This is a genomic window from Streptococcus sp. 1001283B150225_161107_H12 (assembly GCF_015552665.1).
Taxonomy (GTDB): domain Bacteria; phylum Bacillota; class Bacilli; order Lactobacillales; family Streptococcaceae; genus Streptococcus.
The window spans coordinates 173,015-403,700 of record NZ_JADNFC010000001.1; the positions used below are offsets into that span (position 1 = coordinate 173,015).

Below are 230,686 nucleotides of genomic sequence, written 5' to 3' on the forward strand. Positions count from 1 at the left end.
AAGAAGGTGCTACCGATAAAGATCGCAAGGATATTGCAAGCGTCTTTTATAACCGTTTGAATCAAGATATGCCTCTTCAAAGTAATATTGCCATCTTGTACGCACAAGGCCAATTAGGCAAGAAGACGACACTAAAAGAAGACGCAACGATTGACACCAATATCGATTCACCCTATAATATCTACAAGAATACTGGTTTGATGCCTGGTCCAGTAGATAGTCCAGGGGTATCTGCAATTGAAGCAGCCGTCAACCCAAGCAAGACAGACTACCTCTACTTTGTAGCAAATGTAGAGACTGGGGAAGTCTATTTTGCGAAAACTTATGAGGAACACACTAAAAACGTGGAAGAACACGTGAATAGCAAATTAACAGAAAGCAGCTCAAACTAAGGAGGATGTGGCATGCCACACCTTTTTAGTTCGAAAAAAATAATAGAAAAGAGAAAAAAATATGGCAGAAAAAACCTATCCAATGACCCTAGCTGAAAAGCAAAAGTTAGAACTAGAATTAGAAGAATTGAAATTAGTTCGTCGTCCAGAAGTTGTAGAGCGGATTAAAATTGCTCGTTCTTACGGAGACCTTTCAGAAAACAGTGAATACGAAGCAGCTAAAGACGAACAGGCTTTTGTTGAAGGGCAAATCTCCAGCCTAGAAACAAAGATTCGTTATGCTGAAATTGTCGACAGCGATGCTGTCGCTGTTGATGAAGTAGCAATCGGAAAAACAGTTACCGTGCAAGAAATTGGCGAAGACGAAGAAGATGTTTACATTATTGTTGGTTCAGCTGGAGCGGATGCTTTTGCTGGTAAGATCTCAAATGAAAGTCCAATCGGTCATGCCTTAATTGGTAAGAAAACAGGGGACACTGTGACGATTGAAACTCCAGCAGGAAGCTACCAAGTGAAAATCTTGAATGTGGAAAAAACAGAATAAAAAATGAGAGTGAGTCACTCTCATTTTTTTTTGAAGATAAAGTCTTCTGAAAAACTTTCCTTAGGTGAGTACGGACGTCAGCGAACTTCGAAGAAGTTCCATGACTTAGTTTTGAGACCTTCGCTCTTTAATTTCCAGGCTCAGGCTAAAACAGTTCCCCAAACTGTTTTACTCTCAAAACTCCCGAGTGCCTGAAACACAATAGTTTCAGGCACTTTTCTCACAGCGGAAAGTTTTTCATCTTCTTAAATAACTAAAAAATAAAAGTAATTTTTTGATAATCATCTAACTGTTTTATGTAAAACAATAGTTTGTATCTATTATTATATGAGAATGAACCACTCTCATTTTTTTGTAGTAATGGAAAAGCCGAGATGATATCTCGGCCTTATTGCTAATATTAGTTACGATTGCGTTGTTTTCCAGCGTTTCGTTTTTTGTTTCCGTTAGTTGGAAGGGAACGATTCGCGTTGGTTGGATTAGTTGGTGTGATATCTTTTTTAACGCGACGTCCATTGGATGCTGGAGCTTTTGGAGGGTTATTTTTATATTCCTCAGCAACTTGTTTCCGTAATCTTGGACGGATGAGGTAGTTGATGACAAATTGTTGAATAATCTGTACGAAACCACCGACTACCCAGTAGAGAGTGACACCAGCTGGCGCCATCAAAGAGAAGACGGCAATCATAATTGGGCTTACGAGAGCTGTTTTCTTCATAGTTTCTCTTTGGTTTTCATCTTCGATACCATGGAGAGAGAGCATACTTTGAATGTAGTAAAGAACAGCAACAACTAAGGTTAAAGCAAGACTTTTTGAACCGAGACCAATGCCAAGGAAAGAGTCCTTGCTAATACCTGGAGTGTATTGAGCTGCAAAATATAGGGCAGAGAAGAAAGGCATTTGAATCAACAAAGGCAGGCATCCAATACCACCGAATGGGCTGACACCATTTGCTTTTTGAGCATCCATCAATTCAGAGTTGGCCAATAATTTCTCTTCTTGAGTCTCCGCATTTTTGATGCGTTCTTGGATCGGCGCAAAGATCGGTTTGAGGTAGTTCATCTTTTCAGACTGGTAGGTTGCCTTCCAAGATTGATAAATACCTAGAGGGAAGATGATGACACGAACAATCACTGTTACGAGGATAATCCCTAGACCAAAGCCGAGGCCAAGATCTGTCGCAAAGAAATTGATGGCTTCCCCCATCGGTTTTCCAATGAGATTCCAGACAAAACCGGTTGGTTGTTTGGTTGTCTTGTCGATGCTGACACATCCTGTTAAGAGGAGGAGAGCAGACAAGCTGAGAGCAGCAAGTAAATAACGTTTATATTTTTTCACAAGTTTTAATCCTTTAATTTTAAATAATACCTTTCTATTCTACTGTTTTTTTATCAAATTAACAATAGTTCTCTAGACTTAATTTGAAATTTTAAAATCTTTGTAGGGTTCGAAGTTTGCCAGATGGACGTTTAGATAAGAAACCTTTGAAAAAGGAGTAGGGCCTTTTCGTATTTCTTGGATAAATTTGGCCATGCGGGCATTGTCTTCGCAGGCGGCAAGGATAGTGACCGTTCCGTCATCATTGTTCCAGACCCGGCCTGTAATACCTCCAATTTCTAATGCTAAGCTATAAACTCCCCAACGGAAGCCAACACCTTGAACCCGACCTTGGGCCGTCATTTCAACTTTTTGCATGCTTGTTCTCCTTGTGCTTGAATTCCTACTCAGGACGGAGAAGCTCCTCCTGTGAATGTGGTATAATAGTCTTATGAATATTATAACCTCTAAGTCCAATAATGGGATCAAAAAAGTTAAAAAACTTCATCAAAAAAAATACCGAATCGACTCCTACCTGATCGAAGGCTGGCATCTTTATGAAGAAGCTATCAATCATCAGGCTCCGATTGAACAAGTCTTTGTTCTGGAAGAGTTTGTAGATAAGGTCAAGAAAGATACGAAGGTGACCATCGTAACTCCTGAGGTTTTAGCAGAAATTGCTGATTCCAAAAGCCCTCAAGGAATCGTGGCAGAAATTAAGATACAGCCAATCCAGCATCTTCAGCTGGCTCAAGGACGGTATTTATTGTTAGAGGATGTTCAAGATCCAGGAAATGTCGGAACCATGATTCGGACTGCTGACGCAGCAAGCTTTGACGGGGTGCTTCTAACCGATCAATCAGCAGATTTGTATAATATGAAAACCTTGCGCTCTATGCAGGGGAGTCATTTTCATCTTCCTGTTATCCGTTTGCCTAAAGAGCAACTCTTAACAGCCATTGAAGAAAGTCAGCTACCCATCTATGCGACCACCTTGTCTCAGGATTCTATTGACTATAAGCAAGTGGAGAAAGTCCCTGCTTTTGTACTGGTCATGGGGAATGAAGGACAAGGTATTAGTGAGCAGATGGCTGAGAAGGCAGATCAGCTGGTTCATATCACCATGCCAGGTCAGGCAGAGAGTCTGAATGTCGCTGTTGCTGCAGGGATTTTGATCTTTTCTATGATTGAAGAATAGTGCGTTAGTCAGATAGAGGAGGTGAGACGCATGTATCGACAAGATAAAGAATATATGGCTGAAGTCGGACATTTGATCCAGCATCCCAAACTTCAAAAATTAAAGGAAATTCCCCACCATATTCATTCCAACCGTTTGGAGCATTCCATTCACGTTAGCTACACCAGCTACCGCATTTCTAAGAAGATGGGCTGGGATACCAAAAGTACAGCAAGGGGAGCTCTCTTACACGATCTTTTTTACTACGATTGGCGGCAGGTCAAATTTAACAAGAGCCATGCCTGGGTGCATCCTCGGATAGCTGTCCGAAATGCCAAAAAGATAACAAGCCTCAATAAAAAAGAAGAGGACATCATCCTCAAACATATGTGGGGATTGACGCTTGCTCCACCCCGCTACAAAGAATCTTTCCTCGTGACCATGGTCGATAAATACTGGGCGATCAAAGAGGCCTCAGAACCAATGAGAAAAAAGTGGTCAAAGAGGAGACTTTTCCATCGAAAAATGTTAAAATCATAATAATTTAAGTTTGAAAGGAATGATTGATGATGAATCAACAAACCGTTATCCACGAACAAAGTGGTCTTAATAGCTTTTATAGCAAAATTTATTCTCTAGTTGGAGTTGGAGTTGGAATCTCAGCTGTTGTATCAGCTTTGATGATGACCCTTTTCCAAGAAACCTTCATATATATTCTAACTCAGGCTCCATGGGTCTACTATATTGCCATTGCCGTTGAATTGATTTTGGTCCTGGTCGCTTCGAGACAATCGGTGAAAAACAATCCCATGGCCTTGCCTCTCTTTTTAACTTATTCAGCTTTGAATGGGTTTACCTTGAGTTTTATCATTGCACGCTATGCTCAAGCGACAGTTTATAAAGCATTCGTCGTTAGTGCCTTGATGTTCTTTATCATGTCAGCCATTGGTCGTGTGACCAAAAAAGACTTGTCTGGAATGGGCCGAGCATTTATGGGAGCCTTGATTGGAATTATCATTGCTTCGATTGCGAACATCTTCTTACAAAGCTCTGGTATGGATTATGTTCTTAGCATTCTTTGTGTTATTATCTTTGCAGGTTTGACTGCTTGGGATAACCAAAAGATTCGTTATGTCTATGAACAATCCAATGGTCAGCCAACCAATGGATGGGTTGTTGCTTTGGCTTTGGAACTCTATCTTGATTTCATCAACTTGTTCATCAATATCTTACGTATTTTTGGACGCAACGATTAATAGAAAGAGCCGGGGAACCGGCTTTTTTTGTTGGAAAACTTGTGATATACTAAAGAAAATTGATAGAAAAGAGAATCTTCATATGAAACGTCCATTTATTAGTAGAGAGAAATTAAAACAAATTACGGAAACCTATCCAACTCCCTTTCACCTATATGATGAAGCTGGGATCCGGCAGACAGCTCGTGCCCTCCATCAAGCCTTTTCTTGGAATCCAGGCTTTAAGGAGTATTTCGCTATCAAAGCGACCCCTAATCCAGCCATCCTAAAAATCCTCAAAGAAGAAGGCTGTGGCTTGGACTGTGCTAGCTATGTGGAGCTGCTGATGGCACAAAAATTAGGATTTACGGGTCAAGAAATTATGTTTTCTTCCAACAATACACCGGTTGAAGAGATGGTCTTTGCCCGTCAGCTAGGAGCGACTATCAATTTGGATGCTTACGAAGATGTAGCCTTTCTACAATCTGTTGCGACACTACCGGAGGTCATCTCTTGCCGCTATAATCCAGGAGGGGTGTTTGAACTGGGAACGGATATTATGGACCATCCTGAAGAGGCTAAGTTCGGCATGACCAAGGAGCAATTGATCCAAGCATTTACGGAGTTGAAAGATTTAGGAGTCAAACGATTTGGGATTCATGCCCTCTTAGCTTCGAATACCGTCTCCAATGATTACTATCCAGAATTGGCTAAGCAATTATTCCAGTTGGCAGTAGAAGTGGTTGAAAAGACAGGGGTTACCTTGGACTTTGTCAATCTCTCCGGTGGGGTTGGAGTAAACTACAAACCAGAAGACCAACCAAATGATATTGCTGTGATTGGGGAGGGTGTTCGTCAGGCTTACGAGGACATTTTAGTTCCAGCCGGCTTAGATCAAGTGAAAATCTATACGGAATTAGGCCGCTTTATGCTAGCACCACATGGCCTATTGGTCACCCATGTCACCCATAAGAAACAGACTTATCGGACCTATCTAGGAGTAGATGCTTCGGCTGCCAACCTACTCCGTCCTGCTATGTACGGGGCCTACCACCATATTACCAATCTGGATCGACCAGATGGAGAGACAGAAGTAGTAGACATTGTTGGTAGTTTGTGTGAAAACAATGACAAGTTTGCCAAGAATCGGGAATTTCCTGTCTCTGAAATTGGGGATCTCTTGGTCATCCATGATACAGGAGCGCATGGTTATTCCATGGGCTATCAGTACAATGCCAAGCTCCGCTCTGCGGAGATTTTATTAGAAGAATCGGGCCAAACTCGTCTCATTCGACGGGCCGAAAAACCCGAGGATTACTTTGCAACATTGTATGGCTTTGACTTTGAAAAATAGGGCCTTTTTGGTATAATAGAAAATGTGTAAATATTGAATTTAGGAGAAAAACACTTATGTCTACATTTTTGACAATTTTATTGATTATCCTTGCTTTCTTTGGTGGAATGTTGGCAGGTATGTACCTACTTCGCAAGCAGTTTGAAAAAGAATTTGCATCAAACCCACGTTTGAATGTTGAAGCAGTTCGTACATTGTTGGGAGCTAGTGGTCAACGTCCAAGTGAAGCGAAGGTGCAACAAGTTTACCGTCAAATTCTGAATCAACAAAAAGCATCTTTGAATACGAAGAAGAAATAAAAGCAAAACAGATGACACAATAAAATAAGTAGAGGGACTTTAAGATTTTTCTTGGTCCCTTGTTTTGAAAGGAAGGCAGATGGACAATCGACCAATTGGTTTTTTGGATTCGGGTGTCGGAGGGTTAACCGTTGTTCGCGAATTGATGCGGCAACTTCCCCATGAAGAGGTGGTCTATATTGGTGATTCCGCTAGAGCACCTTATGGCCCGAGACCAGCAGATCAAATTCGTGACTATACTTGGGAGATGGTTCGTTTTCTCCTAACGAAAAATGTGAAGATGATTGTTTTGGCCTGTAATACGGCGACAGCTGTTGTATGGGAAGAGGTGAAAGAAGCCTTGGATATTCCTGTTTTAGGAGTGATTTTGCCAGGAGCTTCCGCAGCGATCAAGGCGACAAAAAGCAAACGAATTGGAGTCATTGGGACCCCGATGACGGTCGCCTCAGATATTTATCGGAAAAAAATTCAAAGCCTATCACCAGAAATGGCAGTAGAGAGTTTAGCTTGTCCGAAATTTGTCCCTCTGGTTGAATCCAATGAGTTGCAGTCCAGTGTTACAAAAAAAGTTGTCTATGAAACCTTGAAACCTTTGGCTGGGAAAGTGGATACACTGGTTTTGGGATGCACCCATTATCCTCTCCTTCGCCCTATTATTCAAAATGTCATGGGGCCAGAGGTTCAATTAATTGATAGCGGTGCTGAGTGTGTCCGGGATATCTCGGTCTTGCTCAACTACTTTGAGATTAATCGCAGTCGTCAACTGGAGGACTGCCACCATCAGTTTTATACAACGGCCAATGCAGCCAGTTTTGCAGCGATTGCCAAGACTTGGTTGCATCAAGTTGTTCATGTGGAGCATGTAGAATTATGAACCAAAAGATATATGAATACAAAGATGCCTTAAATTGGTTTCTAGCTGAATGGGGAGATCGGAGTGACTATAACGAATATAGTGAAGTCTCTTCAGAAGCTTCTGAGCTTGTTGACTTAGTAGAATCACTAGTTGGAGAAACAGACTTGGGCTTTCCCCTAAATGTAACGGTTGTTCGTTACGCATCTAGTTTGCAGTTTTTGACCTTCCTCTTTCAAATCGTTGAGGAAACACTAGGTCGCAAAATTGAACTCGTGCAGCGTCAAGGAGCTCTTCTCATTGTAGAAGGAGAGCAATTGCTCTCAGTCTATCTGCCAAAGAATGGTCTTCCACTTGCAGATTTTTTGGGCCAGGAAGGTCTCAAGGATCGCTTACTAATCGCTACTCGGAATGAAGGAAAAACAAAAGAGTTTCGTCAGATCTTTGAGCAAATGGGCTTTGAAGTCGAGAATCTCAATGACTATCCGGATCTTCCAGAAGTCGCTGAAACAGGAATGACTTTCGAAGAAAATGCTCGCCTAAAAGCTGAGACGATTTCACAGCTAACAGGGAAAATGGTGTTGGCAGATGATTCAGGACTCATGGTCGATATCCTTGGGGGCTTACCAGGTGTCTGGTCTGCTCGCTTTGCAGGTGTGGGAGCGACTGACTTAGAGAACAATGCCAAGCTCTTACACGAGTTGGCGATGGTCTTTGAATTGAAGGATCGGTCAGCAAAATTTCATACAACCTTAGTGGTTGCCAGTCCTGGTAAGGAGAGCCTTGTTGTGGAGGCGGATTGGCCAGGATATATCAATTTTGAACCAAAAGGTGAGAACGGGTTTGGCTATGATCCCCTCTTTTTAGTAGGAGAAACAGGTAAGACATCTGCTCAACTAACTCTAGAGGAGAAAAATCAACAATCGCATCGTGCTTTAGCCGTGAAGAAATTAGTGGAGGTATTCCCAGCATGGCAGAACAAGTAATTATCGTCATGAGTGATTCTCATGGAGATCGTCAGATCGTAGAAGAGATCAAAAACCACTATAAAGGAAAGGTCGATGCCATTTTTCACAACGGGGATTCTGAGTTAGAAAGTACCGACCCTGTATGGGAAGGCATTCATGTTGTCAAAGGGAACATGGACTTTTATGGGGAGTACCCTGAACGTCTGGTGACGCAATTGGGTCCTACTCGGATTATTCAAACCCATGGTCATCTTTTCCAAATTAATTTTAGTTTTCAAAAGTTAGATTTGTGGGCCCAGGAAGAAGATGCAGATATCTGCCTCTATGGCCATCTGCATATTCCGGATGCTTGGAAGGAAGGGCGTACCCTTTTTCTGAACCCTGGGTCAGTCAGTTTACCGAGGGGGCCTATTCAAGAGTGCCTCTATGCTAAAGTGGAAATTGATGCAGATTCCTATCGAGTTGAATTTTTAAATCGGAAACATGAGGTCTATGAACCTCTTACAAAGGAGTTTGATCGATGATCGCCAACGAATTTGAGGAGTTTATTCTCCGAGAAGAAAAGACTTTTTTGACTCCAGCGCGCAATTTGGCTGTCTTGATTGATACGCATAATGTGGATCATGCCATCTTGGTGCTGAGTCAAATTAGCTACACTCGTGTTCCTGTTGTGACCGATCAAATGAAATACGTAGGGACGATTTCTTTAACAGATATTCTTTCTTACCAAATGAAACATGATTATTCTGATGAAGTCTTTTCATCCATGGACATCGTTCATATGACAAAAACGGATGGGGAGCGCCTAGGAAAAGACTATACTGTGACGGAAGTCTTGCATAAGTTGGTAGAGGAATCCTTTCTACCGGTTGTTTCAGAGGATGGAATCTTTGAAGGGATCATCACTCGAAAATCCATTTTAAAAGCCATCAACTCCCTCATGCACAATTTCTCAAATGAATATGAGATGAGGAAAAAATGAAAGAATACATAGCTAGTTTTATCAAAGAAAAAGACTTAAGTGAAAATTCACAGACGGCTTATTCTTATGATTTGGATCAGTTCGTGGATACTGTTCATAACCATGTCTCAGATACCAATCTTCGAATTTATCAAGCTTCGATTAAAGATTTTAAACCAGCTGTTCAAAAACGGAAGCTTTCAGCCGTCAACCAATTTTTGTTTTATCTTTATCAACATCAAGTTATTGAGGATTATCATCGCTTGGTCCTTCCGAAAGTCTCTGTGCCGAAAAGCCACGACCAAGAACTATTGGACTTATCCCTCTTGTGGGAAGGGTCAGAGCAATCCCAAGGTCGCTTGATTGCCCTATTGATTGTCGAGATGGGCTTGTTGCCCAGTGAAATTCTTCAGTTGAAAATCGTTGATATTGAACTCGATTTTCAGGTTTTACGAGTAGGAAAAGAAGGACAAAAACGGGTCTTGCGTATTCCGGATGCTCTTCTAGGAGAGTTGACGGATTTGATGACGGGGACTTATTTATTTGATAACAAGGGCAAGGCCTATTCGCGTCAGTGGGGCTTCCGTCAATTAGAGTCCTTCCTATTGGAAAAAGGATTTGAGAATCTTTCGGCACAATCCTTACGAGAACAATACATTTTAAAACAAAGAGAACAGGGGATGGATCTGTTTAGCATCGCCCGCGAGCTCGGTTTAAAAACTCTTGTTACCTTAGAAAAGTATAAGTAATGGATATTAAAATAAAGGATTTTGAAGGTCCTTTGGATCTTCTCTTACACCTCGTTTCAAAATACCAAATGGATATTTATGAGGTTCCTCTAATTGAGGTGATCGAGCAGTACTTGGCCTATCTAACGACCCTTCAAGCCATGCGACTTGAGGTTGCTGGTGAATACATGCTGATGGCCAGTCAATTGACCTTGATTAAGAGTCGGCGTCTCCTTCCAAAAATTGCGGAGCAAGCAACGGATGAAGAAGATTTGGAGCAGGATCTCCTGTCTCAAATCGAAGAGTACCGGAAGTTTAAACTATTGGGTGAAAAGATGGCCCTTCAACACGAGGAGAGAGCCCAGTACTTTTCAAAACCCAAAACGGAATTAGTCTATGATGATGCTGAATTGGTCCATGACAAGACCACGATAGATCTTTTCTTGGCCTTTTCAAAATTGTTAACGAAAAAGAAGGAAGAATTTCGACAAAATCATACGACCATTGTTCGAGACGAGTATAAAATTGAAGACCTGATGAATGTTGTTCGTCACTTGTGTCAACCTGGTAAGAGAATCTTACTACAAGATATTTTTGAGGAAGCCAAGGATGTCAACAAACTGATTACAGTCTTTTTGGCGACTTTGGAATTAATTAAAGTACAAGAAGTTGAGGCTCTTCAGGAAGAACCATTTGGAGATATTATTTTAGTAGGATTAAAGAATGAGTAAAATTGCAGAGATGGAGGCCCTCTTGTTTGTTGCAGGAGAAGATGGTTTAACGGTGAGGCAGATTGCCGACCTCTTATCCCTTCCTCCCACAGGGGTGATTCAGAGTTTAGAAAAATTGGCCCAGAAATATGAGCAGGATCAAGATTCTAGTATGGCCTTATTGGAGACAGCGTCAACCTATAAATTAGTGACCAAGTCCCAATATGCAGAGCTGTTACGTGAGTATTCAAAGTCACCAATGAATCAAAGTCTCTCTCGTGCCGCCTTGGAAACTCTCTCCATCATTGCCTATAAACAGCCGATTACTCGGATTGAAGTCGATGATATTCGAGGGGTGAACTCTAGCGGGGCTATTTCAAAATTACTTTCTTTTGAGTTGATTCGAGAAGATGGGAAGAAAGAAGTCATTGGGAGACCTAATCTCTATGTGACGACAGATTACTTTTTGGATTACATGGGGATTAACCACCTAGACGAGCTACCAATTGTTGAAGAGACTGAGTTAATCGGTCAAGAAAGCCAATTATTTACAGAAAGAACTGAGGAAATTGATGAGAATTAACAAATATATTGCTCATGCTGGTGTCGCAAGCCGCCGCAAAGCAGAGGAATTGATTAAGCAAGGCCTTGTCACTGTAAATGGCCAAGTGGTCCGTGAATTGGCGACAACGATCAAGTCTGGAGACAAGGTAGAAGTAGAAGGTCAACCAATATACAACGAGGAGAAGGTTTACTACCTCTTAAATAAACCAAGAGGGGTCATCTCCAGTGTATCAGACGATAAAGGGAGACCAACTGTTATTGATTTGTTACCGCAAGTCAAGGAACGGATTTATCCTGTCGGTCGTTTGGACTGGGATACTTCTGGTGTCCTGATTTTGACCAATGATGGTGATTTTACGGATGAAATGATCCACCCGCGTAATGAGATTGATAAGGTTTATGTTGCGCGCGTGAAGGGATTGGCGAACAAAGAAAACTTGCGTCCCTTGACTCGTGGTGTGACCATCGATGGCAAAAAGACCAAGCCAGCAACCTATGAGATTCTAAAGGTTGATCCAGAAAAGAATCGCTCAGTTGTCCAATTGACCATCCATGAAGGACGCAATCACCAGGTCAAAAAGATGTTTGAAGCCGTTGGCCTCTTGGTGGATAAATTGTCCCGGACCCAATTTGGAAATCTAGACGTTTCTGGACTTCGTCCTGGTGAATACCGCCGTCTCAATAAAAAAGAAATCAGCCAATTGCATACCCTTGCAGTGACAAAGACGAAAAAATAATGAAGAAATGTGCGATCGGCCTTGTTCGTCTCTATCAACGCCTTCTTTCTCCCCTCTTTCCACCCTCCTGTCGCTATAGTCCTACCTGTTCCAACTATATGATTCAGGCTATTGAACGGCATGGTTTGAAAGGGATTCTGATGGGGCTTGCCCGGATTCTTCGTTGCCATCCCTGGAGCAAGACTGGAGTAGATCCAGTTCCAGATCATTTCAGTCTGAGAAGCCACCTAGAAGAAGAGAAAAGCGAAAATTAAGTTAGAGCAAACTTTCATAAGAAGTCTCACTCAGAGCAAAGAAAAAAGTTTTGGAAATTCTCCAAAACTTTTTGTTTTTAGCGATCGGACCAAGTGCGAGGCATAAAGAGCAGTAACATCGGGTAGATTTCTAACCGTCCTGCAATCATGGCAATTGATAGTAAGAATTTAGAGATGGGGCTAAAGATAGCGAAAGTATCCGTTGTCCCAATCATCGGTCCGATATTGTTAAAGCAACTAAAGACAGCACTGACAACCGTCATAAAATTGTTGCTGTCAAAGCTGACAACCGCAATGAGGGCGATCGTAATCAAGGTATAGACTACGAAATATTTTAAGATTTTGTGCTGGGTGTCTTTATCTAAGGCAGTGCCATTCACATGTAAGGTCATCACCCGGTTGGGTGAGAGAGTCGAACGAATTTGATTCTTTCCGATTCGAGCTAAAATCAAGCAGCGAATCACTTTTAGTCCCCCAGCCGTTGAACCAGCGGATCCACCAACCACCATGAGCATGAGAAGGAGGAACTGAGAAAAGAGCGGCCAATCAACAGTATTGCCAAAACCAAATCCAGTCGTGGTAATGACATTGGAGACTTGGAAAAAGGACATTTCAAAACTATCTGCAAAATTATGATAGAGATGGAAAATGTTGCAGGCAATCAGAAGGGAAGAAACCCCGACAATCATCAGGTAGGTGCGAAGTTCTTCATCGCCGAAGAAGGCTTTGAACTTGCGAAGCATGATGTAGTAATAAAGGTTAAAATTGACCCCAAAGACCAAGACTCCAAAGCTGACCAAATAGGTGATGAGGGTCGAATGGTAGTGGGCAATCCCGTCATTGAAGACGGTGAACCCACCAGTACCAGCAGTCCCCATAGCAATGATAAAGCTATCATAAAGAGGCATACCAGCACAGAAGTAGATCACGACAAAGAGGAAGAAGAGGGCCAAATAGAGGTAATAAAGGATTTGAGCTGTGTTCTTCAATTTGGATACAATTTTACCAAATACGGGACCAGGCACTTCTGCCTTCATCACTTCGAGGTGGCTGTTCTTGTTATTGTCCATAATAGCTAGGGCAAAGACCAGCACCCCCATCCCTCCGATTAAGTGGGTGAAACTACGCCAGAATAGAAGGGAAGGACTGAGGACGGAGACGTCATTTAAAATAGTTGCCCCTGTAGTCGTAAAACCAGAGCTAACTTCGAAAAATGCATCAATGATGTTTGGGATTTGTCCTGAAAAGACAAAAGGAAGAGCACCAAAGAAGGACCAGAGGATCCAACACAAAGCCACAATCAGAACGCCTTCCTTGGCATAGATGTGAAAATCTTTGGGTTTGAAAAAGGAACCAATGCCTCCCAATACAAGGAGGATGGCAATGGTTGCAAATAGGGAGAGAAAGACAGTTGGGCTATCCTTGACAACAAAATCGTTCTTTAGATTGAGAAGTGCAACCACAATCGGCACACAGAGCAACATAGCTTCAATCAGAAGGAGTTTTGCTAAAAGGTAGCGAATCATACTTTTGTTCATGGCTTACCCCTCTAACAAATCATAGATTTTAGTGATGTTGCTGATTAGGGTAGTAACGATAATGCGATCCCCTATCAAAAGATGGTCATCTCCAGTTGGGAAAATAGCTTTCCCGTTTCGAATAATGGCTGCGATGAGAACACCTTTTTTCAATTTCAGTTGTGCCAAAGGTTTGCCCGTCATTTTGTTTTCTTCGCGAATCTGGAATTGAAGGGTCTCGATTTGACCGTTGGCGACGTGGTGCAAGGCTTCAAGATTTGAATAGCGGGCATTATAGCGACCACGAATGAAGTGCATGATGGTGTCCACCGCAATTCCTTTGGGTGTCACAATACTTGAAAAATCTTGCCGATCAATAATTTCCAGTAGGCTAGTCCGGTTGACCTTGGTAATATTCTTTTGAACACCTACACTATTTAGGAACATAGAAGCGATAATGTTTTCTTCATCGACCCCTGTTAGAGTCGCCACAGCATCAAAGTTACCTGCGCGCTCTTCCATTAGAATATCTTTTGATGTCCCATCTCCCTGGATAACATAAAGATCCGGGAATTCTTGACTAAACCATTCTGCCCGTTTTTGATCGATTTCAATGACTTTTAAGTCAATCTTCCGTTTGCTATTTTCCAAAATATTTAGGAGATAGTAGGAAATCTTGCCAGCTCCGATCAGAAGCAGACTTTTAACAACTTGCGGTCGAATGCTATTGTGGAAGTCTACGATTTCCACTCGATTTCCAGTCATAAAAATCTTATCAAAGGCTTGTAAAGTGAAGTCGCCATCTGGAATCGTTAACTGACCTTGCCGTTCGATGGCACAGATAATGATGTTTCCGTATTTCTTTCTGAATTGAGAAAGAGTCATCTGGCAGAGTGGGCTTTCCTCCTTGATTTTGAACTCCATGAAGGCCACTCGCCCACCAGCGAAGTGCTCAACGGATAAGGCATTTGGGAAGTCAATGCTATTAGCAATGTAGCGAGCAGCAAGAAGCTCAGGATTGACAACTAGAGAGAAGCCGAGAATATTTTTCTCTTTAAAATAAGAATTTGAGTATTCCGGATTGCGGACCCGGACAATGGTTTCTTTGGCTCCCATTTTTTTGGCTAAGACGGCAGAAACCATGTTGACTTCGTCTTGCTCTGTTAGGGCGACAAAGATGTCACAGTCGGCTACATCTGCTTGTTCGAGAATTTTAAAGTTGGCACCATTTCCAACAATACCAATGATATCGTAGCGTTTGGTAATGTGATTAACGACGGCTTCATCTTGTTCGATCAAGATGACATCGTGATTTTCTGCGACGAGGGAACGACAGAGTGCTGTTCCGACTTTACCGCCTCCAACTACAATAATTTTCATGAATATTTCCTCCAAAGTATGATTCTATCTTACTCTATTTTCAAAAAAAAATCACCTCTTAATGGTGGAAATAGGGCATAAAGGGGCAGATTCTCTAAACTACATGAAAGAGAATGTAAAAAAGTGAAATTTTTTTGTCGAAATAGTTGACAGGAGGCATGAAAGTGGTATACTGATACAGTAACCTCATTGATTTACCTCAAACCTGTTGTGAGTTAAGTTAATGAAGTCGTAACCACGCTGTTTGCTGAGCTTGACTCCGGGCAGTGTGGCTATTTTTTTGCCAGAAATGAGATCGTGATGAATATTGAAGAATTAGCTTATACAGAAACCAAATCAAAAAACCATGTAGTTCTCTATCAACCTCAAATTCCCCAAAACACAGGGAACATTGCTCGTACTTGTGCAGCAACCAATGCCCCCCTTCACATCATTCGGCCCATGGCTTTTCCTATCGATGATCGGAAGATGAAACGTGCGGGACTGGATTATTGGGATAAGTTGGATGTTCGCTTTTACGACAGCTTGGATGAATTTATGGAGGCTGCAGCTGGAGGAAAGGTCCACCTGGTTTCAAAATTTGCTGATCAGACCTATTCGGATGTGGATTATAATGATGATGCAGAACATTATTTCATTTTTGGTCGTGAGGACAAAGGCTTACCAGAGGATTTTATGCGGCTTCATGCTGAAAAGGCGATTCGGATTCCGATGAATGATGAGCATGTTCGAAGCTTGAATGTCTCCAATACCGTTTGTATGATTGTTTATGAAGCCCTCAGACAACAGGAGTTTGCAGGCTTAGAGCTGGTCCATCAGTATGAGGGAGATAAGTTGAAGTAGGAAGAGACTCTTTACAAAAGGAGTTTCGTTGTAACTTTTGATATTACAAAACACTTGCAATAGCAGGTGTTTTTTGTTATGATTAAGGAGTCTTCAGGGCAGGGTGTAATTCCCGACCGGCGGTGACTTTTACTAGGAAATGCTCTTTTCCTTTTCTACTTTGTTGCCAAGCTTTGCCTAACTAGAAGTTATGCCTAGAGCTTGTCGCCTCGTCTAAAAGAAAAATCTCCATTTCCATAGTCTAAAAGAAGTCCGCGAGCGCAAGCTGATGTGGTGTGACTCCACAACCGACAGTATAGTCTGGATGGGAGAAGACGAGAGAGGAACAAACCTGTTCTTTTTGACGATGGACTTGATGGAAATTTTGTTGATTTTATAAGAAATTAGTCTTTGCGCTTTTTACTTGTAGCATCAGGGCTTTTTTAATCAAGTACCAAGGAACTGTTTAAGTTTTCTTTAAAACGATTGAAATAGAATAAGGTTAAGGGAATCTTTCCAACTTCTTCTAATTTTAGTAAAAATTGGAGGAACCTGTGATGACAAATACTCGTAAACTGACCCTAGTGGCTGTTTTATCTGCACTTTCTTTTCTATTGATGTTTTATCAACTATCAATAGGGATTGATTTTTTAAAGGTTGACTTTAGTACGATTCCAATCTTACTCGCCTTAGTTCTATTAGATTTGAAGAGCTCAGTTGTGGTGGTTTTGATTCGATCGGTTCTCAAGTTGGTTTTGAATGGTCGAGGAGCTGAGACCTTGGTTGGCTTACCAGTTAACATAATTGCTGTCTTAGTCTTTGTCTTAGCATTTGCAGTCATTTGGAATAAGAAGAAAAACCAGGTTCGGTTTGTGATTGCTAGTCTAGTTGGGACCATTGGTTTAACCATTTCCATGCTCCTGGTCAATTACTATTATGCCATCCCTCTCTATGCTAAATTTGTTGGTTTTGACATAGCAAAGATGGTCGGAGTTGAAAAGTATCTTCTCAGTATGGTTGTTCCCTTTAATCTAATAGAAGGACTGATTTGGGCTGTGACCTTCTGGATGGTATACACTGTCGTACAGCCCCTACTTAAAATCTATGAAAAATAAACAATCTCATTTTTTAAAGGGCTCTTTTGCCCTTTTGTTATTTATGATTCTGGGCTATGTAGTCAAATTTTATCCTGAAAATTTAGTCGGAATCGATCAACCGATTCAATCGGCTATTCGCGGGGATTTACCAGCCTATTTGACAGCCTTCTTTACCCGTGTAACAGTGCTGATGAACACACCCGTTGTTGCATCCTGGGTTGGCGTCATTGTCCTCTTCTTTGTCTGGAAGAAATGGTATACGGAGGCCCTCCTCCTCACCGGGAGTTTGGTTACAACTGGATTACTCGTGGTAATCCTGAAACACATCTATTTACGCCCACGACCAGCACTTCAACATTTGGTCCAAGAAGGGGGCTATTCTTTTCCAAGTGGCCACTCCTTGGCAGCCACCCTGGTCTTCGGTAGTTTGATCATTGTGGTAGGGCAACGGATGACCTCTCAAGTCGGGAAAGTCCTGGCTCAGATTGCCCTCTTTCTTTGTATGGTGACCATCGTTGTATCACGTGTCTATGTTGGGGTTCATTACCCGACAGACGTCACAGGAAGTATGCTTTTGGGATTTGGTTTGTTGCAAATGGTCTTTCCTTATTACGACCGTTTGCGTTTTGAATGGCGCTTTAAGAGTAAGCAGAAATAAAGCATGAACGATTTATTTGAAGAAAAGGTCCTAAAGGTCGTTGCTCAGATTCCCCTGGGATGTGTGGCCACCTATGGTCAAATTGCCCAACTCATTGGCTATCCTCGTCACGCCCGCCAGGTCGGCAAGGTCTTGGCTACTTCTACAAAAGCTGTGACCTATCCCTGTCATCGGGTCGTGACCTCTACTGGTCGCCTGGCTCCTGATTGGGAAGAGCAAGGCACGCTTCTCTGGGCAGAAGGGGTGGAATGCAAATCCAACGGTTGTGTGGATCTTAAAAAATACAAATGGAAAGCAGAGGAGACTCAACTTTGAGTTCACTCTGCTTTTTTGCTATAATGAGGGGTATGAAATCCTATACGACCTTAAATGATTATTACCGAACTTTATTTGGAGAAAAGACCTTCAAAGTCCCAATCGATGCGGGCTTTGACTGTCCCAATCGTGATGGAACTGTTGCTCGAGGGGGCTGTACTTTTTGTACAGTTTCTGGCTCTGGGGATGCCATCGTAGCACCAGATGCCCCTATTCGGGATCAGTTTTACAAAGAAATTGATTTTATGCACCGCAAATGGCCCGACGTCAAAAAGTATTTGGTCTATTTTCAAAATTTCACTAATACGCATGAATCCGTCGATGTCATTCGGGAGCGCTATGAGCAAGCCATCAATGAACCAGGTGTCGTAGGGATTAACATCGGGACACGACCAGACTGCTTGCCGGATGAAACGTTGGCCTATCTAGCAGAATTGACAGATCGCATGCATGTGACTATTGAGCTAGGCTTGCAGACGACTTATGAAACGACATCTGAATTGATCAACCGAGCCCATAGCTATGAACTTTATGTGGAAACGGTGAAGCGGATTCGCCAACAGGTCCCTAAGGCAGAGATTGTTTCACATTTAATCAACGGTCTTCCTGGGGAGACGCATGAGATGATGGTGGAGAATGTCCGTCGTTGTGTAACAGACAACGATATCCAGGGCATTAAATTGCACCTGCTCCATCTCATGACCAATACCCGGATGCAACGAGACTACCATGAAGGACGATTGCAATTGATGAGTCAGGAGGAATACGTGTCGGTTATCTGTGACCAACTGGAGATCATTCCCAAGGAAATCGTCATCCACCGGATTACAGGAGATGCTCCACGCGAAATGTTGATAGGACCGATGTGGAGTCTCAATAAGTGGGAAGTACTGAATGCCATTGAAGCTGAGATGCGTCGTCGTGGAAGTGTTCAAGGTTGTAAAGTAGGAAAATAGGAGGAGTAGCATGTTGCGACCATTAGAGATGGCCCATGATTTTCTTAGGGAGATCATTACAGATCAAGATACTGTGGTTGATGCGACCATGGGAAATGGGCATGATACCCTTTTCTTGGCAAAACTAGCCAAAGAAGTCTATGCATTTGATATTCAAGAACAGGCCTTGGTCCATACGCAAAAGCGCTTGGAAGAAGCTGGGCTCTCCAATGCCCATCTTCTTTTAAAGGGGCATGAAGAAGTAGATCACTATGTGGACCAGGTCAAGGCGGCTATCTTCAACTTAGGCTATCTTCCTTCAGCAGACAAGTCGATTATTACCCAGCCTAAAACAACGATCCAAGCCATTGATAAACTCTGTCACCGCTTGATCAAGGGAGGGCGAATAGCCATTATGATCTATTATGGTCATGAGGGTGGGGATCTCGAGAAGGATGCTGTCTTGGAGTTTGTCTCCCAACTGCCTCAACAAGAATTTACGGTCACTAGTTACCGGACCCTGAACCAGATCAATCATCCCCCATTTTTGGTCATGATCGAAAAATTAGAAAGTTATCGCCATGGATAAAGAATTTTTAAAAAATAAAATTGATGCTCTTCGCCACGATTTTGTGGAGTCTACCTCTCATGAACGTGCCGTTGGTTTTTTAGATGAAGCACGGATGAGCAAAAAGATGATCAAAATCAAGAAGAAGCTGGTTTCTCTTGAAATGGAACGTTGCCAGAAGAAAATTGAGCACAAGGATCTGACAAAGATTGATCAAAAGATCCAAGAACAAAAGCAACTCTTTGAGGACTGTTGTAACCAACGATCAGGAGGATAAGGGATGGAGATTCTTGTATACGCCATTGTCTTTTCCTTAATCCTGATTGTCTCCAATGCGACTAATAAGTTGATTCCTACCTTGCCCCTCCCTTTGATCCAGATATTATTGGGGATTGGGATTGGCTTTCTCTTACCCAATTCGGAGTACCACTTAGATACCGAGCTCTTTTTGGCCTTGGTTATTGGACCGCTCCTCTTTCGAGAGGCAGAAGAAGCAGACATTACCTCGATTCTGAAGCACTGGCGCATCATCGCCTTTTTAATCTTCCCAGTTATTTTTATTTCGACCCTTAGCTTGGGGTGGTTGGCCCATCTCTTGTGGCTAGGAATTCCACTAGCGGCCTGTATGGCAGTAGGGGCAGCGCTCGGGCCGACTGATTTGGTGGCTTTTGCCTCCCTTTCGGAACGCTTTACCTTTCCAAAACGAATCTCCAACATTCTAAAAGGAGAGGGCTTGCTCAATGATGCTTCAGGTTTGGTGGCCTTTCGTGTGGCTCTAGCTGCATGGACCACTGGAGTCTTTTCCTTGGGCCAAGCTAGTTGGGACTTGGTCATCTCTATTTTAGGAGGGTTTGCGGTCGGGATTGTGACAGCTGCTGTCAACCGTGGGCTTCAAAAATTACTGCTCAGTGTTCGGGCAACGGATATTGCCAGTGAACTCATTTTAGAATTGAGTCTCCCCTTACTGACCTTCTTTATCGCAGAAGAGATCCATGTATCAGGGATTATTGCGGTTGTCGTAGCTGGGATCCTAAAGGCTAGTCGGTTTAAGAAAATTACCCTACTAGAAGCCAAGGTGGATACGGTCACGCATACGGTATGGAATACAGTCAATTTTGTCCTCAATGGGTCTGTCTTTGTCCTCTTGGGGATGGAGCTGGAGATGATTTCTGAGCCAATTTTGAGGACTCCCTTTTACAACAATCTGCTCTTGATTGTGACTGTTCTCTTATTGACGGGGCTCTTGTTCCTGATTCGCTTTTTGATGGTGTATGGATTTTACTGGTATCGGGGTTTCCGATTGAAAAAATCCATTGATAAGTATCTGAAAGATGCCCTCTTGTTGACCTTTTCAGGGGTCAAAGGAACAGTGTCAATTGCGACCATTCTCTTGATACCGACGCATCTAGAAGCAGAATATCCAGTTCTCTTGTTTTTAGTAGCAGGGGTCACCTTGTGTAGTTTCTTAATCGGACTTCTCGTCCTCCCAAAACTATCCGAGGACAAAGAGGAATCCAATGATCATTTGATGCATATTGCTATCTTGAATGATGTCGTCATGCTATTGGAGAAAGAGTTGACGGTGACCAAGCAGAAGGGTCCTTTATACGCGGCGATTGATAATTATCATGGACGGATAGAAAATATGATTCTCAATCAGGAGGATAAAGCGACTCAAAGAGACTGGGAACAACTGAAACTCCTTATTCTCAGTATCGAGAATGATGGCTTGGAACAGGCTTATGAAGAAGGAAAGATTCGAGATAGAAGTTACCATGTCTATCAACGTTATCTTCGATCCATGGAGCAGAAGGTCAACCGCAATCTGTCATCGCGCCTGACCTATTATTTCTTGGTGCTCTTCCGCTTGCTCCGACTGCTGTTGCACGAGCTTGTGACCTTTGGATCCGGTATTCGGGCATGGAAAAACGGAGAGAATTACAAGCTTGAAGCCATCGACTATGACCAGATTGCTGCCTTGTATCTGGCCAATACGGAAATCATTATCGAGAGTTTGGAAAACCTAAAAGGGATTTATCGGAGTACCTTGATTTCCTTCCTTCAAGAATCTCGTCTGCGGGAAACATCGTTGATTACTAGTGGTGCTTTTGTAGAGCGGGTTATCAATCGCATCAAGCCCAATAATATTGACGAGATGCTAAGAGGCTATTACTTAGAGAGAAAATTGATTTTCGAATATGAGGAGCAGCACTTGATTTCGGCCAAGTATGCGCGTCGCATGCGCCAAAATGTCAACGAATTGGAAAACTATTCCTTAAGAGAAAGTGCCAATACTCTTCCTTATGACATGATCAATTATGCTCGAAATCGGTAAAAATGGTTTCCAGCTAAATAGAAGAAAAGAGATTGGTGACGCTTGTCCCAATCTCTTTATTTTAAATCTTAGTAGTTTTTTACTGGTCTGGCTGGATGTAGTAGCGGTCTTCTCCGATTGGAATTAGCTGGACTTGTCCTCCGTAAAAGGCTGATAGCGTTTCTTGGGTGAGAATTTCCTCCTTAGGTCCTTGGGCAAAACTTTGTCCCTCCTTGAGGAGAAGGACATGGCTAAAGGACTTGGTGATTTCCTCTGCATGGTGGGTGACAAAGAGAATGGTCGGTGCCTTTTCCATCTGCTTGATCTGTTGGATCAGCTGAAAAATCGCTTCCCTAGCAAATAAGTCAAGCCCACTGGAGGCTTCGTCAAAGATGAGAAGATCGGGTTCTTCCATGAGACTGCGGGCGATAAGAATCGTCTGTTTTTCCCCTTGAGAGAGGGTCCGGTATTTTCGCCCGATTAAAGAAGCAGCACCGATGCGACGCAACATGGATCGTGCCTCCTCGAGTTCTTTTTCTCCATAAGCTGCATAGAGAATGCTACTCTTGTATTTTCCAGTGAGGACGATTTCTTCTGGGGATAGAGATTCAGGGATGCGCTCAGAAATAAAGGAGCTGACCACTCCGATTCGCTTACGAAGTTCCGGAATGCCCCCTTGTCCAAATTGTGTTCCAAGGACAGAAACCTCCCCTTCCGTTTTCCAATATTCCGCCATTAGGAGACGGAGTAGGGTCGATTTGCCAGCACCATTCAGTCCAAGGATGGCCCAGGTTTCCCCTTTATTGACGGTCCAATTCAAACGGGAAAGGAGATTTTTTCCTTCTTTTCTGAGAGTGACGTCTTTCAGTTCAATTAATCTTTCTTTCATCTTTTTAACCTTCATAAAAATATTCTCTATTTTACCATAAATATGATAAAATAGCAGATAGGAGGAAAGGGATGTTTCATAAAAGTAAATTATTTTTCTGGACCTGTGAAGTCCTATTATTAACAATTATATTCTATATTTGGGGAAGTATGGGAAGCCTGATCTCTCCCTTTGTATCCGTTCTGAATACCATTATTCTTCCATTTTTGATTGCTGGTTTCTTGTACTACATCACCAATCCAATCGTAGAATTTTTGGAAAAGAAATTTCATCTGAATCGAATTTTGGGTATTCTATTAACCTTGGTAACCCTTTTTGGATTGATTATTTATGGGATTGTTTATATCCTGCCTATTTTGATCAACCAGTTGACAAGCTTGATTAATTCAACCCAAGGCTTGTATTGGGAAGTGCAAAGTTTTGTGACGAAGTTATCAAAGAATCCAGCCTTTCAGAGTATCAATATCCAATCAACCATTCAGCAGTTAAACCTATCTTATGTGGATATTCTACAAAATATCTTAAACAGTGTGACCAATAGTTTAGGTAGTGTTGTGTCAACGATTGTCAATACACTCTTCATTCTGGTGATGACACCGATATTCCTGGTTTACTTCTTGATTGATGGGAAAAAACTACTACCGATGTTAGAGCGGACCATCCTGAAAAATGACCGGCGGAATATTACCTCTCTCTTAGTGAGTCTCAACCAAACAGTTTCTCGCTATATTAGTGGGATTTCTATCGATGCTTTAATCATCGGGACTTTAGCCTTTATTGGCTACAGTTTTATCGGTTTGAAGTATGCCTTGGTCTTTGCGATTTTCTCAGCCTTGGCTAACCTCATTCCTTACATTGGACCGACGATTGGCTTGATTCCTATGGTGGTTACCTATGCCTTCACGGATTTCAATATGATGATCAAAGCTGTTATCTTCATGCTCATCGTCCAACAGATTGACGGAAATATCCTCTACCCTCGGATTGTGGGAGGGGTGATGAAGGTGCATCCCATTACCATCATGGTCCTCTTGCTCTTATCCAGTAACATCTATGGTGTGATTGGGATGGTTGTGGCCATTCCGGTTTATTCGATCGGTAAAGAGATCGTGAAATTCCTCGTGGCCTTGTATGAAAATCATAAAAAGACAAAGGAACAGCGCAAGCAAGAAGAGTATGGAATCATCAATAAATCCTAACAGAATAAACGAGAAGGGAATGGGTGACCATTCCTTTCAAATTGAAGATAAAGTCTTCTAAAAAAACTTTCCTTAGGTGAGTAGGGACGTCAGCGAACTTCGTCGAAGTTCCATGACTAATTATTGAGCCTAAGGTCTCAATAATTCCGAGTGCCTGAAACATAATTGTTTCAGGCACTTTTCTCACAGCGGAAAGTTTTAGCTCTACTTGAATGACTCAAAAAATAAGAGTCATTTTTTGAAAATTATCTAGCTGTTTTATGTAAAACAATAGTATGTCTACATTAAAAAAGGAATGGGTGACCATTCCTTTTTGAGTATGGACTTAAACAGGATAAGCTAAGTACTTGAATCTTAAAGTTTTAGCTTTCCTTTAAGAAAATATGTTATAATGAATTAGTAATGATACAAAATCAAGGAGTTTCTATAAGATGATAGAATTGCTTGCCAAAAAGCAGCGACGCCAAATGCGTTTGCTAGAAACATTAATTCGTGAAAAGCGCTGGTTTCATTTGAAGGAACTCGCTGAAATGTTAGATTGTACAGAGCGGTCATTAAAGGAGGATCTTTCAAATTTACGGACGGTCTTTAATGAATTTTTGATTGAATCTTCGACAAATGGTATTAAGATTAGCTATGACGATTCGATTGGGATTGAGGTGGTCTATCATCACTTCTTTAAAGAATCTACAGCTTTCTCCCTCTTGGAATACTTGTTCTTCCATAAGGATGTTTCCAGTGACTTAATTTGTAGACGGTATAATCTCAGCCAGCAATCATTTTATCGCTTGATTCGAAATATCAACCAAATTATTCAGGAAAAGTACAATATTCGAATCACCTTGAATCCTCTAAATGTTGTGGGGGATGAAGTCGATATTCGATTTTTCTATTCCCAGTATTTTGCAGAGCGGTATTATTATTTAGAGTGGCCATTTCCAGATATCAGAGAGCAAGTCATTATTGATTTCATCACCTTCTTCTATAAATTGACAGAAATCCCACTGACTTATTCGATCTTCCATTCCTATAAAATTATGCTGACGGTCTACCTATACCGGATTAAGCAAGGTTATCGAATTGAAGGGGCCAATAATTTTGAACAATACGCCTATCTCTATCAAGAGCTCCCAAAAATCAATGAGATGCTTCGTTATTTTGGTTTGCAGCTGGGTGTAGAATTTAATGAAGAAACCATTGAACAGCTCTTTATTATCTTCCTACAGAAACGCTTCTATTTTACTCCACAGGATTTGATCGACGCTACTGAGGAAGATGCTGTTACAAAAAAATCCTATATTTTAGCCTCTCAATTTCTTGATCACCTGAGTGAATCTTATGGTTTAGAACTTGAGAATTATGAAGAGATGATCATGCATATTCACAACACTGCCTATTTGGAGCGGCGTGAAATCTTTGGTGAATTTCTTCTCTATGATACCAAGAGCTATACCAATGAGGATTATCGAACCCTCTTCCCTAAATTTTATCAGGATGTTGAAACTGGTTTGTATCACTATCTTAAAGAGATGGGCTTTCATGAAAATCCTGAAAACCTCAAGCATCAGATTTATACCGTATTTTCACATTGGGAAAATCTATTGCCTCAACTATTAAGGAGACGGACAGCTGTCAAAGTCTTAATCATTAGCCGATACGATGACCATCATGCCAAGTCCATGATTGATTTCTTAAAATTCTATTGTACGGATAACTTTGAATTTTCACAGGTCATCAAGCATGACTTTAATCTTCATGAACTAGAGCATACCGAATATGATGTCATTGTTGCCAACTTTATGATTCCGAATATCAAAGGGAAAAAATTTATTTGTACAAGTAGTTTGACCCTTTTGGAACTTGTAGAAAAACTGAATGTACTCTTTTATGATTTTACACGTTATGGAGTATAACTGAGCCTTCCCTCCTCTTTTAGGAGGGAAATTTTTGCAACTATGCACCATTTTAAAAAATATGATATAATGGGCATTATTACTATACATTGAGGAGAATATCCATGGAAGACCCTGGCAGTCAGGATTTAATACTGCAATTTGTTTTACTATTTGTATTGACCTTATTAAATGCATTTTTCTCTGCAACGGAGATGTCGATGGTATCGCTGAACCGTTCTCGCGTAGAGCAAAAGGCTGAGGAAGGCGATAAAAAATATATTCGTCTCTTAAAGGTATTGGAAAATCCCAACCACTTTTTATCTACGATTCAGGTTGGTATTACCTTGATTACCATCTTGTCTGGGGCAAGCCTAGCTGATGATCTTGGGAAAGTTATCGCTTCTTGGATGGGAAATACGGAGACAGCACGTGCGATAGCTAGCTTCCTCTCACTGGCTTTTCTGACCTATATTTCAATTGTATTTGGTGAGTTATATCCGAAGCGTATTGCCATGAATCTGAAAGATAGCTTGGCTATTCGAACGGCTCCAATTGTGATTTTACTAGGAAAAATCGTTAGCCCCTTTGTCTGGCTCTTATCGGCATCAACCAATCTGGTCAGTCGTCTGACCCCTATGCAATTTGATGATGCAGACGAAGAGATGTCACGAGATGAGATTGCCTATATGCTGGCTAAGAGTGAAACAAGTCTGGATGCTGACGAGATTGAAATGTTGCAAGGAGTCTTTTCACTAGATGAGCTGATGGCGCGTGAGCTAATGGTTCCTCGTACGGATGCCTTTATGGTGGATATCCAAGATGATACCAGAGAAATCATCGAAAGTATCTTAAAGCAGAATTTTTCTCGTATTCCTGTCTATGATGATGACAAGGACAATGTCATTGGTCTGATCCATACCAAACGTTTGCTTAATGAAGGTTTTGTGAATGGATTTGATAACATCGCTCTTCGCAAGATCCTTCAGGAACCACTATTTGTACCGGAAACGATCTTTGTGGATGATCTTTTGAAGGAGCTCCGGAATACACAAAATCAGATGGCCATTTTGCTTGATGAGTATGGAGGAATGGCTGGTCTGGTAACCTTGGAGGACCTTCTTGAGGAAATCGTCGGTGAAATTGATGATGAGACCGATAAGGCTGAAAATGACGTATTTGAAATTGAACCCAACCTCTATATTGTGCAGGGGATTGTGACCCTAAATGACTTCAATGAGTATTTTGATGTGAAGTTGGAAAGTGATGATGTGGATACCATTGCAGGCTACTACCTGACTGGTGTCGGACGGATTCCAGGTCACAAGGAACGCTTGAGTTTTGAAGTAGACAGTATGAAGAAGCATCTGATCCTTACAAATGATAAGGTAAAAAATGGTCGTGTCACCAAGGTGAAGGTTGAGGTCAGTGACCTAGTCGATGAAGATGAGCAAGCGACAAAAGGTCAAGAATAAGAACATCAAATCAGGGAGTTTCCCTGATTTTTTTATGCTCATTTTAGACGGATTTGCATCTCTCATGAAATTCCTTTATAATAAAATAACTAAAGGTTAGAAGGAGATCACAATGAAACAAGAAGAATGGTTAGCAGAGTTTGAGAGGGTTCATGGTCGACCGGCCAATCAGGAAGAAATCCAACAGGCTTTTGGTACGTTTGGAAGTCCAGAAACACAAACGACACCGAATACGCCCGTAAACCCAATCCAATCTCCATTTGAAGGTGCAGCACCTGTTTCCAATCAAGGACAATTTGGAGGCCCCTTACCGTTTCCAGAACAAGCTAAATTTGGAGGAGCAGCGCCAGCCCCAGAACAAACACAGTTCGGAGATGCAGCGCCAACTCCAGAGCAAACGCCATTTGGAGGAGCAGCGCCAACTTCAGAGCAAACACAGTTTGGAGGTGTGACGCCATCACCAGAACAAGCACAGTTCGGAGGTCCATCTCCGGCCCAAGCCCCATTTGGAGGTGCAAGCCCAGCTCCAAATCAATTCCAAGGTGGAGCAAGTCAGTATCAACATCAAGAACAAGCTTTTGGGCAAGGTGGAACTCAGCCACAAGCTCCTGTTCAGGAGGCGGCTCAAACAGGAGCGCCCTTCGCATCTTATAACAACACTCAGATGCAGGGAGGCTACCCAAACAATGGGCAACTGAATTACCAGGCTAGTTCCCCATATATGGGACAAGCTCCAATGCCAGGTAAGAAGTCTAAAAAAGGGCTGATTATTGGTTTATGTAGTCTTGTTGCTGTTGCAGTTTTATCTGTGCTTGCATTTTTCTTTTTTACTAAAAATCCAAATAGTATTCAAGGAAAATGGTCGGCTACTCCTGAAATGAAAAAGACAATGAAGTCTGCTTTTGCAGGCACTTTCTCTACTACATCAGATATTTCTAGTGAATTTGTAAAAGATATGGATATGATCCTAGAGGTAAAGGGGAAAAAAGTAACCATCAGTGTGATTGGTAAGATTGATTTCAAGGGAGCTGCAAAGGAACTCTATGATGATGGGGACAATGATTTTTACTCTGTTGAGGATGCCTTAGACTATATCCAAGAAAACAGTGAGAATTCCTATTTAGAGGATATGGGACTTGAAATCGATGTGAAAAAAGGCACTCTTAAAATGGTAGCCTTTGAAGGTGAGGTGGATGAAAAAGATCACCGATTCATTCAGGATGAAGATGCGAGTCATTTCCTTAAATACGATCTCAAGTATAAAATTGAAAATGGAACGCTGAAAGTTTCCGTGGATGGAAATGATTATGGAATTGAATACTCCTTTAAAAAATAAGATATTCGCTTATTTAGGCTCTTTGTCAACTGTAGTGGGTTGATGAAAAGTTATAACCTGGAGAGGACCAACTTGGTTCTCTCCTTTTTGATGTTCTTGTTTTTTACAACAAAATAGGCTCCATAATTCCTATGGTAGTTTTATCCACTACAGAAATTATAGAGCCATAAAATCAGGGTTTTTCCTGATTTTTATACTCATTTTAGTAGGGTTTGCTTCTCCTATGAATTTCCTTTATAATAAAATAAGTAAAGGTTAGAAGGTGATAGTCATGAAACCAGAAGAATGGTTAGCAGAGTTCGAGAGAGTCCATGGTCGACTGGCCAATCAGGAGGAATTCCAACAGCTTTTTGGTCAATTTGGAAGTCCAAAAACACAAGCGACACCGAATACGCCCGTAAATTCAATTCAATCTCCATTTGGAGGTGCAAGCCCAACTTCAAATCAATACCAAGGTGGAACAAGTCCGTTTCAACATCAAGGACAAGCTTTTGGGCAAGGTGGAACTCAGCCACAAGCTCCTGTTCAGGAGTCGGCTCAAGCAGGAGTGCCTTTCACATCCTATAACAATGCTCAGATGCAGGGAGGTTATCCAAACAATGGGCAACTGAATTACCAGACTAATTCCTCATATATGGGACAAGCCCCAATACCCGGTAAGAAGTCTAAGAAAGGGCTGATTATTGGATTATGTAGTCTTGTCGCCGTTGCAGTTTTATCTGTGCTTGCATTTTTCTTATTTGCTAAAAATCCTAATAGTATTCAAGGGAAATGGTCAGCTACTCCTGAACTGAAGAAAGAAATGACATCTGGTTTTAAAGAAAGTTTCACCTCGACTTTAGATATCTCTAGTGAATTTATTAAAGATGTCGAAATGATTGTGGAAGTAGAGGGTAACAAAGTAAAAATTTCTACATCAGGAAAAGTTGATTTTAAAGGAGCAGCAAAAAAACTCCTTGAAGGCGATAAAAGTTATTTGTATTCTATGGAGAATGCATTGGAGTACATTGAGGAACGAAGCAAATGGGGTTACTTGAAGGAAATAGGAGTTGAAATTGATGTTAAAAAAGGAACCATTGATATGGTGCTATTTGAAGGCGAGTTATCTGAAAAAACTCATGAATTTCTTGTAAATAGTGGTGGAAACTTTGTAATGCAATACAATCTCAAATATAAATTGGTAAACGGAACGTTAACGGTTTATCAGAATGAAGAGGATGATTTTAAATACACCTTCAAAAAATAAGATATTCGCTCATTTTGTGCCCTAATCGGGCACTTTTTTGTTGATATACGTAGAAAAAAATAAGATAATTAAAAAAATTCTGAATTTAGGCTTGACAGCTTGAAAAATTTTCGGTAAGATAGTCAACATAAAAAAACGAAAGCAGAATCTTATGAAAAACACGAACTCCGCATTGTTGAATCAAAACTTTTACTTTAGCTACTTTAGATAATGTTTGTAGACATGAACTCATGGATGCAAACGAAACGAGCAATTTGTTTGTATCTATGTGGCTAAGATTTTTGATTGTGGTCCATATAGATGATATCTAAATGGACGGCAATGCTGGCATACTTTTAAGTTTGTGAGGAATGATACCAACCGTTTAGAATCATCTAAACGGTTTTTTGTATTCTGTTTGAATGTTTTAGAGAAGGAGACATGTTTCATGAAAATTGTAAAGAAGTTAATTGCACCAGTCCTGGTAGTTGGTCTACTGATGACCTCCCTCTTGACCCTCCACCATTTGAAGACCTCTAAGCATCAAAAGATCAAGATTGGGATTTCCCAGTATATTACCCATAAGTCTCTAGATGCGACTCAAAAAGGCTTTGTCGAAGAGTTAGCCAAACAAGGTTATGTGGATGGAGAAGAGATTGAAATTGATTATCAAAATGCCCAAGGGGAGCAGAGAAATTTGAAAAACATTTCAAATCAATTGTCACAGGAAAGTGATCTTGTATTTGCCATTGCGACTCCGTCAGCACAAAGTATCGCCAATACAAGCAAAACGACTCCTGTAGTCTTTTCTGCAGTGACAGATCCTCTGGCTGCCAAGCTGGTCAAGAACTTGGATCAACCTGGTGGCAATGTGACAGGAACGAGCGACCAATCTTCAGATGCAATTGCTACGCAAGTCGATCTGATTCAAAAGGTTTTGCCAAAAGCTAAGACAATCGGTATCCTCTATACGCAAAGTGAACCCAACTCCGTCGTTCAAAAAGAGGAAGCTAAGAAGGTCCTTGAGGCCAAAGGCTACCGTGTCGTAGAGAAGACTATCTTAGATAGTAATAATGTAAAAGCGGCAGCGGACAGTTTGATGTCAGAAGTCGATATGGTCTTTGTCCCTACAGACAACATCATTTCTTCCACAATGGAAACCATCAAACAAGTGTCTTTGAAACATCAGGTTCCAGTTATTGGAGGTTCGATTGAAATGGCCCAAGTAGGAGGGCTTTATACCTATGGGACAGACTACACCGAGTTAGGGCGTCAATCTGCCCGGATGGCGATTCGTATCCTGAAAGGGGAAAAGGCAGCCAATCTGGCAGTGGAGGCCCCTAAGAATTTAGAATTGTATGTCAACAAAGAGATGGCTAAGAAATTAGGGATTGATCTCTCTGGTATAAACGAAAAGAAATAGGAGATGGTTGATGGATTTAGTATTATCAAGTTTATCTGAAGGTTTATTGTGGTCGATTATGGCCATTGGTATTTTCTTAACATTCCGCATTTTAGATATAGCGGATATGACAGCAGAAGGGGCTTTCCCACTTGGTGCTGCAGTCGTTGCGTCCCAAATCCAAGCAGGGCAAAACCCTTGGCTAGCGACCCTCTTCTCGATTTTAGCAGGGATGCTAGCAGGATTGATCTCTGGTCTTCTTCATACCAAGATGAAGATCCCAGCGCTCTTAACAGGGATTGTGACTCTGACGGGTCTCTATTCGATCAATATTAAGATCATGGGGGGCGTCCCTAATTTATCCATTGGAGATTCTAGTACCATTTTCAAGTCTGTGATGGGATTGGGTTTGTCCAATGAGGAGGCGGTCTTTGCTGTTAGTATTACTTGTTTGTTATTGGTCTGTCTGATTTTGACCCTCTTGATGAAAACCCAGATTGGTTTGGTTCTTCGTTCGACTGGTGACAATATCCCGATGAGTGAGGCCAATGGGGTGAATGTGGACACCATGAAGATTTTCGGTTACATGATTTCCAATGGTTTGGTGGCATTGTGTGGGGCTCTCTTTGCTCAGACAGATGGCTTCTCAGACGTGACTTCTGGTACAGGGACCATCGTCGTAGGTCTCAGTGCTGTTATTTTAGCAGAAGTCTTGATCCATGATTTGACCATTGGAGGACGCTTGCTTTCGATTGGAGTGGGGGCAATTGTCTACCGCCTCATTATTCTCAATATCTACGAAATTCCAAACCTAGACCAAAACTTGGTCCGTTTGTTTAATGCTATTCTCTTGGCCTTGGTCTTGTTCGCCCCAGAAGCCCAGAAACGTCTCAAGATTCGTGGATTGAAATTAACCAGCAACTAGAAGGAGAAGATAAATGGCAACATTGTTAAAAATTGAAGATATCCATAAGACATTCGAAGCAGGTACGGTCAATGAAAACCATGTTCTCAAAGGCTTGGATCTGACAGTAGAAGAAGGAGATTTCATTTCTGTCATCGGAGGAAATGGAGCCGGTAAATCGACCTTGATGAATATTCTGGCAGGTGGCCTGCAAGTGGACCAAGGAGATATCCTTTTAGAAGGAAAATCCATTAAGCAGACTAGTGTTCGGAAGCGTGCCAAGGATATTGCGCGTGTTTTCCAGGATCCTAAGATGGGGACGGCTTCCCGCTTGACCATTGAAGAAAATATGGCCATTGCTAAAAAACGTGGAGCAAAACGGGGACTCAGTTGGGGGGTCAAAGAAAAAGAACGCGAGGAATTTAAAGCAGCCTTGAAGGAACTCAATATTGGCTTGGAAAATCGCCTCAAAGTGGACACGCAATACTTATCAGGGGGACAACGGCAAGCTTTGACCTTGGTCATGGCTGCCTTGGTCAAACCCAAACTCTTGCTACTGGATGAACATACCGCAGCGCTCGATCCCAAGACCAGTGAAATGGTCATGGAATTGACGCAAAAGATCGTGGAAAGCCATGATTTGACAACCTTGATGATTACGCATGATATGAACCATGCCATCGCATATGGCAATCGGTTGATCATGCTCTACCAAGGCAAGATTGTGGTCGACGTTAAAGGGGAAGAAAAGAAGAACCTGACGGTTGAAGACTTGATGCGCCTTTTCCATCAGAACAGTGGTGAAACCTTGGTGAGTGACGAATTGGTTTTAGGATAAACGAAAAAGGATGGAGATTCCATCCTTTTTATTGATGTTGTTAGCTACATATAGCTAAACGTTTTTCTTTTTCTCTAGGAAAGTAGCTGCGAGAATAAGGCTGAGTCCTGCTAAGAAGAGTAGGTATGAACGTTGTTCATGATTTGTTTTTGGAAGTTGTCTTTGCGAAGCCTGGTCTTGTTTAGAGTTGGGAACACTAGTCAGAGTGTTTCGGATATCAGTTGGATGAATAGATTCTTCAACTAGGATGTTCCCGTTTTGAACCATTCTTCCTGAGACGATGGGCTCAACTTTTTCATAGGAATCTGGACTTCTGGTTCCGACTTCTGGTTCCGACTGGTAGACAATGGCAAAGGTTCCTAACTCTTGTGCCAGGAATTCAATCATGCCCTCTCGTAGTGTAAATGCTAATGGTCGGAGTTCTTGATTAGGAGTCAAGACATAGACTTGCTTCACTTCTTTTGATAGTGGAAGTCGTACCAGTACACTTCCTTTTACTGGAACTGGATTCCCTTCTTTATCCTTGAGTTGAAGGTTGAAAGCATCGTAGGTTTTGCCAAAGAGTCCTTGGTCAAGGACCTTTTGAATCTCTAAATGACTGTCACTACCAATCTCATTTTCTCCACTAATGACCTCTACCTGGCTTGTTTGGTCTTTCAGTACTCGAAGGACATATTCAGGTAGAGAGTGGATAGCCGCCTCCTGTCCAGCAGTGCCGATTGGCTCTGTGTACTCAGGAAGGGTCACCACAGGTGGTTCTTGGTCTCCCAAACTTGTCACAATAGCAGGTAAGAGAGAGACGACCGGACTAGTGATGGTCTTTCCTCGAATGGCATAGGCTGAGATAATCTGAGTTTGTTTTTGATGAGCAGTTTCTGGGATCGGCAATTCAACTTGCTGGTCCTTAATCGCTAACACTCGATTTCCATCTGATAGGATGACGTGCTGCTCGTCCGTTTTTTTGAGGAAAATAGGATCTTTTTCCCCAGGGAAATGAAGGGCAATAGCATCCCACTCCCCAGACGGAAGTGTGAGTGTAATGGTCTGATCGCCTGCTTTTATTGGGGCCAGGCTTGGGGTATCCAGGGATACTGTTGACGGCTTCAGGATGTCAAATGAATCCAGGGAAATCATCTTTCTGTCATCAGGAGAGTTAGGATCTACTGTCAAGTTGAGGATATGATTTCCATTGCTTAAGTTTGTATACTCGCCAATCAACACATTCTTTTCATAGTCAGCACTTGAGTAGAAGTCCAAACTTGGCATTTCTTTTCCATCTATGGTGACTAAGGCTTTTCCATAGTCAGAAGATTTTAAGCCGTAAATACGAATACCTGTACCAGTGAAAGGAATGGTTGCTTTGGCCTCTGAATACTGAGATGGATCCACGTTTTGGAGAGTCGCGTATTTTTCTGTCGTTTGATATAAGCCTGATTCATTCCAGTCCTTGAACAAGGAGCCATAGTGGATACGAGAATCTCTGTCATCCATCTTTTCAACAGTCGCCCCTTGACCCGGATAGATTTTAAAGTAATCTATGGAAATTTTTGAGCGTTCATTCCCTCGGTTCAAGTGTTCCTTCTTCACGGTTAGAGTCAGGAGATGCTCTCCATCAGGAAGTCCTGTATACCGACCGATTAGAGCACTTTTTTCCGTCTCTCCCGATATGTGGAAATCCAGGTCTCCTACTTTCTTGCCATCGATTTGAACTTCCGCTAGGCCTAATTCAGATGATTTGAGGCCATAGATTTCAATTCCTCGTCCATTAAAAGTAATCCTAGCAGTGGCATCGTTGTCAGAATAGCTATCGACAGTTAGGTCAGCATATTTTTCAGTTCCTGCAAATAGGTCAGCGTCTTCCCAGTTATGGAAGGCAGGACCGTATTGAACACGAGGATCTCTGTCATCCATCAATTCGACAACTGGTTGGATTGACGCAGATTCGGATGCTTGCCTTGAGTGCTCCCCAATCATGGCTCTAACAGAATAGCTATAGCTATGGAGAGAATCGATGGAGCGATCGATGAAATGAGTGACATTGGTTAGGAATTCCTTGATAGAAGGAGCGTCACTGCTTTCATCTTTGCTTTCTCGACTGATGACATAGTGGGTCGCATCTGTAACCGGATTGAAATCGAGTTCAGCTGTTACAGCATCTTTTCTCACAGCAGATAGGCGAGTGATCCGCTCTGGTAACTTTTCAAAGGTGATCCGATCCCCTTTTTGAGTGGCAATCTGAATCCGATTGCCCTTCAGAAGAGTTGGCTTGATTTCTTTCCCGTTAATCTTGACAATACTCGATTCGATGTATGGATAATCGACCACTAAATCTCCACCTGCATGGGAAAGGAAAGCTAATGTCTCAAGATTTTTTTCTTTCCATTTCATGCTGACTTCAAAGTTGCCACGGGCCACGAGACCTGAGACTTGACCGTCTTTCCAAGCATCTGGAAGGGCTGGTAATGGGGCAATATAGCCTGTGTGAGACTGAAGGAGCATTTCTGCCATCCCACTGGTTGCACCAAAGTTCCCATCGATTTGGAAAGGCGCATGGGTATCCCAGAGGTTTTCTAGAGTTGAAGATTTTAGCTGTTCTGCCAATAAACGATGAGCGCGGTTTCCGTCTAAGAGACGAGCCCAGAGGTTAATTTTATTAGCCTTGGACCAACCTGTACCGCCATCTCCACGATGGTTCAAAGTTGCGCGTGCGGCCTCCAGATATTCAGGCTGGTCCTTATCAAATAGAGTACCTGGGAAGAGTCCAACTAGATGGGAAACGTGGCGGTGATGGTTTTCAATGCCTTCGTTGGTGAATTGAGGACTGTCTTCCTCGTACCATTCCTTGATACGGCCGTCTTGGTTGATGTGGAGTGGTTTGAGCTTGTCAAATTTAGCCTTCACTTCTGTCACCAAATCTTGGTCGACATTGAGGTGATTGGCTGCCTCCATATAGTCGTGGAAGAGTTGCCAAACTAGAGATTGGTCGAAAGTATTTCCGATCGTGATAGTACCATGCTCTGGCGAGTAAGACGGAGAAGAAACCCAACGGTCACTAGCCTTGTCGTAGTGCAAGAAGGAATTCCAGAACTTGGTTGTTTCCTTGAGCATTGGGTAAATCTTTTCTTTGAGATAAGCCTCATCCTTGGTGAATTTATAGTAGTCATAGACATTCTGCATCATCCAAGCATTGGCAGCAGGAGACCAACCCCAATAATAATTCCAACCAGGAGTAGTCCATCCAAATGGTGTCGCCTGAGTATGAACCAGCCATCCATTTTCCTGACCTTCTTTGGATTCGATACCGGCATATTCTTTAGCAGCAATACGGCCATAGTAACGCATGTCATCGATATAATTGATCATTGGCTTAGCCGTTTCTGCAAGATTACTCATGTAGGCAGGCCAATAGTTCATTTGTAGGTTGACATTGAGGTGGTAATCAGCGTTCCAAGGTGGATTATCTACAGCATTCCAGACTCCCTGCAAGTTGGCAGGAAGGGCATCTGTCCGGTTACGAGAAGAACTGATCAGTAGGTAACGTCCGTATTGGAAGAAGAGTTCTTCTAGTTCTTGCCCTTTTGTAAGATCATAGGTTTGGAGAGCTTCTTTTGTCGTTTGGCTAGACTTATTACCACCAAGATTTAGTTGGACACGGTTGAAAAGACTTTGGTAGTCCTCGATGTGGTCATGTTTCAGAGTTTCATAATCTTTGGCTTTAGCAGCCTCGACGATCGATTTGACAGTAACTTCTACATCAATATCTTTGCGGTAATTGGTTTTTGGATTTTGAGCATAATTAGTCTTGGCACTGAGTAAAAGGGTCGCATAGCTGGCTCCAGTGACAGTCAAATAGCCATCTTGGGCAGTGACTTGTCCGTCTGTCTTGATTCCAAGATAGGAGGCAAATTGAAGGCCATTGTCTTTGACAGTCCCCTTGAGGAAGATACCATTTGAATCGGTCGTGACTGTCCCTTGTTTATACTTCGAATATTCCCAAGAGTAGTCACCATTCGCAAGTAAATCCTCTGTCAAGCTATTCCAAAGGGTAAAATCGAGGGTCTTATCCCCTTTTTTACTCAAATGGGTCACAGTAACATCATCTGGATAGCTAGAGAAGGTTTCGCGTTTAAAGGTGGTTCCATCCTGGCTATAAGAAGTAGTCGTGATAGCTTCTGTAATATCTAAGTCACGGTGATAGTTGGTAACGTTCTCCAAACCTTTCTTTTGGTTGTTAAAGACCATAAAGATATCACCGAAAGATAAGTAGCGTCCGTATTGAGCGTTGTTTGGTCCTACTAGATTTTCTTCGGCTAACTGTTTCGCTTTTTGGCGGTCTCCAGCTTCAAGGGCCTTACGGATTTCTGCTAAGACTTTGTAGCGATCTTGGTAGTTTCCTCCGTTGTAGTCGGTGCTATCCGGTTGTGGTCCACCAGACCAAAGAGTTTTTTCGTTGTATTGAATTCTTTCCTCGCCGATGAGTCCGAAAACCTTAGCGCCCATTTCTCCATTTCCGACTGGGAGAGCTTGTTTTTCCCACCCATCATAGGTAGCAGCAGCAGGTTGATTGTAGCTTAAATGATAATCTGTTTGTTTGGTCACGGGAGTCTCAACTTTCATAGTTTCCCTTTCTTCATTTGGCTCAATCGAAGTAGTCGAAGTGGCTGTATGCTTGCTTTGAACTTCTGTATCAGGTGACGAGCTTTTTTCTTCAGAAATAGGAGCGATATACGGATTTTCTGGTTTGGCTTCTCCGGTTCCATCAGTCGGGCTCTCTATGGCTGGGGCAGCTTCAAGGTGGTTGCTTTCGTTTTGGCTTCCAACAATACTATCAGCACCTACCTGGTGTGAGCCGAGAAAAATGGCTCCTAATAAAACAGAAGCCGTACCAACAGTTAGTTTGCGGATACTATAACGACAGGATTTTTCCAAAAATCTTTGGTCCATAGAACTCTCCTCTAATTTTTTGAGACCGCTTACATTTTCAGTTAAAGACAGTCCCTTCATATTTATTTCTATCATACCCAATTTAATAGGGAAACAGGAAAATGTCAATAGCTTTTAGGTAAGATGCATATTTGAGAGTGTTATTTCTTGAAATAGTAGAGAAATAAGAGATAAATTAGCTATTATTTTGGGCTGAAAACAGTTTTCATTTTCGGATATCGTAAAAAAAAACAGTTGAGTCCATTCTTAACTGTCTGCGGAGTACTTTATTTTTGATGTCTTTTTGCATAGTCGACAAAGTGAAACTTGTCTAATTTGTGTCGACTTTCGGTGAACTGGAATTGTCGTCCGTCTGCTAGGTGAACTTGGGAACGGACCGTCACCACGTGTTGGTCTTTTCCAAGATCCAATAAGATTTTGTCGCGATTATCGATTGGTGAAATCAAGATTGTTAAGATATTTAAAAAAGAAAACGGCTCTTCGTTTTCTTTTTTTGTCAGAGAGAATAGGAGCAATCAAGAGCGACTGGAAGGGCCTGTACTAATACAATAGGTTGAAATTGAAAAACAGTTTATTTTCTAAAAAATCATTAAAATCCTTTTATTCATAAGGAATCATGGTATAATAAAACCATAAAACGTTTTCAAGAGAGAAGGACAAGACATGGAAAATGAAACAGTTGACTATGGAAAAGTAACAGGAATGGTACACTCTACGGAAAGCTTCGGTGCAGTGGATGGACCAGGGATCCGTTTTATTGTCTTTCTTCAAGGCTGTCAAATGCGGTGTCAGTATTGCCATAACCCGGATACTTGGGCTATGGAAACCAACATGTCTAGAGAACGAACAGTGGATGATGTATTGGAAGAAGCTCTCCGCTATCGTGGATTCTGGGGTCAAAAAGGTGGGATCACGGTCAGTGGTGGAGAAGCCCTCTTACAGATAGACTTTTTGATTGCCCTATTCACCAAGGCTCAAGAGTTGGGCATTCACTGCACGCTCGATACCTGTGCTCTGCCTTTCCGCAATACCCCTCGTTACCTGGAAAAATTTGATAAATTAATGGCAGTGACAGACTTGGTGCTTCTGGATATCAAGGAAATTAACGATGAACGGCACAGATTTGTAACCAGTCAAACGAACAAGAATATTTTAGCCTGTGCCAAGTATTTGTCTGATATTGGAAAACCCGTCTGGATTCGTCACGTTTTGGTCCCTGGGCTTACAGACCGAGATGATGATTTGATCGAACTTGGGAAATTTGTTAAAACCCTTAAAAATGTCGATAAATTTGAGATTTTGCCTTACCATACCATGGGTGAGTTCAAATGGCGGGAATTGGGCATTCCTTACAAGTTGGAGGGTGTGAAACCACCGACAAAAGAACGGGTCCAAAATGCGAAGGACTTGATGGAAACTGAAAGTTACCAAGATTACTTGAAACGGGTTAAAGGATAAAATAGATCGAGACAGTTGGTCCTTCCAGCTGTCTTTTTCTGATGAAAAGCATCACTATTCCCTTTCTTTAAACGGAAAAACGTGCTAAAATAGAGTGAATATACAAATGAAAATGAAGAGGTAGAAACATGTCAAAAATTCTCGTTTTTGGTCACCAAAATCCTGACTCAGATGCCATCGGCTCATCTGTAGCTTTTGCTTATCTTGCAAAAGAAGCTTATGGTTTGGATACAGAAGCAGTGGCTCTTGGAACTCCAAATGAAGAAACAGCTTTCGTGTTGGACTATTTTGGTGTGGAAGCACCACGCGTCATCACATCAGCCAAAGCAGAAGGTGCAGAGCAAGTCATCTTGACGGACCACAATGAATTCCAACAATCTGTTTCAGATATCGCTGAAGTAGAAGTATATGGTGTGGTGGATCACCACCGTGTGGCTAACTTTGAAACTGCCAGCCCACTTTACATGCGTTTGGAACCAGTTGGATCAGCATCTTCTATCGTGTACCGCATGTTCAAAGAACACGGTGTAGAAGTGCCAAAAGAAATCGCTGGTTTGATGCTTTCAGGTTTGATCTCAGATACCCTCCTTTTGAAATCTCCAACAACACACCCATCTGATAAAGTGATTGCGCCTGAATTGGCAGAATTGGCTGGTGTCAACTTGGAAGAATACGGTCTTGCCATGCTCAAGGCTGGTACCAACTTGGCAAGCAAATCAGCAGAAGAGTTGATTGATATCGATGCTAAGACCTTTGAACTCAACGGAAATAATGTCCGTGTGGCTCAAGTCAATACAGTTGATATCGCTGAAGTTTTGGAACGCCAAGCTGAAATCGAAGCAGCCATCCAAGCCGCAAATGCAGCTAACGGCTACTCTGACTTTGTCTTGATGATTACAGACATCGTCAACTCAAACTCAGAAATTTTGGCTCTTGGTGCTAATATGGACAAGGTAGAAGCAGCCTTCAACTTCAAACTTGAAAACAACCACGCTTTCCTTCCAGGTGCCGTTTCACGTAAGAAACAAGTGGTTCCTCAATTGACTGAAAGCTTTAATGCTTAATGATAGATGGGGATACCCATTGTTAAAAAGGAGTTTTGGCTCCTTTTTTTCTAGGAGAGAAATATGCTAGAAAATGGTGATTTAATCTTTGTGAAAGATGATTCGGATATAGGGCAAGCCATCCAGGCATCAACTGGCAACTATAGCCATGTGGCTATCTTTTTGGACGGACAGGTCTATCATGCTAGGGTGGAAGGTGGCGTTCTTTCCCAGTCACCCGAAGATTTCTTTGAAGCTGGAAAAGTCTATGACCTTTATCGCTATACGGCGATTGATTACGAAGAAGTCAAAAAGCGAGCAGAGAGCCTTTTAGGAGCTCCCTACAATGCGTCCTTTTATCCAGATGGAAAAGGTTTCTATTGTTCCCAGTTCATCGCTGAACTACTCCCTGTTTTTGAGACCATTCCCATGAAGTTTGGAGATGAGGAAGAGGAGATTAGTCCGTTCTGGCTGGATTACTACAAGGACCTTGGCTTAGCCGTTCCTCTAGATCAGCCCGGAACCAACCCGAGTCAGTTAGCCCAGTCTCCCCGTCTACAGTTTAAAGAAAGGTATTTGGATGATTCAGATCATTAATCCCACACGTTTGACACGTCAGCCATTTTTCAAGGACTTGATCAACTATCTGGACCAGCAGGATGATGTGATCCTGCGGCAAATCAAGGCCCAATTTCCAGATCAACCAGTGGATAAGCTGATGGAGGAGTATATCAAAGAGGGCTTCATCCTTCGAGAAAATAAACGCTACACTCTCAATTTGCCTTTCTTAGAGTCAGCTGATCGAGTTGAACTGGATCAAGAGGTCTTTGTTCGAGAGGACAGTGCAGTTTATCAAGAATTAAAAGCCAAGGTCTTCCAAACAGAACTTCGCAACACGACTAATGCAGCAATTCTCATAGAGGAGACTGACTTCGAACGACATGCACAGACTCTTTCCAATTACTTCTACAAGGTGAAACACCAATATCCTTTGACGGAGGAGCAAGAGAAACTCTATGCTATTTTGGGCGATGTGAATCCCGAGTATGCTCTCAAGTATATGACCAGCTTTTTGCTCAAGTTCCTCAAAAAAGAAGAAGTCCAACAAAAGCGCAGAGACATCTTTGTTGATAGTTTAGAAGTCTTAGGCTATATCCGCAAAAATGATGAAGGAAAATATGAATTAGCAGTGGACTTGGATAAGGAAAGACTGATGTTTATCAAACAATAAAAAAGGCTAGGAATTTTCCTAGCCTTCTTTCGTTTGATTATAGGTAACGTTCAGCGATGGCGGCATCGCCTGGATATTCTTCTTTTACGCCATTGACGATTTGGTAGCAGTCAGCTCCTTTTCCGGCGATAATGACGGCATCTTCAGGCTTGCTAGTCATTGCCATAGCCACTTGAATGGCTTGTTCGCGATCTGCGATTTTTTCGACAGGTCGCGTGATATAACTACTAATCTCTTCAGCGATAGCCAAAGGATCTTCATAGTTGGGATCATCCGCTGTGAGGAAGACTTGAATCTCAGGATGGTCTTCTAAGAGTAAGCCAAAGTCTTTGCGACGGCTTTCTCCCTTATTACCGGTTGATCCAAGGACCAGTGAAATGGTCCCCGTTTGATGGGTTTCAACTACTGAGAGCAGCTTTTTCAAGCTATCTCCATTATGGGCGTAGTCGATGAAGACCTTGGCTCCATTTTTCTGAGTCAAGACTTCCATTCGGCCAGGAACGCGCGTCTTGGCAATTCCTTTTTGGATATCCTCGAGACTCGCTCCTAAACGAAGGCAGGCAAGACCTGCAGCCACAGCATTTTCTTGGTTGAAGTGACCGATGAGCTGGGTATCATAATCTCCCGCCAGCTTGCCAGTGACAGAAAAGCTAAAGGCTTTTGAGTTCTGGACTTGGTTGCTTGATTGACTACCGTAGAAGTCGTGGTCTTGCTCAGCGACTTGTTCCGCAAGAATCTCAAAATGATCCATATCGCTATTGACGACAACAGCACGGCTATTTTCCATCAAAAGACGTTTGTGGTAGAAATAGTCTTCGAAGGTTGGATGCTCAATTGGTCCAATATGGTCAGGGCTGATGTTGAGGAAGACACCGACATCAAAGGTCAGACCGTAAACCCGTTTCACCAAATAAGCTTGGCTAGAAACTTCCATAATCAGGTGGGTCCGATCGTTGGCAACTGCCTGGGCCATCATTTCAAAAAGATCAATGCTTTCTGGAGTGGTCAAGGTTGATTTGAAGAAGGTCTTGCCATCCAAGGTTGTATTCATAGTGGATAGCATGGCTGGACGGTGTCCTTGCTCAAGAATCTTGTAGGCATAGTAAGCAGAAGTCGTTTTTCCCTTGGTCCCTGTAAAGGCTAAGAGTTTTAGCTGGCGCTCAGGGTGGCCATAGAATTCCATGGCAATCAAGCTCATAGCCTGTTTGATATCCGTAACAATAATGGCTGGGATGCTGACCTCAAAGTCTTGCTCAGCGACATACCACTGGAGACCTTGCTCGATCGCTTGCTCCAAAAATTCCTTCTTGAAATTTGCTCCCTTGACAAAAAAGAGGGTCTCAGCGTTGACCTTTCGACTATCGTAGCTAATTTGATGAAAAGAAACACCACTTGCTGAATAGTGGTATTCTCCGTCTTGTAGGATCTCACGAAAGTTGTGATCCTCTTTTAAAATGTTTAGTACAGTTTCTATCTTTATCATAATCCTATTTTAAACTGAAAGACCTTATTTTACAAGTGTAAAGGAAAAGTTTATAATGAAAGAAGACTATAAAGCAGAGGAAACATATGAGTAACGAAACAAGTAATCAACAGGCCCAGATGCTTCGAGGTACAGTCTGGTTAACAGCCAGTAATTTCATTAGTCGTCTCTTAGGAGCGGCCTATATCATCCCTTGGTATATCTGGATGGGCAAGCATGGCGCAGAGGCAAACGGTCTCTTTACCATGGGCTACAATATCTACGCTTGGTTTTTGCTGATTTCAACAGCAGGCGTCCCGGTAGCAGTCGCTAAGCAGGTGGCCAAGTACAATACCAAGGGGCAAGAAGAACATAGTTTTGCCATGATTCGTGGCTTCCTTAAGTTCATGTCTTTATTGGGCTTAGTTTTTGCCATTATCATGTATGTGCTTTCTCCAGTCTTTGCAAACCTATCAGGAGGTGGGAAAGACCTAATCCCTGTCATGCAGAGCTTGTCTTGGGCAGTCTTGATTTTCCCTTCCATGAGTGTCATTCGTGGCTTCTTCCAAGGGCATAACAATCTGAAACCTTATGCTATCAGTCAAATTGCTGAGCAAGTGATTCGGGTTATCTGGATGCTCTTGACAGCCTACTTCATTATGAAGGTCGGCTCAGGTGATTACGTTGAAGCTGTGACCCAGTCCACTTTTGCAGCCTTTATTGGGATGGGAGCAAGTCTCCTAGTCCTCGTCTATTACCTCTGGAAAACAGGGCTTCTACAGCACATTATCCATCGCCCAGAGTCTGATAGCCAGATTGATACCAAGGCTCTCTTGTGGGATACCATTCGTGAAGCAATTCCGTTCATTGTGACAGGATCAGCCATTCAACTCTTCCAAATCATCGACCAGATGACCTATAGCAATGTCATGTCTTGGTTCACCAACTTCACTCGTTCAGAGCTTTTGGTTCAGTTCAGCTACTTTTCAGCGAATCCGAACAAGATCACCATGATTTTAATTGCAGTTGCGACATCGATCGGTGGGGTGGGAATCCCTCTCCTAACAGAGAACTATGTCAAGGGTGATTTCCGGGCTGCAGGTAAGCTGGTTCAAGATAATTTGACCATGCTAGTAGCCTTCTTGCTTCCAGCGACGATTGGAGCAGTAGCCATTGCAGAGCCTCTCTATACGGTCTTTTACGGGAAACCAGATTCCCTGGCTTTGGGACTCTTTATCCTAGCCATGCTACAGACGATTATTTTAGGTTTGTATACGGTTCTCTCTCCAATGATCCAGGCTCTTTTCCAAAATCGGAAGGCAATTCTTTACTTTGGCTATGGAGTATTGGTAAAACTGATTCTCCAAGTACCGTTCATTTATGTCTTTAAAGCCTATGGTCCTCTTCTTTCTACTACAATTGGTCTCATGATTCCGATTGTTCTTATGTACAAGGAAATTCATCAGGTGACTCATTTCAATCGCAAGACAGTCTTCAAACGAAGCTTATTGACAGCCATTCTCACCTTGATCATGCTCTTGGTGGTCCTAGTTGCAGGCTTTATCCTTGGCTTGGTCATCAAACCAAATGGTCGAGTGACAAGCATGATTTATGTATCTCTGATTGGTGGTGTGGGAATCGTCGTATACGGTGGCCTCGGTCTTCGTCTTCGTTTCTTAGATCGCTTCATTGGTAGCAAGGCAGCTAGTCTTCGAAATAAATTTCATATTTCATAACCAGTAGAGGTTGGGGCTATCCCACCTCTTTTTTTCATTATAGTTTGAAGCTATATCTAGCTCTTGAAAAAGGAAAAACCGAATCATCTAAAGAAGTGATACAATAGAGACAATTGAATTTACGTCAATTGGAGGTTTGTATGAGTCACAAAAAGAATATTAACACCATCCTAGCTCAAGCGGGGATCAAGTCGGATCCAGCAACAGGGGCTTTGATTACTCCGCTTCATTTTTCAACCACTTACCAGCATCCAGAGTTTGGTCAATCTACTGGTTTTGACTATATCCGTACCAAGAATCCGACGCGGGTAAACGCTGAAAAGACCTTGGCAGCTATTGAGAGTGCAGAACATGCCTTGGTGACGAGCTCAGGTATGTCTGCCATTGTCTTAGCTTTTAGTATTTTTCCAGTTGGCAGTAAGGTCTTGGCAGTAAGAGATCTTTATGGAGGCTCTTTCCGTTGGTTTAACCAAATGGAACAAGAAGGACGCTTTTTCTTTACCTATGCAAATTCTGAAGAAGAATTGGTAGAGGGATTGAAGGGAGAGGTGGATATTCTCTATATTGAAACGCCTACTAACCCACTCATGCTGGAGTTTGACATCCAGAAATTAGCTAAACTCGCTCATGAAAAAGGGGCAAAAGTGATTGTAGACAATACCTTCTATAGCCCTATCTACCAACGTCCAATTGAAGAAGGAGCAGACATCGTCCTCCACTCAGCGACCAAGTATCTAGCAGGTCATAATGACGTTTTGGCTGGGGTTGTAGTGACTGATGATGAAGGCCTTTATGAGCAACTCTTTTATAACTTAAACACAACTGGAGCTGTTCTCTCTCCTTTTGACAGCTACCAATTGATCCGTGGTTTAAAAACCTTAGCCCTTCGTATGGAGCGCTCCACAGAAAATGCGAAGAAGGTAGTGGAATTCTTGAAGGGGCATCCAGCTGTTAAGGAAGTCTTGTATACTGGCAAGGGAGGCATGGTTTCCTTTAAAGTAAGCCACCAAGAAAAGATTCCAACCATTTTGAACCACTTGCAAGTCTTTACCTTTGCAGAAAGCTTAGGTGGAGTGGAGAGTTTGATTACCTACCCAACTACACAGACCCACGCAGATATTCCTGCAGAGGTTCGTCATTCCTATGGGTTAACGGATGACTTGCTTCGCCTTTCCATCGGAATTGAAGATGCACGGGATTTGATTGAGGATTTAGAACAAGCATTGGCTAGATAGGAGTCCATCATGGGAAAAGAACAATTTTTGACTGTCCCTAATCGTTTGGGGCATCATACTAGCAAGTGGAAGGAGTCAGAGCAAGATCCAGAGCTTCTTCCTGCTTGGATTGCAGATATGGATTTTGAATCCTTGCCTGCGGTTCGACAAGCCATTCGAGATTACGCAGATCAATTGGTCTACGGATACACCTATCCTAGTGAAGAGCTTTACCGAGCTGTTCAGGAGTGGGAAAAGTCAGAGCATGGATATGTGTTTGAGAAGGAAGCCATTGTCTTTATGGAAGGTGTGGTTCCGTCTATTTCAACGGCTATTCAGGCTTTCACTAAGGAAGGCGAGGCTGTTCTCATCAATACGCCAGTCTATCCACCCTTTGCCCGTAGTGTCCGCCTCAATCAACGCAAATTAGTGACTAATTCCTTAGTAGAAGTGGATGGACTCTTCCAAATTGATTTTGAGCAATTGGAAAAAGACTTTGTGGAGCACCAAGTCAAGCTCTACATCCTGTGCAATCCTCATAATCCAGGCGGTCGCGTTTGGGAACGAGAAGTCCTAGAAAAGATTGGTCGCCTCTGTCAAAAATATGGGGTCTTGCTTGTTTCCGATGAAATTCACCAAGATTTGGTATTGTTTGGCCACCAGCACGTTTCTTTTAATACGATTGATCCAAGCTTTAAGGAGTTCACCCTTGTCTTATCGAGTGCGACCAAAACCTTCAACATCGCAGGGACAAAAAATTCCTATGCCATCATCGAAAATGATGCACTAAGGAAATCCTTCCAAGCTCGACAGTTGCGAAACAATCAACATGAGATTTCTGCCCTTGGCTTTATCGCCACCGAAGTAGCCTATCAGAATGGAAAAGGCTGGTTAGAGGACTTAAAGGAAGTCTTGGAAGAAAATATCAACTACACTGTAGAAGTTTTGCGTGAGCAGACAGACATTGGTGTGATGAAACCGCAAGGGACCTATCTACTCTGGCTTGATTTTTCTGCCTACGGTTTGTCAGAGGAAGAACTCCATGCTCGACTTCATGACCAGGCTAAGGTCATCCTTAATAAAGGGACAGACTTTGGAGTAGAAGGGAAGCAACATGCCCGTTTGAATGTGGCAGCTCCGAAAACCCTAGTCCAAGAGATTGTCGATCGGATTGTAACAAATTTTCCTAAAAAAGGTTGATTTTAAGGGTTGACTTTTCTATAGGGGAGGAGTATACTCAAGGGGAATAACGGTAGGTGAGGCTACCACAAGGATACGGATGACTACCGCAAAGCAGTGGAGACACTACTCGTTGGTCAACAGTCCTGATCGCAAAGGTCAAGACTAAGCTCATTTCATTGCCTTGCGGAGCTAAAGCTTGGACGGTCTATTTTTTGAGAATTTTCATTAAAAAATAAACGACGAGTTTAATGAGTCCTACCTGTAAAAGGGGAGGGCTCTTTTCTTATGCTTAAGAAGCCTCCCAACCTATCAAGTAGAAAAGGAGAGCACTATGATACAAATCGACGATCATCCCGAACCGCACATAGCCAGCCAATCGCTGATTTGTGTCATCGGGACTCTATAAGCGTTTGGCTCCTGATTTAAAAGGAGATTCCAATGCAAACAACAAAAGAAAGACTCATTGCTGCATTGCAAGATGCAGAAATAAGAACCATAGCAACCTATCAATCTAGCTGGTCTGGTTTGACGGAAGACCAAGTAGAGGAAAACCGGGATAGCTATGGAGAAAATGTCCTCACAAAGGGGCAAGATGATTCTATCTGGAAACGGATTGTTGAATCCATCATCAATCCCTTCACAGTCATCTTACTGCTCATTGCCCTTGTTTCTCTGGTGACCAATGTTTGGTTAGCCAAACCAGGTGAGGAAGATCCAACGACCTCTCTCATCATTGTCGTCCTCGTTCTTCTCTCTGGAGGGATTCGCTTTATTCAAGAATTGCGAAGTGACAAGGCTGCTAGCAACCTTTCTCGCATGATTGTCAATACTGCAACAGTGATTCGAGAAGGCAAAGAAGAAGAAATTCCCATTGATGAGATCGTTGTGGGAGACCTGATCAAATTGAGTGCAGGTGACATGATCCCAGCAGATGTGGTCTTGTTAGATTCTCGAGACTTCTTCGTTCAACAGTCTGGTTTGACTGGAGAGAGCGATGCTGTCGAAAAAGTCTGCTTGAAAAAAGCGACTGGCCAAAATCTGGATAGTCTTTTGGAGAGTGAAAGTCTAGCTTTCATGGGGACCAACGTCATCTCAGGTCGAGCAACAGCCTTGGTCTTGGTCGTTGGGGATGAAACCATGATGGGAGCGATTGAGCAAACCATCAATACTTATGATGAACCAACCTCTTTTGAACGAGAAATGAACACCATCTCTTGGTTGTTGATCCGACTCATGATGGTTATGGTACCCATCGTCTTCTTTATCAATGGTTTGACAGATGGGGATTGGCTAGAAGCAGGGGTCTTTGCCCTCAGTGTAGGGGTGGGCTTGACTCCGGAAATGCTCCCAATGATTATCACAGCTAGCCTGGCCAAGGGGTCCATTATCATGGCCAAAGAAAAGGTGGTCATCAAAAAGCTCAACGCTATTCAAGATCTAGGCGCTATTGATATCCTCTGTACGGACAAGACAGGAACCTTGACCCAAGATGAGATCGTACTCGAATACCCCCTCGACATTCGTGGGGACTTGGATTTGTCCGTCCTTCGTCGGGCCTATCTCAACTCTTACTTCCAAACCGGCCTCAAAAACTTAATGGACCGCGCCATTATCAGTCGGACAGAAAGAGAGGCTAAGAAACATGAGATTGTCAGAGGCTTGGACCAAAGCTTCCAAAAAATTGATGAATTGCCTTTTGACTTTGAACGCCGGCGGATGAGTGTCATTGTCAAAGATGAGGGGGGAATCGTGAGCATGGTCACCAAGGGAGCCTTGGAAGAAATGCTAGCAGTCTCTAACTATGTAGAATACAAGGATGAGATTATCCCCCTAACAGACCAAGTGCGGGAAGACGTCTTGGCAGAGGTGGCTCAGCTGAATGAACAAGGTTTGCGCGTGCTAGGGGTTAGTTACAAATCAAATCTTGAGGAAGGCTATGCCTTTGAAGTGGCAGATGAAGCAGACATGATCTTGACGGGCTACCTAGCCTTCTTAGATCCACCAAAACCATCTGCAGCACCAGCCATCAATACCCTTGCGGAATACGGAGTTGCTACTAAAATCCTTACGGGTGATAATGAGAAAGTGACCCAAGCGGTTTGTGAAAAGGTGGGACTGGATGTTGACCGCATTTTGCTGGGTAGCGATATCGACAGTCTCTCTGATTCAGACTTGGCCCAAGCAGTAGAAATCACCACCGTTTTTGCAAAATTATCTCCAGATCAAAAAGCACGCATTATCTTGCAACTCAAAGCAAATGGCCACAAGGTCGGCTATATGGGAGATGGGATCAACGATGCTCCTTCTATGAAAGTGGCAGATGTGGGGATTTCGGTTGATACAGCTGTCGATATTGCCAAAGAAACAGCAGATGTTATCCTTCTGGATAAAGACTTGATGGTCCTCGAAAAAGGCTTGGTAGAAGGCCGCAAAGTTTATGCCAACATGACCAAGTACATCAAGATGACTGTTTCTTCGAATTTCGGAAATATCTTCTCTCTTCTCTTTGCTAGTATTTTCCTTCCTTTTCTTCCAATGGCCCCTATCCATCTCATCGTTTTGAACTTGGTTTATGACCTTTCCTGTATCGCCTTGCCTTTCGACCGGGTTGATAAGGACTTCTTGAAGAAACCTCGGATTTGGGAAGCAAAATCCATTACCCGCTTTATGGCTTGGTTTGGTCCTATTTCCTCTGTCTTTGACATCTTGACCTTTATCGCTCTCTACTTTATTATCGTACCCATGATTACAGGCTATGGCTATGTCCATGGAGCAGACAGTGCGGGACTCTTCATCATGCTCTTTCAAACCGGCTGGTTCATTGAGTCCATGTGGTCCCAAACTATGGTCATCTATATGCTCCGCTCTCCAAAATTGCCCTTTGTTCAAAGTCGGCCAGCCCTTGCAGTCATGGCAACGACCCTATTGGGAGCCCTCTTTGTGACCTTCCTACCATATGGCCCACTGGCTTCCTTATTGAAAGTAGCGCCACTAAATAGTCTTTACTTCCTATTACTAGCGGGAATTCTCTTCCTTTATATGGCAAGTGTCACCCTGGTCAAACACTATTATATTGGCAAGTACAAGGAGTGGCTATAAGCTAGTCATTAAAATAAGAAAAGAAAAGGTTTGCATATTTGTAGGCCTTTTTCTTCCTTTTTGATATAATAAGATGAATATAGAGAAAGAAGGAACCACAATGGGAAAACTTGAAGTTATTAAACATCCACTGATTCAGCATAAATTGTCTATTTTGCGTCGGACTGATACCTCTACAAAGGCTTTTCGTGAATTAGTAGATGAAATTGCTATGTTGATGGGATACGAAGTTTTGCGCGAGCTTCCTCTTGAAGATGTAGAAATCGAAACACCCATTACAAAAACAGTTCAAAAACAGATTGCTGGTAAAAAACTAGCGATTGTTCCAATCCTTCGTGCAGGGATCGGGATGGTAGACGGACTCTTGAGTTTGGTACCCGCTGCTAAAGTTGGTCACATCGGAATGTACCGCGATGAAGAAACCTTGAAACCAGTTGAATACTTGGTGAAATTGCCAGAAGATATCGACCAACGTCAAATCTTTGTGGTAGATCCAATGTTGGCGACTGGGGGATCTGCAATCCTAGCGGTAGATTCATTAAAGAAACGTGGTGCAAGCCATATTAAATTTGTCTGCTTGGTTGCAGCACCAGAAGGAGTGGAAGCTCTTCAAACAGCTCATCCAGATGTCGAAATCTTTGCTGCAGCCTTGGATGAACGCCTCAACGAAAACGGCTATATCGTTCCAGGTTTAGGTGATGCTGGGGACCGTTTGTTTGGTACCAAATAAGCACATTTCCAATCCATCTTTAGGAAAGCAAAAATTTGACCTTTGTTGACCAATGGGATATAATAGCTTTTATAAAGAATGGAAGGAGAGCTAGCCTCTCGAATCAACCGGATGAAACTCGTGAGATGGTGCCGGTTATAATGGATAAAAGGAGATGAATGAATGATTCCAGTAGTAATTGAACAAACTAGTCGTGGCGAACGCTCATACGACATTTACTCACGCCTCTTAAAAGACCGTATTATCATGGTGACAGGACCGGTAGAAGACCAAATGGCCAATTCTATTATTGCCCAATTGCTCTTCTTGGATGCCCAAGATAATACTAAAGATATCTATATGTATATCAATACGCCAGGAGGCTCTGTCTCTGCAGGTTTGGCAATCGTCGATACTATGAACTTTATCAAATCAGACGTCCAAACCATTGTCATGGGGATGGCCGCTTCAATGGGGACTGTGATTGCATCAAGCGGTGCCAAAGGCAAACGCTTCATGTTGCCAAATGCTGAGTACATGATTCACCAACCAATGGGTGGTACTGGTGGCGGTACTCAACAAACGGATATGGCCATTGCAGCAGAACACCTCTTGAAAACACGTCACAGATTGGAAAAAATCTTGGCAGAAAATTCAGGTCAAACCATCAAGAAAATCCACGCTGATGCGGAACGGGATAATTGGATGACTGCAGAAGAAACCTTAGCTTATGGTTTCATCGATGAAATCATGGCCAACAACAATCTCGGATAAGAAATCTTAACTATCCAGCCCTCTCCTTTGACAGGAGAGGGTTTTTAGGATACTCTTTACTTTCTAGAAAAAGATAGTATTTTTACCTGAAATTTGCTATACTTGTAACAGAAGCAGAAAGGGATTGTGTATGTTTGAGAAGCAAGCTAGAACAGGCTTAATTGTAAAATTGTATTATAATCGAGATGCAAAGAAATTAAAGGAAATTGGGGATGTGATCTATCATTCCAAAAAAATGCGCTATGTACAGGTCTATGTCGATAGTCCTCAAGTCCTTGAAATCGTGCAGCAATTAAAAAAAGAACGCTTTGTAAAGAAGGTTCAAATATGTCATATCCAAGAATTGGATCGTGATTTTGTAGGAAGTTTGCATCGTCAACAGGATGAAACACAAGTAGAAAACGCAATCATTTAAAGGATTGTGTTTTTTATATTGACAATTGTCAGATAATTCGGTATATTCTTAATATGTATTTATTTTAAGATTATTTAAGGAGATTATTACAAATGAAGAAAAAATTTGCTCTTTCATTTTTAACAATTGCAAGTGTCGCTCTTCTTGCGGCCTGTGGTGAAGTTTCAACTTCAGGTTCAAACACAACTGGTAACGAAATCGGCAAAGAACTAAAAATCGGTTTTAACTTTGAAAAAACTGGTGAAGTAGCAGCATATGGTAGTGCTGAACAAAAAGGTGCTCAATTAGCCGTTGATGAAATCAATGCTAATGGTGGAGCTGATGGTAAGAAGATTGTTGTCACAGACAAAGATAACAAATCTGAAACAGCTGAAGCAGCTACAATCACTACAAACCTTGTCACTCAATCAAAAGTGAACGCTCTTGTAGGGCCTGCTACTTCAGGTGCCACTGCCGCAGCTGTTGCGAATGCTGGTAAAGCAGGTGTTCCATTGGTAACACCATCAGCAACACAAGATAATTTGACAAAAGGTCAAGATTACCTTTTCCGTGCAACCTTCATCGATAGCTTCCAAGGACAAATCATTGCTAAATATACAACGGATAACTTGAAAGCGAAGAAAGTTGTTCTTTACTACGATAATTCATCTGACTATGCGAAAGGGATTGCTGAAGCCTTTAAGAAATCTTATAAAGGTGAAATCGTAGCAACAGAAACTTTCCAATCTAAGGATACAGACTTCCAAGCTGCTCTTACAAAAATCAAAGACAAAGACTTCGATGCGATTGTCCTTCCAGGGTACTACACTGAAACTGGTAAAATCGTAAACCAAGCACGTGGTATGGGAATCAAACAACCAATCATTGGTGGTGATGGATTTAGCGATGCTAAATTCGTTGAACAAGCAACACCTGCTGCAGCTACAGACATCTACTACGTAGCTGGATTCTCTACTGAAGGTGAAATGACTGATAAAGCCAAGAAATTCGTAGAAGCTTATAAAGCAAAATACAACGAAGAACCTTCAATGTTTGCAGCTTTGGCGTATGATTCAGTTTACATGGTTGCAGAAGCATCTAAAGGTGCTAAGAACTCTGTCGAATTGAAAGACAACCTTGCGAAGTTGAAAGACTTGGAAGGTGTTACTGGTACAATGTCTATTGACAAAGACCATAATCCGGTTAAATCTGCACTTATGATTGGCTTAAAAGATGGTAAAGTTGAGTCAGTTGAGTCGGTTAAACCTTAATTATCATTTGTTGTTTGTACAAGAGGCTGGGAGAATGAAAATTCCTGGCCTCGCTCTTTATTATTAGAAAGGATGGTTCAAATGCTCCAGCAATTAGTGAACGGTCTAATCTTGGGAAGTGTCTATGCACTCTTGGCCCTTGGTTATACTATGGTGTATGGAATTATCAAATTGATCAACTTTGCCCATGGGGATATCTACATGGTAGGTGCCTTTATGGGATATTTCTTATTGAACTCATTGAAGGTTAACTTCTTTGTAGCCTTGCTTCTGGCTATGGTCGGGACAGCTATTTTAGGGGTTGTGATTGAATACCTAGCTTATCGTCCGCTTCGCCATTCAACTCGGATTGCAGCCTTGATTACAGCCATTGGGGTTTCCTTCTTGCTCGAATACGGGATGGTCTTCTTTGTAGGGGCCAATACCCGTTCCTTCCCACAAGTCATTGAAACTGTTCGTTACAATTTTGGTCCCATTTCGATCTCTAACATTCAGTTGATGATTTTAGGAGTGTCTATTTTCTTGATGGTCGCTCTTCAATTTATTATCCAAAAGACAAAGATGGGGAAAGCCATGCGGGCCGTTTCTGTCGATAGCGATGCCGCTCAATTGATGGGGATTAACGTAAACCGGACCATCAGCTTTACCTTTGCTTTGGGATCAGCCTTAGCTGGTGCTGGTGGGGTTTTGATCGGTTTGTATTACAACTCAATCGAACCTTTGATGGGGATGACACCAGGGATCAAAGCCTTTGTCGCAGCCGTTCTTGGTGGAATCGGAATCATTCCAGGCGCGGCCCTAGGTGGCTTTGTCATCGGTTTATTGGAAACCTTCGCCACAGCGATTGGCCTTTCAGACTTCCGTGATGCCATTGTGTATGCCATCTTGATTGTGATCTTGCTCATCCGTCCAGCAGGTATCCTAGGTAAAAATGTGAAAGAGAAGGTGTAAGCCATGAAACAAAATCTAAAAGTGAATTTAGTCTGGCTTGGTCTTTTGGTCGCAGGTTTTGCCTTGATCCAAGTCTTAGTAGCAGCGGGTGTGCTCAACCTCTTTTATATCCAAATTTTGGAACAAATTGGGATTAATATCATTCTTGCAGTTGGCTTGAACCTCATCGTTGGTTTTTCAGGTCAATTCTCACTCGGTCATGCAGGATTTATGGCGATTGGTGCCTATTCTGCAGCCATTCTCGGTTCTAAATCACCAACCTACGGGGCTTTCTTTGGCGCGATGGTTTTAGGTGCTTTGATCGCAGGTGCTGTGGCCTTGATTGTTGGGGTTCCAACCCTTCGTTTGAAAGGGGACTACCTCGCGATTGCGACACTTGGGGTTTCTGAAATCATCCGGATCTTGATCGTCAATGGGGGTACTCTAACAAATGGTGCCGCTGGTATCCTTGGTTTGCCAGCCTTTACAACCTGGCAATTGGTTTACCTTTTTGTCGTGATTACAACCATCTTTACCATTAACTTCTTACGCAGTCCAATTGGACGCTCTACCCTTTCTGTTCGTGAAGATGAAATCGCAGCAGAATCTGTTGGGATTAATACGACCAAAGTCAAAGTCATTGCATTTGTATTTGGTGCGATCACAGCGGCGATTGCTGGATCTCTCCAAGCTGGCTTTATCGGCTCTGTTGTTCCTAAAGACTACTCTTTCACCAATACTATTAATGTCTTGATCATTGTCGTGTTTGGTGGTTTGGGATCAATGTCAGGAACAGTTGTGGCAGCTATCGTCTTGGGGATCTTGAACATGGTGCTTCAAGACTTCTCAAGTGTACGTATGATCATTTACTCATTGGCTTTGATTCTCGTGATGATCTTCCGTCCAGGTGGTCTTCTTGGAACATGGGAATTCAGCTTGAAAAAACTACTCTCAAAAAAGGAGGCTAACTAATGGCACTTCTTGAAGTAAAAAATTTAACAAAAAACTTTGGTGGTTTGACAGCCGTTGGGGATGTGACCATGGAACTCAATGAAGGGGAATTGGTTGGGTTGATCGGGCCCAACGGTGCCGGTAAAACAACCCTCTTCAACCTCTTAACAGGAGTGTATGAACCAAGTGAAGGGACCATTACCTTAGATGGTCACCTATTAAATGGTAAAGCACCTTATAAAATCGCTGCAGGTGGTCTGGGACGGACTTTCCAAAACATTCGTCTCTTTAAAGATTTGAGCGTTTTGGACAATGTCTTGATTGCCTTTGCCAACCACCACAAACCACATGTCTTTGCGAGTCTTTTTCGCTTGCCAAGCTATTACAAGAATGAAGAAGCTTTGAAAGCAAAAGCCCTTGAATTGTTAGCCATTTTCGGTTTGGAAAAAGAAGCAGATACCTTGGCGAAAAACTTGGCTTACGGACAACAACGTCACTTGGAGATCGTTCGTGCCCTTGCGACAGAGCCAAAGATTCTCTTCTTGGATGAGCCTGCTGCAGGGATGAACCCTCAAGAAACAGCAGAATTGACCCAATTGATCCGTCGCATTCAAAAAGAATTTAATATTACGATCATGCTGATCGAGCACGATATGAGCTTGGTCATGGAAGTAACGGAACGGATTTATGTATTGGAATATGGTCGATTGATTGCTCATGGAACGCCAGATGAAATCAAGAGTAACAAACGCGTAATCGAAGCATATCTAGGAGGTGAAGCCTAATGTCTATGTTAAAAGTTGAAAATCTTTCTGTACACTATGGCATGATCCAGGCTGTCCGTGATGTCAGTTTCGAGGTAAATGAAGGAGAAGTTGTTTCTCTTATCGGTGCTAACGGTGCTGGGAAAACATCTATTCTTCGTACCATTTCAGGTTTGGTGCGTCCAAGTGCTGGGAAAATTGAGTTTTTGGGTCAGGAGATTCAAAAGGTTCCAGCTCAAAAGATTGTAGCAGCAGGACTCTCTCAAGTTCCAGAAGGTCGCCACGTCTTTCCAGGCTTGACCGTTATGGAAAACTTGGAAATGGGAGCTTTCTTGAAGAAAGACCGAGAAGAAAACCAAGCTAACTTGAAGAAGGTCTTCTCCCGTTTCCCACGTTTGGAAGAACGGAAGAACCAAGATGCAGCCACCCTATCTGGTGGGGAGCAACAAATGCTTGCAATGGGTCGTGCCCTCATGTCGACGCCAAAACTTTTGCTCCTGGATGAACCTTCTATGGGATTGGCCCCAATCTTTATCCAAGAAATCTTTGATATCATCCAAGATATCCAAAAACAAGGAACAACTGTTCTCTTGATTGAACAAAATGCCAACAAGGCCCTTGCCATCGCAGACCGCGGTTATGTTCTCGAAACAGGGAAAGTCGTTCTTACCGGAACAGGAAAAGAACTCTTAGCCTCAGAAGAAGTCCGCAAGGCCTACCTTGGTGGATAAGATTTTTAAAGTTTGTTTGAAAGGAAAGGTCCTAAAGGCCTTTCTTTTTTCATCTCTCTTGTTTGATTTTTCTAAATTTTGAAAACAAGAGAAAACTGCTGAAAGCGTTTGAAATCATTCTAAAAATCAAGTATAATAAAACTAAGAAAAGCATAGGAGAATGATTATGGCTGTTAAAGATTTTATGACCCGTAAAGTAGTGTATATTAGTCCAGATACAACAATTGCTCATGCGGCAGATTTGATGCGGGAACAAGGCTTGCACCGCTTGCCAGTCATTGAAAATGACAAATTGGTCGGCTTGGTGACAGAGGGCACGATTGCAGAAGCAAGTCCATCTAAAGCAACAAGCTTGTCTATTTTTGAGATGAACTATCTGTTGAACAAGACCAAGGTCAAAGATGTCATGCTTCGTGATGTCATTACTGTCTCTAAATTTGCCAGCCTCGAAGATGCGACCTATCTCATGTATAAGAACAAGGTGGGAATTCTTCCGGTTGTAGACAATGACCAAGTATCCGGTGTCATCACAGACCGTGATATTTTCCGTGCCTTCCTCGAAGTATCCGGTTATGGAGAAGAAGGAGTTCGTGTTCGCTTTGTGACAGAAGATAAGGTTGGTGTTCTAGAACAAATCATTCATTTGATTGTAGAAGAAGGATACAATATCGCCAATACAGTCAATATCCCAACCAAAGATAATCATGTCGTTATCGAAGTTCAGATTGATGGCATTACCGATACGGAAGTTATCAAGAAGAAATTTGAAGAAAATGGTATTCGTGTGGATGAAATTAGTCGCACATCTGCAAAAGCCTTTTAAATAAAGAAAGAGCCTGAGATATTCTCAGGCTCTTTCTTTTAGCGAGCAATGGGCTGCTTGTTGGTATCCAAGGTAAATCCTTCTCCTAGGATTTCATGGGCTTCTGTAATGGTAATGAAGGCGAATGGATCGATCTTATTGATGATATCTTTCATCTGTTTCATTTCATTCCGTGAAACCACGCAGTAGATAATCTTCATTTCTTGTTGGCTATAATAGCCCATGCCGTTTACGAATGTGACTCCTCGGCCCAAATCAGTCGTGATTTGTTTGGCAATTTCATCTGGTTTAGATGTAACCACGAGGAATCCTTTTCCTGCAAAACCTCCTTCACCGACGATATCAATGACGACGGTGTCAATCAGGATAAAGAGGAGGGTGTAGGCTGCAATTCGGAAGTCCTTGAAGACGATCAAAACAGTTGTCAAGACGATGGCATCCACAATCAACATGAGGCGTCCCATGGAAAACGTCGTGTACTTGTTAAAGATACGCGCGACAATATCGGTTCCACCTGTAGTGCCTCCAGCGTTGAAGATAATCCCAAGCCCAGCTCCAAGGATAACCCCTGATCCGATACAGGCTAGGAGGATGTCTCCGTCAAGAGCCGTAAAGACTGCATTTTGAAGATGATGACTTCCAGGGATCAGCTCGAAGATGGCCATCCAAGTAGAGACCGAAAAAGTTCCAATCAAACTGAGATAGAGGGATCGGAGCCCCAGTAATTTCCAGGCTAGGAAAAAGAGGGGAATATTGATGGCCAAGTTCATGACCGAAACGGGAATTTTAAAGAGGTAGTAGGTAATCAGGGTAATCCCTGTAGCTCCTCCCTCATAAAAGTGAAATGGAATGACTAAAAAGAAGATTCCAAAAGAAAAAATGCCAGCCCCCAAAATAATGGCCAGAATATTTTTTGCCTTAAACATGCTCGTTCTCCTATTCATTTTTCACCATACATTTTACCAAAAAAAATGAAAAATAGGAAATAATTTTCATCAATTTTCACGAATTCGGACAGGATTTTTACCCCTATTTTTGGTAAAATAAAAAGAAGTGATGCATGCTAGAGAAATGAGTATAGAAAGTTAAGATAAGAGAATGAAACAGGGAACATTAATTTCAATTGAAGGCCCAGAAGGTGCAGGGAAATCCTCCGTTTTAGAAGCCTTGCTACCACGCTTGGAAAAGGCAGGGATTGCCTATATTACCACGCGGGAGCCAGGGGGCGTCGAAATAGCAGAAAAAATACGCGAGGTCATTCTAGATCCATCCCATACGGAAATGGATCCCAAGACAGAATTGCTTCTTTATATCGCCAGTCGTCGCCAACACTTGGCAGAACGTGTCCTTCCAGCTTTGAAAGCAGGGAAGCTAGTTATCATGGATCGTTTTATCGACAGTTCGGTAGCATACCAAGGCTTTGGGCGTGGATTAGCAGTAGCAGATATTGAATGGTTGAACCAATTTGCGACTGATGGTCTGAAACCCAATCGGACCTTCTACTTTGACATTGATGTAGAAGAAGGGTTGGCGAGAATTGCTAAGAGTGCTAGCCGTGAAGTCAATCGCTTGGATCTAGAAGGACTCAGTCTCCATCAGAAAGTCCGTCAAGGCTATCTGGCTATCCTCGAAAAAGAACCACAACGTGTGGTGAAAATTGATGCCAGTCAACCTTTTGACCAGGTGGTCGAGGATACTTGGCTATTATTGAAAGAAGTCTTGGAGATCAGTGAATGAAGTTAGAACAAGTGCAAAAACTTCAACCTCAGTTAGTCGATCGCTTCCAAGCTATTTTAGAACAAGACCGCTTGAGCCACGCCTATCTCTTTACAGGAGATTTTGGAAGTTTTGAGATGGCCCAGCTCTTGTCCCAAAGTCTCTTTTGTACGGACAAGAAGGGTGTTTGGCCCTGTGGGACTTGTCGGCCTTGTCGCTTGATTGAAGAGGATGAATTCTCAGATGTAACGGTTGTCCGACCGGTCAATCAAATCATCAAAACAGATCGGATCCGGGATTTGATCCAGCATTTTTCTCAGTCAGGCTACGAAGGATCCAAGCAAGTCTTTATCATCTGCGATGCAGACCGGATGCATGTCAATGCGGCCAATTCCCTCCTCAAGGTGATTGAAGAACCTCAGAGTGAAGTTCATATTTTTCTGCTGACAGCAGATGAGCAGCTGGTTCTCCCGACCATAAAAAGTCGGGCGCAGCAGGTCCATTTTCCAAAAAACCAAGATTTCCTAAAAGAGTATCTCCTTCAGGAAGGTCTCTTGCTTCAACAAGCAGATCTGTTAGCCAACTTTAGTCAAGGTTTCCAAGAGGCTCAAATTCTCGCTCAGAATACCTCCTTTTTCGATCTGGCGAGGGAGTGTGAGCGTTTCGTTGCAGCTTGTCTAAAAGCAAATCCGCGTATCTACTTACTGGTCTCTCGCTTGGTTCAAGAGACGGATGATAAAGAAAAGCAGGCCCAAGCCTTTCGCTTGTTGGAATTGCTCTTTGCACGCTCCATCGGTCAGTCCTTAGGAAGAGACTATCTAGAAAAATTGGTCTTGGCCAAACAGATGTGGGAACGGAATGTGAGTTTTCAAAATGCTCTCGAGTATATGGTCCTACAGTTGAAAAATAGAAGGTAAAGAGATGAATAAAAAAGAATTATTTGATGCTTTGGATGGCTTCTCCCAGGAATTGCTGGTTACATTAGCAGAGGTTGAAGCCATTAAGAAAAATCTCAAACTCATTGTCGAGGAAAATACAGCTCTGCGTCTTGAAAATGATAAATTAAGAGAGCGCTTAGGAGAAGTGGAGAAAACCAGCTCCCCTAAATTCCATCGCAATGGTCGTGAAAATTTACAAAGAATTTACAATGATGGATTTCATGTTTGTACAGACTCCTATGGTCAACGTCGTGAAAATGATGAAGAGTGTATTTTCTGTGATGAATTGTTATTTAGGGAGTAAACATGCAGATTCAACGAAGTTTTAAAGGGGATAAAGCGACAGGGACTCTCTTTTTAGTGCCAACCCCAATTGGCAATCGGGATGACATGAGCTACCGCATGATCCAAACTCTAAAAGAGGTGGATCTGATAGCAGCAGAAGATACACGCAATACAGGACTCTTGCTCAAGCATTTTGAGATTTCGACACCACAAACTAGCTTCCATGAGCACAATGCCATGGAGAAAATCCCTGATTTGCTAGCTCATTTAGAGTCTGGAAAGGACCTGGCCCAGGTATCGGATGCAGGACTGCCTAGTATTTCGGATCCAGGTCACGACCTGGTCAAGGCAGCGATTGAGCGAGAGATCCCTGTTGTGGCAGTTCCTGGTCCGAGTGCCGGCATTACCGGCCTAATTGCCAGTGGCTTGGCACCCCAGCCCCATATCTTTTATGGCTTTCTTCCACGCAAGGAAGGGCAGCAAAAGGCCTTTTTCCAGGAAAAGCTAGCCTATCCTGAGACCCAGATCTTTTATGAGTCCCCACACCGGGTACGAGCGACCCTTGAAAATATGCTGGCAGTCTATGGAGACCGTCCGGTTGTCCTGGTCCGAGAACTGACCAAGATCTATGAAGAGTACACGCGAGGGACCATCACAGAGTTAGTGGACTATCTAGAGGGAAATCCCCTTAAAGGAGAGTGCCTCCTGATCGTGGAGGGGGCTAGTGAGCAGGGGCCAGATCTAGAAGAAGTGGATCTGATCCAAGAGATTGATCTACTGGTCCAGTCTGGTATGAAAAAGAACCAGGCAATCAAACAGGTTGCCAAACAATTTGGGCTACAAAAGAGTGATCTCTATGCCCGTTACCACCAAGAGGAGGAAAAAGGAGAGTCTGATGGAAATTAGAATGGCCTATCCCAATGAAATCAATCGGATTATGGAAATCATTCAAGATGGCAAGGACAGCTTAGCTGCAGCTGGAGTGGACCAATGGCAGGATGGTTATCCGGATCAAGAAATCATTTTTGAGGATATCCTAGAAAGCCGTGGTTATGTAGCTGTAGAGAATCAAGAAGTCGTAGCTTATGCCGCTCTCTACAAGGGAAATGAAGCAGCTTATAATGACATTTATGACGGAAAATGGGAACATGATAACTATCTCTATATCAGTTTTCACCGGATCGCTGTTGCCAAAGAAGCTGCTGGACGAGGAGTAGCCCAAACCTTCCTTCAAGGCTTGATCGAAGGAGAGAAAGGCCCGGATTTTCGCTGTGATACCCATCCTGACAACAAGGTCATGCAACACCTTTTAGAGAAGTTAGGCTTCCATTACTGTGGAAAGGTGCCAATTGATGGGGTTCGTCTCGCTTATCAGAAGATTAAACGGAAGGCAGAAACCAGCCTCTTCCAAGTGATTAGCGAAGATGATCGTTGGGACTACCGTGCAGAACAATCTCAAAATGACTAGGTTCTATCGCCAACTCTATCAGAGTCCCTTGGGACCTCTATCTATTGTGGTGGATGAGGAAAGCCTAGTTGGGATCTGGTTTTGTGACCAAGCCAATTGTGAGCAGGGGCTTGAGCATATCGAAGAAGCTTGTCAGCCACTTCATGGAGCTGTCTTTGAATGGCTGGATCGATACTTTATGGGGGAAAATCCTTCCATGCCCTTTCCCCTATCTCCTCAAGGGACAGACTTTCAACAAAGAGTCTGGACCTACCTAGCTCAGATTCCCTATGGGGAGAGTCGGACTTATGGAGAGATCGCCCGGACCTTGTCTTGCAGATCGGCTCAAGCCATCGGTCAAGCAGTAGGTCGGAATCCCTTACTCCTCCTCATCCCATGTCATCGGGTGCTGGGGACGGAGAAAAAGTTGACTGGCTATGCTGCTGGTCTAGATCGCAAACGTTGGCTGTTGCAACATGAGGCCATATCTTGGAAAGAATAAGGAGAAAAGATGTTATCATTTATTGAATACCCAAAATGTTCGACCTGCCGCAAGGCGAAATCGGAGTTAACGAGCTTAGGTTGCGAGTTTGATAGCCAAGACATCGTGGTAGACACACCGACCAGTGAACAACTACAAACCTGGATCAAGGAGTCTTCCCTACCAATCAAATCCTTCTTTAACACTAGTGGGATGAAGTATCGGGAGTTGGGCTTGAAAGACAAGGTGGATCAGCTTTCGGTAGAAGAAGCGGCAGACCTTTTAGCTAGCGATGGCATGCTGATCAAACGCCCTCTCTTAGTGAAGGACGGAAAAGTTGTTCAAGTGGGCTACCGGAAACCATATGCGGACTTAGGTTTGTAAGAGAAAAGGGAGTTGGACTCCCTTTTAATTTTGTCTTGAAGATGATATAATCATACGAGTGAAATCAATGAAAGAGAGTCAATCATGAGTATTTTAGAGGTGAAAAATTTAAGCCACGGCTTTGGAGACCGGGCTATTTTTGAGGATGTGTCCTTCCGCTTGTTAAAGGGAGAGCATATCGGATTGGTAGGGGCCAATGGTGAAGGGAAATCCACCTTCATGAGCATCGTGACGGGCAAGATGCAACCTGATGAAGGGAAGGTCGAGTGGTCTAAGTATGTGACCGCTGGCTATCTGGACCAGCATGCTGTCCTAAAAGAAGGGCAAACGGTACGCGATGTTTTACGGACAGCTTTCGACGAGCTCTTTAAAGCAGAGGCTCGCATCAATGACCTCTATATGGAAATGGCTGAAGATGGAGCGGATATGGATGCTCTGATGGAAGAAGTCGGAGAGCTCCAGGATCGGTTAGAAAGTCGGGATTTCTATACCTTGGATGCCAAGATCGATGAGGTGGCGCGTGCTCTTGGGGTCATGGACTTTGGCATGGAGACGGATGTGACGGCTCTTTCAGGTGGGCAGCGGACCAAGGTCCTCTTGGCCAAACTCTTGCTAGAAAAACCTGATATCTTGCTACTAGATGAGCCAACTAACTACTTGGATGCGGAGCACATCGATTGGCTCAAGCGCTACTTGCAGAATTATGAAAATGCCTTTGTCCTTATTTCCCACGATATTCCTTTCTTGAATGATGTAATCAACATCGTCTACCATGTGGAAAATCAACAGTTGACCCGCTATTCTGGGGACTATTACCAATTCCTCGAAGTCTATGAAATGAAGAAATCGCAATTGGAAGCGGCTTATGAGCGCCAACAAAAAGAGATTGCTGACCTCAAAGATTTCGTAGCCCGCAATAAGGCGCGTGTGGCGACACGGAATATGGCCATGTCTCGTCAGAAGAAGCTGGACAAGATGGAACTCATTGAGTTGCAAAGTGAGAAACCAAAGCCATCCTTTGAATTTAAAAATGCCCGGACTCCTGGACGCTTTATTTTCCAAGCCAAGGATCTCCAGATTGGCTATGACCGTCCTTTGACCAAGCCTTTGAACCTAACCTTTGAGCGCAATCAAAAGGTAGCCATCATCGGAGCTAACGGGATCGGGAAAACCACTCTCTTAAAGAGCTTGTTGGGAATCATCCCACCAATTGCTGGAGAAGTAGAGCGGGGAGATTACCTCGAACTAGGCTATTTTGAGCAAGAGGTCGAAGGGGGCAATCGTCAGACACCGCTAGAGGCAGTCTGGAATGCCTTTCCAGCTCTCAACCAAGCAGAAGTCCGTGCAGCCCTTGCTCGCTGTGGTTTGACCACTAAACACATCGAGAGCCAAATTCAGGTGCTATCCGGTGGGGAGCAAGCCAAGGTGCGTTTCTGTCTTTTGATGAACCGTGAAAACAATGTCTTGGTACTGGACGAGCCGACCAACCACTTGGATGTGGATGCCAAGGATGAATTGAAACGGGCCCTTAAAGAATACAAAGGATCGATCCTCATGGTTTGCCACGAGCCAGACTTCTATGAAGGCTGGATGGACCAAATCTGGGACTTTAATGAATTGACGTAAACACAAAAAGAGAACCGTGCGGTTCTCTTTTGCTTATTTCTTGAAATCGTAGTCTTTTACGATTTCCATTTTTTCAATTTTGACATCTTCTTTTGGTTTGTCTTTGTCGTCCGTTTCAACTTCGGCAATTTTGTCGACTACATCCATGCCGTCGATGACTTGTCCAAAGACAGTGTAGTTCCCACCATCAAGGGTAGGGTTTCCACCATTCTTATAGGCTTCGATGATTTTAGCAGGGAAGCGCTCAGTTGGAAGCTTGCTGGACCAGTCTTCTTTATTTTGGTTAATATAGAATTGGCTACCATTTGTATTTGGACCGGAATTGGCCATGGCTAAAGCACCACGAAGATTGTAGAGGTAAGGAGAGTATTCATTTTCAAAGCCTGCTCCTGAATCTTTAGAGCTATCTTTTCCTTTCCAAATGGACTCACCACCTGTACCATCTCCTTTAGGATCTCCTGTTTGGATCATAAAGTTATTAATCACGCGGTGGAAGAGGAGGCCATTATAATAGCCATCCTTAGCGTGGGTTAAGAAATTCTCAACGGCTAAAGGTGCGTATTTCGGAAAGAGCTTAACGGTAATGTCCCCTTTGTTGGTCGTGATTTTCACGACAGCTTCATCTTCAGCAACTTCGTTGGAGAGCTGAGGAAAGACCGCATTTTCATTGGTCATCGCATCTTGGATATCCTTACGAAGCTGATCTAATTTCTTTTGTTCACTAGCATCTACGCTAGAAGTAGTTGATTGCTTAGTTTCTGAAGCCGAGCTAGAGGATGTCTTTGTATCTGATTGATTAGAGCCACATCCTGCCAAAGCTAAACCGGAAAATACAAGTAGGGCAATTAATTTTTTCATATTAATCCTTTCAACACATTAGTCTACCCTCTATTGTACCTTAATTTTCCATTTGATTCAAATCTATCCTTTGGATGAGGCGATATTCAGCTTGCGGGCCTATGAAAAATGAGGTATGATGGGAGGTAACTTGTTTTGTTGGAAAATGAACGAATTCCTAAAATAAAACAAATCATGGATAGGAGGCTAAATGATGGATTATAAAACTCTACGCAAAAACTATAGACTCTATATTAGATCTGCAGGCGTCTTGGCAATGCTTTTGATTATTTGCATTGGGTTCGTGGTCAGAGATACCCTTCTTCAGACTGCTGGCCTCTTATTGGTCCTTGCAGGCTTGTTTTTATTTATCTACTTGCTTAAGAAGAGCTACACCAACAAGTGCAACACCTTGCTCCATGTAGACTTAGATTTAGCTTTTTGGCAGCAATACCTTCAGTTGAACAAGAATGTGAAAAAGCCCATTTTACAGATAGATATGAAGCTGACATCAGTCGCTTATTCTTTTATGATGGGAGATTTCGATATTGTCATAAAAGAAGCTAGAGAAGCACTCAGTCAGAAGGAACTACCGCAAAAATATAAGAACTTTTTTGAGAGTTATCTCATGCGATCAATCGTCCTAACAGATCCTGATTTGTCTAGAGAGGAGCTAGAGGCTCAGTTAAATGGATTTACCATTACAGACCCTACACTAGCTGAGAAAACAAGAAAGGTCTGTCTCGCTCTTTATGATTTAACCATTGCCCACCAAAGCAATGACTATTTCGAAGATTTAAGCAATGATTTCAAATACCAGCAGTTAGAGATTATCTACTACCAAGCCTTGAATGCTACTCTTAAAGGCGATAAGTCTAGAGCGGAAGAGCTCTTTCGCAAGTTAGTTTCAGAAGATGAGTCGCTCTATATCGTTCAAAAGGCGCAACAATACTTGAAGGATGAGGACAACCGTGTATCTCCTTTCCAGTCGAAATAGGGATCAAGAGAGATTTAGACGAACTATAATGACTGTCTAGTCGTTAAAAAGAGGATGTTGAAAATGAAAAAATGGAAAATTGTAGCTTTACTTCTAATATCGATTCTATCTATCTCTATGATAGTCTATAAGAAAAACTTAGACCTTCAAAAAAATGAACATAAAATTAAATGGGAAAAGTATGATGCAGGATCGATCAAAGAATTACACTATCTAGATGAAGAGAAACGAATAATTTCCTTTCGAGGCTCTGAAGATTTCACTTCCCTTAATGGATGGGCATCAATTGGTGATCGTTATTTAGTTTTAGGAACACGGACTGCAAGTAATGAAGGAATAGACGAGGAACCCAAAAAAGGTTGGACTTGGCATGCGATTGTTTATGATTTAGATTATCTAGATAAGAAACCTGAAAAGGTTGATCTCTACCAAGTTGTTAAGAATTATGATAAAAACTTTTATTTGTTATTTCAAGGAAATATAGTTATTGAGGATGAAAAGGAATATTTATTGTTGACACTCCAACAATATGAAAAAAAGAACAGAATCACCGTTAAAATGGACTTGGATTCCAATAAAATAGTGGGCGAAACGACAGAGAAATTACTCAAAAGCAATTACCCCACTAGTCATAACTTAACATCACTTGGAGACGCCATTAATAATAGTAATGTATATAACCGAAATGATTTCTTTATCTTCTCTTATCCGTATTGTGACTGTATCAACTTTGAAAAGGACTACTCTAAGTTTATTCAGTTAGGAAAGGCTAATAAAGAAGATAAGATGGTGGTAGCATTTCGGAAGAGAAAAATATCCGTAGAAGAATCCTACCAAATGCTTAGGCATTGGTTTGCGCCACTTGGTCAAAATAAATTAGAAGTGATTGGAACATATGAAAGTAATGATGGGGAGAAGCAAACTAAAGTATTGGAGACTTATCAAGAGTTTGCCGAATGGACTCATCTTGAAAGAGATTGGTAAGGATACAGTCTATTTTTTAAAAAAAGAAAGATGAAAAGGATGACAACTATTTCAGATATACTAGAAAAATTTTATGCAGATCACGAGGTGAAACCTTATATTTCGCTTGAGAGAGACTTGGAAGCTTGGTTGTTGGATCCAAAGCCTGTTTCTAAACGAAACATGGAGTTGCTCCAAGATGGCTTGCTTGCGGGGGATATCATTCTCTTGTGGCGGATCCATTTTGGAACATTTACGACGGAGACTTGGTTTCCTAAGTACTTCGAATACACTTATGGGATTCATGCGCAGGAACATTTGAAGGTTTTGGTAGATAAGGGGTATGCTGTTATCGAATCCGCTTTTGATTCGCTGGACCAAATCAATGCGACCATGAAAAAAGCCATTCTTAAAAAGAAGGGAGTCGCGGGCTTGTCCAAAATGAAAGCAGCCGATTTGAACCAAGCTTTAGCGAATTACTTTACCGAAGAAGAGTTGGCACAAGAGTTCACAGTTCGGGGCTTTCAGTTGACGGAAAAAGGAAAACAAGCGCTGAAAGAGCATCAAGCCATCATCGACCGCCACCCAAAGAAAAATCTATAGGTAACAGTGCCTGTGAGGTACTGTTTTTTTGTTGCTTTCGCAGATGAGAGAAAAGGATTTTACTAGAGAACTAGTCTAGAAATGTGGTATAATAAAGGTTATGGCAAACAATAATCAATCAAAAAAAACACGGTCGACAAGACGACTGTCTAAAGCAGAAATAGAAAGAAAAAAAGCAATTCGCCGAATGATCATGACGATTGTCTTAACTCTCGTCTTCATTTTCGCCTTTTTACGATTAGGGGCCTTAGGCTTAGTGACCTACAACCTTATCCGTCTCTTGGTAGGTAGTCTGGCTTACGTAGCGATGACGGCTGTTATTGTCTACCTCTTCTTTTTCAAATGGATTGAGAAGCATGAGGGGACCTTGTCTGGCTTTTTAAGTCTTTTTGCAGGCTTACTACTGATCTATCAAGCTTACTTTGTCTCCCTCTTGAAACTTGAAGGCTCTTCTTTCGGGCCAACCTTCTCACGTATCTTAGGGGACCTCGTGCACCTTCGCGTCTCTTCTTTTGCAGGAGGAGGACTACTAGGAGCAATCTTATATACGCCGATTGCTTTCTTGCTCTCGAACATCGGGACTTATTTCATTGGAGGACTCTTGATCGTATTAGGACTTCTCTTGATGAGTTCTTATTCGGTTTATGATTTGTATGAGCAGGCTGTCGCAGCTTTTCACTCCTTTATGGAAAAACGAGAAATTCGTCGCCAAGAGCGCTTTGTCGAGCGTGAAGAGAAGAAGGCCCTTCAAGCAGAAGCAGAGGAGACAGCCCGCATCGAGCAACTTGCAGAAGCTAGTCCCGTGAGTACAGAAGGCTATCCTGTAGATCTTGAGACAGGTGAGGTCATGGAACCTGTGACCGAAACAGAAGTACCTGCAGAGGAGGCCTACCCTCAAATTTATCTACCAAATGAAGAGGAAGGCTACTCGGAAGAATGGTCGGACGGCTCCCCAGAGGAGCTGGAGGACGTCGCAGAAGAGGAGGATATGGATGAAGAAGTCACTGTAGACTTCACGCCTAAGGAACTCCTTCAATACAAACTTCCAACGATTGATCTCTTCGCACCTGACAAGCCGAAAAATCAATCCAAAGAGAAAAACATCGTTCGCCAGAACATCCGCATTTTGGAAGAGACCTTTGCAAGCTTTAACATCAAGGCAACAGTGGAGCGGGCGGAAATTGGCCCTTCTGTTACCAAATATGAAGTCAAGCCGGCTGTCGGTGTGCGGGTCAACCGCATCTCCAACCTAGCAGATGATTTGGCCTTGGCTCTAGCTGCCAAGGATGTGCGGATTGAAGCGCCGATTCCAGGGAAGTCTCTGGTCGGGATTGAGGTGCCCAACTCAGAGATTGCGACGGTCTCCTTCCGTGAATTGTGGGAGCAGTCCAAAACAGACCCAGCTAAACTCCTTGAGATTCCTCTTGGGAAGGCTGTAGATGGCTCGGCTCGGACCTTTGATTTGGCCCGGATGCCCCATCTCTTGGTAGCAGGGTCTACTGGATCTGGTAAGTCCGTCGCGGTCAATGGGATTATTTCGAGTATCTTGATGAAGGCTCGTCCGGACGAAGTCAAATTTATGATGGTCGATCCAAAAATGGTGGAGCTTTCTGTTTACAATGATATTCCTCACCTCTTGATTCCAGTAGTGACCAACCCACGCAAGGCCAGTCGGGCCCTGCAGAAGGTCGTTGATGAGATGGAAAATCGCTACGAGCTCTTCTCGAAAGTAGGCGCTCGCAATATTGCTGGCTTTAATGCCAAGGTGGCTGAGTACAATGCCCAGTCTGAGATGAAGCAAGTGCCCCTTCCATTGATTGTGGTCATTGTCGATGAGTTGGCAGACTTGATGATGGTCGCAAGTAAAGAAGTGGAAGATGCTATTATTCGCCTCGGACAGAAGGCGCGTGCAGCAGGGATCCACATGATCTTGGCAACCCAACGGCCATCGGTTGACGTTATTTCAGGTTTGATCAAGGCCAATGTGCCTTCCCGTGTCGCTTTTGCGGTTTCATCTGGGACCGACTCACGGACCATCTTGGATGAAAATGGGGCGGAGAAACTACTTGGTCGCGGAGACATGCTCTTTAAACCGATTGATGAAAATCATCCGATCCGTCTGCAGGGCTCCTTTATCTCTGATGATGATGTGGAGCGGATTGTCAACTTCGTCAAAGAACAGGCTGAAGCGGATTATGATGATGCCTTCGATCCAGGTGAAGTATCTGAGTCTGACTTTGATGGAGGTATGGGTGGCTCAGACGAAGGCGATCCTCTCTTTGAAGAGGCAAAGGCGCTCGTGATTGAAACTCAAAAAGCCAGCGCTTCGATGATTCAGCGTCGTTTATCGGTTGGTTTTAACCGGGCCACTCGCCTCATGGAAGACTTGGAAGCAGCAGGTGTCATCGGACCAGCTGAAGGGACCAAGCCAAGAAAGGTCTTGCAGACCAATTAGTCTTTCTTTAGATGAAGAAGGAATGAGATATTTGACAATAGCAAAAACCTGCCTGTACAAGGGGCAGGTTTTGTTTACGATAAAAAAGAAAAGGACAGCAGATGCATCTCGATACCATTCACCACATTGCCATTATTGGCCACGATTATGACAAAACCAGAGAATTCTATGTAGATAAGTTAGGCTTTGAACCTTTAGACGAACACCATCGACCAGAAAAGCAGGATATTCTCTTTAACATTCGAAAGGGAAACCTGACCTTGGAAATATTTATCAAACCAGATGCCCCCAAGAGACCCTTTCTCCCTCATCCAGAGCATACAGGCCTTCGTCATCTAGCTTTTAAAGTGGAAGATGTTCAAGCCTGTCTAGCAGAGTTTGACCAATTAGGAATTCCTCATACAGAGCTACGGGTGGATGATTTTGATGGGCGCAAAATGGCCTTCTTCTTTGATCCAGATGGCTTGCCTCTTGAACTTCACGAATAGGTCTACACAATCTTCGGTCTCTAGTCCCAAGCCAGAAGACATTCTTTTTGCTAAACTAGATACAGAAATAAGAAAGAAGAAAATATGGAAGAGAAGCGATATAGCGGGCTAACGAATGAGCAAGTCCAAAGCAGAATTAGAGAAGGAAAACAAAATCGAGTAACCATCACGGCAGAAAAGTCGACCAGAGAGATTATTTATTCAAATATCTTTACCTATTTCAACCTGGTTTTTGGTATTCTAGCTATCTTATTGATACTAGTACGGTCTTGGAACAATATGTTATTTGTTCCCATTGTGGTCGTTAACTCCTTGATTGGGATTGTTCAAGAATTGCGGTCTCGTCGGATTTTGAATAAGATGCGCCTCCTTCAAGTGGAGAAAGCTCGAGTGATTCGTGAAGGAGAACGGCTGGATCTTCCTGTCGACCAGGTGGTAGAGGGGGATGTCGTCTCGTTCCAAGCAGGGGATCAGATCTATGCGGATGCCAAGGTTCTGGATGGCTCGATCATGGTTGATGAGTCTCAATTAACAGGTGAAGCAGATGAAATCCCTAAAGGTGAGAATCAGAAACTCATGTCAGGAAGTTTTGTTATCTCAGGTCAAGCAGTTGCCGTCTTGGAACAAGTAGGAGATGCATCTTATATTAATCAGCTGAGTCTATCTGCTAAGAAAGTCAAGGGACACGAAGAATCCGAAATGGTTCATGCTGTGGATGGTCTCGTCCGAATGATCGGAATGATTCTCATCCCGATTGGCTTGCTCTTGTTCTTGCAGAGCTATCTAGGAAATCAAGACTCCCTCAAAGTTAGCATTACCTCCATGGTCGGTGCCATCATTGGGATGATTCCAGAAGGGCTCTACCTCTTAATGACCCTGGCCTTGGTGCTTGGAGCAACCCGTTTAGCCCTTCAAAAGGTTCTACTCAACAGTATGAAGGGAATTGAAACCCTATCCCGTATCGACGTCCTTTGTCTAGACAAGACGGGAACCATTACCGAACACAGGATGCAGGTGAGTGAGCTCCTCCCCTTGGCACTAGATGAAAAAGAAGGCAAAGAAATATTAAGCCACTATCTCCAGGCCAGTGAGGATCAGAATGATACTATCACGGCCATTCGGCAGTATCACTCAGTCCAAACAAGTGAAGTTTGGACCGTTCAAGACCGTCTTCCTTTTTCATCTAAGAAGAAATTTGGGGGCCTTCAGTTCCAACAAGGCATTTACCTATTAGGGGCACCGGATGTTTTGCTTCGAGATGATCTCGATGCTTACCAAGAAGTCTGGCAGCGAGAAATTGAACGAGGAGCGCGTGTCCTTATTTTGGGGCATTACCAGGGGGAACAATTGACGGAAGTATTAGAAGCTCCAGTCCTTCCCCTCCTAGCTTTGGTCTTGGAGAATCCTGTTCGGTCGACTGCTCCTGAAACCTTCGCCTATTTCCAAAAACAAGGGGTGACCATCAAGGTTATTTCAGGGGATCATCCTGTTACAGTTGCTGCCGTTGCTCAGAAAGCAGGTATTCCTGATGCAGATCAAGTGGTAGACGCCAGTCAGCTTAAGACATATGAGGAGGTAGTAGATGCAGCACGGACCTACACAGTGTTTGGACGAGTTAGTCCAGAACAAAAACAAATCCTCGTAGAGAGCCTGCAGGCGGATGGTCATAAGGTTGGGATGACAGGGGATGGGGTCAATGACATTCTCGCTATGAAAAAGGCAGATTGTAGTATTGCCATGAATACGGGCCACGATGCGACCAAAAAGGTAGCTCAGGTTGTGCTTTTAGATTCGGACTTCTCTCACATGCCGTCGATTGTGGATGAAGGTCGCCGAGTGGTCAACAATATTCAACGTTCGGCTAGTCTCTTTTTGGTTAAGAATATCTTTTCAATATTATTGGCTATTTTGGCCATTCTCTTTGCTTTCACTTATCCCATTCAGGCTTCTCAGATGTCCTTGATCAGTGGATTTACCATCGGAATCCCCGGTTTCTTACTGGCCTTGGAGAAGAATCGTGCCCGGATAGAAGGAGACTTTATTGAAACCGTGATAGAGCAAGCTCTTCCGGCTGCCTTGACCAATCTCATATCGGTCCTTTTTCTTGTGGTCCTGGGTCCTTTCCTTGGATTAAGTCAGGGAGATATTTCGACCATCTCGATTTACCTGCTAGCTTTGATTGGCTTTACAAAAGTATACCAACTCAGCCTTCCCTTCAATCATGTAAAATTGGGCATCATCCTTCTTAATGTAACAGGATTTTGTCTGTCGGTCTTTGTATTTTCTTCCATTTTTAATCTCAGCCACCTTCATCTGACTGGCTGGATCTTGACCCTTGTCCTAGGACTGGTCATGGAAGGGGTCTTATGGTTGATGAATCGTCTTGTCTATACCTTGGTGACCCATCTGCATAAGTCCAGAAACAAATAAAAAAAACGGTATTAGCTAAATCATCTTGGATCTAGTTAATACCGTTATTTTATTATTAAAATCAGATAAAGAGGCTAATCGTCATAATGAGGTAAAGGAAGAAGGTAATGAGAAAGCCTGCGCGCCAAAAGTACTTGAAAAATTTCGGATAGTAAAAGCTACGTTTCTTTTTCAAGAAATAGATAGTCAAGCCGATAGCTAAGAGGGACAAGGCCAATAACAATTGCGGCAACAAATTATGATAGTAAGCCGCATCTGAAATTAAATAGTATTCAAGCGCGAACAGAGGAAAAGCCAGATCGGCAAAATTCCAACCATATCGACGCAGTTTAAAGACTCGAATAATAATCCCACTGAGAATCAGGGTCAAAAAAATAAATACAAGGGAAGCAACTTTTATTAACATACCTCCATTTTATCACAAAAGTAAAAAAAGTGTGATGGAAATGAAATTTTTTCTTGCATTCGGAAGAAAATAGTGTATAATAGAAAGGTATGCGCAGAGCATACTTGTGGGAGGTAAAAATCTGTAATTACCGCCAAAACCACAAAGGAGGATTTAAGAAATGGCTAAAAAAGTCGAAAAACTTGTAAAATTGCAAATCCCTGCTGGTAAAGCTACTCCAGCTCCACCGGTTGGACCAGCACTTGGTCAAGCAGGTATCAACATCATGGGATTCACTAAAGAGTTTAACGCTCGTACAGCTGACCAAGCTGGAATGATTATCCCAGTTGTGATCACTGTTTATGAAGATAAATCATTTGATTTCGTTACAAAAACACCACCAGCTGCTGTTCTTTTGAAAAAAGCTGCAGGTGTTGAAAAAGGATCAGGTACACCTAACAAAACGAAAGTTGCAACAGTTACTCGTGCGCAAGTACAAGAAATTGCTGAAACTAAGATGCCAGATTTGAACGCTGCAAACATTGAGTCTGCAATGCGTATGATCGAAGGTACTGCTCGTTCTATGGGATTCACTGTTACTGACTAATTGTAACAATCCTATTTGCCCGCAATACACTTGATCATGAGACGAGTGACGTGGGAGATGAAAATCGATATGACCACATTACAAGGAGAAAGATAAAATGGCTAAAAAAAGCAAACAACTTCGTGCTGCACTTGAAAAAATCGACAGCACAAAAGCATACAGCGTAGAAGAAGCTGTAGCTCTTGCAAAAGAAACTAACTTTGCAAAATTTGACGCAACTGTAGAAGTTGCTTACAACTTGAACATCGACGTGAAAAAAGCTGACCAACAAATCCGTGGTGCAATGGTATTGCCAAACGGAACTGGTAAAACTGCTCGCGTTCTTGTATTTGCACGTGGTGCAAAAGCTGAAGAAGCAAAAGCTGCTGGTGCAGACTTCGTAGGTGAAGATGACCTTGTTGCGAAAATCAACGATGGTTGGTTGGACTTCGACGTTGTTATCGCTACACCTGACATGATGGCTCTTGTTGGACGTCTTGGACGTGTCCTTGGACCACGTAACTTGATGCCAAACCCTAAAACTGGTACTGTAACAATGGATGTTGCTAAAGCAGTTGAAGAGTCTAAAGGTGGTAAAATCACTTACCGTGCTGACCGTGCAGGTATCGTACAAGCGATCATCGGTAAAGTGTCATTTGACGCTGACAAATTGGTTGAAAACTTCAAAGCTTTCAACGATGTTATCCAAAAAGCAAAACCAGCTACAGCTAAAGGTACTTACGTAACTAGCTTGACTTTGACTACTACTCAAGGTCCTGGTATCAAAGTGGATGTTAACTCACTTTAATTAGAAATCAAAGCTACCTTCGGGTAGCTTTTTTTCTTTATTTGAATGATTTAGAAAGTTCTACCTTGATGATAAATTCGATGAATATTAAAACGCTTGCATAAGTACAGGAAAAGGGTATAATATAGTTGAAAAACAAAAAAAAAGGAGAATCAAATGATTTTTAAACGTTCAAACGGAGAATTCCGTGAAACTGATCGAGTGACTCGTTTCAAATTGATCAAGTCAGGTAAGAACTGGTTGCGTGCGGCCACTTCAAACTTTGGTTTGCTCAAAGTGATTCGTGGTCAAGTCGAAGAGACAGTTGTAGCTGAGGTGCGTGAAGATGCTGTTTCTACTAAGAGCCATCACTTCTTAAAAGGGATCGTAGTAGCAGCGGCTGTTTTAAGTGCTACTACAGTTGCAAATACTACGTTTGCGGATGAAGTAGGAAACGAAGTAGTTTCTTCCTCTACAGCAGTGAGTGCTCCAGTCGTTTCACCTGAAGCAGCTCCATTGACTGAAGAAGGTTCGAAAGAAGTCTCAGTCCCTCAAAATGAAACTGCTACAGAAACAAAACCTCAAGTAGCAAGTTCATCCCAAGTGGTCGAAAGTGCTGTAGCATCGGATGATAAAGCAATCTTGGAACAAAATGCTTCTGAAGCAGCTTTATTGAATCAAATAGCAGAAAAATATGCTTCCAACCATCAAAATGAAGAGCAGAAGGCTGCTATCAAAGAGGCTGTTGCAAAAGTTCAAGCTGAATTGCCAACAAAAGAAGCTTCGAGCAATTCTGAAGTAAAACCACAATCATATGCTGAACAACGAGAACGCTTGAACAAGTCAGTAGATGATATGATGGCAACCTTGAAGGATGCTGGTTTCAATGGAAATACAACTGTTAATGGTGCACCAGCAGTAGCTGCACAGTTGGCTCCAATATCAACAAGCACTACTGGTAGCGTCGATACTAATCCAGTTATTTCAAATGCGAATGGTGCAACGATTGAAGATGCAGCTTTCAATAAATCTGGTTACGCTTTGGATCCAAATGCTGATCGCTATACTTTTGGTGTATGGCAATTCCTTAAAACAGATCACGCTACTGGAGCTAAAACAAACTTTGATTACTACGCTACTCTTGCAGTAGACCGTTCAGCCATCACTGGTAGCCTTTCAGCTAATCCAGATGTTTACTTGCGTATTGTGAAGAAATCTGATGGTACAGAAGCTTATACACGTACTATTCATGCTGGTGAAAGCAATATCTCTCTTCCAAGCTACATCACAAACAACAACTCTGATGTAACCAATACTTTGACATACGCAGCTGCTAACGGAACTAATCCAGGTAACGTAACCTTCTCATTGGTCAACGCTAACCTTGAGTATGAAACACTTCAAATTCGTGATACCAACTACCCAGGTAACGAAAATGAAGATAAACCAAACGTTCAAACTTCTGTTCCTTATGCTAAAGCTGATCAAACAACTTACTATAAAGTTGTTGACAGTAGCAAGTACACAGAAGGTCAAACATACACACCGACTGGAAATGAAACAGTTCTTGCAAGCTATACTCAAACTGGTCTTGCAGGTCAACAATTCACAGCTTCAGGAAACCGTAATATTGAGGGTTACAAACAAGTTCCAGCAACAACAGACGCAACTCAAAAAACATCTGGTATCCTTGGTAAAGGTGTTGTTGGTCAAAAATTGGTTGAACTTCAAGGTGGAGCAAACCACTACTATGTGAAACGTATTTCTGAAATCGTTGATACGGAAGGTTCAACTGTAACGAAATTCTACGCCCTTGATCCATCTCAAGTGAACAATTTTGCTACATCTGATATTGGTACTGAAGATGTGTCTAAGTACACACTCATCTACACAAGTAAAGTTAACAAGGCTGGTGAAGAGTGGAAGGCTGACGAGACAAAAGTTACAAAAGTAAACAGTAAAAATGGGGACTACTATCTGGAAGTTAATGAAACTGCTGGAAGCAAATCCCTCATTATCACTGGTTGGTCGTCTGCTACTGAGACAGATACTTATAAACAAATGGACGGAACTTTGCACACTTATCCACGTCCATTCAAAGGTGCTCCAAGTACTTCACTGACACCTGCGGGTGCTGGTAATAACAGTTACAACGTTATTGCTGGTAAAGTTCCAGAAATCCAAGCAGAAGGATCTGTTGCGAATGACCCAACAGCACCAAATGGTAAAGTATACTCTAATTTGAAGGGTTATTCATCATTCTCAAATAACTACTCAATTCCAACTGCGATTAAACCATCGACGGATGTAAATTATTACTTTGTCAAGTCTGATGTTAAAGGAAATGTCTTCGTTCACTATAAAGATACTGAAGGAACAACCCTTAAGAATTCTGTAACTGACGAAGATCAACAGCCAGTTAACAAACACTATGACACAGTCGTGGATAACCGCCCACAAGAAATTGAATTCCAAGGCAAGACCTATGAATTGGTACCGGCAGGTACTTACACAGTAGGTGAAGTGGATGACCAAGGACACCTCAAGTCTTCTGATCCTACAACTGGAGAAGTTGCTAAAGAAGATAAGAACGTTACCTACATCTACAAATTGAAAGAAGAACCTAAGGGTAACGTCTATGTACACTATGTAGATACAGAAGGCAAGACCATCAAGTCAGACGTGACGGATGAAGACGCTCAACCAGTGGACAAAGACTACGATACAGTGGTAGACAACCGCCCACAAGAGATTGCATTCGAAGGCAAGACCTATGAATTGGTCCCAGCGGGTAACTACACAGTTGGTGAAGTGGATGACCAAGGTCACCTCAAGTCAACCGACCCAACAACCGGTAAGGTGATCGAAGGTGATAAGAATGTCACCTACGTATACAAACTGAAAGAAGAACCTAAGGGTAACGTCTATGTACACTATGTGGATACAGAAGGCAAGACCATCAAGTCAGATGTGACGGATGAAGACGCTCAACCAGTGGATAAAGACTACGACACAGTGGTAGACAACCGTCCACAAGAGATTGCATTCGAAGGCAAGACCTATGAATTAGTACCAGCGGGTAACTACACAGTTGGTGAAGTGGATGACCAAGGTCACCTCAAGTCAACCGACCCAACAACCGGTAAGGTCATCGAAGGTGATAAGAATGTCACCTACGTATACAAACTGAAAGAAGAACCTAAAGGTAACGTCTATGTACACTATGTGGATACAGAAGGCAAGACCATCAAGTCAGATGTGACGGATGAAGATGCTCAACCAGTGGACAAAGACTACGACACAGTGGTAGACAACCGTCCACAAGAGATCGAATTCGAAGGCAAGACTTATGAATTGGTTCCAGCAGGTACCTACACAGTCGGTGAAGTGGATGACCAAGGTCACCTCAAGTCAACCGATCCTACAACCGGTAAGGTCATCGAAGGCGATAAGAATGTCACCTATGTATACAAACTGAAGGAAACCCCAGCTGATCCTAAGAAGGGTGAGGTCATCATCACTTACGTTGATGAAAATGGCAAGGAAATCGAAAAACCTCGTCAAGACACACCAAACTCACCATATGACACACCATATAACACCACTGAGGAAGGTGAAAAACCTAACACTATCAAGACACCAGACGGTAAGACCTACAAGATCGTACCGAAAGGTGACTACCCAGTAGGTAAAGTGGACGAAGATGGGCACTTGGAATCATCTGATCCAGTTAAAGGTAAAGTTGACAAACCTAAGTCAATCATCACTTACGTCTATAAAGAAGTGAAGGAAGAACCAACTCAACCTAAGGGTAACGTTTATGTTCACTATGTAGATACAGAAGGCAAGACCATCAAGTCAGATGTGACGGATGAAGATGCTCAACCAGTGGACAAAGACTACGATACAGTGGTAGACAACCGCCCACAAGAGATTGCATTCGAAGGCAAGACTTACGAATTGGTACCAGCTGGTAGCTACACAGTCGGTGAAGTAGATGATGAGGGTCACCTTAAATCTACCGATCCTACTACAGGTAAAGTGATCGAAGGCGATAAGAATGTAACGTATGTTTACAAACTGAAGGAAACCCCTGCTGAGCCTAAGAAGGGTGAGGTCATCATCACTTACGTAGACGAAAATGGCAAGGAAATCGAAAAACCTCGTCAAGATACACCAAACTCACCATATGACACACCATATAACACCACTGAGGAAGGTGAAAAACCTAACACTATCAAGACACCAGACGGTAAGACCTACAAGATCGTACCGAAAGGTGACTACCCAGTAGGTAAAGTGGACGAAGATGGCCATTTGGAATCATCTGATCCAATTAAAGGTAAAGTTGACAAACCTAAGTCAATCATCACTTACGTTTATAAAGAAGTGAAGGAAACACCAGCCGAGCCTAAGGGTAACGTTTATGTTCACTATGTAGATACAGAAGGCAAGACAATCAAAGAAGATGTTACTGACGAAAAAGCTCAACCAGTAGACAAAGACTACGACACAGTTGTAGACAACCGTCCACAAGAGATTGAATTCGAAGGTAAGACTTACGAATTGGTACCAGCTGGTAACTACACAGTAGGTGAAGTTGATAAAGAAGGTCACTTGAAGTCAACAGATCCAACAACTGGTAAAGTCATCGAAGGTGATAAGAATGTAACCTATGTATACAAACTTAAAGAAACTCCAGACAAGCCTGTAGAGCCAACTCCAGACAAGCCTGTAGAGCCAACTCCAGACAAGCCTGTAGAGCCAACTCCAGACAAACCAGTAGAGCCAACTCCAGACAAGCCTGTAGAACCAACTCCAGATAAGCCTGTAGAGCCAACTCCAGACAAGCCTGTAGAGCCAACTCCAGACAAGCCTGTAGAGCCAACTCCAGACAAGCCTGTAGAGCCAACTCCAGACAAACCAGTAGAGCCAACTCCAGACAAGCCTGTAGAACCAACTCCAGATAAGCCTGTAGAGCCAACTCCAGACAAGCCTGTAGAGCCAACTCCAGACAAGCCTGTAGAGCCAACTCCAGACAAGCCTGTAGAGCCAACTCCAGACAAACCTGTAGAGCCAACTCCAGACAAACCTGTAGAACCAACTCCAGACAAGCCTGTAGAGCCAACTCCAGACAAGCCTGTAGAGCCAACCCCAGATAAGCCAGTGGATCCAACACCAGGTAAACCAGTGAATCCAACCCCAGATAAGCCAGTGGATCCAACACCAGGTAAACCAGTGAATCCAACACCAGGTAAACCAGTGGATCCAACACCAGGTAAACCAGTGAATCCAACACCAGGTAAACCAGTGGACCCAACATCAGGTAAACCAGTAGAGTCAACACCAGCTAAAGGACAACTTCCAAATACTGGTGAAACTACATCTGTAGGATCAACTGTACTCGGACTAGTTGCAGGACTTGTAGGATTGGCAGCACTTGGACGTCGTAAAGAGGAAGACGAAAAATAATTCTACTTCCTTTGGTGAATGATTGATTTGGCTTCATTCAAAACGGCAGTTCTAATTGGTGACTAGAATAGGCCTTAAAGCCTTGAAAAAGGGGATGATCACTCCCCTTTTTCAACTAGTCATACACCTAACTAAGAAGCATTAAATTGATATAAAACGAGCCTCCCACCATAAACAGTTTAAAAGTTTTATACTGTTTATCTAAAAAAAGGGGGCTCTTTTCTTATAATCAAGAAAGTAAATGCAAGTTTAAATTACTTATTTGAAATTAAATATTATAGTAGCAGCTAACCTGATTCAGAGTGATAATCATCTGGAAAAGATAATATGATTGTTGATGAACTGATGATTGATAAAAGCGACAATCCTTAAATCACATATGTAAAAAAGTTTCATTACCTAAATCTAGGTCCTTTAGAAAAAGTAGGATAAAAATGAATATCTTTTCAGTGGATAAGTTATAATTTTTTTGATAGATATTACTATATAAAAAACGCTTTTTGTGGTAAAATAATACAGATCATAAAAGGAGTGACAAAATGGTAGAACCTAAGTATAAACGTATTTTAATTAAGTTATCAGGTGAAGCGTTAGCCGGTGAACGGGGTGTCGGAATTGATATCAAAACGGTTCAAAAGATGGCCCTTGAAATCAAAGAAGTTCATGACCTTGGAATTGAAATTGCTCTCGTTATCGGTGGAGGAAATCTCTGGCGTGGAGAACCTGCGGCGGAAGCAGGTATGGATCGCGTTCAAGCAGATTACACTGGAATGCTTGGAACAGTTATGAATGCCTTGGTGATGGCGGATTCTCTTCAACAGGTTGGAGTAGATACGCGTGTCCAAACAGCGATTGCCATGCAACAAGTCGCTGAGCCTTATATCCGTGGTCGCGCCCTTCGTCACTTGGAAAAAGAGCGTATTGTTATCTTTGGTGCAGGCATTGGTTCTCCATACTTCTCAACGGATACAACGGCTGCTCTTCGTGCCGCTGAAATTGAAGCAGATGCAATCTTGATGGCTAAGAATGGTGTTGACGGCGTTTATAATGCTGATCCAAAGAAAGACAAGACAGCTGTGAAGTTTGAAGAATTAACTCACCGTGATGTCATCAATAAAGGCCTTCGTATCATGGATTCGACAGCATCGACCATCTCAATGGACAATGATATTGACTTAGTCGTTTTCAACATGAATGAGCCAGGGAACATCAAACGCGTTGTCTTTGGAGAAAATATCGGTACTACCGTTTCTAATAATGTAGAAAAATAAGGAAGTTAGAGGAATAAAATGGCAAATCCAATCGTAGAAAAAGCTAAAGAAAGAATGACTCAGTCTCACCAAAGTTTGGGACGTGAATTTGGAAGTATCCGTGCAGGCCGTGCAAATGCAAGTCTCTTGGATCGTATCTATGTTCAATATTACGGAGTTGATACTCCATTGAATCAAATCGCATCGATCACCATTCCAGAAGCTCGTGTGATGTTGATTACACCTTTTGACAAGTCTTCATTGAAAGATATCGAGCACGCTTTGAATGCTTCTGATCTTGGCATTACTCCAGCCAACGATGGTTCGGTTATCCGCTTGGTCATCCCAGCTTTGACAGAAGAAACTCGTCGTGACTTGGCCAAAGAAGTGAAAAAAGTCGGTGAAAATGCTAAAGTAGCGATCCGTAACATCCGCCGTGATGCGATGGATGAAGCCAAGAAGCAAGAAAAAGCTAAAGAAATCACGGAAGATGAATTGAAGAATCTTGAGAAAGAGATCCAAAAAGTAACCGATGATGCTGTGAAACATGTTGATGAAATGACAGCACACAAAGAAAAAGAATTGCTTGAAGTTTAATCATTTCCAGCAGTTTACAGAGGAAATGAACTCAGTTGGCACTGCTGGCTGAGTTTTATTTCCATTAAGGGGCTATTGATGAGCTTTAGCCAGAAAGAAGGAAAAAATGAATACCAACCTCGCACATGATATCGTGGGCCTTGTGACGGATGAGAATGATCGCTTTTACTTTGTCCAGAAGGATGGGCAGACTTATGCCTTGGACAAGTCTGAAGGAGAGCATGCACTTGGAGAATCCGTCAAGGGCTTTGCCTATACGGATATGAAGCAACGTTTGCGCCTGACTACCCTAGAAGTCACAGCCCGTCAGGACCAATTCGGCTGGGGGACAGTGACTGAAGTTCGCAAGGACCTGGGTGTATTTGTCGATACGGGTCTACCCGATAAGGAGATTGTCGTCTCTCTGGATATTTTGCCAGAAATCAAGGATCTGTGGCCGAAAAAAGGCGATAAACTCTTTGTTCGCCTAGAAGTTGATAAAAAAGATCGGATCTGGGGTGTCTTGGCCTACCAAGAAGACTTCCAACGAATTGCTCGTCCAGCCTACAACAATATGCAAAACCAGAACTGGCCGGCCATCGTCTATCGCTTAAAACTTTCAGGGACCTTTGTTTACCTGCCTGAGAATAATATGCTGGGCTTTATCCATCCAAGTGAGCGCTATGCCGAACCCCGTTTGGGACAAGTCTTAGATGCTCGGGTCATCGGTTTCCGAGAGGTGGATCGGACCTTGAATTTGTCCTTGAAACCACGCTCGTTTGAAATGCTTGAAAACGATGCGCAGATGATTTTGGCCTACTTGGAGGGGAATGGTGGCTTTATGACCTTGAATGACAAGTCCTCCCCAGAAGAGATTAAGGCAACCTTTGGAATTTCCAAGGGGCAGTTCAAAAAGGCTCTGGGTGGCTTGATGAAAGCGAAAAAAATCAAGCAAGACCAGTTTGGAACGGAACTAATCTAAGAGGAGCTTTATGCGAAAATCATTTTACACTTGGCTGATGACAGAGCGCAATCCCAAAAGCAATGCTCCGAAAGCCTTGCTAGCTGATCTAGCTTTTCATGAGTCTGCCTTTCCAAAACATACAGATGATTTTGATGAGGTCAGTCGCTTTCTGGAAGAGCATGCCAGTTTCTCCTTTAATCTAGGAGATTTTGATGCGATCTGGGAAGAATACTTAGGTCATTAGTAACAGAAGATAGTGGTGAGCCGGGGATGGTCAATTCTCGGTCACTTTGTTATAATAGAGAAAACTTACAGAAATAGAGAGGTTCTTTATTTGAAAGAACATTCAATTGATATTCAATTAAGTCATCCAGATGATCTCTTCCATCTGTTTGGATCCAATGAGCGTCATTTGCGTTTGATGGAGCAAGAGTTGGATGTGATCATCCATGCTCGAACAGAAATTGTCCAGGTCATTGGGCAAGAAGAAGATTGTGAGAAAGCTAGACAAGTCATTGAGGCTTTGCTGATCTTGGTGAATCGTGGTATGACCATCGGGACGCCGGATGTCGTAACAGCTATTCAAATGGTCCGTAATGATGAGTTGGATAAGTTCGTCGCCTTGTATGAAGAAGAAATCATCAAGGATAGCTACGGCAAGCCCATTCGGGTCAAAACGCTGGGGCAAAAGATTTATGTCGATAGTGTCAAGCACCATGATGTGACCTTCGGGATTGGACCAGCTGGGACAGGGAAAACCTTCCTAGCTGTGACTTTGGCTGTCACCGCCCTCAAGCGTGGTCAAGTTAAGAGGATCATTTTGACCCGTCCAGCTGTAGAAGCAGGAGAGAGCCTTGGTTTCCTTCCAGGAGATCTCAAGGAAAAAGTAGACCCTTATCTACGACCAGTCTATGATGCCCTCTACCAAATCTTAGGGAAAGACCAAACAACTCGTATGATGGAGCGCGAGATTATCGAGATTGCCCCTCTGGCCTATATGCGGGGACGGACCTTGGACGATGCCTTTGTCATTTTAGATGAAGCGCAAAATACAACTATCATGCAGATGAAGATGTTTTTGACCCGTCTTGGTTTTAACTCCAAGATGATTGTCAATGGAGATACCAGCCAGATTGACCTTCCGCGAAATGTCAAATCCGGCTTGATTGATGCTCAGGAGAAATTAAAAAATATTTCTCAGATTGACTTTGTGCATTTCTCTGCCAAGGATGTTGTTCGTCATCCAGTAGTAGCAGAGATTATCCGAGCCTACGAGCCCATTCCGAATCCAGTCCTCAAAGAAAAACTGGATGTGGAAGAAGAAGCAGAATAAAAAAGGGAGTGAGAAAGAACTCAGACCAATTAAAAAGAGTTCGTTTTCCCACCCCCGCACAGTTGATTAGGTCGTCTTTGGAGCTTTAAAAGGGAACAAAGATGCCAATCAACCACTGCGTCATGTAGTTATTACTATCATACAACGAAGGCTGGACACTTTTTGCCCAGCCTTTTAAATATTAGAAATTAAACCAATTCATCAATTGGTGTGAAGTTGCGTTCTAGACCTTCTGCAACTGGTTGGCTTGTGATATGGCCTTGGTAAGTAGTAACACCTTGGCGCAAGCCTTCGTCGAGGGCGATGGCCTTATGGAAGCCATTGTCAGCTAAAGCTTCTACATAAGGAAGGGTTACATTGGTAAGGGCGATGGTAGAAGTACGAGCGACAGCACCTGGAATATTGGCAACGGCATAGTGGAGCACGCCGTGTTTTTCGTAAACAGGCTCCGTATGTGTTGTCACACGGTCTGCTGTTTCAATAACCCCACCTTGGTCAACGGCTACGTCCACGATGACAGAACCTGGACGCATTTGTTTGACCATATCGTCAGTCACTAATTTAGGAGCTTTAGCTCCAGGGATCAGGACAGCTCCGATGACAACATCGGCATCACGGACACTGGCTTCAATGTTAAATGGATTGGACATAAGGGTTTGGATTTGATGACCAAAGACATCTTCCAGAACAGCCAAACGTTTAGCGCTGATATCTAAGATGGTCACTTGGGCACCGAGTCCAAGGGCGATACGAGCTGCGTGGGTTCCAACGACTCCACCACCGATGATGGTAACTTTCCCTTTAGGAACACCAGGTACCCCACCTAGGAGGACGCCAGATCCACCTTCTTGTTTAGTGAGGAAGTGAGCCCCGATTTGCACCGCCATTCGTCCAGCAACCTCACTCATTGGCACCAAGAGAGGCAATTGTCCTTCAAGGTCTCGTACAGTCTCGTAAGCTACCCCAGTTGTCTTGGCAGTCACCATGGCATCAGCTAATTCAGGAGCAGCAGCCATGTGCAAGTAGGTGAAGAGCAAGAGGTCTTCACGAAGGAAGTCGTATTCTTCAGCGAGGGGTTCTTTGACCTTGACCACCAATTCAGCTGCCCAAGCTTCTGCAGCAGTTGCAACGATAGTCGCTCCTTGTTTGGCGTAATCTTCATCGCCAAAGCCAGAACCAAGTCCAGCATTTGTTTCTACCAAAACTTGATGGCCTTTCTTCACCAAGCTTTGTACACCTGCAGGTGTCAAGCCAACACGATTTTCATTGTTTTTAATTTCTTTTGGGATACCGATTAACATGATTATTTCTCCTTGATTAGATATGGGTGTGAAAAGGCCATTGGTGTGAGATTGCTCTCTTGACTCAATGACCTTTTCACTCCTTATCCAACTCTTTTAATTGATTGTTTTTATTTTATAGAAAAGTGGGTTAAAAAGCAAGAAAAAATTGAGCTTGCCTTCCTTAATGTTATTTGCTAAACTAATCCCTAAAGAAGGAGAGTCAAATGGAAAATTTATATGTGAAGTTAGTGGCTTATCGAGAAATAGAGACTGATCGCTTGCACTTGCGTCCGGTCACTCTTGAAGATGCACCGGCTATGCTTGAGTATGCTTCTGATGAGACAGTTACGCGCTATACCTTTGCAACCAATCAAAGTCTAGAAGAGACGCGTAATAATATTGCCCTCTTTTACCTAGCGAGCCCACTTGGAAGATGGGGGATCGAGCTCAAAGAAAATGGAAAATTTATCGGGACGATTGATTTACTGGATTTGGATCTTTGTCTGAAGAAGGGGAGTATCGGCTATGTTCTGAATAAAGACTATTGGAACCAAGGTCTTGCGACAGAGGCTACCAAGGCAGTCATTGCCTTGGCTTTTGAACAGTTAGGGATGAACAAGCTCACTGCTGTTCATGATCAGGACAACCCAGCTTCTGGACGGGTGATGGCCAAATCAGGGATGAAATATTCTCACGAGGAGCCCTACGCGATGCTAGACCTGCATGAAGAAGGGCGAATGGTGACGAGAGTTCATTATGTCCTCACGAAGGAAGAATATTTGGCAGAAAAATGAGTCAGGATATTGACAAAAGGCCTATCTCCATGATATAGTAGATAGGTACTGCTGGTTTAGCTCAGTCGGTAGAGCGCATCCATGGTAAGGATGAGGTCGCCGGTTCAATCCCGGCAACTAGCATAGAAGAAGAGAGAAGCTTAGAGAGGATCTAGGCTTCTTTTTGTGCTTTAATTTCTAATTGAGTGCCTATTTATGGACCTTTTTTCAACAATCTTCAAAAAAACGTTGACAAGCACAGAAATCCGTGGTAAAGTTAGAACAACAAAGAGAAAGGAGAAAACCATCATGAACAAAGTAGATGTTTTGATGACACAATTGAATACACAGCTTCTCCAATCTCAGTTGAGTTCGATGTAAAAATTGAATGAAACCCAAGATGGAGGAGTCTGTCTTGGGTTTTTTGTATGCATTTTTGCCTGCCTTAACTGAATTGGTGACAGGCATCAGAAGGCCCAAGTGTGGACTGAGCACGTACTCAGCTCCTACTTGGGTTTTTTCTGTGCCAAATTGAAAGGGGAGAAGATGATAGGAGCTTTATGTAAGTACATCTGGGAGCATAAGTGGCTGTATCTCAGCATTGCTGTGGTCCTAGTGATTTATGATTATACAATTTTAATACCGACACAGGTCATTCAACGACTAGTCGACCAGCTAAGCAAGCAGACCTTGACTCAGGCAAGTTTTACGAGAGATATTGCTCTCTTGTTGGGAGCTACTTTTTTAAATTACATTTCTGCTTACTACTGGCATCTGAAGTTGTTTCAAGCTTCGGTCCATTACAAGGCCAGGCTACAGGGGCAAGCTTTTCGTAAGCTCGTAGCCATGAGACGGGCATTTTATGAAAAGTTTCGTTCAGGGGATCTTCTGACTCGTTTTACCACGGATGTAGACGGGATGATGGGGATGGTCGGCTATGGGATGCTGATTGTCCTTTATGGAGGAGGCTTGTTCCTCTTTATTATTCCAGCTATGTTCTTGATTTCCTGGCAGTTAAGTTTAATTTCCTTTATTCCTATGAGTTTTCTGGTTTTATCAACCTATCTCCTGGGGAAGAAGGAAGAGATCTATGTGGATGAAAACCGTGATGCGGTGGCCCATTTAAACGATGAGGTCTTAGAATCCATCGAAGGGATTCGGGTCATGCGGGCCTATAGCCGCAAGGAGCGTCAGGTGCGACAATTTCAAGAGCGGACAGAAAGTTTGGCCAAGACGGGGGATAAGATCGCCTCTATTCAAAATGCCTTTGGTCCTTTTGCCCTCTTCTTTATCGGGGTTTCAACCGTCCTGCTTTTGGTCTGTGGGGGTCACTTCTTGAAGACTGGACAGATTAGCTTGGGTCAACTGCTAGGTCTAGAATTGTATCTAGTGGCCTTGATTGAGCCGATGTGGATGCTAGCAGACTTCATCCTTGTCTATCAAACAGCCAAAACATCCCACAAAAAATTGTCAGAATTGGTCGAAGAGGATGATGACTTGGAAAGAGATGGGGACGATTGGCTAGAGGAACTGAATGAGGTAGTTTTCGAAAACTATTCTTTTACCTATCCGATGGCGGAGAAGGAGAGTCTTTCTCAGATTTCTTTGCAGTTCAATAAAGGGCAAACCATTGGGATTGTGGGTCGAACAGGAGCAGGAAAGACAAGCTTGGTCCGTCAATTTTTACGTCAATACCCACTTGGGCAAGGGACATTTACCATTAATGGGGAGTCCGTTGCTCGTTACGTGAGACGCTCTATTGAGGAAAAAATCGGTTACGTCTCGCAGGAACACATCCTATTTTCGAAGTCTATTTTAGAAAATATTTCCCTTGGTAAGAAGGGAGCTAGTCAAGAGGAAATCATGGATGCTATCGCTCAGGCAGCCTTTGCAGATGATTTGGAACGGATGTCGGATGGCCTGGATACTTTGATCGGAGAAAAGGGAGTATCCGTATCGGGAGGGCAGAAGCAGCGGATTTCTCTGGCACGTGCCTTTTTACGTGATGCCCAGTTGCTGCTCTTGGATGATTCTTTATCCGCAGTGGATGCCAAGACGGAACAGGCCATTATTGAGACCATTCAAAGAGAGCGACAAGGAAAGACAACCTTGATAGTCTCTCACCGTCTCTCAGCTGTCCATAAGGCAGATTGGATCCTTGTGTTAGATCAAGGACGGATTGTAGAAGAAGGAACAGCTAGTGATTTACTAGCTCAAGAAGGTTGGTATTACGAACAATACCAACGGCAACAAAGACAGGAAGGAGAATAAGATGGGTATTTTAAAACGACTATTACAAAAACTATCGCTTTTTCCTGGTATTTTTATCCTTGGTTTCATCTGTCTTTTGCTGGCAACGATTTTGTCAGATCTATCGCCATTTATTCTACAAAAAATGATTGATGGTCCCTTGACAGCCTTGAGTCAGGGAGGAGAGTTAGGAGCACTCTATCCTATGGGTATCCTCTATCTGATTGTTTTGGCAGTGGGTCAGATTGTCAGTTATATAGGCAATCGGGTTTTGATCCATGGAGGCAATAAGGTAACTGCACAGCTACGCGATCAAGCCTTCCTCGTGATGCAACAACTACCGATTTCCTACTTTGATGACAAGCCAGCAGGGAAAATTGCTACACGAATTGTTAATGATACAGAGACCTTACGGACTCAATTTTACAATTCCTGTATGTATTTGGTCATTCATTTGATGCGTTTCTTCTTTATCATGGGAGTTCTCTTTACTATCAATCCCATGATGGGTCTCCTCTTATGCTTGATTTTCCCTATCTTTTACGGGATTCAGGCCTTGTATAAGCGCATGACGGACAAGCCCATGAAGGACTTCTTTGATTCCAGAAGTGAGATCAATACCCAGGTTAATGAACTGCTTCATGGAGCGAGTATGATCCAACTTTACGGACAAGAAGAGCGCGTGATTGATGAGTTTGATCAGACGACAGACAAGATGACTGTGGCCTATGATCGTTTGGTTCTAGCAGACTCCATTGCCTCTTGGAGCCTGACAGAATTCTTGAAATACATTGTCATTGCAGGAATTTTAACTATTGCAGGCCTATCCTATCTTGGGGGAGATTTGGGGATGACTGCAGGTTTCTTGTTTATCAATCTCAATTATGTTATTCAGCTTTTTGATCTCATGGCCAATTTGATCCGTCGTCTTCCAGATATCCGACGCTCTCTGGAAACAGGGGAGCGAGTCTTGACTTTCCTAGATGAAGAGGTAGAGGCAGATGCAACAGAAGAGATCCAAATAGATCGGGCGGCTGTGGAGTTTGATCAGGTCACTTTTGCCTATGAAGAAGGCAAGCCAGTTCTGAAGGACATTTCCATCCAAGCTCATCCGGGTCAAACCCTTGCCTTGGTTGGCCATACCGGTTCGGGTAAATCCTCCATTATGAACTTGCTCTATCGTTTCTATGATCCGCAGGAGGGGGAAATCCGGATCGACGGCCAGAATATTCGCCATTTCTCTAGAGAGAGTCTTCGCTCCCATATGGGAATTGTCTTACAGGATCCCTATCTGTTCTCAGGGACCATTGCTAGCAATGTGGCCATGAGTCAAACAGATATCAACCGTGATCGCGTCTTGGATGCTCTAAAACAGGTCGGTGCCCTGCCTATGATCCAGAGATTAGAAAAGGGAATCGACCATCCAGTGGTTGAAAAGGGATCTGCCTTCTCAAGCGGGGAGCGCCAATTGATTTCCTTTGCTCGGACCCTCTACATGAACCCGAAAATTTTGATTCTGGACGAAGCAACCTCCCACATTGATACGGAGACAGAGGAGATCATTCAGAAGGCTATGGCAGTCCTGCAAAAGGGCCGGACGACCTTTATTATTGCCCACCGCTTATCGACCATTCAAGATGCAGATCAGATCTTGGTTCTATCAGAAGGGCGCATTGTCGAACGTGGGCAACATGCAGACTTGATTGCTCATGGTGGCATCTATGCCCAGATGCAAGCTATCCAACAGACGGTTGAATAAAAGGGCATTCTTCAAATAGTAAAAGTAGCGTGTATTCTAGTATATACGCTATTTTTATGCTATAATTGAAATGATAGTGAGGTGATCCAAGATGTATATTGAAATGGTTGATGAGACCGGTCAAGTCTCTGAAGAAATGATCAAACAAACCCAGGAAATTTTAGAATTTGCTGCAAAAAAATTGGGCAAAGAAGACAAGGAAATGGCAGTGACCTTTGTAACCAACGAACGTAGCCATGAATTGAACTTGGAATACCGGGACACGGATCGCCCAACGGATGTAATCAGTCTGGAATACAAACCAGAGATGGACATTGCTTTTTCGGAAGAAGATTTAGAAGACCATCCAGAGTTAGCCGAGATGATGGCTGAATTCGATACCTATATTGGAGAGCTTTTTATTTCTGTAGACAAGGCGCGTGAGCAAGCAGCTGAGTATGGTCATAGCTTTGAGCGCGAGATGGGCTTTTTAGCAGTGCATGGCTTCCTTCATATCAACGGTTATGATCACTATACGCCGGAAGAAGAAAAGGAAATGTTTGGCTTACAGGAAGAGATTTTGACAGCCTATGGACTCACAAGACAATAAACGAAAATGGAAAAATCGAGAACTGATTGCCAGTCTTGAATTTGCTTTAACAGGGATTTTCACAGCCTTTAAAGAGGAACGAAATATGCGTAAGCATGCACTTTCAGCTATCTTAGCGATTGTTGCAGGCTTCCTTTTTGGCATTTCAGCAACAGAGTGGCTCTTTCTACTCTTAAGTGTTTCTTTGGTCATTGCCTTTGAAATCATGAATTCTGCTCTTGAAAATGTAGTGGATTTGGCGAGCGATTACCATTTCTCCATGCTGGCAAAGAATGCCAAGGATATGGCGGCAGGAGCGGTTCTCGTTATTTCGGGCTTTGCCTTTGTGACAGGTCTCATCATATTTGTGCCCAAGTTGTGGGCTTTGGTATTTGGATAAGAGGGAGACTTCCCTCATGAAAGGAAACTATGACATTTAAATCAGGCTTTGTAGCCATTTTAGGACGTCCCAATGTCGGGAAGTCAACTTTTTTGAACCACGTCATGGGGCAAAAAATTGCCATCATGAGTGATAAAGCGCAGACAACGCGCAACAAGATTATGGGAATCTACACGACCGATAAGGAACAGATCGTCTTTATCGATACCCCAGGGATTCACAAACCCAAGACAGCGCTTGGAGACTTCATGGTAGAGTCGGCCTATAGCACCCTTCGAGAAGTCGATACCGTTCTCTTTATGGTCCCAGCAGACGAGCCACGTGGGAAGGGCGATGACATGATCATCGAGCGCCTCAAGGCAGCTAAGGTACCGGTTATTCTGGTGGTCAACAAGATCGACAAGGTCCACCCTGACCAACTCTTGGCGCAAATCGATGACTTCCGTAGTCAGATGGAGTTCAAGGAAATCGTGCCGATTTCAGCCCTTCAAGGAAACAATGTTTCGCATTTGATTGATATTTTGAGCGAAAACTTAGAAGAAGGTTTCCAATATTTCCCTGCGGATCAGATTACTGATCACCCAGAGCGCTTCTTAGTTTCTGAAATGATTCGCGAGAAGGTCTTGCACTTAACGCGGGAAGAAATTCCCCACTCTGTTGCAGTAGTCGTGGATTCTATGAAGCGGGATGAAGAGACAGATAAGGTCCATATCCGAGCAACCATCATGGTCGAGCGCGATAGCCAAAAAGGCATTGTCATCGGAAAAGGCGGGGCCATGCTCAAGAAGATCGGAACCCTTGCGCGTAAGGATATTGAGCTCATGCTAGGGGACAAGGTCTTCCTAGAAACCTGGGTGAAAGTCAAGAAAAATTGGCGGGATAAGAAATTGGATCTTGCTGATTTCGGATACAACGAAAAAGAATATTAATAAGAGGTGGGCAGAAGCCTGCTTCTTGTTTTTGAAAGGAGTTCTATGCCTGAATTACCAGAAGTAGAGACTGTCCGACGCGGTCTTGAGAAATTAATTCTTGGAAAAACCATCCAGTCCGTGGAAGTAAAGTATCTAAAGATGATTCAGACGGATCTGGATGCTTTTCAACAAGATCTCCCAGGTCAAGAAATTCGGGCCATGGGGCGCCGTGGGAAATATCTCTTGTTTTATCTGACGGATCTGGTCCTCATCTCGCATTTGCGGATGGAAGGCAAGTATTTCTTTTATCCAGACGAAGTCCCTCTTCGCAAGCATGCCCATGTCTTCTTTCATTTTACAGACGGCAGCACTCTGGTCTATGAAGATGTCCGCAAGTTTGGAACCATGGAAGTCCTAGTACCTGAGCTTGTCGACAGCTACTTTTTGGCGAAAAAGATTGGTCCAGAGCCGACAGAAGCGGATTTTAAAGAACCAGCCTTCCAAGCAGCTCTTAAAAAATCAAAGAAACCCATTAAATCAGCTCTTTTGGACCAAAAATTAGTGGCTGGTCTGGGCAATATCTATGTAGATGAGGTCCTTTATCGAGCCAAGGTTCATCCAGCCCGTTTAGGTCAAAGCTTGACTGCTAGAGAAGCCAAAGCCGTTCGCAAAGAAACAATTGCTGTGCTTGCCCAAGCTGTTGAAAAGGGTGGCTCCACCATTCGCTCTTACAGCAATGCTTTTGGTGAGGATGGCACCATGCAGGAAGAACACCAGGTCTATGGGAAAACAGGCCAGCCTTGTTTGCGCTGCGGGACACCGATTGAGAAAATCCAGCTGGGGGGACGCGGAACCCATTTTTGCCCTCACTGTCAAAAGGAGAACTAGATGACAAGAATCATCGGATTAACAGGAGGGATTGCTTCAGGAAAGTCCACTGTCACCTCCTATTTGAGAGAAAAGGGATATCCTGTCATTGATGCTGACCGAGTGGTCCATGACCTGCAGGCACCAGGTGGAGAACTCTATCAAGCTTTGGTAGAGCATTTTGGAAGGGACATCCTTCTAGATACAGGAGACTTGAATCGTCCTGCTCTGGCTCAACGCATCTTCTCAAGCCAAAAAGAGATTGTCTGGTCCAACCAAGTACAAGGGGACATCATTCGCAAAGCTCTGGCGCGAGAACGGGACCGACTAGCTGCAACAGAAGACCTCTTTTTCATGGATATCCCCTTGTTAATCGAGCAAGGATATCTGGACTGGTTTGACCAAGTCTGGCTGGTCTATGTGACGGAAGATACTCAGTTGCAACGTCTAATGGAAAGAAACGCCCTAACGGAGGTCCAGGCGCGCGATCGTTTGGTAGCCCAGATGCCTCTAGATGAGAAAAAATCTCTTGTCGATCTCGTGATCGATAACAATAGCCAGCGTGATCACCTCTATCAGGAAATCTATCGGGCTATAGAACAAATAGAAAGAAGATGATCCTATTTCACTGGAAATCAATTGGCGTAAAAATCTTTTTATTGCCTGGATTGGCTGCTTTTTCGTAGGTGCCAGTCTTTCATTGGTGGTCCCTTTTATGGCTCTTTTTGTGGAGGAGTTGGGGGTAAAAGGTCCGGCAGTTCCTTTTTATGCTGGGATTGCAGTCGCCTCCTCCTCTTTGACTTCTGCTCTAATGGCCCCAATCTGGGGGAGTCTGGCAGACCGTTATGGTCGGAAACCCATGATGTTGAGAGCCTCGATTGCCATGACCTTGACCATGGGAGGAATTGCTTTTGTCCCCTCCGTCTTTTGGTTGTTGCTCCTACGCTTATTAAATGGTGTCTTCTCAGGCTTTGTCCCTAACAGCACGGCTCTCATTGCCAGTCAGGTGCCAAAGAATCAATCTGGATACGCTCTAGGAACCTTATCGACGGGAACTGTTGCCGGTACCTTGATGGGCCCCTTGTTGGGAGGATTGATTGCAGAGCAATTTGGTATGCGGAATGTCTTTCTCCTCGTTGGTTTTTTCCTCTTTCTCGTCTCTGTCCTGACTTGGTGGGGCATTGAGGAAGACTACCAACAAATATCCAAGGAGGAGCACCTTTCAAGCTGGGAATTATTGACTTCTATCCAGCATAAGGACATTTTACTGGGTCTCTTTTTGACCAGTATGACCATTCAGATGATCGGTCAGTCCATTTCTCCCATTCTTCCACTCTATGTAAGAGAGCTTGGCCAGAGCGACAATGTTATTTTTGTATCTGGGCTGATCGTATCAGCGATGGGGATTTCTAGTATCCTGACATCGGGATGGATGGGGAAGCTCGGAGATAAAATTGGCAACCATCGCCTCTTACTTTTAGCTCTTCTCTATAGTGGTATCCTCTATATCTTCTGTGCCCTTGCTCAGACCCCTTTTCAATTAGGCTTTCTTCGTTTCCTATTTGGGATTGGGACAGGAGCCTTAATGCCCGGAGTGACGGCTCTCTTAAACCGCATGACTCCCAAGGAAGGAATTTCTCGGATTTTTAGTTACAACCAACTCTTCTTTTATGTTGGGGGAGTTCTTGGTCCCATGATGGGCTCTAGTATTGCCATGCATGTCAATTACCATTGGGTATTCTATGGGACTGCTATCCTAGCCTTTATAGATTTGGCCTTCCTTTTATTCATCTTTAGAAAGTATTTGAAAGTGAGAGAAATCAGTGCGCATTAAAGTACAACTAACCTGCACGAGCTGTGGTAGTCAGAATTATTTGACAAGTAAAAATATGAAGACCCACCCTGAAAAAATTGAAGTTTTGAAGTATTGTCCCAAAGAGAGAAAAGTGACATTACATCTTGAAACGAAATGATTTTTATGGTAAAATAGATAGGATTTTAAGGAGTTTTTAAATTATGACTAAACCGTTGATTACTATTTTATTGGTACTATCTGTATTAATTATTATCGCTATCTTCATGCAACCGACTAAAAATCAATCTAGCAACGTATTCGATGCAAGCTCAAATGACTTGTTTGAACGTTCAAAAGCTCGTGGATTCGAAGCAGTGATGCAACGATTGACAGGAGTAATGATTTTCCTTTGGTTACTCATTGCGATGATTCTAATGGTATTATCCAGTAAATAAGATAGGCTTAGACATTGTCTTTGCCTATTTTTTCATCTATGGGTCGTTGGATAGGGAGATTGTCACTTGCAAAGAAATCTCTCTGAAAGAAAGAAAATAAAGGAGGCTGGGTATCCAGCACAAGATATGAAAAGTAAAATTATTGATTATTTAAAACAGGAGGGAAAAGCTCAGGTTGATCAGTTGGCTCAAGCCATTGGGAGTACAGACGCCAAAGGTTTTCGTGAACTGATTAAGACTATTTCGCTGATGGAGCGACGTCGTCAACTAACCTTTGAAGAAAATGGTTTTTTAAGTCTCCTTGATGCCAAGCCAAAAGGCGTCATTACTGTGAAAGGGATTTTCCATGCTCATAAGAGTGGCTTTGGCTTTGTTAGCCTAGAGGGGGAAGAAGAGGACCTTTTTATTGGACGAAATGATGTCAACCATGCCATTGATGGGGATACAGTTGAGGTTGTAATCACCAAGGTCGCCGATCGGCAAAAGGGGACTGCGGCAGAGGGGAAAATCATTGATGTCTTGGAGCACAGCCTCCAAACAGTCGTCGGCCAAATCGTTTTGGATGAGGAAAAACCCAAATATGCAGGCTACATCCTTTCAAAGAATCAAAAGATTAGCCAACGCATCTACGTGAAAAAACCTGCCCTACAATTAGAGGGAACGGAAGTTCTCAAGGTAGCTATTGAACAGTATCCAAGTCGGAAGCACAATTACTTTGTTGCCTCAGTACAAGATGTGGTTGGGCATGTGACAGATCCTGGGATCGATGTCTTGGAAGTTTTAGAGTCTATGGATATCGTCTCAGAATTTCCAGAAGCAGTCCTCAAAGAAGCAGAAAGCATCCCAGACCAGCCTAGTGAGAAGGATATGGAGGGACGTTTGGATCTTCGAGATGAAATCATCTTTACCATTGATGGTGCCGATGCCAAGGACTTGGATGATGCGGTTCACATCAAGCGTTTGGAAGGTGGGAATTTTGAGCTTGGCGTTCACATAGCTGATGTCTCTTATTATGTGACCGAAGGTTCGGCCTTGGACAAGGAAGCCCTCAACCGGGCAACCTCTGTCTATGTGACAGACCGGGTCGTGCCCATGTTACCTGAGCGTCTATCAAATGGGATTTGTTCCTTAAACCCTCAAGTGGATCGCTTGACCCAGTCAGCCATTATGGAGATTGACCAGCGTGGTCGGGTACTTCGTTACCAGATCACCCAAACTGTCATTAAAACGACTTTCCGTATGACCTATAGCGATGTCAATGAGATCATTGCTGGAGACCAGGAGAAGCGTGAGGAATACCAAGCCATTGTCCCAAGTATCGAAGCCATGGTTGGTCTTCATCAGATCTTAGAAGGAATGCGGGAAAAACGAGGAGCCCTGAACTTTGATACCAATGAAGCAAAAATCCTGGTCAATCCTCAAGGAAAACCAGTAGACATCGTCTTGCGCCAACGTGGGGTTGCAGAACGGATGATTGAATCCTTCATGCTGATCGCCAATGAGACAGTAGCTGAGCATTTTGCCAAACGAAAACTTCCCTTTATTTACCGGATTCACGAAGAACCCAAAGCAGAGAAGGTGCAAAAGTTTATCGATTATGCTTCTAGTTTTGGCCTTCCAATTTATGGGACAGCTAATTCCATGAGTCAGGAAACCTTGCAGGACATCATGAAGAAGGTAGAAGGGGAACCCTATGCTGATGTCTTGTCTATGATGTTGCTTCGTTCCATGCAGCAAGCGCGTTATTCCGAGCACAACCACGGACACTATGGGCTAGCAGCTGAGTTCTATACTCACTTCACCAGTCCGATTCGCCGGTATCCAGACTTATTAGTCCACCGCATGGTGCGAGAGTATGGAAAAGATTCTGAAGTGGCTAGCCATTTTGAACAGGTCATTCCAGATATTGCTAGCCAATCCTCTAGTCGGGAACGCCGCGCCATTGATGCGGAACGGGAAGTAGAAGCCATGAAGAAGGCAGAGTACATGGAGGACTATGTTGGCGAAGAGTACGATGCTCTGGTGTCCAGTGTCGTCAAGTTTGGTCTCTTTGTTGAATTGCCAAATACTGTAGAAGGTTTGATCCACATCACCACCTTACCTGGTTTTTATCATTTTAACGAGCGCGATTTGACCTTGCGCGGGGAAAAATCAGGCGTCACTTTCCGTGTCGGTCAGGAGATCCGAATCAGGGTCGAAAGAGCGGATAAGATGACTGGTGAGATTGATTTTTCGTATATCCCAAGTGAGCTGGATTTGATTGAAAAAGTCACTAAAGCATCGGGCCGTAAAGATCGAAATGGACACTCTAAGCACCCTTCTTCTAAGAAAGAAGAACGAAAGCAAGGAGGCTTTAGAGAGAACAAGCGCAAGCATTCACCAAAAGACAAGAAGAAAAAGAGTAAGAAACCTTTTTACAAGGAAGTAGCTAAGAAAGGAGCTAAGCATGGCAAAGGGCGAGGGAAAGGTCGTCGCACAAAATAAGAAAGCAAGCCACGATTATACAATTGTTGATACCATTGAAGCAGGAATGGTCCTCACTGGTACAGAAATCAAGAGTGTTCGAGCAGCTCGTATCAACCTCAAGGATGGATTTGCCCAAGTCAAAAATGGGGAAGTCTGGCTCAGCAATGTTCATATTGCTCCCTATGAGGAAGGCAATATCTGGAATCAAGACCCAGAACGCCGTCGCAAACTCTTGCTGCATAAGAAACAGATTCAAAAACTGGAGCAGGAAACTAAAGGGACTGGGATGACTCTAGTTCCCCTTAAGGTTTACCTTAAGGATGGTTATGCTAAGCTCTTGTTAGGCTTAGCCAAAGGGAAGCACGATTATGACAAACGTGAATCCATCAAACGGCGGGAACAAAATCGTGACATTGCTCGTGTCATGAAACAATACAATACGCGTTAAAGTAAGAAATAGGAACAGCTGAAGCAAGGGCTGAAAACTGTTCCTATTTTTAAATTTCTCTTCTTGAAACCGCTTGCATTTTTATCTGGATAGGGGTATACTGAAGGTAGCGTTGGTATAGTTGTTTTTCGTCGGCTTGAAATTGATTTTCTAGCCTCTTTTGTAGTCATAAAGGAGATCGACTATGAGAAAACTACTGGTCAAACTGATGATTGCTTTGATGGTCTTTGCCTTGATTCCAGTTCAAGTTGCGCAGGCCTGCTCAGCCTTCATTGTTGGGAAAGAACTCACGACTGATGGTTCCATGCTCTTTGGGCGGACTGAAGACTATCCTTATGCGCCCGATGGTGGTCGCCACAATAAAACCTATGAAGTGGTACCTGCCAAAGACTATAAGGATGGGGATATGTTGGAGGACGAATCCAACGGCTTTGCTTATCCTCACTTGAGTCATGAAATGAAATATACCGCAACTTATGATGCAGCCCATGGAGATGGTTCCAACGGGAACTTCGGAGCACATGGCTTTAACGAAGCGGGCGTTTCCATGACTTCTACCGTATCTGCAACCCCACACGATAAGATTTTGGAAGCAGATCCACTTGTGAAAAATGGCTTGGCTGAAGCTGCTATGGTAGACTTGGTTCTTCCACGTGCCAAAACAGCTCGTGAAGGAATTGAGTTGGTTGCTAAGGTACTTGATGAAAAAGGATCTGCCGAAGGAAACATCATTGTCGTAGCAGATAAGAATGAACTCTGGTACATGGAAATCCTCTCTGGTCACCAATATGTAGCCATTAAATTCCCTCAAGACCGCTATGCCATCTTTGCCAATACCTACTATCTAGGACATGTGGATTTCAAGGACAAGGACAACGTCATTGCTTCGAAAGATGTGGAAGCAGTTGCTAAAAAGGCAGACCACTACAAGACTGATAAAGATGGTAACTTCCATATTGCAGACTCTTATGGTCCAGATGAATATACCGAACGCAACCGCTCACGGACCTATGCAGGGATTACCTTGATGGATCCGAAGGCGGACATCAAATATGATGATAAGCACTTTGACCTCTTGCGCAAACCAACGGATCCTTCTAAAAAGTATAGTCTAGAAGATGTTTTCGCTGAACAACGGAACCGGTTCGAACACCTTAAACAATACACACCAGATGACTTGGTGGAACCAGGTAAAGAAGTCGATACCAATAAATACAAATATGCTTTGGGAAATGAAAACGTCATTAACGCCCACGTCTACCAAATTAAGAAGGACTTGCCGACTCCATTTGGTGGTGTCGTTTGGTTAGGTCTCGCTCAAAGCCGGAACACGCCTTATGTGCCATTCTATGGTATTGTCAACGATACCTATGCACCATTCAAAGTTCGCTCTGCCAAATACGATCCAACTTCTTGGTATTGGGCTGTTTGGCATATTGACCAAATGGTCATGAAATACCCAGACCTCTTTGGCAACAGCATCCAAGAGAAGTGGAAAGAATTGGAAAAAGGCTGGATCAAAGAACAAGCAGCTTTGGATCAAAAATATAGTGGACTCACTGATGACCAAGCGAAAGCTACTGCAGATGAAGTAACAAGTGACTCACTTAAACGTGCGGAAACGATCTTCAAACAAATCAAGCAAGTTGAAAGCGAGATGGAAGATAAGATTCGTACAGAAAAAGGTTTGGAAGCAGACTTTGTATATGACGGCTATAACAAGGCCAATCTGGTAGCAGCAGCTCAAGCTGAAAAAGATGCATCGAAAGAAACTGATAAGAAGGAAGAAACAGCTTCTAGTCAATCATCTAGCAAGGCAAGTGATTCAAACAGCAGTTTATCTGCCGTCTTAGGAGTTTTGGCTCTTGCAGGATTTGGCTTGGCAGGTTTCTACTTTAAAAAATCAAAAAAGAATGAAAATGAAGAATAAGTAGACAGAGACTGTTAAATCAGCATCCTGCCACAACTGGATTCTAAGAGAGTGGAATAGAAGTCTTCAGAAAAGGAGCTTGTAATTCCACTCTTTTTATTGTTATTTGCATGCAATTTTTGTATGATAGGGATAGATAGAAAGAAGGAGAAGAAACGGATGCCTGAAAAATTAATTGCCTATAAACGGATGCCTTTGTGGACCAAGGATACCATGCCTGAAGCAGTCCAAAGAAAACACAATACCAAAGTAGGTACTTGGGGAAAGATTACAGTCCTAAAAGGAAAACTCAAGTTTGTTGAGCTGACGGAAGATGGGGAAGAAGTAGCTAGCCATGTTTTTGAGGCAGGTGCGGATAACCCGATGGCACAGCCGCAAGCTTGGCATCGTGTAGAGGCCCTTACAGATGATGTGGAATGGTTTTTGGAATTCTACTGTGAGCCCAAAGATTATTTCCCCAAAAAATATAATAGCAATCCCGTCCATTCGGAAGTGCTAGAAGCCATGGAGTCCCTTTCTCCAGGCAAGGCCTTGGATTTGGGGTGTGGACAAGGACGAAATGCTCTCTTTTTGGCCCAGCATGGCTTTGAAGTGACAGCAGTCGATCAAAATGAATTAGCCCTAGAGATCCTCCAAAGTATTGTAGAACAAGAAGATTTGGAAATGACTGTGGGACTCTATGATATCAACTCAGCGAACCTAAAACAAAGTTATGATTTGATTGTCTCAACGGTTGTCCTCATGTTCTTGCAAGCGGATCGCATTCCAGCGATTATTCGAAATATGCAAGACCAGACCAATCCGGGAGGCTATAACTTGATTGTTTGTGCCATGGATACAGAGGACTATCCTTGCCAGGTTCCTTTTTCCTTTACCTTTAAGGAAGGCGAGCTAGCAGACTACTACAAGGATTGGGAACTCGTTAAATACAATGAAAATCCAGGGCATCTGCACCGACGTGATGAAAATGGCAATCGAATTGCCTTACGCTTTGCGACCATGCTAGCCAAGAAAATATAAATAGCTCTCTAGACAAGGACCCCCTTGCAGTCGTCCTTGTCTTTTATATCTGAAAACATTCTGAAAATACTTGATTTTTTACAGAAAAGGAGTAGACTGTTAGTGTATCTTTCAAGAATTTTGAGGAGAAGCGCGTGAAACTCTATGTTCAACTGATGATTATCTTTACCATCTCTTTGATTGGGGAAGGGATATCGACCCTCTTTCATTTGCCAATTCCAGGTAGTATTATTGGTCTACTGATTCTATTTCTTTGCTTGCAGTTGAAATGGCTTCGTATCCGCCATGTGAATCTGGTCGGATCTTTTCTCTTAGCCAATATGACGATTTTATTTTTACCTCCAGCGGTTGGGATTATGGATAAGTTTGATGTCATCCAGCCTTATTTATTGCCCATCGTGTTGATTATTTTAGGGGCTATCATCATCAATGTAACCCTCATTGCGCTTGTTGTTGGCTTTATCAAGACAAGGTATGAGGGGGATTATGAAGGAGGGAAGAAATAATGGAAAGTTTGTGGTCAAATCCTCTCTTTGGGATTTCTTTATCAGTCTTTGCCTATCTGATTGGGATGATGATTTTTCGTCGCTTTCCCCATCCGATCACGACCCCCCTCTTAGTTGCAACGGTCTTGATCATTGGATTTTTAAAGCTGACAGGGATTTCCTATAAGGCCTATAATATTGGCGGAACCTACCTCAGTAATTTGATTGTGCCCTCAACGGTTGTCCTGGGAATCCCCTTGTATAAGAGTTTTCATCTGATGAAACACCATGCCAAGAGTATTCTTCTTAGTAGTTTTCTAGCAGTAGTAGTCAACACGCTTTTTACAGCTGTCTTGGCTAAGCTTTTTGGGATGAAGTACTTTCTAGCTATTTCCCTCTTTCCAAAGTCTGTGACAACAGCCATGGCAGTGGGGATTGCTGAAAAAATGCAGGGAATTACTACCATTACCCTGGTTGTCGTTGTAGCGACAGGTATCCTGACAAGTGTCCTAGGACCAACGATTCTTAAATGCCTAAAAGTAGAGGATCCTGTTGCCATTGGTTTGGCCCTTGGGGGTACAGGTCATGCGGTGGGGACTGGTACAGCCTTTCAGTATGGTCAAGTAGCCGGAGCTATGGGAGGCTTAGCAATTGGGATAACTGGCGTTTTCTACGTCTTTATAAGTCCCCTTGTCGCGAGCCTGATTCTTTCCTAAAAAGGTAGAGAGTATTCAGAAAAAGCTTGGAAGCAGTTCCGAGCTTTTTAGTGTACACTTAGATAGTGCAGCTTGGTTGATAATTTGAAGATCAAATAATTTTCAGATAGATTACCATTTGATTACAGTCGTTGTAAGCGCTTGCCAAACTTTGGTTCAAAAGGTATACTAAAAGAGGTTATACGGTTAATATCTAGTTAAAGGAGTTCAATATGAAGAAACGTTATGCTCGATCAGCCTTGGGCTTGATCACTGCTCTCTTCCTCTTTGCCCAACCGGTAGAGGCCTGTACAGGTTTTATCATCGGTAAAAAGTTAACAGCAGATGGGAATGCTTTGTACGGACGTACGGAGGACTTAGAACCAAACCACAATAAGAACTTTGTGGTCAGAGAACGAACTTATAACAAGAAAGGGGAGGTCTTTGAAGATGCCACCAATGGCTTTAAGTATGAGCTCCCAGAAGTAAGTTATAAATATACAGCTGTCCCAGATGTTACACCAGAACAGGGTGTATTTGATGAAGCTGGTTTTAATGAGCATGGTGTGTCCATCTCGGCGACCGTCTCAGCTTCAGCAAATGACAACATTAAAAAGGTCGATCCTTATGTAAAGGACGGCTTGGCTGAATCTGCCCTCACCACTGTCGTTCTTCCAAGTGTCAAAACGGCTCGTGAAGGAGTTGAGCTCATTGCGAAAATTGTGGAAGAAAAAGGGGCAGCAGAAGGAAATATTGTGACGATCGCGGACAAGGAAGGTATCTGGTACATGGAGATCCTTTCTGGTCACCAATATGTAGCCATTCTCTTCCCAGAAGATCGCTATGCAGTCTTTCCAAATACCTTCTTCTTAGGACATGTCGATTTTTCAGATAAGGAACGGACTATTGCCTCGAAGGATGTTGAAAAAGTGGCCCGTGATGCAGGAACCTATAAAGAAATCGATGGCCAGTTCCATGTTTCCCAATCCTACAATCCTCCTTTGCATGAGGCAGATCGTTCTCGTGTTTGGTCTGGTATTAAGTCACTGGATCCAGATGCAGATGTGAACTACGATGACGAGTATTTTGACTTGATGCATACTACGGATCGAAAATTGACGCTACGAGATGCGATGAATCTCCAACGCAATCGGTTAGAAGGAACAGACTTCAAACCACAAGATCAAATGGAGTTGGATGGAAAAGGGATTCCAGAAAAAGGGAAGTTTGATGAAGTTTATAAATACCCGATTTCGAACCCGAATGTCATGGAAGCCCATATTTTCCAATTAAAGGATAATGTTCCTGATAGTGCTGGCGGGGGAACCATGTGGTTAGCGATGGGAAGCCCACGAAATGCTCCTTACTTGCCTTACTATGGCAATATCACCAATACCTACCAAGCCTATCAAGAATTAGGAACAGCCTATAATCCCCAATCTTGGTATTGGACCATGTCTCGCATTAATGATTTAGTTGCCAAATATCCTGATTTATTCGGAGATGGGGCCATCCGTACTGAAATGGAACGCCTAGAATCTCAATGGATGGCTGAGCAAGAAATCAGTGATCAAGAACAAATCGCCCTCGCTTCACAGCCAGAGCAGGCGAGCCTAAAAGCGACAGAAACGAGCATGACTCGAGCTCAAAAGACCTTCGATCGTCTGCAAGAAATTCGTCAAGAAGCAGAAGAAAAGGTGATTGCTCAATATGGACAAGGTGCTATTGACGATTTAACAGATGAAGAAGATGCAAACCAAGAAGAAGAGATCAATTTGGTACCGTTTGACTATGACTTTGTCATTACAATTGGCTTAGCCCTTGTGACAGTGATAGGAGTAGGAATTTTCTTCATCAAATCAAAGAAAGCAAAGGGAGGTAAGAAGGATGAATAAGTTTCAACGAATATTGCTCTTCCTATTTCTGGTCTTAGCAGGGATTGGGATGGAGTTTGAGCTAGGCTCTCTCTCTCAACAAGAGTTTAGCCAAGTAGCAGGAAGAGATTTGGTATTAAATCTGCTCGTTTTAGCGGTGATTGTCGTTCCTCTTTATCTCTTTATTAAGCGACTTGCAAAAAGATTTGAGGTTCCTCTTCTTGTTTTGTGGGCGACCATGTTTGGAGGTGCTTTTGTTGCTGGCTGGCTCAGTTTTTCAGGGAACAGCCTCATTGACCATTTCAATAGTCATCTCATTCAGGATGTTAGTACCTTTAATAAATGGACAGATGCTTTGACAGCCCCTTTTGCTGAAGAATTTTTCAAAGCTCTAGTGGCTTTCTGGATCCTCTTGATTTTGGGTCGCAAGGATTTAAAATCGATTTTAATCGCCGGCTTTGGATCTGGTCTTGGTTTCCAAATCATTGAAGATCTAGGTTATGTGGCGCGTCAAACGCGATCTGGAGACCTCTCAGCAGTAACGGAGGCAGTGAACCGCATTTCTGGTGGTTTAGCATCTCATGCAGTCTACACTGCTGTTGTATCTGTTGGAGCCTTTCTCATCCTATCTCAGTGCACCAAGCAAAAAGAAAAGCTCTTTGGTCTCTGGTGTGTAGTTTCCACGGTGGCCAATCACTTCTTATGGAACTCTCCATTCTATGAAACAGACCATCGGGTCAATATTTTGGTAGGCTTGCTCTTTGCCTTCCAAGTGGGAACCTTTATTGAGGTCGTTCTCTTCGCTCATAAAAATCCGAATCTAAACCTTTTAAAGAAAAACTAAGGAAAAGATTCAGTCGATATATAAGTAAAAAAGCTTAGAAACTAAGCTTCAGATTGAAAAAAGTCTTCTAAAAAACTTTCCTTAGGTGAGTACGGACGTCAGCGAACTTCTACGAAGTTCCATGACTTAGTTTTGAGCCTAAGGTCTCAAAACTACCGAGTGCCTGAAACACAATTGTTTCAGGCACTTTTCTCACGGCGGAAAGTTTTGGTTTTTTTTGAATCGATTTAAAAATTGGAACTCATTTTTATTTCTTTGCAGAATCGCTTAACTTATTTTACTTTAAAATAGTTTGTCTACTTTCTAAAAGCTTAGAAACTTTTGTTTCTAAGCTTTTTTCTAGATTCTATTTGCTTTCTTCTTTTTTCTTAAGACCAAAGAAGGCTAGGATGGATGTCAACAGAGCGATCATGTAGATAGCAGGAGAGTCGGAAGTTCCTGTTTCTGGTAGGGTAGCAGAGCCCGCTGTGAATGTTTTAGCGACTGTCACTGACAAGTGATGGTTGTTGGCCTTGATCTGTGTATCGTCCTTAGCAGATGTAAAAGTATTCTTTGTTTGGCTAGCTAGTTGATTAGGAGAATTCGTACCAACTAGAGCTGGAATATATGTTTGATCCATTTTACCGGTAGATGGATTAGTTGGTTGAGCATTTTTACCGGTAGATGGGATAACTGGTTGGTTATTGCTTCCTGGGTAGGACTTTGGATTAGCAGGATCTGTTCCTTGTTTGATTTCCTCAATATCTGCCACACCATCTCCATCGGTATCTTTGTTAGCAGAAATAGAAATGGTACGAGAATTTGGATTGATGGTTGCATATGCTGTGAGATCTGCCTTAGCAAGGTAATCTGCAAAGGCAACGTCCATGGAAGGACCTTCCTCACGAGCTCCACCTAACATGGTGTAGCCATCTCCACCTGCTGCTAAGAAGTCATTGGTAGTCAAGTAGTAATCTTTAGCAAGGTTGAGCGGTTCATATTGACCAGTTTCTGGGTTTTTAATTTCGATATAGAGGACGCGCTTTTCAGCTGGTAGGGTTGTATCGTAATAAACTTTCGCTCCAGATACTTGGAGGAAGCCACCGCTTGGTTCAAGAAGGGGTTGACCGTTTTCGTCAAGAACAGTTTTGCCATCTTTTTCTTGTAAAATAGAGCCAAGAGATTTAGCAAACATATCGGCAATATTCTGACCAGTTACTTTAATTTGAGAGATGGTATTCCCAAATGGGAGAACAGCAATAACGTTTCCTTTGGTGATTGGCTTATCTTTTGCAATGGTTTCGCGCAAGCCACCACCGTTGGTTACAGCAAGGTCAGTCTTGTGACTAAAGCCAGTTTGTCCATATTCGTAGAGGGCATCCGCTACAACATTTCCAAGGTTGGTCTCGCGGACACGGACATTTTCCCGTTGACCATTTAGTTCTACCGGACTATTGTCACGAACTATTTTTGCATTCTCAGCATCGTACTGTTCCTTGATTTTTTGGACCATGGCAGCTACTTTGGCATTTGGCACGACATTTTTGGTTGAAGCTGCTGAAATTTGTTGAGGGTTACCAAGCAATTGGTTGGCTTGGTAAGTAATTTTACCGATATTGTTCAGGTAGCTACCGGTTTGGTTATAGGTGACATTATCTCCGTATGTGGTTGATTGAACAGTATGGGAATGCCCATCAATAACGGTGACGCGTTTTCCTTTCAGTTTTGAGTTTTTAGAAAGTTCTTCAGCTAAGGTAGATCCTCGCCATTCGATTGGTGTAGTCGTATCTACTCCCAAGTGAGCAAGGACAACATAGTTTTTGTAAGTCTTGCCTTCTGCAGTAGCGCGTGCTTCAATTTCATCGATGACCTTGTTTACTTCTGAAATAGGATCTGTAAAGGTAACACCTTGGACATTCTTAGGGTGAGTTTTAGTGGCTGTTTCAGGCGTTGTCACCCCGATGACGACAAACTCATCCCCAACGACATTCTTATCTTTATCGACAATGGTGGAAGCCTCAAATAAACGAGCACCGTTGATGTAGGTGTTGGAGCTGAGAAGTGGGAAGTTCAAGATTTCTTTGTATTTCTTAGCCTCATCCAAACCAAAATCGAACTCATGGTTTCCGACTGCCATAGCATCGTAGCCAATTTCGTTCAAAATTTTAGCTCGTTCTTCCCCTTTTGAACTATTTGAAATCGGTAGCCCTTGGAAGGCATCTCCAGCATCTACGACCAAAGTAGATGGATTTTTCGCCCGTTCTTCATCGATGACTGCGGCTAATTTAGCATCACCAATCACACCCTTTTCTTCGACGATCCGACCATGGACATCGTTGGTATGAATGATATTTGCTTCAGGCAAGTCAGCTGAGCTCTCTGTAGCGCCTTCTGAAGTAGCTGTATTAGCTTCTGTTGAAGCAGGAGTAGCAGCATCTGTAGCATTTGTGGAAGCAGCAGCTACTTCAAGGTTAGTTTCTGGAGCTGTTTGCTCATCTGCAGCTACCTGAGAAGCTAGGAAGGCAGGAGCAAGCAATAAGATCGGTAAAAGAAGTTTCTTCTTTTTCATAAACGGTCCTCATTTCTATTTTTTTCCATACTAAATATTATAGCTAAAAAGGAAAGAAAAGGAAAACGTTTTCTGATAGTTGGGCAAATAATCTTGTGAGAGCGTTTAGGTTCCAGCTAGTTGCTCTTATCCATAAAAAAAAGAAAACTTTCGTTTTCTCATTTTCTTATTCTGTTATGGGGTGGTTCCAAGTGGTAAAGTCAGTTACACTTAATACGACTGTCGCGATTTCAATCGGCTCTTCTTTTGCACCAGTTGACAACCATTTTGTGATTACGGCTTCAATCGTAGCTGCAAAGATCTCAACAGCATACTTATAAGGAACTTGGAATTTATTAACCAAGTGGTCTTTGGCGTGTGGAGTATCGTCAAGAAGTTGCAGGGTGAAATTTTTCATTAGAAAATGAAACTCTTGGTAATCCATCTGCATCAAGGCATAGATAAAGTCATAATTATCTTGAATATATTGAAGTGAGGCAAGAAAATTTGCTCGATTGACGGTGCTTGTAGCGAAAAGTTCTCCCAACTCGCCTAAAAGTTCAGATTTTAGCTGGTTGAACATATCTTGTTTGTCTACATAATGGAGGTAAAAGGTACCTCGATTAATGCCGGCTTCCTTTGTTAGTTGGCTAATTGTAAGACTTTCAAGTGATTGTTCAAGAAGCAGGCGTGATAGGGCGCTTCGGATAGCATTTTTAGAATTCGTTTTTCTCTTTTTTCGGGTCATAGTTCCTCCTTTATCATGTATTTTGTATAAATGTTGTTCACTAATCATCATATTATACAGAAATCAAATTTATTCATCAACAGAATAAAATTTTAGTATCATTCTATAAGTCTAAATGGCTTGAAATCAGGTCTTATTCTTATACTATAAAAGCCATTTTGGAAGGATTATAAAATTTTTTCCCAGATCTACTTTCAAAGGGGCTATTATATAAAAATGAAAGAAAAACTTGAAATATCAGTTATTTAAACGATCATAACAATTCATACTTATTTGTTATTATATCACAAACTAAAGAGAGGAGGGCAGATGATGCTTGAAGATTTCTATATCAGGAACTAGATAAGATCAAGCTTTTTCCTTGTCTATTTTTGCATAGAAAAGTATTAGTTTCTTGGATAGCTTTATTCATAAAATAGAGGAAATGCATCCCTCACAAATTTCTTGTTTTTTAGTCGTTTTAAGGGATTGATTGTTCTTGGTCTTCCGGTAAAAAAGGACTATAATAAAGATAGGAACTTGTGTTTAAGTGGGAGAAAAGATATGGCTTATATTGAGATGAAACATAGTTATAAACGCTATCCGTCAGGAGAAACTGACATCATTGCCAATAAAGATGTTACTTTTGAAATTGAGAAAGGCGAATTGGTCATCATTTTGGGGGCATCAGGCGCAGGAAAATCAACAGTCCTCAATATTTTGGGAGGTATGGATACCAATGATGAAGGGGAGGTTTTAGTGGATGGGAAAGCCATCTCAAGCTTCTCCTCGCACCAACGAACGGATTATCGCAGAAATGATGTTGGCTTTGTCTTCCAGTTTTATAATCTCATCCCTAATTTGACAGCCAAGGAAAATGTTGAGCTGGCTTCTGAAATTGTTTCTGATGCCTTAGATCCTGAACAAGTCTTGAGAGAGGTTGGATTGGGTGAGCGTTTGAACAACTTTCCAGCCCAGCTATCTGGTGGGGAACAACAACGGGTAGCCATTGCGCGCGCAGTGGCTAAGAACCCTAAGATTCTCCTTTGTGATGAACCAACAGGGGCTTTAGACTACCAAACCGGTAAACAGGTTTTAAAGATTCTTCAGGACATGTCTCGTAAAAAAGGGGCAACAGTGATTATCGTCACTCATAATGCTTCTTTAGCGCCAATAGCCGATCGTGTCATTCAGATGCATGATGCTCAAGTAAAATCGGTGACCATCCATAACACTCCACTAGATATCGATAGCCTAGAGTATTAGGGAGGTTGTTCATGAAGCGAAAAGTATATTGGAAAGATCTATGTCATTCCTTTACCAGTTCCAAAGGGCGCTTTTTGTCCATTTTAACGCTGATGATGCTGGGTAGCTTAGCCCTGGTCGGTTTAAAAGTAACGACCCCAAATATGCATCGGACTGCCCAGCGCTTTATAGACCAACAAGAGATGCTGGACCTCGCTGTCATGGGAGATCTTGGTTTGGATAAGACTGACCAAGAAGAGCTACAAGGATTGACGGGGGCCAGCTTGGAGTTTTCCTACCTGACAGATGTGACGATTGACGGAAAGGACGAAGCTGTTCGACTTTTTTCCACTCCAGAAACCATCTCACGCTTTCAGCTGGCTGCAGGGCGGCTTCCGCAGAAGGAAGATGAGGTCGCTCTAGCAGCGTTTTGGAAAGATCGTTACCAGATTGGGGATCAGCTAAGGATACATGAAAAAGCTGGAAGTCCATCTGTTTTAAAGACAAAAAACTATCGAATTGTTGGCTTTGTAAAGTCTGCTGAGATGTGGTCCGAAAAAGACTTGGGCCAAGCTAGGAGTGGGAGTGGTTCTTTGGATGCCTATGGTGTCCTCTCAAAAGAAGCCTTTACTAGTCCTGTTTATAGCCTTGCTCGGATTCGGTTTGATGATTTGAGGGGGTTCAATCCATTCTCAACCAGCTATCAAGATCGTCTGGCCTCCCATCAAAAGGACCTGGAAGAACTCTTAGCTGGAAATGGTCAGGAGCGCTATCGAAAGCTACAGGCTGATGGGAAACAAAAAATCCAAAAAGGGCAAGAAGAACTTGATGCTGCCAACAAACAGTTAGCAGACGCACGCGAAAAGGCAGGTCAAGCACAGACACAATTGACGGAGCAATCCAATAAACTGAATCAACTGTCTACACTCTTGCCCAAGGAAGAACTAGAAACAAGGCGACTCGAGTTGGCAGAAGCTCAAAAGCAACTAGATCAGCAATTGGTCAACATTCAGACAGGTGAATCGGAACTAGCAACTAAACAGAAGGACCTGGAAAAGGCCAAGGAAGATCTGAAAAATATAGAGCAACCAAACTATCATGTCTATGATCGAAAAACCATTCCAGGTGGCCAGGGTTACCTCATGTATAGTAATGCCAGTGCCAGTATCTCCGCCGTAGGCAATCTATTTCCTGTGGTACTCTACGCAGTCGCTGCCATGGTCACGTTTACGACCATGACTCGTTTTGTTGATGAAGAACGGAGCCATGCGGGCTTGTTCAAGGCCTTGGGCTATCGAACGAAAGATATCTTAGCAAAGTTTCTCTTGTATGGCTTGGTTGCTGGAACAGTTGGGACAGGCATCGGAACTCTTCTCGGTCATTATGTTTTATCTGGAACCATTTCGCAAATTATTACGCAGGGGATGGTCGTAGGAACTAGTCAACAGTATTTTTATGGGTCCTATAGCTTATTAGCCTTGGGGCTCTCCCTTCTTTCTAGCGTCTTTCCAGCTTATCTAGTCGCTAAGAGAGAGTTGAAGGAAGAAGCCAGTAACCTCCTCCTTCCAAAACCGCCAGTTTCCGGATCCAGTATTTTGCTCGAACGGCTACCGTTTTTGTGGAAACGTCTGAGTTTCACCCAAAAGGTGACCGCTAGAAATATTTTTCGCTATAAACAGCGGATGGTGATGACCATATTTGGTGTTGCTGGTTCGGTTGCTCTTCTTTTTGCGGGCTTGGGGATTCAATCCTCAGTCGGTGGAGTACCCCAACGCCAGTTTGGGGAAATCCTCAAGTACGATATGATTCTCTCGACCAAATCCAGCCTGACAGACGAAGAGGAAGAATCCTTGAAGAAGCGCTTGAAGCAAGCAGATATAAAAGAGACAGAAGCCATTTTTACAAAACAAGTGGAGGCTTCTTATCCTTCCGGACGTGGAAAACAAAGCATGACCTTAATGGTGTCCTCTAAAGACAGCTTGGAACCTTTTATCAGTCTCCGCTCAGAAGGGGGAAGACTCGACCTATCCAATGGGGCGGTAATTACCAGCAAATTAGCGCAGCTGGCCAAGGTGGGCGTTGGAGATGACTTGCGGATAGATGGCCATACGATTAGGGTGGCTGCGATTACCGAAAATTATGTTGGCCATTTTGTCTATATGAATCAAGCGACCTATCAGAAAACCTATGGAAGAAGTGTTAAGAAGAATGCCTATTTGGTCCGATTACAGTCTTCTTCTCAGCAGTTGGTCCAGAAGGTCAGTCGGGACATGATGGAAGAAGGGGCGGTGCTTGCTGTTACGCAAAATACTTCCTTGATTTCTCTCTTCAGTTCTGTAGCCCAATCATTGAATAAGACCATGATGATTTTAGTTTTGGTATCTATTTTGCTAGCGATGGTTATTTTGTATAATTTGACCAATATCAATGTGGCAGAACGAATCCGTGAGTTATCCACCATTAAGGTCCTCGGCTTCCATCATCAAGAAGTCACCCTTTATATTTATCGAGAAACTATCCTCTTGTCTCTTGTAGGGATAGGATTGGGTTTGCTAGGAGGCTTTTATCTCCATCGCTTCTTGATTGCCATGATCGCCCCAGATGCCATTCTCTTTTATCCGCGGGTGGCCCTTGGTGTCTATCTTTATCCTATCGCTTGCGTCATTCTGATCCTAGCTAGCTTAGGAATCTTGGTCAATCATCATCTTCGTAAGGTAGACATGCTGGAGGCTTTGAAATCTGTTGAATAAAAAAGAAACTTCTACCCTAGGGTGGAAGTTTTTTAGAGCTTTGGTATAATGAAAGAAGGAGAAGAGACATGACAAAAATTGCTTTGCTTTCGGATATACATGGGAATACAACTGCTTTAGAGGCTGTGCTTGGAGATGCCAAGCGGGCAGGTGTAGAAGAATACTGGTTATTAGGGGATGTCCTTATGCCGGGAACTGGTAGACGACATCTTTTGAACCTACTTGAAGAATTGCCCATTACCGTACAGATTTTAGGAAATTGGGAAGATAGCTTGTGGCGAGCGATGAAGGGGATGCTGGATCCATCAAGGGCTAGTCACCGTTATTTGATGCGCCATTGTCAGTATATCTTAGAAGAAATTCGTCCAGAAGAGATAGAGGCCATGCAAAGTCTGCCCATGCAAGTGCATCGGGAAGTTTCCGGCTTAAGAGTGGGCATTACCCATCATCTGCCAGACAAAAACTGGGGACGCGAATTGATCCATATAGGAGACCAGAAAGATTTTGATCGCCTCGTAACCAATCCCCCTTGTGATCTAGCAGTCTATGGTCATATCCACCAACAGTTTTTCCGATATGGAAGTGGTGGAGAGCTCATCTTGAATCCAGGTTCCATCGGCCAACCCTTCTTTTTGCAAGCCAATCTTCGAAAGGATCTCCGGGCCATGTATGCTATTCTAGAGTTTGATGAATCGGGTTTGAAAGATGTTGACTTTCGGCGGGTGTCCTATGACATTGAGAAAGAACTCCAGCTCGCTAAGGATCTGAAACTCCCTTACTTCCAAGTTTACTATGAAAGTTTAGTCAATGGGATCCACCATACCCATAATCATGAGCTTCTACATGAAATAGCCCAGCGAGAGGGACACAATGTAGAAGTAGACGCATGGTTGAGAGACTTTTTCAATTAGTGTAACAGTTGACATTACAACAAATAAGGGTATAATAGACTAAAAGAAAGAATTTTAACGTCTGAAGAGTAAATGTGTCTAGTTACTGATGGCTTTAGATCCAGTTTAAGACATCCCTATCTAGATGGAAGAGAGGAGTATCCATGCAAATTTCAAGTCGTTTCACCATTGGAACCCATGTATTAGTCATGATTGCTTTAAAAGGAGATTGCACCAAGGTGACCAGTGATATGATTGCTGGCAGTGTTGGGGTGAACCCTGTCATTATTCGAAAGACCTTGTCTCAATTAAAAAAGGCAGGCTTGATCCATGTAGCGCGTGGAACAGGTGGGGCCGAGATGGCCAAAGAATTGGAAGCTATTAGTTTGTTAGATATCTACCAGGCGGTTGAATGCCTTGGGAAGACTGGTCAATTATTTGGTTTCCACGAGCATCCAAATCCAGCTTGTCCGATTGGAAATAGCATCCATGGCGTCCTAGATGGGAAGCTGGAAAAGATTCAATTGGCCATGGAAAAGGAAATGGCTCAGACCAGCCTCAAAGAAGTGGTGGAGCAAACCAAGAAACAGATGGAGCTAGCAACCGTTTCTTGATTTGAGTCTGTAAGAAACTTGAAATAAAAAAGCCTTTCAGTATAGACTGAAAGGCTTTTTGTGTTCATTGAGTAAAATAGCAACACTCCTTCTAGCTTTACTTCACTAGGGCTACGAAGCTGACTAGAATAAATCCAATTGCAAAAATCCATGTCCAGTAACGATTAGGAATGAACATGAAGGAAGAACGATCGCGGAAAGCAATGCGTTGCCCTGTTTCCTCATCAATCAGATACCGAACTTGATCGGAAACAAATTTCTTTGTTAGCAAATAATTGACTGCTGCAGCAAGAATCCCCAACATACATCCTAAGATGATACTATCTGTACTCTTATTTACATTAAGATGCAGGAAGGAATAAATCATATTCGCCAAAGCTCCTCCAATCATAAGAGCAAGGGGAACGAGCAAGCCTTTACCACGCCAAACAATCATACAACAATCTCCTTAGTTTCTAACTTAATCAAAATAGAGCAAGTCTTTGCTGGTTTCGGTAAAGAGGCCAAAGCCATCTTTTGTGACATAGCCACAGTCTTCAATCCGAACTCCGACTTTTCCAGGGATGTAGATGCCTGGTTCGACTGAGAAGCACATGCCTTCTTCGATGACCATGTCATTTCCTTCCATGATAGAAGGGAATTCATGCACATCCATTCCGATACCGTGTCCGAGGCGGTGGTTGAAGTATTCGCCGTAACCTGCTTTTTCAATGACGCTTCGGGCAGCACGGTCTACTTCATGCGCCGTTACACCCGGTTTGATCATATCTAGGGCAGCCTGCTGAGCTTCTAAAGTCAAGTGGTAGATTTCTTTTTTGAAATCATCTGGTTTTCCAACCGCGACTGTTCGCGTCATATCTGAAGCATAGCCATTCACCATACAGCCCAAGTCGAAGAGAAGAAGAGCATCTTTTTCAATTTTGTTGCTTCCTGGGATGCCATGAGGGTTGGCTGCATTGTTACCAGTCAAGACCATAGTTTCAAAGCTCATTTCATAGCCCAAGCGTTTGATGCCAAAGTCGATTTCTGCGACGATATCCGTCTCAGTTTTATCCAGAGAAATGGCGTCAAATCCCATATTGACAGCCTTATCTGCATATTGACCAGCAACTAACATTTTTTGGATCTCATCAGCAGATTTGATCAAGCGCATCCGGTTAATCCGAGGGCTGAGATTGGTAAATGTTGCTTGTTCAAAGACTGAACGAAGTCCATGGTACTTGGTCAAAATCAAATTATCAAATTCCAAAGCGACCGTTTTGGCTTCTGGATTAGCGCTAGCCCCTTTGATTTTTTCCCAAGGATTTTCAGAATCCACATACCCTACCACTTGGAAATCCACAACTGCAGTCGCCCGTTCTACCTCAAGAGCAGGGACAAAAAGAAGCGGTTCATGGTCTGGATAAACGAACAAGAAGAGCTGACGCTCGTGAGGATCACTGTAAAATCCAGTTAGGTAATTGATGGTGACAGGATCGGATACAACAGCAACATCCGTTTTTTCGGTTTCAAGAAATGCTACAATTTGATCTAATTTAGACATAAGCTACCTTCTTTCTATTGATAATATTTTGTCAGATTTTCCCTAAAAAATCAAGAGTTTGCAAAAAGATGTTAAAATGCTTGAAAGTGTTTACAATAAGTGATAAAATAGTTGTTATAGAAGACTGAAAACGAAATTTTCAATAAAGAAAGGAAGTAATATGAATACAGACGATACTGTAACCATTTACGACGTTGCCCGAGAGGCGGGTGTCTCAATGGCGACTGTTAGCCGTGTCGTGAACGGAAATAAGAACGTTAAGGAAAATACTCGTAAAAAAGTATTGGAAGTCATTGAACGTTTGGACTATCGTCCGAATGCAGTAGCTCGTGGACTTGCGAGTAAGAAAACCACAACGGTAGGTGTTGTGATTCCAAATATTACCAATAGTTATTTCTCTACTCTGGCAAAGGGAATCGATGACATTGCTGAAATGTACAAGTACAACATCGTCCTTGCCAACAGCGATGAAGACGATGATAAAGAAGTTTCTGTTGTCAATACTCTTTTCTCAAAACAGGTCGATGGGATTATCTTCATGGGTTATCACTTGACAGAAAAGATTCGTTCAGAATTCTCTCGTTCTCGGACACCGGTGGTCCTTGCTGGGACAGTTGATGTCGAACATCAATTGCCAAGTGTCAATATCGATTACAAGCAAGCGACAGTAGACGCGGTTACACTATTGGCTAAACGAAATAAAAAGATTGCTTTTGTAAGTGGACCATTAGTAGATGATATCAACGGTAAGATTCGCTTGGCTGGCTACAAAGATGCTTTGAAAGCAAAAAAATTGTCTTACAGTGAAGGCTTGGTCTTTGAGTCTAAGTACCGCTATGAAGAAGGCTATAACTTGGCTGAACGCATCATTGCATCTAAAGCAACAGCAGCCTTTGTAACTGGGGATGAATTGGCAGCAGGTTTGCTTAATGGTCTAGCTGATCAAGGTGTGAACGTACCGGAAGATTTTGAGTTGATTACCAGTGATGATTCACAAATTACACGCTACACTCGTCCAAATCTTTCAACTGTTGGCCAACCACTTTATGATTTGGGGGCTATCAGTATGCGGATGCTGACAAAAATTATGCATAAGGAAGAATTGGAAGAAAGAGAAGTTCTTCTTGCCCATACCATCAATCATCGTGGGACTACGAAGAAGTAAAAATCAAAGGAAGCCAAGGCTTCCTTTTTTCTTGTCTCTGCATGAATCTCCGGTAAAACTTGAAGGGGTCTGCTAAATTAGGTATAATAGAGGGTATGAAAGTATTACTGTATTTAGAAGGAAAATCCGTTTTACAAAAATCGGGGATCGGTCGAGCTCTCCAACACCAGATGCATGCCTTGGATTTGGCTGGAATCCCCTACACCACAGATATTTTAGGGGACTACGATGTGGTTCATATTAATACTTATGGTCCTCGGAGTTTGTTGCTATTGCATGCTGCCAAACGTCGAGGGAAAAAGGTCATTATGCATGGACATTCCACACGGGAAGATTTCCAAAATTCATTTATTGGGTCCAATTTGTTTGCTCCCTTATTTGGCAAATATTTGGCTCATATGTATAAAAAAGCCGATTTTATTATTACCCCTTCAGAGTATTCGAAACAACTGATTCAGTCCTACGGGGTCAAGACTCCAATTGTCGCTGTTTCTAATGGGATTGATTTGTCTAAATATAAAAAAGATCCCAAAAAAGAAGAGGTTTTTCGGAAGCACTTTAATATCCAAGAAGGAGAGAAGGTCGTTTTATGTGCGGGTCTCTACTTTAGACGAAAAGGGATTGAAGACTTTGTAGAAGTGGCTCGTCGGATGCCAGATGTCCGCTTTATTTGGTTGGGGTCGATTAATAAATGGTTAATCCCTCGGGCTATTCGTCGTCTGGTCGAGAAAGATCATCCGAGCAATGTTGAATTCCCTGGCTATTTTAAGGGAGCTGTGTTCCAAGGTGCTATGACAGGTGCGGATGCCTTCTTCTTCCCATCTTATGAGGAAACGGAAGGGATTGTTGTCCTAGAGGCCTTAGCGGGTCACCAGCATGTCGTCCTCCGGGATATTCCAGTTTATCATGGTTGGGTGGACCAAGAGTCGGCAGAATTGTGTCATTCAGTGGATGAGTTTGTGGACTCTCTTGAAAAAGTCTTGTCTGGTCAAGTGGACAAGCGCGATGCAGGGGATCGAGTAGCTCAAAGTCGCTCAATTGATTTGGTAGCGGATCAACTAGTGAAAGCCTATCAGCAAGTATTGGAGATGTAATATGCGTATTGGATTATTTACAGATACTTATTTTCCGCAGGTATCGGGGGTTGCGACCAGTATTCGAACCCTTAAAACAGAATTGGAGAAGTTGGGACATACTGTTTTTATCTTTACGACGACGGATAAGGATGTCAACCGCTATGAGGACTGGCAAATTATCCGCATTCCAAGTATCCCTTTCTTTGCTTTTAAGGATCGGCGGATTGCTTATCGCGGCTTTACCAAGGCTTTGGCCATTGCCAAACAATACAAACTGGATATGATCCATACACAGACAGAGTTTTCTTTAGGACTACTCGGGGTTTGGATTGCTAAGGAGCTTCGGATTCCAGTAATTCATACCTATCATACCCAGTATGAAGATTATGTGCGTTATATTGCCAAGGGGATGGTTATCCGACCAAGTATGGTCAAATATATTGTTCGTGGTTATATGAATGACTTGGATGGGGTCATCTGCCCGAGTGAGATTGTCTATGACCTCTTGCTGAACTATAAGGTCAAGGCTGAAAAACGGATTATTCCGACAGGAATTGAGCTGGCGAAGTTTGAACGACCTGAAATCACACAAGTGGAGACGCAAGCCCTTCGTGAAAAATTAGGCATTCAAGAGGGTGAAATCATGCTCTTGAGCTTGTCACGGGTTTCTTACGAGAAAAATATCCAAGCCGTTATTGCGGCCTTGCCTAAAGTGTTAGAAGAAAATGCGCATATTAAATTGATTGTGGCTGGAGATGGGCCTTATCTAGATGATTTAAAAAAACAAGCGACCAAGCTTGGTGTGTCAGATGCGGTCGTCTTCACAGGAATGATTCCACCAAACGAAACAGCTCTTTACTATAAGGCGGCAGATTTCTTCATTTCAGCTTCGACTAGTGAGACGCAAGGCTTGACCTATTTAGAGAGTATCGCTAGTGGGACCCCCCTAATTGCTCAAAGTAATCCTTACTTAGATAATGTAATCAATGATCGGATGTTCGGAATCTTGTATGACCAGGAAGAAGATTTGGCAGCAGCTATTTTAGAAGCGACCTTAGCCACACCAGAAAAAGATGAGGCTAAGTGGGAGGAGAAGCTTTATGAAATTTCTTCGACAAATTTTGGTCGCAGGGTCTATGAGTTCTATCTGGATGCCATTATTTCGAAAGATTTTTATAATGAACGTCATCCTGAGGAAAGCCGTACCAAACGGGTGACCAAGTCTATTGTGAAAATTCCAAAAAAAGTTATCGCTATGCCTGTGAATGGGTCTGTGAGAATCATGAAGGGTTCCTTTAAACAGGTGAAAAAGATTCGCAACATTACCAAGTTATTGGATTAGAGTTCATCTCAAAAGCTAGGGGGCCTAAAGTAAGGCTCCTGGCATAGGGGATAGGAAGCTTTTTCCTCTTGCAAAATATTTCAATCGTGCTATAATACTAGTCAGAGACATATCAAATCTAGGAAATCTAAAAGAGAGCGCGTGGGGCTGGAAATCGCGTAGAGGATAGGTTTGGGACTACTCGGTGAACTTTTTATGCAAACATAAAACGGTGGCCACGTTAGAGCCAATCAGAGGTGTTCCTCTTTTTTGAGGAACATAAATGAAGGTGGAACCACGTTGCGACGTCCTTTCGAGGAGGTCGCTTTTTTGTTTTTTTGATGAAGAAATCAAAAAGAGTTTCACTATAACTAAGATATTTAAAAATTTATAAGGAGAAGATTATGATTAAGATTACTTTCCCAGATGGCGCTGTTCGTGAATTCGAATCTGGCGTGACAACTTTTGAAATTGCTCAATCCATCAGCAATTCTTTGGCTAAAAAAGCCCTTGCTGGTAAATTTAACGGCAAACTCATCGACACTACTCGTGCTATCACTGAAGATGGAAGCATCGAAATCGTGACACCTGATCACGAAGATGCTCTTCCAATCTTGCGCCACTCAGCAGCACACTTGTTTGCCCAAGCCGCTCGTCGCCTCTTCCCAGACATTCATTTGGGTGTAGGTCCAGCGATCGAAGATGGTTTCTACTACGATACTGACAATGAAGCTGGTCAAATCTCTAACGAAGACCTTCCTCGCATCGAAGAAGAAATGCAAAAAATCGTTAAAGAAAACTTCCCATCAATCCGTGAAGAAGTGTCTAAAGACGAAGCGCGTGAAATCTTCAAAAACGATCCCTACAAATTGGAATTGATTGAAGAGCACTCAGAAGACGAAGGTGGTTTGACCATCTACCGTCAAGGTGAGTACGTTGACCTTTGCCGTGGCCCACACGTGCCATCAACAGGTCGCATTCAAATCTTCCACCTTCTCAATGTAGCTGGTGCTTACTGGCGTGGTAATAGCGACAATGCTATGATGCAACGGATTTACGGTACAGCTTGGTTCGACAAGAAAGACTTGAAGAACTACCTTCAAATGCGTGAAGAAGCCAAAGAACGTGACCACCGTAAACTTGGTAAAGAGCTTGACCTCTTCATGATTTCTCAAGAGGTTGGTCAAGGTCTTCCATTCTGGTTGCCAAACGGGGCTACTATCCGTCGTGAGTTGGAACGCTACATCGTCGACAAAGAATTGGCTTCTGGCTACCAACACGTTTACACTCCACCACTTGCTTCTGTAGAACTTTACAAGACTTCTGGTCACTGGGATCATTACCAAGAAGATATGTTCCCAACTATGGATATGGGAGACGGTGAAGAATTTGTCCTTCGTCCAATGAACTGCCCACACCACATCCAAGTCTTCAAACACCATGTTCACTCATACCGTGAATTGCCAATCCGTATCGCTGAAATCGGAATGATGCACCGCTATGAAAAATCTGGTGCTTTGACTGGTCTCCAACGGGTGCGTGAGATGTCTCTTAACGACGGTCACCTCTTTGTGACTCCAGAACAAATCCAAGAAGAATTCCAACGTGCCCTTCAGTTGATTATTGATGTATATGGGGACTTCAACCTAAACGAATACCGCTTCCGCCTCTCTCTTCGTGACCCTCAAGATACTCACAAATACTTTGATAACGATGAGATGTGGGAAAATGCCCAAACCATGCTTCGTGCTGCTCTTGATGAAATGGGCGTGGACTACTTTGAAGCAGAAGGGGAAGCAGCCTTCTACGGACCAAAATTGGATATTCAGGTGAAGACTGCCCTTGGTAAAGAAGAAACTCTTTCTACTATCCAGCTTGACTTCTTGCTTCCAGAACGCTTCGACCTTAAATACATCGGAGCGGATGGGGAAGAACACCGTCCAGTGATGATCCACCGTGGTGTTATCTCAACGATGGAACGCTTCACAGCGATCCTGATCGAAAACTACAAGGGTGCCTTCCCAACATGGCTGGCACCACACCAAGTAACTCTTATTCCAGTTTCTAACGAAAAACATGTGGACTACGCTTGGGAAGTAGCTAAGAAACTTCGTGACCGTGGGGTTCGTGCAGATGTGGATGAGCGCAATGAAAAAATGCAGTTCAAGATCCGGGCTTCTCAAACTCAAAAAATTCCTTACCAATTGATCGTTGGTGACAAGGAAATGGAAGAGAAAGCCGTAAACGTTCGCCGTTATGGACAAAAAGAAACAGAAACAATGCCAGTAGATGCATTTGTAGAATTGATTCTTGCAGATATTGCCAATAAATCTCGTGTAGCAAACTAACAGATAGAAAAGCTAGGCTTTAACCTAGCTTTTTTTTGTGGATTGAAAATAACTATTCAAGCGCTGTTTTAGTGACCCCTATGTTGTGATAATTATTTTTTCCATTGCATAACCTTTTTCTTTCTCTTTCTTTACAAATCAAAGTATAACTCCCATTTTTCAAAGAAATTTGCTATAATGAAAGGACAGAGATTTGAAGAAGCAAAGAAAAAATAGAAGTAGGTACATGTATGAAGAAAATTCTTGTTGTAGATGATGAAAAGCCGATTTCGGATATTATAAAATTCAATATGGCCAAAGAAGGCTATGAAGTCTTGACTGCCTTCGATGGGAAAGAAGCACTGGCTGTTTTCGAAGCTGAGAACCCAGATATTTTGATTTTGGACCTCATGCTTCCTGAAATTGACGGCTTGGAAGTGGCGCGTACCATTCGGAAGACTAGTAATGTGCCGATTATTGTTCTTTCTGCCAAAGATACCGAATTTGATAAAGTTATCGGTCTTGAAATTGGGGCGGATGACTATGTGACCAAGCCATTCTCAAATCGTGAGCTTCAAGCTCGCGTAAAAGCTTTATTGCGTCGGACAGAACTAACGGTAGAATCACAAACAGAGTCTACATCAGATTCAGAGATTGTGATTGGGGATTTGAAAATCATTCCGGATGCCTTCCTTGCTCAGAAAAAGGGCAAAGAGCTTGAGTTGACCCATCGCGAATTTGAGTTGCTCTATCACTTGGCAACCCATGTAGGCCAAGTCATGACTCGTGAGCATTTGCTGGAAACAGTCTGGGGCTACGATTATTTTGGTGATGTTCGGACAGTGGACGTAACGATTCGACGTTTGCGTGAAAAAATCGAAGATATTCCTGGCCGTCCAGAGTATATTTTAACGCGCCGTGGTGTCGGTTACTATATGAGAAATAATGATTAATCACATCAAAGAAGTCATGACCTCTTATAATTTTGTTTTTATTTTAATCACTCTTGGATTCATTATCGTGGTAGCCTTACTGATCCTAGAAAATCGTCGGGATAACATGAAGCTACGCTTGTTGAATGATAAAATTAAGAGTTTGATTGCTGGAGAGTATTCGGATATCATTGATTTACAAGGGGGTCCTGAATTAACAGAGATTTCCAACAATATCAATGATTTATCTGAAGTGATTCGATTGACGCATGAAAATTTGGAACAGGAAACCAAGCGCTTGACCAGTATTCTTTCCTATATGACAGATGGGGTCTTAGCGACCAATCGTCGGGGGCAGATTATCTTGGTTAATGAAATGGCTGCTAAACAACTCAATGTTGTGGTAGAAGAGGTCATGAACATCAGTATTCTAGATCTGCTTGGCATTAGTGAAGAGTATGAACTGCGTGACTTGATTACCAATGTTCCAGAATTGACTATCGATTCGCAGGATGAAAATGGGGAGTACATCTCTTTACGGGTTCGCTTCGCTTTGATTCGGAGAGAGTCTGGTTTTATTTCTGGTCTGGTTGCCGTCTTGCATGACACAACCGAACAGGACAAGGAAGAGCGGGAACGTCGTTTATTCGTATCCAACGTTAGTCATGAACTCCGAACACCACTGACCAGTGTTAAATCTTACTTGGAAGCCTTGGATGACGGAGCCATTACGGAGCCAGTTGCACCGGAATTTGTCAAAGTATCTTTGACAGAGACCAACCGGATGATGCGGATGGTGACGGATCTATTAAGTCTTTCACGGATCGATAATGAAACCAGTCAATTGGATGTTGAATTGACCAACTTTACAGCCTTCATCACCTTCATTTTGAACCGCTTTGATAAGATGAAGAACCAGGCTGGCGAGAAGAAATATGATATTGTTCGTGATTATCCAATTTCTCCTGTCTGGGTTGAAATTGATACAGACAAGATGACACAGGTCTTAGACAATATCTTAAATAACGCTATCAAATATTCCCCAGATGGTGGGGAAATTCGTGTGGGGATGAAAACAACAGATGCCCAGTTGATTATCTCTATTTCGGATGAGGGCTTAGGGATTCCTAAAAAGGACCTGCCACGAATTTTTGACCGCTTTTATCGCGTGGATAAGGCACGTAGTCGCGCCCAAGGTGGGACTGGTTTAGGACTGGCCATTGCCAAGGAAATTATCAAGCAACACAAAGGATTTATCTGGGCCAAGAGTGAATATGGAAAAGGTTCTACTTTCACGATTGTCCTACCATATGATAAAGATGCTATCCTGGATGATGGATGGGATAATGAGGATGAATAAGAAAACTAATGGATGAAAAAGGGTTTAAGTATAGTATTTTAGCTTCAGGATCGAGTGGCAATTCGTTTTACTTAGAGACTCCTAAGAAGAAAATTCTAGTAGATGCAGGCTTGTCCGGGAAGAAAATTACAGGTTTGCTTGCAGAGATTGATCGCAAACCCGAAGATCTTGATGCTATTTTAATCACACATGAACATTCGGATCACATTCATGGCGTTGGTGTGCTAGCTCGTAAATACGGGATGGACCTATACGCCAATGAAGCTACCTGGAAGGCCATGGAGGGAAGCAAGTACCTTGGGAAGGTCGATGACTCCCAGAAACATTTATTTGAAATGGGCAAGACCTTAACCTTCGGGGATTTGGATGTGGAAAGTTTTGGTGTCAGCCATGATGCTGCGGCTCCCCAGTTCTACCGGTTCATGAAAGATGGGAAGAGTTTTGTCATGCTGACGGATACAGGTTATGTCAGTGATCGAATGGCAGGGATTGTTGAAAATGCAGATGGCTATTTGATCGAGTCCAACCACGATGTAGAAATCCTACGGGCAGGCTCTTATGCTTGGCGATTAAAGCAACGGATCTTATCCGATTTGGGTCACCTCTCTAATGAAGATGGCGCAGATGCCATGATTCGGACCCTAGGCAATAAGACCAAAAAGATTTATCTGGGCCACTTATCCAAGGAAAACAATATCAAGGAATTGGCCCATATGACCATGGTTAATCAACTGGCTCGAGCAGATCTAGCAGTGGGGCATGATTTTGACGTCTTGGATACATCTCCAGATACAGCGACTCCATTAGTAGATATCTAGATGATTAAAAAAGGAGATGAGCTCATCTCCTTTTTAGGTCAGTAGTGTAGGCTTGAAATGAGTGGAAAGGATAGGAGCAGTTAGTTTGAAATATGTGTATATAACAGTAGGGTTTATTTCCTTAGGATTAGGGATTATTGGGATTCCATTACCTATTTTACCAACGACCCCGTTTCTTTTATTAGCTATGGCTTGTTTTGCCAAGAGTTCTCAACGCTTTGAAAAATGGTTGCATGGGACCAAGTTGTACCAAACTTATGTAGCGGATTATCGGGAAACCAAGTCGATCTCAAAAAAGCGGAAAAAAAGAATTATTCTACAAATTTATCTTTTGATGGGGATTTCCATTTACCTGGCACCACTCTGGTTTGTAAAATTAGGTCTACTGGGATTAACTATTTTTATCAGTTATTATTTGTTCAAAGTGATTCCGGATAAAGAAGAATGATATAAGGACAGAATAGGTCCTAAATCCTATCTTGAAAACAAGGGAAAGGAGTGCGAGACGCACTCTTTTTTGGTATAATAGAGGGGTGTATCTTTTGGACGGAATAGGTCACAGGATTCAATCCAGATGCATAAATGAAGAAAGAAAGTAGTAACGTGATGCAAGCCTTATATAACCTTCTTGCTGAGAAATTTCGGCTGACTTTTGACGATACAGAATTGTTGGAAACAGCTTTTACACATACCTCATATGCGAATGAGCATCGCCTCTTAAAAATTTCACATAATGAACGTTTGGAATTTTTAGGAGACGCTGTTCTCCAGTTAGTGATTTCCGAATATTTATTTGCCCTCTACCCAAGTAAGCCAGAGGGAGATTTGTCAAAAATGCGTTCCATGATTGTTCGTGAGGAAAGCCTGGCAGGTTTTTCCCGTGATTGTGGTTTCGATCAATTTATCAAACTTGGCAAGGGAGAGGAAAAATCTGGTGGACGTAACCGAGATACCATCTTAGGAGATTTGTTTGAAGCTTTTTTAGGCGCCTTACTCTTGGATAAGGGAGTAGAGATGGTGCGGAACTTCATTCAGCAAGTCATGATTCCTAAAGTCGAGGCAGGTCAATTTGAGCAAGTGATTGACTATAAGACGCGCTTGCAAGAAATCCTTCAAATCCATGGGGATGTCTTGATTACCTATGAGGTGACGAGTGAATCAGGACCGGCTCATGCCAAGGAGTTTGAAGTGCAAGTGTCTGTCAATGGGAAAATCATCGGTCAAGGACGTGGCCGGTCTAAAAAGGCTGCAGAACAAGAAGCAGCAAAAAAAGCAGTGGAGAATAAGGTGGATCCCTCATGTATTTAAAGGAAATTGAGATTCAAGGATTTAAGTCTTTCGCAGATAAGACCCGAGTCATCTTTGACCAAGGGGTAACCGCAGTGGTTGGCCCTAATGGATCTGGAAAATCGAACATTACGGAAAGTCTGCGCTGGGCCTTAGGTGAATCGAGTGTCAAGAGCCTACGTGGTGGCAAGATGCCGGACGTGATTTTTGCTGGGACTGAAACTCGGAAACCCTTAAACTACGCCTGCGTAACGGTAGTACTGGATAACCGGGATGGCTTTATCAAACAAGCTGCTAAAGAAATCCGCGTGGAGCGTCATATTTATCGATCGGGTGATAGTGAATACAAGATTGATGGCAAGAAAGTCCGTTTGAGAGATGTCCATGATCTCTTTATGGATACTGGACTTGGGAGAGATTCTTTCTCTATTATTTCTCAAGGGAAGGTTGAAGAAATCTTTAATTCCAAACCAGAAGAGAGACGGGCTATTTTTGAGGAAGCTGCTGGGGTTCTTAAATTTAAGACGCGTCGCAAGGAAACAGAATCTAAGTTGGTTCAGACACAAGATAATTTGGACCGTCTAGAAGACATTATTTTTGAGTTAGAGGGGCAAATCAAACCTCTTGAAAAGCAAGCCCTTGTGGCCAAACGTTTCTTAGAATTGGATCAACAACGCCAGGTTCTTTATTTGGATGTTTTGATTGCACAAATTGAAGTCAATAAAAAAGACTATGATCAAGCCGTCCAAGAAGAAGCCTCCATCCAAGAGCAATTAAAGGCTTATTACCAGAAAAGAGAAGAGTATGAGGCGGAAAGTCTCCGATTGAAACAGAGTCGTCAGACTCTTCAACACCAATTGTCAGATGATCAAGCTAGCCTCTTGGAATTGACTCGTCTCTTAAGTGATTTGGAGAAACAAATCGAATTGGCACGCTTGGAGTCCCAACAGGTCGCTCGAAGTCGTCAGGAAAATCAAGAGCGGGTCAATAGTCTGGAAGTGCGCCTACAAGTTCTTCGGAACCAGTTGGAAGAAAAACAAGCCAATACAAAGAGTCTTCAAGAAGAACTACAAAAGAGCCAAGTAGCTCTGGAAGGTCTGGAGAAAGAGTTGGCCAGCTTCTCAGAAGATCCAGATCAGGTAATCGATTATTTACGTGAAAAATACGTGGCCTTGATGCAGGATGAAGCGGAGCGATCAAACGAATTAACAACCATTGAAAATCAACTGGAAGCCTCAGCTCAATTATCTCAGAGCAAGAAAGAAGACTTTCAAAAGCAAGTTCAAATCGTAAGAGAATTGCAGGAAAAAGACCAGGTTGCTCAAGAAGCTTATCAAGTAGCTCAAGAGCATCTGAAACACTTGCTTGAGACCTATCAATCAGAGGCAAAACGGTTTGAGGAAGCTCGCCAGGCTTATCAAGAAGCGCAAGCCAAGATGTTTGATTTACTGGATCAAAGTAAGGAAAAACAGGCTCGCATTAACAGTTTAGAGGCGATTCAAAAAAATCATAGTAATTTTTATGCGGGCGTAAAGAGTGTCTTGCAAGAAGCGGCTCGCTTAGGTGGGATCGTGGGAGCTGTCAGTGAAAAACTTTCCTTCTCACCAGAGTATCAGACTGCCTTAGAGATTGCTCTAGGAGCTAGCAGTCAGCATATTATCGTAGAAGACGAAGGAGCAGCAACACGGGCAATCGAACATCTGAAGAAGAATCGCTCGGGTCGGGCAACCTTCCTTCCTTTGACAACCATTAAACCACGTCACCTTGCAGGAAAGAATCAAGAACTGATTGAAGCCTGTCCAGGGTTCCTAGGGATGGCTAGCAGTTTGGTGGACTATGATCCTTCCCTCGAGTCGATTTTTCAAAACCTTTTGGGTGTCACAGCTATTTTTGATACAATTGAGCACGCCAAGTCGGCTGCTCGCAAAGTTGCCTACCAAGTTCGTATCGTGACGCTCGATGGAACCGAACTGCGCACGGGTGGTTCCTATGCAGGGGGAGCGAATCGAACCAATAATTCGATTTTTATCAAGCCAGAACTGGATCGCTTGCACCAAGAATTGGCCTCTCTTCAGAAGAACTTGCGAGAAGTAGAAGGGCAGGTTCAAGAGCAACAGGACCAAGTGAGCCAATCACAAGAAAAACTAGAATCTTTGAAAGGCCAAGGAGAAGTGGCGCGACTAGAAGAGCAACGCCTTCAATTAGCTTTTGAGCAAGCTCACCAGCAACTCTTGGATGCCCAAGAACTGTTAGAACTTATCCGTACAGAGCTGGATGAAGGTAGCGACCAGGAGCTCCTCCAAAAACGGGATCACTTGCAAGCGCGGCTGAAAGAAATTGAGGCGGAAAAAGAGCAAGTCACTGCTGAGATTGAAGAAGTCAAGCTCAATAAAGATGTCGTTGTTGAGAAAATTGAAAATTTACGAGTAGCCATTGCCAAGCTTCAATTACAAAAAACAGAGTTGAAGAGTCGATTGACCTATGACCAGACAGATTCCGAACGCTTGCAGCAAGAGTTGGCTTCTACTGAACGGGAAATCCAAGCTCTCCAATATGCGATTGAGCAGGGAGAAGATCGACATGAGCAAATCGATGTTTCTGTCCTTGAAAAACAACTGCAAGCAACCCTTCAAGAGAAAACCGCTCTGGAGCAAGCTGTGATTCGTAAGCAATTTGAATTAGAGGATTTGGAAGGCCAGTCTGAAGATGTAGCGGGTCATATGGAACAAGCCCGTCGTCAAAATGAGGAGTGGATTCGCCTACAGGCCAAAGCAGAATCCAATCGTGATCGCTTGGCGGATAAGCTAAATAAATTGATGTTAGCTCTGACCGATGAATTCAAGATGAGTTTTGAAGAGGCATCTAATCAGGCCAACGAACTAGAAAATCTAGCTCAGTCTGAGCAAGTCTTAAAAGACTTGGAAAAAACGATTAAAGCCTTAGGACCTGTCAATATTGATGCTATCGAACAATACGATGAGGTCAAGACTAGGTTTGATTTCCTTTCCAGTCAACGAGAAGATGTCTTGGCAGCGAAGAATCTTCTTCTTGAAACCATTAATGACATGAATGATGAGGTGAAAGAACGCTTTAAGTCTACGTTTGAAGCGATTCGTGAATCCTTCCGAATAACCTTTAAACAGATGTTTGGGGGAGGATCAGCAGATCTCATCTTGACGGATGGGGATCTCTTGTCTGCTGGGGTCGAGATTTCTGTTCAACCGCCAGGTAAGAAAATTCAATCCTTGAATTTGATGAGTGGTGGGGAGAAAGCTTTGTCAGCATTGGCGCTGCTCTTCTCAATCATTCGTGTCAAGACTATTCCATTTGTCATCTTGGATGAGGTAGAAGCGGCTCTAGACGAGGCCAATGTTAAACGTTTTGGGGATTACCTCAATCGTTTTGATAAGGAAAGTCAGTTTATTGTGGTCACCCACCGTAAGGGAACCATGGCGGCAGCAGATTCCATCTACGGAGTGACCATGCAAGAATCTGGAGTCTCTAAGATTGTATCTGTGAAGCTGAAAGATATAGAAGGAATGGATAATGGAAATTAAATTAGTCGCAACAGACATGGATGGGACCTTTTTGGATGAAAATCATCAATTTGATCAAGCTTTATTCCTAAAGGTATTAAAGAAGTTTCAAGAAAAAGGGATCTACTTTGCGGCAGCAAGTGGTCGGCCTCTCCTCTCTTTGAAGACAATCTTTAAAGAGGTTCAGGATCAGATTATTTTTATAGCTGAAAACGGCAGTGTTGTTGAGTTTCATGGTGAAGATGTCTATGAAGCGACCATGAGTCCTGAATTTTACCAAGCCATGTTTGCCAAGTTACAAGAAAGTCCTTATTTTGATAAAAATAAGTGCTTGTTAACGGGAAAACGTGGGAGCTATGTTCTAAAAACCGTTGATCCAGACTATCTAGCTGCTTCACAAAACTACAATGAAAATATTCAAATGGTGTCTGATTTTTCAGAAATTGATGATCTTGTCTTTAAGATGACCACCAATTTTGACCAAGAAGTATTAGCGGAAGGGGAAGCCTGGGTTACCCAAAATGTTGAGGGTGTTAAGGCTATGACCACTGGTTATGAGTGCATTGATATTGTCTTGGATTATGTGGACAAGGGAGTCGCCATCCAAGCACTAATGGATCAGCTAGGCATTAGTCGAGATCAAGTCCTAGCTTTTGGGGATAACCTCAATGATCTTCATATGATGCAGGTTGTTGGCCATCCAATTGCGCCAGAAAATGCCCGTCCAGAGATTTTGGAATTGGCTGAAAAAGTATTAGCTCACCATTCGACAGGATCTGTCCTTCGCTTCATGGAGGAAGAATTATGAGTCAGATTAAGGTTATCGCACTAGACTTGGACGGTACTCTCTTAAACTCAGATAAGAAAATCTCCCCTCGGAACTTAGCTGCCATTCGTGCAGCTCAAGAAAAAGGGATCAAGGTAGTTTTGACGACGGGTCGTCCCCTCAAGGCTATGGATTTTCTGCTTCAAGAGATTGGGACTGCCGGCTTGTCAGATGAATACACCATTACGTTTAATGGTGGCTTGGTACAAAAGAATACAGGGGAGATCATTGCGAAGACAGTTTTCTCTCGTGATGATGTCGTCCGTATTTATGAGGAGACAGAGGCCCTTGGTTTGCCCCTAGATGCCATCAGCGAAGGGGTTGTTTATACACTTGTATCTGATCAAGAATCTCTTTACCCTCTCTATAATCCTTACTTGAACTTTATTCCCGTTTCTATTGAAGATTTGTCCAGTCAGATTTCCTACAATAAGTGTGTAACGGCCTTTCAACAGGACTATTTGGATGGCGCTATTCCAAAGATTTCTCCTGAATTAAGGGAGCGTTTTGAGATTTTTAAATCCAGAGACATGCTCTTGGAATGGTGCCCCAAAGGCGTTCAAAAGGATCGAGGCTTGGAAGCTTTGGTGGAGTATTTAGGAATCGATGCTAGCCAAGTCATGGCGTGTGGAGATGAAGCCAACGATGCCAGCATGTTAAGATGGGCAGGCCTAGGAATCGCCATGGCTAATGCGGTGGATAAGGTGAAAGAGATTGCCACACTAGTCTCAGACTACACCAATGATGAAGATGCAGTCGGAAGAGCGATTGAAGAATATGTATTGAAGGAGGGTCAATAATGGGATTATTTGACCGACTATTTGGAAGAAAAGAAGAAACAAAACCACAAGTTCAGGATCTTACAGAAGAGCTTGTGGAAAGCCCTGAGAAAGCAAGCTCGCCAGCTGAGCCGGTATCTCAAAAGGCTTCACAAAGTGATGAAGCAAAGATTTCGGCAATGGAAGCCTACTATGCAGAATTAAAAGAGCGAATGGCTGCCGAATCAGCGCGATCATCGCAAGAGTCGACAGCATCTATTGAAGAAGAAGTTCCTTCAGAAGAGCCTGTAAATCAGGAAACAGCTATCGAGGAAGAGGACCCTTCTCAAGTGAAGCAGGATAGCTCTCCTGAGGAAGTAACCGAGCCTGCCCCTGTTCCTGAAGAACAAACTATAGAAATAGAAGCTTTACAAGAAGAGAATCTTGAAGATGAGCCTCTGAATTCTTCATCAGATCTTCCCCAAGAATCCTTTGAAGAAGATGTTCTTGCAAAGAATGAAACAGAAGATGAAACTTCAAGTCTTTCCAAAGAACCCGAGGAAGTAATTGAAGAAGCAACTACTGAAAGTTCAGAGGAAGAAACAGGAGAGTTTGAAGAAGACACTCCAGTAGAAGAAACAACTAGCGAACCTGAAGATACAGAAGAGCTTGAAGCAGAATTGTCAGTAGAGGAACCTACTAGCGAACCTGAAATTTCAGAAGAAGTTGAAGAAGAGTCTTTAGTAGAAAAAACGACAAGTGAGCCAGAGATTGCTGAACCAACAGAAACGGTTCAAGAAAAATACAATCGAAGCTTGAAGAAAACTCGGACTGGCTTTGGTGCTGCCCTTAATGCATTCTTTGCTAACTTCCGTTCTGTCGATGAAGAATTCTTTGAAGAGTTAGAAGAACTCTTGATCATGAGTGACGTCGGAGTCCAAGTCGCTTCGAATCTGACGGAAGAGCTCCGCTATGAAGCACGCTTGGAAAATGCCAAGAAGCCGGATGCCTTGCGTCGAGTGATCATTGAAAAATTGGTGGATCTCTATGAAAAAGATGGCCAATACAATGAGCAAATCAACTTTAAGGACGGCTTGACCGTCATGCTCTTCGTCGGAGTGAATGGCGTTGGGAAAACCACTTCTATCGGAAAACTAGCTCATAAGTACAAGAAGGAAGGGAAAAAAGTGATGCTAGTCGCAGCAGATACCTTCCGGGCAGGAGCTGTTGCTCAGTTGGCTGAATGGGGACGTCGTGTGGATGTGCCCGTTGTCACAGGTCCTGAAAAATCAGATCCTGCAAGTGTGGTCTTTGATGGGATGGAACGAGCAGTGGCAGAACAAGTCGATGTTTTGATGATTGATACGGCTGGTCGCCTTCAGAATAAAGACAATCTGATGGCTGAATTAGAAAAAATCGGTCGCATTATCAAGCGCGTGGATCCTACAGCCCCTCATGAAACCTTCTTGGCCTTGGATGCGTCTACAGGACAAAATGCCCTGGTCCAAGCCAAGGAATTCTCTAAGATCACGCCGATTACTGGTATCGTCCTCACTAAGATTGATGGAACAGCTCGAGGAGGAGTGGTTCTTGCCATTCGAGAAGAATTGGATATTCCAGTGAAATTAATCGGTTTTGGTGAAAAAATTGATGACATCGGTGAATTCAATTCTGAAAACTTTATGCGTGGCTTGTTAGAAGGCTTGATATAAACAAAAAACTCATCTCAAGAAAGAGATGAGTTTTTTTGTTGCACTTTTAGTCAGTCGGACAATTTATTCTTCAATTGCTGGTTGCCAGACCCATTCCGCATTGTAATCCTTCAAGAGGTCAAAGGAAGCTTGAGGTCCCATGGTTCCAGATTTATATTCATGAAGAGGGACTTGATTTTCAGCCCACAGGTGTTCGATTCGGTCAATTAACTGCCAAGAGGCTCTAACTTCATTCCAGTGGCTGAAGTTGGTTGAGTCATTGTTCAAGACATCATAGATCAACTTTTCGTAAGGCTCTGGAGAAGCACCAGTTGCAGTAGCTTCTGTTACATAGTCGAAGGAAATGGGAGCAATCTGGAACTGCTCGCCAACTTCTTTTCCGTTGACACTGAGAGAGAAACCTTCATTTGGTTGAATGTAGATGGTAAGCACGTTTGGTGCAATTTCCTGACCAAAAATAGAGTCCATTTGTTTGAAGACGACATTGACATGGGTACCCTTTTTGGTCAGACGTTTTCCTGTACGGAAGAAGAAAGGTACTCCACGGAAGCGATCGCTATCCACAAAGAAGGCTCCAGAGGCAAAGGTCTCGGTCATGGATTCAGGGTTGACATTTGGTTCACTACGGTAAGAGATGTCCTTTTTCCCTTGAATTTTTCCAGAACGGTATTGACCTCGGATAAATTGTTTCTTTAATTCTTCATCAGATGGGTTGACCAATTGTTCAAAGACTTTCACCTTCTCTTTACGGATGTCTTCCTTGGTGAAGGAAGCTGGTTTGTCCATAGCTAAAAGAGAAAGCAGTTGAAGGGTATGGTTTTGGACCATGTCGCGAAGGGCACCAGATTCATCATAGTAGCCACCACGTTCTTCGACTCCTAGTCGTTCTGCGAAAGTGATTTGAACATTGTCGATATAGTCACGATTCCAGATGTTTTCAAAAATTAGGTTGGCAAAGCGGAGGGCAAAGATGGACTGGATCATTTCTTTACCAAGATAATGGTCGATCCGGAAAATTTGCTCTTCCTCAAAGGTTTCTTCCAGTTCTTTGTTGAGCTGACTAGCTGTTTCCAAATCCGTTCCAAATGGTTTTTCAACGATCAAACGCTCAAAGCCTTTTCCATCCACAATGCCTTCAGATTTCAAATGTTTGGCAATCGTACCAAAGAATTGAGGTGCCATGGATAAGAAGAAGAGTTTATTATGTTCAGCTTGGTAGGTATCGTTGAGCTGATTTTGAAGTTCACGAAGCTTGATGTAGTGCTCCGTATCATTGACATCGTGGCTTTGGTAGTAAAAATGGCTGGCAAATTCTTGCGCCTGTTCAGGACTGTCTGCTAAATCCGAAATGGATTCAACGACAACGGATTCAAAGTATTCTTTGCTCCAAGGTCGACGAGCAGTTCCTATCACTGCAAAATGCTCGGAAAGATTTCCGGCTTTATAGAGTCTAAAAAGGGAAGGGTAGAGTTTGCGTTGAGCTAAATCTCCACTGGCCCCGAAAATGGTTACAATTACTTTTGAGGACATGTTCATACCTATTTTCTAACTTGATAAACCATATTCTACCATAAAATTCAGAAAATTTCTCTTTGAAAGTAAAAGGATTCGGACTTTAAAAGAGAATGAAAGTGGAAGAAGCCACTAAAAAAGGTTGGACTGAAAGGTCACAACCGAGAGATGTTTAACGTCCTTTAGAAGACCCGATAGACATAAGGATTCGTAGGTTTTTCTACTGAGTGGGCTTCCTTTATTTCTAAGATAGGAAGGGTTTGGCCAAGTTGTTTATGGTATTGGATCTTGAGAGTTCCAGTAGCCTGGACCCAGGTATTATCGTCATAGGTTTGGGAGGCTCCTTTGGTTAACAAACCATAGACTCCTGAATCAGCGATACAGTGGATAATTCCAAAACGGAAAAGGAACTGACTGCCCGGATCCTGGGGATCCTTATAAATGAAGCCGGTTAGGGTAAAGGTTTTTCCAGCAAATTCATCTGGATAGTCGTAGATCACTTCCATGACTTCCATATAGTTTTCTGTCGTGATCTGGATATGATCTTGCTTGAGGTACTTCTTGGCTGCAGCCCTCATCTCAGATTCATAAGCAGACTTGGTAAAATAACTGCTAGTATCTGGCTTGAGGTATTGGTTGGTTGTCCCCTCATCATTTTGAATATCTTTGGAAGAGCCAGCCGCGATGGGAAAATGATAGCCCTTGGCTGAAACCGTTTGGGAATCCAAGGTCACTGTCGGGAAGCCAATCCCTACAATCAAGGGAATCAGGAGCAGAAGAATACTCATGACTTTGGCTTTTTTACTGGTGAGGTGACTATGAACGGGCAGATTCTTCATCCAAATATAGAGCTGGACGACAGCCAAGAGGAAGGAAAGAATCATAGAGATATAGGCTAAATAGGAATAATGCATATTAATGTATTGGTTGAGCTTACCAGAAAGCTGCAAATACATAGTAATTTCGAAATAGCCTGCTAAAATGAGAAATCGAATCATAGGACCACCCCCACAAACCAAGCATAAACCAAGACAACGAGACTGACGATGCTAATGAATTGGACAATAAAGCGATTGGTCAGATAATTCTTCATCATCAAGAGGTTCTTGACGTCTAACATAGGTCCGATAACCAGAAAGGCTAAAACGGGAGCTAAGCCAAAACTCGAGAGAAGGGAAGAGCCGATAAAAGCGTCCGCCTCACTACACAAGGAGAGGAGGAAGGAGAGAAGCATAAGGAGGAGTATGGCTAGGAGTGGCGTCGCTGAAATAGAAGTTAGCACGCGAGTTGGCACATAAACCTGAACCACACTGGCAAATAAACAACCGAAGACCAGATAGCGTCCAGTGTCGAAAAACTCGTCAATGGCCTGCACAAACACTTGGAAGAAGCGTTGACCGGCAGATAGTTTTGAAAAGTCATGAATATGGACTTCCTTGCGGTTGGCCCGTTGAATAGAAGCTGTTTGGAAAAAACCTAGGAAAATTCCCAGAACAGTCGCCACCAGGATAGAGCCGATCGCTCGTAAGAGAGCCATTTGAATAGAATTGCCAAAGGCAGAATAAGTGGCAAAGAGGACAATGGGGTTAATAACTGGGGCTGTCACTAGGAAGGGCACAGCTGTATAGCTAGGCACCTTCTTCTCTAAAAAGCGATTGATAATGGGGACGATACCACACTCACAGGAAGGGAAAATAAAGCCAATCAAGGTCCCAAATAGAATTCTCCCCCATTTATTTTTGGGAAGGGCTCGGTAGACTTTTTCAGGGGTGATGTAGACATCAATCGCCCCTGAAATGATACTTCCAATCAAAACAAAGGGAAGGGCTTCAATCATAATCGAAAGAAAAATCGCTCCAGCCTGAAGGACACTGATTGGCAGTTGTTGGAAGAAACTCATTTGTCAGAATCCTTCTGCTCTTTTTCCCCTGTTGTTTCATTCTTCTTGTCATCTGGTAAAGTGACTTGAGGGGGATCTGGGAAGACAGCAAATTCCTCAAAGAGTTTGTCTAAATCGTCTGTTTTTGAAAATTTAATCGCCATGATAGGTCTCCTTTTCTTTTTTTCTCATTATATCAAATTCTCAAAAAAGAGGGGAAAATCAAGTCCAAAAGTAAGATGAAAAAGCAGTATAGAAGGCCTTCTATGGTATAATAGAAGTTATGGAAAAATATGAAAAAATAGCCCAAGAATTGGGCGTCAGTCTCAAACAAATTGATACTGTTTTGACCTTGACAGCAGAGGGATCCACCATCCCCTTTATCGCTCGGTATCGAAAAGATGCTACAGGGAATTTAGATGAAGTAGCCATTAAAGCTATTATCGACATGGACAAGTCTTTAACAGCCCTAGCCGATCGGAAAGAAACTGTTCTCGCTAAGATTGAAGAGCTTGGGAAACTGACCCCAGCCTTAAAAGAAGCGATTGAGCAAGTTGAAAAATTGGCGGATGTGGAAGAATTGTATCTTCCCTACAAGGAAAAACGCCGGACCAAGGCAACCATTGCGCGTGAGGCAGGACTTTTTCCACTTGCTCGGATGATTCTGCAAGATCAAAAGGACTTGGAAACAGCAGCAGAAGAATTCCTATCTGAAGGATTTCCAACTGTAAAAGATGCAATCTCTGGTGCTATCGATATCTTAGTCGAAGCCATTGCAGAAGACCCACAATTGCGCAACCTTACCTACCAGGAGATTCGCAAACACTCTTTGATCACCTCTAGCTTGAAGGATGAAAGCAAAGACGAGAAGCAAGTCTTCCAAATCTATTATGATTTTTCTGAGAAGATTGCAAACATGCAGGGCTACAGAACCCTGGCCTTAAACCGTGGAGAGAAATTAGGGGTATTAAAGGTTGGATTTGAGCATCCTGTAGACCGTTTGATTCGTCACTTTGAAGCCCGATTTAAATCGAATAATAGCTACATTGAAGAAGTCATTAACCAGGCTCTGAAAAAGAAAATGCTACCAGCTATGGAGCGTCGAATTCGGACAGAACTGACAGAAGTGGCAGAAGATGGAGCCATTCAGCTTTTCTCTGAAAATCTTCGACACCTTTTGCTGATTGCTCCCCTCAAGGGGCGCGTGGTCTTGGGATTTGACCCAGCTTTTCGGACAGGAGCTAAATTAGCTGTTGTCGATCAGACAGGAAAGATGTTGACCACCCAGGTGATTTACCCTGTTGCGCCGGCTAAACCAGCACAAATTGAAGCGGCCAAAGAAGAACTGAAACGGCTGATTCGTCAATACGGCGTGGAAATCATTGCGATCGGGAACGGGACGGCTAGTCGAGAGAGCGAAGCCTTTGTTGCGGAAGTTCTCAAGGAAGTTCCAAATGTCAGCTATGTCATTGTGAACGAGAGCGGGGCATCTGTCTATTCAGCTAGTGAATTGGCTCGCCATGAGTTTCCAGAACTGACAGTTGAAAAGCGCTCAGCCATCTCCATTGCCCGTCGTTTGCAGGATCCACTGGCTGAGTTGGTTAAGATTGATCCAAAATCTATCGGAGTCGGCCAGTACCAGCATGATGTCAGCCAGAAGAAATTATCTGAAAGCCTTGATTTCGTAGTCGATACCGTGGTAAACCAAGTCGGAGTTAATATTAACACAGCTAGTCCAGCCCTCTTGTCTCACGTGGCTGGTCTCAATAAAACCATTTCTGAGAACATCGTGAAGTACCGGGAAGAAGAAGGGTTGATCACTTCTCGGGCACAGATTAAAAAGGTTCCTCGTCTGGGAGCCAAGGCTTTTGAACAAGCAGCTGGTTTCTTACGGATCCCAGAAAGTGAGAATTTCCTCGATCGTACAGGGGTCCATCCAGAAAGTTACCCTGCAGTGAAGAAGCTCTTTACCTTACTAGGCATCAAGGAGATGGATGAAGAGGCCCAAGCCAAGTTGAAACAAATTGACACGGTTTCTATGGCCCAGGAACTTGAAATTGGCCCTGAAACCTTGAAAGATATTGTCGCAGATCTTCTTAAACCAGGTCGCGATTTACGTGATTCTTTTGATGCTCCTGTCCTTCGCCAGGATGTTCTTGATTTGAAAGACTTGAAGATTGGTCAAAAACTAGAAGGAGTTGTCCGCAATGTTGTTGACTTTGGAGCCTTTGTCGATATTGGGATTCATGAAGATGGTTTGATCCACATTTCACAGATGAGCCAGCAATTTATCAAGCATCCAAGTCAAGTTGTTTCAGTTGGTGACCTAGTGACCGTTTGGGTCTACAAGATTGATTTAGAACGGGAAAAAGTAAATCTTTCCCTCTTGGCACCACATGAATCTGACTAAATACGTTCAAGAAGTATCGCTGGAAGATTTTGGTCGCCCTTTTCTTCACCAAGCCATCTGGAATCCTCGCTTGCGTTCGACCGGCGGTCGCTTCTTTCCTAAAGATGGCCATCTGGATTTCAATCCTAGAATCCTAGAGATATATGGCTGGGAAATTTTTCGAAAGATTGTCCGTCATGAGTTGTGTCACTACCATCTCTACTATATGAAAAAGGGCTATCGCCATCAGGATCAGGACTTCAAGACCTTGCTTAGAGAAGTAGACGGCTTGCGGTATGCCCCTTCAGTTGATAAGGGAAACTATAAGATTTATGTTTGTACGAGCTGTGGGCAAGAATTCAGGAGAAAGCGGCAGATTGATCTGCAAAAGTACCGCTGTGGGCGGTGTAGAGGACTACTTAAGTATCAAGGGACAATTGATCCAGGAAATCGGCCTTGAGTCGGATGACAGTGACTTGATTTCGGGATATACTGTTCTAAAATAATAGGAGGTAGGCCCTTGAATCCAACTTTTTATAAATTACGTCGAGGCAGAATCGTTTTCGGAGTATTTGCTGGACTAGCGGATCGATTTGGGCTCGATGCAAACCTATTGCGTTTTCTCTTTGTGCTCTTTAGTATCTTTCATGCTTATGGGCTTGTAGGCTTGGCTATTTATTGCCTGTGTGCCTTCTCCTTGCCGTATAAAGAAGACCTTGAAAGAGAAAAGTATAGCCTCGGACCTCGCAAACGGAAGGATGCACAGGTAATCAAAGACGATGATCCATTCTTTTAAAGAATTTTCATGAATCGAATAAGAATGTGAGGCTGGGACAAAAGTCCTAGCCTCTCAATTGTCTTTGGATTATCGAGCAAGACGCAGTGGTTGAGTGAGCTCTACTACGCTGATTTCATCAGCTTTTACAGCCCTACTCAACTGTGCGGAGGTGGGACGACGAAATCGAATTCTAACGAATTACCGATTTCTGTCCCACTCTCATCTTTTTTATAAAAAGAAGAAACGATGGAAAAATGGGATGACAAGGATAAAGAGAAACATCAAAGGGTACTGGAATGAGTGTGAGAATAATAGCATCAGTTTCGATACCAAAAAAAGATGCTTGAGCAAGTCTTACCTGGGATAATTTGCTATAATAGTAAGAGAAAACAAAAAGGGAGAAGCCTATGGCAATAACAGTCCGAGATTTAATTGATAAGCTTCGTTTGAAGGTTGTGTACGGCAATGAAAGCCTATTTGAAAAAGAAATCACAACGGCAGATATTTCACGTCCTGGACTTGAAATGACAGGATATTTTGATTACTATACTCCAGAACGAATTCAATTGGTTGGGATGAAAGAGTGGTCTTACCTCATCAAGATGACCTCCCACAATCGTCACCAAGTTTTGAGAAAGATGTTCCAGCCGGAAACACCGGTACTCATCATCGCGCGGGATCTAGAGGTTCCCGAAGAAATGCTTCGCGCCGCTGAGGAAAAGCAAATCGCGATTTTAAGCAGTCGCGTTCCAACTAGTCGCCTGTCTGGTGAACTGTCAAGCTACCTAGATTCTCTCCTTGCGGAAAGAACTAGTGTCCATGGTGTCTTGATGGATATCTATGGCATGGGGGTTCTGATCCAAGGAGATAGTGGAATCGGGAAGAGTGAGACTGGGTTAGAGCTCGTCAAACGAGGCCATCGTTTGGTAGCAGATGACCGGGTAGATGTCTTCGCCCGTGATGAGATGACCTTGTGGGGTGAGCCCGCTGAAATTCTACGCCATATGCTAGAGATTCGGGGAGTAGGGATCATTGATGTCATGAGTCTCTATGGTGCCAGTGCAGTTAAAGATTCTTCTCAAGTTCAAATCGCTGTCTATTTGGAAAACTACACCAAGGAACAAACCTACGATCGTCTTGGCAATAATGCAGAAGAAATTGAGTTCTGTGGAGTGACTATTCCAAGAATTCGCATCCCTGTTAAGACAGGTCGCAATATTTCCGTTGTCATTGAAGCAGCTGCGATGAACTACCGCGCCAAAGAAATGGGATATGATGCTACTAAAACCTTTGAAGATCGATTGACCCAGTTGATTGATCAGAATGAGGTGAAAGTATGAATCCAGTAGCCATTCAACTTGGTCCCTTTAGCATTCGCTGGTATGCGATTTGTATCGTCCTCGGTCTCCTTTTGGCGGTTATCCTGTCTATGAAAGAAGCCCCTCGTAAAGGCATAGAGTCAGACGATATTATTGATTTCATTCTGATTGCTTTTCCAGTAGCGATCATAGGGGCCCGTCTTTACTATGTTATTTTTCAATGGTCTTATTACAGGGAACACCCAGGAGAGATTTTTGCCGTATGGAACGGTGGGATTGCTATCTATGGTGGACTCCTGGCAGGGGCTCTAGTCCTCTACCTATTTTCACGCAGTCGTTTGATTGACCCGGTTGATTTTTTAGATATCGCTGCACCGAGTGTCATGATTGCTCAAAGTATTGGCCGTTGGGGCAATTTTGTTAACCAAGAAGCCTACGGAGCCATTGTTAAGAATTTAGATTATTTACCTTCTTTCATTCGGAATCAGATGTTTATTGATGGACATTACCGTCAACCGACCTTCTTATATGAATCTTGTTGGAACTTGCTTGGTTTTGTGCTGATTCTTTACTTGCGTCGTCGTCCGAAACTTTTGAGAAAGGGCGAAATTACTGCTTTCTATCTGATCTGGTATGGCTTTGGTCGAATGATTATTGAAGGAATGCGGACAGATAGCTTGATGTTTTTGGGAATTCGAGTTTCACAATGGCTTTCCCTACTCCTCATCCTACTTGGAATCAGCATCATGATCTATCAACGAAAAAAGAATGCACCATATTATAGAACGGAAATAGATTAAGGAGAAAAGAAATGTTTATTGAAATTGCCTATGGGCTTTTAGGGTTAGCTTTAGTAGTTTTGGTCATCTACTTGATTATCTTGTTTTCAAAGATTGGAAAAGTTGTAGATGAGACTCAGGTAACGATTAAGACCTTGACATCAGATGTGAATGTAACCTTACACCAAACCAATGAGTTGTTAGCAAAAGTGAATGTTTTGACAGAAGATTTGAATCAAAAGGTTGCAACCATTGATCCACTCTTCACTGCAGTGGCAGATTTGTCTGTATCTGTATCAGATTTGAATGATCAGGCTCGTCAGATTAGCAAAAAAGCTGTCGTTGTTGGTGGAAAGACTGTTAAAACATCCGTCGGATTAAAAGCAGCTCGCATGGCTATGAAATTATTTAAATAAGAAAAGAGGTACCTTATGGGACGTTTATCATCATTATTAATTGGAACGATCACTGGCGCATCCGCAGCCTACTTCCTGACAACCAAAAAAGGGAAAGAGTTGACTGGTAAAGTCAAAGGTTTTATAAAAGAATACCAAGAGAACCCACAAGAAGTTCATGATTCTGTGAAACAATCTGCAATGGAACTATCCAAGCAAGCATCAGACGCTATTCAGCAAACCAAGGAAAAAGTTGAAAGTGGCGAGATCAACAAAGACACTGTTATCGAGACAGTGAAAGATAAGACGCAGGATGTGGTAGAATTTTCACAAGATGCTATCCAAACGATTAAGGAAAAAATCCAGCAAAAGACCGGCAATCAAGCAAGTCCTTTCCAGCCTAAACAGGAAAAAGAAAGTGAAGAGATTGTCCTTGAATTGGAAGAAGAAACAGCTCTTCCAGAAGTGGAAGAAGAGATCAAAGAAACAGCTGTAGAAGAAGAATAAAATAATCCCTCACCATTGGTGAGGGATTTCTCTTATACAATGACAAACGTGGATGGGAAATGCCAAAAAGCCTCCCGAAGGAGGCTAAAAAATTCATCTTAGTCCTTTTTCCGTTTTAACTGGAAAATGCGGAAAGCTTGGATACTTCCCAAACTACAAGCAATTGCTGAGGCAAAAGCAAAAAAGGTATTCATCTTCATTGATAAAAAGACGAAACTAAATAAAACAGTTAAGACACAAAACACAGCAATATTAAGGAAAAATAGTAGCTCACTTAATTGCGGAGCTGGTTCAGTATCAAGGTTAAAATCATAATTAGTTGTTGTATTCTCTTGTTGAAGAGGGACTTCGACATAGTCGTATTCTTCAACAACTCTAAGTTTTCTTGCGGGCATATTTCTCTCTCCTAACAGTACTCTATTATTTTAACACGATTTCAAGCATAGAAATGTTACAAAACTGTTACAATTTTTACAAAATTAAGAAATTTAGAGAGCAAAATGACTTTTTTGGTATAATAGTTTTCATGAAAAAGATAATTATTACAGCTACAGCTGAAAGTATTGAACAGGTTCAAGCCCTTCTAGAAGTAGGTGTGGACCGTATTTATGTCGGAGAAAAGGAATTTGGATTACGACTTCCTCACACTTTCTCGTATGACGAATTAAGTCGAATTTCTGATCTAGTCCATGCGGCAGGTAAGGAAATGACAGTGGCTGTCAATGCCTTGATGCACCAAGACATGATGGATCGTATCAAACCATTTTTAGATTTCCTTGCTTCGATAAACGTTGATTATATCACGGTAGGAGATGCAGGCGTCTTTTATGTATTGAAGCGGGATGGCTACAGCTTTAAAACCATTTATGATGCTTCTACCATGGTGACAAGTAGCCGTCAGATCAATTTCTGGGGACAAAAGGCTGGTGCTTCAGAAGCTGTTCTTGCTCGAGAAATCCCATCTGCAGAGCTTTTCAAAATGCCAGAAATCTTAGAGATTCCTGCTGAGGTATTGGTTTATGGGGCCAGTGTGATTCATCATTCCAAACGTCCTCTTTTGCAGAATTACTACAATTTTACGCACATCGATGACGAAAAGACGAGAGAGCGCGATCTCTTTTTGGCAGAACCAGGAGATCCAGAAAGCCACTATTCTATCTTTGAGGACAAGCATGGAACTCATATTTTTGCCAATAATGACCTGGATTTGATGACCAAACTCTCTGAGTTAGTCGAGCATGGTTTTACCCACTGGAAGTTAGAGGGGATTTATACGCCAGGTCAAAACTTTGTGGAAATTGCCAAGTGTTTTGTGAAAGCACGTGAGCTTCTAGAAGCTGGGACTTTCACATCTGATCAAGCCTTCTTATTGGATGAGCAGATTCACCAATTGCATCCTAAGAATCGTTTCCTTGACACTGGATTTTATGATTACGATCCAGACATGGTTAAATAAAGGAGAAAAGCCTGCCAAGAGTGCGGGCCTTCCTTTTTAGTGATGGTAAAGAATGAGAATTGTCAAAACAATTCCCAAACCATTGCCTTTCGGCTGGATTTGCTATAAAATAGACAAGATTGATAATCTAACTAATATACTTGTAATATACTAGGAGATATGATGACAAAACAATTGAAACGTCCTGAGGTTCTATCACCTGCGGGAACACTTGAAAAACTAAAGGTTGCTGTGCGCTATGGTGCGGATGCAGTCTTCATTGGTGGTCAGGCCTATGGTCTTCGTAGCCGTGCAGGAAACTTCACCTTTGAGCAAATGGAAGAAGGTGTCCAATTTGCGGCCAAGTATGGTGCCAAGGTCTATGTTGCAGCCAATATGGTCATGCATGAAGGAAATGAAGTTGGAGCTGGTGAATGGTTCCGTCGCTTACGGGATATCGGAATCGCAGCGGTCATTGTATCAGACCCTGCCTTGATTACCATCGCAGCGACAGAGGCTCCCGGCTTGGAAATTCACCTCTCTACCCAAGCTAGTGCCACCAACTATGAAACCCTCGAGTTTTGGAAAGACTTGGGCTTGACACGGGTCGTTTTGGCTCGGGAAGTTTCAATGGAAGAACTAGCGGAAATTCGTAAGCGGACGGACGTTGAGATTGAAGCCTTTGTTCACGGAGCAATGTGTATTTCCTACTCTGGCCGTTGTACCTTGTCCAATCATATGAGTATGCGGGATGCCAACCGTGGAGGATGTTCCCAATCTTGTCGTTGGAAGTATGATCTCTATGATATGCCATTTGGCCAAGAACGTAAGAGTCTCAAAGGGGAAATCCCTGAAGAATTCTCGATGTCAGCTGTGGATATGTCGATGATTGACCATATCCCTGATATGATTGAAAATGGAGTGGACAGCCTCAAGATTGAAGGTCGGATGAAGTCCATTCACTATGTCTCTACTGTAACGAACTGCTACAAGGCAGCTGTTGATGCTTATTTGGAAAGTCCTGAAAAGTTTGAAGCGATTAAGCAAGACTTGATTGATGAAATGTGGAAGGTAGCCCAACGTGAGTTAGCTACAGGATTCTATTATGGAACACCATCTGAAAACGAGCAACTGTTTGGGGCTCGTCGGAAGATTCCAGAGTACAAGTTTGTCGGAGAAGTGGTAGCCTATGATGCGGACAAGCAAATTGCGACCATTCGACAACGGAATGTCATCAATGAAGGAGACCAAGTAGAATTTTACGGACCTGGGTTCCGCCATTTTGAAACAGTCATTGAAGATTTACATGATGCCAAGGGAAATAAAATTGATCGGGCTCCAAATCCGATGGAGTTATTGACCATTCATATGCCAACACCAGTTGAACCAGGTGATATGATCCGTGCACTCAAAGAAGGCTTGATCAACCTCTATAAAGAAGATGGAACCAGCCAAACAGTTCGTGCCTAAAACGTAAAAAAAAAACACCGCATGCTTCCCAAGCTTGGAAGTTTACGGTGTTTTTTGTTGTGCGATTCGAATCGTATGTGGAACGAGACTAATCTTTTGAATGTCAGAAATTCGAATGATGGTTGACATACTCTTTTTAAAATTCTTGACAATGAGTTGTTTTCGTTCCTGATCATATTTCACGATATCGCCTGTAAAACTCTTATTTTGGAAGATGACATGGACTCCTTGTTTTTTTCGAAGGGCCAGTTCAATAATCTGAATCGTTTTACCATCCTCTAAAGGAGCTGGTTGAGAGGTTTTATCGTTGAAAAATTCATTTGCTCGGTCCTTGAGAAGCTCAAGAAATCTTTTCATAGCATAATTCTCCATAAGTTGATACAATATATTATAGAAAATTTCATTCATTTTGTAAAATTTTTTACGAATTATTAAGGTGAAAGACATTGAAAGGAGTATTAAATGGCAGATTTTAGTTTTGAAATTGAAGAACAACTCTTGGTCTTATCTGAAAATGAAAAAGGATGGACCAAGGAGTTAAACCGGGTTAGCTTTAATGGAGCACCTGCCAAGTATGATATCCGAACTTGGAGCCCAGACCATACGAAGATGGGCAAGGGGATCACGCTCACCAATGAAGAATTCCAAGTTCTGCTAGATGCATTTAAACAATAATAGACTGAGTAAGAAAGAGAGTGGGACAGAAATCGGTAATTCGTTAGAATTCGATTTCGTCTTCCCACCTCCGCATAGTTGAGTAGGGCTGTAAAAGCTGATGAAATCAGCGTGGTAGAGCCCACTCAACCACTGCGTCTTGCTCGATAATCCAAAGACAATTGAGAGGCTAGGACTTTTGTCCGGGCCTCTTTTTTGATGTTTTCAATAATTATAGCTTGAAACTATATCCTATTCAAGAAAACAAGATTAACGCAAATCATTGTGGATGATGGGATGGACTGTTATAATAACCTTATTCGTTTATCTCATGTAGCACTTATAGGAAAGGAATCCATATGTCAGATTTACTAAGTATTTATAAAGAATTGCAAGCAAAAAAATGGGTGGACTTGAGTCACCAAATCAATGCAGAAAGTCCACACTTCCCTGCCCTTCCTGCCTTGAAACAAGAAGACCTCTTCACATTAAAAGACGGTTTCCATGTTCAAAAATTTACAGTGGTTGGTCAATACGGAACGCATATTGATGCACCAATTCACTTTGTAGAAGGGGGCCGTTGGTTGGATGAGATTGACCTTAAAGATCTCCTCTTGCCACTCTATGTTATCGACAAGTCTAAAGAAGTTGCTGCGAATCCAAACTTTATCTTGAGCAAACAAGATATCTTAGATTTTGAAGCTGAACATGGACAAATTGTAGAAGGAGCTTTTGTTGCCTTCCGTAGTGATTGGTCAAAACGTTGGCCAGATCAAGATGCTATGCGTAACCTCGATGAAAATGGGGTTCAACAAAGTCCAGGATGGAGCCGTGAAGCCTTGGAATTCTTGATTCATGAACGCCATGTCAAGGCTGTGGGTCATGAAACCTTTGACACAGATGCTGGTATTCCAGCAGCAGAACACGGCTTGGTCAATGAATACTACCTTTTGGAGCAAAATATCTACCAAGTAGAAGTCTTGAACCACTTGGATCAAGTGCCAGCCGTAGGTGCCTTGATTTCAATTGCCTTCCCTCACTGGGACAAGGCAACTGGTTCACCTGTCCGTGCCATTGCTATCTTGCCTTAAAAAAACTGAGCCTGAAGCGTATCTTCAGGCTCTTTTATATGGATGTTGAAATCTATTAGTGAATCTGAAAGATATCTTGTCAAACCTTGTTATCTTACAAAAATGTAAGGAAAGAAAGTTAAAATGAAAGATTAGACTATGGTAGCTCCAATGATGATCCATTAAAATAAAAACAGAAGAAAAAGGTTTGTCGAACAAACCTTTTCTAATATTAGCGCATAGTAACGAATTCTTCGGATCCAGTTGGATGAATAGCGACTGTCGCATCGAAATCAGCTTTTGTGGCTCCCATCTTGATAGCAACAGCAAATCCTTGGATCATTTCATCTACCCCATACCCAAGACCATGGAGACCGACAACGGTTTCATCCGGTCCTACAGTGATGAGTTTAAATTTAGCCAACTGACGATGCTGGGTCACAGCTGAATACATAGAGGCGAAACTTGAAGTATAGACCTTGATAGCGTCTTTTCCATATTGTTTTTCGGCTTCTTCTTGAGTGAGACCGACTGTACCAATCGCTGGATGAGAAAAGACAACGGTAGGAATGGTTGCGTAGTCCATTTTAGCATCGGTTTTTCCATTAAAGAGACGTTCGGATAGGGTACGCCCTGCCTTGATAGCGACAGGAGTTAATTCTTTTTCGCCCGTGACATCTCCAAGAGCATAGATGCCAGGAACAACCGTATTCTGGTATTCATCTACTGCAATGAATCCTTTTTCATTTAAGGTGACGCCTGCAGCTTCTAGATTGAGGTCTTGGACGTTTGGTTTGCGCCCTGTTGCCCAGATGACATGATCAGCGACAAAAGATGTTTGGTCTTCGAAATAGACTCGGATTTGACCATTTTCTTCCTTCGTGAGTTGAACAGGAACCTTGTGAGCATGGAGAGGCAATCCTTGTTTATCCATCTCTTCCATTAAGCCATCGACAATGTAAGAATCAAACTTTCTTAAAGGACGATCCCCTCGAACGAAGAGGTCTGTCTTAACACCAAGGGCATGGAGGACACCGGCTAGTTCTACCGCAATGTAGCCAGCGCCAATAATGGCAACTGATTTTGGTAGTTCTTCCCAAGCAAAGACATCGTCAGAGGTTTCTCCTAGATCTGCTCCAGCTAGATCTGGGATGTAAGCATGAGCCCCTGTAGCGATCACAATGTGTTTAGCCTTGATGGTTTCCCCGTTGACTTCAACTGTATGAGGGTCGACAAAGCGTGCGCGACCTTGGATATACTCCACACCATTTCGTTTAAAACTACCATCATAAGAAGAACGAGCCCGATCAATATAAGCTTCGCGATTTTTTCTTAAGGTCGCAAAATCAAAATTGGACTGTTCAGAAGTAAACCCATAATCTGGACCGTAATCACGAATGGCTTCAGCAATTTGGGCGCCATACCACATAATTTTTTTAGGGACACATCCTTTGTTAACGCAGGTTCCACCTAGTTGTTTTTCTTCAATAACAGCAGCGCGGGCTCCATGTTCTCCAGCTCGGTTCATGGTAGCAATCCCTCCGCTACCTCCACCAATGGAGATAATATCAAATTCTTTCATGGTCAGTACTCCTTTGTTGATTTACACTTTCATTGTAACAACAAAGGTTACAAAAATCAAGAAATTACCATCGTTGAATAGGAGGAGAAAACAAGATAGCAAAAAAAAACGTGCAAAACAGATGATTCTGAATTGAAAAATGAGGAAATATGATATACTAAACTTATAAATTGAAACGCTTTCGAATACTGGAGGAAAGAAATGAAGAAATTTAAAAAATGGCAAATTATTACAGCGACAGGTGCTGCAATAGCAGTTGTAGGAATGGGGAGCTGGCTTGCTTTTGGAAAATCAGGTAGTGGCCCTGAAGAAATGGTCGATATGACACCTATGGTACAAACCGTGAAAGAAGGTTCGATTGCTTCCTCTGTTCTATTGACAGGTAAGGTCACAGCCAATCAAGAACAATATATTTACTTTGACGGAACCAAAGGAGATTTGCAATCCATCCTAGTGAATGTCGGGGATCAAGTAACCGCTGGCCAAGCTATTGTTCAATATAGTAGTACAGAAGCGCAATCTGCCTATGACGCGGCGGTACGTGCGGTCAATAAGGCAGATCGTCAATTGAACGATCTCTTGACCAATGGAGTGACAATTGATACAACAGGGGATGAGGAAGCAGATAGTAGTTCGGCCTCTCAAGCCCAACGCTCCTTGGATACACAAGTGGGTGATTTGCGCGATGCTCGTGCAGATGCAGTAGCCAATATGGAAAAAGCCAAGGCCTTGTTGGATGCTACAACCGTAAAAAGTAGTACAGATGGAACGGTTGTAGAAGTCAATAAAGATGTTTCCAAATCAACAACCGGAACCAACCAAACCCTGGTTCATATCGTCAGCAATGGTAACCTTCAAGTAAAAGGTGAGTTGTCTGAGTACAATCTAGCCAACATTTCAGTTGGTCAGGAAGTGACCTTAACCTCTAAGGTCTATCCTGGGAAAAAATGGACTGGAAAGATTAGCTACGTTGCCAACTATCCGACAGATGCTGGTCAGGCTGGTGCAAATGCCGCAGGTTCTGGACAAGGAACAGGGGGAGCTAAATATCCGTTTACGGTCGATATTACCAGTGAGATTGGTGATTTGAAACAAGGTTTCTCTGTCAATATTGAAGTAAAAAGTTCAACCATCCATCCTTTAGTTCCTGTGACAAGTGTCTTATCAGACGGCGATCAAAGCTATGTTTGGACGATTGAAGCTGGCAAGGCTAAAAAAGTCAATGTTACCTTAGGAAATGCAGATGCAGAAAATCAAGAAGTCTTATCTGGTTTGAAGAAAGATGCGCAAGTGATCATCAACCCTTCTGGAGATTTGGAAGATGGGAAAGAGGTCGGAAAATATGACAAAATTGATTGAGCTGAAAAACATCAATAAAAGTTATCAAAATGGCGATCAAACCCTACAGGTATTAAAGGATATCCATTTAGATGTGGAAGAAGGGGAATTTCTAGCTATTATGGGACCTTCCGGTTCTGGGAAATCTACCCTAATGAATATCATTGGTCTTCTGGATCGTCCGACCAGCGGTGAGTACAGGCTAGAGGGGGAAGAAGTAGGAAATCTTAGTGAGAAGAAATTAGCCCAGGTTCGCAATGAGCAAATAGGCTTTGTCTTCCAACAATTCTTTCTCCTATCGAAACTCAATGCCTTTCAAAATGTCGAGCTTCCCTTGATTTATGCAGGAGTAAATCCTTCTAAAAGAAAAGAATTAGCTGAACAATTTTTAAAGAAAGTTGAGCTAGATACGCGGATGCACCACCTTCCTTCGGAATTGTCTGGAGGGCAAAAACAACGGGTGGCCATCGCGCGTGCTTTGGTCAATCATCCTTCTATTATCTTAGCGGATGAACCAACAGGAGCTCTTGACTCCAAGACCGGCGATCAGATTATGGAGCTTTTGACAGCCCTCAATCAAGAAGGGAAAACTATCATCATGGTGACCCATGAAACGGAGATTGCTGCCTATGCCAAACGTCAGATTGTCATTCGAGATGGAGTGATTTCTTCGGATAGCCGCAACGAAAGGAGGGCCTGATGCAGAACTGGAAATTCGCTATTAGTTCCATTATGGGACATAAAATGAGATCGTTCTTAACCATGGTAGGGATTATCATCGGGGTTGCCTCAGTCGTTGTCATCATGGCTCTCGGAGATGGGATGAAAGCGGGAGTGACTAAGACCTTTACCAAGGATCAACAATATGTTCAGATTTCCTATTCCGCCCGAAAGAGTGGCTACATGACTGGTTTTAATCTTGGACCAGAACCTGTCTCAGAAGAAGGAGGCGCAGAAGGTGGTGGCGAAGGCGGTGTTGCTAGTGAAGAAGACCAAGGAATGTCACCGCCAGCTGGCTATGGAGAGGAAAGTAGCGAAGACGTTGACAACCCAATCCTTGAAACACCACCCGTCGTTCAAGAAGAATGGGTCAAGGAATTAACCAAGATTCCTGGTATTGATGGCTACTATGTTGGAAATACGGCCAATGCCACTATCTCCTATCAGAAGAAAAAATCTGAAGGGGTCAATATCATGGGAGTCAATGATACTTATTTCTCAGTAAGAAAATTTGAATTGGTTTCAGGAAGAAAACTGAATCCTTCAGATTATCAGAGTTTCTCACGGGTCATCATGTTGGATGAAGGCTTAGCTTCGACCTTATTTGGGACGGAAAGTGCCCTCAACCAAGTGATTGCTGTCGGAGACAACAACTATCGGGTGGTAGGGATCTTCAAGGATCCAAATGCTGGATCTGCTTTGTATGGTGTTTCTTCTGGAGGAAGTGCCTTGATGGCCAATACCCAAGTAGCTTCAGAATTTGGAACAGAAGAAATTTCTACTATTGTGGTGCATATCCCAGATGTCAAACAGATTAAACCAACTGGGATTGAAGCAGCGAAAAAATTAACCGAGTTATCGGGAGTTCGCCAAGGAGAGTTCCAAATCTTTAACATGGATAGTATCTTGGAGCAGACCAATCAAATGCTCAGTATTATGACAACAGTCATTGGAGCGATTGCAGGAATCTCCCTTCTCGTTGGTGGGATTGGGGTCATGAATATCATGTTGGTATCTGTGACTGAGCGGACACGTGAAATCGGTCTGAGAAAAGCTCTTGGAGCTACTCGTGGAAAAATCTTGATTCAATTCCTCATCGAATCCATGGTCTTGACCATGATGGGAGGAATTCTCGGTCTGGGATTGGCTTATGGTGTCAATGCCCTCATCGCCACAGCTGCCGCAGGTGCTCTAGAAGGACCACCAGTCGTCTCCATGTCAGTGGCTATCGGAAGTATCATCTTTTCAGCTTGTGTCGGAATTGTCTTTGGTATCTTACCAGCAAGCAAGGCATCAAAACTCGATCCGATTGAAGCTCTTCGCTATGAATAAGGATGAATGACCTACATAGTTGACTCGGATGAAGCAGAATTTGATCATGAATGAATGGAATGTGATGGAAAAGGGAGAAGGAACCCTTTCCTTCCATTCCTTTTTTCATTTTTCCTGCTCAAGAATAGTGTATTTCCCCGTCAAATATGATAAAATAGGGGAGAATAACTTAGGAGGTTCCAAATGACTACTGAACATATGGAAGAATTAAATGACCAGCAGATTGTCCGTCGTGAAAAGATGGCGGCCCTTCGTGAACAAGGAATCGACCCATTTGGAAAGCGATTCGAACGAACTGCAGATTCTGGTCAATTGAAAGAAAAATATTCAGAATTAGATAAAGAACAACTTCATGACTTGAACGAAACAGCCATTATTGCAGGCCGTCTTGTGACCAAACGTGGTAAAGGGAAGGTTGGTTTTGCCCACCTTCAAGACCGTGAAGGTCAGATCCAAATTTACGTTCGGAAAGACGCAGTTGGTGAAGAAAATTATGAAATTTTCAAAAAGGCTGACCTTGGAGATTTCCTTGGGGTAGAAGGAGAAGTAATGAGGACCGATATGGGTGAGCTTTCCATCAAAGCTACTCACATCACACACTTGTCTAAAGCCCTTCGTCCCTTGCCTGAAAAATTCCATGGCTTGTCTGATGTGGAAACCATCTACCGCAAACGCTACTTGGATTTGATTTCGAACCGTGAAAGCTTTAACCGCTTTGTTACCCGTTCGAAAATTATCTCAGAAATCCGTCGTTACTTGGATGGTCAAGGCTTCCTTGAGGTAGAAACCCCTGTTCTTCACAATGAAGCTGGTGGAGCATCTGCGCGTCCGTTTATCACTCACCACAATGCCCAAAACATTGACATGGTACTTCGGATTGCGACCGAACTTCACTTGAAACGCCTGATCGTTGGTGGGATGGAACGCGTTTATGAAATTGGACGTATCTTCCGTAATGAAGGAATGGATGCTACCCACAATCCAGAATTCACTTCCATCGAAGTCTACCAAGCCTATGCTGACTACCAAGATATTATGGACTTGACGGAAGGGATTATCCAACACGCTGCGAAAGCTATTCATGGGGATGGTCCTGTTAACTACCAAGGAACTGAAATCAAGATCAATGAACCATTCAAGCGTGTCCACATGGTGGATGCGATTAAGGAAATTGCTGGTGTTGACTTCTGGAAGGAAATGAGCTTTGAAGAAGCAGTAGCCCTTGCCAAAGAAAAACATGTGCCAGTTGAAAAACACTACACTGAAGTGGGGCATATTATCAATGCCTTCTTCGAAGAATATGTGGAAGAAACCTTGACACAACCAACCTTTGTCTATGGACACCCTGTAGCCGTATCTCCATTGGCTAAGAAGAATGATGAGGATCCTCGTTTCACAGATCGTTTCGAGCTCTTCATCATGACCAAGGAATATGCTAATGCCTTTACAGAATTGAACGATCCAATCGACCAATTGGAACGGTTCGAAGCGCAGGCACGTGCCAAAGAATTGGGAGACGACGAAGCAACTGGTATTGACTACGACTACGTTGAAGCTCTTGAATATGGTATGCCACCAACAGGAGGATTGGGAATCGGTATCGACCGTCTCTGCATGCTCCTTACTGATACGACTACTATCCGTGACGTATTGCTCTTCCCAACTATGAAATAAGCTAAAAGAAAACACTGATCACAAGATCAGTGTTTTTGAATGTATACAGACTATTGCTTTACATAAGACAACTAGATGATTTTCAAAAAATATCTTTTATTTTTTTGTTATTTAAGAAGATTAAAAACTTTCCGCAGTGAGAAAAGTTCCTGAAACTAAATTGTTTCAGGAACTCGGGAGTTTTGGGAGTAAAACAGTTTGGGAAACTGTTTTAGCCTGAGCTTTGAAATTAAAAAGCGAAGGGGTCCAAAACTAATTGAACACAGGCTTCCTATTTTGACTTTATCCGGAGACGCCCTTTATATCTTAATTAGTCATGGAACTTCTTCGAAGTTCGCTGACGTCCGCATTCACCTAAGGAAAGTTTCTAAGTGAACTTTGCCTCTATTCTAAAACAATTATCTTGCAATCAGTGTTTTTAAGTCTCCAAATAAGAGGTATCATTCCAAGTTTCTAAGTAAAAGTGCTCAAAATCATCTGTTGTCAAAATGGTCACACTGGCATTGGTGAGACCGCCATTTTTACGGAGTTCCTCTGTTTTATAGCCAAGTAGGCTCCGAATAGAAGCGGTTAAATTAGCCCCATGGCCAACGATTAGAATGGCCTCGCCAGACTTGTCTTTTAAACTTTTGATAAAATTTACGGTCCGTTGGGTGGTTTCTTCAACGGATTCTGCTCCGAAAATATCGTGGTGAAACTCAGCTAAATTATGACGAAAGGCCTTCATTTCCTCCGGATAGAGAGCCTTCAACTCCACAATTTTTCTACCTTCTAACCTACCAAGCCGCCATTCCCGTAGAGCAGGAGTCTCTTGGAGGGAGATAGGATGTTGATTTTGCTCGAGAATGATTTGAGCGGTATGGACAGCTCTAGGCAGGTCACTTGAATAAGCTGCATCAAAGTATGTTTGAGATAAATGCTGGCCCAAGGCTTTTAACTGCTGGATGGAAGATTCTAAAAGCGGAGAGTCACCATTTGCCCCTTGGATACGTCCCTCTTCATTCCACTCAGTACGTCCGTGACGGACAAAATATAATTTCATATTGGTTTTATCCTTTACTCAACTAAGTCCTCGAAGCTAGCCTTGACAAAATCAGCTAAATCTTGCGCCTTGATTTGAATACTGTGACCAACTTCACCTGCAGAGACAATCATCTGATCTAGATCAAGGGCTGACTGGTCAATAAAAATAGGGTAGTTGTGTTTTTGTCGAATGCCAACAGGATTATTGGCCCCATGAATGTAGCCCGTCGTCTTTTCCAAGTCTTTTTGCGGAATCATACTAACTTTTTTATTGCCAGATAGTTTTGCCAATTTTTTTTCTGACAAGTGGGCAGAGATGGGAACAATCCCAATGACGGGACCAGTTTTATCACCTATTAGAGCCAGTGTCTTATAGATTTGATCAGTCGTAATCCCTTCTGGAATGATTCCCTCAAGGGCATTGATTTGTAATCCTGTATGGTTGATTTTTGCTTTTTGCAAGATTTGTTCAACCAATGTTTTTTTTACTTTTTGTTTTTTTGCCATCTCACTCTTCTCTTTCTCTTAATTTCCTAACATTATATCACACTCTTTGAGTTTCCGTTCAAGAGAAAAAGAGGCAGTTGCCTCTTTTAATTTTTTTCGACTGTAAATAGTTTTCGGTAGATCTTTTCTTGATCTTGTGTAGGCGCAATCTGGTTCAAGTCCAAGTAGTGGGTGAAGCCATTCAATTGCCCCTGAGAGGTGTACTGATGAAGATCATACTCGTCATCGGTAGATGGGGCAGCATTGTAGTAGCCGTCATCATAGCCATAAGTTGGAATCCAGAGGGCGGTAAATTTATCTGTGGAGATACTATGTTCTTCCATGAAATAGGTCCCAATATAGATTCCGATATTTTTGGCTCCCAATGATTCTAGCTTGGCACGGAAAGCTTCCACTCCAGCGTTCATATCATTCATCGTTTTTTCTTCTACATCCAACCAATAATAGGTTGGTTTGTATTTTTTGGACGCCTGATAGAACTCTTCTGCTTCCTTTTCCATTTCTTTTTTGTCCTTGGCAGCTACGTAAGCATATACCGCAACTGGAATATTTCGTTTTTGAAACTCTTTAATATGAGTTTCGTATGATTTGTCAATTCCATTTAAATAAGTTGCAGCATTTTCTTTTTTAGCTTGAGCGCCACTATGAACTCGAACAATGACTCCAGAAACATTCTGTGCTAAGAGATCATAATCAATCTCGCTTGGCAATTGCCAACCAGAGATATCAATAATTGGTCGATTCAAAAATTCTTGATCTAATTCTTCAACTGAGTCAGAAGAAGAGGAAGATGGGATTTTTGTTTGATTGGTTTTCTTTGCCTCTTGTAGAGTCTTGTTTCTAGCAAGTTGATTCCTTTGGATATCTGCTACTGTTTTAGAAATTATCAAAAAGGAAAAGATACTTGCGAAAAAGACAAAGAGGACAATTGGTTTAATCCTTTTTCTCATACAGAATCATTTTACCGTAAAAGATGGAAAAAGGCAAAACAAAGGGTCCGAAAACAGGAAAGAATAAGATGATATTATAGTGAATCAGAGAATTGATTTTCCTTGCTTCCTCACAATAGTTGAAGTAGAAATAAGAGTTAGACTGGTCTGTTTGATCATCTTTTGAAAGTGAAAACCGAATCTTATTTGGTCTTTCCTTTTTTTTACTATTGAAAGGTGATATAATGAAATTTGAAAATTAGAAGTATGGGTGTTACATGAAATTAGAAAAACGTCATTTTTTAAACTATTCAATCCTGATCCCTTACCTCCTTTTGTCAGTATTGGGATTGATTGTAGTCTACTCGACAACGAGTGCCTTAGCCATCCAAAAAGGGGTTAGTCCTTTCGGAATGATCAGAAGCCAGGGGATCTTTTTTGTTCTAAGTTTGATCACTATTCTGATTACCTATAAGGTGAAATTAAATGTCCTTAAGAAAAAGGGCTTCATTGGAATTTTCATTATAGCTGAGACGATCCTTCTTTTGCTATCACGTTTCATCACAGATACGGTGAATGGTGCGCATGGATGGTTGAGTTTTGGAGGTTTCTCTATTCAGCCAGCTGAGTATTTGAAAATTATCATCGTCTGGTACTTGGCCTTGGTCTTCTCCAAAAAGCAAGAAGAGATTCAACGATATGATTACCAAGCGTTAACCCACAATCAATGGCTTCCTCGAGATTTGTCGGATTGGCGTTGGATGGTGCTCTTCCTGATTGCTATTGTGGTCATCATGCCAGACTTAGGAAATGCGACCATTCTTGCACTGACAACCTTAATTATGATTAGTGCAAGTGGGATAGCTTACCGCTGGTTTTCAAGCCTATTAGCCATCCTAGTGGGAGGCTCAACCGTTCTTCTTTATTCCATTCAGCTAATTGGGGTAGAGCGTTTCTCTAAAATCCCTGTCTTTGGCTATGTAGCGAAACGTTTCAGTGCTTTTTACAACCCCTTTAATGATTTATCAGATTCGGGACACCAACTAGCCAATTCTTATTACGCCATGAGTAATGGGGGCTGGTTTGGCTTGGGACTTGGAAATTCGATTGAAAAGCAAGGGTATCTGCCAGAAGCTCATACAGACTTTGTCTTTTCAATCGTTATTGAAGAACTTGGTTTTGTGGGAGCTAGTCTCATCTTAGCCTTGTTGTTCTTCTTAATTTTGCGCATTATTCTTGTCGGGATTCGGGCAAGAGATCCATTTAATTCAATGATGGCGATTGGTATAGGAGGGATGCTCCTGACCCAAACCTTCATCAACATTGGTGGAATTTCTGGGCTGATTCCTTCGACAGGGGTGACCTTCCCCTTCCTTTCACAAGGAGGAAATAGTTTGTGGGTCTTATCCATTGCGATTGCCCTTGTCTTAAATATTGATGCGAGTGAAAAGCGCGCCCTAGCTACTCAAGAGGCCCCTTCTTACGAGAAGCCTCAGAAAATTCAGAGCTATTACTAAACCGGTGTGAGTAAAGAAAGGAATTATCATGACTTTACAAAAACTAGAGAGCTATACTAACAAAGAGATTATCAAAGAAGAAGCTGAGATTTTAACCACTATTTTAGAAGATATTGCTAAAAATTTGGTGAGTCCAGAAACCTTTGATAAGATTCTTGAATTGAAAAAACTATCTGTTTCAAAAGACTATTTAAAATTGGATCAAATTGTCAAAGAGCTATCAAATGAAGAGATGACTGTGATTTCTCGCTACTTTGCCATTCTCCCCTTGTTGATTAATATCTCTGAAGATGTCGATTTGGCTTTTGAAATCAATCATCAAAATAATGTGGGGCAGGACTATCTAGGGAAACTATCGTCCACCATTCGCGAGGTGGCTGAGACTGAAAATGCTCAGGAAATCTTGGAGCACCTCAATGTAGTACCGGTATTGACCGCTCATCCGACCCAAGTGCAACGGAAAACCATGTTGGACTTAACCACTCACATTCACAGTCTTTTACGCCAACATCGAGATGTAAAAGCTGGCTTGATGAACGAAACCAAATGGTACAACAATTTGCGTCGTAATATCGAAATTATGATGCAAACCGATATGATTCGTGAAAAGAAACTCAAGGTAACCAATGAGATTACCAACGTCATGGAATACTATAATAGTTCCTTCCTTCAGGCTGTTCCTAACTTAATGTTGGAATACAAACGTCTTGCCAAGGAGCAGGGGATTGAGTTGCAACACCCCAAACCGATTACGATGGGAATGTGGATCGGTGGAGACCGGGATGGGAATCCTTTTGTAACCGCAGAGACCTTGAAGCGATCAGCTACGATTCAAAGTGAAGTCATTCTGAACTATTATATTCAGAAAATCTCTAGTCTTTATCGGAACTTCTCCCTCTCTACCAACCTTTCAAAAACCAGTCAAGCGGTTGAAGAGATGGCAGCCCGTTCCAGTGATACATCTGTCTTTAGAGAGAAGGAGCCCTACCGTCGGGCCTTCCATTATATTCAATCCAAGTTGGTCCAAACCTTGTTGAATATCAAGGAATGGTCTGTCGTTGGCTCAACAGTAGATGACCGTCATCCGGTTGAGCGTCTTCTCGGTGCTCACACCCATCAACAAGGAGTGGTTTCCGATTATATCGGTACCCGAATCAGTGGTGCCATCCAAGAGTTGGCAGAAGATCGCCCTCCTTATTACGAAACAGTTGAAGAATTTAAACAGGATTTGACCCTTATTCAAGAGTCATTGATTGAAAATAAGGCAGAAGCTTTAATCTCAGGGGAGTTTGCTGAGTTATTAGAAGCAGTAGAAGTCTTTGGATTCTTCTTGGCTTCGATCGATATGCGTCAAGATTCGAGTGTCCATGAAGCTTGTGTTGCGGAACTTCTCAAAGAAGCTGGAATCAATGACCATTACAGTGATTTGTCAGAAGACGAAAAGTGCGAGTTGCTTTTACAAGAGTTGTTAGAAGATCCTCGTATTTTATCTGCTACCCATGCAGAAAAATCAGAATTGCTTGAAAAAGAATTAGCTATTTTCCAAACAGCGCGTGAATTAAAAGACCGCTTAGGAGAAGATGTTATTCGCCAAACCATTATTTCTCATGCAACCAGTGTATCGGATATGCTTGAGTTGGCTATCATGTTGAAAGAAGTGGGACTGATTGACAAGGAAAGCGCACGTGTGCAAATTGTTCCCCTCTTTGAGACGATCGAAGACTTGGATCAATCTGAAGATACAATGAGAAAGTATCTATCACTTCCAATTGCTAAACGCTGGATTGCTTCTAAGAATAACTACCAAGAAATTATGCTTGGTTATTCAGATAGTAACAAAGATGGTGGTTATCTATCTTCTTGTTGGACTCTTTATAAGGCCCAGCAACAATTAACAGCGATTGGCGACGAGTTTGGTGTCAAAATTACCTTCTTCCATGGCCGTGGGGGAACGGTTGGTCGTGGGGGTGGTCCAACCTATGAAGCCATCACCTCACAACCATTGAGATCCATTAATGACCGCATTCGTTTGACGGAGCAAGGCGAGGTTATTGGCAATAAATATGGGAACAAGGATGCAGCTTATTACAACTTGGAAATGTTGGTATCTGCAACGATTAACCGGATGATTGCTAAGCAGAAGAGTGAAAAGAGTATGTCCGATCAGTACAATGAGATTATGGACCAGATTGTCAATCGTAGCTACGATATTTATCGTGAACTGGTGTTTGGCAATGAGCATTTCTATGATTACTTCTTCGAATCCAGTCCGATTAAGGCCATTTCTAGTTTCAATATTGGTTCCCGTCCAGCAGCCCGTAAGACCATCAAAGAAATCGGTGGCTTGCGTGCTATTCCTTGGGTCTTCTCATGGTCACAGAGCCGGGTGATGTTCCCTGGCTGGTACGGTGTAGGCTCTAGTTTTAAAGAATTTATTGATGCAGATCCTGAAAACATTGAAACCTTGCGTTATATGTACCAAAAATGGCCATTCTTCAAGTCTCTTCTTTCAAACGTAGACATGGTGCTCTCAAAAGCCAATATGAACATTGCTTTTGAATACGCCAAGCTTTGTGAGGAAGAGGAGGTTCGTGACATCTTCAATATTATCCTGGACGAGTGGCAATTAACTAAGGATGTTATTTTACAGATTGAAGGTCATGATGAACTCTTAGCTGAGAACCCTTATCTAAAAGATAGTTTAGATTATCGTATGCCATACTTTAATGTTCTAAACTATATTCAATTAGAATTAATTAAACGCCAGAGACGCGGCGAATTGCCTGCTGATCAGGACAAGTTGATTCATATCACGATCAATGGTGTCGCAACAGGATTGCGTAATTCTGGTTAATCGTGAACCTTAAAACCAATCCCGATTAAAGGGATTGGTTTTTTACTGGAATATAGTGAAAATGATTGTGAAAAAACTCGAAAATTGGTCGCAAAGAATGAAATATCTAGCTGTTTATTTCAAAAAAGAAGTGGAAATGAGATTTCACAAACTTTCATTTGGATAAATTCCTTTAAGAAAAAAGAAATAAGAAAAAAAGCTAGTAAAACACTTGCAATTTAGACGAAATTTGATAAAATAGTAAGGAAAGTTAGACTGTATTGCCTACTGTCTATCTATAAAATATATTTTATTGGAGGCTTTTACTCAAATGGCAAAAGAAAAATACGATCGTAGTAAACCACACGTTAACATTGGTACTATCGGACACGTTGACCACGGTAAAACTACCCTAACTGCAGCTATCACAACTGTTTTGGCACGTCGCTTGCCTTCATCAGTTAACCAACCTAAAGACTATGCGTCTATCGATGCTGCTCCAGAAGAACGCGAACGCGGTATCACTATCAACACTGCGCACGTTGAGTACGAAACTGAAAAACGTCACTACGCTCACATCGACGCTCCAGGACACGCGGACTACGTTAAAAACATGATCACTGGTGCCGCTCAAATGGACGGAGCTATCCTTGTAGTAGCTTCAACTGACGGACCAATGCCACAAACTCGTGAGCACATCCTTCTTTCACGTCAGGTTGGTGTTAAACACTTGATCGTCTTCATGAACAAAGTTGACTTGGTTGACGATGAAGAATTGCTTGAATTGGTTGAAATGGAAATCCGTGACCTTCTTTCAGAATACGATTTCCCAGGTGATGACCTTCCAGTTATCCAAGGTTCAGCTCTTAAAGCTCTTGAAGGTGATGCTAAATACGAAGACATCATCATGGACTTGATGAACACTGTTGATGAGTACATCCCAGAACCAGAACGCGATACTGACAAACCATTGCTTCTTCCAGTCGAAGACGTATTCTCAATCACTGGACGTGGTACTGTAGCATCAGGACGTATCGACCGTGGTATCGTCAAAGTCAACGACGAAATCGAAATCGTTGGTATTAAAGAAGAAATCCAAAAAGCGGTTGTTACTGGTGTTGAAATGTTCCGTAAACAACTTGACGAAGGTCTTGCAGGGGACAACGTTGGTGTGCTTCTTCGTGGTATCCAACGTGATGAAATCGAACGTGGACAAGTTATCGCTAAACCAGGTTCAATCAACCCACACACTAAATTCAAAGGTGAAGTTTACATCCTTACTAAAGAAGAAGGTGGACGTCATACTCCATTCTTCAACAACTACCGTCCACAGTTCTACTTCCGTACAACTGACGTAACTGGATCTATCGAACTTCCAGCAGGAACTGAAATGGTAATGCCTGGTGATAACGTGACTATCGACGTTGAGTTGATCCACCCAATCGCCGTTGAACAAGGTACTACATTCTCTATCCGTGAAGGTGGACGTACTGTTGGTTCAGGTATGGTTACTGAAATCGAAGCTTAATTCGATCTAGTTCCCAGATTAACAATTATATAGACAGACAGAAAACCCCGTGAAGACGGGGTTTTTATTGTTTTAAAAAGTAAAAGAGTTTGTGCAACCTTTCATTATCACGAAAATTATGGTAAAATAGTTAGTATAAAATTAGAAAAACGAGGTATGTGAAATGTCACGTAAACCATTTATTGCTGGTAACTGGAAAATGAACAAAAACCCAGAAGAAGCTAAAGCATTCGTTGAAGCAGTAGCATCAAAACTTCCTTCATCTGATCTTGTTGAAGCTGGGATTGCTGCACCTGCTCTTGACTTGACAACTGTTCTTGCTGCTGCTAAAGGTTCAAACCTTAAAGTTGCTGCTCAAAACTGCTACTTTGAAAACTCTGGTGCCTTCACTGGTGAAACTAGCCCACAAGTTTTGAAAGAAATCGGTACTGACTATGTTGTGATCGGTCACTCAGAACGTCGTGATTACTTCCACGAAACAGACGAAGACATCAACAAAAAAGCAAAAGCAATCTTTGCTAATGGTTTGCTTCCAATCATCTGTTGTGGTGAAAGCCTTGAAACTTACGAAGCTGGTAAAGCAGCAGAATTCGTAGGTGCTCAAGTATCTGCTGCTCTGGCTGGTTTGACTCCTGAGCAAGTGGCTGCATCTGTTATCGCTTATGAGCCAATCTGGGCGATCGGTACTGGTAAATCTGCATCACAAGACGATGCACAAAAAATGTGTAAAGTGGTTCGTGACGTTGTAGCTGCTGACTTCGGTCAAGAAGTAGCTGACAAAGTACGTGTCCAATACGGTGGTTCAGTGAAACCTGAAAACGTTGCTGAATACATGGCTTGTCCAGACGTTGATGGAGCTCTTGTTGGTGGTGCATCACTTGATCCAGAAAGCTTCTTGGCATTGTTGAACTTCGTAAACTAATCGAACATAAATAAGACGAGAGATTTCTCGTCTTTTTTATCTTAAAAAAACCAGCTAGTAAGCTGGCTTTTGTTTTCTTATGAGCGTCCTAAGATTCGTTTGATCAGGGACAAGGCTTTGAATTTCAGAGGATTTGGGTAATAACGGAAGGTTCCCATCTTACGGACGATGTAGCCATTGAAGTTCTGTTTGAAACGAAGAACACCGTCTGATCCGTCAAAGATCCCTTGAATGCCTAGGAAATTGTATAAGGTGATTCCTTTTTCTAACGCTCGCTTCATTGCATGGTATTGAATCAAGAAGGCTGCAGAAAATTTCTGATATTTGGTATACGAACCACCAAATAAATAGGTCACTTCTGATGGATTATAGATGATGAGGGCGCAGGCCAAAGGAACAGTTTCAGCAGTTTCATCAGCCAAGGTCTCACGGACAAGTGTCTTTTGTTTCTCTAACTTTTGCAACTGTTGCTCATATTGTTTAGATGAAGGATTCAGCAAGGAAATCTTCTGGTCTAAGTAAGCGAGTGCATCAGCTGTATTGATTTCAGCAATGAGAAATTCTGCATTTTTCCCAAATGTATCATAGAGATCGTAGTAGTAGTCTAGACTCTTATCTTCAAAACCTTGACGTTTTCCAGTTTCCTCAATAATTTGTTTAAACTGAGGGATTTCCTCTCTACTAATATTTCGAATAGAAATATCATAGTTGAGGGCAGTCGTAATATTACGACTACAGTTCTTGTTGAAGGATTTTAGGAGAGATTTTGCATCAAAATCGGTGAGGTCCTTCAGATAATGCCAAACTGGCTCTCCTCCAGGATAGCCCACTTGTAAACCATCAAATTGATAGCCTAGATCCAGTAGGGGATGGAGAAGTTGTTTTTGCTCTTCTTCAGTTGGATTTCCATTATTATCGAAAGTTTGATAGTGGTCATAGGGTTTTAAAATGAATTCGATACCACCATTTTTTTTTACATAATCCTGTAATGCTTTGTAAAAATCTGGTAGATGGCGTGCATCCGTCACGATGGGGCCATTATTGATTTCGTAATGCAAGCCTCCAGTCATGGGTAGGCTGTATAAAATGGCAGAGATAGCTAATGTTCCTTGCTCTTCCCATCCAATATATTGAATGGTTGCGCCTCTTTTTTGAAGCAAATCAGCCATTTCAATACTCTGTAAAAAAGAGTGATTGGAAGTAGTAAGAGAGTGTTGGTAAAATTCTTCCCTACTAATAATCTTGAATGTCATAGGTCACCTTACTGTTTATTTCTTAGTTTTTTTCGTAACTGATAGGCCTTGTTAACAAGGGGATAAAGCATGCTAGTTTGGAGGTTGAATTCGCCAACAAATTCTTCGATCATTGGATTAAATTTTGACTTGAAGTGGTAGAGTCCCCCATCTAACTGGTTCTCAACTCCTCCCATATTTTGCCAAGTAGCTCCATGGTCAAAGGCATGCTGGGCTGTTTCATACCAAGTCAAAATAGCTGGTTGATAGCGGCGGAAGTTCTCATCCATTCCTGCATAGACATTCTCTGAAGTGCCTCCAAATTCAAGAGTTAAGGTTCCAGAAAGAGAAACAATCTCTTGGCCTGCTTTTAGCTCTTGATGGAGAAATTGGATTTCTTCTTCCAAGCGTTCTTTTTCTTGACGGTTATTATCGATCTTGCCTGGTTTTGTTTTTTCGTTAAAACGACTAGCTTCGGCTTGGTTTTTTTCCAGCTGTTCCTTGAGTGAAGCAAGACGTTGAGCTAAGTTAATTCTTGAGAGAGTGATATAAGATTGTCCTGCATAGGTTGTTAGCAGTTTCTCATAATAGTCTCTTCCACGAAGATGGATACCTTTTCGCGCTTCTGTCTTTTTCATCAGAGCTGCAAATTCGTCTAAGAGTTCAGTGCCTCCAAAGATGACTTCAACTCCTTTATTTCGAGCAGTCCGAATGGCTTGCTTGGTAGATTTGGACAGTTGGTCCTCAGTGAAGTATTCCTTGTAGATATTGGCCTGGAAGCGTGGTTGAATGGTTTCTCCCATGTCTTCTGTCCGTCCAACCCATTCCACTCCACATTCTTTTAAGGATTGGATAATCGCCAAAGTAGCCTCTTGATCACTTGTTTCTTGGCCGATTAATCCTTTTCTTAGGAAAAGGGAGGGATCAAACTTGGCGAAGACAGCACGCTTGCTTTTAGCATATGTTTTGATGGATTGGAGCATGAAGGCTACTAATTCGCTGTTTTGGTAATCCATAATAGGTCCACGTGGGATATAGAGCATGGTAAAACCAAGTGGAAGTGGCTGGATTAAAATACTTGCGACAGCGACTAGTTTGTGATCTTGGTAAACGCCAAGGCGCTCATTGCCCCAGTTGTCCTTGATTTTTGCCCAATCGGCGCTCTGAAGCAAATTGGTTTGGGGGCTAGTTTTAACGAATTCATCATGTTCTTCGGCAGTAATGCCGATTTTGTAAGTATACATTAATGGAGTACCCACTTTCTAAGGGCGTAAGCAACACCCGACTCATCGTTGGATCGCGTAACAACTTTCGCAATCTTTTTTAATTCAGGACTAGCATTGTCCATCGCGACTGGGAGACCAGCAACTTCTAGCATGGCCTGGTCGTTTTCTTGATCGCCGACCGCCATTACTTGTTCTGGACTTAAGTGTAACTTGGAGGCTAAGTGTAAGAGGGCCTGGCCCTTATCAACTGTCTTAGGCAAGATCTCAAGGTAAAAAGGTGCAGAACGCACAATCGTAAAACGGTCGTAAAAACTATCTGGAATAGAGGAGATGATTCTTTCTAAGACTTCCGGTTCATCGACATACATACACTTGAGCACCGTATGATGCTCCATTTCTTCTGGAGTCCGGTAGAAAAGATCCGAGTGGACCAATTTGGCTTCATGGACAGTGTAGGTACCAATGTTACGATTGGCTGTATAAATGCCAGACTTGGTACTAGCGTGCATAGGAACCGCTAATTTGCGAGCTAGCACTTCAATGTCTAAATAGTCATTGTAGGAGAGGTGTTCTTCATAGAGCGTTTCGCCAGTATGGGCATCTTGAACCAGTCCTCCATTGAAGGTGATGACGAGGTCACCTGGTTGATCCAAATGAAGTTCTTCTAACAATTGAAGGACACCAGAACGAGGACGACCAGTTGCTAAGACAACATGGACCCCTTGAGCTTTGGCATCTTGGATGGCTTGAAAAACTTCGGGGGTTATTTGGCCGTCAGATGTTAAAAGAGTCCCATCGATATCAAGTGCAACAAGTTTAATGTTCATCTTTTTCTCCTGTGAAGGTATCGTTAACAATATAGGACTGGAATAATTGTAGTTGAGGTGTAAATAAGCTATTTTCAAGCAACATTTCTTTTGGGAAATAGAAGCGGTTATCCCCTTGTCTGCTACCGGCTAAGGAAGCAACGATAGGAGAGAGAAGGGATAGTTCAGCTAAATTTCCATCCTTCTGGATGATCTCAATTTGAGTACGAGGTTTTTCTGAATCTGGTCGGTAAACGTCGTAAGGAAGGTCAAAGTTTCGATGAATAGCCGTATAATAGGTTGGATCGAAACCGACCTCTTGAATCAATTGTTTGAGAGCAGCTAATTGTTCTTCATCCTTATCTTGAAAGAGAATGGATTTGAAAACCTTGCGATTGATAAAACGCTGGGCCAAATCAGAGAGTACGGAGTCAGGACTCTCCATCCAAGATTGAAAGTAGGTATTCATAACGCCGTCGTCCAAAGCCAAGTAATCGGCCAGGCTAACTTGGTGCTCAAAAAAAGGAATTAGTCGAGGAGAAGTCACTTGAAAGAACTCTTTATGCGCAAGGTAGAGATGACGTGCCCGCTTGAGCAGGTTCTGCAATAGGACTTCCATTGCTCTGGTGGCTGGATGAAAGTAGACCTGCATATACATTTGATAGCGAGAAACAACATAATCTTCAACCGCATGCATCCCATTGACCTGAAAAGCAATTCCGTTTTCTACTGGGCGAATGACACGCAATATACGAGTTAAATCAAAATTCCCGTAAGAAGCCCCAGTGAAGTAGGCGTCTCGTAGAAGGTAATCCATGCGATCGACATCAATCTGACTAGAGATTAACTGCACCACCTGTTTATTAGGGTAGGTGTGGTCGATAACACTGGCTACCTTTTGAGGGAAGTCTGGTGCTACTTGAATTAATACCTGGTAGATTTCTGTTTCAGGACAGGTAATAATTTCCTGGGTCATTTTTTCATGATCAGTATCAAATAGCCCTTCAAAGGTATGCGAATAAGCGCCGTGTCCGATATCATGGAGCAAGGCGGCAACCATGGTGAGAAGGGATTCGCTTGAGTCCCATTGGTCGGTGTATTTCTCATCAAAGATTGATAGGATGCGCCGAGCAATTTCATAGGCACCTAGACAGTGCGAAAAACGACTATGCTCGCCCCCATGAAAGGTAAACCCAGAGGTTCCTAACTGTTTGATGCGACGTAGTCGTTGAAATTCTTTTGTATTAATGAGCTTGTAAATGACTGGGTGATCCACGTGAATATAGTTGTGCACAGGATCCCGAAATACTTTTTCATTCATGCCACTATTATAGCAGAAAACGGCCTAAATTGGTATCGAGAGATGGTTGCAATAGGAAAAAGATAGAAGTTTTTGGTAAAATAAAGGAAAGAGGGAAAGGATGGGAACTTTTGAAGATTAGAATACAAAATCAGATTCAATTTGATGATCAACTGGAAGTGATGGACCAATATTACGAAGGGGAATGGAAGGAAAAAGGCGGCTATCACTATCTGCTCTACACCAACGAAGAAGGAGAAAAAGTCGCTTTGAAATTTCATGATCAAGAATTGACCATGACTCGCTTTTCAACGCCAAAATCCATCATGAAATTTATAGTTTCAGAGAAAGGTCATGCGCTCATTCCAACTCCCCTAGGCATGCAGCAGTTTGTGATTGATACTCAGGAATATAGATTGGAGCAAAATAAGCTTGGTTTGTCCTATCAGTTGTTAACGGCAGATGGAAGTCAACAATTCGCAACCTATCGCTTAGAATTGACATGGGGAGACTAGTTTATCAGTAGTTTTTCTTGATATTTTTACAAGGTGTGGTATAATGAAACTACTCAAGGGAGTAGCTGGCGGTTAACCGCGATAGTGTCGTCATTCCGAATTATTTCCGGCACTATATTAAACAGCGAGACTTGTTTTTTTAAAAAAACAGGTCTCTTTTTTTGTAAAAAGAGACCAAAAAAGGAGGAGACTGTTTTGTCAAAAGAACAAAATAAAGATTTGTTTTACACGCAATCTTCTGAGGAAGTCCTAAAGAATTTGGACTCATCTATCGAAGGTTTGTCAACTGCTCAAGCTCAAGAACGCTTAGCGACTTATGGTCGAAATGAGTTGGAAGAGGGCGAAAAACGTAGCCTACTAGCTAAATTCCTTGATCAATTTAAGGATTTGATGATTATTATCTTGCTTGCGGCTGCGGCACTTTCTGTCATTACAGAAGGAATGGACGGCTTAACAGATGCCATTATCATCTTGGCCGTAGTTGTCCTGAATGCAGCCTTTGGTGTTTACCAAGAAGGGCAAGCTGAAGCAGCTATTGAAGCGTTGAAAAATATGTCTAGCCCGATGGCTCGTGTTCGTCGTGACGGTCATGTCATTGAGATTGACTCAAAAGAATTGGTGCCTGGGGACATCGTCTTGCTAGAAGCAGGGGATGTTGTACCTGCTGATATGCGTTTGTTTGAAGCAGCTTCTCTTAAAATCGAAGAAGCAGCTCTTACAGGGGAGTCTGTGCCAGTTGAAAAAGATGTGACAGGACTTGTTGAAGCAGATGCTGGTATTGGGGACCGAGTTAATATGGGTTACCAAAACTCAAACGTAACTTACGGTCGTGGTATTGGTGTCGTGACTAACACTGGTATGTATACTGAAGTTGGTAAGATTGCGGACATGTTGGCTAATGCTGACGAGACAGAAACACCATTGAAGCAAAGCTTGGAACAATTATCTAAGGCCTTGACTTACTTAATCATTGTGATTGCAGTGATTACCTTCTTGGTTGGTGTCTTTGTTCGTGGCGAACATCCATTAGAAGGCTTGATGGTGGCGGTTGCCCTTGCGGTTGCGGCTATTCCAGAAGGGCTTCCTGCTATTGTAACCATCGTTCTATCTTTGGGAACTACAACCCTTGCAAAACGGAATTCAATCGTCCGTAAATTGCCAGCGGTTGAGACTCTCGGTTCAACAGAAATCATCGCATCTGATAAAACAGGTACTTTGACTATGAACCAAATGACTGTTGAAAAGGTTTATACCAACGGTCAATTGCAAAGCTCGGCATCTGAAATTGCTGCTAACAACAATACGCTACGTATCATGAACTTTGCCAATGACACTAAGGTGGACCCATCTGGCAAGCTGATTGGGGATCCAACGGAGACAGCTCTTGTACAGTTTGGTTTGGACCACAACTTTGATGTTCGTGAAGTCTTGAAGGATGAGCCACGTGTGGCTGAATTGCCATTTGACTCAGACCGTAAACTCATGTCTACCATTCATAAGGAAGCAGACGGTTCTTACTTTATCGCTGTCAAGGGTGCACCTGACCAATTGCTCAAGCGCGTGAGTCGTATTGAAGTCAATGGGGAAGTTCGCCCAATCACAGAAGAAGATAAAAATGCTATCCTTGCAACCAACAAAGACTTGGCTAAACAAGCCCTTCGTGTCTTGATGATGGCTTACAAGACAAGTAACGAAATTCCAACCTTGGAATCTGAAATTGTTGAATCTGACCTCATCTTCTCTGGTTTGGTCGGAATGATTGACCCTGAGCGCCCAGAAGCTGCAGAAGCTGTTCGTGTTGCTAAGGAAGCGGGTATCCGTCCGATTATGATCACGGGTGACCACCAAGATACTGCTGAAGCTATTGCTAAACGTCTCGGTATCATCGATCCAAATGATACAGAAGACCATGTCTTCACTGGTGCTGAGTTGAATGAACTCACGGATGAAGAATTCCAAAAAGTCTTCAAGCAATACTCTGTCTACGCGCGTGTATCTCCTGAACACAAGGTTCGTATCGTGAAAGCATGGCAAAAAGAAGGTAAGGTTGTTGCCATGACAGGTGACGGGGTCAATGACGCGCCATCGCTTAAAACAGCTGATATCGGTATCGGTATGGGGATTACAGGTACAGAGGTTTCTAAGGGAGCTTCTGATATGGTCCTCGCCGATGATAACTTTGCAACCATTATCGTAGCGGTAGAAGAAGGACGTAAAGTCTTCTCCAATATCCAAAAATCAATCCAATACCTCTTGTCTGCTAATATGGCTGAAGTCTTCACCATCTTCTTTGCTACCTTGTTAGGTTGGGATGTGCTTCAACCAGTGCATTTGCTATGGATTAACTTGGTAACAGATACGCTACCAGCCATCGCCCTTGGTGTGGAACCAGCTGAGCCAGGCGTTATGACTCACAAACCGCGTGGCCGTAAGTCTAACTTCTTTGATGGTGGTGTCTTCGGAGCAATCATTTATCAAGGGATCTTCCAAACGATGCTAGTTTTAGGTGTTTATGGTTGGGCTCTTCTCTTCCCAGAGCACCAAAGTCATACTGAAATCCATGCGGATGCCCTTACCATGGCTTTTGCAACTCTCGGTTTGATCCAATTGCTCCATGCCTTTAACGTTAAGTCGGTTTACCAATCAATCTTTAAAGTGGGACTCTTTACCAACAAGACCTTTAACTGGTCTATCCCAGTTGCCTTTGTACTCTTTGTGGTGACAATTTTGGTTCCTGGATTTAATAATCTCTTCCACGTTTCAAACTTGAGCTTGACTCAATGGATGGTTGTTGCCGTAGGAGCACTTATGATCGTGGTCCTTGTTGAGATTGTTAAAGCAGTCCAACGAGCGCTTGGAAAAGATAAAAACGCTATTTAAACAATCATGAAAAGTCATCTTCGGATGGCTTTTTTGTGTACAGAAATGTCTGGGCATATTTCTTGAGGCAAGACTAGATTTTTGATACACTAGACAACAGTTTGAAGAAAGGAAACTTATATTATGAAAAAGTTTTTTGCTGAAGTAATCGGCACTTTTATGCTTGTTTTTATCGGGACTGGCGCCGTTGTTTTTGGAAATGGGACTGAAGGTCTTGGGCATTTAGGAATTGCCTTGGCATTTGGTTTGTCCATTGTTGCAGCTGCATACTCTATCGGGACTGTTTCTGGTGCTCACTTGAATCCTGCTGTTTCGATTGCTATGTTTGTCAACAAACGCTTGTCATCTAAAGACTTGGTTAACTACATTGTAGCTCAAGTAGTGGGAGCTTTCCTTGCGACTGCTTCTGTCTTCTTCCTTTTGTCCAATTCCGGTATGTCAACAGCTAGTCTTGGTGAAAATGCCTTGGCTAAAGGAGTAACTCCATTTGGCGGTTTCTTGTTTGAAGTGATTGCATCCTTTATCTTTATCTTGGTCATCATGACAGTGACATCAGCTTCTAAAGGAAACGGGAAGATTGCTGGTCTTGTCATCGGTTTGAGCTTGACCTTGATCATTCTTGTTGGTTTGAACATTACAGGTCTTTCTGTAAACCCAGCTCGTAGCTTGGCTCCTGCACTCTTTGTAGGTGGTGCAGCCCTCCAACAAATTTGGATCTTTATCCTTGCTCCAATCGTTGGTGGTGTCTTGGCAGCGCTTGTTGCAAAGAATCTCCTTGAAACTGAAGCTTAAGCCATTTTAACGAAAAAAAGATTTCGATTCCCTATGGGGGCGAAATCTTTTTCTTTTTAGCAGTCAAGGATGGTTAAAGCCTGACGAAATTCGCTTGCTAACTGTTGTCTTTTGTATTGATGAAATTCAGGTAAGTCTTTCACAGCGTTGTAACGTTTATGAAGACGATACATGTCAGGGATCTTGTACTGTGGATAGGCCTTGAAAAAGTCTTCTGTTAGTTGCCACTCTCGAATATAGCCAAGAGGCCGCATGTGATAGTGGACGTTATCGATGGCTCTGGAAGGATGGCGATGATGCAAGTGTCCGAAGACGACATCCGCTACCTCGTGCTTTACAAAGAGATCGTGAAAAGCTTGACTACCTAAGAAGGCATTAAAATTCTGAAAGTAGGGGTGGCTAACGAGGAAGTCCTTGTGGGGGACAAAGTGAAGAGCGACGATGATTCTACCATCTAAAGAAGCGAGGACCTGATCCAATCGGAAGAGGACTTCTTGCGTGATCCTTGGATCATCTAAAGGACGTTCCAATCTTCGATCAAACCAGAAAGTATTCTTGGTACGTAGATGGGCCTCCTTGCTCTTTTCAGGAACAAAGCTATAATCGTACCATCCAGCAAGAGATACTAAATGGTTATCCCCAAAGGTCTGGACCTGAAAATCGTACTGTTTGATTTCTTCTTCTGAAAGAAATAGCATATCGTGATTGCCCAGGTTAAAGGAGACAGGAAGCTGTCTTTGGATGTCCCGAATGAAGGGAAGGCTTATCTGTTTAAAGTCATTGGAAATGTCACCAGCTAGATGAAGGTGATTAATCTGTTCTTCTTGTAGGACCTGCAGGAGTTGCATGCGTTCGGCCTCGCCAAACTGATTGGAATCCAGGTGCAGGTCACTCATAAAACCAATACGTGTCATATCACTAGTGTATCATAAGTTGATGAGAAAGAGGAAGGTAACCAACATGTAACAAATCTAACAATTATGTAACAAGGGAGGTGACAACGACCTGGTTTTATGCGATTTTTGTAGGGTAAACCATCCTTACTATCTCTTACTATGTGCAAATGACGGGGTTTGTGGTATAATAGACTGATACTTAGAAAGAGGTACTTATGGATATTTCAGAAATCCGTCAGAAAATTGACGCGAATCGTGAAAAATTAGCTTCTTTCAGGGGGTCTCTTTGACTTAGAGGGTCTGGAAGAAGAAATTGCCATTTTGGAAAACAAAATGACAGAACCTGATTTTTGGGATGATAATATTGCGGCGCAAAAAACGTCCCAGGAATTAAATGAGTTGAAACAAACCTATGAGAATTTCCATCAAATGACAGACTTGTTTGATGAATCCGAAATCCTTCTTGAGTTTCTCTCAGAAGATGAATCCGTTCACGAAGAGCTAGAAGAGAAGTTGACAGAGTTGGATAAGATGATGACCAGTTATGAGATGACGCTTCTCTTATCAGAACCCTATGATAATAATAATGCAATCTTGGAAATCCATCCGGGATCTGGTGGTACTGAGGCTCAGGACTGGGGAGATATGCTTCTTCGGATGTATACCCGCTTCGGAAATTCTCATGGTTTCAAGGTGGAAGTCTTGGACTACCAGGCAGGAGACGAGGCTGGGATTAAATCCGTTACCTTGTCTTTCGAAGGACCGCATGCCTATGGCTTGTTGAAATCTGAAATGGGCGTTCACCGTTTGGTACGGATCTCGCCATTCGACTCAGCTAAACGTCGCCATACTTCCTTCACATCAGTTGAAGTCATGCCAGAATTGGATGATACCATTGAAGTGGAAGTCCGAGATGATGATATCAAGATGGATACCTTCCGTTCGGGTGGAGCTGGTGGACAAAATGTCAACAAGGTTTCTACAGGTGTTCGTTTGACTCACATCCCAACAGGGATTGTGGTTGCTTCGACGGTTGACCGGACTCAGTACGGAAACCGTGACCGTGCAATGAAAATGTTGCAGGCGAAACTTTATCAATTGGAGCAAGAAAAGAAGGCAGCTGAAGTGGATTCCTTAAAAGGTGATAAAAAAGAAATCACCTGGGGAAGTCAGATTCGCTCTTACGTCTTTACACCATATACCATGGTGAAGGATCACCGTACAAGCTATGAAGTGGCCCAAGTTGATAAAGTAATGGACGGAGATATTGATGGCTTTATTGATGCCTATTTAAAATGGCGTCTCAATTAAAGTCCTCCTTCTATATAAAATGTGGAAAGGAATTTTCAATACATGTCAATGATTGAAATGAAAGATGTTGTCAAAAAGTATGACAACGGAACGACAGCTCTTCGAGGAGTGACCGTTCATATTGAACCAGGAGAATTTGCCTATATTGTAGGACCTTCTGGTGCAGGTAAATCAACCTTTATTCGCTTGCTTTACCGTGAGGTGAAGCATGATAAAGGTAGCTTGAAAGTTGCTGGTTTTGATTTAGATAAAATCAAAAAACGTGATATTCCGATGTTGCGTCGGAACGTTGGGGTAGTCTTCCAAGACTACAAATTGCTTCCTAAAAAGACCGTTTATGAAAATATTGCCTACGCAATGGAAGTAATCGGAGAGCGTCGTCGCAACATTAAAAAACGCGTAATGGAAGTTTTAGACCTTGTTGGTTTGAAACACAAGGTTCGTTCATTCCCAAATGAGCTTTCAGGTGGTGAACAACAACGGATCGCTATCGCGCGTGCCATCGTCAACAATCCTAAAGTATTGATTGCGGACGAACCAACAGGGAACTTGGACCCAGATAACTCTTGGGAAATTATGAACCTCTTAGAGCGAATTAATTTGCAAGGTACCACTGTTTTGATGGCGACCCATAATAGCCAAATTGTAAATACACTTCGTCACCGTGTTATCGCCATTGAAAATGGCCGTGTTGTACGGGATGAAGCGGAAGGAGAGTACGGATACGATGATTAGAAGATTTTTCCGCCATCTCATTGAATCATTTAAAAGTTTAAAACGGAATGGCTGGATGACCATTGCTGCGGTTAGTTCGGTGATGATTACACTTGGACTTGTAGCGATTTTTGCCTCAGTTATTGCGAATACGATCAAGCTATCAGATGATATTCAAAATAGTGTACGGATTGTTGTCTATATGCGTAAGGATATCCAAGATCAAAGCCAGCAGATTGAAAAAGAAGGCCAGATGGTTGATAATGAGGACTACAAGAAAGTCTATAATGCGTTGACAGCCATGAAGAATGTTGATAAAGTTGAGTTCTCCAGCAAGGAAGAACAATATGAAAACTTGATCAAGACTGCCGGTAACAACTGGAAAATTTTTGACGGCGATGCCAATCCACTCTATGATGCCTATTTTGTAGAGACAACGGCTCCTAAGTATGTAAAAGAAGTTTCCAAGGCCGCTAAGAAAATCGAAGGGGTGTCTGAAGTAAAAGATGGGGGAGTTGATACTCAACGTCTCTTTGCTCTCGGGAACTTCATCCGTATCTGGGGCCTGATTGGTGCCGCTTTACTAATCTTTATCGCAGTCTTCTTGATTTCTAATACGATTCGGATTACCATTATTTCACGAAGTCGAGAAATCAAGATTATGCGTCTTGTAGGTGCTAAGAGTGGCTATATTCGTGCGCCATTCCTTCTAGAAGGTGCCTGGATTGGCTTGATTGGTGCAATTCCACCAGCTCTCTTGCTTTATTATGTTTATAATATTGTCTACAAGTCCATGTACAATACCCTACAAGATCAGAAATTGTTCTTATATAGTCCAAACCTTCTTGTTCCGATTATGGTCGGAGGACTGTTTGGTCTCGGTATTTTAATTGGAGCACTTGGCTCATCTATTTCAATGAGACGTTTCTTGAAGATTTAAGATTATACAAAAAAGGAAGTTCAAAAGAACTTCCTTTTTATCGATTTCGAAAGAAGGGATTAAACATTTTTTCATGACCGATAGTGGTATCATTTCCATGTCCTGGGTATACTGCATAAGAAGATGGAAGAGTGAGCAATTGTGTCTCAATACTTTCAAGGAGTTGGGGTCCACTTCCTGTCGGCAAATCGGTCCGTCCAATAGTTTCTCGGAAAAGGGCATCTCCTGTCAAGACAAGGTGGTCATCAGGAAAGACCAAGGAGACCCCTCCGATGGAATGTCCTGGTGTGTGAAGAACATAAAAATGGAAGTTCTTCAAATGATAATCTGTTCGGTATTCAAAATGCTCTTCGGCTGGCTGGCAGACCACATCCGTTAAATCAGAATGGCGGTCTAGTCCGGAAAGATTGTCCACAGGACTTTGAAGCCAGGCTGCTTCATGAGCATCTACATATACAGGTGGATGGTCGTATGTTTCACGAACTCTTTCTAAGCTCATGATATGGTCGTAGTGGGTATGGGTGAGGAGAATAGCAGCAATTGGTTTTGCGAGTTGATCGATGCGACTGCGAATTTGTTCCCAAGCACTCCCGGGATCAACGACCAGAAGATAGTCCTTGTTTTCAAGCAAGTAGGTGTTTTCATAAGCGATGGGATTGACAATGCGGTGGATTTTCATAAGAGCTCCTTTCTCTATTAGTCTATCAAAAATATTGTAAAATAGCTGACTAAAACGCCTCTAGAAACCGAAGAATCGTCGCTTGGCTGGATTTGGTCCTTTCAATGTCATAAAATACCAAGCAAAGCGAGTCGGAAAATGATATAATTTTAAGTGCTATGACGACGAATGTTAAAAGAAAATATGCTGTCGTGGACCTGGAAGCGACCAGTGCAAGCAGCAATGCAAAAATTATTCAAATCGGGATTGTCATCATTCAAGATGGGCAGATTGTAGAGACCTATGAGACTGATGTCAATCCGCATGAGGAACTAGACGAACATATTCGTCAACTGACTGGGATTACCAATCAGCAACTCAGGAAGGCCCCTGACTTTTCACAGGTGGCCAGACAAGTATACGAACTGATTGAAGATGCTGTCTTTGTGGCTCATAATGTTAAATTTGATGCCAATCTCTTGGCAGAATCATTGTTTTGGGAAGGGTTTGAGCTCATAACCCCCCGGATCGATACGGTTGAATTGGCCCAAGTCTTTTTCCCAACACTAGAAAGATACAATTTAAGTAGCCTGTGTGAAGAATTGGCGATTCCTCTAGACCATGCTCACTCAGCTATTTCTGATGCGCAAGCAACCGCCCAGCTATTTCTTAAGCTTCGTGAAACGATTGCTTCCTTACCAAGGGAATTGGTGGAAACCTTGCTATCATTTTCTGATAATCTGATTTACGAGTCGAGACTCTTGATAGAGGATGCATTCGAGGATGCGGGAGCTTTTCATAAAGAGGACTTGACATCTCACCATGGGATTTTTCTTCGTAAGCCTCTGATCAAAAGAGATGCCAAGAATTTTTCTGATCAGTTTGCTATTAATATCCAGTTAATGGGCATGGAACCCCGTCCCTTGCAGCAAGAGTTTGCCCAGTCAATTGAAGAAAGTCTTCAGTCTTCCAGAGAAGTAGCAACCTTTATCGAGGGACCTACTGGGATTGGAAAAACCTATGGCTACCTCCTTCCCTTACTAGCGCATACAAGGGACCAGATTGTTGTCAGTGTTCCAACCAAGGTCTTACAAGACCAAATCATGCAAAAGGAAGCTAAGACGATTGAGGACGTTTTTCAGACTTCTTTTCATAGCCTAAAGAGTCCTCAAAATTATTTAAAACTGGATGAGTTCTTTCGAATCTTGCATGAACCGGAGGAAAATCGCCTCTGGAATCGGTTCAAAATGCAATTGCTAGTCTGGTTGACCCAAACAAGGACGGGTGATCTAAACGAAGTGGGACAGCTCCATCGTTACGGGAATTTTGTTCAACGAATCCGTCATGATGGGAAGCTATCAAAAAAATCTTTATTTTACACAGAAGATTTTTGGCGTCTCGGTCAAGAAAAAGCCAAAATGAGTCGAGTCTTGCTCACCAATCATGCCTATTTATTGACTCGATTAGAGGATGATCCTTCTCTAGTAGAAAATCGGACTCTAGTGGTGGATGAAGCACAAAAACTTTATTTTTCATTGGAGCAGTTTTCAAGGGCTTCCTTATCCTTATCGGATTTCATGCTAGATCTGCAACGGGAGATTGAAATAGAAAAATCCTTGTTGAAACGACGGATCCTTGAAAGTCTCCAATTTGAATTGAATGCTCTACTCAAACATCTTGAATCGGGTAGCAGAAAGGTCGAACTAACAGCGGAACAGGTGAAAAAAATTCGACAGGATTTATCTGAACTAGATAGTCCAGTCTTGGCTGCATTAAAAATGGTCTTTGATCCTCGTTTTCAAATTTTTTGGATTGATCGTACACAAGAGAATCAGCATCCGATAATTCGCTTGCAGTCTGGAAGAGAGGGCTTGGTTTCCCTTCAAGACTTTATTCCAACAACTACCAGACTTCTCTTGGTCTCAGCTACCTTATCGATTAGTAAAAAGGTCAATCTAGCTTCGATTTTAGGAATTGAGAACTACCAATTCATCGGGAAAGAACTATCCTATCATCAAGGTCAAACCATCTTCATCGATCGAGAATTTCCTGATTTAACCAACCTGACTCAAGAGGAATTAGCTATCTCTTTAGCAGGATATTTGGATGAGCTAGCAGCTACTGGCTTGCCTCTCTTTGCCTTGTTTACGTCCAAAGACTTGCTTCTAGCGACTTCACATCAGATGACAGTGAGCCATCTGGCTCAGTATAAAAATGGCGAAGCGGCAAATATTAAACGGCGATTTGATAGAGGGGAAGCTTCTGTCCTTTTAGGATCCGGTAGTTTTTGGGAGGGAGTCGATTTTGCCCAGCAAGCAAAAATCATTCAAGTCATTCCTCGCATCCCTTTTGATAATCCAAGTGATTTCTTCGTACAAAAGCTACATGAAGCCTTGCGTCTTGAAGGGAAAAATCCTTTCTATGATTATAGTTTGCCACTAGCTATTTTACGCTTAAAGCAGGCTCTTGGACGCTCGAGTCGTTCGAGCGAGCAAGAATCTCTAGTTATTTTATTAGATCAACGCTTATTAAACCGTCAATATGGCTCGCAGATCCAAGCTAGTTTAGAGAAAATAGCTCCTCTTGTCATTGCTAAGACAGGAGAAGTAAAAGAAGTTGTTGAACAATTTAGGAGTTAACATGAATCAAAAACCCAATGGAACTCAGTATGTTCCCGGTGTCTTGCTAGCCGCTCTCACAGCAGGACTATCTATGGTGTTAGGAAAAGCAGTACCTATCATTGGCTCTAGTCTCTTTGCTATCCTATGTGGCATCCTTTTGAATGCTAGCCAACTCTTGCCTCAAAATAGTAGGCCGGGTCTAGCCTATTCTGGGAAAAAACTCTTGCAATATTCCATTATCTTAATGGGCTTTACCTTGTCCTTTCAAAAGGTGACCCAATTGGGCCTGTCTTCTTTGGTCATTAGTTTACCGACCATCAGTATTGCCTTTCTCACTGCTTTTGTAATGGGCTACCTCTTAAAAGCTCCAAAGATCTTAACAGCCTTGGTTGGAATGGGGACAGCTATTTGTGGAGGATCTGCAATCGCGGCAGCCTCTCCTATTCTAGAAGCTGATGAAAATGACATTGCTCTGTCCATGTCGACCATCTTTTTCTTTAATATCCTAGCGGTTTTCCTTTTTCCTTTCTTTGGTCACCTCCTTGCTATGACGGATCGGCAATTTGGTTTTTGGGCAGGAACGGCCATTAATGATACCTCATCTGTTGTAGCGGCCGCATTTTCCTATAGTAAAGCAGCGGGTGAAGTGGCTACGGTTGTGAAGTTGACCCGAGCTTTGATGATAATTCCAATCTGTTTTGGGATGTTGGGACTAAAACTTCTAGGACGGTCGAAACAGGATCGAGAAGGGAAGCAAGTGAAATTGAGTAAAATTGTTCCTTGGTTTATTTTTTACTTCCTTTTGGCTTCTTTAGTGACGTCCTTTGGCTGGTTTCCAAGTTCTTGGATTCCCTTCTGTAAATGGTTGTCACAATATTTGATGGCCATGGCCTTGGTTGGCATTGGAAGTCAAGTGTCTATTCAGGCCTTCCGTAAGCAGGGGGTTGCTCCTCTCCTCATCGGCCTTGTGGCCTGGCTAGCTGTATCCATTTCTAGTTTGCTACTTCAACACGTTTTAAGAATCTAAATGAAAGGGAGATGAAATGAAGAGACGTCAGTCTTTCAAACTTAGAGGAGATTTCTCCTTGATCACCACTGTTCTGTTATTATTGGCATTTGGAGTGGTGGCAGTCTACATTGCAGTTTCGAATGATTATCCTGACTTGGTTTGGTCTATTTTAGGCCAACAGGTTGCTTGGATTGTTTTAGGATGTATGATTAGTTTTGTCGTTATGCTCTTTAATACAGAATTTTTATGGAAAGTAACGCCCTATTTGTATGTCTTTGGCTTGGTCTTAATGGTCTTGCCCCTTTATTTTTACAACCCAAACCTGGTTGCTTCGACCGGTTCTAAAAACTGGGTGGCCTACAAGGGGATCAGCCTCTTTCAGCCATCAGAATTTATGAAAATTTCTTATATTTTGATGGTCTCTCGTGCGATTGTTCATTTTTTACGAAACAATAGAGAAGAAAATCGGACGCTAAAAAAAGACTTTTTTCTCATTCTCCAAATTGCTGCCTATACCATACCGGTCCTAGGGCTTCTAGCCTTTCAACATGATTTTGGAACCTCCTTGGTATTTATGGCTATCTTCTCAGGAGTAGTCCTTATTTCAGGGGTCTCTTGGAAAATCATTTTACCAGTCTTTTTGACCCTCGCAGGTGGAATTGCTCTCTTTTTGGCCGTCTTTCTATCCGACGGTGGGCGGGCCTTTCTCCATCAAACTCTAGGGATGCCCACCTATCAGATGAACCGTATTTTAGCCTGGTTGAATCCTTTTGATTATGCACAAACCATGACCTTCCAACAGGCTCAGGGACAGCTGGCCATTGCAAGCGGTGGTCTATTGGGCCAAGGATTTAATGTGTCCAATCTATTGATCCCTGTCAGGGAGAGTGATATGATTTTTACGGTCATCGCGGAAGATTTTGGATTTGTAGGAGGATTGGGTCTTCTTCTCTTATACATGTTTCTAGTTTATAAGATGTTGCGTATTACCTTGAAATCCAATAACCAATTCTACACCTATATCTCAACTGGTTTCATCATGATGTTGGTCTTCCACATATTTGAGAATATTGGGGCGGTGACGGGGATCTTGCCTCTCACTGGAATCCCCTTGCCTTTTATCTCACAAGGAGGATCCGCTATTGTAAGTAACCTCATTGGGATTGGCTTATTGTTATCCATGAGCCATCAAAACCGGGTGAGTGAAGAACGGAAAAAAGAAAGTCGACTCTTGAGACAAAAACAACTCAGTCGACTACACGAGAAAGGAATAATTTGATATGACAAAAGTAGCAGTGATGTTAGCAAATGGTTTCGAGGAAATCGAAGCCTTGACCGTTGTCGATGTCTTGCGAAGAGCAGCAATCGAGTGTTTGATGGTTGGATTTGATCCAGAAGTGACAGGTTCCCATGGGATCACAGTGAAGGTAGATGAGGTCTGGTCCGGTTCGTTGGATCATTTTGATGGCATTGTCCTTCCAGGAGGGATGCCGGGAGCAGCAAATCTACGCGACCATGAGGGCTTGATCCAGTCTTTAAAAGAAGCCCATGAACAAGGAAAAAGTCTAGCAGCTATTTGTGCAGCTCCGATTGTGTTGGAACGAGCTGGACTACTTGATGAAAAACGCTATACCTGCTATGATGGCTTCGAAAAAGAAATTGGAAGAGAGCATTATGTGAAGGAAGCAGTGGTTCAGGATGGTCACATCTTGACCAGTCGGGGTCCTGCGACAGCACTTGCTTTTTCCTATGCACTGGTCAACCATTTTGGAGGAGATGCCACAGCATTGAGAGAAGGGATGCTCTATCAAGATGTTTTTGGAACATCGGCCCTTTAGTTGTTGAGAAGAAAAATGAAGGTAGGAAAATTCCTGTCTTCATTTTTTTATAGGCTAGTTTTGTCAAAATATAAATGCTTTTTGAATGAAAGTAAAACAGGTGGGAGATGACTGTAAAAAAACCGTGAAAACATTGACTTTACAAGCAATTTTTTGAAAATTATGGTATAATTGAAGCTATGGATTATCATGATTTTATATGGGATCTTGGTGGGACTTTATTGGACAATTATGAGACCTCTACAAAAGCTTTTGTAGCGACCTTACAGTATTTCCAAAGGGAGGCTGATCATGATTCCGTTTATGCAGCTTTAAAGGTTTCCACGGATTATGCTGTTCAGCAGTTTGCCTCAGACCTTCCAGACTTTTTGGGAGAGTATAAACAGCGAGAGAAAGAAGCTCTTGAAATCCCCTGCTTATTCGAGGGGACTGAGGAGTTATTGCATCGTCTAACAGCAGTCGGAGCCCGTCATTTTTTGGTTTCTCACCGTGACCATCATGTAGAGACCATCTTAGAAAAAACAGGTATTCGTCATTACTTTACAGAAGTTGTGACAGCTGATGATGGTTTTCCACGTAAACCAGATCCTACTTCCATGTTGTATATAAAAGACAAGTATGCGATTGAGTCTGGATTGGTGATTGGAGATCGCCCGATTGATATCGAAGCTGGTCAGAGAGCTGGCATGGCGACCTATTTGTTCGACTCAATGGATCAATTAAGTGCCTATATTTTTAATTAGAAAAGGGAAAGAATGACAGAAGAATTGAAGCAAGAAACGACTGGTCAAGAATATGATGCTAGTCAGATTCAGGTTTTAGAAGGTTTAGAAGCAGTTCGGATGCGTCCGGGGATGTATATTGGATCCACTTCTAAAGAAGGTCTTCACCATTTGGTCTGGGAAATCGTCGATAACTCAATCGATGAGGCCCTTGCAGGCTTTGCTAGCCATATCGAAGTCTTTATCGAAGAGGATAATTCGATTACAGTCGTCGATGATGGACGGGGGATTCCGGTTGACATTCAAGAAAAAACGGGTCGTCCAGCGGTTGAAACTGTCTTTACCGTTCTCCATGCGGGAGGAAAATTTGGCGGTGGTGGGTACAAGGTTTCAGGTGGACTCCATGGAGTTGGATCATCCGTCGTAAATGCCTTGTCGACTCAGTTAGATGTTCACGTCCATAAGAATGGCCAAATTCATTACCAAGAATACAAACGTGGGCAAGTCGTTGCAGATCTTGAAGTGATCGGTGAAACTGATCGAACTGGTACAACCGTTCATTTTACTCCAGACCCAGAGATTTTCACAGAAACCACTGAATTTGACTTTGACAAGTTGAACAAACGGATTCAAGAATTAGCCTTCTTGAACCGTGGCTTACGGATCTCGATCACGGACAAGCGTGAAGGGCAGGAGCAAACGAAAGACTACCACTATGAGGGTGGGATTGCTAGTTATGTAGAATACATCAACGAAAACAAGGATGTCATCTTTGAAACTCCGATTTATACCGATGGAGAATTGGATGATATCACGGTTGAAGTAGCCATGCAGTACACGACTGGTTATCACGAAACCGTCATGAGTTTTGCCAATAACATCCATACCCATGAAGGGGGGACTCATGAACAAGGTTTCCGTACAGCTTTGACCCGTGTTATCAACGATTATGCGCGTAAGAATAAGCTTCTCAAGGACAATGAAGAAAATCTAACAGGGGAAGATGTCCGGGAAGGGTTGACAGCAGTGATTTCTGTCAAACACCCAAATCCACAGTTTGAAGGACAAACCAAGACCAAACTTGGAAACTCTGAAGTGGTGAAGATTACCAACCGCTTGTTCAGCGATGCCTTCTCTGATTTCTTGTTGGAAAATCCGCAGATTGCCAAGAAAATTGTCGAAAAGGGAATTTTGGCTGCCAAAGCACGTGTTGCTGCTAAGCGCGCCCGTGAAGTCACCCGTAAGAAATCTGGTTTAGAAATCTCAAACCTTCCTGGTAAATTAGCAGACTGTTCATCTAACAATCCAGCTGAGACAGAACTCTTCATCGTCGAAGGAGACTCTGCCGGAGGATCTGCTAAATCAGGTCGAAACCGCGAGTTCCAGGCGATTCTCCCTATTCGAGGGAAAATCCTCAACGTGGAAAAGGCCAGCATGGATAAGATTTTAGCCAACGAAGAAATTCGTAGTCTTTTCACAGCTATGGGAACTGGTTTTGGTGCAGAATTTGATGTATCAAAAGCCCGTTATCAAAAATTAGTCATCATGACAGATGCCGATGTCGATGGAGCTCATATTCGAACCCTCCTCTTGACCTTGATCTATCGCTATATGAAACCAGTTTTGGAGGCAGGCTATGTTTACATCGCCCAACCACCAATCTATGGTGTAAAAGTCGGTAGTGAAATCAAAGAATACATCCAACCAGGAGCCAACCAAGAAGCAGAATTGGCTGAAGCCTTGGAGCGCTATTCTGAAGGTCGTTCCAAACCAACGATTCAACGATACAAAGGTTTGGGTGAGATGGATGATCATCAGCTCTGGGAAACAACGATGAACCCAGAACATCGCCTCATGGCGCGTGTGACAGTTGATGATGCAGCAGAAGCAGATAAAATCTTTGATATGCTTATGGGGGATCGAGTAGAACCTCGTCGTGAATTTATCGAAGAAAATGCCGAATATAGTACACTTGATGTATAAAATTCTGCGATATTTGCCAATTATTCGAATATTTATGATATAATAACTACGATTACTTTCAAGTAATTTAATGAAGGAGTTTTTATATGTCTAGTGGACTAATTATTCTCATTATTGTCATTGGGGTCCTCTTGGTTTTAGGATATGTAGTGGCAGTCTTATTGAGAAAGCGTAACGAAGCCTTACTGGCATCTCTGGAAGAACGAAAAGAACAGTTGTATAACCTTCCGGTAAATGATGAAGTAGAAGAAGTGAAGAATATGCATTTGATTGGTCAAAGTCAAGTTGCATTTCGTGAATGGAATCAAAAATGGGTGGACCTATCCCTCAATTCTTTTGCTGATATCGAGAACAACCTCTTTGAAGCAGAAGGCTACAACAATTCTTTCCGCTTTTTAAAAGCCAAGCAAGCAATTGGAAATATTGAGAGTCAGGTTCAATTGATTGATGAAGATATCAAGGCCATCCGTCAAGCTTTATCTGAATTAAAAGAAAAAGAAGAAAAGAATAGCGGTCGGGTTGTTCATGCCTTGGATATGTTTGAAAACTTGCAAAGACAAGTAGCTTCTGATCCAGACGCATACGGCCCAGCACTTCCCGAAATCGAGAAGCAAGCTGAAAATATTCAAGTTGAGTTTTCAAAATTTGTAACCTTGAATTCATCTGGTGACCCTGTTGAAGCTGCAGAAATTTTGGATACAGCTGAAAACCACATTGTAGCCTTGACGCATATTGTTGAAAAAGTTCCTGCAATTGTGAAGGATGTCCAAACAACTCTTCCTGATCAATTGGAAGATTTGGAAGCTGGTCATCGCAAACTTTTGGAATCTGGTTATCATTTTACAGAGACTGATTTGGAAGCACGTTTCCAACAATTGCATGCAGCTTTGAAAGCCAACCTACAAAATGTTGCTGCTCTTGAATTAGATAATGCGCTCTATGAAAATGAGCAGATTCAAGAAGAAATCAACGCCTTGTATGATATTTTCACTCGTGAAATTGAATCACACAAAGTTGTTGAAAAATTGGTCAAAGCCTTACCAGGTTACCTTGCCCATGCGAAGGAAAATAACAAGCGTTTAGCAGAAGAAGTTGAACGTCTCAGCAAAACATTTGAAAGCAAAGAACTCAAGGAAAATCATTTGAAGGAGTTAGAAGCTGAATTAACAGCTCAAGAGCTCGTTGTAGAAGATGCCTTGAAGGATACATCTGAAACTCAAAAAGCCTACTCTATCCTTCAAGAAGAGTTAGAAGCGATTGAAGAACGTCTGAAAGAGATTGAAGATGATCAAATTGCATTGAGCGAAACCTTGTCTAAGATTGAGAAAGACGACACCAATGCTCGTCAAAAGGTAAATATCTACGCAAATCGTTTACATGCCATTAAGCGTTACATGGATAAGCGTAACTTACCTGGAATTCCTCAATCCTTCCTTACTATCTTCTTCACTGCAAGTGATAACACAGAAGCTCTCTTGGCTGAGTTAGAAGGTCGTCGTGTCAATATTGAAAACGCCAACCGTCTCCTGGATATTTTGACCAACGATATGACAGAGTTAGAGGAAGAAACCTACAAATTAGTACAATATGCTACTCTAACAGAGCAGTTGCTTCAATACTCAAATCGCTATCGTTCATTCGACGATCATGTCCAAGCAGCGTTTGATGAAGCCTTGTACATCTTTGAAAAAGAGTATGACTATCCTGCTTCATTCAAAGTCATTTCAGAAGCATTGGAAACAGTTGAACCAGGAGTAACAGAGAGATTTGTTACCTCATTTGAAAAAACAAGAGAATCCATCCGATTCTAATCTAAAACATCCAGGAGAATATTCCTGGATGTTTTTTTATGGAAATGAAGCTGTGATGGGAAAGGGAAGGATAGAAAAAGGAGATGAGTCCATGAAAGTTTTAATTGCTCCAGATTCATTCAAAGAAAGCTTACCTGCGAAAGATGTAGCGGAAATTATTGCAGAAGGCTTGCGTCAGTCTCTCCTCGATGTAGAACTGGTCACCTGTCCTGTTGGAGATGGTGGGGAAGGGACAGTGGATGCCATCAGCTACTCATTGGGATTGAAGGAAACTTTTACCCTTGTCACAGGTCCATTTGGAGAGCCGGTAGAAATGCGGTATATGGAGAAGGATTCTTTGGCTCTCTTTGAAGTAGCCGACTTGATCGGTTTAGGAAAAATTCCAGTTGATCAACGCCGTCCACTTGACCTAGAGACCCGAGGAATTGGTGAACTGATTTGTTTTTTAATCAAACAGGGAAAAAAGGAGATTTATATCGGGGTTGGAGGAACCGCGACCAATGATGGGGGCCTGGGACTTGCAGCAGGACTAGGTTACCAATTCTATGATAGAGTAGGAAGAGAATTAAAGGCCTGTGGACAAAGTCTTTTAGAATGGGATTCCATCCGTAAAGAGGAAGCGTTCAAGATCCCAGATGATGTCCAGATACAGATCTTAGCAGATGTATCCAATCCCTTATGTGGACTAGATGGTGCGACCTATATTTTTGGAAAACAAAAGGGGCTCAGTCCCAATATGTTTGAACAAGTGGATCAAGCTATTAACAGCTTTTACGAAAAGCATTGTCCAAGTATTTTGACTCAAGCAGGGATGGGAGCTGGTGGAGGTCTTGCTGCTGGACTCTGTGCCTTCGCGCAAGCAAGACTGGTATCAGGGATTGATAGCTGTTTAGATTTGATTGACTTTGACTCCAAAGTAGCTAATGCAGACTTGGTCATTGTCGGTGAAGGGCGACTGGATCATCAGAGTCTATCCGGAAAAGCTCCGATAGGGGTTGCGAGACGAACCCCAAAGGGGATCCCAGTAATAGCCATTTGTGGTAGTCTTGCAGATGATTTACCAAGTCTCCCATTTGAAAATATAGTCGGTTCCTTTTCTATTACGAAACATCCCGATAGTTTAGAGCAACTTCTGAAGGATGTGAGGGAAAATCTTCTCTTTACAGCTAGAAATATCGGAAATCTATTAAGCATAGAAAAAAGCGGTTAAACCGCTTTTTTCCATCTAATGTTTAATACTAATAAAATGTCTAAGGGACAGCTCTGATCAACCAAACCATTTTTTCCAAAGAGAAGGTTTGGTCGGCTTCTTTTCTTCATCCCAGAGATCCGAAAAAGCAGTTCGGAGGTTCTTGTCAGTAGTGGTCACTGGTGCATCTGTATGAATCACGAGCCCAAAAGGAGAGGAGTCGTGCTCCTCCGAAACAATAGTCGCCTGGCAACCAAATTCTTTTGCTTGTTTTAGATAGCTCAACTGCACGCTAGAATCAACATTTGGAGAAATCTTTACAAAGAGAGGGTTAGCTTGTTCATTCAAGCTTTTCAGCACCTTCAAAAAGCCCTTCTGAAGCTGAGGGCTATTGCTTGTTTTTAAATCGGCATATCCTAGAACGCGCTCTTCAAACGTACCTAGAAAGCGACGCTGTTCATCAGGATTTAATTTTAGGCCACCGTTAGCCTTTTCCATAATTTCTTTAGATAGATCAGTCATAAGAATAGTATATCATACTTTAGGTTGAAAATGCCAAACGAATAAAGGCTGTTCCAAACAAAAAGAAAGCGATTTCTTGATAAAGTTAAGGAAAATCTGCACAAAGATAACGTTTTTTCTTGAAAAACGCGTATTTTTAAGGTATCATAGAAGTGTAAAAAATTTAAACTCAAAGGAGAGTAAGAAATGTCAATTATTACTGATGTTTACGCTCGCGAAGTCCTAGACTCACGCGGTAACCCAACACTTGAAGTAGAAGTTTATACTGAATCAGGTGCTTTCGGACGTGGTATGGTTCCATCTGGAGCTTCTACTGGTGAACACGAAGCAGTTGAACTTCGCGACGGTGACAAATCTCGTTACGGTGGTCTTGGAACTCAAAAAGCTGTTGACAATGTAAACAACATCATTGCTGAAGCAATCATCGGTTACGATGTTCGTGATCAACAAGCTATTGACCGTGCAATGATCGCTCTTGACGGTACTCCTAACAAAGGTAAATTGGGTGCGAACGCAATCCTTGGTGTGTCTATTGCTGTAGCTCGTGCTGCTGCTGACTACCTTGAAATCCCACTTTACAGCTACCTTGGTGGATTCAACACTAAAGTTCTTCCAACTCCAATGATGAACATCATCAACGGTGGTTCTCACTCAGATGCTCCAATTGCTTTCCAAGAGTTTATGATCTTGCCAGTTGGTGCACCTACATTTAAAGAAGCTCTTCGTTACGGTGCTGAAATCTTCCACGCTCTTAAGAAAATCCTTAAATCACGTGGTTTGGAAACTGCCGTAGGTGACGAAGGTGGATTCGCTCCTCGTTTCGAAGGAACTGAAGATGGTGTTGAAACTATCCTTGCTGCGATCGAAGCTGCTGGATATGTACCAGGTAAAGACGTATTCATCGGATTTGACTGTGCATCATCAGAATTCTACGATAAAGAACGTAAAGTCTACGACTACACTAAATTCGAAGGTGAAGGCGCTGCTGTTCGTACATCTGCAGAACAAATCGACTACCTTGAAGAATTGGTTAACAAATACCCAATCATCACTATCGAAGATGGTATGGATGAAAACGACTGGGAAGGTTGGAAAGCTCTTACTGAACGTCTTGGTAAGAAAGTTCAATTGGTTGGTGACGACTTCTTCGTAACTAACACTGACTACCTTGCACGTGGTATCCAAGAAGGTGCTGCTAACTCAATCCTTATCAAAGTTAACCAAATCGGTACACTTACTGAAACTTTCGAAGCTATCGAAATGGCTAAAGAAGCTGGTTACACTGCTGTTGTATCACACCGTTCAGGTGAAACTGAAGATTCAACAATCGCTGACATCGCAGTTGCAACAAACGCAGGACAAATCAAGACTGGTTCACTTTCACGTACAGACCGTATCGCTAAATACAACCAATTGCTTCGTATCGAAGACCAACTTGGTGAAGTAGCTGAATACCGTGGATTGAAATCATTCTACAACCTTAAAAAATAATCTAGTTAACTAGATATAAAAGATCCTTGAGTTTTCTTAAGGATCTTTTTGTTATCGGGCCAAACAAAAAATCCTCAACTATCTAGTTGAGGAATCGTTTTATTAGAACAAGCCTTTGATTTTATCTACAGCACCGCTGACTAGATCGTTTCCAGCGACAAGTGCTTTCGCTTGTTCTAAGTAGTCACCAAGGTTATCCTTGTTGTCATCGATGAATTTTTTAGCAGCATTGAAATCTTTCTTTTCGATCATTTCTTTGACTTGGTTAAACAAATCCATTGGGTTCATGAGTTTTCTCCTATAAACTATTTATTAATATCACTATTTAATCATTTTTCAACCAAACTAGCAAGCGTTTTGATTCTTAGTTGAAGAGGACGCAAACTGCCTCTGGTACGTAGAAATCATGGCTTAATTCAGTCAATCTACCACTCGCCTTGTCGCGTTTAAAAACAGTAGCATTGTCTGAATCTTGATGGACAGCAATGAGGTATTCTTGGTCTGGACTAAGAATGAAATCACGCGGATTGAGACCATTGGTTGGAACAATTTCAAGAAGCACTAGGCTACCATCTGCCAAGATTTCATAGACTGCAATGGAATTATGAGCTCGATTTGAGGCATAGAGGAATTTCCCATCCTCGGAGAGGCGAATAGCAGCAGCCCATTTTTGACCTTCATATTCTTCTGGTAGGGTGGAGATGGTTTGGAAATGTTCAAAGTAGCCAAGTCCATCATAGAAAAGGACATCGATGGTGGCGCTTAGTTCATTAATCAGGTAGGCCGTCTTATAATGAGAATGGAAAATGATGTGACGCGGACCAGCACCTGGAGCAGTTTGGTAGGTTTGAGCTTCTGTCAGTTTTCCAAAATCATCGACTTGATAGACCACGACTTGGTCAGTTCCCAAATCACAAGTGATAAGCAGTTTATCAGGAGTGAGATCTGCATAGTGAACATGGGGACTGGATTGGTTTTCGTGAGGTCCAGAACCCTGATGAGTCGCTTGATCGACAAAGGTCAAATGCCCATCCTCATGGATGCGATAAGAGAGGACTTGTCCCTTGTGGTAGTTAGCTCCATAGACCAACCCACGCGCTTCATCGACAGAGACATAACAAAGGGGGGCTCCTTCATCTACCACGTGATTAATCAACTGGTGGTCAGGGCTAAAGCTCGCAATGCCACCAAGACCCTCTTCGGCTCCCACACTGTATAAGAAACCAGCTTTTGAAAAAGCGAGATAGGTTGGATTTGGCTCTTGAGCAACTAGTTGTAAGTCGCTAAGCTGACCAGTTCTTTCATCGAAGGAAGCTTTGTAAATTCCTTTGGAGTCGCGTTTGGTATAGGTTCCGAAATAAATATCTTGCATTACATGCACCTCGACTTTGTTGATAGCTCCATTATATCAGAAAAGAAGGGGATGGAAAACGATTAGGTGAAGGATTGAGGAGTTCAGGAACAAAAAGTACCTCACCTTTGGCTATATCGTGAAATTATAGACTAAAAATGCTAAAATAAAAACAGATTGAAAACGAAGGAGATTCCTGTGGAACATAAAGAAAAAGATTTTAGTTTATCCTGGTTTTTTAAATGGTTTGTTGATAATAAGGCCATTACTGTTTTCCTAGTAGCCTTGCTAATGGGATTAAATATTTTAGTTCTGAGCAAGATTAGTTTTATTTTTACACCCCTGTTAGAGTTTGGAGCAGCGGTCATGCTGCCCGTCATTATTTCTGGGCTCCTCTATTATTTGTTAAATCCAATTGTTGACTTTTTGGAAAGGCATCGGGTTAAGCGGATTATTGCGATTTCCATCGTCTTCATCTTGATTGCCCTTCTCATTTTATGGGGCTTGGCCGTCGCTATTCCAGCCATTCAGCGTCAGGTGCTCAGTTTTATGAAGAATCTGCCAGATTACTTGGAAAAGGCCAATATGACCATTGATGATTTCTTAGACAACAAAGTGTCGCCAGAAATCAAGCCTCAACTGGATGAATGGACCAGCCAGTTGTCAGAGAATATTACCAGTTGGGCGAGTTCCTTCTCTGCCCGTGCAGTCAACTGGGTCAGCAATCTGATTGCGGTCGCCTCTCAGGTCATTATCGCTTTAATTATCATGCCGTTCATCGTCTTCTATCTCTTGAGAGATGGAAAGAACCTGAAAGGGCAGATCATCCGCTTCTTACCAACCAAGATTCGTGAATCAGCAGGCAAGGTGCTGTCTGATGTCAATACACAATTAGCCAATTATGTCAGAGGTCAGATCACTGTTGCCATCATCGTAGCTTTGATGTTCATTCTATTGTTTAAGATTATTGGGCTTCGTTATGCTGTGACACTTGGTGTAACCGCTGGTTTCCTGAACTTGATTCCATACTTGGGGAGTTTCTTGGCTATGCTCCCAGCCTTAGTTTTAGGCTTGGTAGCAGGACCAGAGATGTTTGTTAAAGTCGTCATTGTCTTTATTGTTGAGCAAACTATCGAGGGACGTTTCGTTTCTCCACTTGTCTTGGGTAGTCAGCTCAATATCCACCCAATCACGATTCTGTTTGTATTGATTACTTCAGGTTCTATGTTTGGAATCTGGGGAGTCTTCTTAGGAATCCCAGTTTACGCTTCAGCTAAAGTAGTCATCAGTGCTCTATTTGAGTGGTACAAAGATGTCAGTGGCTTGTACGAAAAGGACGAAATTGAGGAAATTCAACGTGAAGAATAGTCAAAAAATTCTAGAAGCAATTGAGAAACAAGAGCTAGATCGCTTGCCGGCTTATTTGGAGAAGGCTTTGCTAGAAGACGATCCAGCAACCTTGTTAGAATTGGGCCAGTATTTTGAAAGTATCGGTTTTTATCCTGAAGCCAAGCAAACCTACTTGCATCTAAGAGATGATTATCCAGAGGTTTATCTGAGTCTAGCGACCATTGTAGCCGAGGATGGTCTAATGGAAGAAGCCTTTGCTTATTTGGAAGAAATCCCTGAAAGTTCGGAATGGTATCTAGCCAGTCTCCTAGTCAAGGCAGATCTCTACCAAAGTGAGGGGCTTGCTGATGTGGCTCGGGAAAAGCTGATGGAAGCAGCGACGCTTTCAGATGATCCGATCATTCAGCTGGGCTTGGCAGAGATTGATCTGGATCTCGAAAATTACCAAGAAGCCATTCAAGAATATGCTCAATTAGACAACCGTCTCATTTTAGAAGAAACAGGCATTTCCACTTATCAGCGGATCGGCTATGCCTATGCGAATCTAGGTCGGTTTGAGGCTGCCATTGAGTTTTTAGAAAAGGCCTTGGAAATCGAGTTTGATGACCAGATTGCCTTTGAATTGGCAACCCTTCTCTATGACAGAGAAGAGTATCAACGGGCGCTGATCTACTTCAAGCAGATTGACACGCTGTCACCAGACTTTGAGGGATATGAATATGGCTATGCCTTGGCTCTACAAGCTGAGAATGACCGAGAAACAGCGCTAGCGATCGCAGAGCAAGGGATCCAGAAGAATCCTTTTGACGCTTATCTCCTCCTTCTAGCTTCCCAGTTGGCCTACGAGTTGCACCAGCCAGAAAAGGCAGAAAACTATCTGTTAGAAGCCAAAGAAGTGGCTGAGGACCTCGAAGATATCGCCCTTCGCCTAACTACCCTTTATTTGGAACAGGAACGCTATGAAGACGTCCTTGAATGGCAGGAAGTAGAAGTGGAGAATGTGGTCACCCGCTGGAATATCGCTCGTGCCTTGGTAGCACTCGAAGAGGTTGAAAAAGCAGATCCAATCTATGAAGAGCTCTACCCAGATTTGAAAGAAAATCCAGAGTTCTTAGAAAGCTATAGCTACCTCTTGAGAGAGTTGGGGGATATTGCAAAAGCCCGGGAAGTGGCAGAAGGCTATTTGCAGTTAGTGCCAGATGATGGGCAAATGCAAGCTTTCTATGAGAGTCTGCTAGAAGAATAATTAAATGACCCAGGTGGAGCGGGATCCGAACAAGTATGTATCATAGTTCTGGCCCGCTCTTTTTTAATCAGTCTTTCTGTTATTGTCCTTGAGAATATGGTATACTGGAAGGGCTAAAAAGAAGACAAGATGAATGAGGGAGAAAAAATGGAACCGGTGAAATTGTTTCAATACAATACCTTGGGGGCTTTGATGGCAGGTCTCTATGGGGGATCCTTTACCATTAAAGAATTACTGGAGCATGGAGATTTAGGAATTGGGACCTTGGACTCAATCGATGGCGAATTGATTGTCTTAGATGGTAAGGCTTATCAAGCAAAGGGTTCAGGAGAGGAACCAGAGATTGTGGAAGTTGCTCCAGATGCGACCGTCCCCTATGCGGCCATTGTTCCCCACCAGGCCGAAGTGATTTTTCGGCAACGCTTTGAAATGACGGATGAGGAATTAGAGGCTCGCATTGAATCTTATTACGATGGCGAAAATCTGTTTCGTTCGATTAAGATTCACGGTGATTTCTCCAAGATGCATGTGCGCATGATTCCCAAATCAACTTCGGAGACCAAGTTTGCAGATGTAGCAACCCATCAGCCAGAATTTACACGAGAAAATGTTACAGGAACCATTGTTGGTTTTTGGACGCCAGAGATGTTTCATGGGGTCAGCGTGGCTGGTTATCATCTTCACTTTATCTCAGATGACCATACCTTCGGAGGGCATGTTATGGATTTTGTCATCAAAGAGGGCATCGTTGAAGTTGGAGCCATTGACCAATTGGACCAACGCTTTCCTGTCCAGGACCGCCAGTATCTCTTTGCCAAGTTCAACGTTGACCAGGTCAAAGAGGATATCCACAAATCAGAATAAAACAAAAGGGCTGAGATGATTCTCAGTCCTTTTTATTACTCATTGATGCGCATAGATTTGATCTTTTCTTCTTCAGGGGTGACCCGTAGGGTTTTCTGACCGGTATAGGTTACAAAGCCAGGTTTTCCTCCGGTCGGTTTGTTGAGTTTTTTTGTTTCAATCATGTCGACTTGGACCAGATTGGACAGGCGTCCCTTAGAGAAATAGGCTGCCAGCTCAGCTGCATCGGTTTTGACCTCATCGGAAGGGTTGAGGTTACCTGTAATGACCACGTGACTACCTGGAATATCCTTAGCGTGGAACCAGAGTTCGTCTTTTTTAGCCATTTTGAAGGTCAATTCTTCGTTTTGAAGATTATTCCGGCCGACCAGAATAATGGTTTTGCCGTCTGATGCTAAGTACTTCTCTGGTTTTTTCCGTTTGTGGATTTTTTCTCGGTTGCGTCGTTTGATAAAGCCTGTTTGGATCAGCTCTTCGCGAATCTCGGCTACTTCAGAAAGGCTGGCTTGGGCCAGAGCAGTTTCGACTGTTTCAAGGTAGGAGATGGTTTCCTTGGTTTCATGGATGAGAGAGGTCAAATGTTTAACAGCTTCTTTTAGTTTCTGGTAACGCTTGAAGTAGCGTTGCGCATTTTGACTGGGGGTCAAGGCCTTATCCAAGGCAATGGTAATAGGCTGGTTGGTATAGTAGTTGTCTAAGGTGACTTGGTCTTGATCATTTGGGACTTGATGGAGGAAAGTAGTAAGCAGTTCGCCTTTTTGACGGAACTCTTCGGCATTTTCTGTCGCTGCTAGTTCGGCTTCCTGTTTGGCCAATTTTTTCCGGTTCTTTTCTAGCTCATTATCCACCTTGCGGATTAGTTCCCCAGCTTGTTGTTGGACCCGGTCGCGCTCAGCCTTGTCCAAGTAGTAGTGGTCGAGTAGATCTGATAAGGTTTCAAAGGTCTCCTCCTGGCTATCTGCATAAGCGAGAGCAGCAAAAGATTTTTTCGTTAGACGGGGATCTGTTGGAGCTTCAAAGAATGCTCGGAAGGTTTTTAATTTTTCTCCGCTTTCTAATCGACTGGCCAATTCTTGAGCAGTATCTCGACCAAGACCCTGGAAATGGGTTTGAAGGTTTTTTGGTGTCAACTCTTCTCGGTGAAGAAAGGCGAATAAGGCTTCGTCTTTAATGGTAAAGGGGTTGACCGCATCGGTTTTTGGAGGAGCTAGATAGGTCGAGCCTGGCAAAATGGTCCGGTAGCTGTTTTGAGAGAAGCCCACATGTTTGATCGCTTCGATGATTTTCCCAGTCGCCTTGTCCAGAAGAATGATATTGCTGTGCTTGCCCATGATTTCAATGATCAGGGTCACAGAGATATCATCTCCAATTTCATTTTTATTGGAGACAGCAATTTCTAAAATACGGTCATTCTCCAGTTGCTGGATCTGCTCAATGACTGCCCCTTGGAGATACTTGCGCATGACCATGATAAAGGTATTGGGGAAGGCAGGATTCTCGAAGTTGGTCTGGGTCCGTTGGATCCGTCCAAAAACAGAGTGAGAAGAAAGCAAGAGTTTTTGATTCTTGCGGTTGCTACGAATTTGTAAAACCAACTCTTGTTCAAAGGGTTGGTTAATTTTTTGGATGCGACCATTTAAGAGTTCGCTTTGTAATTCATCCACCATATGGTGTAAAAAAAATCCATCAAAAGACATGGGTTTCCTCAACATTCTAGACTAGTTCTAGTAAATTATATCAAAAAAGTGGCTGAAAACCTAGGAAGAAGAAGGACAAACATTTTGCAAAAACAACCTCACTAGGAAAAGAATTTCAGGAAATGACGAACGTTTTCAAAAAAAACATAAAAAAGTATTGACAAGGCTTACAGAAACATTTACAATGGATTCAATTAGAAAAGTAATAAATGAAAATTTATTAGAGAGCTCACGGTTGGTGGAAGTGGGTAGTGGACATTTATGAAATTGGACTAATGATGAGATGAATTTGAAACAATAAAAATTCGGTCGGCACACCTTATCGTGCAACTTGTTGCTAGACAAGACAGAGATATGGGAGGAGTTTATCTATTTTCCCATAAGTGAGGTGGCACCGCGATGACACGTCCTCACATAGCTATAGCTATGTGTGGGCGTTTTTTTTGTTTCAAAAAGAAGGGAGAAAAGAAGATGAAGAAACGATGGCGACTCAGTCTTTAACAAAGAAGCGAAAAACGAAAAAATAAATAATTGAGGTAAAAAATATGAAAAACAAACGTGTATTGGGAATGATCGGTGCTTTGCTCGCTGTTATTATGGTAGCTGTTGTTTATCCAATGCTAACCAATAAAAAGGATGCGAATAAAACAGATGGAACCAAAAAGGTAAAAGTTGGTGTCTTACAGTTAGTCAGCCACCCATCGCTAGACGAAATCTACAAGGGGATTCAAGATGGCTTGGCTGAAGAAGGGTACGACAAGGACAAGATTGAGATCGAATTCCTCAATGCGGAAGGAGACCAAAACAAGGTTGCAACCATGAGCAAACAATTGGTCCAAAACAACAATGACGTCTTGATCGGAATCGCAACCCCATCTGCTCAAGGTTTGGCTAGTGCGACTAAGGACAAACCAATCGTCATGGGTGCTATCACAGACCCAGTCGGCGCTAACTTGGTTAAAGATTTGAAAAAACCTGGTGGCAATATCACAGGAGTATCTGACCACAACCCAACGGAACAACAGTTGAAGTTAATCAAAGAGTTGACTCCAAACGTGAAAACAATCGGGGTTCTTTACTCAACCAGTGAAGATAATTCTAAAACTCAAGTAGAAGAATTTACAAAATTGGCTGAAAAAGCAGGCTACAAAGTAGTTCCTTATTCAGTCCCTTCTACAAATGAAATTGCTTCAACGGTTTCTGTCATGACTGGTAAAGTGGATGCTATCTGGGTTCCAATCGATAACACCATTGCATCAGCCTTCTCAACGGTTGTCGAAGCTAACAAAACAGCTAAAAAACCAATCTTCCCAAGTGCGACAGCCATGGTAGAAGCGGGTGGTTTAGGATCTGTGGTCGTAGACCAACATGATCTTGGCGTGGCAACTGGTAAAATGGCTGCGAAAATCTTGAAAGGTCAAAAACCAGCTGACACACCAGTTGAAATCTTCACAGATGGTAAGTCTGTCATTAACAAAAAAGTGGCAGAAGAATTAGGCATTACCATTCCAGAATCTGTCTTGAAAGAAGCTGGACAAGTCATCGAATAAAAACCAAACGAATAACAAGAATGGCAAGTGAAGGAAAACAGGCTTCACTTGTCATTTTTTGTAAAATCTGCTAAACTAGATAGTAATTGAATAGAAATCTGCAAGACTAGTACCTCAAGGGAAGTGCAACAGGGAGAAGAGCCGTGACTGAAAGCTCTTTGCATGAAAGCTGAGTGAATTCACTTGCGCAAGGATTTAGAAATTAAGGTCTGAGTTTCAGATAAAAGACGGATGGTACCGCGTGTCAACGCTCCGAATATGGGTGTGGCGCGTGGTTTTTTCTATGTCTGAGTGAAGACCATGATGGAGGAAATATGTCAACGATTGAAGAACAACTAAAAGCGCTTCGGGAAGAAACGCTGGCAGCTTTGAAGCAGATCTCTGCTGAAAACGAAAAAGAGATGCAAGAGTTACGCGTCTCTGTCCTTGGGAAAAAAGGTTCCCTTACTGAAATCCTTAAAGGGATGAAAGATGTCTCTGCTGAAATGCGTCCGGTTATCGGAAAACATGTCAATGAAGCCCGTGATGTCTTGACGGCTGCCTTTGAAGAAACAGCCAAGCTTTTGGAAGAAAAGAAAGTCCAAGCCAAATTAGCTAGTGAGAGTATCGACGTGACCCTACCTGGACGTCCGGTCGCAAGTGGTCACCGTCATGTCTTGACCCAAACCAGTGAAGAAATCGAAGATATCTTTATCGGGATGGGCTACCAAGTCGTAGATGGTTTTGAAGTCGAAAAAGACTACTATAACTTTGAACGCATGAACCTTCCAAAAGATCACCCAGCGCGGGATATGCAGGACACCTTCTACATCACAGAAGAAATCTTGCTTCGGACCCACACATCACCAGTTCAGGCGCGTGCTATGGATGCGCATGACTTTAGCAAGGGGCCTTTGAAGATGATCTCTCCAGGGCGGGTCTTCCGTCGGGATACAGATGATGCGACCCACAGCCACCAATTCCATCAGATCGAAGGTTTGGTCGTTGGGAAGAATATTTCTATGGCAGACCTTCAAGGAACGCTTCAGTTGATCGTGCAAAAGATGTTTGGTGCAGAACGCCAAATCCGTCTGCGTCCTTCTTACTTCCCATTTACAGAGCCATCTGTTGAAGTAGATGTCTCTTGCTTCAAATGTGGTGGAGCGGGATGTAATGTATGTAAGAAGACCGGTTGGATCGAAATCATGGGGGCCGGTATGGTTCACCCACGCGTGCTTGAGATGAGTGGCATTGATTCAACAGTCTATTCAGGATTCGCCTTCGGACTTGGTCAGGAGCGTGTAGCCATGCTTCGTTATGGAATCAATGATATTCGTGGCTTCTATCAAGGAGATGTTCGCTTCTCAGAACAGTTTAAATAATCATGTTAGTTAGAGTAAAAATCGACCAGGTACAGACCTTACGTGACCTAGAGGTGGAAACCTACCGGGATACCTTTGGTCCCTATATTGTTGAGAAAGATTTGGAAGATTACTTCTCTACAGTGCTCTCTTTGGAGCAAATTGAGAAGGATCTGCGAGATCCAGAATCTGAAACCTATTTTGTCCTCAATGAAGATCAAGAAATCTGTGGTTTTCTCAAGATCAACTGGGGTCAGGCGCAGACCGAGCCAGTAGAGATGGACAAGTCCTTTGAGATCCAACGGATCTATGTCAAAAAGGAATTTCATGGGGCTGGTTTTGGCAAGGAAATGTTTATCTTTGCGCTGGATCAAGCCAAGAGCCGTGGCTTTGAGTGGGCCTGGCTAGGTGTCTGGGAACGCAACTTTAAGGCGCAAGATTTTTACTATTGCTTTGGATTTGAACGATTTAGTGAACACCAGTATGTTACCGGAGATACCGTAGATACAGACTGGTTGTTGAGAAAGAAATTGACCTAGAAGGAACAAGAAACTTCTATTCTAGAGAAGGGGAGGTTATTAGACCTTCCTAAGCTAGCCTCGAGCTGGAAAACACAAAATGAAAGGATCAAAACGAGGGCCAAAGGAGATCTAGGAAAGATATCTAGATTTCTGCTTAGCCCTTGGTATCTTACATATGTTAGTTAGTTATAAATGGTTAAAAGAATTGGTGGACATTGATGTGCCATCACAAGAGTTGGCTGAAAAAATGTCAACCACAGGGATCGAAGTAGAAGGTGTGGAATCACCTGCTTCTGGTCTCTCAAAAATTGTCGTCGGAGAAGTCCTGTCTTGTGAAGATGTGCCAGAAACACACTTGCATGTCTGCCAAGTCAATGTGGGTGAAGAAGAAGCCCGTCAAATCGTCTGTGGAGCACCAAATGTGCGCGCTGGCATCAAGGTCATGGTGGCTCTTCCAGGTGCTCGTATCGCGGACAACTACAAGATCAAAAAAGGGAAAATCCGTGGTTTGGAATCTATCGGAATGATCTGCTCCCTTGGTGAATTAGGGATTTCTGACTCAGTTGTACCAAAAGAATTTGCCGATGGGATTCAAATCTTGCCTCAAGATGCCGTTCCAGGAGATGAAGTCTTCTCTTACCTAGACTTGGATGATGAAATTATCGAACTTTCCATCACTCCAAACCGTGCAGACGCTCTTTCTATGCGTGGGGTAGCGCACGAAGTAGCAGCGATTTATGACAAGGCAGTCAACTTTAAGGAATTCAGTTTAACAGAAACAGACCAAGCTGCAGCGGATGCTCTTTCTGTCAGCATCGACACAGATAAGGCACCTTACTATGCTGCTCGTATCTTGGACAATGTGACCATCGCACCAAGTCCACAATGGTTGCAAAACCTCCTCATGAATGAAGGCATCCGTCCGATCAACAATGTTGTTGACGTGACCAACTACATCCTACTTTACTTTGGTCAGCCTATGCATGCCTTTGACTTGGATACATTTGAAGGGACTGACATCCGTGTCCGTGAAGCGCTTGCGGGTGAAAAATTAGTAACCTTGGACGGGGAAGAGCGTGAGTTAGAAACAAATGACCTCGTGATTACAGTTGCGGATAAACCAGTAGCCCTTGCCGGTGTCATGGGTGGTCAGGCTACAGAAATCTCTGAAAAGTCTAGTCGTGTCGTCCTTGAAGCTGCTGTCTTCAATGGCAAATCTATCCGTAAAACTAGTGGTCGTCTCAACCTTCGTTCTGAATCATCTTCTCGCTTTGAAAAAGGCATCAATGTGGCAACCGTCAATGAAGCCCTTGATGCGGCAGCGAGCATGATTGCTGAACTTGCAGGAGCAACTGTTCGTAAAGGTATTGTTTCAGCAGGCCAGCTTGATACTTCAGATGTAGAAGTTTCTTCAACCCTTGCAGACGTCAACCGTGTCCTTGGTACAGAACTTTCTTACGCGGATGTAGAAGATGTCTTCCGTCGTCTTGGCTTTGGCCTTTCTGGAAATGCTGACAGCTTCACAGTAAGCGTTCCACGTCGTCGTTGGGATATTACCATCGAAGCGGACCTCTTTGAAGAAATTGCTCGGATTTACGGTTATGACAAATTACCAGCAACCCTTCCAAAAGATGACGGGACAGCAGGTGAATTGACAGCGACTCAAAAATTGCGTCGCCAAGTTCGGACTATTGCTGAAGGAGCAGGTTTGACTGAAATCATTACCTACGCTCTGACAACCCCTGAAAAAGCCGTTGAATTTGCTACATCGCCAAGCAATTTAACAGAGCTCATGTGGCCAATGACTGTGGATCGTTCAGTCCTCCGTCAAAATATGGTCTCAGGGATTTTGGATACTGTAGCTTATAACGTCGCTCGTAAGAACAAAGATTTGGCCCTCTACGAGATCGGAAAAGTCTTCGAGCAAACAGGTAATCCAAAAGAAGACTTGCCAAATGAAATCAACAGCTTTGCCTTTGCTTTGACTGGCTTAGTTGCTGAAAAAGACTTCCAGACTCCAGCTGTTCCAGTTGATTTCTTCTATGCTAAGGGAATCTTGGAAGCCCTCTTTGCTCGCTTGGGTCTTGAAGTGACTTATACAGCAACCTCTGAAATCGCTAGCCTCCATCCAGGACGTACAGCCTTGATTTCACTCGGGGATCAAGTTCTTGGTTTCCTCGGTCAAGTACACCCTGTGACGGCTAAGGCTTATGATATTCCAGAAACTTATGTAGCCGAGCTTAACCTTTCAGCTATCGAAGCAGCCCTTCAACCAGCTGCTCCATTTGTGGAAATTACGAAGTTCCCAGCAGTCAGCCGTGATATCGCCCTTCTCCTCAAAGAAGAAGTGACTCACCAAGAAGTGGTCGATGCCATCCAAGCTGCAGGCGTGAAACGTTTGACAGACATCAAACTCTTTGACGTTTTCTCAGGTGAAAAACTGGGTATCGGAATGAAATCTATGGCATACAGCTTGACCTTCCAAAATCCAGAAGATAGCTTGACCGACGAAGAAGTCGCTCGCTATATGGAAAAAATCCAAGCATCACTCGAAGAAAAAGTAGACGCAGAAGTGCGATAAATCGTAAAAAGATGAAACAGTTGAGAATTTCTCAGCTGTTTTTTTCTTACAGGATTTGCAAGTTATAGGCCTTGAAACCCTATAAAAATAAAGAAATTCCTTTAAGTACTCAAAATATCCATGTCAACCATCCTTCTATTTTTGACAAATATTTTTATTTTTTTGAAAAATATACTTGTCAAAAAGAAAAAGAAGTGTTACAATGATTTTAGTTGAAAGAAGGGGAGGTTTTCTTATGGATGCTATTTGGATTCTCTTTATCCCTTTTCTGGTTATTTTTTATACAAGCTCAGAAAAGAAGATAAAAAGGTTGAACAAACGCATCAAAAGATTAGAAAAACAAGTGAAAGGAAATCAAGACATGTCTAGACTTTTAGAAGAATTGAAAGGACAAACGGCCACTGTTACAGTGAGTGGTGTTGGATTCGAGTATGAAATTTTGGATATCGACGAAGATTGGGTCAAACTGACTCGTGTGAATAATAAACAACAAAGAGAGACAAAATTAGTTCGCATCGAAGATATTCAAGGTATTCAACTATAAGGGGGCGAAAGCCATGATCTTAAAAAATAGACTGAAAGAGCTGAGGGCGCGTGATGGGCTCAATCAATCCGAGCTAGCCAAGCTAGCAGGGGTCTCGCGCCAGTCCATCAGTCTCTTGGAGCGGGGGGAATACACCCCCTCGGTTATTATTGCCATCACCATCGCCCAAATTTTCAAGGAACCGGTGGAGAATGTCTTTAGTCTAGTAGAGGGAGAAGAATAAAAGTGAAAAAGAAGTTAAAAGAAAGGTCAGCCCGTTTTCGTTTTTGGAGAAACATGGCCATGATCCTTTCAGGTGTTATCGTTGGTTTTTTGACAGGTTATTTTGGTTCAGACCATCCTATTGAATTCCAAAAGCTTTTTGATCGAGATATGCTCTATATAGGGTCAATCATTTTATATCTTGTGGTTTTCGGGATTGCGTCTACCTACCTCATCTCATCGCGCCAGTCTTATCAGATGATGGAGGAGGCAGAAGATGAAGACGAAGCCTACCGTTATGAAAGCCAAACGAGAAGAATCTATGACTTGGCTACGATGTTCAAAGGCGTCATGATTGTTCCCTATCTATTAGTGATTTTCTTCTCTTGCCAAAAACTAGTCTATGAAGAAAAACTAACAGGTGCTTTTGGGAAATACACCATCCCGCTTATTTTTCTTGCTTTGCTCCTTCTTACTTTTGGGCTAGAACATCAGTTTCGAAAAACCTTCAAACAGATTTATGGAAAAGCAATCCCACGCAATGCTAGTGGGGCAGAAGTCCGTGAACTAATAATGAGCATGATAGATGAGGCAGAGAAACAAATTTGCTATGAGGAGAATTACGATATTGTCTTCAAGTTAAGCAATTATGTCTTACCGATTTCCTTGATGGTGATATTCTTAGTTGGCATTGCTTTCCAGGCAGATATCTTGTTAGCATTAGTAGTTGTATCACTGATTTATGTCTATATCTTGGTCTCTCAGTACAAGATTACCAAACGTTACTATAAAGAGTAGAGGAGTTTTCTATGTTAGAAATTAGAAATTTAGAAAAGAGCTTTGGCAAGAAGCAGGTCTTGTTCGGCATTGACTTGACTGCGAAAAAAGGATCTATCTTAGGTTTGATCGGGAAGAACGGAGCAGGGAAGACGACTATCTTCCATAGTATCCTCCGTTTCCTTGACTACAGCGGCGATATCCAATTGGATGGCAAAGCAATCAGTCAAGAAACCTACAAGGAAATTGGCTACCTGCCAGAAGAGCGGAGCCTCATGCCTAAGTTGACCATCTATGAGCAAGTCCGCTATTTGGCTGCTTTGAAAGGAATGAGCACCGCTGAGGTCAAGGAGAAACTTCCAGTTTGGATGGAAAAGCTCCAAGTAAAAGGGAAATTAACCGATAAGATTAAGAGCCTTTCAAAAGGGAATCAGCAAAAGGTTCAGTTGATCATTACCATGATCCATGAGCCAAAATTGATCATCTTGGATGAGCCGTTTAGTGGACTGGATCCTGTCAATACAGAAGTGCTCAAGCAGGTCATTTTTGAAGAAAAAGAGCGTGGTGCGACCATTATCTTCTCTGACCACGTCATGACCAATGTGGAAGAACTCTGTGATGAGTTGGTCATGATTCGTGATGGATCTGTGATTCTCTCAGGTCCCGTACAAGAAGTTCGCAATAGCTTCGGGAAGACTCGTCTCTTCGTATCCAATGACTTCAGTAAAGAGGAGTTGGAAGTGCTGCCTCACGTGACCAAGGTGACCATGACCAAGCAAGGCCTGTGGAAGTTGGTATTGGATGATGAAACAGCAGGTCCGGACCTCTTTGATCAGTTGACCAAGGGTCGCTATCTAGCAACCTTTGACCAACAAGCCCCAACCATTGATGAAATCTTTAAACTAGAATCAGGAGTAGAAGTATGAAACAGATGCTGATTGTTATCAAAGAAACTTATTTACGCCAAGTGAAATCATGGAGCTTTTTACTGATGGTGCTTACTCCCTTTCTCTTCTTCGGATTGACGATTGGAGTGAACTATTTCGTCGGATCTTCTACATCTGCGAAAAGCAACATCGCCTTGATTACAGATCAAGCTCCTGTCAAGGAAGTCTTGAAAGGGACCGATGGCTTGTCCTTTGACTATAAGGATGAAGCAGCAGCTAAGAAGGCCATGAAAGAGGAAGAAATCAAGGGAATCCTCACAGTTGAAGAAAAGGATGGCCAGCTAGAGGCTCGCTACCAGAGTGAGGATGCCATGAAGCCAGGTTTCAAAGCAATCCTTATGGCTAAATTGAGTCAGGTCCAACAAATGCTCAATGTTTCTAAAGCGGATTTAAGCCAAGAGCAGTTAGCAGCCCTTTCGCAACAGGTCTCATTGATTGAAAAAATTGATGAGAAGAAAGAAGGGCTGAAAATGGTGCAGACCGTGGTAGCTGGAGGAATCGGTTTTCTTATCTACATGATTCTGATGTTTTATTCAGGTATCACTGCTCAAGAGGTAGCCAGTGAAAAAGGGACCAAGATTATGGAAGTGGTCTTCTCAAGCATTCGCGCAACTCACTATTTCTATGCTCGCATGATTGGTCTTTTCGGAGTCATTTGTACTCATATTGGTATCTATGCAGTCGGATTGGGAGGCGTTTGGATTTTTAGAGACTCCATTCCTCTCGTGAAAGATGTTTTATCTCCAGACTCTCCTATCACCCAACATATTGGACAATCCATTTCCTTGAATACCTTATTCTTGATCATTCTTGGAATCTTCATGTACGTGGTTCTTTCAGCTTTCCTAGGTTCAACAGTTGCTCGTCCAGAAGATACAGGAAAAGCGATTTCGCCACTGATGATGTTAGTGTTCTTTAGCTTCTTTGGAGTAACCACCTTGGGTAGTGCAGGAGATGTCCTTCTGTTGAAGATTGGATCATACATTCCATTCATTTCAACCTTCTTCATGCCATTCCGTACCATCAATGGCTATGCAAGTGGACTTGAATCATGGGGATCATTCGGAATTGCCTTGGCCTTCACGCTCCTCGGCACCATGATCATTGGAAAAATCTATTCTAGCCTCATCCTACAAACAGATGATCTAGGTTTGGTCAAAACTGTTAAAAAAGCTTTAAGCTATCGTTAAAAGAGACACCTTCAGTGGATACTGGAGGTGTTTTTGCTTTGTGAAATCATTGCTGTTTGGTCTTCGTTCCTTTATAATGAAGGAAGAATAAAAAGGAGGCGGACATGAACTATATTGAGTTTTCTGAAAATGAGCGTCTGTCCACGATTGTCCTTGGGATGATGCGGATTAGTGAGATGAGTGAAGATGAAGTGGAGGCCTTGGTGGAGGCGGCCTTGTCGATTGGGATTAACACCTTTGACTTAGCGGATATCTATGGCGATGGCCAGTGTGAGATCCTGCTGGGGAAGGTTCTCAAGCGCCGTCCGGATCTTCGGGATCAGATGTGGATCCAGTCTAAGTGTGGGATTCGCAAAGACGGCTTTACCTATTTTGATTTTTCTAAGGACTATATTTTGGACTCCGTCAATGGCATCCTCGAGCGTTTGCAGATTGAGCGATTAGATAGTCTCCTCCTTCACCGACCGGATGCCCTCATGGAGCCGGAAGAAGTGGCAGCAGCTTTTGATCACTTGGAGCAAGCGGGTAAGGTCCGTCATTTTGGGGTGTCCAATCAAAATCCTATGATGGTAGAATTGCTCAAAACGGCCGTCAAACAACCGCTCAAGGTCAACCAGTTGCAGTTGAGTGCTGCCTTTACGCCCAGCTTTGAAGCTGGTTTTCATGTCAATATGGAAGGGCCAAAAGCAGCTGTGCGAGATGGTAGTGTCTTTGAGTATTGTCGCTTAACCGATACGGTGATTCAAGCCTGGTCTGTCCTCCAGCATGGCTATTTCAAGGGGAATTTTGTGGGCAAAGAAGAGTTTGCGGCACTCAATCACGTCCTCAATGACTTGGCGAAGAAATACCAGGTCACTCCGACAGCTATCGCCCTTGCTTGGGTCCTCCGCTATCCGGGTAAGATGCAGGCTGTCATCGGAACGACCAAACCCCAACATGTCCTTGAAGCGGGGAAAGCAGCAAGAATGACCCTAACCCGCAAGGAATGGTACCAAATCTACCTGGCTGCAGGTAATGATTTACCTTAGAATCTTGTTAGTAAACCAGACTCCATTCCTATCAGTGGGCTGGTTTTTTTGTTTTTTGTTTTACAGATTTTTCTTGACAAGTCTTTCTTTTTTATGGTATTCTTTATGCAACATATGTTGCGTAACAATTGTTGCGCGAAAGGAGTCTTATGCCACCCAAGGTTAAATTTAGTAAAGAGACTATGATTGGGACAGCTCTACAATTGGTGAGAGAAGAGGGCCTGGCTAGTTTGACGGCTCGAGCATTAGCAGAGAAATTGGGAGCCACACCAAGGGTCATTTTTGGGCAATTTGCAAATATGGCTGAGTTACAAGCAGAGGTTATTGTTGCTGCGGAAATGGTAGTGGTGGAGTATATTCGCAAGGCCCTAGATGATGAGAAGCCCTTCCGTTCTGTCGGGATTGCTTATATCCTGTTCGCCTCAAAAGAGCCCCAACTCTTTCAATTGCTTTTCCAAAATCCTAGCAAAGATCCGATTCGTCGCTTTCAAGATTTTCTTCCCATGAAGGATCATAGCTACCAATTGGTTCTGGAATCGATTGTCGCAGACTATCCATTGACGTTAGAGGAGGCTAGTCGTTTGTACCAGCATTTATTTATCTACTCACACGGGATGGCCTCTATGGTTGCTTCTGGCATTTATCAATTCAGCATGGAAGAAGTGATTGGTTTATTGACAGAAGTTTGTCAATCTCTCATCAAAGAAATGGTAGGAAAGAAATGATTCATCTAGAAAATGTTCACAAAAGTTATGGCCAAACAAAGGTCTTAAAAGGGATTGATTTGCAGATTCAAGACCAGGATGATGTGGTTATCCTAGGTCCTTCTGGATCAGGAAAGTCCACTCTCTTAAACGTATTATCCGGATTAGAAAAGATAGACGAGGGGCATATCCTCATTCAAGGGCAGGATTTGTCTCAACTCACGGATGCTCAATTGACAGCCTTTAGACGTGAGAAGATTGCCTTTATTTTCCAGCAGTATTATTTATTACCGAATCTCACGGTCAGACAGAATGTTAAGATGGGAGCTGATCTGGCAAACAATCATGATTTTTTGCAGATCATCGAAGATTTGGGCCTTGGCGATAAGCTGGACAAGTATCCAAGTGAATTGTCTGGTGGGGAACAGCAGAGAGTCTCCATTGCTCGTGCCTTAGCCAAAAAGCCAGAGATTCTTTTCTTAGATGAGCCGACGGGGGCCCTGGATGAAGAAACAGGGCGCAAGATTCTCGACTATATCTGGAAGTTGAAGGAAAAGCTGGGCTTTACCCTCATTATGGTGACGCACAACCAAAATATTGCGGATATGGCCAGAACCATCATTCACGTCAATAGTGGCAAGATTACGCAAGTTGTGATCAACGATCAGCCTCAGACTGCCTATGAGATTGGATGGTAAGCCATGTTTTCAGTAAAAGATATTCGAAAATTAGTTGTCGTCAGTATCATTGGAGCCTGTGCGGTCTTTGTGGCCAATCTCTTCTTGAATTTTTACCTGGATATCGAGCAGTTGGAGATTTCTAAAACCAATCCGATGATTACGACCTACTATGATGCCCAGGTTTCACTATCTTGGATGGTGGCCATGGTCAGTGGGGTCGTCTTGTCCTTGACGTCGATCCTTCTCATGTGTTTTTATATCAAACAATTTGTCGATGACCACAAGGAACAATTAGGAATTTTAAAGGCTTTGGGCTACAGCAATGGCCAGTTGGCGAAACGATTTTGGGCTTTTGGACTCAGTTTTGGAGTTGGAGCGCTTCTTGGCTATTTCGCTTCTTTTCTAATGATGGGACATTTTTATGACTTTCGCAATGAGAAGGGGATTCTGCCAGACATTACCATTCATTTTCATTGGCAGCTCTTGGTCGCTTTGGTGATCCTTCCAACAGCATTTTTTATGCTTCTCGCGATTGGCTATGCTAGAAGACAATTACAAACACCGGCACTTCGCTTATTGAAAAAATCTCCAACACCGATTAAGGTCAAAAGGAGAAAAAGGGATCCTAAGAAAGAGAAATCCTTCCTAAAAGAGATGTCTTCGTCGCTGATTTGGGGGAGAAAATCGATCTTGTTTTTTGTGGTCTTTGGCTCCATGTGTTTCGCGGCCATGGTTCAATTGTCTTTTGGTCTAAGGGACTATACAGATGACATCATCCAAACGATGATGATTATGATTGGTTTGATCCTTTCTTTCTCGATTCTCTTTTTGTCATTGGGGATTGTGGTCTCAGAAAGTCGCGAAACCTTGGCCTTGATGAAAGCTTTTGGCTACACCGATCGTGAATGCCAAAGTCATATTCTCGCTCCCTATCGTTTCTGGGCCTATCTAGGATTTGCCCTTGGGACGGCTTATCAATATGGCATCATGGAAATCTTGATTGGTGTGATCAAAGACACCGTTCCTGAAAAGATTGAGCACAACTTTGACTGGAATGTGTGCTTTTGGACCTTGCTCGGTTTTGCGGTGATTTATGAAAGCCTCTTTTATCTATCCAACAGAAAACTCCAAAAACAAACCATCAAAGAAGTGCTCTTAGCTGAATAAATAGAAAAGAGAGTGGGACAGAAATTGGTAATTCGTTAGAATTTGATTTCGTCGTCCCACCTCCGCATAGTTGAGTAGGGCTGTAAAAGCTGATGAAATCAGCGTAGTAGAGCCCACTCAACCACTGCGTCTTGCTCGACAATCTAAAGACAATTGAGAGGCCAGGACTTTTGTCCCAGCCTTTTTCTTGTAGAATCATTGACAGGGAGAGGCTTTTCCGCTATTCTAGGGGAATAAAAGAAATGAAAGAGAGACAGCATGAAACGGAGTTATTGGCAGGACCTGAAAGGGGCCTTTTACTTAATCTGGCGCAATAAATGGTCCTTTATCTCTGTGGGGATTCTTTTGCAGTTTGTGGTTGGTATAGGAGCTGCGGCCTTGAGTTGGGTCTTTCAACTGGCCCTCCTCTTATCGGGTGAGTCCAACATTGACAAGAACAATATCCTCACGACCTTGACCAATCCATTGAGTCTAGTGGCTTTGATCCTCTTTGCCATCGTCTTCGCCTTTCTCTTTATGCTGGAGATGCGGACCATGATCGCCCTGATCTATCTGTCTCGTACGGATCAGCACCTGTCTTTTAAAAAGGTCTTTCGCCAGTCTTTTGGTCGCTTAAAGGATTTTAGCGGTTGGAATCTGTTGCATTTTCTCTTTTATATGGTTCTGACCTTACCCGTAGCGGGTCTCTTCATTGGCTCCACTCTGACGGACGGTCTCTATATTCCAAACTTTATCACAGGGGAGTTTAGCAAGACGATCGCTGGGGCCATCGGTCTCTTCATAGTTCAATTGCTTCTGATCTATCTCAATCTGCGTCTCATCTATACGGTACCCAATATCGTGATTGAAGAGTTGCCTTTTGGGGCTGCCATGCGCAAGAGTTGGGAGATAACTAAAAAAGGTGGGATTCGCCTTATCCTGCGGATCTTCTCCTTTGAGTTTATCCTTTCTGTTACGGGTATTCTCTTGATCCTTGGTCTGGTCTTTGCGTCTAGTCAGTTGGACAAAACGGGCCAGCATATCTGGGTGCAGACCATCTTTCTGGTCTTGATCCGCCTCTACATTTTCCTCTTTTCTGTCATGTCTAAACTGGGAACCTTGGGAATCATCCTGGACAATGGCTGGGAGGCTCCGAGTCGCTCGGTCATCAAGACTCGAGGCTCTCGCAAGATGAAGGGGCTCTTTGTCCTGACCTTTCTTTTCCTCTTGGCTCAGTCAGGGATGGCCGCATATGACTTAGCGACCTTAGAGGTCAATGACCAGGTAAAAATCGTAGCCCATCGTGGCTATGTGGCCAAGGGTGTAGAAAATTCTCTCGAAGCACTCGAGGTGGCTGCCAAGGAGAAGGCTTCTTATGTCGAAATGGATATCCTCTTGACCAAGGACAATCAATTCGTCGTCATGCATGATTACAATCTCAAACGCTTGGCTGGAGTTGACAAGGATGTCAAAGATATGACCCTAGCTGAGGTGCAGGGATTGAAGATCCAGCAAGATGGTCATACCAGTCATATCCCATCCTTTGAGGAGTTTGTCACACGGGCCAAGGAGCTGCAGATGCCGCTTTTGGTCGAGCTCAAGCCTCACGGTGCAGAACCGGAAAACTACGTGGATCTCTTCGTCCAAAAGATGAAGGAGTTGGGAGTTGATAAGGACTATCCAGCCATGTCCTTGGATCTGAATCTGATGCTGGCTATTGAGAAAAAGGCTCCAGAAATCAAAACTGGCTATGTCATCCCCATTCAGTTTGGACAGTTTGAGAACTATGCGGTCGACTTCTTTGCGATCGAAGACTTTTCTTATCAGGAGGATTTGGTAACTCAGGCCCATGAGATGAAAAAAGAGCTCTATGTCTGGACCATCAATGACGAAGAAAAGTTAACGGCCTATCTTCAACGGCCGATCGATGGGATCATCACGGATGAAGTCGCAGAGGCACAAAGATTGAAGAAAAACCTGAAGAAGAACAAGACCTACTTTGATCGCTTCTTGAGCTTAGTATCTCTCAGTACTAGTGAATAGAAATACAGTTTAAATAGAACTCTAGCAAATTGGCCTTCAAGATTGTCAAATCGGAATATTCTGTGGAGAGGATGATTAAATGTTTGATTTTTCTCCCATATTCCTCTATACTAAATAGTATGAATAATGAAAGTCGTCCCTACAGTAACGCTGTCAGGGCGCTTTCTCTTTCTATAGCTTTCTTTTGTAGGTGCAATCCTTTCAGACCAAGGGACTGTTTCTTTGTTCGGAAATGGACGTCTTGCTAAAGAAAACTTTACTAACTAGTATTTTAGGAGGTATCTATGCTTCAGTCATTGATTGCTGAAATCAAGGAATATAAGAAACCCTCAATTTTAGCCTCACTCTATATGGTCTTTGAGGTCATGTTTGAGATTTCTATTCCATTCATTATGGCGACGCTTCTGGACAAGGGGGTTCAGAAGGGGGATATGACCACTGTTCTCACCTATGGTCTCCTCATGTTGGTCTTCGCCTTTCTCTCTCTTTTCTGTGGGATGCAGTCGGCTCGCTACGGGGCTTTTGCATCAGCAGGATTTGCCAAGAATCTACGGAAGGCAATCTTCAAGAAGATCCAAACCTTCTCCTTCGAAAACATCGATAGTTTCTCCTCAGGTGGTCTGGTAACCCGGATGATGACGGATGTGACCAATGTACAGAACTCCTATCAGATGGTCATCCGGATCTGTGTCCGTGCACCGCTCAACTTGATCTTTGCCATTGTTGCCAGCTACTTGATCAATCCGCAGATGGCCATGATTTTTGTAGGGATTACTATCTTCTTGGGTCTGGTCTTGAGTGTGATCACTAAGATCGTCTATCCACTCTTTACCAAGGTCTTTGACGCCTATGATAACTTGAACAACAGCATCCAGGAAAACATCACCAACATGCGCGTGGTCAAGTCCTATGTCAAGGAAGAAGAAGAGACTGTCAAGTTTAAGAAAGCTTCTCGCTTGATCTACAACATGTTCATGAAGGCTATTCGCATCGTGATTTTGAGTAGTCCAGCCATGATGCTCTCCTTGTATGCTTCCTTTATCTTGATCTCTTGGATCGGGGCGCAACTCATCGTGGGTGGAAGCTTTACCACTGGTGAGCTGACGTCTATGTTTGCCTATGTCATGACCATCCTTATGTCCCTCATGATGTTTATGATGATCTTCGTCATGCTCTCGATCTCTATGGCATCTGTAGAGCGGATCAATGAGGTCCTTGGGACAGAGTCAACCATCGTCTCTCCGGAGAATGGTCTGACAGAAGTAGCAGATGGATCGATTACCTTCGACCATGTGGACTTTGCCTACACGGACGAAAATGGCGATAAGGCCCACGTCTTGTCCGATATCAACCTCAGCATTCGCTCGGGTGAAGTGATCGGGATCCTTGGGGGGACTGGTTCTGGTAAGTCTAGTCTGGTCCAGCTCATCCCTCGTCTCTATGATGTGGAGTCTGGTAGTGTCAAGGTAGCTGGTCAGGATGTGCGAAACTATGATCTAGACCATTTGCGCAAGCAAGTTGCCATGGTGCTTCAGACCAATGTTCTCTTTTCCGGTACCATCAAGGAAAATATGCGCTGGGGGAATAAGAACGCGACGGATGAAGAAATCATAGAAGCTTGTAAGATTGCTCAAGCGGATGAATTTATCCAGAACTTTAAGGATGGCTATGATACCATGATCGAACGTGGTGGAGCCAATGTCTCAGGTGGTCAGCGCCAACGTCTCTGTATCGCCCGCGCTCTCTTGATGAATCCGAAGATCTTGATCTTGGATGATTCGACCTCAGCTGTCGATACCAAAACGGATAGTCTGATCCGTCAAGGTCTAGCAACTAGTCTCAAGGACACGACCAAAATCATCATTGGCCAACGGATCTCTTCTATCCAAGATGCAGATCGAATCGTGGTCATGAATGATGGTAAGATCGATGCGATCGGTAGTCACCAAGAACTGATCGAGAGCAATGCCATCTACCGTGAAGTCTATGACATGCAAACCCAAGGGAAAGGAGGACAAGCAGATGAAGAATAAGAAAAAAGCTGGATGGGGCTCTCTCGTACGCTTGCTAGACTATATGTGGAAACAGTATAAGTTCGTCCTTCTTTTAGCAGCTGCCCTCATCGTAACAGCCTCCCTCTCTACGGTCTATATCACGTCCTCTATCCGGGCCTTGGTGGACCAATACATCCAACCCATGTTGGATTCAGGAAGCAAGGATTTTGGACCCCTCTTAACTTTCTTATCGACACTGGCTGTGATTGGAGTGGTGGGAGTTTTGGCCAACTATGGTTTCTCCCTCATTATGTCGACAGTTTCTCAGGATACACTGCGCTCTCTACGGAACCAGCTCTTTGCTCGTATGCAGAAGCTCCCTGTCAAGTACTTTGATACCCACCAGCACGGAGACATCATGTCTATCTATACCAATGATATTGACGCTCTTCGCCAAGCAATCGAGCAGTCTATCCCGCAGCTCCTGCAGTCTGCCATCACCATCATCGGTGTAGCCGTCAGCATGATCATGATCAGCCCTCTCCTTTTCCTTCTCGTTCTTTCGATGGTCGGAGTCATGGCCTATGTCATCAAGGAGATCTCTGGTAAGTCTGGTCGCTATTTCGCCGACCAACAAAAGAATCTAGGGATCGAAAATGGCTTTATCGAAGAGATGATGGCTGGTCAAAAGGTAGTCAAAGCCTTTGTCCACGAAGAGGAAAGCATAGAAGCCTTTGAGCGGATCAATGACCAACTCTTTGAATCATCTTATCAAGCCAACCGCTATGCTAATGTCTTGATGCCTGTCTTGGGGAACCTGGGAAATGTCTCCTTCGTTTTGACTTCATTGGTCGGAGGGATCTTCGCTTTGAACGGCATTAGTGGCCTCACCATTGGTGGCCTCATGGCCTTCCTCCAGCTCAACCGTTCCTTCAACGGACCGATCACCCAAGTATCGCAACAGTTGAACTTTGTCCTCATGGCACTTGCTGGGGGAGATCGGATCTTTGATCTCTTGGATGAAGAAGTCGAAGTGGATGAAGGGAAAGTGACCTTGGTCAACTATGAAGAAGTCGATGGCCGCATGGTCATCACTGATAAGAAGACCAACCTCTGGGCATGGAAACACCCTCGGGAAAATGGTGACTATGAACTGGTCAAACTGGTCGGAAATGTCGTCTTTACCAATGTAGACTTCTCTTACAATGAGAAGAACCAAATCCTCTACGATATCAATCTTTACGCAGACAAGGGACAAAAGGTGGCCTTTGTCGGCGCGACAGGAGCAGGAAAGACCACCATTACCAACTTGATCAACCGTTTCTACGATATCCAATCAGGATCTATCACCTATGATGGGATCGATGTGAAGCTGATCGAGAAGGCTTCACTCCGTCGCTCGCTAGGGATCGTCTTGCAGGATACCCATCTCTTCACTGGAACCATCGCAGAAAATATCGCCTATGGTCGATCAGATGCGACCCGGGAGGAAATCCTGGAAGCAGCCTGCATTGCCAATGTAGACTCCTTCGTCAAACATTTGGACCAAGGCTACGATACCGTCTTGAGTGATGATGGAGCCGGTCTATCCAACGGTCAACGTCAGCTAATCGCCATTGCGCGTGCTGCCTTGGCCAATGCGCCAGTCTTGATCCTTGATGAAGCGACTTCGTCGATCGACTCACGGACAGAGAGGATGGTCCAAGAGGGGATGGATCGCCTGATGGCAGGACGGACTGTCTTTGTCATCGCCCACCGTCTCTCAACCATCGTCAACTCGGACGTGATCATGGTCATGGAAAAGGGACGCATCATCGAGCGAGGCAACCACGCTTCCTTGATGGCAGAACGTGGGACTTATTACCGCCTCTATACCGGTGGTCTCGAAATTGATTAACACAAAAAAGTCTGAGCTGGTCTCAGACTTTTTTTCGTGGGAGCGAATCTTTTTACGAATGATATAAGTGAGGGAGGAGTTGGTTCTCCCTTATTAAGAATGTAAAAGGAGGAAAAAGATGCGCAAACGCCATCCCCATATTTCACCCACTCTGGACCTAATTGCAAAGAAAATTTTTAGTCTTCCAGATGTCACTGCAAAATTTATCCAAGAGGTCTTGGATTTACCCATCCGCTCGGTAGAAATCCTAGAAGGCAATCAAATCCATGAACAAGGTTTCCTAGGAGATTACCCATTTGAAACTTCTGTAGATGTGCGGGCCAAATTGGATACAGGCCTAGAAGTTATTATTGAGATTCAAGTCATGAAGCAGGAGTACTTTGTCAATCGTTTTTATTATTATTTGGCCAACCAGTTGATTGAAAATGTCCGAAAGAAACGGAAGAAAGGCCAAACTCATCAGATGTACGAGGATCTGGTTCCAGTCTATGGGATTGCGATTTTGGAGAAAAGTATTTTCCCTGATGAGGCTTCTCCTGTCAATGTGTATGAAGTGCGCCATGCTATCCATGGTGGACCCCTACTGGCGAATAGCAAGGGGAATCCGCGTCATAATCTATTGCGACTTGCCTTTTTAGAATTGGACAAGTATAATGAAAGTAGAGGGACGCAAGTGAGTGATCCATTGCAACAATGGCTAGAATTCTTCGGGAATCATCCCTTTAGCCATCAACCAGATCAGGTGATCGAACAAGCAGAGTCGCTCTTAATCCCATCCAATTGGACCAAGGAGGAAAAAGACATGATAGATGAACGCATCCGCCTCAGAGAAAACTGGAATATGTGTATGGAAACCTTGCTCAAAGAAACCAAGGAAGAAGCTGGCAAGATTGCATTAGAACAAGGTTTAGAACAAGGCCTGGAACAAGGACGAGCCCAGGGGTTAGAAGAAGGTCTAGAACAAGGAAGAGAAGAGGCTTCTCTTCGTATTGCCCAAGAGCTCTTGGCCAATGGCTTTAGCACTGAGGACATCCAGCAGTACACCGATTTAAGTGAAGATCAGATAGAACAGTTAAAAGCCTCCCTTTGATAGATAGAGCGGAGAGAAAAAACGGGCCAGTTGGTCCGCTTTTTTATGACTTCACTCATTTCCATGGTATAATGGGAGGACTATTCATAGAGAAGATCAAAAGGAGACACGAGTGGATCAAAAACATCACTGCCAAGTCCTATGGGCGAAAAATAAATACCTGGTGCTGAGTCGTTCCAGTAATCTCTACAAGGAAATCCGGGAATACCTCAAGCAAGACCAGGTGGAGGTCAGCCATGTCGAGGACCTTATCCAGCAAGCACTGGCCTTGCCGGAAAATCGTGGTCAGGTCTCCAATGCCTTCCAGCATATCTGGGGCTATTTCAAAAAGCAGTCGACTGCAGAGGAAAAGGCGGACTTTATGTTGCTACTTGAGAAGTACCAGCATGGCCAAGCCCAGCAAGAAGATCTGATCAAGGGAATCCAGACTCTCCTTGAGCGCTACCCTAATCGCTACTTACAAGACTCGACGCTACTAGGAGGTCAATAGATGAGACTCTGGCACCAAGACTTGATTCCCAAACTCCCTCGTCCCCAGCTCCTAGGCCAACACCGGGAATGCTGCGCCCTAAGGGGTAATGGCTGGGGCAAGAAACACGCTACGGTCAACTATGTCTTTGACTACTCACCTTATCGCCTCTATGCCTATCACCGCATGATCATGGAGGAGATGACGGCTCGTGGCTACAAGGTCAGCCCAGAGTGGTGGGAGCCGACCTATCGAGGCAAGACCTGCCCAGCTTATTCAGAATTAGAAGAGGAAGGCTTGAACACCCCCATCTATCCCGAGCACCAGGCTACTTACCTCCAAGAATGCCTGGAGAATCTAGCAGAAAAAGGAATCCAACTAGATTAATCATTGATTAAGTAAAAATGTAAGCTAAACCATTCGTAATCAATTATTACGAATGGTTTTCAGTATCTAAAATATGATAAAATAGAAAGGATAATACATTAATTAAGGAAAGTAAAAATGGCAAGTAAAGAAAATGCAGAGCGCAAGGAACTTCACCGTAAAATTTGGGCGATTGCGGACGATGTTCGTGGGGCTGTTGACGGTTGGGATTTTAAGCAGTATATCCTAGGAATCCTATTCTATCGCTTTATTTCTGAGCACATGGCTGACTATTTTGATCATGCTGAGCACGAGGCTGGAGATTTAGAATTTCGTTATGCTAACCTGAGTGATCAAGAAGCTGAGAGAGATTTTAAACCAGGGACAGTTGAGGATAAGGGATTCTTTATTCTTCCTAGTCAACTATTTGAAAATGTCGTCAAAAATGCTTCACAAAATGAAAATTTAAACGAAGATTTAGCCAATATTTTCCAAGATATTGAAAAATCAGCAATTGGCTTCAAATCAGAAGATGATATCAAAGGCTTGTTTGATAACTTGGACACACGAAGCAACATCCTTGGTGGGACTGTTCCAGAAAAAAATAAGCGCCTATCTGATATCCTAAATGGTATCAATAGCATTAACTTTGGTAACTTTGAGGAAAATGACATTGATGCCTTTGGGGATGCCTATGAGTTCTTGATTTCAAACTATGCGAGTAATGCTGGTAAAAGTGGTGGTGAATTCTTCACTCCTCAGACAGTTTCTAAATTACTTGCTCGTTTGGTAATGGTTGGTAAGGACAAGATTAATAAGGTTTACGATCCAACATGTGGGTCGGGTTCTCTCTTGTTACAGATGAAAAAACAATACGAAGACCATATCCTAGAAGATGGTTTCTTTGGTCAAGAAATCAACATGACCAACTATAACTTGGCTCGTATGAATATGTTCTTGCACAATATCAACTACAATAACTTCGATATCAAGCGAGGAGACACCCTTTTAAATCCTCAACATTTGGAAGAAAAACCGTTTGATGCGATTGTTTCAAACCCTCCTTACTCTGTCAAATGGGTGGGAGATGGAGACCCAACTCTCATAAACGATGACCGTTTTGCGCCAGCAGGGAAACTAGCTCCTAAGTCAAAAGCTGACTTTGCCTTTATCATGCATAGTCTCAACCACTTGTCTAACAGAGGTCGAGCTGCCATTGTTTGTTTCCCAGGTATTTTCTATCGTGGTGGTGCTGAGAAGACCATTCGTCAGTATCTAGTAGATAATAACTTTGTTGAAGCAGTGATTGCTCTACCTGATAATCTCTTCTTTGGAACCTCTATCGCGACTACGATTTTAGTTTTGGCGAAGAATAAACTAGAAAATAAAACCCTCTTTATCGATGCGAGTAAGGAGTTCAAAAAAGAAACCAATAACAATGTCTTGACGGATAGTAATATTGGGCATATCGTTGAATTATTTACTAATTACCAAAATGTAGAATATAAAGCGGCTCTTGTTGATAATGAAGTGATTGGTTCGGAGCAGGATTACAACCTATCTGTCTCAACCTATGTTGAACAAGAAGATACACGTGAGAAGATTGATATTGATGAACTCAATCAAGAAATCGCTGAGACCGTTGCTAAGATTGACTACTTACGTGCAGAGATAGATAAGATTGTAGAGGAACTAGGAGGTAAATGATGAATATCCTAGAAGAAATCCAGAACTGTCCCGTTGAGTGGAAAGAGTTGGGGGAAGTAGCGGAAGTCGGAACTGGTAATAATAACACGAATGAACAAGTTGAGAATGGAAAATATCCGTTTTACGTCCGCTCAAAAAATATTAAAACAATCAACACTTACTTATTTGACGAAGAGGCTATAGTTATTCCAGGTGAAGGAGACATTGGAAAAATATTTCATTATGTTAAAGGAAAATATGGACTACATCAGAGAGCATATAGAATTCATATTACAGTTGATAATATAAAAACAAAATTTATATACTACTATATGCATGCTAATTTTAAGAGCTTTATAACGAAAAAAGCGGTATCAGCGACAGTTAGTTCAATTCGTAAACCGATGATTGAGAAATTCCCAATTCCAATACCTCCTAGAGAAATTCAAGAAAAAATCGTACAAATACTTGACAAATTCACTGATTATGTTACAGAATTGACCTCAGAATTGACCTCAGAATTGACCTCACGTAAAAAGCAATATTCTTTTTATCGAGATAAACTCTTATCATTTGAAGATGAGGTATATCAGGTTGAGTGGAAGACTATTCAAGATATTTCTGTTAAGATTGTTACTGGAGTAACACCTAAAAAATCATGCGAAGATTATTATCTTAAAGGTACTATTCCTTGGCTTAGAACAAATGAAGTAAAATTTAATACAATAACAACAACAGAAAAATATGTCACTGAGAGAGCTGTTGAAGAAACGGGTTTAAAATGGATATCACCAAATAGTATAATTATTGCAATTTCAGGAGCAACTGCTGGTAGAGTTGCTATGAATAGTATTCCTTTAACGACTAATCAACATTGTTGTAGTATTAGTGTTGATGAAAGAATAGTAAATTATAAATATTTGTATTATTGGTTAGTTAATCAAAATAGGCAGATATTGAGTTTGAAACAAGGTGCACGAGGGGATATAAATATGAGTATGATAAAATCATTAAAAATCCCAGTCCCATCCCTCGAAATCCAATCTCGCATTATTCAAGTTTTAGACAACTTTGATACGGTTTGTAACGACTTAAATATTGGACTACCCAAAGAGATTGAACTTCGTCAAAAACAGTACGAATATTTTCGAGATAAACTCTTGACATTCGTCGCCGAAGGCGAGTACACTGACAGTACAGTACAGTACAGTACAGACAAGACATAATTAGGCTCTTGAACTGGGTATTTGGACCAATTCAGGTGAAGTTGGGACAAGTCATCAATTTACAACGTGGGAAACGGCTTGTTAGAAATCAGCTAACTACTTCAGGAAGTTTTCCAGTTTATCAGAATAGTTTGACTCCTTTAGGATATTTTACAGATTCAAACAGACCGAAAGGAACTAGTTTTATTATATGTGCTGGAGCAGCTGGTGAAATTGGGTATAGTGATACGGACTTTTGGGCAGCAGATGATGTCTATACATTAGAGACATCAGATAGTATTTCAGATAAATTTATATATTATGTTTTGTTAAGTAAGCAAGATAGGCTCAAATCACAGGTTCGAAAGGCAAGTATTCCTAGATTATCTAAGGATGCTATTGATAAAGTTGCTTTTTATCTACCACCCCTTGCTGAACAAGAAAGCATCGTCTCCATTCTTGATAATTTTAACACTTTAACTAACTCTCTTTCTGAGGGCCTTCCAAAAGAAATCGAACTAAGACAGAAACAGTATGAATACTGGCGAGAACAATTATTAAACTTTACGAGATAAAGTCTTTAATCATTTTGAGAAAGAATCTCAATTAAAATAAAAAAGGAAGCATGCTATGGTTGATTATTCAAAAATACATGAAGTAATTGCGGAAACAAATGAAGGGATTCTCTTGGCTGAATACCAACCAGAGTATCGCACGGATAGAGAGTATCAGTCAGAGGCTGATTTAGAAAATCAGTTGATTTCTGATTTGGTGAATCATCTCAACTATGAACGCTTAAAGATTCATACACCTGAAGAGCTCTTAGCAAATGCCAAGCTCCAAATAGAAAAACTTAATAAGGTGACTTTTTCGGATGCTGAGTGGAATCGCTTTGTAGTAGAGTATCTGGATTGTCCCAATGAAGGATTAGTTGAAAAAACTCGAAAAATCCAAGAAAATCATATCTATGATTTTGTCTTTGATGATGGACGAATTAAAAATATTTTCATCCTTGATAAGAAAAACATTCACAACAACAGCATGCAGGTCATCAATCAGGTGACCCAAGTGGGTAGTCATACCAACCGTTATGATGTTACTATTTTAGTGAATGGTCTACCGTTAGTTCAGATTGAATTGAAGAGACGCGGAGTTAGTCTTAAAGAAGCTTTTGAACAAATCCATAGATATAGTAAGGAAAGCTTCAATAGCGAAAATTCTTTATACAAATATATTCAAATTTTTGTTATTTCTAATGGAACCTATACACGCTACTTTGCCAATACGACAGCTCAAAATAAAAATCATTATGAATTCACATGTGAATGGGCAGACCGTAAAAATAAAACCATTCACGATTTAGAAGACTTTACCGTTACATTCCTAAGTAAACGAGTCCTCTTGGAAGTATTGACCAAGTATTGTGTCTTTGATGCTGATAATACCTTACTCATCATGCGCCCATATCAGATAGCAGCAACAGAGAGTATTTTACGAAAGATTCATTCCACAAATGAAATGAAGAATTTCGGTACGATCAATGCCTGTGGCTATATCTGGCACACTACTGGTTCTGGGAAAACTTTGACTAGTTTTAAGACTGCTCGTCTAGCAACAGAGTTGGACTATATTGACAAAGTGATTTTTGTGGTGGATAGAAAAGACCTAGACTATCAAACTATGAAGGAATATCAAAAATTCCAACCGAATTCAGTAAATGGTAGCAACAATACAAAAGAACTCCAACGTAGTATTGAAGAAAATGATGATCGAATTGTTGTCACAACGATTCAGAAGTTAAATAAATTTATAACAGCAAATCCAAATCATGAAATCTACAGTAAGAAATGTGTCTTGATTTTTGACGAGTGTCATCGCTCTCAGTTTGGGAAAGCACAAAAGCGTATCAAAAAAGCTTTTAAACAGTATGCTTTATTTGGATTTACAGGGACTCCGATTTTCCCAGAAAATAGTTTAACAGGAGAAACAACACAAGAGGTTTTTGGAGAGCAACTTCATAACTACGTTATCACAGATGCTATTCGAGATAAAAAAGTGCTGAAGTTCAAGGTTGACTATAACTATATCAAGCCCGAAATCAATAAGTATAGAGAAGCGGAAAAGGCAGTCGGCCGAGAGCTTGATGAAAAGAAACTCAAAAAGATGGAGAAGGAACTCCTTTTACATCCAGAACGGATAGCAACTATCACAGAGTATCTGTTGAGAGTTTATAATGATAAGACGCATCGAAATCAACACTATACTCATAAACAAAAACAACTATCTGGATTTAATGCCATGCTGGCTGTACAAAGTATTGAAGCTGCGAAATTATACTATGAAGAACTTCAGAGACAACAAGCAGAACTACCAGAGACTAAGCGCTTGAAGATCGCAACGATCTTTAGCTTTGCCCCTAATGAAGAACAATCAGCTTATGGCGAGATTCAAGATGAAGAGCTAGATCCTCAAGATGCAGCCATGCCTCTTTCATCTAAAGAGTTTCTTTCTAAGGCAATCTACGACTATAATCAAATGTTTAAGACGAACTTTTCGACTGATGGGAAAGAGTTTCAAAATTACTATCGTGACCTTTCTAAACGAGTTAAGTCCAAGGAAGTGGATTTACTGATTGTAGTGGGTATGTTCTTGACAGGATTTGATGCTCCAACCATGAATACTCTTTTTGTCGATAAAAATCTACGTTATCATGGTTTGATTCAGGCGTTTTCTAGAACCAATCGTATTTTTAACAAAGTTAAACCATTTGGGAATATCGTATGTTTCCGTGATTTAGAAAAAGCTACTCAAGAAGCTATCAAAACCTTTGGGGATACCAATAAGCTTGATATTATCTTAGAAAAAAGTTTTAGCGAATACATGGATGGTTTCGTGGATCAGGTGACGGGTATCAAGGTTAAAGGTTATACAGAAGTCTGTCAGGAAATTCTGGAAAAATTCCCCAATCCACAAGAAATTGAAACAGAACATGATAAAAAAGAGTTTGTTAAATTATTTGGAGAGTTTCTGAAACTTGATAACGTTCTTCGAAATTATGATGAATTTCAGGAAATCGACAAGCCTATCTCGGAAGGTTATCTCCAAGATTTAAGAAGTTCTTATGTAGAAATTCGAGATGAATTCTTAAACCTTAAAAATTATGAAAGAACAAAAGACTTAGGTGTTGACCTTTCAGATATTGAATTTGAGATTGAACTCTTAAAAACAGATGAGATTAATCTAGACTATATCCTTGCTTTGATTGTAGAGAAATCGAAGAACTCTGAGTCTAAAGAAGCAATGAAAGCTGAAGTTAGCCGTGTCATTCGATCAAGTATTGATATTCGTGCTAAAGAAGAGTTGGTTATTGGGTTCATTAATGATACTGATTTAGCGAGTCTGAAAGACCATGATGAGATTATCAATGCATTCTATGCTTATGGTAAAGAACGTAAAGCTGTTGCTATTCGTGAATTGGCAGAGTCTGAAAAGCTTGTAAAAGATTATCAATTATTCATTGATCGATCTATTCAACGTGGTTATGCTGAGAATAGTGGAGCTGACTTGGATTCGATTATTCCACCGACTACTCGTAGGCAAGGAGCTCGTGAACGTAAGAAACAAGATATCCTTCATAAAATTCAAAACCTGGTTGATATTTATTCTGGAATCTAATTTATTATTAATATTTTTTTAAAGTTATTGATAGCTTTTCGAATAATGATTGGATTAAAATAGATACTCCCTAGTTAATAATTACAGTTATATCATATCCGCTTGCTTACCTTCTCACCCTCCTTAGTTTTCTAAGGAGGGTTTTTGTCGAGTTATTTTTCTTGCTTCTTTGAAAAAAGAGTGTATAATGATGTAATATAAAATGTTACAACGAAATACAAAACTGAAAAGGAGTCATCTATGACCTACGCCTACAATAGCAAGATTTACCTGGCAGAAGCAGTCCTCAATGTGAAGGATCTGGCCCGTCAGACCGCTTTTTACACCCAAATTCTGGGTTTGAAGATTTTGTCTCAGACTGAGGAGGAGGTCCTTCTTGGGGCTGGAGGCAAGCCCTTGGTCCACCTGATCCAAACGGATCGGACTGAGTCTGTTAAGGCTAGCTACGGTCTCTATCACATGTCCATTCTCCTACCTAGTCGGGAGGACTTGGCGGATGTCTTCAAGCATATGGCTGAGCTGAAGGTTCCCTTTGTCGGTGCTGCCGACCATGGCTACAGCGAAGCTCTCTATCTCGAAGATCCAGAAGGCAACGGTATTGAGATCTACCGGGATAAGCCAGTGGCGGAGTGGGATATCCGTGAGGATGGTCGTATCATCGGTGTGACGGAGGAGCTCTCTGCCCAAGAGATCTATGAAATGGGCCGCAAGGTAGAGCCCTTCCAGATAGCGTCCGACACCCGCATGGGGCATATCCACCTCTCTGTGAGAGATAGCCAAGCAGCGTCAGCCTTTTATCAGAAGGTGCTTGAGTTATCGGATAAGTTCACCGTCCCATCTGCTAGCTGGATTGCCTCTGGGGACTACCACCATCACCTGGCAGTCAATGAGTGGGGTGGCAAGCACTTAGCCAAACGTGAAGAGCAACTTCCTGGGCTAGCCTATTACGTCGTCCAGGTAGAACAGAAAGAAGACCTGGTTGCCATCGCAGAGAGAGCAAAAGAAGAGGGGGCACCTGTCATCTGGCTGACCTCAAGTGAACTCGAGTTTACAGATCCGGATGGGATTGTGACCCGCGTCAGAAAGGGTTAGAAACCTTGATAAATTAGGCCTTTTGAGATAAAAAAACAAAAATAGTAAAAATTAGTGATATTTCAAGATGTAATTCTTGACATTACATCTGGGCCGTGTATAATAGTTTTTGTAATAAATAAACTTACAACAGAAAGAGGAAACAACTATGAAAAACATTTTATTTATCGTCGGATCTCTTCGTCAAGGATCTTTTAACCACCAAATGGCTAAGAAAGCAGAAAGCCTTCTGGAAGGAAAAGCAACAGTGACTTACTTGGACTACAAGGACATCCCTATGATGAACCAAGATTTGGAAACGCCAACCTTGCCAGCAGTGCAAGCGGCGCGTGATGCAGTCCTTGCGGCGGATGCCATCTGGATCTTCTCACCAGTTTATAACTTTGCCATTCCAGGTGTGGTGAAAAACTTGATCGACTGGCTCAGCCGTGCCCTTGACCTATCAGAAACTCGTGGTCCATCTGCCCTCCAAGACAAGATCGTAACAGTTTCTTCAGTGGCTAATGCAGGACACGAGCCAATGTTTGCGGCATACCAAGCCCTCTTGCCATTCGTTCGTACCCAAGTAGTGGGAGAGTTCACTGGAACAACCGTTAACCCAGAAGCCTGGGCAACAGGTGAATTGGTCTTGACAGATGAAGCAATCGCAGGATTGGAAAAACAAGCCCAAGCCTTGTTGGAAGCGTAAAAAAAGCTGAGACTTCTGTCTCAGCTTTTTTAGATACTAAACAATTGTCCGAAGAGATAGGTAACCCCCATAGTCAGTAGTCCGATGACCAAGTTACGGATCATGGCTTGCTTGGTTGGTGCTTTTCCTAGCTTGGCACTGGTGTAGCCGGTAAAGAGAAGGGAAAGGGCCACGATGATCACTGTTGCTGGGATCCGGATTTCTTTTGGCAAGAGGATGATCGACAGCATAGGAGGAAGGGATCCAAGGACAAAGGCAATAAAGCTCGAGATGGCCGCATGCCAAGGATTAGTAAACTCTTCAAACTCCAGCCCATACTTTTCTTCCACCAAGGCTTTGAGAGGGTGTTTGAGAAAGGCCCGCTCGGTCATGATTTGAGCAGCCGTTTCGCATTCCCCATTTTGGATATAGGCTGCATAGAGGGAGTCGCGGGCGGCTTTTTGATCACGTTCCAGAAGAGCTTGCTCCCGACTCACAGCGGCTTCTTCTGTATCTTTTTGGGTCGATACAGAGACGTATTCTCCACCCGCCATAGAGAAGGCACCTGCCAGAATGGCAGAAAGGCCAGATAGGAAGATAATCCAGAGATTGCTGGTCGCACTGGCAACCCCGATAACAACTCCAGCGATGGAAATAATGCCATCATTTGCACCCAGCACTCCAGCCCGTAAGATATTTAAGCGGTCGTTGAAAGAGGCATCAACGCCATGTTTTGTTTCAGTCATACTTGTCTCCTGATTTCTTATTTAGAATGATTATAATTAATCTTATATAATTTTGCAAGACTTTTGTCCTAAATGATAAAAGTCCGACAATTTAAGAAAGGTTCATGGAGGATAGAAGGTAAATCTCATCTTAAAAACATACCACAAGCAGAAGGAGCTAAGATATTATAATGCTTTGACAATCGAAATAATTTTAGATATAATTCTATAAATGAATTATGAATAGGAGTCAACCATGAAAAAATTAGTCGCAAGCGGTATTACCCTTCTCTCGGTCTTGACCTTGGTCGCATGTTCGGGAAATCAAACTGCAAAACCAAAGGCTTCATCAGAGAAGTCTTCAAGCAAGGTGGAGAAATCTTCTTCCTCTAAGAAAACATCCTCCTCTAAGAAGAAATCATTTTCTTCAAAGAAATTTGAATTGACAGATGATACAAGTAGCTCTTCTAGTCAGTCTACTTCAGGCTCTGGCGCTCAAGCAACTACTCCAGAAGTTGTTTTGGTAACAGATCAGGAAATTGAAAATGCGAAAACAATCGGGGATATCAAGGGACTTTATGCAAAACTAGCTGAGAATTATAAGAAGCATGCCAATGAATTGGGTGAAAAGTTGCCAAAATCTGAACAAGAATCTTACTTCAAGACCATAGAACCTGGTATTAAGAAGATGGATGAAGAGTTGGCTTCTGTGAATGAAACACTTGCTCAATTTGGAGATGATACAACGCTTTTCCCAGAAGAGCACCGTGCTGCCTTTATTGAGGCCTTCAAAGAAACCCGTGATACCATGACAAATGCTTTGGTAACTGCTTATAAGTTTGTTGGAGGTTTGAGTAGCTAAAGTTCCTATCTTCTCTGAGGGAACTTAGTTTCTACATCTACAGATTGAATTTGAAAAGAAATAAAGAAAGAGAGAGTGGGACAGAAATCGGTAATTCGTTAGAATTCGATTTCGACGTCCCACCTCCGCACAGTTGAGTAGGGCTGTAAAAGTTGATGAAATCAGCGTAGTAGAGCCCACTCAACCACTGCGTCTTGCTCGACAATCCAAAGACAATTGAGAGGCTAGGACTTTTGTCCCAGCCTCTTTTTGCTTTCTGTCGGAGCTAGTCTTTTAAAGGCAGTCGTGCTATAATCGTACTAGCAGATTATTGAAGGAGAAATTCATGAATCAAACAGTTGAATATCTAAAAGAACTCACAGGCATCGCATCACCGACAGGCTTTACAGAAGAAGTGGCGACCTACCTGGTCAAGACCTTGACAGACATGGGCTACAGCCCTGTTCGGACGGCTAAGGGAGGCGTAACCGTTGTCCTCAAGGGTGAGAATGACGAGCAACACCGCTATATCACGGCCCATGTGGATACCTTGGGAGCAATTGTCCGTGCTGTGAAACCAGATGGCCGTCTCAAGCTAGACCGCATCGGTGGCTTCCCTTGGAACATGATTGAAGGGGAAAACTGTACGGTCCATGTGGCCAATACTGGTAAGACCCACTCCGGTACCATCCTTGTCCACCAAACCTCTTGCCACGTCTACAAGGATGCAGGAACAGTGGAGCGGACCCAGGATAATATGGAAGTGCGCTTGGATGAAAAAGTGACCTCTGAAAAAGAAACCCGTGACTTAGGGATTGAAGTGGGAGACTTTATCAGCTTTGATGCTCGGACCATCGTCACAGATACGGGCTTTATCAAGTCTCGTCACCTGGATGACAAGGTCAGCGCTGCCATCTTGCTTAACCTCCTTCGTGTTTACAAGGAAGAAGGCGTGACCCTACCAGTGACGACTCACTTTGCCTTTTCTGTCTTTGAAGAAGTGGGACATGGGGCTAACTCCAGCATTCCAGCTCAAGCGGTCGAATATTTGGCAGTCGATATGGGGGCTATGGGAGATGACCAGCAGACAGACGAGTACACGGTTTCTATCTGTGTCAAAGATGCTTCTGGTCCTTACCACTATGGTTTCCGCCAGCACTTGGTGGCCTTGGCCAAGGAACAAAATATCCCTTACAAACTGGACATCTATCCTTTCTATGGCTCGGATGCCTCTGCAGCCATGAGCGCAGGAGCAGAAGTCAAGCATGGTCTTCTCGGAGCAGGGATCGAATCTAGCCACTCTTATGAGCGCACCCACGTGGATTCTGTGGTGGCGACAGAGCGCATGGTTGACGCCTACCTCAAGAGCGACTTGGTCAAATAAGCTTCGTTTTCAAGGTTAAAAAATAGGATTGGATCTGCCTGGTCAAGCTGACTAGGCAGATTTTATAGGATAAACTGTCAAAAAATTCTTGACATCCCCAAAAAATGTAGTAAAATATGTAGTAAATCAGTAAGTAACTAGTCTAAGATTTTCAGGGAGCCTGCGGGTATTGTGAGCAGGTAGTCGGAGTTAGTGAACATTGGGCTGATTGTTTAGAGTAGGAGAAGATAACACATATTCTTCTCGGTAGGCACCCCTTATCGTGCGACTCCTTGTTAGAGGAGATAGAGATAATGGTCGCTTTCTACCCTTTTGACCATTAACTGAGGTGGTACCGTGTTAAACCTGATTTAATGCCCTCACAGAGTGTTACTCTGTGAGGTTTTTTGTATTCTTTTTTAGTTGGTCAGCTTGCTAACTTCGAAGAATATTGGATGTGCTTGGATCAGGACTTGCATCGCTTCGTCCCTAGGAAAAGAAAGGAATTCCTATGAAAAAAATTTTACCAGCTGATACCTTAACCCCCATTCTAGCCTACATGCGTGTCCAAGGTGACCATAAGGTCATCCTTGAGTCGATCCCGCGTGAGAAGGAGAATGCCCGTTTTTCTATCGTGGCCTACAATCCAGTATTTGAGGTGACCTATCAGGATGGCATCCTTTATGAGAATGGCAAGGTGCTAGAGCAAGATCCTTTTGACTACCTCCACCAGGTAACGGTCAAGGGGCTGACGTCTGATCATCCTTTCGCCGGTGGGGCCATTGGTTTTGCAGGCTATGATATGATCGGAGTCTATGAGGAGATTGGCTCTATTCCTCAGGATACCATCGGGACACCAGATATGCATTTCTTCATCTACGAGTCTTATTTGATTTTTGACCACAAGAAGGAAAAAGTCTATGTGGTGGAAGACAATATCTACTCTGGTCGAAGCAATGATGCGGTCCGACAATCACTGGGGCAAGTGGTGACCAATCTGCAAACCCAAGCACCCAACGAGTTTACCCCTCAGGCCTTGCAGGCCCTCCACTTCACCAATCATATCGAGAAAGAAGTCTTTATGGAGATGGTGGAGAAGGCCAAGAAACTGATCCGTGAAGGCGATATGTTCCAATGTGTCCTTAGTCAACGCTTCTCAGCAGACTTTGAGGGTGATCCTTTGGATTATTACCGGAATTTGCGCGTGACCAACCCATCTAACTATCTCTATTTCTATGACTTTGGTCACTACCAGATCATTGGAGCCAGTCCTGAAAGTCTGGTATCGGTGAAGAAGGGAGAGGTGACGACCAATCCAATCGCCGGAACCCGACCTCGTGGAGCAACGGAAGAAGAGGACCAAGCCCTGGCTCATGAACTCCTTCACGATATCAAGGAAACAGCCGAGCACCGCATGCTGGTGGATCTGGGCCGCAATGATATCGGGAAAATCGCTCAAAACGGGACGGTCGAAGTGACCAAGTATATGGAAGTCGAGTATTTCCGCTATGTCATGCACCTGACCAGTGTGGTCAAGGGGCAACTCCTGCCTCACTTAACAGCTCTCGATGCACTCAAATCCACCTTGCCAGCTGGGACAGTCTCTGGGGCTCCTAAGATTCGGGCCATGCGTTGGATCTATGAATTGGAACAGGAAAAACGTGGCGTCTATGCGGGAGCTATTGGTTACCTCTCTGCGACAGGGGATATGGACTTCGCCATTGCCATCCGGACCATGATCCTCAAGAATCAAAAGGCCTACGTCCAAGCAGGAGCAGGGATTGTCTACGACAGTGTTCCAGAGAATGAATTTTACGAGACGATTAACAAGGCAAAATCGATGACAAGAATAGGAGATGTTCAATGATTTTATTAGTGGATAATTATGATTCCTTCACCTATAATTTGGCCCAATACTTGGGAACTTTTACAGAGGTTGAGGTCTTGCGAAATGATGATGAGCGCTTGTATGAGCAGGCGGAAGAGGCAGATGCCCTCGTCTTCTCCCCAGGTCCAGGCTGGCCAGCAGATGCTGGGAAAATGGAAGCCATGATCAAGGACTTTGCAGGTAAGAAACCAATGTTGGGGATTTGCCTGGGGCATCAAGCCCTAGCTGAGACCTTTGACGGCAAGTTGCGACTGGCTAAGAATGTCATGCATGGCAAACAAAGCCAGATTACCTTTGAAACACCATCTCCCATTTTCAAGGATATTGAGAATGATGTGCCTATCATGCGTTACCATTCTATCGTAGTAGACCAAATGCCAGAAGAATTTGAGGTAACAGCCATTACCACGGACGACCTAGAAATCATGGCCATCCAACACAAGAGCCTGCCCATCTATGGACTTCAGTATCATCCTGAGAGTATCGGTAGTCCAGATGGTCTAAAAATGATCGAAAATTTTGTGAAGCTGGTCCTCGACTAGACCAACAGTTCCAAGCAACTAAAATTTCTATTGAAACGTGTAGAAAAGACAAGAGGAAACCC

Annotated in this window: 209 protein-coding genes, 1 tRNA gene, 1 pseudogene, 2 riboswitches and 1 other annotated feature (1 of these 214 only partly in view); of the genes and pseudogenes, 174 read left to right on the forward strand and 37 right to left on the reverse strand. The window is 42.7% G+C overall.

Features of this window, described 5'->3' with window-relative positions:
* A protein-coding gene (mltG, locus tag I2C87_RS00745; RefSeq protein WP_416385279.1) for an endolytic transglycosylase MltG crosses the window boundary here: on the forward strand, nt 1–392 show its 3' portion. Its footprint begins 1,219 nt before the window's first position; only the last 392 of its 1,611 coding nucleotides appear in the window; the start codon falls outside the window, past its left edge; it ends in the stop codon at nt 390–392.
* 61 nt (nt 393–453) lie between these two features.
* Nucleotides 454–936: a transcription elongation factor GreA gene (greA, locus tag I2C87_RS00750; RefSeq protein WP_006595775.1), complete on the forward strand. Its 483-nt coding sequence runs from the start codon at nt 454–456 to the stop codon at nt 934–936.
* 400 nt (nt 937–1,336) lie between these two features.
* Here the strand turns inward: greA and yidC are convergent, their stop codons facing one another.
* Together yidC and I2C87_RS00760 are read right to left on the reverse strand one after the other, a co-directional pair.
* A complete protein-coding gene (gene yidC / locus I2C87_RS00755; protein ID WP_195323672.1) occupies nt 1,337–2,275 on the reverse strand; it encodes a membrane protein insertase YidC in 939 nt (312 codons plus the stop codon).
* 78 nt (nt 2,276–2,353) lie between these two features.
* The gene (locus I2C87_RS00760) at nt 2,354–2,632 is read right to left on the reverse strand and encodes an acylphosphatase (protein WP_195323673.1); all 279 of its coding nucleotides are present in this window, start codon (nt 2,630–2,632) and stop codon (nt 2,354–2,356) included.
* Between the two features lie 73 nt (nt 2,633–2,705).
* Between I2C87_RS00760 and I2C87_RS00765 the strand changes: the two genes are divergently transcribed.
* The 14 genes from I2C87_RS00765 (at nt 2,706) to yidD (ending at nt 12,094) form a co-directional block, all read left to right on the forward strand.
* Entirely contained in the window at nt 2,706–3,452 is a 747-nt protein-coding gene (locus I2C87_RS00765) for a TrmH family RNA methyltransferase (protein ID WP_154853597.1), read from the forward strand.
* Nucleotides 3,453–3,482: 30 nt separating this feature from the next.
* Nucleotides 3,483–3,971, forward strand: coding sequence for an HDIG domain-containing metalloprotein (locus I2C87_RS00770; RefSeq protein WP_048715413.1), 489 nt, complete (start codon nt 3,483–3,485; stop codon nt 3,969–3,971).
* A gap of 29 nt (nt 3,972–4,000) precedes the next feature.
* Nucleotides 4,001–4,687, forward strand: coding sequence for a Bax inhibitor-1/YccA family protein (locus I2C87_RS00775; protein WP_006595780.1), 687 nt, complete (start codon nt 4,001–4,003; stop codon nt 4,685–4,687).
* An 82-nt stretch (nt 4,688–4,769) separates the two neighbouring features.
* Complete coding sequence (locus tag I2C87_RS00780) at nt 4,770–6,020, forward strand: diaminopimelate decarboxylase (RefSeq protein WP_195323674.1); 1,251 nt, start codon at nt 4,770–4,772, stop codon at nt 6,018–6,020.
* 56 nt (nt 6,021–6,076) lie between these two features.
* Nucleotides 6,077–6,319 (forward strand): YneF family protein, encoded by a 243-nt coding sequence (locus I2C87_RS00785; RefSeq protein ID WP_006595782.1) that lies wholly within the window; start codon nt 6,077–6,079, stop codon nt 6,317–6,319.
* Between the two features lie 79 nt (nt 6,320–6,398).
* Nucleotides 6,399–7,193: a glutamate racemase gene (gene racE / locus I2C87_RS00790; protein WP_006595783.1), complete on the forward strand. Its 795-nt coding sequence runs from the start codon at nt 6,399–6,401 to the stop codon at nt 7,191–7,193.
* Nucleotides 7,190–8,158: a nucleoside-triphosphate diphosphatase gene (locus tag I2C87_RS00795; protein WP_195323675.1), complete on the forward strand. Its 969-nt coding sequence runs from the start codon at nt 7,190–7,192 to the stop codon at nt 8,156–8,158. Before racE ends, I2C87_RS00795 begins: the two co-directional genes overlap by 4 nt.
* Complete coding sequence (locus I2C87_RS00800) at nt 8,143–8,664, forward strand: metallophosphoesterase (protein ID WP_048688308.1); 522 nt, start codon at nt 8,143–8,145, stop codon at nt 8,662–8,664. The genes I2C87_RS00795 and I2C87_RS00800 overlap by 16 nt, the downstream gene beginning before the upstream one ends.
* Entirely contained in the window at nt 8,661–9,122 is a 462-nt protein-coding gene (gene cbpB, locus I2C87_RS00805) for a cyclic-di-AMP-binding protein CbpB (RefSeq protein ID WP_195323676.1), read from the forward strand. The genes I2C87_RS00800 and cbpB overlap by 4 nt, the downstream gene beginning before the upstream one ends.
* A complete protein-coding gene (gene xerD, locus I2C87_RS00810; protein WP_195323677.1) occupies nt 9,119–9,850 on the forward strand; it encodes a site-specific tyrosine recombinase XerD in 732 nt (243 codons plus the stop codon). Before cbpB ends, xerD begins: the two co-directional genes overlap by 4 nt.
* On the forward strand, nt 9,850–10,560 hold the full coding sequence (locus I2C87_RS00815) for a segregation/condensation protein A (RefSeq protein ID WP_154853585.1): 711 nt from the start codon (nt 9,850–9,852) through the stop codon (nt 10,558–10,560). Before xerD ends, I2C87_RS00815 begins: the two co-directional genes overlap by 1 nt.
* Complete coding sequence (scpB, locus tag I2C87_RS00820) at nt 10,553–11,122, forward strand: SMC-Scp complex subunit ScpB (RefSeq protein ID WP_023024095.1); 570 nt, start codon at nt 10,553–10,555, stop codon at nt 11,120–11,122. Before I2C87_RS00815 ends, scpB begins: the two co-directional genes overlap by 8 nt.
* Nucleotides 11,112–11,840, forward strand: a complete 729-nt coding sequence (locus I2C87_RS00825) for a pseudouridine synthase (protein ID WP_023024093.1) — start codon at nt 11,112–11,114, stop codon at nt 11,838–11,840. The genes scpB and I2C87_RS00825 overlap by 11 nt, the downstream gene beginning before the upstream one ends.
* Nucleotides 11,840–12,094 (forward strand): membrane protein insertion efficiency factor YidD, encoded by a 255-nt coding sequence (gene yidD / locus I2C87_RS00830; RefSeq protein ID WP_048688293.1) that lies wholly within the window; start codon nt 11,840–11,842, stop codon nt 12,092–12,094. Before I2C87_RS00825 ends, yidD begins: the two co-directional genes overlap by 1 nt.
* 77 nt (nt 12,095–12,171) lie before the next feature.
* Here the strand turns inward: yidD and I2C87_RS00835 are convergent, their stop codons facing one another.
* Nucleotides 12,172–13,632 carry a TrkH family potassium uptake protein gene (locus I2C87_RS00835; protein WP_048715397.1) on the reverse strand — a complete coding sequence of 487 codons (1,461 nt, stop codon included), beginning with the start codon at nt 13,630–13,632 and terminating at the stop codon, nt 12,172–12,174.
* A 3-nt stretch (nt 13,633–13,635) separates the two neighbouring features.
* A complete protein-coding gene (gene trkA / locus I2C87_RS00840; protein ID WP_048688284.1) occupies nt 13,636–14,991 on the reverse strand; it encodes a Trk system potassium transporter TrkA in 1,356 nt (451 codons plus the stop codon).
* 300 nt (nt 14,992–15,291) lie between these two features.
* On the opposite strand from trkA, the gene I2C87_RS00845 reads away from it, so the two are divergent.
* The 8 genes from I2C87_RS00845 (at nt 15,292) to I2C87_RS00880 (ending at nt 21,721) form a co-directional block, all read left to right on the forward strand.
* Nucleotides 15,292–15,834 carry a tRNA (cytidine(34)-2'-O)-methyltransferase gene (locus I2C87_RS00845; protein ID WP_048688281.1) on the forward strand — a complete coding sequence of 181 codons (543 nt, stop codon included), beginning with the start codon at nt 15,292–15,294 and terminating at the stop codon, nt 15,832–15,834.
* Nucleotides 15,835–15,919: 85 nt separating this feature from the next.
* Nucleotides 15,920–16,154: riboswitch (FMN riboswitch) on the forward strand.
* Between the two features lie 216 nt (nt 16,155–16,370).
* Nucleotides 16,371–16,928, forward strand: a complete 558-nt coding sequence (locus I2C87_RS00850) for an ECF transporter S component (protein ID WP_195323678.1) — start codon at nt 16,371–16,373, stop codon at nt 16,926–16,928.
* Nucleotides 16,918–17,568, forward strand: a complete 651-nt coding sequence (locus I2C87_RS00855) for a phosphatase PAP2 family protein (RefSeq protein WP_195323679.1) — start codon at nt 16,918–16,920, stop codon at nt 17,566–17,568. The genes I2C87_RS00850 and I2C87_RS00855 overlap by 11 nt, the downstream gene beginning before the upstream one ends.
* A gap of 3 nt (nt 17,569–17,571) precedes the next feature.
* Nucleotides 17,572–17,883 carry an MGMT family protein gene (locus I2C87_RS00860; protein WP_048688271.1) on the forward strand — a complete coding sequence of 104 codons (312 nt, stop codon included), beginning with the start codon at nt 17,572–17,574 and terminating at the stop codon, nt 17,881–17,883.
* A gap of 23 nt (nt 17,884–17,906) precedes the next feature.
* Entirely contained in the window at nt 17,907–18,839 is a 933-nt protein-coding gene (locus I2C87_RS00865) for a TIGR01212 family radical SAM protein (RefSeq protein WP_195323934.1), read from the forward strand.
* A 10-nt stretch (nt 18,840–18,849) separates the two neighbouring features.
* Entirely contained in the window at nt 18,850–19,407 is a 558-nt protein-coding gene (locus I2C87_RS00870; protein ID WP_195323680.1) for a tRNA (mnm(5)s(2)U34)-methyltransferase, read from the forward strand.
* The gene (locus tag I2C87_RS00875; protein ID WP_006595800.1) at nt 19,400–19,663 is read left to right on the forward strand and encodes a hypothetical protein; all 264 of its coding nucleotides are present in this window, start codon (nt 19,400–19,402) and stop codon (nt 19,661–19,663) included. Before I2C87_RS00870 ends, I2C87_RS00875 begins: the two co-directional genes overlap by 8 nt.
* Before the next feature lie 3 nt (nt 19,664–19,666).
* Nucleotides 19,667–21,721 (forward strand): cation:proton antiporter, encoded by a 2,055-nt coding sequence (locus I2C87_RS00880; RefSeq protein ID WP_195323681.1) that lies wholly within the window; start codon nt 19,667–19,669, stop codon nt 21,719–21,721.
* 79 nt (nt 21,722–21,800) lie between these two features.
* Here the strand turns inward: I2C87_RS00880 and I2C87_RS00885 are convergent, their stop codons facing one another.
* Complete coding sequence (locus I2C87_RS00885; RefSeq protein WP_195323682.1) at nt 21,801–22,604, reverse strand: ABC transporter ATP-binding protein; 804 nt, start codon at nt 22,602–22,604, stop codon at nt 21,801–21,803.
* Nucleotides 22,605–22,660: 56 nt separating this feature from the next.
* On the opposite strand from I2C87_RS00885, the gene I2C87_RS00890 reads away from it, so the two are divergent.
* The 8 genes from I2C87_RS00890 to I2C87_RS00925 all read left to right on the forward strand — a co-directional run bounded on the left by I2C87_RS00890 (nt 22,661) and on the right by I2C87_RS00925 (nt 32,860).
* Complete coding sequence (locus tag I2C87_RS00890; RefSeq protein WP_048715385.1) at nt 22,661–23,788, forward strand: AI-2E family transporter; 1,128 nt, start codon at nt 22,661–22,663, stop codon at nt 23,786–23,788.
* Between the two features lie 431 nt (nt 23,789–24,219).
* Nucleotides 24,220–25,701, forward strand: a complete 1,482-nt coding sequence (locus tag I2C87_RS00895) for a M protein trans-acting positive regulator PRD domain-containing protein (RefSeq protein ID WP_195323683.1) — start codon at nt 24,220–24,222, stop codon at nt 25,699–25,701.
* 104 nt (nt 25,702–25,805) lie between these two features.
* Nucleotides 25,806–27,155 carry a hemolysin family protein gene (locus I2C87_RS00900; protein WP_023027140.1) on the forward strand — a complete coding sequence of 450 codons (1,350 nt, stop codon included), beginning with the start codon at nt 25,806–25,808 and terminating at the stop codon, nt 27,153–27,155.
* A gap of 112 nt (nt 27,156–27,267) precedes the next feature.
* Nucleotides 27,268–28,491: a hypothetical protein gene (locus tag I2C87_RS00905; protein ID WP_195323684.1), complete on the forward strand. Its 1,224-nt coding sequence runs from the start codon at nt 27,268–27,270 to the stop codon at nt 28,489–28,491.
* A gap of 271 nt (nt 28,492–28,762) precedes the next feature.
* Nucleotides 28,763–29,737, forward strand: a complete 975-nt coding sequence (locus I2C87_RS00910) for a hypothetical protein (protein ID WP_195323685.1) — start codon at nt 28,763–28,765, stop codon at nt 29,735–29,737.
* A gap of 427 nt (nt 29,738–30,164) precedes the next feature.
* Entirely contained in the window at nt 30,165–31,139 is a 975-nt protein-coding gene (locus I2C87_RS00915; RefSeq protein WP_195323686.1) for an ABC transporter substrate-binding protein, read from the forward strand.
* Nucleotides 31,140–31,149: 10 nt separating this feature from the next.
* Nucleotides 31,150–32,043, forward strand: coding sequence for an ABC transporter permease (locus tag I2C87_RS00920; RefSeq protein ID WP_195323687.1), 894 nt, complete (start codon nt 31,150–31,152; stop codon nt 32,041–32,043).
* A 13-nt stretch (nt 32,044–32,056) separates the two neighbouring features.
* A complete protein-coding gene (locus I2C87_RS00925) occupies nt 32,057–32,860 on the forward strand; it encodes an ABC transporter ATP-binding protein (RefSeq protein WP_048689747.1) in 804 nt (267 codons plus the stop codon).
* Between the two features lie 54 nt (nt 32,861–32,914).
* Here I2C87_RS00925 and I2C87_RS00930 read toward each other — a convergent pair whose 3' ends face one another.
* Nucleotides 32,915–37,804: a glycosyl hydrolase family 95 catalytic domain-containing protein gene (locus tag I2C87_RS00930; protein WP_195323688.1), complete on the reverse strand. Its 4,890-nt coding sequence runs from the start codon at nt 37,802–37,804 to the stop codon at nt 32,915–32,917.
* A gap of 266 nt (nt 37,805–38,070) precedes the next feature.
* Nucleotides 38,071–38,253, reverse strand: a pseudogene (locus tag I2C87_RS00935) (UTRA domain-containing protein); the annotation flags it as partial.
* Between the two features lie 214 nt (nt 38,254–38,467).
* Here I2C87_RS00935 and pflA point away from each other — a divergent pair.
* The 4 genes from pflA to I2C87_RS00955 all read left to right on the forward strand — a co-directional run bounded on the left by pflA (nt 38,468) and on the right by I2C87_RS00955 (nt 41,536).
* Nucleotides 38,468–39,262 (forward strand): pyruvate formate-lyase-activating protein, encoded by a 795-nt coding sequence (gene pflA / locus I2C87_RS00940; RefSeq protein WP_048689741.1) that lies wholly within the window; start codon nt 38,468–38,470, stop codon nt 39,260–39,262.
* A gap of 128 nt (nt 39,263–39,390) precedes the next feature.
* A complete protein-coding gene (locus I2C87_RS00945; protein ID WP_048715372.1) occupies nt 39,391–40,326 on the forward strand; it encodes a manganese-dependent inorganic pyrophosphatase in 936 nt (311 codons plus the stop codon).
* A gap of 63 nt (nt 40,327–40,389) precedes the next feature.
* A complete protein-coding gene (locus I2C87_RS00950) occupies nt 40,390–40,902 on the forward strand; it encodes a YiiX/YebB-like N1pC/P60 family cysteine hydrolase (protein WP_195323689.1) in 513 nt (170 codons plus the stop codon).
* Nucleotides 40,886–41,536: a DUF1803 domain-containing protein gene (locus I2C87_RS00955; RefSeq protein ID WP_195323690.1), complete on the forward strand. Its 651-nt coding sequence runs from the start codon at nt 40,886–40,888 to the stop codon at nt 41,534–41,536. Before I2C87_RS00950 ends, I2C87_RS00955 begins: the two co-directional genes overlap by 17 nt.
* 37 nt (nt 41,537–41,573) lie before the next feature.
* Here I2C87_RS00955 and I2C87_RS00960 read toward each other — a convergent pair whose 3' ends face one another.
* Entirely contained in the window at nt 41,574–43,019 is a 1,446-nt protein-coding gene (locus I2C87_RS00960; RefSeq protein WP_195323691.1) for a UDP-N-acetylmuramoyl-L-alanyl-D-glutamate--L-lysine ligase, read from the reverse strand.
* A gap of 86 nt (nt 43,020–43,105) precedes the next feature.
* Between I2C87_RS00960 and I2C87_RS00965 the strand changes: the two genes are divergently transcribed.
* The 13 genes from I2C87_RS00965 to I2C87_RS01025 all read left to right on the forward strand — a co-directional run bounded on the left by I2C87_RS00965 (nt 43,106) and on the right by I2C87_RS01025 (nt 57,576).
* On the forward strand, nt 43,106–44,734 hold the full coding sequence (locus I2C87_RS00965) for a putative polysaccharide biosynthesis protein (RefSeq protein WP_129822373.1): 1,629 nt from the start codon (nt 43,106–43,108) through the stop codon (nt 44,732–44,734).
* Nucleotides 44,735–44,874: 140 nt separating this feature from the next.
* The gene (locus I2C87_RS00970) at nt 44,875–45,969 is read left to right on the forward strand and encodes a cystathionine gamma-synthase (protein WP_048689723.1); all 1,095 of its coding nucleotides are present in this window, start codon (nt 44,875–44,877) and stop codon (nt 45,967–45,969) included.
* 9 nt (nt 45,970–45,978) lie between these two features.
* On the forward strand, nt 45,979–47,148 hold the full coding sequence (locus I2C87_RS00975; protein ID WP_195323692.1) for a MalY/PatB family protein: 1,170 nt from the start codon (nt 45,979–45,981) through the stop codon (nt 47,146–47,148).
* A gap of 41 nt (nt 47,149–47,189) precedes the next feature.
* A riboswitch (M-box (ykoK) riboswitch) is annotated at nt 47,190–47,344 on the forward strand.
* Between the two features lie 224 nt (nt 47,345–47,568).
* The gene (mgtA, locus tag I2C87_RS00980; RefSeq protein ID WP_195323693.1) at nt 47,569–50,229 is read left to right on the forward strand and encodes a magnesium-translocating P-type ATPase; all 2,661 of its coding nucleotides are present in this window, start codon (nt 47,569–47,571) and stop codon (nt 50,227–50,229) included.
* Between the two features lie 100 nt (nt 50,230–50,329).
* Nucleotides 50,330–50,959 carry a uracil phosphoribosyltransferase gene (gene upp, locus I2C87_RS00985; protein WP_048689715.1) on the forward strand — a complete coding sequence of 210 codons (630 nt, stop codon included), beginning with the start codon at nt 50,330–50,332 and terminating at the stop codon, nt 50,957–50,959.
* 162 nt (nt 50,960–51,121) lie between these two features.
* On the forward strand, nt 51,122–51,712 hold the full coding sequence (locus tag I2C87_RS00990; protein WP_023024046.1) for an ATP-dependent Clp protease proteolytic subunit: 591 nt from the start codon (nt 51,122–51,124) through the stop codon (nt 51,710–51,712).
* Between the two features lie 130 nt (nt 51,713–51,842).
* A complete protein-coding gene (locus tag I2C87_RS00995; RefSeq protein WP_195323694.1) occupies nt 51,843–52,127 on the forward strand; it encodes a DUF2129 domain-containing protein in 285 nt (94 codons plus the stop codon).
* 92 nt (nt 52,128–52,219) lie between these two features.
* Nucleotides 52,220–53,377, forward strand: coding sequence for an ABC transporter substrate-binding protein (locus I2C87_RS01000; RefSeq protein ID WP_006595827.1), 1,158 nt, complete (start codon nt 52,220–52,222; stop codon nt 53,375–53,377).
* 81 nt (nt 53,378–53,458) lie between these two features.
* Nucleotides 53,459–54,328: a branched-chain amino acid ABC transporter permease gene (locus I2C87_RS01005; protein WP_009731472.1), complete on the forward strand. Its 870-nt coding sequence runs from the start codon at nt 53,459–53,461 to the stop codon at nt 54,326–54,328.
* Between the two features lie 3 nt (nt 54,329–54,331).
* Complete coding sequence (locus I2C87_RS01010) at nt 54,332–55,279, forward strand: branched-chain amino acid ABC transporter permease (RefSeq protein ID WP_048715359.1); 948 nt, start codon at nt 54,332–54,334, stop codon at nt 55,277–55,279.
* Entirely contained in the window at nt 55,279–56,043 is a 765-nt protein-coding gene (locus tag I2C87_RS01015; RefSeq protein ID WP_156676914.1) for an ABC transporter ATP-binding protein, read from the forward strand. The genes I2C87_RS01010 and I2C87_RS01015 overlap by 1 nt, the downstream gene beginning before the upstream one ends.
* On the forward strand, nt 56,043–56,753 hold the full coding sequence (locus I2C87_RS01020; RefSeq protein WP_003005434.1) for an ABC transporter ATP-binding protein: 711 nt from the start codon (nt 56,043–56,045) through the stop codon (nt 56,751–56,753). Before I2C87_RS01015 ends, I2C87_RS01020 begins: the two co-directional genes overlap by 1 nt.
* Nucleotides 56,754–56,919: 166 nt before the next feature.
* Nucleotides 56,920–57,576, forward strand: coding sequence for a CBS and ACT domain-containing protein (locus tag I2C87_RS01025; RefSeq protein WP_195323695.1), 657 nt, complete (start codon nt 56,920–56,922; stop codon nt 57,574–57,576).
* Between the two features lie 38 nt (nt 57,577–57,614).
* On the opposite strand, the gene I2C87_RS01030 is transcribed toward I2C87_RS01025, so the two are convergent.
* Complete coding sequence (locus tag I2C87_RS01030; RefSeq protein ID WP_195323696.1) at nt 57,615–58,502, reverse strand: YitT family protein; 888 nt, start codon at nt 58,500–58,502, stop codon at nt 57,615–57,617.
* Nucleotides 58,503–58,674: 172 nt separating this feature from the next.
* Between I2C87_RS01030 and tmk the strand changes: the two genes are divergently transcribed.
* The 8 genes from tmk to I2C87_RS01070 all read left to right on the forward strand — a co-directional run bounded on the left by tmk (nt 58,675) and on the right by I2C87_RS01070 (nt 64,453).
* Complete coding sequence (tmk, locus tag I2C87_RS01035) at nt 58,675–59,313, forward strand: dTMP kinase (RefSeq protein ID WP_048715350.1); 639 nt, start codon at nt 58,675–58,677, stop codon at nt 59,311–59,313.
* Nucleotides 59,310–60,209 (forward strand): DNA polymerase III subunit delta', encoded by a 900-nt coding sequence (locus I2C87_RS01040; protein WP_195323697.1) that lies wholly within the window; start codon nt 59,310–59,312, stop codon nt 60,207–60,209. Before tmk ends, I2C87_RS01040 begins: the two co-directional genes overlap by 4 nt.
* A gap of 4 nt (nt 60,210–60,213) precedes the next feature.
* Entirely contained in the window at nt 60,214–60,534 is a 321-nt protein-coding gene (yabA, locus tag I2C87_RS01045) for a DNA replication initiation control protein YabA (protein WP_023024026.1), read from the forward strand.
* Nucleotides 60,535–60,536: 2 nt separating this feature from the next.
* Entirely contained in the window at nt 60,537–61,421 is an 885-nt protein-coding gene (rsmI, locus tag I2C87_RS01050; RefSeq protein WP_195323698.1) for a 16S rRNA (cytidine(1402)-2'-O)-methyltransferase, read from the forward strand.
* Nucleotides 61,411–61,983 (forward strand): GNAT family N-acetyltransferase, encoded by a 573-nt coding sequence (locus tag I2C87_RS01055; protein WP_048689681.1) that lies wholly within the window; start codon nt 61,411–61,413, stop codon nt 61,981–61,983. Before rsmI ends, I2C87_RS01055 begins: the two co-directional genes overlap by 11 nt.
* On the forward strand, nt 61,976–62,464 hold the full coding sequence (locus tag I2C87_RS01060; protein WP_195323699.1) for a methylated-DNA--[protein]-cysteine S-methyltransferase: 489 nt from the start codon (nt 61,976–61,978) through the stop codon (nt 62,462–62,464). The genes I2C87_RS01055 and I2C87_RS01060 overlap by 8 nt, the downstream gene beginning before the upstream one ends.
* Nucleotides 62,465–62,473: 9 nt before the next feature.
* Complete coding sequence (locus I2C87_RS01065; protein ID WP_048689675.1) at nt 62,474–62,827, forward strand: arsenate reductase family protein; 354 nt, start codon at nt 62,474–62,476, stop codon at nt 62,825–62,827.
* Between the two features lie 84 nt (nt 62,828–62,911).
* Entirely contained in the window at nt 62,912–64,453 is a 1,542-nt protein-coding gene (locus I2C87_RS01070; RefSeq protein WP_048689672.1) for an ABC-F family ATP-binding cassette domain-containing protein, read from the forward strand.
* 33 nt (nt 64,454–64,486) lie between these two features.
* On the opposite strand, the gene I2C87_RS01075 is transcribed toward I2C87_RS01070, so the two are convergent.
* On the reverse strand, nt 64,487–65,311 hold the full coding sequence (locus I2C87_RS01075) for a peptidylprolyl isomerase (RefSeq protein ID WP_126404655.1): 825 nt from the start codon (nt 65,309–65,311) through the stop codon (nt 64,487–64,489).
* Nucleotides 65,312–65,504: 193 nt separating this feature from the next.
* Here I2C87_RS01075 and I2C87_RS01080 point away from each other — a divergent pair, with 193 nt between their 5' ends.
* The 6 genes from I2C87_RS01080 (at nt 65,505) to I2C87_RS01105 (ending at nt 73,226) form a co-directional block, all read left to right on the forward strand.
* A complete protein-coding gene (locus I2C87_RS01080) occupies nt 65,505–66,287 on the forward strand; it encodes a hypothetical protein (protein ID WP_173018616.1) in 783 nt (260 codons plus the stop codon).
* A gap of 63 nt (nt 66,288–66,350) precedes the next feature.
* Nucleotides 66,351–67,271, forward strand: coding sequence for a hypothetical protein (locus I2C87_RS01085; protein ID WP_129822361.1), 921 nt, complete (start codon nt 66,351–66,353; stop codon nt 67,269–67,271).
* Between the two features lie 39 nt (nt 67,272–67,310).
* Nucleotides 67,311–67,853: a hypothetical protein gene (locus tag I2C87_RS01090; RefSeq protein WP_229046077.1), complete on the forward strand. Its 543-nt coding sequence runs from the start codon at nt 67,311–67,313 to the stop codon at nt 67,851–67,853.
* Between the two features lie 100 nt (nt 67,854–67,953).
* Nucleotides 67,954–70,308, forward strand: a complete 2,355-nt coding sequence (locus I2C87_RS01095) for a DNA translocase FtsK (RefSeq protein WP_195323701.1) — start codon at nt 67,954–67,956, stop codon at nt 70,306–70,308.
* 101 nt (nt 70,309–70,409) lie between these two features.
* Entirely contained in the window at nt 70,410–70,796 is a 387-nt protein-coding gene (locus I2C87_RS01100) for a VOC family protein (protein ID WP_048689655.1), read from the forward strand.
* 84 nt (nt 70,797–70,880) lie between these two features.
* Entirely contained in the window at nt 70,881–73,226 is a 2,346-nt protein-coding gene (locus I2C87_RS01105; protein WP_195323702.1) for an HAD-IC family P-type ATPase, read from the forward strand.
* Between the two features lie 61 nt (nt 73,227–73,287).
* Here I2C87_RS01105 and I2C87_RS01110 read toward each other — a convergent pair whose 3' ends face one another.
* A complete protein-coding gene (locus tag I2C87_RS01110; RefSeq protein ID WP_048789572.1) occupies nt 73,288–73,632 on the reverse strand; it encodes a DUF3397 family protein in 345 nt (114 codons plus the stop codon).
* Between the two features lie 160 nt (nt 73,633–73,792).
* Here I2C87_RS01110 and rplK point away from each other — a divergent pair, with 160 nt between their 5' ends.
* The 8 genes from rplK (at nt 73,793) to I2C87_RS01160 (ending at nt 84,579) form a co-directional block, all read left to right on the forward strand.
* Complete coding sequence (gene rplK / locus I2C87_RS01115) at nt 73,793–74,218, forward strand: 50S ribosomal protein L11 (RefSeq protein ID WP_006595850.1); 426 nt, start codon at nt 73,793–73,795, stop codon at nt 74,216–74,218.
* Between the two features lie 97 nt (nt 74,219–74,315).
* Nucleotides 74,316–75,005 carry a 50S ribosomal protein L1 gene (gene rplA / locus I2C87_RS01120; protein WP_006595851.1) on the forward strand — a complete coding sequence of 230 codons (690 nt, stop codon included), beginning with the start codon at nt 74,316–74,318 and terminating at the stop codon, nt 75,003–75,005.
* 156 nt (nt 75,006–75,161) lie between these two features.
* Nucleotides 75,162–80,456, forward strand: coding sequence for an accessory Sec-dependent serine-rich glycoprotein adhesin (locus I2C87_RS10005; protein WP_229046079.1), 5,295 nt, complete (start codon nt 75,162–75,164; stop codon nt 80,454–80,456).
* A 539-nt stretch (nt 80,457–80,995) separates the two neighbouring features.
* Nucleotides 80,996–81,727, forward strand: a complete 732-nt coding sequence (gene pyrH, locus I2C87_RS01140) for a UMP kinase (RefSeq protein WP_006595852.1) — start codon at nt 80,996–80,998, stop codon at nt 81,725–81,727.
* Between the two features lie 18 nt (nt 81,728–81,745).
* On the forward strand, nt 81,746–82,303 hold the full coding sequence (gene frr, locus I2C87_RS01145) for a ribosome recycling factor (protein WP_048689643.1): 558 nt from the start codon (nt 81,746–81,748) through the stop codon (nt 82,301–82,303).
* A gap of 106 nt (nt 82,304–82,409) precedes the next feature.
* Nucleotides 82,410–83,264 (forward strand): RNA-binding virulence regulatory protein CvfB, encoded by an 855-nt coding sequence (cvfB, locus tag I2C87_RS01150; protein ID WP_048717452.1) that lies wholly within the window; start codon nt 82,410–82,412, stop codon nt 83,262–83,264.
* Nucleotides 83,265–83,274: 10 nt separating this feature from the next.
* Entirely contained in the window at nt 83,275–83,490 is a 216-nt protein-coding gene (locus tag I2C87_RS01155) for a YozE family protein (RefSeq protein ID WP_195323703.1), read from the forward strand.
* A gap of 90 nt (nt 83,491–83,580) precedes the next feature.
* Entirely contained in the window at nt 83,581–84,579 is a 999-nt protein-coding gene (locus I2C87_RS01160; RefSeq protein WP_195323704.1) for a PhoH family protein, read from the forward strand.
* A 188-nt stretch (nt 84,580–84,767) separates the two neighbouring features.
* Here the strand turns inward: I2C87_RS01160 and ald are convergent, their stop codons facing one another.
* Nucleotides 84,768–85,880 carry an alanine dehydrogenase gene (gene ald, locus I2C87_RS01165; protein ID WP_048789576.1) on the reverse strand — a complete coding sequence of 371 codons (1,113 nt, stop codon included), beginning with the start codon at nt 85,878–85,880 and terminating at the stop codon, nt 84,768–84,770.
* Nucleotides 85,881–86,086: 206 nt separating this feature from the next.
* Here ald and I2C87_RS01170 point away from each other — a divergent pair, with 206 nt between their 5' ends.
* From I2C87_RS01170 to I2C87_RS01265, 20 genes are all read left to right on the forward strand, one after another.
* On the forward strand, nt 86,087–86,656 hold the full coding sequence (locus I2C87_RS01170) for a GNAT family N-acetyltransferase (protein ID WP_195323705.1): 570 nt from the start codon (nt 86,087–86,089) through the stop codon (nt 86,654–86,656).
* 50 nt (nt 86,657–86,706) lie between these two features.
* Nucleotides 86,707–86,779: transfer RNA gene (locus I2C87_RS01175), tRNA-Thr, on the forward strand.
* A gap of 402 nt (nt 86,780–87,181) precedes the next feature.
* Entirely contained in the window at nt 87,182–88,906 is a 1,725-nt protein-coding gene (locus I2C87_RS01180) for an ABC transporter ATP-binding protein (protein WP_195323706.1), read from the forward strand.
* A 1-nt stretch (nt 88,907) separates the two neighbouring features.
* Entirely contained in the window at nt 88,908–90,644 is a 1,737-nt protein-coding gene (locus tag I2C87_RS01185) for an ABC transporter ATP-binding protein (RefSeq protein WP_195323707.1), read from the forward strand.
* Nucleotides 90,645–90,735: 91 nt separating this feature from the next.
* Nucleotides 90,736–91,233, forward strand: coding sequence for an rRNA maturation RNase YbeY (ybeY, locus tag I2C87_RS01190; RefSeq protein ID WP_048689623.1), 498 nt, complete (start codon nt 90,736–90,738; stop codon nt 91,231–91,233).
* Complete coding sequence (locus tag I2C87_RS01195) at nt 91,214–91,612, forward strand: diacylglycerol kinase family protein (protein ID WP_048689618.1); 399 nt, start codon at nt 91,214–91,216, stop codon at nt 91,610–91,612. Before ybeY ends, I2C87_RS01195 begins: the two co-directional genes overlap by 20 nt.
* A gap of 29 nt (nt 91,613–91,641) precedes the next feature.
* A complete protein-coding gene (era, locus tag I2C87_RS01200; protein ID WP_048689615.1) occupies nt 91,642–92,541 on the forward strand; it encodes a GTPase Era in 900 nt (299 codons plus the stop codon).
* Between the two features lie 45 nt (nt 92,542–92,586).
* Nucleotides 92,587–93,411: a DNA-formamidopyrimidine glycosylase gene (mutM, locus tag I2C87_RS01205; RefSeq protein ID WP_195323708.1), complete on the forward strand. Its 825-nt coding sequence runs from the start codon at nt 92,587–92,589 to the stop codon at nt 93,409–93,411.
* Nucleotides 93,412–94,008: a dephospho-CoA kinase gene (gene coaE, locus I2C87_RS01210; protein ID WP_195323709.1), complete on the forward strand. Its 597-nt coding sequence runs from the start codon at nt 93,412–93,414 to the stop codon at nt 94,006–94,008.
* Nucleotides 94,009–94,024: 16 nt separating this feature from the next.
* On the forward strand, nt 94,025–95,224 hold the full coding sequence (locus tag I2C87_RS01215) for a multidrug efflux MFS transporter (RefSeq protein ID WP_324250040.1): 1,200 nt from the start codon (nt 94,025–94,027) through the stop codon (nt 95,222–95,224).
* Nucleotides 95,214–95,363, forward strand: coding sequence for a 50S ribosomal protein L33 (rpmG, locus tag I2C87_RS01220; protein WP_081453577.1), 150 nt, complete (start codon nt 95,214–95,216; stop codon nt 95,361–95,363). The genes I2C87_RS01215 and rpmG overlap by 11 nt, the downstream gene beginning before the upstream one ends.
* Before the next feature lie 43 nt (nt 95,364–95,406).
* Complete coding sequence (gene secG, locus I2C87_RS01225; RefSeq protein ID WP_006595869.1) at nt 95,407–95,640, forward strand: preprotein translocase subunit SecG; 234 nt, start codon at nt 95,407–95,409, stop codon at nt 95,638–95,640.
* 126 nt (nt 95,641–95,766) lie between these two features.
* On the forward strand, nt 95,767–98,124 hold the full coding sequence (gene rnr, locus I2C87_RS01230) for a ribonuclease R (protein WP_195323710.1): 2,358 nt from the start codon (nt 95,767–95,769) through the stop codon (nt 98,122–98,124).
* Nucleotides 98,087–98,554, forward strand: a complete 468-nt coding sequence (gene smpB / locus I2C87_RS01235; RefSeq protein ID WP_006595871.1) for an SsrA-binding protein SmpB — start codon at nt 98,087–98,089, stop codon at nt 98,552–98,554. The genes rnr and smpB overlap by 38 nt, the downstream gene beginning before the upstream one ends.
* A 184-nt stretch (nt 98,555–98,738) precedes the next feature.
* The gene (locus tag I2C87_RS01240; RefSeq protein ID WP_125374362.1) at nt 98,739–100,484 is read left to right on the forward strand and encodes a C69 family dipeptidase; all 1,746 of its coding nucleotides are present in this window, start codon (nt 98,739–98,741) and stop codon (nt 100,482–100,484) included.
* A 159-nt stretch (nt 100,485–100,643) separates the two neighbouring features.
* Nucleotides 100,644–101,504, forward strand: a complete 861-nt coding sequence (tehB, locus tag I2C87_RS01245; protein WP_048689588.1) for an SAM-dependent methyltransferase TehB — start codon at nt 100,644–100,646, stop codon at nt 101,502–101,504.
* A gap of 134 nt (nt 101,505–101,638) precedes the next feature.
* Nucleotides 101,639–102,010, forward strand: a complete 372-nt coding sequence (locus tag I2C87_RS01250; RefSeq protein ID WP_061564218.1) for a CidA/LrgA family protein — start codon at nt 101,639–101,641, stop codon at nt 102,008–102,010.
* Nucleotides 102,010–102,705, forward strand: a complete 696-nt coding sequence (locus I2C87_RS01255) for an LrgB family protein (RefSeq protein ID WP_048789588.1) — start codon at nt 102,010–102,012, stop codon at nt 102,703–102,705. The genes I2C87_RS01250 and I2C87_RS01255 overlap by 1 nt, the downstream gene beginning before the upstream one ends.
* Nucleotides 102,706–102,917: 212 nt before the next feature.
* A complete protein-coding gene (locus tag I2C87_RS01260; RefSeq protein ID WP_195323711.1) occupies nt 102,918–104,579 on the forward strand; it encodes a C69 family dipeptidase in 1,662 nt (553 codons plus the stop codon).
* The gene (locus I2C87_RS01265; protein ID WP_129269621.1) at nt 104,572–105,402 is read left to right on the forward strand and encodes a PrsW family glutamic-type intramembrane protease; all 831 of its coding nucleotides are present in this window, start codon (nt 104,572–104,574) and stop codon (nt 105,400–105,402) included. Before I2C87_RS01260 ends, I2C87_RS01265 begins: the two co-directional genes overlap by 8 nt.
* 346 nt (nt 105,403–105,748) lie before the next feature.
* Here I2C87_RS01265 and nt5e read toward each other — a convergent pair whose 3' ends face one another.
* Together nt5e and I2C87_RS01275 are read right to left on the reverse strand one after the other, a co-directional pair.
* On the reverse strand, nt 105,749–107,950 hold the full coding sequence (nt5e, locus tag I2C87_RS01270) for a cell surface ecto-5'-nucleotidase Nt5e (RefSeq protein WP_195323712.1): 2,202 nt from the start codon (nt 107,948–107,950) through the stop codon (nt 105,749–105,751).
* A gap of 166 nt (nt 107,951–108,116) precedes the next feature.
* Complete coding sequence (locus I2C87_RS01275; RefSeq protein ID WP_048689565.1) at nt 108,117–108,677, reverse strand: TetR/AcrR family transcriptional regulator; 561 nt, start codon at nt 108,675–108,677, stop codon at nt 108,117–108,119.
* A gap of 543 nt (nt 108,678–109,220) precedes the next feature.
* Between I2C87_RS01275 and I2C87_RS01280 the strand changes: the two genes are divergently transcribed.
* From I2C87_RS01280 to I2C87_RS01295, 4 genes are all read left to right on the forward strand, one after another.
* Complete coding sequence (locus I2C87_RS01280; RefSeq protein ID WP_006597027.1) at nt 109,221–109,922, forward strand: ABC transporter ATP-binding protein; 702 nt, start codon at nt 109,221–109,223, stop codon at nt 109,920–109,922.
* Between the two features lie 11 nt (nt 109,923–109,933).
* Nucleotides 109,934–112,651 (forward strand): FtsX-like permease family protein, encoded by a 2,718-nt coding sequence (locus I2C87_RS01285; protein WP_048689561.1) that lies wholly within the window; start codon nt 109,934–109,936, stop codon nt 112,649–112,651.
* A gap of 68 nt (nt 112,652–112,719) precedes the next feature.
* Nucleotides 112,720–113,562: a metallophosphoesterase family protein gene (locus I2C87_RS01290; RefSeq protein WP_048689558.1), complete on the forward strand. Its 843-nt coding sequence runs from the start codon at nt 112,720–112,722 to the stop codon at nt 113,560–113,562.
* Between the two features lie 143 nt (nt 113,563–113,705).
* A complete protein-coding gene (locus tag I2C87_RS01295) occupies nt 113,706–114,155 on the forward strand; it encodes an Rrf2 family transcriptional regulator (protein ID WP_023023935.1) in 450 nt (149 codons plus the stop codon).
* Between the two features lie 97 nt (nt 114,156–114,252).
* On the opposite strand, the gene I2C87_RS01300 is transcribed toward I2C87_RS01295, so the two are convergent.
* Nucleotides 114,253–114,591 (reverse strand): hypothetical protein, encoded by a 339-nt coding sequence (locus I2C87_RS01300; RefSeq protein WP_048689555.1) that lies wholly within the window; start codon nt 114,589–114,591, stop codon nt 114,253–114,255.
* A gap of 24 nt (nt 114,592–114,615) precedes the next feature.
* Nucleotides 114,616–115,698, reverse strand: coding sequence for a M24 family metallopeptidase (locus I2C87_RS01305; protein ID WP_048689552.1), 1,083 nt, complete (start codon nt 115,696–115,698; stop codon nt 114,616–114,618).
* Between the two features lie 160 nt (nt 115,699–115,858).
* Here I2C87_RS01305 and ccpA point away from each other — a divergent pair, with 160 nt between their 5' ends.
* The 13 genes from ccpA to ftsY all read left to right on the forward strand — a co-directional run bounded on the left by ccpA (nt 115,859) and on the right by ftsY (nt 132,816).
* Nucleotides 115,859–116,863 carry a catabolite control protein A gene (gene ccpA / locus I2C87_RS01310; RefSeq protein WP_006595886.1) on the forward strand — a complete coding sequence of 335 codons (1,005 nt, stop codon included), beginning with the start codon at nt 115,859–115,861 and terminating at the stop codon, nt 116,861–116,863.
* Between the two features lie 95 nt (nt 116,864–116,958).
* Nucleotides 116,959–117,957, forward strand: a complete 999-nt coding sequence (locus I2C87_RS01315; RefSeq protein WP_006597024.1) for a glycosyltransferase family 4 protein — start codon at nt 116,959–116,961, stop codon at nt 117,955–117,957.
* A gap of 1 nt (nt 117,958) precedes the next feature.
* Nucleotides 117,959–119,281 (forward strand): glycosyltransferase family 4 protein, encoded by a 1,323-nt coding sequence (locus I2C87_RS01320; protein WP_048689547.1) that lies wholly within the window; start codon nt 117,959–117,961, stop codon nt 119,279–119,281.
* Nucleotides 119,282–119,664: 383 nt separating this feature from the next.
* Entirely contained in the window at nt 119,665–121,608 is a 1,944-nt protein-coding gene (thrS, locus tag I2C87_RS01325; protein ID WP_048689544.1) for a threonine--tRNA ligase, read from the forward strand.
* Nucleotides 121,609–121,838: 230 nt separating this feature from the next.
* Nucleotides 121,839–122,540, forward strand: a complete 702-nt coding sequence (gene yycF, locus I2C87_RS01330) for a response regulator YycF (RefSeq protein WP_048689541.1) — start codon at nt 121,839–121,841, stop codon at nt 122,538–122,540.
* Nucleotides 122,533–123,879 (forward strand): cell wall metabolism sensor histidine kinase VicK, encoded by a 1,347-nt coding sequence (vicK, locus tag I2C87_RS01335; protein WP_048689538.1) that lies wholly within the window; start codon nt 122,533–122,535, stop codon nt 123,877–123,879. Before yycF ends, vicK begins: the two co-directional genes overlap by 8 nt.
* Before the next feature lie 8 nt (nt 123,880–123,887).
* Entirely contained in the window at nt 123,888–124,697 is an 810-nt protein-coding gene (locus I2C87_RS01340) for an MBL fold metallo-hydrolase (protein ID WP_048689535.1), read from the forward strand.
* An 85-nt stretch (nt 124,698–124,782) separates the two neighbouring features.
* On the forward strand, nt 124,783–125,145 hold the full coding sequence (locus tag I2C87_RS01345) for a YbaN family protein (RefSeq protein ID WP_006596984.1): 363 nt from the start codon (nt 124,783–124,785) through the stop codon (nt 125,143–125,145).
* Nucleotides 125,146–125,303: 158 nt separating this feature from the next.
* A complete protein-coding gene (gene rnc, locus I2C87_RS01350) occupies nt 125,304–126,005 on the forward strand; it encodes a ribonuclease III (protein ID WP_048689531.1) in 702 nt (233 codons plus the stop codon).
* On the forward strand, nt 125,996–129,541 hold the full coding sequence (smc, locus tag I2C87_RS01355; RefSeq protein WP_195323713.1) for a chromosome segregation protein SMC: 3,546 nt from the start codon (nt 125,996–125,998) through the stop codon (nt 129,539–129,541). The genes rnc and smc overlap by 10 nt, the downstream gene beginning before the upstream one ends.
* Nucleotides 129,531–130,328 (forward strand): HAD family hydrolase, encoded by a 798-nt coding sequence (locus tag I2C87_RS01360; protein WP_048689525.1) that lies wholly within the window; start codon nt 129,531–129,533, stop codon nt 130,326–130,328. Before smc ends, I2C87_RS01360 begins: the two co-directional genes overlap by 11 nt.
* A complete protein-coding gene (locus I2C87_RS01365; protein WP_195323714.1) occupies nt 130,325–131,146 on the forward strand; it encodes a Cof-type HAD-IIB family hydrolase in 822 nt (273 codons plus the stop codon). The genes I2C87_RS01360 and I2C87_RS01365 overlap by 4 nt, the downstream gene beginning before the upstream one ends.
* Nucleotides 131,146–132,816: a signal recognition particle-docking protein FtsY gene (gene ftsY, locus I2C87_RS01370; protein WP_048689519.1), complete on the forward strand. Its 1,671-nt coding sequence runs from the start codon at nt 131,146–131,148 to the stop codon at nt 132,814–132,816. The genes I2C87_RS01365 and ftsY overlap by 1 nt, the downstream gene beginning before the upstream one ends.
* A gap of 63 nt (nt 132,817–132,879) precedes the next feature.
* Here ftsY and zwf read toward each other — a convergent pair whose 3' ends face one another.
* From zwf to I2C87_RS01390, 4 genes are all read right to left on the reverse strand, one after another.
* Nucleotides 132,880–134,346 (reverse strand): glucose-6-phosphate dehydrogenase, encoded by a 1,467-nt coding sequence (gene zwf / locus I2C87_RS01375; RefSeq protein ID WP_048689762.1) that lies wholly within the window; start codon nt 134,344–134,346, stop codon nt 132,880–132,882.
* 164 nt (nt 134,347–134,510) lie between these two features.
* Nucleotides 134,511–135,326 carry a TIGR03943 family putative permease subunit gene (locus I2C87_RS01380; protein WP_048717404.1) on the reverse strand — a complete coding sequence of 272 codons (816 nt, stop codon included), beginning with the start codon at nt 135,324–135,326 and terminating at the stop codon, nt 134,511–134,513.
* A complete protein-coding gene (locus I2C87_RS01385) occupies nt 135,323–136,228 on the reverse strand; it encodes a permease (RefSeq protein ID WP_048689512.1) in 906 nt (301 codons plus the stop codon). Before I2C87_RS01385 ends, I2C87_RS01380 begins: the two co-directional genes overlap by 4 nt.
* A complete protein-coding gene (locus I2C87_RS01390; RefSeq protein ID WP_192831862.1) occupies nt 136,225–136,371 on the reverse strand; it encodes an SPJ_0845 family protein in 147 nt (48 codons plus the stop codon). Before I2C87_RS01390 ends, I2C87_RS01385 begins: the two co-directional genes overlap by 4 nt.
* Before the next feature lie 119 nt (nt 136,372–136,490).
* On the opposite strand from I2C87_RS01390, the gene I2C87_RS01395 reads away from it, so the two are divergent.
* The 7 genes from I2C87_RS01395 (at nt 136,491) to I2C87_RS01425 (ending at nt 142,374) form a co-directional block, all read left to right on the forward strand.
* A complete protein-coding gene (locus I2C87_RS01395) occupies nt 136,491–138,617 on the forward strand; it encodes a Tex family protein (RefSeq protein ID WP_195323715.1) in 2,127 nt (708 codons plus the stop codon).
* On the forward strand, nt 138,604–139,056 hold the full coding sequence (locus tag I2C87_RS01400) for a SprT family protein (RefSeq protein ID WP_048717399.1): 453 nt from the start codon (nt 138,604–138,606) through the stop codon (nt 139,054–139,056). The genes I2C87_RS01395 and I2C87_RS01400 overlap by 14 nt, the downstream gene beginning before the upstream one ends.
* A gap of 60 nt (nt 139,057–139,116) precedes the next feature.
* The gene (locus tag I2C87_RS01405; protein WP_195323716.1) at nt 139,117–139,392 is read left to right on the forward strand and encodes a PspC domain-containing protein; all 276 of its coding nucleotides are present in this window, start codon (nt 139,117–139,119) and stop codon (nt 139,390–139,392) included.
* Nucleotides 139,393–139,781: 389 nt separating this feature from the next.
* Entirely contained in the window at nt 139,782–140,714 is a 933-nt protein-coding gene (gene hprK, locus I2C87_RS01410; protein WP_023027089.1) for an HPr(Ser) kinase/phosphatase, read from the forward strand.
* Complete coding sequence (gene lgt / locus I2C87_RS01415) at nt 140,711–141,493, forward strand: prolipoprotein diacylglyceryl transferase (protein ID WP_195323717.1); 783 nt, start codon at nt 140,711–140,713, stop codon at nt 141,491–141,493. Before hprK ends, lgt begins: the two co-directional genes overlap by 4 nt.
* Nucleotides 141,494–141,504: 11 nt before the next feature.
* Nucleotides 141,505–141,888 (forward strand): DUF948 domain-containing protein, encoded by a 384-nt coding sequence (locus I2C87_RS01420; protein WP_006595909.1) that lies wholly within the window; start codon nt 141,505–141,507, stop codon nt 141,886–141,888.
* A 15-nt stretch (nt 141,889–141,903) separates the two neighbouring features.
* A complete protein-coding gene (locus I2C87_RS01425) occupies nt 141,904–142,374 on the forward strand; it encodes a YtxH domain-containing protein (protein ID WP_195213720.1) in 471 nt (156 codons plus the stop codon).
* 98 nt (nt 142,375–142,472) lie between these two features.
* Here I2C87_RS01425 and I2C87_RS01430 read toward each other — a convergent pair whose 3' ends face one another.
* Nucleotides 142,473–142,769 (reverse strand): DUF3270 family protein, encoded by a 297-nt coding sequence (locus tag I2C87_RS01430; protein ID WP_006595911.1) that lies wholly within the window; start codon nt 142,767–142,769, stop codon nt 142,473–142,475.
* Between the two features lie 131 nt (nt 142,770–142,900).
* Between I2C87_RS01430 and I2C87_RS01435 the strand changes: the two genes are divergently transcribed.
* On the forward strand, nt 142,901–143,830 hold the full coding sequence (locus I2C87_RS01435; RefSeq protein WP_006597381.1) for a peptidase U32 family protein: 930 nt from the start codon (nt 142,901–142,903) through the stop codon (nt 143,828–143,830).
* A 162-nt stretch (nt 143,831–143,992) separates the two neighbouring features.
* The gene (locus I2C87_RS01440) at nt 143,993–145,279 is read left to right on the forward strand and encodes a peptidase U32 family protein (RefSeq protein ID WP_042361172.1); all 1,287 of its coding nucleotides are present in this window, start codon (nt 143,993–143,995) and stop codon (nt 145,277–145,279) included.
* A gap of 42 nt (nt 145,280–145,321) precedes the next feature.
* On the opposite strand, the gene I2C87_RS01445 is transcribed toward I2C87_RS01440, so the two are convergent.
* Complete coding sequence (locus I2C87_RS01445; protein WP_040803002.1) at nt 145,322–145,651, reverse strand: hypothetical protein; 330 nt, start codon at nt 145,649–145,651, stop codon at nt 145,322–145,324.
* Between the two features lie 90 nt (nt 145,652–145,741).
* Between I2C87_RS01445 and I2C87_RS01450 the strand changes: the two genes are divergently transcribed.
* Nucleotides 145,742–145,954 carry a YdbC family protein gene (locus tag I2C87_RS01450; RefSeq protein WP_006597402.1) on the forward strand — a complete coding sequence of 71 codons (213 nt, stop codon included), beginning with the start codon at nt 145,742–145,744 and terminating at the stop codon, nt 145,952–145,954.
* Between the two features lie 338 nt (nt 145,955–146,292).
* Nucleotides 146,293–147,024 carry a cyclase family protein gene (locus tag I2C87_RS01455; protein ID WP_195323718.1) on the forward strand — a complete coding sequence of 244 codons (732 nt, stop codon included), beginning with the start codon at nt 146,293–146,295 and terminating at the stop codon, nt 147,022–147,024.
* A gap of 211 nt (nt 147,025–147,235) precedes the next feature.
* Here the strand turns inward: I2C87_RS01455 and gorA are convergent, their stop codons facing one another.
* Nucleotides 147,236–148,585, reverse strand: coding sequence for a glutathione-disulfide reductase (gene gorA, locus I2C87_RS01460; protein ID WP_195323719.1), 1,350 nt, complete (start codon nt 148,583–148,585; stop codon nt 147,236–147,238).
* 201 nt (nt 148,586–148,786) lie between these two features.
* On the opposite strand from gorA, the gene I2C87_RS01465 reads away from it, so the two are divergent.
* The 4 genes from I2C87_RS01465 to lysS all read left to right on the forward strand — a co-directional run bounded on the left by I2C87_RS01465 (nt 148,787) and on the right by lysS (nt 153,649).
* Nucleotides 148,787–149,944, forward strand: coding sequence for an efflux RND transporter periplasmic adaptor subunit (locus tag I2C87_RS01465; protein WP_195323720.1), 1,158 nt, complete (start codon nt 148,787–148,789; stop codon nt 149,942–149,944).
* Entirely contained in the window at nt 149,928–150,623 is a 696-nt protein-coding gene (locus I2C87_RS01470) for an ABC transporter ATP-binding protein (protein WP_006595919.1), read from the forward strand. Before I2C87_RS01465 ends, I2C87_RS01470 begins: the two co-directional genes overlap by 17 nt.
* Nucleotides 150,623–151,975 (forward strand): ABC transporter permease, encoded by a 1,353-nt coding sequence (locus tag I2C87_RS01475; protein WP_195323721.1) that lies wholly within the window; start codon nt 150,623–150,625, stop codon nt 151,973–151,975. The genes I2C87_RS01470 and I2C87_RS01475 overlap by 1 nt, the downstream gene beginning before the upstream one ends.
* Nucleotides 151,976–152,158: 183 nt before the next feature.
* Nucleotides 152,159–153,649 carry a lysine--tRNA ligase gene (lysS, locus tag I2C87_RS01480; RefSeq protein WP_048717380.1) on the forward strand — a complete coding sequence of 497 codons (1,491 nt, stop codon included), beginning with the start codon at nt 152,159–152,161 and terminating at the stop codon, nt 153,647–153,649.
* 418 nt (nt 153,650–154,067) lie between these two features.
* Here the strand turns inward: lysS and I2C87_RS01485 are convergent, their stop codons facing one another.
* The 3 genes from I2C87_RS01485 to I2C87_RS01495 all read right to left on the reverse strand — a co-directional run bounded on the left by I2C87_RS01485 (nt 154,068) and on the right by I2C87_RS01495 (nt 156,129).
* Nucleotides 154,068–154,691: a histidine phosphatase family protein gene (locus tag I2C87_RS01485; RefSeq protein WP_195323722.1), complete on the reverse strand. Its 624-nt coding sequence runs from the start codon at nt 154,689–154,691 to the stop codon at nt 154,068–154,070.
* Between the two features lie 14 nt (nt 154,692–154,705).
* Nucleotides 154,706–155,179: an aminoacyl-tRNA deacylase gene (locus tag I2C87_RS01490; protein ID WP_195323723.1), complete on the reverse strand. Its 474-nt coding sequence runs from the start codon at nt 155,177–155,179 to the stop codon at nt 154,706–154,708.
* Between the two features lie 86 nt (nt 155,180–155,265).
* Entirely contained in the window at nt 155,266–156,129 is an 864-nt protein-coding gene (locus I2C87_RS01495; RefSeq protein ID WP_129821895.1) for a GH25 family lysozyme, read from the reverse strand.
* A 257-nt stretch (nt 156,130–156,386) separates the two neighbouring features.
* On the opposite strand from I2C87_RS01495, the gene ftsW reads away from it, so the two are divergent.
* The 4 genes from ftsW (at nt 156,387) to tpiA (ending at nt 162,908) form a co-directional block, all read left to right on the forward strand.
* A complete protein-coding gene (gene ftsW / locus I2C87_RS01500; protein ID WP_048717375.1) occupies nt 156,387–157,625 on the forward strand; it encodes a cell division peptidoglycan polymerase FtsW in 1,239 nt (412 codons plus the stop codon).
* A 28-nt stretch (nt 157,626–157,653) separates the two neighbouring features.
* Nucleotides 157,654–160,479, forward strand: coding sequence for a phosphoenolpyruvate carboxylase (gene ppc, locus I2C87_RS01505; protein ID WP_195323724.1), 2,826 nt, complete (start codon nt 157,654–157,656; stop codon nt 160,477–160,479).
* 310 nt (nt 160,480–160,789) lie between these two features.
* A complete protein-coding gene (gene tuf / locus I2C87_RS01510; protein ID WP_006595927.1) occupies nt 160,790–161,986 on the forward strand; it encodes an elongation factor Tu in 1,197 nt (398 codons plus the stop codon).
* Nucleotides 161,987–162,149: 163 nt separating this feature from the next.
* Nucleotides 162,150–162,908 carry a triose-phosphate isomerase gene (tpiA, locus tag I2C87_RS01515; RefSeq protein ID WP_125329839.1) on the forward strand — a complete coding sequence of 253 codons (759 nt, stop codon included), beginning with the start codon at nt 162,150–162,152 and terminating at the stop codon, nt 162,906–162,908.
* Nucleotides 162,909–162,985: 77 nt separating this feature from the next.
* Here the strand turns inward: tpiA and I2C87_RS01520 are convergent, their stop codons facing one another.
* Genes I2C87_RS01520 through I2C87_RS01535 form a run of 4 tightly spaced genes read right to left on the reverse strand, consistent with a single transcriptional unit; the run spans nt 162,986 to nt 167,493 of the window.
* Entirely contained in the window at nt 162,986–164,161 is a 1,176-nt protein-coding gene (locus I2C87_RS01520; RefSeq protein ID WP_195323725.1) for an aminoacyltransferase, read from the reverse strand.
* Nucleotides 164,162–164,169: 8 nt separating this feature from the next.
* A complete protein-coding gene (locus I2C87_RS01525; protein WP_195323726.1) occupies nt 164,170–165,384 on the reverse strand; it encodes an aminoacyltransferase in 1,215 nt (404 codons plus the stop codon).
* Nucleotides 165,384–166,193 (reverse strand): sugar-phosphatase, encoded by an 810-nt coding sequence (gene yidA / locus I2C87_RS01530; RefSeq protein WP_195323727.1) that lies wholly within the window; start codon nt 166,191–166,193, stop codon nt 165,384–165,386. The genes I2C87_RS01525 and yidA overlap by 1 nt, the downstream gene beginning before the upstream one ends.
* On the reverse strand, nt 166,183–167,493 hold the full coding sequence (locus tag I2C87_RS01535; RefSeq protein WP_140814167.1) for an HD domain-containing protein: 1,311 nt from the start codon (nt 167,491–167,493) through the stop codon (nt 166,183–166,185). Before I2C87_RS01535 ends, yidA begins: the two co-directional genes overlap by 11 nt.
* A 110-nt stretch (nt 167,494–167,603) precedes the next feature.
* Between I2C87_RS01535 and I2C87_RS01540 the strand changes: the two genes are divergently transcribed.
* The 3 genes from I2C87_RS01540 to I2C87_RS01550 all read left to right on the forward strand — a co-directional run bounded on the left by I2C87_RS01540 (nt 167,604) and on the right by I2C87_RS01550 (nt 171,659).
* Nucleotides 167,604–167,987, forward strand: coding sequence for a DUF1934 domain-containing protein (locus tag I2C87_RS01540; RefSeq protein ID WP_061564180.1), 384 nt, complete (start codon nt 167,604–167,606; stop codon nt 167,985–167,987).
* A gap of 195 nt (nt 167,988–168,182) precedes the next feature.
* A complete protein-coding gene (locus I2C87_RS01545; protein WP_195323728.1) occupies nt 168,183–170,867 on the forward strand; it encodes a cation-translocating P-type ATPase in 2,685 nt (894 codons plus the stop codon).
* A 123-nt stretch (nt 170,868–170,990) separates the two neighbouring features.
* On the forward strand, nt 170,991–171,659 hold the full coding sequence (locus I2C87_RS01550) for an MIP/aquaporin family protein (protein WP_006595935.1): 669 nt from the start codon (nt 170,991–170,993) through the stop codon (nt 171,657–171,659).
* Nucleotides 171,660–171,715: 56 nt separating this feature from the next.
* Here I2C87_RS01550 and I2C87_RS01555 read toward each other — a convergent pair whose 3' ends face one another.
* Complete coding sequence (locus I2C87_RS01555) at nt 171,716–172,573, reverse strand: metallophosphoesterase (RefSeq protein ID WP_195323729.1); 858 nt, start codon at nt 172,571–172,573, stop codon at nt 171,716–171,718.
* A 197-nt stretch (nt 172,574–172,770) separates the two neighbouring features.
* Between I2C87_RS01555 and prfB the strand changes: the two genes are divergently transcribed.
* From prfB to ftsX, 3 genes are all read left to right on the forward strand, one after another.
* Nucleotides 172,771–173,866, forward strand: a protein-coding gene (gene prfB / locus I2C87_RS01560; RefSeq protein WP_195323730.1) for a peptide chain release factor 2 whose coding sequence is annotated in 2 segments (ribosomal slippage) — nt 172,771–172,842 and nt 172,844–173,866 — 1,095 coding nt in all. Because the reading frame shifts where the segments join, the coding sequence is not laid out codon by codon here.
* A gap of 42 nt (nt 173,867–173,908) precedes the next feature.
* Nucleotides 173,909–174,601 (forward strand): cell division ATP-binding protein FtsE, encoded by a 693-nt coding sequence (gene ftsE, locus I2C87_RS01565; protein ID WP_006595938.1) that lies wholly within the window; start codon nt 173,909–173,911, stop codon nt 174,599–174,601.
* A complete protein-coding gene (gene ftsX, locus I2C87_RS01570; RefSeq protein WP_048714915.1) occupies nt 174,594–175,520 on the forward strand; it encodes a permease-like cell division protein FtsX in 927 nt (308 codons plus the stop codon). The genes ftsE and ftsX overlap by 8 nt, the downstream gene beginning before the upstream one ends.
* A 37-nt stretch (nt 175,521–175,557) precedes the next feature.
* On the opposite strand, the gene I2C87_RS01575 is transcribed toward ftsX, so the two are convergent.
* A complete protein-coding gene (locus I2C87_RS01575) occupies nt 175,558–176,199 on the reverse strand; it encodes an MBL fold metallo-hydrolase (protein WP_195323731.1) in 642 nt (213 codons plus the stop codon).
* A 158-nt stretch (nt 176,200–176,357) separates the two neighbouring features.
* On the opposite strand from I2C87_RS01575, the gene I2C87_RS01580 reads away from it, so the two are divergent.
* From I2C87_RS01580 to I2C87_RS01615, 8 genes are all read left to right on the forward strand, one after another.
* Nucleotides 176,358–178,817 carry a bifunctional DnaQ family exonuclease/ATP-dependent helicase gene (locus I2C87_RS01580; protein WP_195323732.1) on the forward strand — a complete coding sequence of 820 codons (2,460 nt, stop codon included), beginning with the start codon at nt 176,358–176,360 and terminating at the stop codon, nt 178,815–178,817.
* 1 nt (nt 178,818) lies between these two features.
* Nucleotides 178,819–179,826 (forward strand): YeiH family protein, encoded by a 1,008-nt coding sequence (locus I2C87_RS01585; RefSeq protein WP_195323733.1) that lies wholly within the window; start codon nt 178,819–178,821, stop codon nt 179,824–179,826.
* Nucleotides 179,827–179,842: 16 nt separating this feature from the next.
* Nucleotides 179,843–181,087, forward strand: coding sequence for an FtsW/RodA/SpoVE family cell cycle protein (locus I2C87_RS01590; RefSeq protein ID WP_195323734.1), 1,245 nt, complete (start codon nt 179,843–179,845; stop codon nt 181,085–181,087).
* A gap of 1 nt (nt 181,088) precedes the next feature.
* Complete coding sequence (locus tag I2C87_RS01595) at nt 181,089–181,646, forward strand: DJ-1 family glyoxalase III (protein ID WP_195323735.1); 558 nt, start codon at nt 181,089–181,091, stop codon at nt 181,644–181,646.
* Nucleotides 181,647–181,825: 179 nt separating this feature from the next.
* Nucleotides 181,826–182,389 carry an HAD-IA family hydrolase gene (locus I2C87_RS01600; RefSeq protein ID WP_229046085.1) on the forward strand — a complete coding sequence of 188 codons (564 nt, stop codon included), beginning with the start codon at nt 181,826–181,828 and terminating at the stop codon, nt 182,387–182,389.
* A gap of 12 nt (nt 182,390–182,401) precedes the next feature.
* On the forward strand, nt 182,402–184,351 hold the full coding sequence (gene gyrB / locus I2C87_RS01605; RefSeq protein WP_195323736.1) for a DNA topoisomerase (ATP-hydrolyzing) subunit B: 1,950 nt from the start codon (nt 182,402–182,404) through the stop codon (nt 184,349–184,351).
* An 86-nt stretch (nt 184,352–184,437) separates the two neighbouring features.
* Nucleotides 184,438–186,162, forward strand: a complete 1,725-nt coding sequence (ezrA, locus tag I2C87_RS01610; protein ID WP_006595947.1) for a septation ring formation regulator EzrA — start codon at nt 184,438–184,440, stop codon at nt 186,160–186,162.
* A gap of 91 nt (nt 186,163–186,253) precedes the next feature.
* Nucleotides 186,254–187,372, forward strand: coding sequence for a glycerate kinase (locus I2C87_RS01615; RefSeq protein WP_195323737.1), 1,119 nt, complete (start codon nt 186,254–186,256; stop codon nt 187,370–187,372).
* Nucleotides 187,373–187,429: 57 nt separating this feature from the next.
* Here I2C87_RS01615 and I2C87_RS01620 read toward each other — a convergent pair whose 3' ends face one another.
* Nucleotides 187,430–187,873, reverse strand: coding sequence for a DUF1694 domain-containing protein (locus I2C87_RS01620; protein WP_195323738.1), 444 nt, complete (start codon nt 187,871–187,873; stop codon nt 187,430–187,432).
* 186 nt (nt 187,874–188,059) lie between these two features.
* On the opposite strand from I2C87_RS01620, the gene eno reads away from it, so the two are divergent.
* A complete protein-coding gene (eno, locus tag I2C87_RS01625) occupies nt 188,060–189,364 on the forward strand; it encodes a surface-displayed alpha-enolase (protein ID WP_006597394.1) in 1,305 nt (434 codons plus the stop codon).
* 102 nt (nt 189,365–189,466) lie between these two features.
* Here eno and I2C87_RS01630 read toward each other — a convergent pair whose 3' ends face one another.
* On the reverse strand, nt 189,467–189,652 hold the full coding sequence (locus tag I2C87_RS01630; protein WP_195323739.1) for a hypothetical protein: 186 nt from the start codon (nt 189,650–189,652) through the stop codon (nt 189,467–189,469).
* 76 nt (nt 189,653–189,728) lie between these two features.
* Nucleotides 189,729–190,736, reverse strand: coding sequence for a lactonase family protein (locus tag I2C87_RS01635; RefSeq protein ID WP_195323740.1), 1,008 nt, complete (start codon nt 190,734–190,736; stop codon nt 189,729–189,731).
* A 177-nt stretch (nt 190,737–190,913) separates the two neighbouring features.
* Between I2C87_RS01635 and I2C87_RS01640 the strand changes: the two genes are divergently transcribed.
* The 3 genes from I2C87_RS01640 to budA all read left to right on the forward strand — a co-directional run bounded on the left by I2C87_RS01640 (nt 190,914) and on the right by budA (nt 194,175).
* Nucleotides 190,914–192,083: an AI-2E family transporter gene (locus I2C87_RS01640; RefSeq protein ID WP_195323741.1), complete on the forward strand. Its 1,170-nt coding sequence runs from the start codon at nt 190,914–190,916 to the stop codon at nt 192,081–192,083.
* Nucleotides 192,073–193,311, forward strand: a complete 1,239-nt coding sequence (locus tag I2C87_RS01645; RefSeq protein ID WP_195323742.1) for a tetratricopeptide repeat protein — start codon at nt 192,073–192,075, stop codon at nt 193,309–193,311. The genes I2C87_RS01640 and I2C87_RS01645 overlap by 11 nt, the downstream gene beginning before the upstream one ends.
* Nucleotides 193,312–193,458: 147 nt before the next feature.
* Nucleotides 193,459–194,175: an acetolactate decarboxylase gene (gene budA / locus I2C87_RS01650; protein WP_195323938.1), complete on the forward strand. Its 717-nt coding sequence runs from the start codon at nt 193,459–193,461 to the stop codon at nt 194,173–194,175.
* 35 nt (nt 194,176–194,210) lie between these two features.
* Here budA and I2C87_RS01655 read toward each other — a convergent pair whose 3' ends face one another.
* A complete protein-coding gene (locus I2C87_RS01655; protein WP_195323743.1) occupies nt 194,211–195,872 on the reverse strand; it encodes an Rqc2 family fibronectin-binding protein in 1,662 nt (553 codons plus the stop codon).
* A gap of 180 nt (nt 195,873–196,052) precedes the next feature.
* Nucleotides 196,053–196,287: a binding site (T-box leader), on the forward strand.
* A gap of 130 nt (nt 196,288–196,417) precedes the next feature.
* Between I2C87_RS01655 and trpX the strand changes: the two genes are divergently transcribed.
* The 25 genes from trpX (at nt 196,418) to I2C87_RS01780 (ending at nt 225,286) form a co-directional block, all read left to right on the forward strand.
* Complete coding sequence (gene trpX / locus I2C87_RS01660; protein WP_195323744.1) at nt 196,418–197,422, forward strand: tryptophan ABC transporter substrate-binding protein; 1,005 nt, start codon at nt 196,418–196,420, stop codon at nt 197,420–197,422.
* Nucleotides 197,423–197,736: 314 nt separating this feature from the next.
* Nucleotides 197,737–198,783, forward strand: coding sequence for a phenylalanine--tRNA ligase subunit alpha (pheS, locus tag I2C87_RS01665; RefSeq protein ID WP_048789200.1), 1,047 nt, complete (start codon nt 197,737–197,739; stop codon nt 198,781–198,783).
* 2 nt (nt 198,784–198,785) lie between these two features.
* Nucleotides 198,786–199,301 carry a GNAT family N-acetyltransferase gene (locus I2C87_RS01670; RefSeq protein ID WP_195323745.1) on the forward strand — a complete coding sequence of 172 codons (516 nt, stop codon included), beginning with the start codon at nt 198,786–198,788 and terminating at the stop codon, nt 199,299–199,301.
* Nucleotides 199,302–199,458: 157 nt separating this feature from the next.
* On the forward strand, nt 199,459–201,864 hold the full coding sequence (gene pheT, locus I2C87_RS01675) for a phenylalanine--tRNA ligase subunit beta (protein ID WP_195323746.1): 2,406 nt from the start codon (nt 199,459–199,461) through the stop codon (nt 201,862–201,864).
* Between the two features lie 235 nt (nt 201,865–202,099).
* Nucleotides 202,100–202,408 (forward strand): hypothetical protein, encoded by a 309-nt coding sequence (locus tag I2C87_RS01680; RefSeq protein WP_195323939.1) that lies wholly within the window; start codon nt 202,100–202,102, stop codon nt 202,406–202,408.
* A gap of 13 nt (nt 202,409–202,421) precedes the next feature.
* Nucleotides 202,422–202,631 carry a helix-turn-helix transcriptional regulator gene (locus tag I2C87_RS01685; RefSeq protein WP_003002675.1) on the forward strand — a complete coding sequence of 70 codons (210 nt, stop codon included), beginning with the start codon at nt 202,422–202,424 and terminating at the stop codon, nt 202,629–202,631.
* A gap of 53 nt (nt 202,632–202,684) precedes the next feature.
* Nucleotides 202,685–203,407: a DUF3169 family protein gene (locus tag I2C87_RS01690; RefSeq protein ID WP_195323747.1), complete on the forward strand. Its 723-nt coding sequence runs from the start codon at nt 202,685–202,687 to the stop codon at nt 203,405–203,407.
* Nucleotides 203,408–203,418: 11 nt separating this feature from the next.
* Nucleotides 203,419–204,312 (forward strand): ABC transporter ATP-binding protein, encoded by an 894-nt coding sequence (locus tag I2C87_RS01695; protein ID WP_195323748.1) that lies wholly within the window; start codon nt 203,419–203,421, stop codon nt 204,310–204,312.
* Nucleotides 204,309–205,523: an ABC transporter permease gene (locus tag I2C87_RS01700; RefSeq protein WP_195323749.1), complete on the forward strand. Its 1,215-nt coding sequence runs from the start codon at nt 204,309–204,311 to the stop codon at nt 205,521–205,523. Before I2C87_RS01695 ends, I2C87_RS01700 begins: the two co-directional genes overlap by 4 nt.
* 104 nt (nt 205,524–205,627) lie before the next feature.
* Nucleotides 205,628–206,551 (forward strand): aldo/keto reductase, encoded by a 924-nt coding sequence (locus I2C87_RS01705; RefSeq protein WP_195323750.1) that lies wholly within the window; start codon nt 205,628–205,630, stop codon nt 206,549–206,551.
* A 149-nt stretch (nt 206,552–206,700) separates the two neighbouring features.
* Nucleotides 206,701–207,276, forward strand: a complete 576-nt coding sequence (locus tag I2C87_RS01710) for a TetR/AcrR family transcriptional regulator (protein WP_195323751.1) — start codon at nt 206,701–206,703, stop codon at nt 207,274–207,276.
* Entirely contained in the window at nt 207,273–207,953 is a 681-nt protein-coding gene (locus I2C87_RS01715; RefSeq protein WP_195323752.1) for an ABC transporter ATP-binding protein, read from the forward strand. Before I2C87_RS01710 ends, I2C87_RS01715 begins: the two co-directional genes overlap by 4 nt.
* Before the next feature lie 3 nt (nt 207,954–207,956).
* Nucleotides 207,957–209,102: an FtsX-like permease family protein gene (locus I2C87_RS01720; protein ID WP_195323753.1), complete on the forward strand. Its 1,146-nt coding sequence runs from the start codon at nt 207,957–207,959 to the stop codon at nt 209,100–209,102.
* Nucleotides 209,103–209,360: 258 nt separating this feature from the next.
* Nucleotides 209,361–211,124 carry a glycerophosphoryl diester phosphodiesterase membrane domain-containing protein gene (locus tag I2C87_RS01725; RefSeq protein ID WP_195323754.1) on the forward strand — a complete coding sequence of 588 codons (1,764 nt, stop codon included), beginning with the start codon at nt 209,361–209,363 and terminating at the stop codon, nt 211,122–211,124.
* Between the two features lie 284 nt (nt 211,125–211,408).
* Nucleotides 211,409–213,157 (forward strand): ABC transporter ATP-binding protein, encoded by a 1,749-nt coding sequence (locus I2C87_RS01730; protein WP_195323755.1) that lies wholly within the window; start codon nt 211,409–211,411, stop codon nt 213,155–213,157.
* Entirely contained in the window at nt 213,147–215,015 is a 1,869-nt protein-coding gene (locus I2C87_RS01735; RefSeq protein ID WP_195323756.1) for an ABC transporter ATP-binding protein, read from the forward strand. The genes I2C87_RS01730 and I2C87_RS01735 overlap by 11 nt, the downstream gene beginning before the upstream one ends.
* A gap of 118 nt (nt 215,016–215,133) precedes the next feature.
* Nucleotides 215,134–216,105: an Rpn family recombination-promoting nuclease/putative transposase gene (locus I2C87_RS01740; protein WP_195323757.1), complete on the forward strand. Its 972-nt coding sequence runs from the start codon at nt 215,134–215,136 to the stop codon at nt 216,103–216,105.
* A 112-nt stretch (nt 216,106–216,217) separates the two neighbouring features.
* Nucleotides 216,218–216,595 carry a YbgA family protein gene (locus I2C87_RS01745; protein ID WP_195323758.1) on the forward strand — a complete coding sequence of 126 codons (378 nt, stop codon included), beginning with the start codon at nt 216,218–216,220 and terminating at the stop codon, nt 216,593–216,595.
* On the forward strand, nt 216,596–216,961 hold the full coding sequence (locus I2C87_RS01750; protein WP_195323759.1) for a TIGR02328 family protein: 366 nt from the start codon (nt 216,596–216,598) through the stop codon (nt 216,959–216,961). It begins immediately after the preceding gene.
* A 117-nt stretch (nt 216,962–217,078) separates the two neighbouring features.
* A complete protein-coding gene (locus I2C87_RS01755) occupies nt 217,079–218,647 on the forward strand; it encodes a type I restriction-modification system subunit M (protein WP_195323760.1) in 1,569 nt (522 codons plus the stop codon).
* Nucleotides 218,647–219,852, forward strand: coding sequence for a restriction endonuclease subunit S (locus tag I2C87_RS01760; protein ID WP_195323761.1), 1,206 nt, complete (start codon nt 218,647–218,649; stop codon nt 219,850–219,852). The genes I2C87_RS01755 and I2C87_RS01760 overlap by 1 nt, the downstream gene beginning before the upstream one ends.
* A gap of 35 nt (nt 219,853–219,887) precedes the next feature.
* The gene (locus I2C87_RS01765; protein ID WP_195323940.1) at nt 219,888–220,406 is read left to right on the forward strand and encodes a restriction endonuclease subunit S; all 519 of its coding nucleotides are present in this window, start codon (nt 219,888–219,890) and stop codon (nt 220,404–220,406) included.
* Between the two features lie 55 nt (nt 220,407–220,461).
* A complete protein-coding gene (locus I2C87_RS01770) occupies nt 220,462–223,506 on the forward strand; it encodes a type I restriction endonuclease subunit R (protein ID WP_195323762.1) in 3,045 nt (1,014 codons plus the stop codon).
* A gap of 240 nt (nt 223,507–223,746) precedes the next feature.
* A complete protein-coding gene (locus tag I2C87_RS01775; RefSeq protein WP_195323763.1) occupies nt 223,747–224,598 on the forward strand; it encodes a VOC family protein in 852 nt (283 codons plus the stop codon).
* A gap of 148 nt (nt 224,599–224,746) precedes the next feature.
* A complete protein-coding gene (locus I2C87_RS01780; protein WP_195323764.1) occupies nt 224,747–225,286 on the forward strand; it encodes an NADPH-dependent FMN reductase in 540 nt (179 codons plus the stop codon).
* A gap of 29 nt (nt 225,287–225,315) precedes the next feature.
* Here the strand turns inward: I2C87_RS01780 and I2C87_RS01785 are convergent, their stop codons facing one another.
* On the reverse strand, nt 225,316–226,011 hold the full coding sequence (locus I2C87_RS01785) for a VIT1/CCC1 transporter family protein (RefSeq protein ID WP_195323765.1): 696 nt from the start codon (nt 226,009–226,011) through the stop codon (nt 225,316–225,318).
* A 235-nt stretch (nt 226,012–226,246) separates the two neighbouring features.
* On the opposite strand from I2C87_RS01785, the gene I2C87_RS01790 reads away from it, so the two are divergent.
* From I2C87_RS01790 to I2C87_RS01805, 4 genes are all read left to right on the forward strand, one after another.
* The gene (locus I2C87_RS01790) at nt 226,247–226,852 is read left to right on the forward strand and encodes a hypothetical protein (protein ID WP_195323766.1); all 606 of its coding nucleotides are present in this window, start codon (nt 226,247–226,249) and stop codon (nt 226,850–226,852) included.
* Nucleotides 226,853–227,177: 325 nt separating this feature from the next.
* Nucleotides 227,178–228,215, forward strand: a complete 1,038-nt coding sequence (locus tag I2C87_RS01795; protein WP_195323767.1) for a M42 family metallopeptidase — start codon at nt 227,178–227,180, stop codon at nt 228,213–228,215.
* Nucleotides 228,216–228,705: 490 nt separating this feature from the next.
* A complete protein-coding gene (gene trpE, locus I2C87_RS01800; protein WP_195323768.1) occupies nt 228,706–230,061 on the forward strand; it encodes an anthranilate synthase component I in 1,356 nt (451 codons plus the stop codon).
* Nucleotides 230,058–230,624, forward strand: a complete 567-nt coding sequence (locus I2C87_RS01805) for an aminodeoxychorismate/anthranilate synthase component II (protein ID WP_195323769.1) — start codon at nt 230,058–230,060, stop codon at nt 230,622–230,624. The genes trpE and I2C87_RS01805 overlap by 4 nt, the downstream gene beginning before the upstream one ends.
* Nucleotides 230,625–230,686 lie beyond the last annotated feature (62 nt).

Coding starts and splice junctions, on each gene's coding strand:
- vicK (WP_048689538.1), top strand. CDS start 122,533: ATGATTAATCACATCAAAGAAGTCATGACCTCTTATAATTTTGTTTTT.
- I2C87_RS00995 (WP_195323694.1), top strand. CDS start 51,843: ATGTTTGAGAAGCAAGCTAGAACAGGCTTAATTGTAAAATTGTATTAT.
- I2C87_RS01320 (WP_048689547.1), top strand. CDS start 117,959: ATGCGTATTGGATTATTTACAGATACTTATTTTCCGCAGGTATCGGGG.
- xerD (WP_195323677.1), top strand. CDS start 9,119: ATGAAAGAATACATAGCTAGTTTTATCAAAGAAAAAGACTTAAGTGAA.
- I2C87_RS01520 (WP_195323725.1), bottom strand. CDS start 164,161: ATGACATTCAAGATTATTAGTAGGGAAGAATTTTACCAACACTCTCTT.
- I2C87_RS01430 (WP_006595911.1), bottom strand. CDS start 142,769: ATGCCCGCAAGAAAACTTAGAGTTGTTGAAGAATACGACTATGTCGAA.
- I2C87_RS01055 (WP_048689681.1), top strand. CDS start 61,411: ATGGAAATTAGAATGGCCTATCCCAATGAAATCAATCGGATTATGGAA.
- I2C87_RS01495 (WP_129821895.1), bottom strand. CDS start 156,129: ATGAGAAAAAGGATTAAACCAATTGTCCTCTTTGTCTTTTTCGCAAGT.
- zwf (WP_048689762.1), bottom strand. CDS start 134,346: ATGTCCTCAAAAGTAATTGTAACCATTTTCGGGGCCAGTGGAGATTTA.
- thrS (WP_048689544.1), top strand. CDS start 119,665: ATGATTAAGATTACTTTCCCAGATGGCGCTGTTCGTGAATTCGAATCT.
- I2C87_RS01080 (WP_173018616.1), top strand. CDS start 65,505: ATGGATTATAAAACTCTACGCAAAAACTATAGACTCTATATTAGATCT.
- I2C87_RS01750 (WP_195323759.1), top strand. CDS start 216,596: ATGAGACTCTGGCACCAAGACTTGATTCCCAAACTCCCTCGTCCCCAG.
- I2C87_RS00900 (WP_023027140.1), top strand. CDS start 25,806: ATGGAAGACCCTGGCAGTCAGGATTTAATACTGCAATTTGTTTTACTA.
- I2C87_RS00925 (WP_048689747.1), top strand. CDS start 32,057: ATGGCAACATTGTTAAAAATTGAAGATATCCATAAGACATTCGAAGCA.
- I2C87_RS01485 (WP_195323722.1), bottom strand. CDS start 154,691: ATGAAATTATATTTTGTCCGTCACGGACGTACTGAGTGGAATGAAGAG.
- I2C87_RS01265 (WP_129269621.1), top strand. CDS start 104,572: ATGAATAAGTTTCAACGAATATTGCTCTTCCTATTTCTGGTCTTAGCA.
- I2C87_RS01725 (WP_195323754.1), top strand. CDS start 209,361: ATGAAACGGAGTTATTGGCAGGACCTGAAAGGGGCCTTTTACTTAATC.
- I2C87_RS00910 (WP_195323685.1), top strand. CDS start 28,763: ATGAAACCAGAAGAATGGTTAGCAGAGTTCGAGAGAGTCCATGGTCGA.
- I2C87_RS00965 (WP_129822373.1), top strand. CDS start 43,106: ATGAGTAACGAAACAAGTAATCAACAGGCCCAGATGCTTCGAGGTACA.
- I2C87_RS01255 (WP_048789588.1), top strand. CDS start 102,010: ATGGAAAGTTTGTGGTCAAATCCTCTCTTTGGGATTTCTTTATCAGTC.
- I2C87_RS01705 (WP_195323750.1), top strand. CDS start 205,628: ATGAACTATATTGAGTTTTCTGAAAATGAGCGTCTGTCCACGATTGTC.
- rplK (WP_006595850.1), top strand. CDS start 73,793: ATGGCTAAAAAAGTCGAAAAACTTGTAAAATTGCAAATCCCTGCTGGT.
- pheT (WP_195323746.1), top strand. CDS start 199,459: ATGTTAGTTAGTTATAAATGGTTAAAAGAATTGGTGGACATTGATGTG.
- I2C87_RS01595 (WP_195323735.1), top strand. CDS start 181,089: ATGACAAAAGTAGCAGTGATGTTAGCAAATGGTTTCGAGGAAATCGAA.
- I2C87_RS01780 (WP_195323764.1), top strand. CDS start 224,747: ATGAAAAACATTTTATTTATCGTCGGATCTCTTCGTCAAGGATCTTTT.
- I2C87_RS01240 (WP_125374362.1), top strand. CDS start 98,739: ATGAGAAAACTACTGGTCAAACTGATGATTGCTTTGATGGTCTTTGCC.
- trkA (WP_048688284.1), bottom strand. CDS start 14,991: ATGAAAATTATTGTAGTTGGAGGCGGTAAAGTCGGAACAGCACTCTGT.
- ccpA (WP_006595886.1), top strand. CDS start 115,859: ATGAATACAGACGATACTGTAACCATTTACGACGTTGCCCGAGAGGCG.
- pheS (WP_048789200.1), top strand. CDS start 197,737: ATGTCAACGATTGAAGAACAACTAAAAGCGCTTCGGGAAGAAACGCTG.
- I2C87_RS01720 (WP_195323753.1), top strand. CDS start 207,957: ATGTTTTCAGTAAAAGATATTCGAAAATTAGTTGTCGTCAGTATCATT.
- I2C87_RS01710 (WP_195323751.1), top strand. CDS start 206,701: ATGCCACCCAAGGTTAAATTTAGTAAAGAGACTATGATTGGGACAGCT.
- tehB (WP_048689588.1), top strand. CDS start 100,644: ATGCCTGAAAAATTAATTGCCTATAAACGGATGCCTTTGTGGACCAAG.
- yycF (WP_048689541.1), top strand. CDS start 121,839: ATGAAGAAAATTCTTGTTGTAGATGATGAAAAGCCGATTTCGGATATT.
- era (WP_048689615.1), top strand. CDS start 91,642: ATGACATTTAAATCAGGCTTTGTAGCCATTTTAGGACGTCCCAATGTC.
- I2C87_RS00875 (WP_006595800.1), top strand. CDS start 19,400: ATGGATAAAGAATTTTTAAAAAATAAAATTGATGCTCTTCGCCACGAT.
- I2C87_RS01285 (WP_048689561.1), top strand. CDS start 109,934: ATGAAGCGAAAAGTATATTGGAAAGATCTATGTCATTCCTTTACCAGT.
- I2C87_RS01425 (WP_195213720.1), top strand. CDS start 141,904: ATGGGACGTTTATCATCATTATTAATTGGAACGATCACTGGCGCATCC.
- I2C87_RS10005 (WP_229046079.1), top strand. CDS start 75,162: ATGATTTTTAAACGTTCAAACGGAGAATTCCGTGAAACTGATCGAGTG.
- I2C87_RS01015 (WP_156676914.1), top strand. CDS start 55,279: ATGGCACTTCTTGAAGTAAAAAATTTAACAAAAAACTTTGGTGGTTTG.
- I2C87_RS00835 (WP_048715397.1), bottom strand. CDS start 13,632: ATGAACAAAAGTATGATTCGCTACCTTTTAGCAAAACTCCTTCTGATT.
- I2C87_RS01680 (WP_195323939.1), top strand. CDS start 202,100: ATGGATGCTATTTGGATTCTCTTTATCCCTTTTCTGGTTATTTTTTAT.
- I2C87_RS01730 (WP_195323755.1), top strand. CDS start 211,409: ATGCTTCAGTCATTGATTGCTGAAATCAAGGAATATAAGAAACCCTCA.
- I2C87_RS01465 (WP_195323720.1), top strand. CDS start 148,787: ATGAAGAAATTTAAAAAATGGCAAATTATTACAGCGACAGGTGCTGCA.
- I2C87_RS01300 (WP_048689555.1), bottom strand. CDS start 114,591: ATGATTGTTTGGCGTGGTAAAGGCTTGCTCGTTCCCCTTGCTCTTATG.
- I2C87_RS00920 (WP_195323687.1), top strand. CDS start 31,150: ATGGATTTAGTATTATCAAGTTTATCTGAAGGTTTATTGTGGTCGATT.
- tpiA (WP_125329839.1), top strand. CDS start 162,150: ATGTCACGTAAACCATTTATTGCTGGTAACTGGAAAATGAACAAAAAC.
- I2C87_RS01075 (WP_126404655.1), bottom strand. CDS start 65,311: ATGAAAAAATTAATTGCCCTACTTGTATTTTCCGGTTTAGCTTTGGCA.
- trpX (WP_195323744.1), top strand. CDS start 196,418: ATGAAAAACAAACGTGTATTGGGAATGATCGGTGCTTTGCTCGCTGTT.
- I2C87_RS01395 (WP_195323715.1), top strand. CDS start 136,491: ATGGAAAAATATGAAAAAATAGCCCAAGAATTGGGCGTCAGTCTCAAA.
- I2C87_RS01740 (WP_195323757.1), top strand. CDS start 215,134: ATGCGCAAACGCCATCCCCATATTTCACCCACTCTGGACCTAATTGCA.
- I2C87_RS00870 (WP_195323680.1), top strand. CDS start 18,850: ATGTTGCGACCATTAGAGATGGCCCATGATTTTCTTAGGGAGATCATT.
- I2C87_RS00815 (WP_154853585.1), top strand. CDS start 9,850: ATGGATATTAAAATAAAGGATTTTGAAGGTCCTTTGGATCTTCTCTTA.
- I2C87_RS00930 (WP_195323688.1), bottom strand. CDS start 37,804: ATGGACCAAAGATTTTTGGAAAAATCCTGTCGTTATAGTATCCGCAAA.
- I2C87_RS01690 (WP_195323747.1), top strand. CDS start 202,685: ATGGCCATGATCCTTTCAGGTGTTATCGTTGGTTTTTTGACAGGTTAT.
- I2C87_RS01735 (WP_195323756.1), top strand. CDS start 213,147: ATGAAGAATAAGAAAAAAGCTGGATGGGGCTCTCTCGTACGCTTGCTA.
- I2C87_RS01180 (WP_195323706.1), top strand. CDS start 87,182: ATGATAGGAGCTTTATGTAAGTACATCTGGGAGCATAAGTGGCTGTAT.
- I2C87_RS01580 (WP_195323732.1), top strand. CDS start 176,358: ATGACGACGAATGTTAAAAGAAAATATGCTGTCGTGGACCTGGAAGCG.
- I2C87_RS00960 (WP_195323691.1), bottom strand. CDS start 43,019: ATGATAAAGATAGAAACTGTACTAAACATTTTAAAAGAGGATCACAAC.
- I2C87_RS01385 (WP_048689512.1), bottom strand. CDS start 136,228: ATGAGTTTCTTCCAACAACTGCCAATCAGTGTCCTTCAGGCTGGAGCG.
- I2C87_RS01770 (WP_195323762.1), top strand. CDS start 220,462: ATGGTTGATTATTCAAAAATACATGAAGTAATTGCGGAAACAAATGAA.
- I2C87_RS01490 (WP_195323723.1), bottom strand. CDS start 155,179: ATGGCAAAAAAACAAAAAGTAAAAAAAACATTGGTTGAACAAATCTTG.
- I2C87_RS01020 (WP_003005434.1), top strand. CDS start 56,043: ATGTCTATGTTAAAAGTTGAAAATCTTTCTGTACACTATGGCATGATC.
- I2C87_RS01805 (WP_195323769.1), top strand. CDS start 230,058: ATGATTTTATTAGTGGATAATTATGATTCCTTCACCTATAATTTGGCC.
- racE (WP_006595783.1), top strand. CDS start 6,399: ATGGACAATCGACCAATTGGTTTTTTGGATTCGGGTGTCGGAGGGTTA.
- budA (WP_195323938.1), top strand. CDS start 193,459: ATGGAACCGGTGAAATTGTTTCAATACAATACCTTGGGGGCTTTGATG.
- I2C87_RS01275 (WP_048689565.1), bottom strand. CDS start 108,677: ATGACCCGAAAAAAGAGAAAAACGAATTCTAAAAATGCTATCCGAAGC.
- lysS (WP_048717380.1), top strand. CDS start 152,159: ATGACTACTGAACATATGGAAGAATTAAATGACCAGCAGATTGTCCGT.
- gyrB (WP_195323736.1), top strand. CDS start 182,402: ATGACAGAAGAATTGAAGCAAGAAACGACTGGTCAAGAATATGATGCT.
- I2C87_RS01715 (WP_195323752.1), top strand. CDS start 207,273: ATGATTCATCTAGAAAATGTTCACAAAAGTTATGGCCAAACAAAGGTC.
- I2C87_RS01185 (WP_195323707.1), top strand. CDS start 88,908: ATGGGTATTTTAAAACGACTATTACAAAAACTATCGCTTTTTCCTGGT.
- I2C87_RS00970 (WP_048689723.1), top strand. CDS start 44,875: ATGAGTCACAAAAAGAATATTAACACCATCCTAGCTCAAGCGGGGATC.
- I2C87_RS00945 (WP_048715372.1), top strand. CDS start 39,391: ATGTCAAAAATTCTCGTTTTTGGTCACCAAAATCCTGACTCAGATGCC.
- yabA (WP_023024026.1), top strand. CDS start 60,214: ATGAATAAAAAAGAATTATTTGATGCTTTGGATGGCTTCTCCCAGGAA.
- I2C87_RS01695 (WP_195323748.1), top strand. CDS start 203,419: ATGTTAGAAATTAGAAATTTAGAAAAGAGCTTTGGCAAGAAGCAGGTC.
- I2C87_RS00845 (WP_048688281.1), top strand. CDS start 15,292: ATGAATATTGAAGAATTAGCTTATACAGAAACCAAATCAAAAAACCAT.
- I2C87_RS01525 (WP_195323726.1), bottom strand. CDS start 165,384: ATGTATACTTACAAAATCGGCATTACTGCCGAAGAACATGATGAATTC.
- I2C87_RS01575 (WP_195323731.1), bottom strand. CDS start 176,199: ATGAAAATCCACCGCATTGTCAATCCCATCGCTTATGAAAACACCTAC.
- I2C87_RS00800 (WP_048688308.1), top strand. CDS start 8,143: ATGGCAGAACAAGTAATTATCGTCATGAGTGATTCTCATGGAGATCGT.
- I2C87_RS01260 (WP_195323711.1), top strand. CDS start 102,918: ATGAAGAAACGTTATGCTCGATCAGCCTTGGGCTTGATCACTGCTCTC.
- I2C87_RS00760 (WP_195323673.1), bottom strand. CDS start 2,632: ATGCAAAAAGTTGAAATGACGGCCCAAGGTCGGGTTCAAGGTGTTGGC.
- I2C87_RS01555 (WP_195323729.1), bottom strand. CDS start 172,573: ATGACACGTATTGGTTTTATGAGTGACCTGCACCTGGATTCCAATCAG.
- ftsE (WP_006595938.1), top strand. CDS start 173,909: ATGTCAATGATTGAAATGAAAGATGTTGTCAAAAAGTATGACAACGGA.
- I2C87_RS01615 (WP_195323737.1), top strand. CDS start 186,254: ATGAAAGTTTTAATTGCTCCAGATTCATTCAAAGAAAGCTTACCTGCG.
- I2C87_RS00975 (WP_195323692.1), top strand. CDS start 45,979: ATGGGAAAAGAACAATTTTTGACTGTCCCTAATCGTTTGGGGCATCAT.
- I2C87_RS01065 (WP_048689675.1), top strand. CDS start 62,474: ATGTTATCATTTATTGAATACCCAAAATGTTCGACCTGCCGCAAGGCG.
- I2C87_RS00905 (WP_195323684.1), top strand. CDS start 27,268: ATGAAACAAGAAGAATGGTTAGCAGAGTTTGAGAGGGTTCATGGTCGA.
- I2C87_RS01630 (WP_195323739.1), bottom strand. CDS start 189,652: ATGAACCCAATGGATTTGTTTAACCAAGTCAAAGAAATGATCGAAAAG.
- I2C87_RS01445 (WP_040803002.1), bottom strand. CDS start 145,651: ATGGAGAATTATGCTATGAAAAGATTTCTTGAGCTTCTCAAGGACCGA.
- greA (WP_006595775.1), top strand. CDS start 454: ATGGCAGAAAAAACCTATCCAATGACCCTAGCTGAAAAGCAAAAGTTA.
- cbpB (WP_195323676.1), top strand. CDS start 8,661: ATGATCGCCAACGAATTTGAGGAGTTTATTCTCCGAGAAGAAAAGACT.
- I2C87_RS00955 (WP_195323690.1), top strand. CDS start 40,886: ATGATTCAGATCATTAATCCCACACGTTTGACACGTCAGCCATTTTTC.
- rsmI (WP_195323698.1), top strand. CDS start 60,537: ATGCAGATTCAACGAAGTTTTAAAGGGGATAAAGCGACAGGGACTCTC.
- I2C87_RS01095 (WP_195323701.1), top strand. CDS start 67,954: ATGGCAAACAATAATCAATCAAAAAAAACACGGTCGACAAGACGACTG.
- I2C87_RS00765 (WP_154853597.1), top strand. CDS start 2,706: ATGAATATTATAACCTCTAAGTCCAATAATGGGATCAAAAAAGTTAAA.
- ftsW (WP_048717375.1), top strand. CDS start 156,387: ATGAAATTAGAAAAACGTCATTTTTTAAACTATTCAATCCTGATCCCT.
- I2C87_RS01550 (WP_006595935.1), top strand. CDS start 170,991: ATGAAAAAGTTTTTTGCTGAAGTAATCGGCACTTTTATGCTTGTTTTT.
- I2C87_RS01105 (WP_195323702.1), top strand. CDS start 70,881: ATGGAAGAGAAGCGATATAGCGGGCTAACGAATGAGCAAGTCCAAAGC.
- I2C87_RS01620 (WP_195323738.1), bottom strand. CDS start 187,873: ATGACTGATCTATCTAAAGAAATTATGGAAAAGGCTAACGGTGGCCTA.
- I2C87_RS01000 (WP_006595827.1), top strand. CDS start 52,220: ATGAAGAAAAAATTTGCTCTTTCATTTTTAACAATTGCAAGTGTCGCT.
- gorA (WP_195323719.1), bottom strand. CDS start 148,585: ATGAAAGAATTTGATATTATCTCCATTGGTGGAGGTAGCGGAGGGATT.
- I2C87_RS01305 (WP_048689552.1), bottom strand. CDS start 115,698: ATGTCTAAATTAGATCAAATTGTAGCATTTCTTGAAACCGAAAAAACG.
- I2C87_RS00780 (WP_195323674.1), top strand. CDS start 4,770: ATGAAACGTCCATTTATTAGTAGAGAGAAATTAAAACAAATTACGGAA.
- I2C87_RS01070 (WP_048689672.1), top strand. CDS start 62,912: ATGAGTATTTTAGAGGTGAAAAATTTAAGCCACGGCTTTGGAGACCGG.
- I2C87_RS01090 (WP_229046077.1), top strand. CDS start 67,311: ATGACAACTATTTCAGATATACTAGAAAAATTTTATGCAGATCACGAG.
- pyrH (WP_006595852.1), top strand. CDS start 80,996: ATGGTAGAACCTAAGTATAAACGTATTTTAATTAAGTTATCAGGTGAA.
- I2C87_RS01760 (WP_195323761.1), top strand. CDS start 218,647: ATGAATATCCTAGAAGAAATCCAGAACTGTCCCGTTGAGTGGAAAGAG.
- I2C87_RS01010 (WP_048715359.1), top strand. CDS start 54,332: ATGAAACAAAATCTAAAAGTGAATTTAGTCTGGCTTGGTCTTTTGGTC.
- smc (WP_195323713.1), top strand. CDS start 125,996: ATGTATTTAAAGGAAATTGAGATTCAAGGATTTAAGTCTTTCGCAGAT.
- I2C87_RS00825 (WP_023024093.1), top strand. CDS start 11,112: ATGAGAATTAACAAATATATTGCTCATGCTGGTGTCGCAAGCCGCCGC.
- eno (WP_006597394.1), top strand. CDS start 188,060: ATGTCAATTATTACTGATGTTTACGCTCGCGAAGTCCTAGACTCACGC.
- I2C87_RS01195 (WP_048689618.1), top strand. CDS start 91,214: ATGGACTCACAAGACAATAAACGAAAATGGAAAAATCGAGAACTGATT.
- rnc (WP_048689531.1), top strand. CDS start 125,304: ATGCAAGCCTTATATAACCTTCTTGCTGAGAAATTTCGGCTGACTTTT.
- I2C87_RS01170 (WP_195323705.1), top strand. CDS start 86,087: ATGGAAAATTTATATGTGAAGTTAGTGGCTTATCGAGAAATAGAGACT.
- I2C87_RS00865 (WP_195323934.1), top strand. CDS start 17,907: ATGAGGGGTATGAAATCCTATACGACCTTAAATGATTATTACCGAACT.
- I2C87_RS01755 (WP_195323760.1), top strand. CDS start 217,079: ATGGCAAGTAAAGAAAATGCAGAGCGCAAGGAACTTCACCGTAAAATT.
- I2C87_RS01450 (WP_006597402.1), top strand. CDS start 145,742: ATGGCAGATTTTAGTTTTGAAATTGAAGAACAACTCTTGGTCTTATCT.
- I2C87_RS00915 (WP_195323686.1), top strand. CDS start 30,165: ATGAAAATTGTAAAGAAGTTAATTGCACCAGTCCTGGTAGTTGGTCTA.
- I2C87_RS01365 (WP_195323714.1), top strand. CDS start 130,325: ATGAGTCAGATTAAGGTTATCGCACTAGACTTGGACGGTACTCTCTTA.
- I2C87_RS01790 (WP_195323766.1), top strand. CDS start 226,247: ATGAAAAAATTAGTCGCAAGCGGTATTACCCTTCTCTCGGTCTTGACC.
- ezrA (WP_006595947.1), top strand. CDS start 184,438: ATGTCTAGTGGACTAATTATTCTCATTATTGTCATTGGGGTCCTCTTG.
- smpB (WP_006595871.1), top strand. CDS start 98,087: ATGGCAAAGGGCGAGGGAAAGGTCGTCGCACAAAATAAGAAAGCAAGC.
- I2C87_RS01340 (WP_048689535.1), top strand. CDS start 123,888: ATGGATGAAAAAGGGTTTAAGTATAGTATTTTAGCTTCAGGATCGAGT.
- lgt (WP_195323717.1), top strand. CDS start 140,711: ATGAATCCAGTAGCCATTCAACTTGGTCCCTTTAGCATTCGCTGGTAT.
- rplA (WP_006595851.1), top strand. CDS start 74,316: ATGGCTAAAAAAAGCAAACAACTTCGTGCTGCACTTGAAAAAATCGAC.
- I2C87_RS01025 (WP_195323695.1), top strand. CDS start 56,920: ATGGCTGTTAAAGATTTTATGACCCGTAAAGTAGTGTATATTAGTCCA.
- I2C87_RS01455 (WP_195323718.1), top strand. CDS start 146,293: ATGTCAGATTTACTAAGTATTTATAAAGAATTGCAAGCAAAAAAATGG.
- I2C87_RS00880 (WP_195323681.1), top strand. CDS start 19,667: ATGGAGATTCTTGTATACGCCATTGTCTTTTCCTTAATCCTGATTGTC.
- I2C87_RS01100 (WP_048689655.1), top strand. CDS start 70,410: ATGCATCTCGATACCATTCACCACATTGCCATTATTGGCCACGATTAT.
- I2C87_RS01795 (WP_195323767.1), top strand. CDS start 227,178: ATGAATCAAACAGTTGAATATCTAAAAGAACTCACAGGCATCGCATCA.
- rnr (WP_195323710.1), top strand. CDS start 95,767: ATGAAAAGTAAAATTATTGATTATTTAAAACAGGAGGGAAAAGCTCAG.
- I2C87_RS01315 (WP_006597024.1), top strand. CDS start 116,959: ATGAAAGTATTACTGTATTTAGAAGGAAAATCCGTTTTACAAAAATCG.
- I2C87_RS01470 (WP_006595919.1), top strand. CDS start 149,928: ATGACAAAATTGATTGAGCTGAAAAACATCAATAAAAGTTATCAAAAT.
- I2C87_RS00860 (WP_048688271.1), top strand. CDS start 17,572: ATGAACGATTTATTTGAAGAAAAGGTCCTAAAGGTCGTTGCTCAGATT.
- tuf (WP_006595927.1), top strand. CDS start 160,790: ATGGCAAAAGAAAAATACGATCGTAGTAAACCACACGTTAACATTGGT.
- I2C87_RS01590 (WP_195323734.1), top strand. CDS start 179,843: ATGAAGAGACGTCAGTCTTTCAAACTTAGAGGAGATTTCTCCTTGATC.
- ftsY (WP_048689519.1), top strand. CDS start 131,146: ATGGGATTATTTGACCGACTATTTGGAAGAAAAGAAGAAACAAAACCA.
- I2C87_RS01655 (WP_195323743.1), bottom strand. CDS start 195,872: ATGTCTTTTGATGGATTTTTTTTACACCATATGGTGGATGAATTACAA.
- I2C87_RS01435 (WP_006597381.1), top strand. CDS start 142,901: ATGAAAAAGATAATTATTACAGCTACAGCTGAAAGTATTGAACAGGTT.
- I2C87_RS01295 (WP_023023935.1), top strand. CDS start 113,706: ATGCAAATTTCAAGTCGTTTCACCATTGGAACCCATGTATTAGTCATG.
- I2C87_RS00770 (WP_048715413.1), top strand. CDS start 3,483: ATGTATCGACAAGATAAAGAATATATGGCTGAAGTCGGACATTTGATC.
- ybeY (WP_048689623.1), top strand. CDS start 90,736: ATGTATATTGAAATGGTTGATGAGACCGGTCAAGTCTCTGAAGAAATG.
- upp (WP_048689715.1), top strand. CDS start 50,330: ATGGGAAAACTTGAAGTTATTAAACATCCACTGATTCAGCATAAATTG.
- I2C87_RS01360 (WP_048689525.1), top strand. CDS start 129,531: ATGGAAATTAAATTAGTCGCAACAGACATGGATGGGACCTTTTTGGAT.
- pflA (WP_048689741.1), top strand. CDS start 38,468: ATGGAAAATGAAACAGTTGACTATGGAAAAGTAACAGGAATGGTACAC.
- I2C87_RS00990 (WP_023024046.1), top strand. CDS start 51,122: ATGATTCCAGTAGTAATTGAACAAACTAGTCGTGGCGAACGCTCATAC.
- I2C87_RS01585 (WP_195323733.1), top strand. CDS start 178,819: ATGAATCAAAAACCCAATGGAACTCAGTATGTTCCCGGTGTCTTGCTA.
- tmk (WP_048715350.1), top strand. CDS start 58,675: ATGAAACAGGGAACATTAATTTCAATTGAAGGCCCAGAAGGTGCAGGG.
- I2C87_RS00775 (WP_006595780.1), top strand. CDS start 4,001: ATGAATCAACAAACCGTTATCCACGAACAAAGTGGTCTTAATAGCTTT.
- I2C87_RS01040 (WP_195323697.1), top strand. CDS start 59,310: ATGAAGTTAGAACAAGTGCAAAAACTTCAACCTCAGTTAGTCGATCGC.
- I2C87_RS01535 (WP_140814167.1), bottom strand. CDS start 167,493: ATGAATGAAAAAGTATTTCGGGATCCTGTGCACAACTATATTCACGTG.
- I2C87_RS00785 (WP_006595782.1), top strand. CDS start 6,077: ATGTCTACATTTTTGACAATTTTATTGATTATCCTTGCTTTCTTTGGT.
- I2C87_RS01280 (WP_006597027.1), top strand. CDS start 109,221: ATGGCTTATATTGAGATGAAACATAGTTATAAACGCTATCCGTCAGGA.
- I2C87_RS01685 (WP_003002675.1), top strand. CDS start 202,422: ATGATCTTAAAAAATAGACTGAAAGAGCTGAGGGCGCGTGATGGGCTC.
- nt5e (WP_195323712.1), bottom strand. CDS start 107,950: ATGAAAAAGAAGAAACTTCTTTTACCGATCTTATTGCTTGCTCCTGCC.
- frr (WP_048689643.1), top strand. CDS start 81,746: ATGGCAAATCCAATCGTAGAAAAAGCTAAAGAAAGAATGACTCAGTCT.
- yidA (WP_195323727.1), bottom strand. CDS start 166,193: ATGAACATTAAACTTGTTGCACTTGATATCGATGGGACTCTTTTAACA.
- I2C87_RS01390 (WP_192831862.1), bottom strand. CDS start 136,371: ATGGCGATTAAATTTTCAAAAACAGACGATTTAGACAAACTCTTTGAG.
- I2C87_RS00890 (WP_048715385.1), top strand. CDS start 22,661: ATGTTTCATAAAAGTAAATTATTTTTCTGGACCTGTGAAGTCCTATTA.
- ppc (WP_195323724.1), top strand. CDS start 157,654: ATGACTTTACAAAAACTAGAGAGCTATACTAACAAAGAGATTATCAAA.
- I2C87_RS00885 (WP_195323682.1), bottom strand. CDS start 22,604: ATGAAGGTTAAAAAGATGAAAGAAAGATTAATTGAACTGAAAGACGTC.
- I2C87_RS00855 (WP_195323679.1), top strand. CDS start 16,918: ATGAAAAATAAACAATCTCATTTTTTAAAGGGCTCTTTTGCCCTTTTG.
- I2C87_RS01635 (WP_195323740.1), bottom strand. CDS start 190,736: ATGCAAGATATTTATTTCGGAACCTATACCAAACGCGACTCCAAAGGA.
- I2C87_RS01440 (WP_042361172.1), top strand. CDS start 143,993: ATGACAAAACAATTGAAACGTCCTGAGGTTCTATCACCTGCGGGAACA.
- I2C87_RS01420 (WP_006595909.1), top strand. CDS start 141,505: ATGTTTATTGAAATTGCCTATGGGCTTTTAGGGTTAGCTTTAGTAGTT.
- secG (WP_006595869.1), top strand. CDS start 95,407: ATGACTAAACCGTTGATTACTATTTTATTGGTACTATCTGTATTAATT.
- I2C87_RS00795 (WP_195323675.1), top strand. CDS start 7,190: ATGAACCAAAAGATATATGAATACAAAGATGCCTTAAATTGGTTTCTA.
- I2C87_RS01475 (WP_195323721.1), top strand. CDS start 150,623: ATGCAGAACTGGAAATTCGCTATTAGTTCCATTATGGGACATAAAATG.
- I2C87_RS01290 (WP_048689558.1), top strand. CDS start 112,720: ATGACAAAAATTGCTTTGCTTTCGGATATACATGGGAATACAACTGCT.
- I2C87_RS01670 (WP_195323745.1), top strand. CDS start 198,786: ATGTTAGTTAGAGTAAAAATCGACCAGGTACAGACCTTACGTGACCTA.
- hprK (WP_023027089.1), top strand. CDS start 139,782: ATGGCAATAACAGTCCGAGATTTAATTGATAAGCTTCGTTTGAAGGTT.
- I2C87_RS01030 (WP_195323696.1), bottom strand. CDS start 58,502: ATGTTTAAGGCAAAAAATATTCTGGCCATTATTTTGGGGGCTGGCATT.
- ftsX (WP_048714915.1), top strand. CDS start 174,594: ATGATTAGAAGATTTTTCCGCCATCTCATTGAATCATTTAAAAGTTTA.
- I2C87_RS00950 (WP_195323689.1), top strand. CDS start 40,390: ATGCTAGAAAATGGTGATTTAATCTTTGTGAAAGATGATTCGGATATA.
- yidD (WP_048688293.1), top strand. CDS start 11,840: ATGAAGAAATGTGCGATCGGCCTTGTTCGTCTCTATCAACGCCTTCTT.
- I2C87_RS01110 (WP_048789572.1), bottom strand. CDS start 73,632: ATGTTAATAAAAGTTGCTTCCCTTGTATTTATTTTTTTGACCCTGATT.
- I2C87_RS01060 (WP_195323699.1), top strand. CDS start 61,976: ATGACTAGGTTCTATCGCCAACTCTATCAGAGTCCCTTGGGACCTCTA.
- I2C87_RS01700 (WP_195323749.1), top strand. CDS start 204,309: ATGAAACAGATGCTGATTGTTATCAAAGAAACTTATTTACGCCAAGTG.
- I2C87_RS00850 (WP_195323678.1), top strand. CDS start 16,371: ATGACAAATACTCGTAAACTGACCCTAGTGGCTGTTTTATCTGCACTT.
- trpE (WP_195323768.1), top strand. CDS start 228,706: ATGAAAAAAATTTTACCAGCTGATACCTTAACCCCCATTCTAGCCTAC.
- I2C87_RS01785 (WP_195323765.1), bottom strand. CDS start 226,011: ATGACTGAAACAAAACATGGCGTTGATGCCTCTTTCAACGACCGCTTA.
- mutM (WP_195323708.1), top strand. CDS start 92,587: ATGCCTGAATTACCAGAAGTAGAGACTGTCCGACGCGGTCTTGAGAAA.
- I2C87_RS01775 (WP_195323763.1), top strand. CDS start 223,747: ATGACCTACGCCTACAATAGCAAGATTTACCTGGCAGAAGCAGTCCTC.
- coaE (WP_195323709.1), top strand. CDS start 93,412: ATGACAAGAATCATCGGATTAACAGGAGGGATTGCTTCAGGAAAGTCC.
- I2C87_RS01600 (WP_229046085.1), top strand. CDS start 181,826: ATGGATTATCATGATTTTATATGGGATCTTGGTGGGACTTTATTGGAC.
- I2C87_RS01155 (WP_195323703.1), top strand. CDS start 83,275: ATGCGAAAATCATTTTACACTTGGCTGATGACAGAGCGCAATCCCAAA.
- mgtA (WP_195323693.1), top strand. CDS start 47,569: ATGCAAACAACAAAAGAAAGACTCATTGCTGCATTGCAAGATGCAGAA.
- I2C87_RS01400 (WP_048717399.1), top strand. CDS start 138,604: ATGAATCTGACTAAATACGTTCAAGAAGTATCGCTGGAAGATTTTGGT.
- scpB (WP_023024095.1), top strand. CDS start 10,553: ATGAGTAAAATTGCAGAGATGGAGGCCCTCTTGTTTGTTGCAGGAGAA.
- cvfB (WP_048717452.1), top strand. CDS start 82,410: ATGAATACCAACCTCGCACATGATATCGTGGGCCTTGTGACGGATGAG.
- I2C87_RS01005 (WP_009731472.1), top strand. CDS start 53,459: ATGCTCCAGCAATTAGTGAACGGTCTAATCTTGGGAAGTGTCTATGCA.
- ald (WP_048789576.1), bottom strand. CDS start 85,880: ATGTTAATCGGTATCCCAAAAGAAATTAAAAACAATGAAAATCGTGTT.
- I2C87_RS01380 (WP_048717404.1), bottom strand. CDS start 135,326: ATGATTCGATTTCTCATTTTAGCAGGCTATTTCGAAATTACTATGTAT.
- I2C87_RS01085 (WP_129822361.1), top strand. CDS start 66,351: ATGAAAAAATGGAAAATTGTAGCTTTACTTCTAATATCGATTCTATCT.
- I2C87_RS00895 (WP_195323683.1), top strand. CDS start 24,220: ATGATAGAATTGCTTGCCAAAAAGCAGCGACGCCAAATGCGTTTGCTA.